We start from the raw sequence: 191831 nt of genomic DNA, 5'->3' as shown, positions 1-191831 counted from the left end.
TGCCCTGAGCTAGGGATGATGCGCCTTGGGAGAGGGATGAGGCGCCTTGGTCAACCTTGCTGGCGCCCTGAGCTAGGGATGAGGTCCCGCTGGCTAGTGAGTCTGTTCCTGATTTTAGGTCGGTGAGCCCTACGACTAGCTCCTTACTGCCTTGGGCTGCTGAGCTTGAGCCGTCTGCCAGTTTTTGGGCACCGTCGGAAGCTTCCCCCAGGGAGTCGTGGATATTGGTGAAGCCCGCGTAAATCTTGCTCAAGTATTCTGTGGATACCTTATGGGCCAGTGCGTCGGTAACTGCTGTCCCAAGTGAGCTAGCGATATTGCCGGAGATGATGTTAGAGCCGTCGTTGGTGGCAATATCTAGTTTGGCTTTGCGGGCTGCATCTGAAGAGTTTTCGGACAGGGATGAGACGTTGGCTGAGAAGTCAGCTGGAATGGTCAAAACTGCCTGAACCCGACCGTTTTCGAGCTCGCTCCGTGCTTGGTCAGCATCCATGACTGACCAGTCAAAATTACTGGTGCTGTCCTTAGTAAGTAGTTCTTGGGTGAGGTCGTCACCGAGGGTCAGTTCTTGGCCTGTGCGTGTGGTGGCAGCCTTGTCCTGATTGACGATAGCGGCCGGTACGGCATCGATGGTACCGGTGGGGTCGTAGTTAGCCCAGGTGAGAATACCTGCGTAGATGGAAGGAATAATAATAACTGCCAGGAGTACCAGGTATTTCATGGGGCCTGATGTGCGCTTTAGGGCGGGGTGTTTGGTTCGTGTTGAAGGCACCGGGTTCACCTACTTTCTTTTTAAGGTTGGGGAGAGGGGAAAACTAAGGGGGGTTAGCTGGTAGCCGCTTGGATCATGGCGGACAGGCGCTGGCCCATGGCCTGGGCGGTGTTGGGGCCGGTGAAGTCTGTTCTGAGCCAGCGCACTGTTAACCAGGCGGCCCCGGCGGCGATAAACTGGGCGTAGTCACTGGTGAGAGGCCTATTTGTGGTCTTGGGTTGTTCGGTAGCAGAGCCTCGGAGCAGGAGTCTATGGGTCAGGAAGGTAACGAGCTCTTCGACCAGAGATGAGTTGCCGGAGGTGTCTAAGACATTGCGGAAGAAGACTGCATCTGCTTGGAGTGCGGTGAGCAGGCTGGTGCTAGCTGCGCTTGTGATGAGGGTGCTTGGGTCGGTGGGGTCTGCCTCGGGGAGCGAGTTGAGGGCGGTATCTAGCTTTTCCAGCGCGGCAGTGTGAATGAGCGTGTTGATGTCTGAGAAGTATTGGTAGAAGGTGGGGCGGCTGACTCCTGCGGCCTTGACCAGGTCGGTGATATTAAGGCTTGCTGGTTCTGGGGTGTTCAGGGCCTTGATGGTGGCCTCGACAAGGGCTGTGCGACTACGGGCGGGGCGGGGGTCTAGGGTCACGGGCTTCTCTCCACAGTATTTTTCTTACAGATGTAAAGTTTACGCCTGTGAGGGAAATCGGCAAGGGGCTGGGGTGTGATATAGGACAGTTTCTGTGAGCCAGGGGTGCTCAAGACTGCAACCGCTACCTCAAATGCCCGCCCCTGAAGTCTTCCTTTTCGCTGGGTAGGTAGAGTACTGGCAAGCCTGTTTCTTGCCTGGCTCGTTAGCGCCCGCACGGGAATTCACGTTAGCCCTAGCCAGCTGGCTGGTGCGCCTTTGAGTTTCAGCCAACAGGCTGGCCGGTTACCCGCTAGCGGAGACCCGGTAGATTAGAACTATGAGCACATTCACCCGCTACGCCCTCACCGCAACCACCACCCTTGTCGCAGGCGCTTGCGTCACTACCGCTCTCACCGGCTACCGGCAAGCCCGTAAACCTTTAGCTAAAGGGCTCAGCTTGGAGGGTCGGAGTCATCCCTCGGGTTACACCCAGCTTTTGGCTGACCTGACCTACCAGCAAGAGGGTACTACTGTTTCGGAGCAGTCCATCTTTGCCGCCCTTGAGGGCCTGATCGAGCGTGCCCAAGACTTCCTGGTCTTAGACCTCTTCCTCTTCAACTCTGACTACGACCGTACCCGTGGGCCAGAGGGTGGCTACCCGCGGCTTGCTGAGCGGGTGACTAGGGCCCTGGTTAACAAGCGGGCACAGGCACCTGAACTGCCTATCATTTTTATTACCGACCCCATTAATACTTTCTACGGTAGCTACTCCCTACCTCACCTGGAGCAGCTAGCTGATGCTGGGGTGCAGGTGGTGATGACCGATCTAGATGCTCTGGCTGACTCCAACCCGATCTACTCGGCTTTCTATCGCACCTTCCTGGCCCGTCTGCCCGAACTTCCTGCAGGGTTGCCTAACGTCTTGGCTCCTGGGCGTCCTAGGGTGAGCCCTAACGCCTATGCTCGTCTCTTCAATTTCAAAGCCAATCACCGCAAGCTGGCGCTTAGTGAGCGAGAGGCCCTTGTCAGCTCAGCTAATCCCCATGACGCTTCGGCCCCTAACTCTAACCTAGGTTTGCTGGTGACGGGCCCCGTTCTGGCCGATATTTTAGCCAGTGAACGCGCTATTTATACCCTCTCGGGTGGGCAGGGTGAGGTCTTTGACAGGTTCGAGCAGGTGCTCACCCAAGGCCTGCGCGACAGGAGCGGCCAAAGCTCAGAAGACCATGAGCCGGTGAGAGTTCAACTGGTCACCGAAGGAGCTATCCGGCGGGTAGCCTGCCAGATGGTGCGAGCAGTAGAGCCCGGTGGAGAGATTTGTCTGGGAATGTTTTATCTTGCTGAGAGATCAGTGGTGCGGGAGCTCAAAGCTGCCGCTCAGCGCGGAGTTCAGGTGCAGGCCCTGCTTGATCTGAACCTTGATGCTTTTGGGCGTAAGAAGACGGGGCTGCCGGCCCTGCCTGTAGCCCGCGAACTGCAAGGCGCTGGGGTGCAGGTGCGGTGGTATGCCACCAGTGGGGAGCAGTTTCACCCTAAGTACTTAGCGACCTACCGAAAGGGGGAGGGCGGCGGTATCTTCGAGCTGCTGGCTGGATCGGGTAATTTTACCCGCCGAAATATTTGTAATTACAACCTGGAGACTGACCTGAGGTTGGTGGCACCTATCGATGCCCATTTGGCTCAGGAGTTTACTGCCTATTGGTCACTGATGTGGAGGAATGAGCCGGTTGCTGGCAGGCCAGCTCTCTTGAGTCTGCCCTATGAAGGGCGTGAGGAGCCTGGGGCCTTGCGCTCTGCCTTGCACAAGCTGGTTTATCGCTTTCAGGAGGCTACCGGTCTGGGTACCTTCTAGAGACTTCTTAAGCTGAACTGCGTGGAATAAAAGAATTTTTGCGTTTGGTGGACGGCTGGGGCCTAGTAATTGCACAACTACTTTAGGCAAGGAATGCCAAGATGGTGCAGTTGCTCAAGAAGAGCGCGACAAGCGATAAGACCACCAGCCACACCCAGTCCGGGTCATACCTGCATCTTCGCTGCAGGCCAACTGCCGGTGCAAGAGCTGAGAGTGAGTGGTGGGTAGATACCGGGTGGCTATTCCGAGGGTTAGACCAGGCAGAGAGTAAGCCCAAGGGCTATGGAGGCAGTTGCCCCAGAGAGGATGAGGCCAAAGAGGAGAGCCGGACCACCAGCGGAGAGGGTGGATTTGAGATTGACTGCCGTGCCCAGAGCGGCCATGGCTACTGCCAAAATAAAAGTGGTGAAGGTATTGAGTCCAGCCAGGAGCGGGCCAAGGGGCTGATCCAAGCCGCTCCACGCCAGCACTGACCTGAGCACGATAGCCACGATAAACCCCACCACAAAGAGGGGCAGTAGGGGTGGTCTGTGACTCTTAGCCTGCGAGGTCTTCCTCTGGGCCTGCCTACTCTGGCCATAACCTACCAGAGCCACAATAGGGGCCAAAAGAACTACCCGGCCCAGCTTGCTTACCGTAGCAATATCGGTCACCTCTGGGCTAATAAAGCCCCCCGCCGCTACTACCTGCCCCACCTCATGAATAGAAGCACCTAACCATACCCCAGCCTGCAGAGGTGTAAGGGGCAAAAAACCGACCAGGGCCGGTAAGGCAAACATAGTCAAAGTGCCGCAGAGGGTAATGACAGCCAAGGCCGTGAGGGCCGCGTTATCCACTGTTTCATCGTCTGGGTCTTGGGCTTTTGGGGGTAGAGCCGCCGAGATACCGGCAATTGCCGAAGCGCCACAGATTGCAGTGCCGGTGGTGGTCAGAAGGGCGGTAGTGGGGGCCAAAGCAAGGTAGCGCCTCAAGATGATAGCCACCAGGTAGGTCCCTGCAACTGTCAGAAGTATGGTCAGTAGGGCCCCGAACCCCAGTGAAAATACATCTGGCAGAGACAGACGAAGACCCAGGAGGACAACGCCCAGCCGTAACAGGCTCTTGGAGGCAAAGGTCAAGCCAGCCTGAGCAGTTTGGGGTAAGAGGCCCATATTGCGGGCAGCTATTCCCAGAACTATGGCCAGAAGTAGGGTGCTGACCAGCTTGAGACCGGGCATAAGGGTCAGAAGGTAGGCAACTAGGGCTAGGCCCACCGCTAGGACTAGCCCCGGTAGGAGCTTAGGGAGGGACGCTAGGCCAGCGCGAGGGGTGGCTCTGCGGTGGATTGTGGGGTCTGGCAAGCTCATGCTTTTAGTTTAGACTGCCTTGAGCCCTCTGAGTTGGCCTGCAGAATGAAATCCCTCCCCTTTCCTTAGCTACTCTTGACACCCCTAGAACCTCAACCCTTTTATTCCGGGGAGTGCCCCGGTAAGGGCTAGGCGGTGGTAAGTTCCAGTAAACGGCGGTGGACTGTGGTGTCCCCGGTCAGCTCGGGGTGGAAGGAGATGCCCAGTAGTTTGCCCTCTTGGACGCCTACTATTTTCTTGCGGTAGGTGGCTAGGACTTCTACCTCGGGGCCTGTTCGTGTAATCGCAGGTGCACGGATAAAGGCTGCCCTCAGCGGGGTTTCTTGCTGGCACCAGGCAAGCTCAGCTTCCGCCGAATCGATCTGGGAGCCAAAAGCATTACGGGCAACGGTGACATCGAGCAGACCCAGGGTTTGCTGGTCAGCGGCTGTGCCCTCAAGGTCTTTGGCCAGAAGGATCAGCCCGGCGCAGGTGCCCAGGGTGGGCAGGCCAGCGCCGATAGCGTCAATGAGGGGTTGGCGTAGGCCAAAGATACGGGTGAGCCTGTCGATAGTGGTTGATTCCCCACCGGGTAGTACCAGGGCATCGCACCTTTGCAGTTCCTCCGGTTTTTTGACCAGCAGAGTGTTCACCCCCAGCGTCTCTAGGAGCTTGACGTGCTCGGCCACTCCGCCCTGGAGGGCCAGAACACCAACGGTTAAAGTCATGGATTCCCTTTCGCTACCCCGGCAAAGTAATAGATGCTAGGGGTGGGGCGTAGTTACCCCACCCCCTAGGCTTACCAGCCGCGTTCTGCCAGGCGGTGCGGTGCGGGCAGGTCGGCAACGTTGATGCCGACCATGGCTTCACCTAGGCCACGTGAGGCTGCGGTAACCTGCTCGGGGTCATTGTAAAAGGCGGTGGCTTTCACGATTGCCTTGGCGCGGGCTTCTGGTTTGCCGGATTTGAAGATGCCCGAACCCACAAAGACACCGTCTGCGCCTAGTTGCATCATCATGGCAGCATCGGCTGGGGTGGCAACGCCGCCTGCAGTAAAGAGGACTACGGGGAGCTTGCCGGTGCGGGCTACTTCAAGGACCAGCTCGTAGGGTGCGGCCAGTTCTTTGGCCTTGACGTAGAGCAAGTCGGGGGACGTGGCCTGCAGAGCCTGAAGCTCAGCGATCTGGGTCTTGATGGTGCGAATGTGTTTGGTGGCTTCGGAGACATCCCCTGTGCCTGCTTCACCCTTAGAGCGGATCATGGCTGCACCTTCGGTGATGCGGCGCAGCGCCTCGCCCAAGTTGGTGGCGCCACAGACAAAAGGAACCTTAAAGGTGTGTTTGTCAATGTGGTTGACGTAGTCGGCGGGGGAGAGCACCTCAGACTCGTCAATGTAATCGACCTTGAGGTGCTCTAGGATCTGGGCTTCGACGAAGTGCCCGATACGGGCTTTAGCCATGACGGGGATTGAGACAGCATCGATAATGCCCTCAATCATATCGGGGTCACTCATGCGGGCAACACCGCCCTGGGCGCGAATGTCGGCGGGCACGCGTTCAAGGGCCATGACGGCAACAGCGCCAGCATCTTCAGCGATTTTGGCCTGTTCGGGGGTGACAACGTCCATGATGACGCCGCCTTTGAGCATGTCGGCCAGGCCGCGCTTAACAAGGGGTGAGCCGGTGTTTGCGGTCTCGGTTGTTTTTTCAGTCATGGTGACCAGTCTGCGCCCAGATCTGGTCTAGGGAAAGGTCCAGACAAACACATTCTTTTTAGACCAGATAGTTTAAGGCCTGGGTTTACCCCAGGCCTGGATTTTCTGCCCCTCTCAAACTCCAGGCCAGGCACTTAGTCTCTGGGGGTGAGACTGGAGTGCCTGGCCTGGGAGGGGTTCGCTGTAAACCTGGGAACTTTTTAGGCTTCGGGGCGGTAGAAGTACTGATCTGGTGATTTCATGCTTTCCTGGCCGTTAACGGTGGCGGTGTACTTATAACGGTATTTAACCCTCAAAGTGCTCCAGTCACGATCATCTTGGCCGGTTGCAACAAAGAGGTAGCTTGGGAAGGGCGTGGTGCCCTTCCTGGCTGCCAGACTTCCCTGGTAGTAGGAGGTGTAAGCGTATTCTGTAATACCTTGACGTGTGACCACGTTACCCTGGGTGTAGTCGCGGGTAGGGGTGGCCCAGCCATTGGACTTTACGCTAGTGAACTGCAGATTATCTTCTGGTAGCCAGTAGGTCACCGCTACGTTGGTGATGATATCTGTAGGAATGGTGAAGTAAACAGCTACGCTGTATGGATTTCGCTCATCGAAGGTAGTCAGCCAGTAGCGCTTACTGCCGTCGTAGTTAGCGTCCTGATCTGAATTGTGGTAGGCGTGACCGTTGCCGCTGACAGCGGGCTGCTTCTCGCGGGTAGAAGCGGCATAGGCCGGGATGCTGGCGGATGCTAGGACCATGGGTGCGGACCAGGCCAAGGCCCGGCGGCTAACATGAGGGGTGGGGGAGGACATCTTTACCTGCTTAGAGATATTTAGGATGGTTTAAGGTGTTTGGCCCATGCTATCAGCTCCTTCTGGTTCGGGTAATGGAGATAGGCATCTCTCGGTGAGATGTTGGCAACAAATAATAAATTATTCTTTGCATCTGTAATGCCTAATAGGAGCCATATTTACAGATATAGCAAACAGGGCTGGGGGCTCAGAATCCTGCCGAGTTCGTATCCGCAGCCTGGGAATAAGGGCAGGCCCCTTAAGAGACCCCCAGCACCTCACTGGGCCCAGGGGGAAGGAGCCAGGAAGTGTCATCTTCTGACCCTTTAGCACCTACTACCCAGGTTCGCTGAGTAGTTATCTCTAGGGTTCCTATCTGCCGATACACTAGAGAAGGGAAGAGCAGAAGGGGGTTACGTGGCTCAATACTCAGGGGATGAATACCTCCCCCTTAGCCTGAGCAGGGGCACAGGGCTCTCCTTACACACCCAGATCGCTGAGCAGATCCGCGCGCTGATTGTCTCTGGCCGCCTCAGGGCCGGTGACCACCTGCCATCTAGCAGGACGCTAGCCCACCAGTTAGAGGTTTCACGGGGCACAGTGGTCTTTGCCTATGAACAGCTGACCGGTGAGGGGTACCTGTCAAGTAATCGTGGCGGAACGCGGGTCTCACGCACACTACTGGCTCACTGGCCCCAAGATCCTGCTCAACCCTCCGGCGCCGGCCAAGAATATCTCATCCCAGGGCCAGCTAGCGTCCAAGTCCAGCAGCCAGAAACAAGCCCCCCTCAGGGCAACTTTTTTGACCTGAGGCCCGGTCAACCCGATACCTCCCTGCTGGCCAGCGCCAGCTGGCGAGCGGCCTGGCGAACCGCCGTGGCAGCCCCTCTGAGCAGCCACCCCCCGGCTGGGTCGCTAGCCCTACGCTCAGAGTTGGCAGAGCACCTGAGGCTCATACGGGCCACCTACAGGGACCCAGAGGAGCTACTGATAACCGCTGGTGCCAGGGAGGGTTTTCGCCTGCTTCTTACGGCTCTGCGTGCTCGGCAGCGTAAGCGCCCCTTGAGGGTGGCAGTGGAAAATCCCGGTTACCCTAACTTGCGTAAAATCCCCCAAACCTTTGGGCACCAGATCATCCCTATACCGGTTGATTCCTGCGGTCTGATTCCGGACTGCTTACCTGTCGGTAAAGATCGCCCGGATCTAGTCTTGCTGGCACCTAACCACCAGTACCCCTTGGGCACCTCCATGCCGGTGAGCCGTCGCCTGGATTTACTTGCCTGGTCTGCGGAGCAGCAAGTGCTCCTCGTGGAGGACGATTATGACTCCGAACTGCGCTACCGAGGTGATCCTCTGCCCACCCTGGCCGCTCTTGACCGTTCCCCCCTGCTATCTTCCCAACTAGTTTCTGGTAGGCAGAGCCAGCAGGGTCGAGTCCTTACCCTAGGTTCCTTTTCTAAGCTGCTAGCTCCCGGTCTTAAGCTGGGTTACCTTCTAGCACCCCCGCAGCTAGCTCAAGAATTACTGGATCTTCGGGATACTCTGGGTAACCCCGTGCCCTGCCTGGTTCAAGATGCTCTAGCTCATTTTCTGGCCCGGGGCGGGCTGCGAAGCCATACTGCCCGGATGAGTAGGGTCTACCGACGGAGGCGGGAGCTTGTTCGTGAGGCTCTAGGGCAGATTCCCGGAGTGAAGTTGGTTCTGATGGAAGGTGGTTTGCACGCCATGCTGATCCTGCCGGGGCAGGGAGGGCTCACTGAGACCTGTGCCTTGGAGCGAGCCCGTGAGATGGGGGTAGTTCTGGCCCCTCTGAGCGACTACTGGTCCCAGGAAAGTGAGCTGTCCCCTGGCTCTCCCCTGGGGTTAGAGCACTCGCAAGGGCTAGTTTTAGGGTTTGGTGCCCTTAAGGACCAGGACCTTGCTCTTGCTCTAGAGCGCCTGCGTTTTATCTTGATGCGCCCTTCAGTCTAAGAGAGCCTGTTGATGTCTTCAGAGATTTACCCTGGCCTGTCGGCCCTTCTGCTCAGTCCCAGAGAGCTACTCATCCCCTGGGTGGGAATATCTTCGTAGCTAAGCCTGTGCTATCTTCCAGGCCACAGAGTCGAGGGAGGGCGGTAGACTAAGAGGGTGATTGAGGAACCTAAGAACAAATCTGAGCTCCACCCCACCGACCGGCTACTGGCCGGGGCACTTGCAAGCCCTACCCTGGTTCAGGCCCTGGTCTTCCTGGTCTTTGGGCTGGTTACCGTTTTTTGGCAGGCCCCGACCCTGACGGTCATTACTATAATGCTGGCGCTCTACCTGCTGGGCTATGCGGGAGCCTCCTACCTGACGGCGCGTGCGCTTGCTCCTGCCGGGGACAGGGTTTCTGCCCAGGGGTTTACTTCAATAGCCTTAGTTCAAGCCGCCGGTGGCGCTCTGATGCTTCTGGCGCCGCGCGGGGAGTTCTGGCTCACCCTCATAGGGGCCCTGGTTCTTGGCCTGACCGGTGTTCTTAAAGTTCTAGCCGGTATGCGCTCTCAAGAGTGGAACCCTGCCGCCCGTGACTGGCAGCTGGAAGGCCTGATCATCACTCTGTCTGCGGCCGCCCTACCGGTGGTCTCAGAGATCGGAGACAAGGCCATTATGGGAACCGCCGGTGGCGGTGCCCTGCTAGCAGGTGTTTTTGTGCTGATCGGGGCGCTTACTCTGCGCGCTCAGGCAAACAAACCCCAGGAGCCCTAGCAGGGCTACCTGTGACCCTAGCGGTGGCGGGGCGCATAAAACCCTTGGCCACCCCGTAGACTGGTGGGACTACCAATTCAGGAGGAAGAAGTCTGTGGCTCAGAAGAGTGAACCAACCCGGTCAGGGTTTAAGGCGCAGGTGACCGGCCCGCTCATTATCGCGGCGGTACTAGCAGCTGTTGCCTTTGCCTGCACCTTTATTTTTGCTACCGGCGGTACGGCCAACCGGCCTCAGTTCGTTTTGGCGCTGACCATCGGCGGTGCTGTTTTTGTGGTCACCCTGGTCATGTGCGCCACCCTTATCTTGGTGGAAAAACCCAATGACCCCTCCTTGGGCCAAGGTACCGGTGTTAACCGTTCCTCCGCCAAGCTCTACGCCGAGGCACGCGCCCGCCGTGAAGCCGAAGCCAAACGCCGAGAAGCTGAGGAAAAAGAACGCCTGGCCCAGCGTATCGACGAGGCCAACAAAAAGAACTAGCCCTACCTGCCGGTCAGAGGCAGATAGGGCCAGTCGCTAGTGGAAGGCACTAAGTGCATATTTTCAGCTGGCGCTAGATCCTAGGATTCCTGAGCGGCAGAACCTAGATCGTGGGCTACCTTACGGCTGGTGCGGTAGGCGGTTTCAATGGCTCCGTCTACTACCACACCTCGCCAGCCGCGAGCATAGTCGGACCCAGCAAAGTAGATGCGGCCCATATCCTGTTCGAAATGGTGCCAGCCATCGGTAAATTGCCCCTTCTTCAAGGTGGCCCAGGCTTGTCCGCTCCAGGGGTCATCGACCCAGTCATGGCCAGTGCAGTCGATAGCTTCAAGGTCGGGGCGCCACTGGTTGAGGATTTCTTGGGCATCCTCAAGGCTGTTGAGGTCTACCTGGCTGTGATCGGAGCCAAAACCTACGCAAATGGTGGTGCCGTCGTCCAGAAAGAACTCGCTGCGGAAGACATTAATCTTTGCGGGGCTAGGGGCGTAGCCCAGAATCTTATGATGGCCCTTGATTTTAATCCAAATCTTGCAACCGGTGGAGTTCCACTTCTGCTGGATCAGAGAAGGAATTTTACCCGGTAGCTCAGGTGAAAAAGTCAGGTTGCCTAGCGCCCCCAGCGGGACGGTAACTACGACGGCATCCGCCTCGACCAGCCGGCCATCTTCTAGGGTTAAGCGCACCTGCTGGTCGCTATGCTCCACCTTTTTGACCGGGGTCTCTAAATGGATAGGGCAGGTGAGGTCTTGAGCAATAGCCTGGTAGATACCTTGCATACCATTGGTCAGTTTAAAACGGAGGGTCTGTTCATCCATGAGCGAGAGACGGTGGTCGCTCAGAGCCGCCCACTGCTTAGCCATCAGTGATGACCCCTGGTGGGGGTTGCCGATGTAACCAGCAGACCAGTAGGCGTTACACAGATCCTTCTCTTCCTGGCTGAAATCTCCCTCTTCGAGAGGGTCAAGAACACTGTCTTGATCCGCCTTGAGGAAGGCTTCTTGCAACTGCTCTGAGGCCTTTGAATCGGGCCTCAGGATGGCCAGGGGGTCTTGGGGGTTGGGGAAGAAGTCACGAGAACCTTCAAAGATTTTTGCCTGTGGCCTAGCAAGGCGGGCATCCATCTGACTTTCAGTACCTGAAATGACCTGCCCCTGGCTGACCCAGTAGGCATCACAGTCTGAGGGGCTGGGGTAGATGGTCTGCTGGTAGCGGGTAATCTCAGCCCAAATATGGGGTTGCATCCAGTGGACCCAGGTGGCACCTAGTTCCAGGTCTTGACCCATGCGGTTTTCCGTCCAGGCTCTGCCCCCGATGCGGTTCCGGGCTTCAAAAACTTCCACCTGGTAGCCCAGGGTTTGAAGTTCTCGGGCGGTCACTAGGCCGGCGAAGCCAGCTCCAATTACTGCTACTTTTTGTGTGGTCATGGTGGGGACCTTCTTTCTGTGGCACCTCAGTAGCCTGAGCCTCATGAGGGCTGGCTACCGGGGTCTGTTGATTCCTGATGGTCAAGGTGGCGGATGGCCTGGTAGACATCGGGCCTGCGGTGTTTGAGGTAGTGGCCCCAGGCCAAACCCAGTACCCCGGAGCCCATGATGACTGCTGGCATGACATAGACCAGGGGGGAGCCGTCTTGGGAGCCGATCATGATGTCAAAGTTCCAGAGAATGAGGAAGGCAACTACCGCAAGGGCCAGCGCCGAGACTCCGGGGGCTATGAGGCGCACCCAGAGGGAATGGTCGGCTGGATTGCGGGCGAACCAGCAGATGACTGCTACTGAGGTGATGGTCAGTAGAAAGACCAGCCCAAAGGCTGCCGCGTTGGTGAACCAGGTAAAGAGGGTCAGTACCGGGTAGAGCTCCCCGTGCTCAGAGTTTTGGCCCAGGACGGCAAAGATCAGCAGGACCAGTAGGGCTAGGACGGTCTGTAGAGCTGACCCGTAGAGGGGGGAACCTGATGTGCTCGCCCGCCCTAGTAGGCCTGGCAGCACGCGTGACCTGCCCAGGGAGAAGAAATAGCGGGCAGCAGCATTATGGAAGGCCAGCAGGGCGGCAAAAAGACTGGTGATGAAGAGAGCGTTAGCGGTGTGTGCCAGGGCGGGTGAGCGTTCAGCCAGCCAGACAAAAACCAGATCTGGCCCGTATTCCTGAGCCTGAGCGATGATGGCGCTTGGCCCTACTCCCATGGCAAAAGCCCATGCCGTGCCAGCGTAGAAGAGGGCAATGAGGGTCACTGCAATGTAGGTTGCTCTAGCAACAGTTCGTTTGCGGTCTTTGACCTCTTCTGAATAGATAGCACCGGATTCAAAGCCCATAAAAGCGGCAATGCTAAAGGCTAAGAGAACTCCGATGCCGGTGGTGAAAAAATCCTGTGGCTCGATGGTCTGGCTAGAGATCCCCTCGGGTGGCTCTGTGAGGGCGAGGGCGCTGACGATGATAACTACCAGGAACTCGAGGGCTACCAATAGTCCCAGGATTTTTGCTGACAGGTCAATGCTGGCAACTCCGAGCAAACCTACACATACCCAGCCCAGCAGGGCCGCGACCCACCAGGAGATGTGGATGCCAAAGAGGGTGCTGAGAAAGGCGGCCAGGGAGAAGCCAAAGAGCCCGTAGAGGCCGCACTGCATGAGGTTATAGGAGACCAGCGCCAAGATGGCAGCGGCGATTCCCTGGCGGTTACCCAGCCCTTCGGTGATGTAGGCGTAGAAGGCCCCCGCGTTGGAAATAGAGCGGCTCATGGCCACGTAGCCTACGGTGAAGAGCAAGATGATGAGCCCGATGGCTAGATAGCCCAGGGGCACCCCCAGAATCCCTGCAACAGCAAAGTTGGTGGGGACTCCACCGGCTAGCACGGTCAGTGGTGCCGAGGCCGCAATAATCATGAAGACCAGGGCCGTGGTTCCTATGCCCGGTCGGGTCTGCTGAAGGTTCTGGGGCACTGGGGGCCTCCCATCTGTGAGTAGTCTTACTGGAAGACTCCGTTGAAGTAGTCGCTGATGCCCTGCAGGTCATTGAGGGGTAGCACTGCGGCCACATACTGGTCGGGGCGCACGATGATGACAGCACCATCGCGGCTAATAGCGCGTTGCTCAAAGATATCTTCTTCTGGCAGGCGGCAGTAGATGTTCTCCCAGTACTCCACCTGGTGCTGGCCAACTAGCGGGCGGAAGGCCGCTGGTACATCGGTGACCTCAAACTCGGTGTGGACCTGTTGGTAAATCACCAGGGGCTCAATGAGCGCGTCAAAGTCTTGGCCCTGGGCCCGGAACTTCACGAAAGGTGATTGGGGGTCCGAAACGAGGAAGTCGCTCAGGGTTCGTACCGCAGAATCTTCTGCGGCGGGGTGGGCTGCATCTGCAAAGACGTAGAGCCGGTAACGACCGTCGGCAGTGGCCTCGTGGCCCAGGTGCCGGGGGTAGGAATTCTCCCGCCGATTGACCCGGGCCGAGCGGAAACGCTTACCCACCGGGAAGCCTTCAGCCAGGTGCTGGTGCTCGGTGCCACCGGTCAGTAAAGAGGGCTTATAGCAGGTCATAAAGCCGGCCGGGAACTCGGCTGTCTTGACGTAGAACTCTTCGAGGTATTCGGGGCTGGGGAGGTCTTCGGGTTTGGTGGCCATGAGGGTTGACCACTCTTTGTCAAAGTTGATCAGGTCCTGGGCTACTTCCTGGCGTTCTTCCGAGTAGGTTTCGAGCAGGGCTTGGGGGGCCCGGCCGCTGAGGACATGCCCCAGCTTCCAGGCGATGTTAAAGCCATCTTGCATGGAGACGTTCATGCCCTGGCCTGCTTTGGCGGAGTGGGTGTGGCAGGCATCGCCGGTGATGAAAACCCGCGGGTGGGTTTCTTCTGTGCTGCGGTCATCGAAGTGATCTGTCAGCCGGTGGCCTACTTCGTAGACCGAGTGCCAGGCAACCTCTTTAACGTCGATGCTATAGGGGTGGTAGATGGCGTTGGCACGGTCAATGATCTCTTCGATGGGGGTGGAACGTACAGCGTGGTTATCATCTGCTGGGACTTCGCCAAGGTCTACATAGACCCGGGCCAGGTGCCCACCCTCTCGGGGGATATGCAGAATAGATCCCTGGGCTGAGCTGATAGCGCACTTCATGCGCCAATCGGGAAAGTCAGTATTGACGATGACGTCCATGACGCCCCAGGCGTGGTTGGCGGCGTCCCCGGTCAGCTTGCGGCCGATGGCCTTGCGCACAGCTGAGCGGGCTCCATCGCAGCCGATGATGTATTTGGTGCGCACGCTAAACTCCTGCCCCTGCTGGGGGCCAGCGCTGTGGCACAGGCGGACTTCTAGGGGGTATTCCTGGCTTTCGTCGGTGCTCAGCCCCAGAAATTCAATGCCGTAGTCGGGGGTGATTCTGCCGGGGGAGTTGCGGGCGTATTCTGCGAAGTAGTCCAGCACCCTGGCCTGATTAACGATTAGGTGGGGGAATTCGCTGATGTCGTGGGGGTCATCGACGGGGCGGGCACCGCGAATAATGTTTTGGGGGTTTTGGGGGTCCGGCTTCCAGAAGCTCATTTCGGTGATGTGGTAGGCCTCCCGGATGACCTCTTCGGCAAAACGGAAGGCCTGGAAGGTTTCGACCGAGCGGGCCTGGATGCCGTCAGCTTGCCCGAGTTCTAGGCGGCCCTCACGGCGTTCGATGATGCGGGTATTGACGGTGGGGAATTGGGAGAGTTGGGCTGCGGCGATCATGCCGGCAGGGCCTGAGCCGACGATGAGCACATCCATTGTTTCTGGCAGGTCGCTGGGGCGGTCGATGCCGTAGCCAGCAGCTTCTTGGATGCGCGGATCGCGGGAAATATAACCGTTGTGGTGGAAGTGCATACTGCTCCTTACGGTGTGTTGGGGTACGTCCTTGTACGCCTTAGTTTGGGTGTGTTGGAAGACCCAAGCCCCCAGGGGTGTGATGTCGGTAACTAATTTGAATCATATACGATACCAGACCGGGCAACAAGGGATAGGTGCTCTTTTTACTGAGGGAGTGCTGGCCCAGGCCCGAGGGAGCTGCCCTTACTGGCTGTGCTGGCCTACCCTGATCTAGGAACGGCCTTCTAGGCTCTGGTGACTAAACTTTTACAGGGCCTTTCTAAGGGCCTATTCCGTGGGGTGTAGGTCAGAAAGTTTCTTTTTGATGAGTTCAAGGAGGGCCTGGGGGTTCTTGTTGCAGCCCTGGAGTTCCTGGGAGGTAACTAAAATACGGGACTCTTCCCCGCAGATGTAGGCGATAGCGGGTGCCTGCTCATCTGGTATCAGGGTTTTGAGCTGGGGGGTGCCTTGGTTGAGGTGCAGGGTTCTCAGGGGTAGTGGTAGGGTCTGGCAGGCTTCTTTCCACTCTTTCTTGCCCAGGGGATTGTAGCCGTGGGTGATGTCGCAGAGGGCGCAACCTTGGCGCCCGCTGACTTTCCTTAGGATGTAGGATAATTCTCCTTTGATTCCAGCATCGGCTGCATAGACTCCGATGAGGTATGGCTCCTTCATCATTTTTCCTTTCAAGCACAGAAGCGCCGAGGCTTTTGCTTTGTTGTGTGGAGGGGACTAGCTTGCCTGCTTGAAGGCTAGCTACCCTCCCCCTTGTTGTGACGCTGATTACTTGCTAATGTGTGAAAATAATATACGATTTTCGGTGAAATACCAGAGCTCGAGGAGGAGACTCTATGGCAGATCAGCCCACACCCCTACCCGCAGCCCCCGGCAAGATCATCGCTGTGCACCTGGCCTACGAATCCCGAGCCGCCCAGCGAGGCCGCCGGCCCTCCACCCCCTCCTACTTCTTCAAACCCACCAGCTCCCTGACCGGATCAGGTGAAGTAGCCCGCCCCCAAGGCACCGACTTACTGGCTTTCGAGGGCGAAATCGCCCTGATTGTAGGAAAGGAAGCCCGCTGGGTCAGCCAGAGCCAGGCCTGGGACCACATCTCCCATATCACCGCAGCTAACGACCTAGGAATCTACGACTACCGGGCCGCCGATAAGGGCTCCAACGTGCGCTCCAAAGGCCGTGACGGTTACACACCGGTAGGGCCTAACTACATTGATGCTTCTACCGTCCAACCTGACCAGCTACGTGTGCGCACCTGGGTCAACGGCCAACTCCGCCAGGAAAGCGGAACCACCGACCAAGACCTAATCTTCCCCCTGGCCCAGTTCGTGGCAGATCTATCCCAGCATATGACCCTAGAGCCCGGCGACATTATTCTCACCGGCACCCCGGCAGGTTCCTCGGTGCTGGTTCCCGGCGACCTAGTCGAGGTGGAGGTAGATGCCCCCACTGCCCCCGGTTCCCCCACCAGCGGCAAGCTCTCCACCCGCGTTATCGAAGGGGAGGGGAACTTTGACCCGGATCTGGGCAACCTGCCTGCCACCACCGAAACCCAGGTTGAAGAAGCCTGGGGCTCCCGCCAGGAAGCAGGCCTACCAGAGAAGCCGGCCCTCAGCCAGGAAACCCGCGCCCTGCTCCAGGAGCTACCCACCGCTGGCCTCTCGGCCCAGCTCCGAGCCCGCGGCCTCAACAACGTTGTGATTGAAGGGGTCTACCCCCAGACCCCCGGAACCAAGCTGGTAGGTACCGCCAAAACCCTGCGCTTTGTCCCTAACCGTGAGGACCTCTTCAAGAGCCACGGTGGCGGCTACAACGCTCAGAAACGCTGTTTTGACAGTGTCCAAGCCGGGGAAGTCATCGTCATTGAGGCACGGGGAAGCTCCCAGTCAGGCACCCTGGGCGACATCCTAGCCCTGCGGGCCCAGCACCGGGGAGCTGCCGGTGTTGTGACAGACGGCGGTGTACGCGACTACGCAGAAGTCCAAAGGATCGGCCTGCCCGTCTTTAGCCAGGGCCCCCACCCGGCTGTCCTGGGCCGCCGCCACGTCCCCTGGGAATCAGATGTTGCCATAGCCTGCGGAAACGCCACCGTCTTACCGGGAGACGTCATCGTAGGTGATGATGACGGGGTTATCGTGATCCCCCTAGATCTGGTCGATGAGGTAGCCGCCGCCGCCCAGGCTAAGGAAGAAGAAGACGCCTGGGTAGCCCAGCGCGTAGCCCAAGGCAACCCCGTGGATGGGCTCTTCCCGCCCACCGGACAGTGGAAGGAAGCCTACCAGGCCTTCGTCCAGTCCCAGCAGGGAAGCGAATAGCCCTGTGAGCCACCAGAGAAGGGCTAGGCTGTCCAAAGCGGAGAGCGCCTACCAATGGATCCGAGAGAAAATAGTCGGCCAAGAGTTCGCCCCGGGCCACAGGCTCACCCTCTCGAGTCTGGCCGCTGAATTAGAGATGTCAGTGGTCCCGGTGCGTGAAGCTATCCGCCGCCTTGAAGCCGAAGGCCTAGCCACCTTCGAGCGGAACGTAGGTGCCCGGGTTGCCATGGTTGACCAGTCCGCCTACACCCACAGTATGCAGGTGCTAGGCCTCTTAGAGGGGCGGGCTACAGCCCACTCAGCACCCCACCTGAGTGCCCAGAAACTCGAACAAGCACGGGAACTGAACACCCAGATGGAGGCCCTCCTTGAAGACTTTGACCCCAAAGCCTTTACCGAACTCAACTACCGCTTCCACCAGATCCTTTGCTCAGCCTGCCCCAACGACAGGCTCCTCGAGCTGGTTGCCATTGAGTGGGACCGCCTCAGCCATCTGAGAGAATCAACCTTCTCTTTTGTACCCGCTAGAGCCCAGGAGTCTGTCAGCGAGCACAATCGCATGCTGAGCCTCATCGAATCCGGGGCCAAGGAACAAGAGATTGAGACCGTTGCCCGCCAGCACCGTCAAGCGACCCTCTCCAGCTACCTCAAGAGCACCCACTAAAAATTTTTCATTCTTCAGATTCAACACCACCAAGGAGTTAGCCCGTGAGCACACCCAACACCACCCTCCCCGCAGGTCTACCCGACCGAATCCAGCACTACATCAACGGTCAGTTCGTTGACTCCCTAGACGGCGAAACCTTCGACGTACTCAACCCCGTGACCAACCAGCCCTATATCCAGGCCGCCAGCGGTAAGAAAGAGGACATCGAGGCCGCCGTAGCTGCCGCCCGCCAAGCCTTCACCAGCGGCCCCTGGCCCACCATGCTGCCACGCGAGCGCGCCCGGGTACTCATGAAAATCGCTGACATTGTGGAATCCCGTGAAGAAACCCTAGCCCAGATGGAGTCCTTCGACTCCGGCCTACCCATCACCCAGGCCAAGGGCCAGGCTCGCCGTGCCGCCGAGAACTTCCGCTTCTTCGCCGACCTGATCGTGGCCCAAACCGACGACTCCTTCAAAGTACCGGGCCGCCAGATCAACTACGTCAACCGCAAGCCCATCGGTGTCGCCGGCCTGATCACCCCCTGGAACACCCCCTTCATGCTGGAATCCTGGAAGCTAGCCCCCGCCCTGGCCACCGGTAACTGCGTGGTCCTCAAACCCGCCGAATTTACCCCCCTCTCAGCCTCCCTCTGGGCAGGAATCTTTGAGGAAGCCGGCCTGCCGGCAGGTGTCTTCAACCTGGTCAACGGCTTCGGTGAAAGCGCCGGAGACGCCCTGGTTAAACACCCGGACGTTCCCCTGATCTCATTCACCGGCGAATCCAAGACCGGCCAGATCATCTTCGCCAATGCCGCCCCCTACCTCAAGGGCCTGTCTATGGAGCTGGGCGGTAAGTCACCGGCCGTTGTCTTTGAGGACGCTGACCTAGAGACCGCCATTAACGCCACCATCTTCGGGGTTTTCTCCCTCAACGGCGAGCGCTGCACCGCAGGCTCCCGCATCCTGGTCCAGCGCAGTATCTACCATGAGTTCGTGGAACGCTACGCCGCCCAGGCCAAGCGCGTCAAAGTAGGCCTACCCTCAGATCCGGCCACCGAAGTCGGTGCCCTGGTCCACCCCGAACACTACGAGAAGGTCATGTCCTACATCGAGATCGGCAAGAGTGAAGGCCGCCTGGTCGCCGGTGGCTCCCGCCCCGAAGGGTTTGATCAAGGCAACTTTGTGGAGCCTACCGTCTTTGCCGACGTAGCCCCCGATGCCCGCATCTTCCAAGAAGAAATCTTCGGCCCCGTCGTTGCAATCACCCCCTTCGACACTGATGAAGAAGCCCTAGAGCTGGCTAACAACACCAAGTACGGCCTGGCCGCCTACATCTGGACCTCCAACCTACAGCGGGCCCACAACTTCTCCCAGGCAGTAGAGGCAGGCATGGTCTGGCTCAACTCCAACAACGTCCGCGACCTACGCACCCCCTTCGGCGGTGTTAAGGCCTCCGGCCTGGGCCATGAGGGTGGCTACCGCTCCATCGACTTCTACACCGACCAGCAGGCCGTACACATCAACCTGGGCGAGGTCCACAACCCCGTCTTCGGTCAAGCCAACTAAGCCAGTTAGCACCGGTGCCCGGTAGCCTGGCGAGGATGCCAAGCCACCGGGCCTAAGAAAAGAAAGCATAACCATGTCACCCAATTTTGTTGATTACCCCGTTATTACACCCGATGAGAACGCCCCCGATATCGTCCGCTGCGCCTCCATGGAGCTGGTGGTCACCGACCTGGAACGCTCCCGCGACTTCTACGTCGATGTCCTGGGCCTTGTCGTCACCGAAGAGGACGAGAACACCATCTACCTGCGCTCTCTAGAAGAGTTCATCCACCACAACCTGATCCTGCGCAAGGGAGAAACCCCGGCTGTTGCCGCTTTCTCCTACCGGGTCCGCACCCCAGAGGACCTGGATAAGGCCGAAAAGTTCTATGAATCCCGCGGCTGTGAGGTCCGCAGGAAGAAAGAAGGCTTCGTCAAAGGACTAGGCGATTCCGTACGCGTCCTTGACCCCCTGGGCTTCCCCTACGAGTTCTTCTACGATGTTGAACACGTCGAGCGCCTGGCCTGGCGTTACGAACTGCACACCCCCGGTGCCCTCGTCCGCCTGGACCACTTCAACCAGGTCACCCCGGATGTGCCCCGGGCTATCTCCTACATGGAAGATCTAGGTTTCCGCGTCACCGAAGACATTCAGGACCAGGCCGGCACTGCCTACGCCGCCTGGATGCGCCGCAAACCCACCGTGCACGATACCGCCATGACCGGCGGTGACGGCCCCCGCATGCACCATGTGGCCTTCGCAACCCACGAGAAGCACAACATTATCGCCATCTGCGATAAGCTCGGTGCCCTACGCCTGTCCGATCACATTGAGCGCGGCCCCGGCCGCCACGGTGTCTCCAACGCCTACTACCTCTACCTGCGCGACCCGGACGGTCACCGCGTTGAGATTTATACCCAGGACTACTACACCGGTGACCCCGACAACCCCCGCGTGACCTGGGACGTCCACGATAACCAGCGCCGTGACTGGTGGGGCACCCCGGTCGTGCCCTCCTGGTACACCGATGCCTCCCGCGTCCTCGACTTGGACGGCAACCTGGTGCCCCTGGTAGAGCGCACCGATGATTCTGAACTGGAACAAACCATCGGCGCAGACGGCTTCTCTTACACCCGCTCAGATGAGGGTGAGGAATCCATGCCTGACTGGAAGAAGGGTGAATACAAGCTGGGCCACCAGCTCTAAAGACCGAAAATACAATAAGTTCGGTGCTTGAGGGATATGCTCTAGCCAACTAAGCCTCTTGGGACTCGCGCGGAGCGCTCGTCCCAATTCACGCCAGACCCAGCCAGTTGGCGGTGAGCATATCCCTCAAGCGCCTCTCGCAGTATTGAAAGCTAGCTATGCTCACTGAAGAACAACTCACACAGATTGCCGATGACCTGGCCCAGGCCGAAAAGAACCGCACCATGATCCCGCGCCTGACCGCCAGCTACCCCGAGATGACCGTGGAAGATTCCTACGCGGTGCAACAGATGTGGCGCGCTCGCGCTGAAGCCGCCGGTCGTAGGCTGGTGGGCCGCAAAATTGGGTTGACCTCCAAGGTCATGCAGGAGGCCACCGGCATTACCGAACCGGACTACGGTGTTATCTTCGCCGACCAGGTTTATGAGAATGGGTCGGTTATTGAGCACGCCCAGTATTCCAATGTGCGGATTGAGGTGGAGCTGGCCTTCGTCCTCAAAGAAGACCTGGCCGGCCCCCACGCCACCATCTTTGACGTTCTGCGTGCCACCGAGTATGTGGTTCCTGCCCTAGAGATCTTGAGCTCTCGCATTGAGATGGAGGGCCGCACCATTGTAGATACCATCAGTGATAACGCGGCCCTGGGTGCCATGGTCTACGGAGGCAACCCGGTAGACCCGGCCTCCGTTGATTTGCGCTGGATTTCGGCTTTGCTCTACCGCAACGAGCAGATTGAGGACACCGGGGTAGCAGCCGCCGTACTCAACCACCCGGCCAATGGGGTTGCCTGGTTAGCCAATAAGCTGGCCGCCCACGGGGACAGTTTGAAGGCCGGTGAGATAATTCTGGCAGGCTCCTTCACCAAGCCCATGTGGGTGCACCCCGGCGATACCGTGCACGCCGACTACGGGGATTTGGGGGCAATCACATGTCGCTTCAGCTAAACCCGCCTTTTGCTCAGACCCTGCGGGACTTGGGCCGCCCAGCGGTCGGCATGTGGGTCTGTTCCGGGTCGCCGGTGGCCGCCGAGATTTGCGCCGGTTCGGGCATGGACTGGCTCCTGGTGGACGCCGAACACGGGGTTGTGAGCCTAGAGACCGTCCAAGAGCTTTTGCAGGTGGCGGCGGCCTACCCGGTGCAGAGTGTGGTGCGCCTGCCCTCCCTGGACGTGGTTGCTATCAAGCAGTTCTTGGACGCTGGTGCCCAAAACCTGCTGATCCCTATGGTCGATGATGCGGCTGCCGCTGAACTGGCGGTGGCCGCCACCCGCTACCCGCCTGCCGGTGTGCGCGGGGTGGGTTCTGCCCTGTCCCGGTCGGCCCGCTGGGGTGGGGTAGCTGGCTACCTGACCGAGGCTGAGAAGTACATTTCGCTTTGTGTGCAGATTGAGTCTGCTACCGCTGTTGAGAACGCGGCAGAGATTTGTGCGGTGGAGGGCCTAGCCGGGGTCTTTGTGGGGCCTTCTGATTTGGCGGCCTCTATGGGGCTGTTGGGCCAGCAGAATCACCCGGACGTGGTGGCTGCGGTTAAGCGGGTAATCGGGACGGCTCGGGCGGCCGGCCTGCCTGTGGGCGTGAACGCTTTTGACCCGCAGATAGCGCAGGACTACCTGGATGCTGGTGCTGACTTTATTCTGGTAGCCGCCGACGTGCAGTTACTTGCCCTGGAGTCTAAGAAGCTGGCGGCTCGCTTCATCAGCGGTTATTCTGCTGATTCTCAGCCTGCCGGGGGCGGCACGGACGTGGGCTACTAGCCCCACCCTCATCGAGATGCGCGGGTTTCCTTCTAGATGTGCGAGGAACCCGATCGCTTGGAAGGAAACCGCGCACCTCCCAGCACAAGGCACACTGGGTATTTCAGGTATACCCGAAATTAACCGTCAAAACAGTTGCAATTTCGGGTATAGTCGAAATATGGCTGAACTGTTTGCGCGTGACCGATACCTTGAATTCCTGACAAACATTGACGACCCCGCCCTCGTCCGCATCATCACGGGAGTACGTCGCTGCGGTAAATCAGCCCTCCTCAGTATGTACCGAAGCTACCTCATCGCCCAAGGTGTAGGCCCCTCACAAATCCTCACCATCAACTTTGAGGATATGGCCTACGATCACCTGCGTAATGCTCAGTCCTTTCACGACCACGTCCTGGACGCCATCAATAACAGCGAGATCCGCTACCTCCATATTGACGAGGTCCAAGAACTCAGTGACTGGGCCCGGGTCATTAACTCACTGCGAACCCGGGAGAACCTAGAAATATGCGTTACCGGCTCGAACGCCTCCCTGTTCGTCTCAGAATCAATGACCTACCTCGCGGGCCGCTACATTGAAATCCCCATGTACCCGCTGTCGCTTGCAGAGTTCACTCGCTTCCGCCAAAAAATTGGGGTGACCTACACGGGGGTTGAGCAGGCCTACCAGCAGTGGCTTCGCTGGGGCACTTTTCCCGCTTCGGCAATAACGCACGATGAGGAAACCGTCAGGCAGCTCAACAGCGGCCTTTTTGACTCAATCTTTACGCGCGATATTGCCTTGCGGGGGCAGATTAGGGATACAGAGACTTTTCTGCGTGTTGCCCGTTTTGTCTTCAACAACGCAGGTTCTGAGCTCTCAACTCTCTCTATTGTGAAACAGCTCAGGGCCCAGGGCCGCGGTGCGTCGTCAGAGCTGGTGGACCGCTACCTACAACTCATGGTGGATGCACACCTGCTGTACCGGTGCCGCCGGTATGACACTCAGGGTAAGCAATGGTTGCGGACTAGCGGGAAGATGTATTTCGTGGACCCTGGCCTGCGCAATTCTCTTCTGGGGTCACGCGACTTTAACCGGGGCCGGGACCTAGAGAATATGGTGTTTTTGGAGTTGAAGCGGCGCGGCTTTGAGGTGATGACTGGCCAGGTGCCCGGTGGCGAGATTGATTTTGTGGCGCGCCGTGATGGGCACGCTCTCTACCTTCAGGTGGCTCTTTCTACCGATTCTGAACAGACTTTAGCCCGTGAGCTGGCTCCTTTTGATCGCCTTCCGGCGGGGGCTCATTGTCTTTTGCTGACAGGCGATAGATTCGCCCCAGCAACGGGTGAGGTGAAGTGGCGGGACGTGTTTGATGTGCTAGCGGGTGCTCCCCTGTAGCGGGCAACCCCCTCATCGAGATGCGCGGTTTTTCTTGTGCTATAGGAATGAATATGTTTATTTGAACCAACCTCTAAATTAAACAATATTGGTGATATTTTTTATTAAATAAAACGCATGTGCTATTATTTATATTGAGATTTATTCATAATGTAATCAGGCTCACGCTCCTTGCCGACCCTCTCGCCTGGTTCGCTACGCTCACGCGGCGATTCACGCCAGCCCCAACCAGCAATTTCGCTGTGAGCCTGCCTTACCTACCCCTTATGAATAACCCTCATTGTACATATTTAATATTTTTGTTTTAAGGATAAAAATGTTACCAAAAATTTTTGAATCACCAGAAAATACGTTGTATTCAGTCGTTTGTGATGATATTGAAAGTATCCCAACCGCTCTTTGTGATATAGATTTTCTAAAGTCTATTAAGAGAGTCCCGTCTAAATGGGTTACAGTGGTTGAATTTCATCGCGGAGAAAATTTCAGTCGTGCCCTATCTGTTTTTCTTGCGCCAGAGAATATATCTGAAAATGCATTAGGTTCTCCTAGTGGCTCTTGGATTAAAAATGTTGGCCACTTTTCCGTGTCCGAACAATCTGATGGAACTATAGTCTGTGACGGCATGGAATGTAATTATGAGTTGGAGGGAGAAAGGTTCTTAGCCCAAGTGAGAGAACCTGACTGGGGAGGTTTTCCACCCCAACTTGAAATTTCTCATCCATATATCTGGTACTGGGACGCTTATAAAACTGAAAATGGATGGAAATATCTTGATTCTAGTGGGGGTGAGCATGAACTAATTCGATACAAGTTAGGGGATGCTTCTTGGCATGTTGAGTTTTCATCTGCTGAACTGCAAAGATATTTATTTACGACAAATCAAGTAGCTGTAGTCCAATTTGACTGTAAAAAATATAGTCGATTTGAGGAATTTGCAGATAAGACTGTTGAGGTTAAGGAGAATTGGGTTGTAGGTATGTATGATGCGACTTCGCGACCTCAGTTTCTACATGGCAAAGCGAGTTCTTTTGCGAGAGTTATGGGAAGATTCCTCATATCTCCTCGGGAAACAAAGGTTTTACCCGCATTACTTGATGATGAGCTTATGCCCGGCTACCCTGAACTCATTTATTCTGTTGACAGTAATACTGGTGAGGAAATTTCTTTTACGTCAGACCCTGATAAACTTTCAAATTATTTTGGTAAAAACCCTGATGCCCCTCACTATTTACAGCCTGTATACTTTAAATCTGAAGTTCTGCATCGTTATAGAAGTCATCCGAGTAAATATGAGGTCACTGATAGCGAGGTGAGCTGTTTTAGGTTGTGGTCAGTAGATATTTCAGTTAATGATGAAGGTATGGTTATTGTCTACCTGGGGGATTTTGGGAAAAAAATTCCCTGGCAGGAATGGGATTACTGGATTGCCTATAATGTTCCACCTTCAGGGGGTATACCGTCAGACCGCATAAAGCGCGACTTTTATAATATTCCTGCCTCTCCTGAGAGTCCAATGGTTGTTTTGAAAGATAAATATAGAGAAATTAACTCTTTATCTGAAGAAAAATTTGGTTTTATATTCTGGAAAGAACTAGAAAAGGAAGACGAAAGGAGTTTTCGGTCGCTATATGGGTTGGCGGGGAATGACTACACGCATTTCAAAGATGCTGTTTTGTTGCTTTCCAAAGTTCTTGTTGATTCTCTAAATAAGAAGGAAATGGAAAAGCGCATTGACTTAGGTGAAGAAAAACCAATGGGCCTTGTGGTTCTGAATAAATATTTGGAGGCTCTAGGTGATACACAGAAATCGTCAGATAACTTGCATAAGTTGCAGAGACTGCGTTCGGCAGGGGGTGTAGCTCACAGGGGTAACTCCGATTCGATGAAGCCATATAAATCTTTGGGGCTTACTCGCAATGACCCACATAAAGACTTTAATATACTTATCGGTAAGGTCAACGAGTCATTGACGGCAATACATCAGCTACTATCTGTTGCTATCTGCGATAAGTCGTGAGATACAGAGGCCTATTTAAATAGTGGCTAGGTTTGTTCTGCCAACTGGTAGACCTGCCCTAGCAGGGCGTGGGACGGGCAACCCCTCATCGAGATGCGCGGGTTTCCTTCCAGATGTGCGAGGAACCCGCGCATCTGGAAGGAAACCACGCATGTCCCAGCCTGGGTGGCCTTACTTCCCCTTAAAAACCGGCTTGCGTTTCTCGGTGAAGGCGGCGAAGCCTTCGGCGTAGTCGGCGGAGGCACACAAGTCGCCTTGGGCGCGGTTCTCGGCTTCCACGGACTCCCAGAGGCCCACCCGCGCGTCGCGCACCTGCGCCACCAACTGCTTAGAGGCCAGGAAAGCCCCCGTAGCACCGGCGGCTACCTGTGCCACCTTGGCACGGGTAAAGTCCAGCAACTCATCGGCGGGCACCACCCGGCTAAAGAGCCCAGCGGCCACAGCCTCAGCACCGGACATTAAATCGGCGGTATAAATCAGATCCAGGGCCCGGTGAGCACCCAGACGTTCCACAAAGAGAGCATGGCCGCCAGAGTCCAAGGTGGCCCCCAGCTTGGCGAAAGGCGAGCCAATCTTGGCAGTATCAGCCACATAGACCACGTCCGTAGCAATGGCCAGGCCCAGGCCAACACCCAGGCAGGGGCCTTGAACCGCCGCGAAAGTGGGGGCGGGGAAGGCACTCATCTTCTTCAAGAGCGGGCTAACCTTACCGGACAGGTAGTCGTAGGCATCATCCTCGGCAGGAACCAACCCGGCAATGTCCCTCCCGGCGCAAAAGCCGCGCCCCTCCCCGCGTAAGAGCAGGGCGCGCACACCGGCTGTAGCGGCCTCATCGTAGGCAGTCGACAGGTCAGCTAGGGCCGCCTCGTTCAGGGCGTTCATCTTAGCCGGGGCCTTCAAAACCACCTCTGCAATACCGCCTTCTACAGTCAGCTCAATCATGCTCATGGTTACCCCTCCTAGGCGTCAAAGTCCACGCTGACAGCATCGGAGCAGGGGCGGGACTGGCAGGTGAGAATATAGCCGGCATCTACCTCGTCCTTTTCCAGGGCGTAGTTTTCGTCCATATCCACCTGGCCGCTTATGACCTTAGCCCGACAGGTGCCGCAGACACCGCCGGCACAGGCGAAGGGAACATCCGGGCGTACCCGCAAGGCTGCATTCAAAAGGGTCTCATGGGCTGAAACAGGAGACTCCACAGAAGCTGAGGTTCCATCCAGAGTGAAAGAAATGGAGTAGTTTTTACCGTCCGGGTCTGTTTCCACGGAACGGCCCTGCTGGCCAGCAGGTTTCTCTGGCTTACCGGTGGTGAACAGCTCAAAACGTACCTTGTCCTGATCCACTCCACGCTCGGCCAGGGTGTCCCGGCAGAGCTGGACCAGTTCGAAAGGCCCGCAGAGGAACCATTCATCGGCCCTGTCTACCTGGATGACGTGATCGAGTAGGGCCTGGAGCTTCTCATCGTCAATACGGCCGCTCATGAGCGGGTTGATGCGCTGTTCGCGGGAGAGCACATGGTGAACCGCGAAGCGGGTGGGGTAGCGGTCTTTGAGGTCCCCGATTTCTTCGGCAAACATGACATCCAGGGCGGACTTGTTGGCGTAAACCAGGTCAAAGGTGCTGGCTTGGCTGGCCGAAAGTACAGCCCGGGCGATAGCCATGATGGGGGTGATGCCGGAGCCAGCGGCAAAGGCTACCAGGTGTTGCCCCCCGTTGGCATCCGCCTCCTGAGCTATGTGCTGGGGGTCGTTAAGGCTGGTGACGGTGCTCTGAGAAACAAAGGCCCCCTGGGGGTTCATGACGTCGATGATCTGCCCTGGGGCGAGGGTGTCATTGGCCCAGTTAGAAAAAAGACCGCCGAAGTCCCTTTTGATGGCGACCTTAATTTCACCGGGGGTAGGCTCGGCGCAGATGGAGTAGGAGCGGCGAACCTCTTGCCCATCAATCTGTGCGCGCAGGGCTACATATTGGCCGGGTAGGTAGTTGTAGTCTTCTACAAGGTCATCGGGCACGGAGAAGGTCACTTCAACGGAGTCCTTGGTGAGTTTGCGTACCCCGGCAACGGTCAAGCTGTTAAAGCTGGCTCGGCGGCGGGTGGGTGTCTCGGTCATAGCGGGTGCAGTCCTTAGTGAATCTTGAAGTAGTCAAAGGGCTCGCAGCAGGCGGTGCACTGGTAGAGAGCCTTACAGGAAGTGGAGCCAAAGCGGGTGAGTTCTTTGGTAGCTAGGGAGTGGCAGCGGGGGCACTTGACCGCCAGCCCCAGGGTCACCGGCCCCGCGGCGGCTTGCCCGCTGGGTGGGGCAATACCGTACTCTGCCAGGCGGTCTTTACCTGCCTGACTCATCCAGTCGGTGCTCCAGGCCGGGGAGAGTACCAGCTCCACCTGCGGTATCTGCTGGCCGTGATCTGTGAAGACCTGGCGGATGCTGGCGGTAATACTTTCCATGGCCGGGCACCCGGAGTAGGTGGGAGTGATGACGACTATCGGCTGGCCGTCCTTGCCGTAGCGGGCCGCGCGTAGGATGCCCAGGTCGGCTATGGAGAGTACCGGGATTTCGGGGTCAGCTACCTTGGCGGCTAGCTCCCATAGGGTAGCGTCAGAGCCGGCGGGCGCCGGGACGGCACTTTCGGCCTCCCGGGGCGGGGCTGCGTAGCCGGAGTCCTGGTCAAAGCCGAAGCTGAAGTCAATTCCGGCGCTAGCGGCTTGGCTAGCGTTTGTCATCGGGGCACCTCCTTGTGCGTGTGGTCAGCTAGCGGGGGCGGTAGGGCCGGGAGCACCGGGGTGCTCCCGGTTTTTACCAGGTGGCGCCGGGGTGGGCGCGGGCCAGTACCTGCATCTCTGCCAGGATGTGCCCGCGGTGTTCGCTCATGACTCCGGAGCGGTCGCCGCCGCGAGCCTGATCAAGGTTGGGCACCTCTAGCTGAGCTTCACCGATGATGGTGTGCAGGCGCTCTTGGAACCTTTGGCGCAGGCTTGAGGGGGCCACCGCGATACCCGCTAGTTGGTCTACCGGGTCAAAGTCGTAGAAGAGCTCATCAATGTAGGGCCACATGTAGTAGAGGCCCTCCTGCATACGGCGGTTTGACTCCTGGGTGCCCATGCCCAGTCGCAGGGTCCAGGCGGTGGCGTGGTCCTGGTGGTAGGCCACTTCTTTCAGGGCCTTGGCGGCAATGGCGGCCAGGGTGGGGTCCTGGGAGTTGACCAGCTGGGAGTAGAGCTCGTGCTGGTAGTAGGAGAAGATGAGCTGGCGGGCGATAGTCTGCCCAAAGTCCCCGTTTTCCTGCTCGGTCAGGCGGGCCGAACGGAATTCTTCTTCGTCGCGGAAGTAGGCCAGGTCGTCTTCGGTCTTGCCCCAGGCTGTTCCTGCGTAGGTCAGGAAGAAGCGGGCGTGCCCAATCAGGTCCAGGGCGATGTTGCCCAGGGCGATATCTTCTTCTAGTTCTGGTGCCCGTGAGATCCAGTGGGAGAGGCGCTGGCCTAGCATGAGGGCGTCGTCGCCCAGGGCTAGGGCGTAGCGGGCTACTGCATCACTGGCCTGCACTCCGGAGGCGGTGATGTCCTCAGCCAGGATTGATTCTCCTTGGCTGTGGTGGGTTGCTGAGTCTGAGGAGGCCATGCTCATAGGTGCTTAACCCCCTCGCTGGTGGTGTAGTAGGTGGCGTGGCGGTAGCTCTTACCCTGGGCCGACTCAAAGAAGCCGCCCTTGGAGTCGGGGTCTGAGGCCAGGATTGCTTGGGCAGGGACCACCCAGATGCTGGTGCCTTCGTTGCGGCGGGTGTAGAGATCACGGGCGTTACGCAGGGCCATGGTGGCATCGGGTGCGTGCAGGGAGCCTGCGTGAACGTGGGAGAGGCCGCGTGATGAACGGACGAAGACTTCCCAAAGGGGCCATTCGTTGGAGTCGGGTAGGTGTGTGATGTTCTCGGTCATCTTTATGCTCCCAGGAGTTCTGCGTGTTGCTCTGCTGTTTTGCGTGCGTAGGCGGCGGCTGCTTCGCGTACCCAGGCGCCCTCCTCGTGGGCGGCACGGCGGCGTTGCATACGCTGGACGTTGCAGGGGCCTGCCCCGGAGATTACGGAGTGGAATTCATCCCAGTCCAGGGGGCCGTGGTCGTAGTGGCCGCGCTCTTCGTTCCATTTGAGGTCCGGGTCGGGCAGGGTCAGGCCCAGAGCCTCGGCCTGGGGGACCAGCATGTCAATGAAGCGCTGGCGTAGCTCGTCGTTGGAGAAGCGTTTGATGTTCCAGGCCATGGACTGCTGGGAGTTGGGGGAGTCGGCATCCGGAGGGCCGAACATTTGTAGGGCGGGACCGTAGAAGCGGTTGACGGCGTCCTGGGCCATTTTCTTTTGGGCTTCTGTGCCGTGGGAGAGGGCGTAGAGAATTTCCCAGCCCTGGCGCTGGTGGAAGGATTCTTCCTTGCAGATGCGGACCATAGCTCGCCCGTAGGGGCCGTAGGAGGCGCGGCAGAGGGGGACCTGGTTGCAGATGGCGGCTCCATCGACGAGCCAGCCGATAGCGCCCATGTCAGCCCAGGTACGGGCGGGGTAGTTGAAGATGGAGGAGTATTTGGCTCGGCCCTCAAGCAGTTGTTCGTTGAGGATGTGGCGGGGGGTGCCGAGGGTTTCAGCGGCGGAGTAGAGGTAGAGCCCGTGTCCGGCCTCATCCTGCACCTTGGCCATGAGGATAGCCTTGCGTTTGAGGGAGGGGGCGCGGGTGATCCAGTTGGCTTCGGGTTGCATGCCGATGATTTCGGAGTGGGCGTGCTGGGAGACCTGGCGGGTGAGTGTCTTGCGGTACTTTTCGGGCATCCAGTCGCGGGGTTCGACGCGGGAGTCCTCTGCGATGAGCCGGTCAAAGTAGGCCTGCTCGGTGCTGGTGTCCCCTGGTGCGGGTTGGTCTACTGCTGTGAGGTGAGGGTTAGTTGTCTCTGTGGTCATGGGCTGGCTCCTTGCGGGGTGTGGGGGAGGGGCTTCCCCCAGTCAAAAATAATTACTGACCGTTCGTTCAGAATATAGTGTTTCGTGGGTCACGGTCAAGAAACCGGCTGGCGTGCCGGGCCAGCTGATGGGTTTTCTCTCTGGGGGTGTGAACTGACGCTGTCTTGCTCAGAGAGAGGTGGGTAGAGTGGGCAGTGGCGAAAAGTATTTATCGGGGCTAGAGACAGGCCCCGCTGGCGGCAGTGTGGCCGACCTGGCGGCTGGGTCTTGGGCCCAATCATTGAGAGGAAAGATCATGGTGGACGTAGCAGATCAGAGCCTTCTGGTGCAGCAGTGCGGGAGCCTGGGGGTGATTACCCTCAATAGGCCCCGTGCCGTTAATGCCTTGAACTACCAGATGATGCAGGGCCTGAATGCGGCCTTGGATCGGTTTGAGGCTGATCCGGGCGTGTGTGCCGTGCTGGTGCGCGGAGCTGGTGAGCGTGGCCTGTGCGCCGGGGGAGATATCGTAGCTCTCTACCGGGCTATGAAGGATGCCCCGCAGGAGGGTGTGGAGTTCTTTCGCTACGAGTACGCTCTCAACCTGCGACTTTCCCGCTACCCTAAGCCCTATATTGCCCTGATGGACGGTTTGGTGCTGGGCGGGGGCCTGGGGGTTTCTGCCCACGGTTCTCACCGTTTAGTGACTGAGCGGACCCGCGCCGGTATGCCCGAAACGGTGATTGGTTTTAGCCCGGATGTAGGTGTTCTTAATATTCTGGCCCGGGCACCTCAGCATCTGGGGGTGCTGATGGCGCTGACTGGTTTGCATGTGGGCGGGGCCGATGCCCTAGCAGTGGGCTTGGCTGACTTTTTTATTCCCTCAGCCAGGGTTGATGACCTGGTGGGAGCGCTATCTGGGGTGGCTGACAGTTCTGAGGTTGACGGTGTGCTGGCCGGGATGCAGGTTGACGCTGGCGCTTCCCCGCTGGCTGCCCAGGCCGCCTGGGTGCAGCAGGCCTTTGCCGCTGATTCGGTAGAGCAGATCAGGGAGAGCGTGCGGCAGGTGGTTGCGGCTGGGGGAGAGAGCGCTGAGTTTGCTACAAGAGTTCTGGGGGCTATGGAGCAGAATAGCCCCACGGGCATGAAGGTGGCTTTGGAGGCGGTACGGCGTGCCGCCACCCAGAGCTTGGCTCAGACCCTCAATCAGGATTTTGTGACCACCTGTAGGGCTATGGAAGGGCACGATTTGAGTGAGGGGATTCGAGCCCAGGTCATTGATAAGGACCGGAATCCGGCCTGGTCCCCCGCTCGCCTTGAAGAGGTGGGCGGGGGCACGGTCCTGGCCTTCTTTGAGCCAACCGATGCGGGGGAGCTGGGGCTGGCTTAGGAGAAGAGAGGAGAGGGGGTGCGGTCACCTAAACCCTCGGGGGCAGGTGGGGGCTATTCTCCTACGTTCTGTGTCTGTAGAGGGCTTTGCGGTGCCGGATAACAAGACCCCCTAGAGTGTTGCACATCTCACTAAAATGTGAAACAGTGGGTCTAAACAATAACTGACCGAATGGTCACTAAATTCTTGTGGAGGTTATGTGGCCCCCCAGCACCCCATGCTCAAGCAGGACCAGGCCAGTCACTGGATGGGCATCCGCCTGCTCACCGTTGAGCCAGGCCATGCCATCATCGAAATGGACATCCGAGACGAAATGGTCAACGGCTTCGGCATGGTGCACGGGGGCATGACTTTCGCGTTCGCAGATACCGCCTTTGCCCTGGCCTGCAACAGCAGTGACCCAGAGGAACTAGCCCAAAGCATCACGGTCGGAACAGGCGTGGACATCAACTATCTTGCCCCAGCCTACCGAGGGCAAACCCTGCAAGCAGAAGCCACACTCACCCACCGCACCGGGCGAACCTGCCTGGTCGATGTCACCGTCACCTGCAAGCAGAAGCTCATCGCTGAGTTTCGCGGGCGCGGGCGGTCAATCACCCCTCCAGCTCCCACCACGGAAGGACACCCAGCATGAGCACCACCCCGCACTCTACCTGTAGCGTAGAGAACCCCTACAACCCCGCACCCCGCGCCACAGACCCAGCCCAGCCCGACCCCGAAGAGCTGGCCAGCCGGGACCAGATCGAAGCCCTACAGTTTGAGCGCCTGCGCTGGACCCTGCACTACGCCTACGAGAACGTCCCCGCCTACAAGGAACTCTACGACTCCCACGGCGTTCACCCCGGCGACTTTAAAGAACTCGACGACCTCAAACTCTTCCCCTACACCGACAAAGAGTTCCTCCGCAAGGCCTACCCCTTCAAAGCCTTCGCGGTGCCCATGAGCGATGTCCGCCGCATCCACGCCTCCTCGGGTACTACCGGCCAGCCCACCGTGGTTGGCTACACCGAAAACGACATTGCCACCTGGAGCTCCCTGGTGGCCCGCTGCTTCCGTTTCTCCGGCATTAAACCCGGCTACAAGGTGCACAACGCCTACGGTTACGGCCTCTTCACTGGTGGGCTGGGTGCCCACTACGGTGCCGAACGCCTGGGTGCTGCCGTTATCCCCATGTCCGGTGGCCAGACCGAGAAGCAGGTTCAGCTCATCCAAGATTTTGAACCCGATGCCATCCTTTCAACTCCGACCTATCTGCTGACCATTGCAGATGCCTTCCGTAAACAGGGGATTGACCCGCAAGAAACTTCCCTCAAAACAGCTGTGCTTGGTGCCGAGCCCTGGACTGCGGAAATGCGCTACGAGATTGAAAAGACCTTCGGAACCCTCAAAGCCTGCGACATTTACGGGCTATCTGAGGTCATGGGCCCCGGTGTGGCCGGGGAGTCCTTTGAAACCCAGGACGGCTCCCACATCTGGGAGGACCATTTCCGCCCCGAAATCATCGACCCCTTTGATGACACTGTGCTTGATATGGGCCGCCCCGGTGAGCTGGTCTTTACCTCCCTGACTAAAGAGGCCCTGCCCATTATCCGCTACCGCACCCACGATTTGACCCGCCTCCTGCCCGGTACCGCCCGCCCCGGCCACCGCCGCCTGGGGCGCATCACCGGTCGTAGCGATGACATGATTATCTTGCGCGGGGTTAACCTCTTCCCCTCCCAGGTGGAAGAGCTCGCCCTGCAGCAGCCTGAGCTCTCGCCCCACTTTGCCCTGGAACTGACCCGCCCGGGCCGTATGGACGAGATGACTGTGCGCATTGAACGCCGCGAAGAGGTCACGCTCGAAGCCGCCCAGGAAGCCGGCAAGCGGCTCCTGCACGATATCAAAACCAAGATTGGTTCCACCTGCCAGATTGAGGTGCTAGACCCGGAGGTTCTGCCCCGCTCGGTAGGTAAGATTCGCCGTATCTACGACTACCGTAACAAGCCCAAGGGCAATGAGTAGGCTGGTCCGCTTAAGTTAGCATGTAGGGAGCCCCCGCTAGATGGGGGCTCCCTACTGCTGATGTGAGAGGACCACCCGTGAGCGCTCAGCCTACCGTCACCACTCAGACCGGTGCCCGTGTCAAACGAGGCCGCCCCGGCTACGACCGCCAAGAGGTACTGCGGGTCTGCGTTGAGGCTTTCAACGAGCACGGCTACGACGCCACCAGCATGGACATGCTGGCTAAACGGCTGGGGCTGACTAAGAGCGCAATCTACCACCATGTCACATCCAAAGAGGAGATCCTGCGCACGGCCCTGGACCGGGCCCTCGATGCCCTCGAAGAGGTTTTTGAAGCCGGTGAGGTGCTAGAAGCTGACCCCAGAGAGCGCCTAGAGTTTGTGGTCCGTCAAACCGTCTTTGTGCTCGCTGAACACCTGCCCTCGGTCACCTTGCTCCTCAGGCTCAAGGGCAACACCCCGGTGCAAGAGGCGGCCCTGGATAAGCGCCGTGCCCTGACCGTGCGCCTCGCCGCCCTGGTCGCGGCGGCCCAGCAGGCGGGGCAGGTGAGGGAAAGCGCGGACGCCCGCACCCTGGCCCGCCTGATTTTCGGCATGATTAACTCCCTGGCGGTCTGGTACGACCCGGATCGCGGAGGGGATGTTGAGGCCCTGGCCGACGCCGTAGTCGACATGGCCTTCCGGGGCATTGCGGTTGAACCTTAAGGCCCAAGCTAGAAGGGGAAAGAAAGTAGTCAAACTGAGTATTCGTTACCTCACGATCCCAGCTAAGAGCTAGGAGGGGCACCGGTCTTGTGCAACCGGCCCCTCCCGTTTCCCGTCTCTAGTACTGAGAGTTTTTAGTCCTCGCTCATCTCCTGCATAGGCCAGGTTTTAGCGACCAGGGTGAGCACATCGTAGGTGGCGACGACTTCGTCCTTCTGATTGTGCAGAACAGCGTCCCAGGTGACCTCGCCGTAGTCGTCGGTAACGCGCGGAGTAATCTTCTTAGCGGTCAGTGTCACCCGGATAGCGTCATCGTAGGTGACCGGTGTGATAAAGCGCAGATTCTCCAAGCCGTAGTTAGCCAGTACCGGGCCCGGTGCAGGGTCCACAAAGAGGCCTGCCGCCCACGAAACCAGCAGGTAGCCGTGAGCCACCCTGCGCGGGAAGAAGGGGTTAGCGGTAGCTGCCTGCTCATTGGTGTGGGCGTAGAACATATCCCCGGTTTCCTGCGCGAACGCCGTGATATCCTCCAGGGTCACCGTGCGCAGGTCAGAAGCGAACTGATCCCCGATCTCCAGCTCCGCCAGAGACTTGCGGAAGGGGTGGACCCCCTGCCCGGCCTCCACCTGGGCACGAGTCACCGTGCGAGCATCCGCCCCGCTATGCCAGACCCCGGTCAGGGCAGTGAGCTTATTGGGTGAGCCCTGAAGGGCGGTGCGCTGCATGTAATGCTTGATAGCGCGCACACCTCCCAGCTCCTCACCGCCACCGGCCCGGCCCGGCCCACCGTGAACCAGATGAGGCACCGGGGAGCCGTGCCCCGTAGAAGTCTTAGCGTCCTCACGGTCTAGAATCAGTACACGCCCGTGGTGGGCGGCAATGCCCAAAGCCAGTTGGCGGGCCACAGCATCGTCGTGGGTGCAGACTGTAGCAACCAAGGAACCAGCGCCCAGGGCTGCCAGCTCCACCGCTTCCGCTACATCCTGGTACTCAAGTACGGAGGTCACCGGCCCAAAAGCCTCTACCGCGTGAACCTCAGGGGTTCGAGCATCAGCAAAGGTCAGCACAGTCACCGGGTAGAAGGAGGGGCCCTCGGGGGCCTGCCCCTGGAAGGCGACCTGACCGCCTGCGGCAACCAGCCGCTCTACCGCTGCGCTGACCTCCGCTTTCTGCTCGGGTGAAGCCAAGGAACCCATGGTCACGCCCTCAGCCTGTGGATCGCCCACTACAACGCGGCCCGAAATTTTAGCGGCAAGAGCTTCAACGACCTCACCGGCACGTCCCTGCGGGACCAGCACCCGGCGGATAGCCGTACACTTCTGACCGGCCTTAGCGGTAATCTCCACCATGACCGACTTAATGAAGGCCTCAAACTCCGGGGTATCAGCCCTTGCATCGGGGCCTAGGATCGCGGCGTTGAGTGAATCAGTCTCGGCAGTAAAGTGCAGTCCCTTAGTCTGGACGCTGGGGTGGGAACGCAGAGTCTGCGCTGTGGCAGCTGAACCGGTGAAAGCAACATGATCCCGGTAGTCCAGATGATCCAGCAGATCGCGGGCAGAGCCAGAAATAAGCTGTAGGGACCCTTCCGGTAGCAGGCCGGAATCCAGCATGATGCGCACCGTGGCCTCAGTAACATAGCCGGTGGGGGTGGCTGGCTTAACAATGGTGGGCATCCCGGCAATAAAGGCAGGGGCGAACTTCTCGAGCATCCCCCAGATGGGGAAGTTGAAAGCATTAATTTCTACCGCAACACCGGGCAGGGTGGTGTAGATATGTTCACCGATAAAGGAGCCATCGCGTGAGAGCGGTTCCAGGGCACCATCAATAATGACCTGGGCGTTGGGCAGTTCCCGGCGGCCCTTGGACGAGAAGGTAAAGAGCGTGCCAATACCGCCGTCTACATCGATGTAGTGGTCGCGGGCGGTTGCGCCGGTGGCAAAGGAGAGCGCGTAGAGTTCCTCCTTGTACTTGCCCAGGTGCAGGGCCAGCTCTTTGATGATCAGGGCGCGTTCATGGAAGGTTAGTGCGCTGAGGTTGGCCTGGCCCACGGTGCGGGCGTAGTCGATGGCCCCGGCGGTGTCGATGCCCTCGGTGGAAACCCGGTAGATGACCTCACCGGTGACGGCCTTGAGGACGTCCTGGGCCTTGGAGGGGTTTTGGGGCACCCACCAGTTACCCTTGATGAAGCTGGGGACTAGAGGGGCAGTGCTCGTCATGGGGGTTCCTTTGCTCGGTCAGGTGGTAACGCTAGGGACAGCCCGGCAAATAAGTGACCGAGCGTTCAGTTATTGCTATAAACTATAGTTCACATCACACTTGAAAGAAAGTGCCCAGCCCGCCGGGCAGAAAGGAAAACAAAAGCATGACTCAGGATGCACGCCCCGCCGACCAGGCGGAACTCTGGAAGATTAGGCTGGGGGAGCTGGATCAAAAACTGGGTGTGGAAGTACTCGAAGAGTCGGCTCAGCGGGTTGTCGCCACTATGCCCATTGAGGGGAACCGTCAGTCGCTGGGGCTACTGCATGGTGGAGCCATGCTTGCCCTGGGCGAGGCCGTGGGCTCCTGGGCAGCCGTTATTCACGCGTCCAGCATGGGCAAGGTCGCTGTAGGTGTAGATGTCAACGCCACCCACCACAAATCTTCCCGGGCCGGTACCGTGCGCGCAGTAGCGCAGGCCATCCACCTGGGGCGCTCGCTGACCACCCACGAAGTTATCATCACCCACCAGGAGAGCGGGGACCGGCTCTGCACCCTGCGAATCACCAACTTCATCAAGGGGTAGTTTCTTTATAAAGTAGCCCGCCGGGGCGGGTCCGGCAAATTTCTGCTGGGTCCATAAAATGGGTGCCCCGCTGGTTATTTTTACTAGCCAGTAATTATTTTATTAATCTTGAGATTTCTTAGCTGGCTTTCCAGGGGTTTGTTATTGCGAGTTTCTAGAATGCAGTACCGAGAACCGTTCAATACCGGCGCAGGGTCAACCACCTTCAAATCATCACGCCACATATACGTTGATGTGCCCATATAGCTATTGGCTCGATCTTCGCAATTGAGTGACTCAGAGGCTGAGTCAGCTTGTTGGTATACAACCTCACCTAAGTGGGGCTGGCCGCAACTTACTATTTTTTGTGAAGCTTGACTGCCTGCATAACATGCACGCAGGGGGTCAATCTCAGGCGAATAGTTCAAAATATTCCAAATATTCTTAATGGACGAACTCCTTGCAGGAAAAGTTGCAATACAGGATTCATTGGATTTTTCTACAGATACCTCAGGGGCAGGAATGTCGTACTCCTTATTTCCTGCGGTATAAGTGTAGAAATGATCCATAGAACAAGTATCTCTTTGGGAGACCACTTCTTGATTATGGGTGGTGTCACAAGGGGCAGCGGACCCTGCATTAAGGCATGTCCCGACTGCTAAGTCCTTGCTATCTACAGCGGGGGCGATGCTGTCTAGCGACTCTGCTGAGGGCAGTTGGCTACTCGAGGAACCTTGTGTGGTGCGAGGCTCACCCGCTGTCACTGCAATATTAAAATGTGGAGAAAGAGTAATAGAGATAAGGTTAAAAGAGACTGCAATGGAGATTCCGGCAAGGGGGAGTACAATGGCTGTTATTAATTTCTTACAGTGCTTAGTAAAAAAATTAGGCATGGATTAATCTAGGATAGGCTTACGTTGTAAATTACCGGCTCAATGGACTTGCTAGAGCAGCTATTGCTCCCTGTTTTTTGAATGTACATCTGAATAAAAATAACACTTCGGTTGGTGGTATCAATTTCGATGGGTGTAATTTCATCAAAATGAACAGTGTGTATCTCACCTATTTGCTTAGTTCCATCGGTAATTCTAATTGCAAGAACTTGATCCATGGATTGGGATCCAATGTTTTGGCCCGCTTTAAATTTGAGGGAACTATATTTATGACCCAAATTTAGTCGAAGAGTTTCTTCGCCGTGACTAAAGCCATTCCCTAAATCATTTGTTTGAGGTGCTTCGATGCACTGATCTAGTTTTGTTCCGATTCCGGTCATTGTTTCACCAGCAACAGAAAACGTCCCGTCTTTCCAGCCATTGCTGTGTGCGGCAAAGTCATCTAAAACCATAGAGTCTGAAGGTCCACTCAACTTGATGTTGTCGCTTGCTGAGGGAGAGTTCTGTGCTTCGTAGTTTGAGATGCTGCTAGCAGAGCTCGAAGGAGATGTGGCCTCTGTCGATAAGCTGGGTTCAGCTGTTGTTGGTGATTGAATGACCTGCTGAGAAGCGGTGGCACTGCTCTCTGCCGTTGCTGTCGGTTCGTTATTGCTAGCTTTGGTTGCCCCGCACCCGGCTAGAAGCATGGCGCTGGTGAGTCCAAGTGAGAGTACAATCTTTATGTTCGTTTTCATGTTGATCCTTGGTTGTTAACTGTGCTGTATTTGATTCTAGTGATTATACATTCATAAAAATATTGAGATGTTCCCATGCTATATAAAATATAGCTAAATGTGTTTAGCTAAGCACTCCGTTCTACCTAGCTTTTTGTGGGCTAGTATCCGGTAAGTGGCGTCTGGAGTAGTGAGTGTAATCAATAGAGGTCTTTAAGCGGGTGACAAGATTATAGTATAGAGGGTTTAGCACAGTAAGTAGCCGGGCGGGTCCGGCAAATTCCTGCCGGGTCCATAAAATGGGTGCCCCGCTGGAAAGATGGATGCCCAGACGCGCCAGCCCCGCCCGGTTCTCCGGAAGCTGACTTGTTGCGGCTTCTCGAAGACCGGGCCCCAGTGTAAGGGCAGGCACCTAGCTGTAGTCGTAGAAGCCCCTACCGCTTTTACGGCCTAGCTCGCCACGGGCCACCATGTCGCGCATGAGCTGCGGGGGTGCGAAACGCTCACCCAGCTGCGATTCCAGGTACTCAGCAATACCCAGGCGCACATCCAGGCCCACCACATCGGTCAAAGCCAGCGGACCAATGGGGAACTTGTAGCCCAGCACCATAGCGTTATCAATATCCTCAGGGCTTGCTACGCCCTCTTCAACCATGCGGATAGCCTCCAAGGCGATAGCCACACCCAGGCGGGATGACGCAAACCCTGGGGCGTCATTGACCACCACGGGGGTCTTGCCCAGGCCCTCAACCCAGGTGCGTGCAAGGGTTTTCAGTTCATCGGAGGAATGCTTAGACTGCACTACCTCCACCAGTTGTGAAGCCGGTACGGGGTTGAAAAAGTGCAGGCCAATAAAGTGAGCTGGCCGTTCTAGTGATTCTGCCAGCCCATCAATGGACAGCGATGAAGTATTAGAGGCCAACCATGCGCTTTCATCAAGCTCTTCCTCTACCGCGCGCAGGGCCGAGACTTTCAGGTCCCAGTTTTCGGGTACGGCTTCTACGACGAGTTGGCGGTCAGAAAAATCAGCGTAGCTCAGAGAGAGGCTCAAACGTTCGGTCAGTTCATCCAAATTGCCATCGAAGGTGCCGCGCTCTAGCGACTTAGCCAGGTCACGTTCGACCCTCTCGCGGGCGGCCTGGGCGCTGAGCTCGTCACGCTCCACCACCAGAACCTGCGCCCCAGCCAGCAGGAAGGCGTGGGCGATGCCGGCACCCATGCGTCCGCCGCCCAGCACGCCTACGCGGGCGGGTACTTTAAGTTCGTGAATTTCGGTCATGGGACACCTCTACTTCTTTTTACGGTCTAAAAAGGCCTGCATACGGTCAAACTTGGCCTGGGATTCAAACAAGATAGCCTGGGCTAGCTCATCAATGTGCGGGTGGGCCTGCCGGGGGGCGGCAAACACCCGTTTGGTGACGCGAATAGCCAGGGGGTCCTGGGCGGCTATGCGGTCGGCTAGGGCGTGCGCGGCGGGGAGCAGGTCATCCGGTTCGTGCAGCTCTGTGACCAGGTGCAAATCCAGGGCCTCCTGGGCATTGAGGATACGCCCGGCCAGCAGGATCTCCAGGGCCACCGGCTCACCGACCAGCTCTTTGAGCCGCCACAAACCACCTGCGGCGGCAATGATGCCCAGGTTGGTTTCTGGCTGACCCATCTTGATGTAGGGGGTGCCCAGCCGGAAATCGGCGGCGTAGGCCAGCTCCGCCCCGCCGCCTAAGGCGTAGCCGTCAAGAGCGGCAATGACCGGCATGGGGAGCTTATGGATGCGGTCAAAAATCTGCGAGTTAACTCCGCGCAGGGCATCGTCCCGGCGGCGTTCACGCAACTGGGCGATATCGGCACCGGAGGCAAAAATGCCCCGTCCCTCTACCTGGCAGCCGGTCAGAATCAGAATCTTGGGGGTGTTTTCCAGATAGGCGCATACTTCGTGGAGCTCAGCGACCATGGTTGCGTCAATAGCGTTACGTACCTGGGGGCGGTTCATGCGTACCAGCAGGCGATCTTGGCTTTCCTCAAGGGTGAGGGCGGTGAAATGTTCAAACACGCTTAGACCCTTTCAAGTAGCAGGGCCGCGCCCTGGCCTACACCGATACACATGGTTGCCAGGCCACGCTGGGCCTCCTCCCGCTCCATGCGACCTAAGAGGGTGATGACGATACGGCAGCCGGAGGATCCCAGCGGGTGGCCCAGGGCGATAGCCCCACCGTCCTTGTTAACGATTTCTTCGTTGAGGCCCAGGCGACGCATGGAGGCAAGGGACTGGCTGGCGAAGGCTTCGTTTAGTTCTACAGCGTCAAGATCGGCTACAGACCAGCCTGCACGTGCCAGCGCCTTCTCGGTAGCGGGGACCGGGCCTAGGCCCATGATTTCGGGGGCAAGACCGGCGCTGGTACCGGTCACCACGCGGGCGCGCGGGGTCAGCCCGTACTTTTCGAGGGCGGCCTCGGAGGCAACCAAAATTGCAGAAGCACCGTCGTTGAGGGAGGACGAATTACCTGCTGTTACTACTGACCCACCGCTCACTACCGGGCGCAGGGAGGCCAGCACCTCTGTGCTGGTGCCTGGGCGGGGCCCCTCATCGGTGTCAACAAGGGTTTCGCGCCCCTTACGATCCCGGACGGTGACAGGGACAATCTCGTCACGGAAACGACCGTCCTTGATAGCTGCCAGGGCGCGCTCATGGGAACGGAGGGCGAAAGCATCGCAGTCTTGCCGGCTGATGCCCTCTTGCCGCGCTACTTCCTCAGCAGTTTCGGGCATGGAGTAGGTGAACTTGTCACGGCTGGCAAAGGCCGGGTTGATAAAACGCCAGCCGATAGAGGTATCAAAAACCTGGCCGGGCTTAGTGAAAGCGGTTGCCGGTTTTTCCATGACCCATGGGGCCCGCGACATGGACTCGGTGCCGCCTGCTATGACCAGGTCAGCTTCCCCTGCCTTAATCATCTGGGCCGCTAGGGTAATGGCGCTCATGCCGGAGGCGCAGAGGCGGTTGACGGTAATCCCGGGGACGGTATCGGGGTAGTCATTCAGTAGCCAGGCCAGGCGGGCAACGTTGCGGTTTTCTTCACCTGCGCCGTTGGCGTTGCCCAGGATGACCTCATCGATAGTGGCGGGGTCTATGCCGGTCTTCTCGACGAGGTCTTTGATGACCAGGGCGGCCAGATCATCGGGCCGGATGGAGGACAGGGCGCCTCCATACCTGCCAACGGGTGTGCGGGAGCCTCCCACGAGATAGGCCTGGGGTGTCTGGGACATTCTTACTCCTTTGTGAGAAGGCATGAGTCATAGAGCCAAATAACTGACCAATCGTTCAATAAATCTTGTCATTTTATGTGACTTAGGTCAAGTCTTGTGGTTGGGTGCTGGGCGGTCTTAAAGCCAACCGCCAGCCCTCTGGTCGGGGGCTGGCGGTTACTGTGCTCAAGTGTTACTTAGTGAACCCGGGAGCTTTCATCTGCTGGGTGCAAATCTATCTCCTGGATCCCTCGAGGTACCTTGCTGACGGCAATCAGGGAGACGACCGCTAGCAGGGCGATGTAGAGACCAATAATCCAGGACTGGCCGGTTTGCTTGAGAATCATCTCTGCAATCATGGGGGCAAAGGCACCGCCGAGAATCGCACCGATGGCATAGCCAATGGAGATACCTGAGAAACGGACGGAGGCAGGGAACATCTCAGCATACATAGCGGACTGGGGGCCGTAGGAGGGGCCCAGGGCCAGGGTAAGTACCAGGATGGCCAGGGTGAAGAGGGCAAAGTTGCCGCTATCAATCAGGAACCACATGGGAATAGCCCACAGGGCCATAAGACCATAGCCTATTTGGAAGGTTCGAACGCGGCCCACTGTATCAGACATCCAGCCGCCCACCATGGTGAAGATAAGCCAGCTGAGGCCACCAATGATGGCTGCGGTCATGGCTTGTCCACGGCTCATATCCAGGTTCTTGACGCCGTAGGAGATAAAGAAGGCGATCACCAGGTAGCCTGCGGCATTGTTGGCGATAAAGATTAAGGCGGCCAGGATGACCTCACGCTTGTTGCTCTTGAAGAGCTGTTTCAGGGGTGCTGATTCCTTCTTCTTGAGGGTTTGCATCTCCTTGAAGACGGGGGATTCCTCAACCGAGTGGCGGATGTAGAAGCCAACCAAAATCAAGATGATGGAGGACCAGAAGGGGATGCGCCAACCGAAGCTTAAGAACTGTTCTTCGGTGAGGATGGCGTTGAGGAGCAGGTTGACCAGGGTTGCCAGAATCATGCCCAGGGGCACGCCAATCTGTGGGAAGGAGCCAAAGAAGCCGCGGCGGTGGCGGGGGGCGTGTTCTACAGACATGAGGGCCGCACCGCCCCATTCGCCACCGGCAGAGAAGCCCTGAATAATGCGCAGCAGGACGATGAGTAGGGGAGCGGCTATGCCGATTTGGGCGTAGGTGGGTACGCAGCCTACACCTACGGTTGCTAGCCCCATGAGCAGGAGGGTCAGGACCAGGGCGATGCGGCGGCCGAACTTATCGCCGATATGCCCGGCTACTACTGCCCCCAGGGGGCGGAAGATGAAGCTGATACCTAGGGAGGCCCAGGCGACGATCTGGGCTAGGGTGTTGTCCTCACCTTCGGGTGTGAAGTACTGTTTGGCCAGGATCAGGCCGGCTGCCTGGGCGTAGATGAAGAAGTCATACCACTCAATGGTTGTGCCAATGAGGGTTCCGGCGAGGACCTTTCTTTCTTCTTTATTTATTTTGTGTGCTGTGGCGGGTGAAGACATCTGCGTCTCCTTGTGTGTCATGGTCAAGTCAGGGGCCTTTATGAGGCGGGCATCACAGTGCCTTGCAAGAAATCATATATGAAAACTGGGCTTGGCACACCCGGGGCGCACTATTTTTTTACCATTTGGTCAGTAAATAAGGTCAGGCAGGGTGACGGACTGCCCTCACCCGAAGGTTTGCCTCATAGGGTGGGCGCGCGGTGCACAAGGGCCCCGGCCCGCTCCACAAGGAGACAGGCCGGGGCCCTCAAAAAATGATGGCGCCCTACTCGCAAATAACCTGGGGCAGGCCCATGTGCTTGAGCCCCTCAACACCAAACTCGATGCCGTAGCCAGACTGCTTGATACCACCAAAAGGAATACGGGGATCAATAGCGCCGTGCTTATTAATCCAGACGGTACCGGCCTCAATCTTGGACGCAACCTCGCGGGCCCGCTCAATATTAGGAGACCAGACCGAAGCGCCCAGCCCTACATCCAGCTTGTTGGCTTCCTCAATGGCCTCTTCCAGGGTGGAGTAACGAACAATCGGCAGAGCCGGGCCGAACTGCTCCTCAACCACCAGAGGATTATCGCCATCAATATCTGCAACCAAGGTAGTGGGGTAGAAGAAACCCTTGGCGCTCTCGTCAGGATCCCCACCCAGCAGAATACGGGCGCCAGAGTCCTTAGCTTTCTGGACCAGATCAGCAACAATATCGTACTGGGCCTTATTCTGAAGCGGCCCCAGAACATTCTGCTCGTCCAGACCAACACCCATAGGCATCTGCTGGGCAACAGCTAGCAACTCTTGGCAGACCTGATCATAGAGTGAGTCGGGTACGTAGAGACGCTTCAGAGCGGCGCAGGTTTGGCCGGTATTAATAAAGGCTCCCCAGAAGAGACCTTCAGCAATAGCCTTGGGGTCAGCATCATCAAGAACGATACCGGCATCATTACCACCAAGCTCCAGGGTGAGCCGCTTGAGTGTATCTGCTGCCGAGGCAGCAATTTTTCTACCGGTAGCGGTAGACCCGGTGAAAGTAATCTTGTCAAAGCCGGGGTGGGTGCTCATAGCTGCACCGACACCGCGATCAGCGGCAATAATCTGGACCACTCCCTCGGGCAGGACCGTATTGATAATCTCTACCAGGGCCAGCACGCTCAAAGTGGTGTACTCAGAGGGCTTGAGCACAATAGTGTTGCCCATACGCAGGGCTGGGGCAATCTGCCAGATAGAAATCATCAGCGGCCAGTTCCAGGGGCCAATGCCACCTACTACACCGATAGGCCGATAATTGAGGACAGCCCGTGTCTCTTCATCATCTACCAAGACCTCCTCATCCATAGCAAAGGAGGCTGTAGCCCGGGTCCAGGCCACGCAACCACCGACCTCAAAACGGGCGTTAGGTCCGTTCAGGGGCTTGCCTTGCTCCCTGGAAAGGAGCTCAGCCAGCGGCTCGGCGCTTGCCTCAATGGCATCAGCCATCTTCATCAGGTAGTCGCTACGCTCAGCGTGCGAGAGGGCACCCCAGGCTGGCTGGGCCGCCCGGGCTTTCTCGACCAGCTCGTTGAGGACGTCTTCGCCCTGCACCGGTGCAAGACCAATGAGCTCTTCGGTTGCCGGGTCAAAAACCTCTCGGCTGCCACCGGTGGTGACGCGCTCAAGAAGTTCCTGGTAGGTGGTGGGTAGTGACGACACTGTCAGCTCCTTAGTTATGTATGAACAGTTATATCCATGGTGGGATTGGGCTGCAGGGTTGCGTTAGGTGGGGAGCGCACAACCCTTGGCCTGGTGTGCTACGCCTCACTTCCGCTAAAGTGTGAGAAGCCCCCCAGAAAGGTAATCCATGCGCCAGCCCGTTCAGCAGTCTTCCCCCTACCACTTTCGGCACCACGACCCTATGGGCTTTACCCAGTGGGTTGAGCGGGTCCGGGAGACTTTTGGCCCCCTGGAGATCAAAGCACCCAACCCAGGTAGCTTTAGGGCCAGCGCTCGCACTGCCTCCCTGGGGGAAATTATGCTCTTGGACATGCGCACACCGGCCCATTCAGTTAGCAGGGACCCTGAGCCCTCAGAGCAGGTACAGGGCGGCTACTGCAAACTCAGCCTGCAATTAGAGGGACAATCCCAGGTAAGCCAGGACGGCCGTAGGTGCACCCTTAACCCCGGCGACCTTGCTCTCTATATCACCAAGCGTCCTTATCGACTTGATTACACCGGTCCCCAACGTAGCCTGGTCGTACTTTTCCCGCAGAGCTTTGTACACCTCAGCCCTGAATATACCGACCTGATAACGGCCACTCCGGTTTCTGAATCCCAGGGGCTTGGGAAATTCGCGGTTCCGCTTTTTGAGCAGCTAGCGACCAATCTGGAGGAGCTAGGAGGGCCTCACGCCTTAGCCTTGGTACGCTCTGCCCTAGAGATGGTCATTACAGTTATGATTGCTGAGTCTACACAAGCTGGGCGTCAACCGGCACACACAATATATCACCGAGCAGTAGCCTACATAGAGGAGCACCTGGACGACCCAGATCTAGGCCCCAGCAAAATAGCTGAAGCTCTCTATATTTCTCTACGCCAACTCCACAGCCGTTTTTCAGCCCACCAGCAGACAGTCTCTGCCTTTATTCGTGTCCGCCGTCTGGAAAGAATCCGAGAGGACCTAGCAAACCCGCGCTACAGGGCAGAGTCCGTGCAGGCCATCAGCGCCCGCTACGCCCTCTTTGATCCCTCCTATGTGAGCAAAGCCTTTAAAACTCAGTACGGTCTAAGTCCCTCAGCCTACCGTTCACAGATTCTTGGCTAGCTAGACCGGGTATCAACCGGAGAACCTCAGAGTCAGCTTATGAGCAACTAACGACTTCAAGATGGATAGGGTGGCCGGGTAGCTCGGCAGCTAGGGCTAACCCCACCTCTTGGGTAACCTCAACTACATTGTGGCTTGCACTGATACCCAATCTAACCTTGACTTGGGCAGGCAGGGAGCTGGCTTGCTCAGCGTCGTGCTCTAAAGCTTGGGCCCTTTCGGTATCTTCCGTCAAGAGCGGGGCACGGACCAGGTCTATCAGGTAAGGAGTACGCGGGTATAGCTTATGAGCCCCTGGAACCTCCAGAACTAGCTGCCGCAAGCGGTCAAGGTCAAGCTCCCCAGCGCTCCTGTCGTGAGGTTTACTAGCCCCTTCTTGTTCCTGAGAGGCCGGGGCATCAGCAGGCTCAAGGTAGATTTCCTGGATGGGCGCACTTGGGCTAGTCATTGAGGGATTTTTCATGAAGGTCCTGAATCGTGATATTGATTGCGACAATATTAAGCTCGCTGCACCGTTCCAGTGATTCCTGAATACTAGAGCGCAGGGCTTGGGCCAAATCTGGGATAACCAGACCTATCTGAACAGATGCTGTCACATTGACTTCCACAGGAGCCCCTGGGGTCTCAATGTCACCTTCTAGCCGGCACTGGCCGATGATTACTTCATCAAGTTCATCTGCAACAGCTCTTACAGCTGCCACAACAGCCCCTTCGTCCTGGCGGATGCGTACAGCCTGGTGTGGTGAGGGTAGGGGAATTGAACGGCCTGCCTTGGCTTCTAGAACAAGATTGCTCAGGAGGTTCTCCGCCCAGCTCAAATCCTTCTCTAGCTCTTTAACCTCGTGGTCAAAGTCTTGGCTAGCGAGGGAGTGAAGCTTGTGAAGAGAGGCGACTTTGCGGTCGCACTCCGGGCATGAATCAATATGACGTGTTAGCTGTGGCTTCTGTGAGTCTGTCTCTAAATCATCAACCCAGCTGCTCAGGGCGCTTAGAGGAATACTGCAGTTAGTCATTTTAGTTCTTTCCCTCCATCTCTTCGAGGAGTGTGGCCCGTGCCCGTGCGAGTTTGCCCCGGACGCTGGGTGTGCTCATCCCCAGGGACTGAGCAATTTCTTGGTAGCTACAGGCGCCGTATTCACGCATGATCCAGACTTGCTGCTGATCTACCGGTAGTTTCTTGAGGGCCTGGCTGAGCGTATCAATCTCAGAGCGGCTCATTGCAAGGTCCTCAGGACTTGCTGAACCATCACTGAGGTGGTGGTAGTCATCGATATCTGCGTTAGGTTTGCGCTTCCTGAGCAGGTCGATACTTTTGCGACCGGTCAGTTTCATCACCCAGCTTTTAAACTGAGCGGGATCCTGGAGGGTATCAAGCTTTTGCCAGGCCTGTAGAAGAGAATCTTGGAGGGCATCATCCGCATCCGCTGAGTTACCGGTTAGTCGAATAGCATAGGCCCGCATCATGGGTAAATATGGTTGTACCAGCAAGCGGAAAGCCTGCGAGTCACCATCAACAGCTCGCTGCAGAAGTAGGCTTGGCGCTAACTCCGCGAGGTGACGGTTGCTCAGTTCTGTCACTACAGACTCCTGAAAGTATTGACGGGGGAAACCCCCTATGGCTAAGCGCGATGCTCTGGGGGGACAGTGCACCGCGCTTAGAATTTAGAGACAATTTATTTTACCGAACCCGCTGGGTCTCGTCTGCGAAGGTGGACCGCAGTCCACCGGTCACTCGGACCAGTAAGGGAATCTTGTGACCCAAAAGCTGATCTAAGCCCGCAACAACCTGGGCTGCCCTTTTTTCGAGGCTGGCGATGTCAGCACCCTGTCTGACCTCAAGTTTGACCGAGCAGGCTGAGGAGCGCTTGAGCTCCTGGGAGCTGACGGATACCGAGAGGATGTCGGGGTGACTTTCAAAGCCATCGGTGATGGCCTGCTTGATGAACTTATCGGAGATAGTGGTTCGTCCAGCGGTCTGGGTGTCCTGCTGACTGAGCAGGGTCTTTGATTTCTTAGGCTTCTGAGCAATTATTCCCATCATGAGAGCGATTACAACTAAGAGAAGCAAGAGAACAAAAAGCAGAGTCAGTAGGCTTGTCTGACCGTCAACGGTGTTGAAGGCAACCCTATCAAAGGCAGCTCGGGCAGGTTCCTCCAAGGGCTGTACATACTCGACCCATAGATCTTGAGCTTGGGGCACAAGGGGAAGGCAAAGGCTCACAAGCCCTAGGACAAGTAAGACCAACCCCAGCACAGCTAGAAAGAAACGGTTTAGTTTTCTGGGAGTGTTACCCATTTTATATAGCTCCCTGCTTCTCAATAACTACCTTGGTACCCGGCTGATCCTGCAAGGCCAAGTTGGCTACTGTCTGCTTAACCAGCTCATGCACCTGCTGCTGATCCAGCGGCCTACCAGAGGTCGGCGTCACAGTAACTTTAATCTGACGAGGGCTAACACTGGTTACTACCTGGTCCTGGTCAAGGCCGGTGCGAGCACGCACACTTGCGCTGATGGATGAGGCCAGGGCTTTATTATCAACCACCATAGCGAAGCGCCCTGAACGAGCACTGTGGCGGCTCAGGCGCCCCGGACGGAGGCTGAGGGCAAGCAATACCAGCCCCAGTAGAACTAGAACTGACCCAATGATGACGCCCCAAAGAGGGCTGAGAAGCTCATCGAGCTTAAAGAAGCCTGAAAAGAGATCCTCGCCGGTGATGAGGAGGGGAGGTTGGCCCAGGGCCGAAAGAACAAGTTCTGTACCCAGCCAGGAAAGGCTCAAAATGAGTACAGTGTTGACAATGACTGTGGTCAGCCAGCGGGATGAGTGAGTCTCCTGGCGGGCCAGTAAGCGCTCATAAGGGCCAGCTTCTTGCCGTGAACCGATGAAAGAGGCCTGGTCAACCTGGCCTGAGGTCTGCTGATGCTGTGGTGTAGAGTTTTGTTGCTTCATTGCACCCTTGCCTTATCACTGCTGGGGCTAGTTGTTCCATCGAGTGCTATGTTGATTGATCCCACTTCTGAGCCACAGAGCTGAGTAAGTTGCCGGGCTATACGAGCCCGCGCCTGGGCAAGAAGATCAAAAATAGTTCCCTGCCCGTGGGTACCTTGAGCAAGAGCTTTTGCATCATGGATTGGGCCAAGCGGGTAGTCAAGGTTGATATCTACCCCCAGCTTGCCAGCATCATCAAAAATTGATGACTGGACATGATCGGAGGGTACACCAAGTTCCTGAGCCGCTACCGCATGAGACATAGAGACAAGAGCTTTCTTGCGTACTCTCGTGCTACCGGGGCCGCTATCGGTGGTATTTTTATTCATTAAAAGCCTGATCTATCCTATGCGCAGGTGGTTGAGTAACCACCTGCGCATGAATTTGGAATTCTGGGATTAGCGTGATGATGAATTCTTACGTACCGAATCCAGCATGTTACCCACTGAAAGATCTGAGCTCTGCACCAGGTGCCCAATCGTGGCACCTGCAGCCATCAGCACAGCAAAGAGGACAAACCCTCCAAAACCGTAGCGGAGGCCAGCAAAGGCCAGAAGGGCCCCTATGAGAGCGCCTGTGAATTCTTTAGACATTACTTAACGCGGCTTTCCTGCTCATCGTTCTTCTGCTCAGCGTCCTGGTCATCGCCGGGTACGTGAACATCAAGGACCTCAATGTTTACTTCGGTGACCTCAAGGCCAGCCAGTGACTGGATAGCCTCTACAACAGCCTTACGGGCGTTCTCGGCAACATCGTAGATGGGGTGGGGGTACTCAACGATGATGGACAGATCAACAGCAGCCTGAGTCTGGCCTACTTCTACGCTGATACCCTGCTTGAGGTTGTTGTCCTGGCCAACAGCGCTACGCAGAGCACCCATGGCACGAGCGGCACCGCCACCCAGATCGTAAACGCCTTCAACATCGCGCAGTGCGATACCGGCAATCTTGGCGACAACACCGTCATTGATGCTGGTGGTCCCCTGACCGGTTGCTGCACCGGTGTTCTTGACGGGAGCCTGGTTCTTCTTTTCAGCCAGGGTTGCGGGGGTGGTTGCAGGTGTCTGGTTCATAATTATTTTCCTAATTTCTGTTAGGTAGGTATTAAGGTGACAGCGCAGGTTGCGGGATCCGAAGAAACCGCAACCTATGCCAGTTGCGCTGTCATAGGTTAAGACGGGGTGAGCCCGGCAGATGTCACGCAGATTTCTAAAATTTTTTAATTTTCTTTTTAGAACTGGCTGTGCCTGAGCCCTCTCCTACCTCTCAATCTAGCTGTTTATCCCTTGAAACCCAATAGTCTGGCAGAATTGAGCACTACAAAAACTGACGAAAAGGCCATAGCGGCGGCGGCAATCATGGGGTTGAGCAGTCCAGCGGCCGCCACCGGAATTGCTACCGTGTTATAGGCAAAGGCCCAGAAGAGGTTGCCCTTAATGAGGCGCAGAGTAGCCCGAGAGAGCCTGATGGCGGTGGGCAGGGCGGCCAGATCACTGCGCATAATGGTCATATCTGCCGCTTCCATGGCCACATCGGTACCTGAACCCATAGCAACACCCAGGTCTGCCTTGGCTAGGGCGGCGGCATCGTTCACGCCGTCACCGACCATAGCGACTCCCCGCCCGCCTTCTTGCAGGCGGGTAATGGTGGCTAGCTTATCGTGAGGGCTGACTTCTGCAAATACGTTCTCGGCTGCAATGCCCACCTCGGCGGCGATAGCCCGCGCTACCGGCTGAGCATCACCTGTGAGGAGGACGGGGGTCAGACCCAGTTCTTTAAGCTGGGTCAGCGCGGCAAGGGCATCGGGCTTGGGGGAGTCTTGGAGCGATACTAGCCCGGCAACCTGCCCATCGACAGCCAAAATCACGGTAGTCTGCCCGGCCTCCTGCCGGGTGCGCAGGGCCTGGTCCTGGGCCTGGCTCAGCTCAACACCTTCACCGCTCAGAAAGCTCTTTTGCCCCAGGACAATATGACGGTGCGCGCCCTTGTGCAGGAGGGTTGCTCGCACGCCGCCACCGGGGGCTGACTCAAAATCGGTGACCGAGGGAAGAGTGTGGCTGCTTCCCTGTTTGTGGGCTGTGTGCGCGGCGGCTTCGACAGCGCGGGCAATGGGGTGCTCGGAGTGAGCCTCCACCGCCCCGGCTAGGGCCAGCAGGCTGGTGGCGTCGTAGCCTGGGAAGGGGAAAACTTCGGTCACAGCCAGCTCACCGGTTGTCACGGTTCCGGTCTTATCCAGGACGATAGTACCTACTTTTTTGGTGTTTTCTAGTACCTGGGCTGAGCGAATCAGAATGCCGAGCTGGGACCCGCGCGAGGTGCCAGCTAGCAGGGCGGTAGGGGTCGCTAAACCTAGGGCACAGGGGCAGGCAATGACCAGGACGGAGACAGCGGCGGTGAAGGAATCGTTGATATCGCCGGTCACTAGGAGCCAGCCAGCCAGGGTGAGCACAGCTACCCCAATAACTATGGGAACAAAGACCGCCGATACCCTATCGGCTAGGCGGGCAATGGGAGCCTTGGTTGTTTGGGCTTGGGCTACGGTGCGGCTCATCTGCGCCAGGACCGTCTCGGTACCCACGCGGGTTGCGCGGACGGTGAGCGCCCCGGAGGTGTTGATGGTTGCACCAATGACGGTGTCACCCACACCGACCTCCAGGGGGAGGGACTCACCGGTCAGCAGGGAGGTGTCCAGGGCGGAGCGTCCCTCGATTACTTGCCCGTCCACCGCAATTTTCTCGCCGGGGCGTACCAGAAAGATGTCGCCCGGGAGCAGGTCTTTGACCGGGACTTCTACCTGTGCACCGCCCTGAAGGACGGTAGCGCTCTTAGCTCCTACACTGAGCAAGGCGCGTAAAGCCTGGGATGAGCGGCGCTGGGTGCGGTGCTCAATACGCCGCCCCACCAGCAAAAAGAGGGTAATCATGGTGGCTGCATCAAAGTAGAGCATGTGTTCCATGCCGTGCCCGCCGTGGGAGCTGCTCGCGTGGGCGGTCATGCCGGGGTTGGCGGCAAGTTGCCAGAGCGAAAAAGCGTAGCTGGCAATAACACCCAAAGAGATGAGGGTGTCCATGGTCAAAGAGCCGTGGCGTAGATTGGTCCAGGCCGGGCGGTGAAAGGGGAGCGCCGACCAGGTGGCCACCGGCAGGGTGAGAGCTGCTACCACCCAGCCCCAGTGGGGGAACTGGAAGGTGGCAAACATAGAGATAAGGAAGACGGGTATGCTCAGCAAGGCCGCCAGGATGAGCTGGGGTAGAAGCCTTGCCTGAGCATCCTCGTCTGGGCACTGGGCCTCATCATTTTTGAGGGAGGCGGTGTAGCCGGCCTTTTCGATGGTTTCGATGATGTGCTCATCGGGCATATCTGCCGGGGCGATTACCCGCGCGGTTTCTAGGGGCAGGTTCACCGAGGGGGCTGTCCCTATCTTTTTGAGTTTGCGTTCCACCCGCCCCACGCAGGAAGCGCAGGTCATGCCCCCTACGCTCAGGGTGACGATGCGAGTGTCACCGGTCAAAAGGTCCGGGGCGGGTGCTGTGGGCATAGCTCTTTCTTTCAGTGCTGGCATTTAGGGGGTGGTGCGCCTTGGTAGCCAACTGGCGGGGCTGGCGGGAGAGCTACCCCTGACTAAGCTGGCTCAGGACTGACGTTTTAGGGGGGGGCTGGCATTTAGGGGGCTTACCAACGAGGTAGCTTTCCCGCCCGGTTAGGGGCTTAGGCGACCGGGGTGAACCCGGCTTCTTGAATAGCGGCGGTGACAGCGGCGGGGTCAAGATCGCCGGTGTGGCTGATGGTGACGGTGGATTGGCCGTCCTTGACAACCTCAACCTCAACGCCGGTGACGTTCTGGATCTCTTCGATTTCTTCGCGCACGCTCATGGCGCAGTGGTTGCAGGTGAGGCCGCTTGCTTTAACGGTGGTGGTCATGATTTTCTCCTTGGGTTAGCTCTTGACCAGGCGCGAGATAGCGGCCATGGCTTCTGAGATTTTTTCGTCGAGCGGTTCTGTGTGCCCGGTATCGTGTGCCTGATGGGCGGCGTCGACAAGGCAGTGGCGAACGTGGTCTTCGAGCAGTTGCAGACAGACGCTGTGGAGGGCTGCGTTGATGGCTGAGACCTGGGTAAGGATGTCTATGCAGTAGGTGCCCTCGTGAACCATGCGCTGGATACCGCGCACCTGCCCCTCGATGCGGCGGAGCCGCTTGAGGTAGGCATCTTTGTCTGCGGTGTAGCCGTGCTGGTGTTCTACCGGGCAATGTTCTTGGCTCATGCCTCTTAACATATACCCCTAGGGGGTATATATTCAAGGGGTGTCATAGAAATTCTCCAGCCCGGCCCGATACTAAGTACCCTGTTAGACTGAAAGACATGGCTTCTTACATCGAGGACTACGCCCTACTCTCAGACATGAATACCGGTGCGCTTGTTTCGCGTAGCGGTTCCATCGACTGGTTCTGCGCCCCGCGCTTTGACTCTCGGGCCGTTTTTGCGGCTCTGTTGGGCGAACGCGAGCACGGTCGATGGCTTTTAGCTCCCCTCGAATCGGTCAATCCTGCACCGGTAGAAGAGATCCGCACCGAACGTTCCTACCGCCAAAACACCTTCATTCTGCAAACCGTCTGGTTTGTGGGTGATTCCAGTGTGCGGGTTACCGAATTTATGCCGCTCTCCGGCGGGACCACTATCGTCCGTAACGTTGAGGGCTTGACCGGCGAAGTCACCATGTACCACGAGCTAGCCCTACGCTTTGACTACGGTCGCACTATTCCCTGGGTGACCCGTTACGGCGGTGTCGATACCGCAGGTAAGGCCGACCCATCCGCTGACATGCTGGTGGGAATGGCAGGCCCCCATGCGCTGGTCTTCCGGGGTGACTCTCTGCCTGAGGGCGACCCTGAATCTAAAGCCGAAACTTTCACCGTCTCGGCAGGCCAGAGCTACACCTTTACCTTGTCCTACTTTGCCTCCAACCACAACCCGCCTGCGCCGGTGGACTACCTCACCGCCTTGACCTACACCCAGGAGCAGTGGGGCGAATGGTCTGATCTCTACACGCCTGCCACTGTGGACGAAGAGCCCCCGGCCCCCGATGACGCCGGCACCACAGCCCAGGCCACTGTGATTTCGGCGGTCCGCGATGTGGAGCAGGAGCACGAGAAACCCTCATCCCTACTGGATGCCGGTTCTAACACCGCCGCTCCTGAGGTAGACCTAGAAACCTACCAGGAGCTAGCTCAGACTGCGGCCCAGCAGATTGTTGTGCCTACCGCATCGGGCCGCCGTAATGAGGCTAACCAGCGTTACCGCGCAGCTCGCCTGCGTTCCCTGCTGCTGTTGCGCGCCCTGATTTCCCGCGAAACCGGTGCCCTGGTTGCATCGGTGACCACCTCTCTGCCCGAGGTTATTGGTGGCAAACGCAACTATGACTTCCGGTTCACCTGGCTCCGCGACGTTGCCATGGCTATGGATGTTACCCTGGCCCACGGCCACGAACGCGAAACCGCCCAGCTCCGCAACTGGGTTCTGCGCGCGCTGGCTAATAATCCGCGTCAGATTCACGCGGTCTACGGGCTGGCTGGCGAAAAAGACGACATCGAGCGCCGCCTAGCCCTACCCGGTTACGAAGGCTCCCAGCCCGTCCGTTCCGGCAATGGCTCCGGCGACCGTTTTCAGGGTGATGCCCTGGGCCAGGTGCTGGTTACTTTTGCCCACCTGCGCGAGCAGGGGGTGGCCGAGGATCATCTGTCCTGGCCCCTCCAAAAGGCTCTGCTCAAGGCTGCGACCGAGCGCATCGGCCAGCCCGATCGTTCCATGTGGGAAACCTTTGGTGAACCTGCCGTCTATACCCACTCTCAGGCCATGCTCTGGGCGGCTTTCGACGCCGGTGTTTCGGCGGTGCGCGACTTCGGGCTGGACGGGGACGCCGCCGTCTGGGAGCACTGCCGCGATACAGTAGCTGAAGATATCTTGACCAAGGGTTATAACCAAGAGCTAGGGTGCTTTGTTTCTACCTATGGAGGATCAGCAGTAGATAGCTCTCTGCTGCAGCTCCCACAGATTGGCCTCTTAGCCTGGGATGACCCCCGTCTGTTGGCAACGGTAGAGCGAATAGAGCAGACTATCCGTCACCCGTCGGGCATGATTTACCGCTACGATAATTCGGATTCTCATGATGGCTTTGAGGGGCAGAGTAACCCCCATTTCGTTTCCTCGCTGTGGTTGGCTGAACAGTATATTCGTTCGGGCCGCGAAGAGGATGGCCGTGCCCTGCTTGATACGGTTCTGGATAAGGCCAATGATTTGGGCTTGATGAGCCCCGAATACTCTTTTGACGAGCAGCGATTGACCGGTAACTTCCCGCAGGCACTTGCCCATATATCCCTGGTGCGGGCGGTGCAGGCCCTGGGGCTCTAGGGCTTCTGGCCTTAGTTGCGGGGTTTCCTTCTGTCCCTGTGGGCCTAGAGGAACTTGTGGGCGGCCTCCACCAGAATGAGCACCCCGAAAACGAGCAGGACGGCTCCGGCGACTCCGTCAATGACCAGGGCCGCGCGGGGGTGCAGTAGCCACTTCATGGCCAGGGTGGCCAGGGAGATAATGACCGCGAACCAGGCCACGTTAATGCCGCCGTGAATCAAGGCCAGCAGGGATCCCATAAGGACCGGGCTGACGCTGGCAACCATAAAGGGCGGCACGCTAGCAATATAGAAGACCGCGATTTTGGGGTTGAGGATATTGGCGATAAAGCCGGCTAGAAAATCCTTGTGGGCGCTACCTGAGGGGCGGGGGGCCTGGTGTCCGCCGAGTGCGGCCTGACCCAGTTCGCCGGGTGCGGGCTGGGGCAGAGAAGCTAGGGCGGCCTGCTCAGTTTTGAGGGCGGTGACCTGGCTCCAGCGGCGCAGGGCGAGGAGGAAGCTGATTCCCAGATAGATGAGGTAGAGACCACCGGCTACCGTCATCAGGTCGAAGACGGTGGGTGCGGCTGCCATGAGCACGGCTAGGCCGGTTGCGGCGGTGACTCCCCAGATTAGGAGCCCGCTGGTAATACCCATGACGCAGGCGTAGGCGCTTTTCTTGCCCCCGGCCACCAAGGAGCGCAGTACTAGGGCGGTATCGGTGGCGGGAATGACGGTAATCAGGAAAGCGATACCGGCGAAACCAAGGAGTGCCTGTGTGAGAGTCATGGCTCCCACTGTAGGCTAGGTGCGAACAGCGTTCAATACCGTGAAAGCCAATAGTTGTTGTGGGCGTGATTGGTGATGCTGGTTCCGAATGCGGTAGCTATCATGCCCCCTGGGCCTGTGGAGCTTGATGAGACTCTCCACGATCAGTTTGTGTGGCTTCCCCTTGCCGATGCCCTGGAGACATTGATCTACCCCACGCAGAGGTGGGCGGTCGAGACGGCGGCCAAGTTATTGAGCTTGGGTGATGATGGAAAAACTTACGCACGAGAGGGACAGGTTGAGCTAACAGCCTTGGCATAGGCCAGGAGCATAGCAACTACTGTGCCTGGTGTGGTAGCTGCGGGGTAGGTGCCCCGGCAGGAGGGTTGCACCTGCGCCGTGTGAGAGCCGAGCCGGACTTGCTTCTTAGGGGGTTTCGTGCGCCTGCCTGCCCCAGCGGGCGGCTTTAGCCGCGCAGACCATGAGCTGAACCTGGTGGAAAATCATCAGCGGCAGAATGAGGGCACCCACCTGGGCTCCACCAAAAATGACGGCGGCCATGGGTAGGCCCGTGGCTAAGGACTTCTTGGAGCCGCAGAATTGGATAGCGACCCGGTCGCCGTAGCTAAAGCCCAGTTTGCGGGCAAGGACCCCGCTGAGCCAGAGCAGGAACTCCACCAGGAGCAGGGAGAGAACCACCAGAAACAGAATTTGCCAGGGACTAATACGCCTCCAAATGCCCTGCACAATACCGTCCGAAAAGGCCGCGTAGACCACCATGGCGATAGAAAGCCGGTCAATATGCTTGGTCAGTTTGTTGCGGGCAATTTCTCCCACCCACCGGCGCAGAAGCTGGCCCAGGATAAAGGGCAGCAGGAGCTGAATGGCGATGTTCCCAAAGACTGAGCCAGAGATAACCAGCTGATCACTGCGCATCAGAAGCATGACCAGTAGGGGGGTGAGGACTACCCCGGCAAGGTTGGAGGTGCTGGCGCTGACGATGGCACCGGCTACGTTGCCCTTAGCTAGGGAGGTAAAGGCGACCGAGGACTGCACGGTGGAGGGCACCAGGGTCATGAAGAGCAGGCCCAGGTAAAGCTCCCTGCCGATGACCGCCTGTAGGGGGTAGAGGGCAAGACCAATCAGCGGGAAAAGGATAAAAGTGAGGGCCAGGATGGTGCCGTGGAGCTGCCAATGTTTGAGGCCCTGGAGGGCTTCTTGGGGTGAGAGGCGCGCGCCGTAGAGGAAAAAGAGCAAGCCGATAGCTAGCTTGGTGGCTAGGCTGAACCCCTGTGCGAAGTCCCCCCGCGCGGGTGCAAGGATAGCCAGGATAAGAGCTATCAGGATGAGGGTAATGAGCGGGTCGGGCCGCCAGGTTTTGAGCGGACGTTGAGGAGACACGGTGGTGGTGGCTAGGAATCTGACGGTCTGGGGCCGCCATTTTCTGGTTCTGTGGTGGGAGGGGTATCAGCCTGGGCCGGAGGTGCCTTAGGGTGAGCTGGTGCTTGATTCTGCTGGCCTGGCATGCCTGGCCCCTGTGGTGGCTGAGGTGCTTGGCGCAGGTGCGGGGGAATCCAACCGTTATTGAGCATATCTGCGACTCTACGGTCCCGGTATTGGGCGGGCTTGCGGTAGGTTGTTTCTACAGAACCCCAGTGCTGGTTGGCCGGATTTTCGGGGTAAATACCCATGTAGTCAAGGGCCTGGAGGGGGTCAGCCCAGGATTCAGCGGGTTCTGCCGCAGGGATCATGGAGAGGGGGTAGGGCGGGTTGTTCTTGGGCCGCCAGATCAGACGGCCCGGCTCGCTGCGGTCACGCAGGGCGTGGGCGCGCCAGGTCACTGGCGGGTGGGTGGTGGTCAGGTTGTAGGCCCAGGTGAAGAAGCCCCGCTCGTAGACGGCGCGGTTGGCTAGTTCGTGGAAGTTCACATCATTGACCAGGTATTTACCGGCGGCCAGGACGCAGGTGGTGGTTTCCGCCCCCTCCGGTGCGTAGCGGTAGCCAAAGTTATCGGCGGTGTATTCCTGGGTGCGGGAGAGGAGCTTGCCCGCAATAGGGATCTGCATGAAGAAGGAGGTGAAGATCAGGCGGAAGTAGCCGGTGTGGCCGGCGGCAATATGACCGACTTCGTGGCCGATGATAAAGCGCAGGGCCTCGGGGTTGCGTGCGGCCCCACCGATTTCGAAGAGGTCGGAATAGATGGCGATAAAACGGCGGTGCCCGTGCCCGGCGGCGTAGGCGTTGATGACACCGTTACCGAGTACGACATAGGCATCGGGTACTCGACGCAGGCCCGCTGCCTGGGCCGCTTCAACAACCATCTGGTAGGCATCGGGGAACTGGGTGGGGCTGATGCGCACACCTGTCATGCGTAGCTGGGCGTACATGAGGGCACGGGCCAGGAAGATCCCTAGGGGCAGGTAGATAGCCAGGACAACCAGCTGGCTGACCAGGCTCCCTAAGCCACTGAAGGCGGGTTTACTGTCGGTGACAAGAGCGATGAAGGATGAGATCAGGTAGACGGCCCCACCCACATAGGCCAGTAGGGTCAGGGCGTAGGCCATGATGACCAGGGGCAGCTCGGCGGGGTGCCGAATGGCGTTGATAAACTTGAAGGGCAGTAGGGACTGGTAGCCAAAGAGCTTGGGTGCCGGTAGCGGTGAGAAGGGGCGTTGGCGCTTGTCTTCGGGCATCCAGCCCTTGCTGAGGTCGTTAGGTAGCGGGTTCTGTAGCCCTGGCTTGTGCGGGCCACTGGGGTGCCCGGCTGTACCTGTTGCTTGGTTGTGCCGGTTACCGCCATCTGCCGGTGGGGTGTTGGGTCTTCCCTGGTTGTCGGGGCCGCTGGTACCGCCTGGGGTGTTCTCGCTCATCTACTATCCTGCTGGCTAGGGTTTGTTTTCTACCCACCACAGTAGCAAGAAAGCTGGCTATGGTGCCTGTTTCTGCGGCTGCCGTGGAGTGGGCGGGTGCTTAGAGCACGGATTCACTGCGAACAACGGTGTGGAGAATCAGCAGGAAAAGGCTGACGGCGCAAAAGAAGATTTGGAGCAGGAGGATTTTTGCCGGGAGCACCCGGTAGGTGCGGGGCAGGTTGGCTAGGGTCCAGAGCAGGCTGGCGGCGTTGAGGGCCAGTACCGGCAGAATCAGGAAGGTCAGGAAGAAGGCTGCGATAGTTGCCACGCCCTGAACGTGGATGATGGGCGGTAAACCTTTTGCTGAGCGGGTAATCATGGTAGAAACTCCCTTGTTTCAGGCTGTAGGGCAAGCATCCCACATCCCTTGAGGCATTCAAACGTTCGGTGTCCCAGTTCAGTGCTCTATCAGCCAACTGGATCGGGTCTGGCGTTCAGGGATGTTGGCTGATAGAGCGCTGAGCAAGGTGCTGTTTGAATAAACCTTATAGAAGCCTTAAAGGCGCTGTGCCCGCTCCCTGATAGTTCAGGGCGCGGGCACAGCGTGGCATTTGCCGAGAGGCTGGTTAGGCGACCAGTGCGGCGGTTGCCTCCGCGATGGCCTTCTCCTCGTTGGTGGGAACCACCAGAACGGGGATAGCAGAATCAGCGGTCGAAATCAGGCGGGGCTCGTCACTGCGTACCTTGTTGGCCTCAGCATCCAGCTTGATACCCAGGGCACCTAGGCGCTCTACGGCCAGCTGGCGGAACTGGTGGGAGTTCTCGCCGATACCTGCGGTAAAGACCAGGGCCTTCGCGCCGCCCACAGCAACGTGGTAGGCGCCGATGTACTTAGCCAGGCGGTAGGAGGTCATGTCCAGGGCCAGCTGAGCGCGGGCATCGCCAGCTTCCATTGCCTCAACAACAGCGCGCATGTCGTTGTTGCCAGCAATAGCCAGCAGGCCGGATTCCTTGTTGAGCAGGGCATCCATCTTAGCGGGAGTCATCTCGGGGTCGCGCATCATAATTGAGGTCAGAACCGAGGGGTCAATGTCGCCGGAGCGGGTACCCATGACCAGGCCAGCCAGGGGAGTGTAGCCCATAGAGGTATCCAGGCACTTGCCGCCCTGTACGGCGGTAATGGAAGCACCGTTACCCAGGTGGGCAATGACACCGTTGAACTCGGAACGGTCAAGACCCAGGAAGTCAGCGGCAATGCCGGTCACGTAGTCGTGGGAGGTGCCGTGGAAGCCGTAGCGGCGCACACCGTACTTCTCGACCAGTTCTTGGGGCACAGCGTAGCGGTAGACGTGCTCGGGCATGGTGCCGTGGAAGGCGGTGTCAAAGACAGCGACCATGGGGACACCGGGGTAGGTTTCCTGCGCGGCCTTGAGACCCAGAACGTGGGCGGGGTTGTGCAGGGGTGCCAGCGGTGAGAGTTCGTCAATTTGGGCGATAATCTCATCGGTGACTAGGACGGGCTCAGAGAAGACGTCGCCGCCCTGGACGATGCGGTGGCCAATAGCGTCGATGGTCTTGCCGTGCAGGGGCTCCACTAGGGCCTGAGCCATGATGTCCAGGGCCTCGGTGTGGGTGGGAATCTCTGCCCCACCGATATTTTCGATCAGGCCCTTAGCGATGACCTGGTTGTCTTCGCCGCTAGCGGAGGTGTCGCGCACCTGGTACTTGACCGATGATGAGCCACAGTTGATAACGAGAACGAGCATGTATGTTTTCCTTTGGTTTGGCGGGCTTTAGAGGGTCTGTGCCTGAATAGCGGTGATCGCTACGGTATTGATGATGTCTTCAACGGTGCAACCACGGGACAGGTCATTTACGGGCTTACGCAGGCCCTGCAGAATCGGGCCAACGGCGACAGCACCGGAGGTCTGCTGAACAGCCTTGTAGGTGTTGTTGCCGGTGTTCAGGTCCGGGAAGATGAAGACGGTAGCCTGTCCAGCTACCTGGGAGCCGGGCAGTTTGGAGGAGGCAATGGACATATTGGAGGCAGCGTCGAACTGGATGGGGCCTTCAAAAGCGAAGTCGGGGTTGGTTTCACGGAGCTTGTCGGTGGCCTCAACAACGATTTCTACATCCGCCCCGGAGCCGGAGGTGCCGGTGGAGTAGGAGAGCATGGCGACCTTGGGGTCTACACCGAACTGGCGGGCAGTTTCGGCAGAAGCCTTGGCAATGTCGGCTAGCTGGTCGGAGTTGGGGTTGGGGTTGACCGCGCAGTCACCGAAGACCAGCACGCGGTCTTCCATGAGCATGAGGAAGACCGAGGAGACAACCTTGACACCGTCGCGGGTCTTGATGAACTCCAGGGAGGGGCGGATGGTGTTGGCGGTGGTGTTAACCGCGCCGGAGACCATGCCGTCCACGATGCCCTTGTAGACCAGCATGGTGCCGAAGTAGGAGGGGTCCATCATGCGGTTCTGGGCGCCTTCCAGGGTCATACCCTTGTGGGCGCGCAGTTCGGCGTAGGTGGCGGCGAAGTCATCGGTGTAGGGGTTCTCGTCCAGGTCGATGATGGTAACACCGCGCTTGCCCTCTTCTGCCAGAGGCAGGTCGATGGATTCACGCTGGCAGATTTCGGCAATCTTGGCGGGGTTGCCAATCAGAACCAGGTCGCAGAAGTCACGGCGCACGATGATGGAGGCGGCGCGCAGGATACGGGGGTCGTAGCCTTCGGGCAGCACAATAGAGCGGCGGTCGCTGCGGGCCTTCTCGATCAGGTTGTGCAAGAAGCGCAGGGGGGTCATGGTGGCGGGGCGTTCCAGGTTGAGACGCTCAAAGAGTTCTTTTTCGTCTACGTTGCGGAACCATTCACCCAGGGCGGTAGCAATTTTACGGGGCTGGCCTAGGGCTAGCTGGCCGCGAATACGTGAGACGGCCCGGCCTGCCTTGAAGGTATCGAGCTGGGTGGAGAAGACCGGGAAGGGGGCCTTTTCAACCAGCTGGCCGATGGCGGTGTCGCCCTTGAGTTCACCGGCCAGGCCGCCGGTCAGGAGCATACCTGAGGGGGCCGGGAAGGTAGGGGAGAGGGCGGAGGCTAGGGTTGCGACCATGATGTCTGAGCGGTCGCCGGGGACAATAACGAAGTCTCCGTCGGTGAACTGGGAGAGGAAGTTGGAGACGGTCATGGCCGCGATTTTGATGTCGTGGATGTCGCGGTCCAGGAAGTCTTGGCTCATGCCGTCGTGCTCTAGGTTGAGGCTACCGGCAACTTCTGCCACGGTGGGCAGGGCGATTTCGGGTAGTTCGGGGAGCACATAGACGGGGCGCTGGGAGGGGCCGCGCTTGACGTTCTTGAGGATTTCTTCGCGCAGTTCGGGGCGGGCGCGGTTGACCATGACGGCCAGGATGTCGACCTTGGTGGCGTGCAGTTCGGTGCGGGCTACATCGACTGCGTTGACGACGTCGGAGACGCTTGATTCCTGCGCGCCAACCACGGCGATAACCGGGGTGCCGAGGTCCTTGGCGAACTGGGCGTTAAGGTCGAATTCAACGGTTGCGGCGTTGTGGGCGAGCATGTCGGTGCCATCGACGATGATGACGTCGCAGTGCTTTGCCATGTCGGAGTAGATGGAAACGGCGATGGAGGACATTTCCTCGTGATCCCCGGATGCTAATAGTTCGCGGCATCGGTCCAGGGAGACACCGCCACGTGCCTGGTTTTCGGTCAGGTCGTATTTGGTGCGCAGTAGCCGGATGAGCGGGTCTTGCGCTTCGATCTCGCCGCTGAAGACGGGGCGGAAGAAGCCTACACGGTCGGTTTCTTTGACGAGGGAGTCAACGAGGCCGATAGCGATGAGGGACTTTCCGGAGCCCTGGTTCATGGCTGAGATATACATGCCGTTGGTCATATTTGGTCTACATCCTTGTGGCGTTTTTGGGTGGTGCGCGGTCCCTGGCGGGCTGGTGCGCACGGTGGCTGTATGCCACCTATCTTTACTTTCGAGTTTATTCCTTTGGGTGGGGTTTAAGGGCGGCAGGCCATGCGTTTGTGTGGTATCTCATGGGAGCTATTGTTTGCTGACAGTCTGTGACATAAAACCTGGGTGTGGTGGACTCTAAAGTGAGAGCAAAGATTATTACTGAGCCAGGAGGCTTTATGCTTGTTTTCCCCCGCCGATCGGCCCTGGGCCTTATGGCTACGCTGGCTCTGACTGCCTGCGGGACAGGCCAGAAAACCGCACAGAGTAGTAAGGCCGCAAGCGGTAACCAGGCCTCAGAAACCAGCCCAAGTGCTTCACCTGCGGGCGAGCAGTCGGTTGAAACAGGTGTGCGCACTGATTCTGGCTACCATCTGAACACTGTGCTTGAAGGCGCCCCAACTGTTACCCTCTACACCGACCTACAGTGCCCCTACTGTGCCCGCACTGACCCGACCTACCGTGAGGTAGCGCGCCGTCTGGCGGGCACCATGAACCTTACTGTGCGTCACTTCCCCCTGCCCATGCACGCAAACGCTCTTCCGGCTGCTCAGGCGGTACAGGCGGCGGAGAAGCAGGGTGCTTATATGGCCATGAGCGGGAAGATTTTTGAACATCAAACGGAGTGGAAGGGTCTTACAGATATCGCCCAGCTCACCGAGATTTTTACCGGCTATGCCCGGGAACTCAAGCTGAACACTGATCGTTTTATAGCCGACCTACCCGATGCCGGTGGCCTCAAACTTATTCAGGACGAATTCGAGGCAGGTAATGAGGTAGGCGTACACGGTACCCCCAGTTTCGTGATAGACGGGGTTCTGGTAGAGAAGGTTGATTCATCCACCAGCGCTGACCATATGGTAGCTGCCTTCACCGAGCAGGCAGGTCTCTAAAGAACTAGAAGCTACCGGTCTATGGGCTTAGAGTGGAGCTATGAAGATAGCCCTTTGCCAGATGCTCAGCACCCAGGACGTTGAACGTAACATCGCTACGATTCGTGAGTACACGGCACTGGCCGCCGCTCGTGGGGCGCGGCTAGTGGTTTTTCCCGAGGCCGCCATGCGGTGTTTTGGGGGGAGTCTCTACGATTCTGCCGCCCAGCACGAGTTCACTTTCCGGTCTGCTCTGGCTGAGATAGCCCGCGAACATTACCTCACCCTGGTTGCCGGGGGTTTTGCTCCGGTGGAACTATCCGATGAGTGGGATTTGAGGGTCTATAACAACCTTTATGCCTACGACCAGACCGGCACCGAGACTATCTACACTAAGGTTCATCTCTACGATGCCTTCGGGTTTAAGGAATCTGACGGGGTGAAAGCGGGGGAGAGTCTGCGAACTATCACTGTCGATGGCACGGTTATAGGGCTAGCTACCTGCTATGACCTTCGTTTCCCCAAGCTCTTTACGGAGTACGCGCGGGCAGGTGCCCAGGCAACTGTTGTGGCCGCGTCCTGGGCGGGCGGTGAAGGTAAGGTGGCCCAGTGGCAGGTGCTGACCACTGCCCGCGCTCTGGACTCTACCCAGTTTGTGCTGGCTGTTGATCAGGCCTCCCCTGCAAGCGCTGATGCCCGCGCCGATGTTACCCAGCCGCGCGGTGTTGGCTACTCTCGTGCAGTTGACCCTCTGGGCCTTACCCTGGTGGAGGCCGGTGAGGCACCGGAGATTCTGGTGGTTGACCTGGACCTGTCCCGGGTGGCTGACGCCCGGCAGTCTATCCCGGTGCTCACTAACGCTAAGCTGGGCTATTAGAAGGCTTATTCAAGGGTGCTCCTGAGGCTAAATCTCGCTGGGTGCTTTACCCACCAACTGGCTCGGGGCTGGCTCCTAAGGGAAGTTGGTGGGTAAAGCGCTGAGCTGGGGCACATGCCCCTTGAGTAATCCTTAAGATGTAGCGTCAGGAAGGGAAGCTATGGGTTTTTTCGATATTTTTTTAAGCAAGGATCCCGCCGGTCCGATTGAAGTGCAGCTCATGGCCACTGTCTACGGCAAGGTTCAGGGTGTGGGCTTTCGCTGGTGGACTGCGGGTATCGCTAAGCCCCTGGGGCTGGTGGGCTACGCTAAGAACCTGGATGATGGCTCAGTGGAGATTGTCGCCCAGGGGAGCCGGGCCGCGGTGGAGGGCCTCCTTGCTGAACTTCAATCGGGTGATACCGCTGGCCGGGTAGATCACCTGGACGCGGACATCACCCAGCCGGTTGGCAGTTACGATAATTTCGGTATCTATTAGGGGCACACACATGGGTCACTCCCACAGCCATCAACATTCGCATGCCGGAGGGCAGAACCTTAAGCGCCTGCGCCTTGTGGTGCTTATGGCCTGGTCGCTGGTTGCCTTCCAGCTGGTGGGGGCCTGGCTGACTGGCTCCCTGGCTCTGCTTTTTGATACCGTCCACGTTTTTACCGATGCCCTGGGGGTGAGTGTGGCCCTGGTGGCCACCCGCCTGGCTTTGCGCCCTGCCTCGGACCGGCACACCTGGGGTTTTCGCCGGGTGGAGGTTATCTCGGCTATGCTCCAGGCTACGGTCTTGCTGGGTGTTGGCCTGTTTGTTCTCTATGAGGCTATCCAGCGTTTTATGCACCCGGAAGAGATTCCTGGCCGCGAGGTCCTCTTTTTTGGTCTGGTGGGTCTGCTGGGTAATGTCATCATGATTGCGGTGTTGGTGGGCGGGGACCGCTCTAATTTCAACATGCGGGCGGCCTTTCTAGAGGTGCTTAACGATGCCCTGGGGTCGGTGGCGGTGATTATCTCTGCCCTGATTATTTGGCGTACCGGCTTCTATCAGGCCGATGCTCTTGTTGCCCTGCTGATTGGTCTGCTGATTATTCCGCGCACCGTCAAACTTTTCCGTGAGACGGTGAGTGTGCTCTTGGAGAGTACCCCGCCGGGCCTTGACCTGGAGCTGGTACGCAGTCACCTGCTGGGCCAGGAGCACGTTCTGGCGGTGCATGATTTGCACGCCAGTCAGATTTCTTCTGACCTGCCGGTGCTCACCGCCCATGTTGTCTTGGATGATGAGTGCTTTACCTCCGGGCACACGGTGCAGATTTTGAAGAACCTGCAAACCTGTGTTGCCGAGCATTTTGAGGTCTCTATTGAGCACTCCACCTTCCAGCTGGAACCGCAGGGCTTTTCCGCCGACGAAGACCTGCGTCACTTGCACTAGGGGCTAGCGGGCCTATTACCTCTTCACCGGTAGGCGGTGCGCCCGCTAGCTCTGTAAGCTAGTGGGCATGTCACGCGCTATCCAGCTTTCCTTTTCGGGGCTTTCGGCCTCTGTTGCCCGCGACGGGTTTTCAGACACCGGCTACATCCTAGAAATCGGTGGGGCCGAACAGTCCCACGTTGATCTGGGGCGGCCCAGCTATATCTTCTATGAGTACCTGCGCCGTATCGGCAACCTCGCCGACGTGCTAGCCCCAGCCGGTCAGCCCATCACCGCCGCCCACTTAGGGGCCGGTGCCCTGACCCTGGTGCGCTACCTGCAAGCCACCCGACCCGGTTCCCGCCAACTGGCTGTGGACATTGAGCGCGAACTTCCCAGCTTCGTCATGCAAGAGCTGCCCCTACCGGAGGGCACCGACTGTCGGGTGCTGATCGAGGACGCCGCGACCGCCGCACCCCGGCTGGCAGAGGAGCTTGATACCCCCGCTGGGGTGGACCTGGTGGTGCTAGATATTTTTTCTGGTTGGGAGGCCCCTGCCCACCTGACCACCCCTGAGTTTTACACCGACCTGCGCCAGGTGCTCGCCCCGGCGGGTAAGCTGGTGGTCAATGTGGGCGATGACGCCGGGCTGACTTTCTTTAGCGCCCAGGCCCGTACCCTGCTTGAGGTCTTTGAGCACCTCTGGTGCCTGGCTGATACCGCCATGCTGACCGGCAAGCAGGCCGGCAACCTGATTCTGGTGGGGTCTGCTGATGCGCTCGCCCCGGAGACTGCCGCGCGCCTGGTTGGTGTAGGTCCGCACCCGGCCTCCGCCCTGGGTACCGACGAACTGATTGAGTTACTGCAAGGCCCCTTAAGCAGGTAGGTCCACTGCCTTAACGCCCTAGGCGTACACCGGCTTTAGTAAGCAGACTGTGTTTCTAGGAAGACAGGCTGTAAGCTGAGACTATGTTCAACTTCAACGCATCCAGTGCCTTTGATTCCAACGGCCAGCCTAAGCCCGCTGTAACCCGCACCGTCGATACCGTGCTCAAAGCACAGCGCCCCCTGGTCCTTTCCCTGCTCAAAAAAATGCGCCAGAAGCACCCCCAGGAAACCCCCCAGCAAATTGCTAAGCGCCTAGAAAAGGCCTACCTGCGGGATGTCACCGTAGGCGGTGGAGCTGTAGGAGCCACTGCCTTTGTGCCCGGCCTGGGCACCATTACCTCCCTGGGCCTCTCTGCCCTAGCCGTAGGTGGCTACATGGAGCGCACCGCCGTCTACGCCCAGGCTATGGCCGAGTTGCACGGCGTTCACGTTGATGACCCCGAAAAGGCCCGCCTCATGGTTATGGCTATCATGCTAGGCGAAGATGGCTCAGTGCTCATGAATTCGATCCTGGCCCACACAGGTAAGACCGGCGGGGCATCCCGCAAGTGGGGCATGATGATGGGCTCCAAGGACTCCGGCAAGATTTTCAGTATCGAGCGCACAATTCGCAATATGTTCTTCAAACGATTCTTGGCCCGCCAGTCTGGTGCCCTGATGGGCCGGGCCCTGCCCTTTGGTATAGGTGCGGTTGTGGGGGGTGGCGCTAACCTGGCCCTCGGGAAGAACGTTGTCAAGGCTGTGGAAGAGACCTTCGGTTCCTTACCTGCTGTCTTCCCCGATGCACTCAACATGGACCGTGCCCCCAAGTTCGTTGCAGAGCAGGAGTCGGAGCCGGCCGCTGGTAGCTCCAGCGCAGAGGAAGCCGCCCAGCTCGATTCGTAAGAATCTCTCCCTGCACGGGGGCTAGACCCCGCCAGCCCAGGCCCTCTAGGGGGCTAGGGTGGCGGGGTTTTCTCTACCTACTTATTGCGCAAGCCGGCACGAGCTCTTACAAAGGCCCTAGCCGCAAGCCGGGCACCGCGCGCAGAAACCCCGCTAGCCTCTGCTAACTCCCGCTCGGTGCTGGGGCGCACCTGCTCTACCGGTGCTATCTCCTGTGGTGGCTGGGCGGTGGGGTTTTGGCTCCCCATAAGTTCTAAAGTCTCATGGCTGAACTGGGCCGGGGCCTGCCCCAGGGTTTGCTCTACTTGGGCGATCAGCTGTTGGGCAAAGTCTTTGCGGGTGCTCTGGTTAGCTAGCATCGCCCCGCCAGCCTTAATAAGCTGCTCACCTGCCGTCACCAGCAGCAGGGTTTGAGGGTTGCGCAGGCCAATGGCGGCTACCGCACCCAGCACATTGATCTGGCTCGGCCTGCTGCCGGTAGGCTCTGGGACGGTCTCAATATGGGTCAGTAAGTCTTTAACATCGGTGCCCAGCACCGCTTGTGCGGCCTCATCACTATTGGCTACGGGGATGCCATAGATCAGGGCCACCCCGTGCAGGTAGGTTTTGATGGCCTGGGAACTACCCACCTGCCCGGTGGTGCGGATCCCCTGGCGTGCCGCCCGAGTGTAAGTGGCAGTGCCCTCTTTGAGGGCGCCCAGATGAGCGGCGGCCTGGGTCAGCCCGGCCACCCGCTGGTGACGGGTTACCGTTCCGAGCAGGTTGGGTGTCAGCTCCTGGGCACCTGCCTGGGCGCTCCCCACCAGGGTAAAGTCCCGCACAAACATGCTGCCTAGGTGCTGGACAAGCTCCGCCGGGGTCGCCAGCGGGTTCCGGGCGTAGAGCTTGCGCAGGCGACGCACCGCCAGAGGTATCTGCTGGGCTTCAGAGGACTCGGTCATAACTATTACTTTAGTGATAGGGCTTTAGCGGGTAGCGTGCTCCAGTAGCTGAGGCGCTAGGCCAATGTAGGTGCGCGGGGTCAGCTCTGACAGGCGCTTCTCGGCCTCGGGCGAAAGCCCTAACCCGGCAACAAACTCCTTAAGACGGGCCGCATCCACACGCTGACCACGAGTCAGCTCCTTGAGGCGTTCGTAGGGGTCCTCCATGCCCTCAACACCGGCAATAGCTTCAGCACGCATGACCATCTGAATGGCCTCGGCAAGAACCTCCCAGTTCTCATCCAGATCCTGGGCGATGACATCGGTAGCGATATCCAGGCGTTCAAGGCCCTTAACTACGTTAGAAATTGCCAGAACAGAGTGCCCAAAAGCCACACCAATGTTGCGCTGTGAAGATGAGTCGGTCAGGTCGCGTTGCCACCGGGACTGCACCAGGGTCGCACCCAAGGTATTCAAAAGGGCGTTGGAGATTTCCAGGTTGGCTTCGGCGTTCTCAAAACGAATGGGATTGACCTTGTGGGGCATGGTCGATGAACCGGTCGCCCCAGCCACAGGAATTTGGCGGAAGAAACCGATCGAAATGTAGCTCCACACATCGGTGCACAGGTTGTGCAGTACCGAGTTGAAGTGGGCCATGAAGGAGTAGAGCTCGGCCTGCCAGTCGTGGTTTTCAATCTGGGTGGTCAGCGGGTTCCAGTCCAAGCCCAGGCCGGTCACAAAGTCTTCAGAAATCTTCTGCCAGTTAGCGGTCGGAACAGAGACGACGTGAGCGGAGTAGGTGCCGGTTGCGCCGTTGATTTTGCCCAGAAACTCAGCATTTTCAACCTGCTTTATTTGCCGGTTCAGGCGGTAGGCAAAAACAGCCAGTTCCTTACCCAGGGTGGAGGGGGTGGCAGGCTGGCCGTGGGTACGCGAGAGCATGGGCACCTCACGGGCCTCTTCTGCCAGCTTCATAATCTCTTGCACCAGGCCTCGGGCGGCAGGCAACCAAATGTTAGTGACCGCGTCCTTGATGCCCAGGGCGTAGGAGAGGTTATTGATGTCTTCTGAGGTACACCCAAAATGTACCAGGGGCTTAAGGTGGCCCAGGCCCAAGGGTTCTAAGCGGCGAGCGATAAAGTACTCAACGGCCTTAACGTCGTGAACAGTGACGGCCTCAATTTCGGCCAATTCAGTGGCGGATTCTTCGGTGAATTCGGTGACGATAGCGCGCAGACCGGTGCGCTGATCATCGGTGAGGGGCTCCAGACCGGGCAGAACCTGCTTGTCACAGAGGTAGATGAACCATTCAATTTCTACGTGCACACGGTCACGGTTGAGGGCGGCCTCCGAGAGGTAGTCAACAAGCGGTTCGGTAGCGGCTTTGTAGCGGCCATCCAGAGCGCCGAGGGCTAGATCGGCGCCGGTAAGTGAGTGGCGGCCAGAGGGCAGAGTTGTGCAGTTTTCGCGATGAGACATATTTCTAGTTTCTCATGGGAACGTGTCGGCGCGCACGGTTTTGGGGCGGCTTTGGGACAGTCCGGGGCTGTATGGCTGAGCTACGCACAGGTCAGGCTGTGGATAGGGCGGTGTCATGGGTGGTCACTGCTTCACCAATTCTGCTGGAAGTGGGGTTGAACTGCCCGGCGGCTTTCTTCCACAGACCTGCCCACCACTCACCGTGCGAATTACGGCCCCTAAGGTGTAGGCACAAAGGTACCCCGATAAATGAGGAGGTAGGGCATGCCCTCGATCTATGAGATTGCGCAAGCCGCCGGCAGGTCAGGCTGGGCCAGTAGCGGTGCGGCCCAGGCCAGCGCGGGCGCACTGGATATGGCTCAGCGAGTCCGCAACTGGGCCGCTTCGCTGGCTGAGCAGGTGAGCCGTGAAGCTGTCCATGTGCACACCGCAACCGGTACAGCGCGGGTAGCGGGGCAGGTGCAGTGGACCTCCGCGGCAGGTCGTGCCTTCCAGAAAGGTCTTGAGATTGAATGTTTAGCTGGCCAACGGTTGTGGGGCGAGCTTGACCAAACAGCCCATCACATCCGGATTTCTGGTGAGATGGTTGCCCTTGAACTTGAGGCCGCTGCGACGGCGGTTAAGGCGGCGGGAGCGGCCTTAGACCTGGCGCTCAGTGGCATGGGAGTGATCGAGGACGTATTGGACGACTTCGTGGTCTACGCACAGAAGGCCGGTGTTCCTGGCCTACACGCGGAGCTGGTTCAGGCCATGAACAACCCCCTACTGGCCCAAGTGTCCACAGCCTTAGCTGGAGTAGGGAGGTAAAGCCATGAACCAGAAACTTCTTTCGCTTGGCTCAAGCATCTCGGTGGAGATGTCTGAACTCGGGCCGCTTTCTGACCAGTTGAACGGTGTTGCCGATCGGTACGATCAGACGGGGAACGCTCTACTCGGCATTACTTCCCAGGTTGCCCTGCTGGCCCCTCTGGACGCTAGCGGCAACGGGGCGCAGGCACTTACTTCTCTGGGTGTGACTTCAACGGGGCTTACTGCCCTGGTTGCGGGTACGCGCCGCTTATCCCGAGCTGTAGGCCAAGCGGCTCAGGCCTACGAGGAAGCCGAGACCTTTGCCCTAACTCTTATGGGCGGATTTACTGTTGCTGCCAATCAGGGTAAGTCTCTAGCGCTAGCCTATGGCTCTGCCTTCGGTTACACGGTTGACAGTCTCAAAATTAGGGTGATCAAGGGTGGCTTGGTTCTTAGCAGTAGTGCCCCAAAAGTTGGGTTGCCTCTCTTGGATATTTACCGGAAGACCCCCGGTGGATATTTACTCCTAGCGAGAGGGGCTTCTACCCTTAACGGTTTTGTTAATCGACTGGGTATGACCGGAAGGCTACGCGCCAAGCGGGAGATGACCGGTGACCTCTTTACCGATCAAACCGAGGCAGCAGCCTTTATGGGACCCGTTCCGATCACACCGCAGGACGTTACACACCGTTTCGGGCAGGTCAAGGAGATCGAGGAGAGAGGCGATACCTACATGGCTAGCCAGGGCTACCAGGGGGAGTGGGACCATATTGTGGTGGAGAAGCTGGTTAACCCCACCACGGGCAAAACCATGTACCTAGTGACTATTCCTGGGACAGATGGGAATCTTTTGGGGGGTAACCTCGAGGATACACTGGCTGGATTCTATAAGGGGGGTGTCAATAGTTGGCCCGGCACCGTTGGCACTGTATCCAGCAGTAACCCGCACCTTGCCCCGCAAGACTATACGGCCCTCATGTCTCTGGTGGAGAAAGCTATAGAGGACGCCGGGGTCCCCGAGGGGGCAACTATATCCTTTATGGGCTTTAGCCAGGGAGCTACCGCAGCGGCTACCCTCGCTAATAACGACACCATCAATTCCCGTTACAGGGTCAAGGGGCTGGTGACCCAGGCTGGCCCAATTGGCCACCTCAAAGTGCGCGATAGCATCCATCACGTTGATCTGCGCCATCGGGAGGATTATGTTCCTATGCTGAGTGGAGACCGCCCGGACTATAAGCCCGATGAGTCCCATGTCTACACGGCTGTGCCGGATTCAGGAGGTATTCACGGTGCACAGGAGTACCAGGAGATAGCCAGCAAGGAGCCAGAAGCCCAGCAACCGTCCCCGGAGCTTGAAGAAATCTTTGCTGGCTATGTATCGGTGAAGGCTGATATCTATTCTGGAACCACCCAGAAGCCCGATATCACCCAGGATGAGCAAAGGGCGATAGGTGCCATGGGAGCTGCCCATGGAGCGGCGGAGATCATGACGGGAGTGAGTTTAGACGTGAACCCGGCAGATCTCTATCAAGATACGGAAGATCTGGTTCAAGCTGTAGAGCATAGTCTGGGGGAGGTGAACATCGGGGGTGTAGAGATTTTTGACCCGATCCTTGAGCCACTCCATCCCAAGGAGGGAGCTAGCAAACCGCCGGTTCCTGTTCCGGATCATAAGATCAAGGTGTATGAGGCTACCTTGCAGGACCATCTGGAGAACCTGGGCGGCTTGCTTGGAGCTCCTGATATTCCGGCTACCGGGCTGGGGAGCCCCATCCAGATTTTTGAGCCTGAACTTGAACTGGTTGCCGGGTAGCTAAGCTCTGCGGAGGGGGTGCTTAGTCGCTACTTTCGATGCTCAACCCGCGCACCATGCGGGCTGTGCGAGCCTTCCCCCAGGCACCACCGCAATCAATGATGCTTCCTTCTGGCTCGAAGCCTCGTTGCTCGTAGAAACGCACTGCTTTCTGGTTACCTATGATGTACCAGAGGTAGGCCGGCTCGTCGGGGTAGAGTACCGCATCAAAGAGGGCGGCTCCCAGCCCGGTCCCCTGAACGGACTCTAGGGTGTAGAGGTGGGTAAGTTCCCGTGTGCCTTCCGGCGCTAGGGGCAGGTTCACCTCGTACTCCCAGGGCAGGGGGCCCGGGCGGGAGAGGGCAAAACCTACCGGCTTACCCCAGTCAAGAGCGGTACCGACTGTGCAAGAAGTGCCGGAAGTCGGTGTCCACTGGGGGTTCTCGTAGGCGAAAAAGGCTCGTACACCGGGGGCTACAATATTTTCAGCAAACTCCCGGTGCAGGGTTTCGGCGGCAGCTCTCTGGCGGGCACCGAACTCGGGGTCTACCAGGGTGTTATAGGTCTGGGCCAGGCACTGAAATTGCAACTCAACATAGGTGCTTCCATCCTCAGTGCCCACCGGGCTGAGGATATACCTGCCACTTACCGCAAAACCCACAGCCGCCTCCTTCCTCTTCTACCGGCGTTACCGCTCTCTCACCCTACCCAGTCTACTGCCCGGCCCAAGAAGCACTAGGCTAGAGGGGTGGCTAAACGAAGAAGAAAACCTAAGGCGACGGTAGAGGCCCCTGAGGCCCTAGTTGAGGGTAAATACCCTATTGATACCGGTATCGCTGAACTCATTGAGGATGACTACACCCCCGGTGGCTGGGTGCTAGAAATCAATGGCATGGAGTCCTCCCACATTGTGCTGGGTAAACCCCGCGAGCTAGATTTTGAGTATATGCGCTGGCTAGCGGCTGTCATTGAGCCTTTCGTGGATGCCCACTGCGATCCCGCCAAGCTCCGAATTACCCACCTGGGCGGCGGCGCCTGCTCAATGGCCCGCTACCTGGCCGATATCTACCCCCAGTCGCGTAACACCGTGGTGGAACTTGACGGCAAGTTAGCCGAGTACGTGCGTGAGTGGTTTGAACTGCCCAAGGCACCCCTGGTTAAGATTCGCGTGGGTGAAGCCCGTCAGGTCACCGAGGGGTTCGCTCCCCAGTCGCGGGACATCATCATCCGTGACGTTTTTTCGGGCTATATCACTCCTGAGCCGCTAACCACCCTTGAATTCACCCAGCTAGGCGCTCGCTCTCTAGCGCCCGGTGGGCTGTACATCATCAACTGCGGCGATGACCGTAACCTCAACGGCGCACGGGCCGAGGCTGCTGCTATCGCCCGGGTATTTGAGCACACCTGTATTGTGGCTGACCCGGCCATGCTTAAGGGCCGTCGCCGCGGCAACGTGATTATCGCCGGTTCTAATTCGCCCCTCCCCGTGGAGGGGGACCTGGTAACGGCCGCTATTAGCAAACGCCTGCTGGGTGGCGGTGTCCCCGCCCAGTACAAGGACGATGCTTGGGTCCGAGACTTTGCTCGCTCTGCCCAGCCCCGGCGGGATGGCGCCCCGAACCTGGATACGGTCCAACTAGATCGAGAGCTACGCGGGTAACGTCAAATTCTTCCCCTGGAGCAATAGTCTTGTGCTAGTGGCTCTTGGGGCAAGTCCTCACTCTTAACACTGAGGGTATCACTGATAAAAATCTACCTCACTGAGAATCATTGACTTATGGAATAGAACGCCCAGAGACTTGAAGAAACCCTTGCCCTACTTCGGGAACGAGGCTTTGATAGCACTGAGATTGAGGTCAAGGCCGCCCGGGAGGGTTTACCGCAGAATCTAGGGCAAACACTCCCCGCTTTTGCCAATATGCCCGATGGCGGGACCCTGATCCTGGGTGTCGATGACAAGAGCGGGTTTACCGCGGTTGGAGCGGATGCCACGGTAGAGACGGGCATTGCCTCCCTCGCTCGGAATGAGGCTACCCCCACTCCTTAGCTTATTAACAGCGGGGTTAAGTTTAAGGTGATTCTTTGGTTTGACCGGGCTGAGCCGCTAGCCCAGGTTGCTCCTGAATCTGCGAAGCTTGCTCCTGTAGTGTCTGCGGTAGCTGAATCGCCGGTAAGGCTGAGCAAGAATTCCCCATATATTGTTGATGCCCTAGGCCGGGGCGGTGAGCTTTCAGCACCAGAATTGGCAGAGCGCCTGGGCTTAAGCCTTGCTCAGGTGCGCTATGCTTTACGTCCCCTGTTGAAGCGCGGGGATATGGTGATGGTGGGTAGTCAGGGTAGCCATTCCACTGTGTATGCCTTAAAGAGCATGATTGGTTAGTTCTTGCAGAAATCCTGCTTGTTGAGCCCCTGATAGGTGCTTTTTTCGTGGGCTACTCGACAGCGCCGTCAAGGTAGTACCAGACCCCCTTTTCTCTGGTGAATTGGGAAACTTCGGTCTGTAGCCCGCCCACCTTCTGACTTTTGGGTGTACCCGGTGCTGACCGGTAGTAGGCGGCAAAGTGTACGGTTCCCTGGGGGTCGAAGGGCCCGCCGGTGGCTTTCAGGATATCGAGCCTGTACCACCGCAGGCTCTCATCAAGCTCTAGAGAGTGTGGCCGGGTAGTGGGGTGCCAGGTTGCCAGTAGATAGTCAGGCAGGTTGAGGGCAAAAGCAGTGAAGCGGGAGCGCATGAGAGCCTCAGGGGTGGGGGCGGTGAGGGCACCGGTCTGAGCGAATTGCCGGTGGTAGCGCTGGCAGCAGGAGCCATAGGTTTCGCCGGTCCCGCAGGGGCAACGTGTTGTGGAATCAATCATGCCCTCAATTAAAACAGGGAATAAGAAACCCCGCCCGCTCTGTATTGGGGGTGACGCAAAGAGGGGGGGCGGGGCTTAGAACTATAGGGGTTCTTGCGGGCTTAGCTGTGCATCCAACCTTCAATGATGCCCATACCGAAAAAGACCAGGAAGGCTGCCGAGACGATGTACATAATGGGGTGTACATCTTTACCGCGGCCCTGGACCAGGCGGATGAAGGTGAAGGCGATGAAGCCTGCACCGATACCGTCGGCAATGGAGTAGGTGAAAGGCATCATGATGATGGTCAGGAAGGCTGGGATACCCAGGCCCCAGTCTGTCCAATCAATGTGGATGGCCTGGCGGACCATGAGGAAGCCGACGACAACTAGCGCGGGTGCTACTGCTTCGAAAGGAACAATAGATACCAGCGGTGAGATGAAGACAGCCAGCAGGAAGAGCGCGCCGGTGACCATGTTGGCAAAGCCTGTACGGGCGCCTTCGCCGATGCCGGTTGCGGACTCCACAAAGATTTGGTGTGCGGAGCTCGATGAGCCACCACCGAGTACGGAGCCTGCCGCGTCTATGAGGAGCACCCGGTCGATGTTCCCAATCTTGCCGTCTTTATCTATGGTGCCGGCTTCAGTAGCCAGGCCTACCGAGGTTCCCATGACATCGAAGAAAACGGCGAGCAGGATGGCGAACATGAGCATGGTGGCGCCCAGGGTTCCTAGGGAGCTTGCGGAGAAAGCTCCGACCATGTCCACTGAGCCAATGAGGGAGAGGTCGGGGTGGCCTACCCACTGGGTAGGAATGCCAGGGATCATGAGTGACCAGCCGGTTGCTGAGTCAAGGGATGAGCCAGAGGGCGCTACTTTTTCTAGGATGATGGCCAGGATGGTTGAGGCAACTACACCGATGAGAATTGCGCCGCGCACGTTGCGGATGAAGAGGGCAATAGTTAGGAAGAGCCCAAAGAGGAAGACCAGGGTAGGCCAGCCGTTGAGGTGGCCGTCAGCACCGAAGGAGACGGGGACGGTGGTACCTGCGGCGTCGGGCATGCGGCGTACAATGCCGGCGTTGACCAGGCCAATGAGGGAGATGAAGAGGCCGATACCTACAACGATTGCGGTTTTAAGAGATTCGGGTACGGCGTCAAAGACTGCGCGGCGGAAGCCGGTAAGAACCAGGATTGCCATGACGATACCTGCCCAGACGACCAGGCCCATGATTTGGGGCCAGGTGAGGTTGGGGGTGGTGGCAATGGTTGATGCGAGTAGGGCGTTGACGCCCAGGCCGGCTGCCATGGCGAAGGGCTGTTTGGCCCACAGACCCATGACGATGGTGAGGATACCCGCGATAAGCGCGGTTGCGGCGGCAACTCGTTCAACGCCGAGGGTGTTGCCTGCGCCGTCCGGGGCTAGCCCCAGGATGAGAGGGTTGAGGACTACGATGTAGGCCATGGCAAAGAAGGTGGCCAGGCCGCCTCGGAGTTCGGTGGCTAGGGTTGAGCCACGTTCGGTGATTTTGAAGAAGCTGTCGATAGCGCTGGTGGTTGCGGGTTTTTGAGCCGCGGTGTTCTCAGAAGACATTCGTGAAAATCCGTAGATACTCGTGTGGGTGTGTGCCCAGAAATGAGAGAGCGCCACCGTATCGGAGACTGTGGTAGCGCTCTAATGTACCTGTCTAGTCTACGCCTTTTACACTTTCTGAGGTATCCGGGGCTGGTTTTAATCTTGCGCAGGGGGAGGGAGATGCCTGTGCCATAGTGCTTTTTACGGATGCCCTATAAGATAAGGTGTGCCTAACTATCATGAAAGGTTTACCCATGACTGATTCCGCTTACCCAGCTCTTGAGAGTTTATCTGTTCGTTCGCGCGCAGTTGTGACTACGGAGCGCCCGGCTCGGTATGCCAAGCAACTCGCTTCGCACATGGGGCATAAAATTCCGGTAGAGCAGATTGAGGGGGGCTACCGCCTAACTTTTAATCGTGACGGGAACTTCAGGGGGTATGGGGATCTTCTCGTGGGATCGGGGCAGGAGCAGGGTTGCCTGGTTCTTAAGGTGTACGCTGGGACTCCCGAGAAGTGCGAAGGTCTTGAAGGCGTTTTAGGTCGCCACCTGGAGCGGTTCGGTGAGCGTGAGGGGCTGGCGGTCAGTTTTACCCCTGAGAGCCTCAGCTGACAGATAGGTTCAGGGGTTTCACTGTGGGGCTTTGCCCGCTATCGCCTTTGGGATGTGTTGAGAGGCTGTCCCAGGGGGGGCTTGCGGGGGAGTGTATCTTGGAAGGGAACCTTTTTGATCCTGACCTGGAGGGCTATGGCTGAGAAAAATCCTGGTGACTTAGAGATCGCTCGTGACTTCCTGCGCCGGGCATCTGCTCAACTAGACCTTGACCCAGCGCTTATCAGCGAGCTAACCCCCCACTTACTTGGCTTGACCAAGAGGGTAGCGCACGGTGTGGTTCGTCCCGCTGCGCCCCTGGCGGCTTTTTTGGTGGGCTATGCTGCAGCTCAAGCCGGTTCTGGTCAGGCTGGCGCTCTATCAACACCCGATGCGATAGCCCAAGCGCTTGTGGCTATCGCCGGTATCGACGATGTGGTGGAGCAAGCTGATGGGCAGGCTTAACCGTAGCCTTGCGGCAACCCGCTATGTCTTGGGTGAAGATGGCAGCTTCACATCTAGTCGTCGAACTGAGTCGCTGACCCCCGAGGAGCCCCTAGAAATCCGTCTGGATGGGCGTGTTATCACCACCACCATGCGCACGCCGGGGCATGACCTTGAGCTGGCACATGGGTTTTTACATTCTGAGGGCATTATTCGCGGTGCAGAGGACATCAGGGCTGCCCGGTACTGTGCCGGGGCTACCGGTCCAGATGGCGCTAATACCTATAACGTACTGGATCTGACCAGTGTAGGCGCAGTCCTCGCTCCGGGCTTGGAACATGTGCGGCTGACCGTGACGAACTCAGCCTGCGGGGTGTGTGGTTCTACTTCTATTGAGTCGATTATGGGTAAGGCCAACAGGCCGATTGCGCCTGCGGTTTTGACTCCACAGCAGATACTGGATTTTCCCCAGCAGCTCCGGGAGCGGCAGGTGCTTTTTGGTAAAACCGGGGGAATTCATGGGGCGGCTGTTTTTGATTCACAGGGCAGTATGCTCGTTGCGCGCGAAGATATTGGCCGCCATAACGCTGTGGATAAGGTTATTGGCTATCTGCTTTTAAAGGGGGGGTTGGGGGAGCCAGGATCTGGGCAGAATATGAATGTGCCCGGCAAGACCCTTGTGGTTAGTTCCCGGGCTTCTTTTGAGCTGGTGCAAAAGGCTGTTTTAGCTGGTTTTTCTGCTTTAGTGGCGGTCTCTGCGCCGTCTTCATTAGCTGTTGATCTTGCCCGCCAAGCGGGCTTGACCCTCATTGCTTTCACTCGGGATAATCGCTTTACTCTCTATGCGGGGCATATAGCAGAACATAGCAGGTGAGATTCTCTGATCCCGTGTGCTCAGGGGGCTAGAATGATGCTATGGCTAAAGTGTTGAGGCAAAAGAGTAGTTCCTTGTCGGGGGCCGAGGGCGCTAACCCCACGGCCTTTGATAACCCTAAGGTAGGTCATCGAGTAAAGGTGGCGGCAGGTCCTGGGGGAGTTATCCACGCAATGCAGCATGCCATTCCTGCGCGGGGTCTCTTGCCTTTGCTGACCATGAATAAGCCCGGGGGCGTAGATTGCCCAGGCTGTGCTTGGCCTGAGCCCTATCAGAATGACATGAATCTTGTGGAGTTCTGCGAAAACGGTGCTAAGGCTATTGCGGAGGAGACCACTGCTGATCGGGCGGGGGCTGATTTTTGGGCACGCTACTCAGTGACAGAGCTACGAACTAAGACGGATTTCTGGTTGGGTAAGCAGGGGCGTATCACCGAACCTCTTCTCTATGACCGTTCCAGCGGTGATGACCACTACCGCCCCGTCTCCTGGGAGAAAGCCTTTGCCCTGATCGCTGAGCAACTCCAGCGCACTGACCCTCAAAAAGCGGTTTTTTATACCTCCGGTCGGGCCTCCAACGAGGCCGCCTATGCTTTCCAACTACTGGCCCGACGCTTGGGATCAAATAATCTCCCAGACTGCGGTAATCTCTGCCACGAATCAACGGGGGTAGCCCTTAAAGAGGTAGCGGGTCTGGGCAAGGGGTCCATCACCATGAGCGACCTTGAAACCACCGACCTGCTGATTTCTGTGGGGCAGAACCCCGGCACCAACCACCCGCGTTCGCTCACTAGCTTTAAGAAAATGAAGGAAAACGGCGGCAAGATGGTGGTGCTCAACCCCATGCCTGAAACCGGGTTGATGGCCTTTCGGGAGCCTCAGTCACCTATGGGTATGGTGGTTCCAGAGAAACTAGCCGATGAGTACCTGCAGGTACGTCTTGATGGTGACCGCGCCTTCTTCCAACAGCTCAATAAGGAGCTGATTCTGCGTGATGCCCTGGACCATGTTTTTATCGACAAGTTCACCAGCGGCTTTGAGCAGCTCAAGGAGCATCTGCTGAGCCTTGATGATGCCGAGCTTGAAGTTGGTTCAGGCATTTCTGCCGCTCAGGTGGCTCGGGTTGCTGACTTGGTGGAGCGGGCCGAGAGCGCTATTGTTTCGTGGACGCTCGGCGTTACTCAGCACCGCGAGTCGGTAGGCACCCTGCGTGAGATCATGAACTTCCTCTTCTTGACCGGTAATATCGGTAAGCCGGGCGCCGGTAGCGCACCCTTTAGGGGCCATTCCAATGTCCAGGGCAACCGGACGGTAGGTATCTGGGAGAAGATGCCTGAGCCCTTCTTGGCAGCAGTTGAAGAGCACTTCGGTTTTCCCGTTCCCCGTGAGCATGGTTTAGATACCGTTAAGGCGCTACGCCAGATGCGTGATGGTGGTAACCGGTTCTTTATGTCTCTGGGTGGAAACCTGGTGCGTGTTGCCTCCGATACCGCTACCTGTGAGAAGGCCATGAGCAGCCAGGAGATGACGGTCCACCTCTCCACCAAGCCCAACGGGTCACATGCTTGGCCCGGGGAAAAAGCCCTGATTCTGCCGGTCCGTGCTCGAACCGATGAGGATATCCAGGCCAGTGGCCCTCAGAAAGTTACCGTGGAGAATTCCTTTGGGGTTGTTTCAGCCTCCGTCGGTAAGCGTAAGGCCAACAATGACCTGAACCTGAAATCTGAGGTAGATATCATCTGCTCGGTGGGGCGCGAAACTTTTGGGGATGACTTCTGGCAGCCCATGATTGATAACTACGCTCTGATCCGTGATGCGATTGAGGCCACTGTGCCTGGTTTTGAGAACTACAATGAGCGCATAGAGAAGCCCGGGGGCTTCTACCTGCCTAATGGCCCGCGTGAGCGTGTTTTCAATACTGAGAACGGTAAGGCTTTGTTAACGGTGAACGAGACAAACGTGCTGGATCTTCCTGCCGGTCACCTTTTGCTATCAACAGTGCGCTCTCACGACCAGTTCAATTCCACCATTTACGGGCTTGACGATCGTTATCGGGGTGTTCGTCAGGGCCGCCGAGTTGTCTTTATGCACAGGGATGATATTGCTCAGCTGGGCCTGCAGGATGGCAGCCTGGTCGATATTGTTTCTGTCTGGGAGGACGGGGAGCGCCGCGCCCCTAACTTCCGCGTCATTGAGTATGATCACGCGCGCGGTTGTTGCTCTGTTTATCTTCCTGAGGGGAATGTTTTGGTCCCGCTGGATTCAGCAGCTAAAGGTTCCAATACGCCGGTTTATAAGTCTGTGCTAGTGCGCCTTGAGTCTTTAGGGCGGCAAGCAGAGGTATAGCGAGTTGGGGAGGGGGCAGACCGCTAGGTCTGCCCCTTTTCCTTTTAAAGTTCTGCTGACCGGGGTCTAGAAAATATGCGCCCCGGAATGTGATGCCCCGACTTTACTGGTATTCTTTATGCCATTTTTATGACCCTGACTAGCGCTTATGTTTCTTTTACCCCTTTTGGGGGACGGGTGCTGGGTCCTCACCCTGAGCTCCTGGCTCACTTGTCAGTTTTCGCCCTGGATTTCTGTCCCACATTATGGTGACAAAGCCTGAATGGGGGCAAAACCCTGCTTTTGACAAGCACCGATACTGGGATAATGGTTCTAAATAAAGAAGAGGGAATCGCACCTAAGAAAGATCTACCTATGTCAACCGCACTTATGACATCTACTCGTCGGGGCAAGATAATAAATCCACGAAAGCGTAAATTTCTGATTCAATTTCTGCTTTATCTATCCCCCGTCATCCTCCTAACCACTATTTTTCCGCTAGTCACCCCGCAAATTTCTGAGGTGACCCTGGGCGGTGTAGCCCTCACACAGGTGATTCTGGCAGTCTCCATTACTGTGCCCTGGATGTCCCAGAGCATCTGCCTGCCCGTCTATAAAGCTATGGACGACCTGCTGGGGGAGCGTGATCTGGAGGCTTGCACCAAAAGGTTCGCCGAATATTGGGTCTCAACCTGCCTGGCAGTAGTGCCCGCGCTCATCCTTTTCGCTCTTCCCTTTTACTTTGCTCTGCACTGGAACCTGACCGTTCTGATGGCTTTCCTGCTCCTGGGTTTCTTGAACGTCATGTTTGGGCAGCTTCTGGTTGTGGCCAATCTGCCCACCGATAGCCGTAAGGCCTGGGGCTTCTCCTGGCTGGCCTACGCCCTTGCCCTGCTGATCGCCCCCAAGATCTGGTTCCTCCCCCCTCTCATGGGTATTTTGGTCATGCTCTTTGTAATTCGCGATTACATTGGCTACCTGAGCCTCTTCAAACGGCTTTACTACCCTGTTGTTGCACGCGAGATGCTCCGTGGCTTCCTCATTGGTACCGTCCTTTGGGCAGATAAGTACATCTTCTTTATCTCCCAGGGTGGCGAACTGCAGGTTGTCACCATCTACATGGGTCTTATCCCTGCTGTTGTTGCCTATAACTATTTCTTCGCTGCTGAGGCAAAACAGGTTGACCGTGCTGTGGCAAAGCTGCGTGAGGCTATCCAGACCAGAGGTTATAGCCAGGTTCAGAGCTACTCGAAGAAGGTGGAACGCCGAGTTCTGCAGGCTACACAGCGCACCCTGCTGATGGCTGGTATCTGCTCTGTCTTCGTTGCAGTCTTCATGTTCTTCTACCTGCCAGACTCGGTTATCTTGGCTTTTAGCATCATCATGTCTTCGTGGATGTTCCTGGCTGTTGCTATCTACAGCTACCAGGTTGATTACTTGGGGTCCCATCTGATTCCTCAGGTCTTAGGTCTGGCACATTTGATTTTGTGCATGCTTGCTTTCGCCCTTATCCCGAATACCAATGGCTACTTCATCATCATGGCTGGTGAGGTCGTGCTTGTCACGATTGCCTACATAGCCTTCCGCAAGACCTGGAAACTTCCTGCCTACGACCTTTTCTGGCGGCACGCTGTCACCTGGTAGTTCTCTCCCCCTATTGATCGCTCTTCCCCAAATTGCACCTTTTAGACATTTGAAGATAGGCACCATGACTGTAGAAAACACCTACAAAGAACTTCTTAAGCCTGATTCCGGCGCGCATTACACTGACCCGAACTACCCTGATGTTGATGTGGCTATTACGATGGAGTCCACCTACCCCTATCTCAAGGGTGGGGTTTCGGCGGTTGTCCACGACATTATTACCAGCAACCCAGATCTGACGTTCGGCATCATTCACATTGCCTGGGACAGAGATTCCCCCATGAAGGACCTCTACGGGGTCCCAGAGAACGTACTCTGGGTTAAGACCATTTTCTTGAGTTTCGACGAGCACCGGGAGTCCTATTCTGATTCCGCCAAGAAGCTAGACCTGAATGCCCAGGAGCGGATTGCGGCTTCGCACGAACTCTTCGATGCCCTGTATGCGCTCACAGAAGAAGCCGATGTTAATCCTCTGTGGCGGGTCTATGACCGCATGTTCTCAGAGAAAACCCGGGAGTTTCCCGGGTGGGGGCTTCTTGGTAGCAAGGAATTTATGGAGGTGCTCTTTGAACGCCTCCCGCTCGATAACATGAGCTTTTCTGATGCTTTCTGGCTAATCCGTACCTTCTTTTCTCTTGCTTATGCGCTCCTGCATGAGCGTCTTCCCTACGCTAGGGTTTACCACGCACACACCACAGGGTACGCATCTCTCATCGGTGCTGCCGGGGCACGAGATAATGGGAGCAGCTTCCTGCTAACGGAACATAACCTCTACGTCCGTGACACCGTGAACACTCTCTTGGACCGGAATATGTCCCTCCCCGTGACTGTTCAGGATCCCGACGTTTTTGATGTTACCCCCGAAGAGCGCGCCTGGATGCTGTGGTGGATTCAGATGGGTCGTTTCTGCTACCCCAGCGCGGATCTGATTACCTACCTTTACCCCAAGGCCATTGACGAGGCTCAGGGGCTTCATGGCATCCGTGAACGCTCTATTATCTTGCCCAACGGCATGCTGATTTCTGATGTCAATGAGGCTTACGCACTCCGTCGCCATGCCCGTGAAACGATTATTCAAGAGGGCACAAACCACCTTTGGAAGTTCGTCTTTATTGCCCGTGTGGTTCCTATTAAGGGCCTGATCGACCTGATTGAGACGGTGGCGATTCTCCGTGATGAAGGCTTCAAGCTTCACATTGACTGCCTGGGCCCCACCGAACATCTTCCGTCCTATTATGAGAAGTGCCGTGAGGCTATCGCGGAGCGCGGCCTTGAAGACTACTTCACCTTCCACGGAACCGTTAATGTCCGTGAAAAGCTGGGTCTCTTTGATGCGCTGGTCATGCCCAGCTACAACGAGGGCCAGCCTATCGTTGCTTTGGAGGCGATGAGTGCTTCAATCCCCGTGATTGGTTCGGATGTGGGTGGTATGTCCCAGCTGATTGATGATGTTCTTGTCTCTGAGGATGGCTCACACGTTGAGCGTTGCGGAATTCTTACCCAGGCCGGTGACCCGCAAGGTTTCGCAGATGCACTCAAGCGGATTATGAATAGCCCGGACTTCTACGAGCAGCTATGTCTCAACGCTCGTGAACGCGTACTGCAGTTCTTCCAGCTTCACGATGTGATGGACCGTTATAACTACATCTATCGCAAGCTGGGCAAGTTGGATTATAAGCCTGGCCAAGAACACACTTCGCTGGCGGGTGTCCCCAGCGCGGTTGTTGCCGAAGGTGACCAGAACATAGATTACATTGAGGCTAATAGCTAGGAGGTGGCATGACTACGGTCAGTCGAGGATTATGGGTACGCTACGGAGGCGACCCAATTACCCGCGAACAGGTTGAATTTGCAGCTCAACATTACGCGGTGGCCTTGGTCCAACCGGGGGAGAGGGAGGCTGCACGGCAGCTCAAAGAGCTCAACCCTAATATCATCGTACTGGCCTATAAGTGCCTATCTTCAGCTCGTAGGTATGAGGAGAGCGCACCTTACACCTCCGGTGTTTCGTATTCTGAAGCTGAGGCTCAGGGGTGGTTTGCTCGTCGCCTCAACGGTGACAAGATCGAGTGGAACGGTTACTGGGGGCACTACCAGATGCGAGTTTGGGATGCCTCCTACCGGAGCCGTTGGACTCAGAACGTGGTGGAGGAGATTGCGGATTCCCCCTTTGATGGTGTTCTTGCAGATAACGATATCTACGGGGATTACTACGGTTTGAACTTCCCCCTTGAGGGCGCAGAAAGCATCGAGGTAGTCCACCGTGGCCTTGACGCGCTGATCTCAGAGGCCGGTCAGGCCCTGAACTCGCGCGGCAAAATCCTGGTTCCGAACATTGCTGAGTCCCGCAGGGATGAGGGTAAGTGGGAGCGCCATAGCGCCTACGGCGGCGGTTTTGAAGAGGTCTTCTTGGGCTGGGGGCCGAACGAGTTTTTGGATGCCAATAGCTCGGTGGCTCAGATTAAGCAGATGATGCCTAGCCCCCAGGCCAACCTTCGGAACTTCATGCAGGGGGAGCAGGCGCAGGGTGAGGGAAGGTTAACCCTGTTGCGGGCTTCCACTGATGGAGACCTGCAGCACCCCAACTTTCTGATGGCTCTTGCGGCTTTCTGGATTTTTGGTGGTGGTCAGTGGTCGGCGGTGACTGCCGGTGCCCATGATGCCCACAATGACACCCCCTGGGTTGAAGAGCTGGCCTGGGATCTTGGCCAACCGACCGGCCCCATTGAGGGTGCACTGGGTATTTATGGGCGTAGCTTTGAGAAGGGCTGGGCGGCGGTTAACCTTACTGATCAGGTGAGCCCTGCGCTGAACTTTCCCGGTAGTGGACATGCTAACGGTACGATTTCTATCCCGCCGCACCAGGGTATGTTGGTTCAGGCCCAAGACGATGGTGGCCTGATTATTGCCCGGCGTTTTGATCTGCAGTAGGGGCGCGCTTCTAGCCGTAGACCGGGAAGTTGTGGTGGCCTGCGTGAACAAGGAGCTGGGTGCGGGTGGCTACGCCCATCTTGTCGTAAATGCGGGATAGTGCATTTTTGACGGTTGAGAGTGAGTAGTGGAGTTCTTCTGCTATCTCTTGATTGGTTTTACCTAGGCAGACTAGCTTGACGATGCCCTGTTCGGTTTCTGTGAGTTCGCTCCAGGGGTCCCCCTGGGGCGGTTCTGTCATATTCATGGAGATTACCAGGCTGGCTAGCGCCCGACGGTCGATGATGGCGCGCCCCTCAATAGCTGCGGTGATGGCCTGTTTGATTTCTCGTGGCCGGGAGTTCTTGAGCAGGTAGCCGTCTACCCCGGCTTGGAGGGCTTTGCGGACGTAGTCGTAGCTATCAAAGGTGGTGATGGCGATAATTTTGGTGTCGGGGTAGGTGGCAAGGATCTGGCTGGTAGCTTGGATACCGTCCAGGCCGGGCATGTGTAGGTCCATGAGGAAGACCTGGGGGCGAGTGTTGGTTGCCAGTTCTATGGCTTCTTGCCCGCTGGTGGCTGTGCCTGCCAGGTGTAGGTCTTCTTGGCTCTCGATGTAGAGGCTGAGCAGTTCGAGAATTTCGGGGACGTCATCGGCTACGGCCACGGTTGTTGTCTTCATGCTGGGCCTTTCTTAGTCAGTAACCAGGGGTAGGTTGATGGTTAGCCGCCAGGTCTGGCCCTCTACTCCGTAGTTGATGGTTCCGCCCAGCCGGCGGATGCGTTCTTGGATCCCGACTAGCCCGTAGCCGGTGCTGGGCGAACGCTTTTTCTTGCCGGTGACAGCCGGTAGGGGGTTGCTGGTGGCGATGGTGATACCGGTGAGGTTGGGGCGGGCTGTCACCTTTATAGTGCTGCCGGGCGCAGCATATTTTTCGGCGTTAAAGCGAATCTCTTCAATAACCTTGTGCAGGGTGGGGCGTACGCCTTCGGGAATCTCTGTGCTGGCTAGGTCGATGTGAGCATCCACCGTGAAGCCCTTGCTGGTCAGGCGGGCAATGGCCTGGTTGATGGATTCTTCAAGGTTGATGGTGACCGGGGATACCTCTGGGAGTGCCGTGATGCTGTGGTCTGCCCTGGTTGCTTGAATGAGTAGGCGCATATCGGCTAGGGCCCTATGGGTTTTTTCTTGAATGGTTGTGAGTGCGGTGTCTTTAGCATCCAGGGTGGGGGCGCTGAGTGCCTGGTTGGTGCTGAGCCCAATGATGCTGATCTGCCGGGCTATGGTGTCGTGGAGTTCGCGGGCCAGTGCTCTGTTGGCTTCTGCTACCTGTTCTTGGAGTTGCTTGTATTTGCGGTCGCTGGCTGTTTTCTGTTCCCAGGCTAGGCGCAGGCTAAAAGGGAGGCCGAAGAAGATAAAGAAGAGCGAAATGGCGACGATTATTGTGTAGACCAGGCTACCAACCATGAAGCCATTGGAGAGAGCAATGCAGAGTGAGATTGCCAGGGCTAGTGCCTGCCGGGAGCTTGCCAGGAGTACTGCTAAGGGAAAACCAAACATACCCAGGAGAAAAAAGAGTTCGGATACCTGGTCGTTGAGGGTAAAGGCGGCGATAGTGATGATGCCAAAGATGTAGGCCGTGGGCAGGGCCCGGGCTGAGACACTCAGAGCGAGAGCTAGAACTAGCAGAAGGCAGTAAGCACGTACTAGAGCTTCGTCCGCTGGGGCGGTGAAAGCTAAGAAGATTTCGACAGCTAGCAGAGCAACAGTAATGATGAGAGCTGCTCTTTTGGCCTTGGGTGGGAGCCGAACCTCTTGGAGGTGCCTACCGGTTTCTAAAAGACTGTGCATCAGTAATGGCGGGAAAAATTGTTTACGCTTTCCAGCACCAGGGGAAGAGTCTAGAAATTCCCCGGTCGCACCTGATAGCTTCTGGGTCATTTGAGCTGGATACCAGAAGCCCCTGAGCGGGTGGCTCTGTGGCTGAGGCTGCGGTGGGGGCGGTGAAGGTGCTGGTCAGGGTGAGCAGGGCCAGAGCTAGGTATTTCATAGGTACTCTCTTTTTAGGTTATGTCTATCACCAGGTAATTCTATGGAGGCTCTGATGTCAAGGAGGGCAGGTGATAGTACAACCTTTATTCTTATTCCCTTGATTTCTGTTGCTCTGAATTTTTGGCGGGGCGAAGACCTAGAGCTTGAGTGCTTTATCTAGGTTGGTAATCACCATAGCCGAGGGGAACTGGTATTTTTTGTCTACGTTTTTGTAGTCGGGTAGTTTGGCGTGGGATTCCATTTCTCCGGTGGTGAGGTTGTAGCGGTAGAAGTCTGTATCGCGCCCAAAGCGGGGAATAGATTGGAAGAGGTAGGGGCCTTCAAATGCAATCAAACCGGGGGACTCAGTTTCGATGTCGTAACCTTGGAGCGTGAGTATCTTGGTGTTGTGGGCCGTTTTGAGATCAGTCCGTACAAGGTCGCCGCTTCCAGAGATCCAGTACAACCCTCCCTGGTAGATATGTCTATAAATCAGCTCACTGTTCCACATTTCATCTGTGCTACGAATTGCCCAGTCACCGTTGATATCACGTTTATCGAATATTCCGGTTCGGGTGTCATAGGAAACTAGGCTAGAGCCATCAAAATCATCAGGCCCACCCCCGTAGGGGTCTGTCACCTCTGGTTTGTAATTGTCAATGATGTAGTAGAGAACTCCATCGGCGCAGTCTAAGGAGTTTCCTGTGCTGTAGCGGCGTTCGTGTTCTATGGTGGCAACAGGATCAGGTTTAAAATCGGGGTATAGTTGCAAGATTTGTTGAGGGGCGTTAGCAGCGCCGTAGTCGCTGGTATTGGAGGTCAGGTAGGGATTGCTCCAGCCCCAGACGCTACCGTCTTCGCATTGGGCCGCGTAGCCAATGTAGTGTTCGAGTGGGTGGACGGTGCGCTTGTTGCCCTGGGTAACGATAATATCCCAGAGATAGCCTGAGCCGTCATCTTCGCTTCCTTGGTTTGCTAGGGCAATCATGCCTCCTCCCCGGTCTTGGGGGATACCGAACATGAGCGGAATTCGGGGTGCTTGGTGGTCCTGGTGTTCAGCGGTGGCGAGGCCCTTGGGGGTGAGAGCGTAATCGGTTTGGTAGTCGGTGTAGTAGAGGGTCTGGTCTCGGTAAGTGAGCCTGGAGTGCTCCATGCCATCGGTGGCGACATCTGTCCAGGTCTTGGTGTCTGGGTTGTAGAAGAGGATGCTACCGCCGGGGTTATTCTCAAGCCCCCCGGCGGAGTGGTAGTCGGTTGACATGGAGTAGGCGATGACGCTGTTGGCTAGTTGCTCTTCAGGTGGGGTGGTGCTGATTTGTTGGTTGCTGTGGGTGCAGGCAGTAAGAAGGAGGAGGGCGGCGGCTAGCGATGCGGTAGATGACTTTTTCATGGCTGTACCTTGTAGAAGTGGCGGTGCGTGGGCACCTTAATCCAGGTGCCCACGCACTGTTGATGAGAAATGCGGAGTCTAGGAGCGGGTCTCGTACCAGGTGGTCCAGTGGGATTTAGCAATATCTGCCGGGTAGACTCCGGGGCCACCGTTAGAGTCTAAATCTACGTTGGGATCTGTTGATTTATAAGCCGCCCAGACCAGTTGGGAGCAGTTATACCTACCGCGCCTTACCCATAGCTACTTTTCTTGCTCATCCACCTGAGTTGAGGTCTGCTTGCCCTGCCTGAGAGGAGCTGGCAGTTTCGTGTGGAAAGGTATTGGTGCTGTAGCTTCGGGACTCATCTGCAACCCGCTGGGCGGCTTGCTCCAGGGTGAGGCCCTGCTCCTGGGCATATTCCTGAAGCCCCTCCAACATCTCAGCGCGGATAGCCTGGTCGTTGGCCTCTGCCCCTACCGAGGTAACAATATAATCAAGGTTCTGCTCAAAGGTGGTTTCTGCCCCTGCTGGTGCTATCCTCGACACGCAGGTGAGGGTAAGTGCGGTCAGGGCAAATAAGCCGATAGCTTTCTTCTTGAAGGCTGGCATGAGAGTCATCTCCTAGGGGAGTGCTGCAGTTTTCGGATTACAGAAAAGAGATAGTTTCTGTAATCTGGAATATACTCCTTTGACTGTGGGATTCAATACATTGTGTGAAACATAGTACTTAAGTCCTGACTTTTCAGATCCCTCTTGATGTTCTGCCCACATGCGAGCAAGGACAGTAAGGAGTGTGTCTTGAAAACTTCGACAAGGGCAGTTGCTCAGTGCTCACACTTTAGTACATATGTCTTCCTGAAAAGCGCTCAAGCTGAATTGACGGCTTATAAGGTTAACCTAACCCAGCCCCCAGCGGTAGACTAATGGGTAATTGTGAAAAACGTCCTCAGCCGGTCAAGTCCACAGCCACCGGCGCCGAAAGGAAAACCCGTGTCCTCAGCCCCCCGCGCCCTCCGTGTTGCCGTCATCGGCGCAGGCCCCGCCGGTATCTATGCCGCCGACATCCTCACCAAGTCCGAAGAAGTCCGCTCAGGCGATGTCCCCGTAGCCATCGACATCTTCGACCGCTACCCGGCCCCCTTCGGCCTAATCCGCTACGGAGTAGCCCCCGACCACCCCCGCATCAAGGGCATTATCAAAGCCCTGCACAAGGTACTAGACCGCGGCGACATCCGCTTCTTTGGCAACGTAGACTACGGCACCGACGTGACCCTGGCAGACCTAGGCAAGCACTACGACGCCATCATTTTCGCCACCGGTGCCATCAAGGACGCCTCCCTGAACATCCCCGGTGTTGAGCTGGATGGCTCCTACGGTGCCTCCGACTTCGTCTGCTGGTACGACGGTCACCCCGACTACCCCCGCACCTGGCCCCTAGAAGCCAAAGAAATCGCTGTGCTCGGTAACGGCAACGTGGCTTTGGACGTTGCCCGCGTGCTCTCCAAGCACGCCGACGACCTGCTGGTTACCGAAATCCCCGACAACGTCTATCAGGGCCTTAAAGCCTCACCCGTCACCGACGTTCACGTCTTTGGTCGCCGCGGCCCCGCCCAGATCAAATTCACCCCCCTGGAACTGCGCGAACTAGCCCACTCCCGAGATGTAGACATCGTGCTCTACGAAGAAGACTTCCAGTTCGATGACGCCTCCCGCCAAGCCATGGAAACCAACGCCCAGACCAAGGTTATGATGAAGACCCTCAAGGGCTGGCTAGAGGAGCAGAAGGAAAACCCCGGCACCGCCTCCCGCCGCCTGCACCTGCACTTTTTGCAGGCACCTTCAGAGATCCTGGGTGAGGACGGTAAGGTCACCGGTATTCGTATGGAACGCACCCAGCTCAACGGCAACGGTGGTGTCACCGGCACCGGCGAGTTCATCGACTACCCAGTCCAGGCCGTCTACCGCGCCATCGGCTACTTCGGCTCAGAACTACCCGAGGTAGGCTACGACTCCGAACGCGGCGTAATCACCAACCGAGAGGGTCGCGTCATTGACGACAGCGATGTGCCCGTCCCCGGCCTCTACGCCACCGGCTGGATTAAGCGCGGCCCGGTTGGCCTGATCGGCTCCACCAAGTCCGACGCCCTCGAAACCGTCACCCACCTGCTTGAGGACCGCGAGAACCTTTATACTGCAGAAGCTACAGACCCCGCCGACATTGAGAACTTCCTCAAGGGCAAGGGCATCCGCTACACCACCTGGGAAGGCTGGTACCGCCTGGACGACCACGAAAAGGCCCTGGGTGCAGCGGCAACCGATGCCGCCGGTGAGCCTCGCGCCCGCATTAAGGTGGTAGACCGCGAAGAAATGACCGCCATCTCTCGCGCAGAGTAAAACCGGGTGTGCCCTCTCCAATCAGTTCCCTTGGCCCCTGGAGAGGGCACCCCTAGGCCTTCACTATCAAGAGGGTCTAGCCCCAAAGACACGCCCGGAGGATATTTTGTGGCTACTTCAGCCCTGAGCAGGTAACAGTACCTAAGATAAACCTTGTGCTACGTTCTTCCCGAATCAACCCTCAGCGCAGTGTTTTTTACGGTTTCCTCTCTGTAATCCTGATGGGCACTGTTCTCCTGCTCCTGCCTATCTCCCACCTGGACCCTTCTTCCACCAGGGTCATTGATAATCTTTTCACCGCTGTATCAGCAACCTGCGTGACCGGACTTTCAACCGTGGATACCCCCAACTACTGGTCAAACACGGGTTTAGTCATCATCCTGATCTTGATTCAGGTGGGCGGCCTGGGGGTTATGACCCTGGCAACGGCTATTGGTGCATCACTCCAGGGCAGGCATCTAGCATTCAGCGCCAAGCTCAGAGCCTCTGCAGAAGTGCGAGGCAACGGCCTCTTCAACATGCGCAAAGCCGTGCTTGGCATCGTTAAAACATCCCTGCTTTTTGAAGCCTGCGGTGCCCTTGCCCTGACCCTACGCTTTCACTGGGGTTACGATATGCCCCTAGGGCAGGCAACCTGGTACGGAGTCTTTCACGCGGTATCCGCTTTCAATAACGCAGGCTTTGCCCTCTACTCCGATAGCTTGATGGGTTTTAACCATGACCCCTTCATTCTTCTACCCATTAGCTTTCTGATTATCCTGGGTGGCCTGGGGTTTCCCGTGCTCATGCAACTACGCCGTTACGGCTCTAACAGGCGGCTGTGGCGTATGGGAACCAAGCTTGTTATCTATGGGACGCTTCTGCTTTTGAGCGTAGGCACCCTTGGGTTCGCTATCCTGGAATGGAACAACCCGGGCACTTTAGGCCCTATGAGTGCCTCCCAAAAAATTCTCAATAGCTTCGCTCAATCTGTTTCTACCCGAACAGCAGGCTTTAGCAACCTGGATATAGCCCAGTTCCACCCGGCAACAACCATGTTCGTTGACCTATGGATGTTCATCGGGGGAGGGCCAGCAGGAACAGCCGGCGGCATCAAAATTACAACCTTCGGTGTGCTTTTCTTTTTGATGCTTGCGGAAATCCGTGGCCAGGGTGCAGTAAACATCTTCGGTAAGCGTCTATCACGTTCGGTTCATCGTGAAGCAACCACGGTGCTCCTGTTAGGTTGTGCTTTTGTCTTTATCAGTATTTTTGCCCTGGCGCTCATCACAGATTTTACCAGCGACCAGCTCACCTTTGAAGCTATCTCCGCTTTCGCTACGGTGGGCCTGAGCACCGGGATCACCCCCATGATGCCAGATGCCGGCAAGGTTATTCTGATCGTTCTTATGGTCATAGGCCGGGTGGGTCCAGTTACCGCAGCTGCCGCCTTCGCCTACCGCCGTAAACCCGTCAACTATGAGTTCCCCAAAGAAAGGCCCATCATTGGTTAGCAAGAAGAAACTCTCCTTTTTTAGCCCAGAGCTGGTCAGCGAGCGTAAATCGGTAGCTGTCATAGGTCTGGGGCGTTTTGGCCAGTCGGTAGCCTTAGAACTTATGGAAGACGGTGCCGAGGTACTGGGTATTGATAGTGACCCCGGCGTTGTTCAGCAGTTGAACGGCCGGCTCAGTCACGTTGTGCGAGCCGATGCCACCCAAGAAGAAGCCCTAGAGCAGCTCGACATCTTAGATTTTGATCGAATTGTTGTGGCTATTGGCAACCACCTGGAATCCAGTATTTTGGTCACTTCTTACTTAATCCGGCAAGGGGTCAAAAATATCTGGGCCAAGGCCGTCTCAGATCAGCACGGTATTATTCTGCAGCAGCTAGGGGTAGAAAAAGTCGTTTTCCCTGAACGTGACATGGGTAAACGCGTTGCCCACCTGCTCCAGGGGAGCCTGAAAGAATACATCCAAATTGATAGCAACTGCGTAGCGGTTTTATCTGCAGCTCCACAAGGCTTTGTCGGTAAAGAGATCTATACTAGGTCCCTGCTTAAGGAGCACGGGATCGCAGTTACTGCCGTCAGAGACTCAAAAGGAACCTGGCACCATTTACCCGATAATTTCCCGGTTGAGTCCAACGACACGATCCTTTTTTCTGGGACGCCCCAGGCCGTTGAACAGTTCGCTCGGAACTATCTGCAGTAAAAGGTTCACCACTAGCCCTCAAGGAGCACCCTGTGCAGGTGGGGGTTGAGGAAGATCCCCCGGGGGTCCAGCTTGGCGCGCAGCTCTACAAAGTCCTTGAAGTGCGGGTAGAGCTCGGCTAAATCGTGAGCACTCTGGCTGTGGAACTGCCCCCAGTGGGGGCGGCCCCCGTGCGCCTTGAAGATAGCCTCTAGGGGGCTAAAAAGCTCAGCCTGGGGTTGCCGCCAATAAGAGCGCGCGGAAACATAGAAAGTCTCACGCCCATAAGCCGGGGAGAGCCAGATATCGTCAGCGGCCGATGTGCTTATGACGAGCGGGTAAGAGCTCTGTACGGGGCTTCCCTTACAGTGGGCGCGGATATCAGACATGAGCTCGCTGAACTGGGATATATCGAAGGCATATTCCATAGTGCTGTGTCGCACGGTACGGTGAACGGTGAATACGCGGGCAGAGTAGTCTGCGTAGCGTCGGTTGCCCTTACCCCAGTTAGAGACCTTGTTCAGGGCAGGCTGGAGGGCAGGAGCCTTAGCGCCCAGGTAGCTGAGGGCAGAGAACATCCCGTTATTGAGCAGGTGGTCCCCGCCGTAGCGGCGGGCCTGGCTGACCGCTGCACTCGCAGGCATGTAGCCCTCGGTCAGCAGCGCCAGACGGGTGAGCCTGCGGGTGCGAACCTCAGCGGAGCCGGGGAACCAGCTGAACTCGTAGTGATCGGATCCGTGTGCGCGTTCGGTAAAGCTATGCACAATGTCGGTGTAGGAGTGGCCGCGTTCTACCGCATGCAGGCGGAATTGGGGAACTACCGCGAAGGTAATTTCTACGATGATGCCCAGGGCACCCAGACCGCAGAGGGCTGCCTTAAAAAGTTCTGGATTCTCCTGTACTGAGCAGGTGATGAGCTGACCTGAGGCCCCTACCAGTTTGAGTTCGGTTACCTGGGTAGCAAAGATACCGTAATCTACACCGGTGCCGTGGAAACCCGTTGAGATAGCACCGGCCAGGGTCTGCTCATCGAGCCTGCCCAGGTTGCTGAAAGCAAGATTGTAGTAACCCAAGATTTGATTGGCTTCGCGCACCGTGGTTCCTGAGCGAAAGGTGGCAGTAAGGCCCTCGGTGTCTACCCGCGTGAGGCCTGTGAGGTAGTCAAGTTCAAGTAGAGCATCGGTGGGCTGGGCTATAGCGGATGAACTGCGCCCCCGGCCTACTACCTTGAGGCGCTGGCCGGTTGCACCTGCATGCTCGATACATTCCTGCAGTTCGGGGATGGAACGGGGCCGGAACAGGCCGGTGGCCTGGGCCTCGTGCTGGCGGGCCCAAGTGCTCCAGGCCAGACTGCTGTTTTGCGGGGTATCTGCCATGGTTTTCCTCTTATCTTGCTTCCTAGTGCATATCTTCGCACGATTAGTCAGGCTCTTACTAGCTGTTTGCTGAGTCTTTGCAGGGGCGGTTATCAGTAATGGTGAAAGGAGCGGGTAACTTGCCCGACCTGTCCCTGTCATGATGTGAAATAGGGGGATAAATGTGAGCGCACCCACTAAACTTTAAGTAGGACCCCAGCAGGGCTACCGGTAGACCGGCTGGCAGAGCGGGGTCGTCGTGAATCTAAGGAGATGACCATGACCGAACGCGAACTCACCTTCGGCGAAAAAGCAGTAGCCAGCCGTGACAACCTATCAGAAGTCGCCCAGGCTTCCGGGGAGATTATTGTAGGCATCGATGGCTCAGAGCAGAGCTATGGTGCCCTTCGCTGGGCGGTCCATGAGGCCGAAATTCGCAAGGTGCCGGTCCGAATGGTTACCGCCTACTCTCTGCCCGTCTTTACCGGTACCGGCTTTGACGCGGGTTATTCCATGGTCGATGAGCAGGCCCTGACCGATGGTGTCGCTCAGATTCTTGACGAGGCCCACTCCCGCGTTGGCGACACCAGCGTAGAACTGCGTGCCACCGTAGAAACCGGCGATGCCACCGCTGTCCTGCTTGAGCTCTCCAAGAAAGCCGAACTGATGGTGGTTGGCTCACGTTCACACGGAGGCTTCCTGGGTCGCCTGCTGGGTACCGTTTCAACCTCCCTTCCCGCTCATTCGCACTGCCCCACTATCGCTGTGCCCCAGTCTTACGCCGAGAAGATTGAGGGCGACCCTGAGATTCTGGGCCGTGGCCGTTCTATCGTGGTGGGCTCTGATGGCTCCGATGAAGCCCGCCTAGCTATGATGCAGGCGGCTGACGAAGCCTCGCGCCGCGGAGTCAAGCTGACCCTGGTCAATGCCCTGGCCCCCTACACCGGTGCACTGAATTGGGTGCCCGCTGCCGTTGACTTTGAGGCACTTTACCGCGAAATCGCTGATCTTCAGCGTAAGGCTGCCGAGTGGATTCGTGGCTACTTCCCCCAGCTTGAAATTGAGTTCAAGCTGATTGATGGTTCGCCCGTTCAGGTTCTGCTTGAAGCTGGTAAGGCTGCCGACATGATCGTTGTAGGTACCCGTGGACGCGGCGGTATCGCCGGCATGATTCTGGGTTCAACCTCCCAGGGCATCCTGCACAACACTCAGGTTCCGGTCATGATTGTTCCGGAGATTGACGATCCTCGCATTAAGGAAGCCCCTGACGCAGGTATTAGCTGGGGTTAAGAACAGTCGCTAACTTCTGGTTAGAACCCCCGGTAGGGGAGTAAGCTAGAGGTAGAAAAGGCAGGACAGCTCCCGCCGTAGCGTTTTCCGCAGGGAAGATGCTCCGACGGCGCTGTTCTGCCGTCTTTTTTAAAAAAGTTGAAAATTTTTTGTGCCCCCTATTGGAAATACCAGAATATGCCTTTGACAAGTTGTTTTAGGTGCTTTGGGGATTTGATTTCACTCATTTTTGTGTCGGAGAACACCGGTTTTTTAGCTCCGATAAGGGGTTTTGAGGGTTTCTCGATTTGCGCGCCTTTTAGAAGTCGCGTAATGTATTACTTGTTCGAGCGACGGGCCAAGGGAACGAGGTCTGGAGCGAGTAGCGAACTAGCCCCTATCGTCTAGCGGCCTAGGACGCCGCCCTTTCACGGCGGTAACACGGGTTCAAATCCCGTTGGGGGTACTGTGAAACTTCGGTTTCACGGCCATGTTAGAATTTCGGTTCTAGCCTATGGCCCCGTAGCGCAGTTGGTTAGCGCGCCGGCCTGTCACGCCGGAGGTCGCGGGTTCAAGTCCCGTCGGGGTCGCTCCGACCGCGTAATTCTCACTTGTGGGGAAGGCGCGGTTGTGGCATATCTAAGGTATGCCTGGCTCTGTAGCTCAGTTGGTAGAGCGTGCGACTGAAAATCGTAAGGTCACCGGATCGACGCCGGTCGGAGCCACGAAATCCACTCTCTAGGCTTCTACGTGAGAGTGGATTTTTTACTTTAAACCTTTAAGCGCCCTATCTTCCTTGCGGAAGGTGGGGCGCTTTTGTGTGCCCTGGGGGGTTGCGCTTCTTGGTCTATCTTTCTGCTCTGTTGCATATCGAAAAACGATATGTCACACTTTAAGCATATTGAAAAACGATATGTTTCTGTGTGGAAAGGAGAGTAGCCGGCAATGCCACCCCTTGAAGAACACCGCGTGACATGCCATTTGGATTGTTTGCTCTTGGACAGAGGAATGAGCTTGGTTGAACTCTCAGAAAAGGTGGGGGTTTCTGTGGCTAACCTATCGATTCTTAAAAATAACCGGGCACGGGCGGTGCGGTTTTCCACGCTGACTGCTCTCTGCGAGGTGTTGGACTGCGCCCCGGGTGACCTCTTTACAATCGACGAGGAAAGGAACTAGTCCTATGAGGCAAATCAAAAACTATCGAGTTCCACCAAACCTACTCTTTGTGGCAACTCTCTTCTTTATAGAAGGCGCCCTGCGCCGCGGTCTCACTCTCCAGGAGGACTCCGATGCAACCATCTAAAACAGCCAACAGCTTCCAAGAATCATTCAGCCTACCGCTACTGGGCTTTATCCTTCTGGCCTTTATTTTCCCAGTGACTATGGCCCTCTACTGGCCCTATCCCTCACAGGAAGCCCTGTGGGTGACCTATGAGTCGGCACCGGGACAGATAACAACCCTGGACACAGCATCATTACCGCTCTTTGTCAAAGTTTTTGCTTGGGTGGACCACGCCCTACCCTCCCTGGGGGTAAGCATTTTTGCTCTCCAGATGGCCCGAGTATCGGCCAACTTTAACGTAGCTGCACAATTTACTCAGAAGTCAGTGCGCTACTTCTACCAGCTCCGTATGATGGTGCTGTGGTGGGGAATTGCCTATTTTCTTGTCCACGATGTCGTTCGCTGGAGCGTAGAGAACTACTACGTAGGCTACGACAGGATTACCATCAACGGTAGCGGGCTCAACTGGCCTATCTTGTGCGGTTTAGTCTTTTTTCTGATAGCCGGATTTATGGAAGGTGCCCTGGGGCGTAGCCTCAAACTCCAAGAGGACGTAGACGCCACCATCTAAGAATTAAAAGAAGAGCACCCCACCGGCCCCGTAGCGCTAGCATATCTCCCGGGTTGGCGGGGTGCTCCTGTTTCTAGTTAATCTCCACTACCACCGGGGCATGGTCCGAAGCGCCCTTACCCTTACGCTCCTGGCGGTCAATCTCCGCACCCACCACACGGGCCGCCAGTGCAGGGGAATAGAGCTGAAAATCAATCCGCATACCCTCATTCTTAGGGAAACGCAGCTGAGTATAATCCCAGTAGGTATAAGGCACAGAGGTATGAGGCCGGGCCACATCGACCAGACCCAAAGGCTGATCCAAAAAGGCTTGGAAGGCCGCACGCTCCGGCTCCGTCACATGGGTCATCTGATTCTGGCGGAAGAAATCAATATCCCACACATCCTCATCGTGCGGGGCAATGTTAAAGTCACCTACCAGGGCAAACTGGGCGCCCGGGTCCTGCTCCAACCAGCCCAGCGCCTCCTGCCGGAGCTGACCCAGCCACTCCAACTTATAGGCCATATGCGGGTCGTCCACACCCCGCCCATTGGGCACATACAGGCTCCACACCCGAACCCCACCGCAGGTAGCACCCAAAGCGCGGGCCTCCACCTGGGGTTCCTGCCCCGGCTTACCAAAAGCAGGCTGACCTGCAAAGGTGCGCTGAATATCTTCAAGCCCTACACGCGAGGCAAGCGCCACACCGTTCCACTGCGAAAGCCCAAAATGAGCTACCTCGTAGCCCGAATACTCAAAAATCTCAAAAGGGAAATTCTCATCGGTAGCCTTGGTCTCTTGAAGGGCGAGCACATCCACGTCGCTACGCTCTAACCACTCCTCTACACGGTCAGCGCGGGCACGAATCGAGTTCACATTCCAGGTGGCAATCTTCATGAGTTTAAGGCTAACAGGAACTTCAAACGGAAGCGTCAAGATGGAGAGTAATCAGCAGGCAGGCGGTAGCAAATTGTATGCTGAATTTTTTGTTCAGCCTCCCGCTAACTGGCAACCCGTACAAATAATTCAGAGGATAACTATTTACAGGGTGCGCTTTGCATGTGGCCCGATGCCTCTGTGCGTGTAAGATTTAAAATTTAGAACTTCCCTGAATTGACCAGATCCTTGTGTGCGGGGATTTTCTCCATGTTATCCCAATGCTCAACGATTCTCCCTTTTTCGAGTCTAAAGATATCAAAAACAGCTAGCTCTTCATCATTAATTGTAACTTTTGAGTACGTAACTACATGGTTTCCCTGGCCTATTATTTTGAATACAAAGTTGTAGTCAACTTTTTGTGTGGTTAGCAGTTTTTCTAGCGCATCAACCCCGTTTGGCATGCTCGGATTGTGCTGAATATAATTATCTTCAGAGATGTATTTTCGTATGTGTTCATAATTCTTGTTTTGAAAGATATCGGTAATAAACTTACGGACAATAGACTTGTTCTCTTCAGTTTTATCCAGGTCGCAAATATGGAAGTCTCCAAGCACAGGGTCGTTCCCGGATGCGGTTTCTTCTGGTGCCTTGTAGGCGGAGATGACGTCCCAGTGTTCAACTAGCTTATCATTTTCATCTGTATCGAACATGTCCGTGGTAACCCATTGAGATTCACCGTTATTGATGTTTTGGTAAACATGAACAAATACGTAGTTACCGTCTTCGAATGCCCGAACAATCCGAATATCTCGTTGCTTTGAGCGTTCTAAGAAATTCTGGAAAAATTCAATGAAGCCTTTCTGTCCATCCTTTACGCCGGTGCTATGCTGAACATAGCGTGAGCCTGTGTAACGGTGAACCGCATTGGTATCACCATCTCGAATGCCTTCTATATAAATTTTTCTTGCATTATCTAATTTTTGAGTCATTTTTTCCCTTGAGTGATGCTGACGGTTGGTGGATGAATAAAATTTATGGCGAAAATATTTTTTGTGCACTGCGTAAAATTTAAAAGAAATTGTATGAATTATTTTATCATATATATCCTAGATCAATAAATGAAACCTTTCTATATTTCGATTCGTCGCCGCGGAGATATATCCGGTATTGCGCAAAATAACTTTAATGCTAGACTGATTCCCCTTTGAGAGCTAGGCTATGGCTCAGGAAATACCCGCTGCAGAGAGAGCATACATGGTAGGGACACCCGCAATTGAATTCATATCGGTCACTAAAAAATACGGAAACACGGCGGTAGTAGACAACCTTAACCTGTCCATACCCCAGGGGAAAATAACCGTCTTCGTTGGCCCCTCCGGCTGCGGTAAAACAACCTCCCTGCGCATGATCAACCGCATGGTTGAGCACACCAGCGGACAGATCCTGGTTAACGGCCAGCCCAATACCGACCAACCCGAGCACCAGCTACGCCGCTCGATTGGCTATGTTTTACAGCAGGCTGGGCTCATGCCCCACCAGACCGTTGTCGATAATATCGCCACCGTACCCCGGCTCAAGGGAACTCCCGCCCGTCAAGCCAGAGAAAAAGCACTGGCTCTACTTGAAACCGTTGGCCTTGACCCCTCACTGGCTAAAAAATACCCCGCCCAGCTTTCAGGCGGGCAGGCCCAGCGGGTAGGCGTAGCCCGTGCCCTAGCAGGCAACTCATCCATCCTGCTCATGGACGAGCCCTTTAGCGCTATCGACCCCGTCGTACGAGCCGAACTCCAAGAGAACCTGCTTGCTTTACAAAAGGAGCTCAACCTAACCATCGTCTTTGTCACCCACGACATTGACGAAGCAATCCTGCTGGGCGACTATGTAGCTGTTTTTGCCCAAAGCGGCCACATAGCCCAGTTCGGCACCCCCGAAGAAATCCTGCGCGTACCTGCCAATGACTACGTGGCATCATTTGTGGGGCGAGACAGAGGAACCAGACGGCTCACCTTTGCCCAAGCAGACGGCCTCACTCTCTACCCACTGACCTCACCCGAGGTCACCGCAGAGAGCTGGAAGCTACGCGTCACCGACGGCAAACCAGACGGCTGGGAGGCCGCAGGAAAATGCTTCCCCGGGGGCTCACTCTTTATACAGGGCGGTAGCCTGCGCGATGCTCTAGACTCGGCACTCTCTTCTCCCTCAGGCTGGGGCGTAGCTGTAGACCAAACTGGTCATCTACTAGGCCTACTCAAAGCAGAAGACGTTCTCCACGCAACCCGGCAGGAGCGAATCCAGCGTTACGGGATTAAGGGCAAGGGGGACAGCGCATGAGCTGGGCCCTCGATAACCTGGGCTATCTAAGCCGGCTCACCCTCCTGCACCTGCTCCAGGCACTTATTCCACTGATTTTCGGGTTCCTCCTATCACTACCCCTAGCCCGCCTAGCACTCAGCCGCCGTAAAGACGGGCGCTCCACCGAAGGGTACACCCCAGTAGGTAAGCTACGCCGGGGCCTAGTCATCAACGGCTCAGCCCTGCTGTATACCATCCCCTCTCTGGCATTATTTGTGCTCATGCCCCTGGTACTGGGTACCTCCATCACTTCCCCCGTAAATGTCTATGTTGCTCTGACCATCTACGTACTTGCCATGATGGTCAGAAGTGCTGTAGACGCCTTTGAATCTGTCTCACCCGTTACCCTCGAAGCCGCCACCGCGCTGGGCTACACCCCTGCCAGGCGGTTTCTCAAGGTGGAGTTCCCCCTGGCCCTGCCGGTCATGATTGCAGGCCTAAGGGTCGCCCTGGTCGCCAATATCTCTATGGTCTCGGTAGGTGCTGTCATTGGTATCCAGTCATTAGGCACCCTCTTCACCGACGGACTCCGCCGTGACCTACCCGCAGAAATTATCACCGGAATTTTACTGACAGTAGTGCTCGCCCTGATTCTGGACCGAGCCCTTGCCCTCGCCGGTAACGGCCTGACCCACTGGAGGAAGGCATGATTTTCGAACAAGTAGGGCACTGGTTCACCGCCCCCGGAGCCTGGTCCGGCGCCGGAGGTATCTGGCAACGCCTGGCTGAACACCTAGGATACTCGCTAGTCGTCCTGCTGATAGCGGCCGCTATCGCCCTACCCCTAGGAGCCTGGGTCGGGCATACCGGTAAAGGTGAGAACCTGGTGGTTGCTTCTACTGGAGCGCTCCGGGCCCTGCCCACCCTGGGTCTGCTCACCCTCTTCGCCCTCTGGCTGGGCTTGGGCTTCACCGCCCCAGCCCTAGCCCTCATCATCCTGGCTATCGCGCCCTTACTTGCTGGCACCTATGCCGGTATCTCCGCCGTAGACCCCATCACCATTGATGCCGCCCGCGCTCAGGGCATGACCGCCTGGCAGGTTCTGACCCGGGTAGAACTACCCATCGCCCTACCACTGATTTTTGGTGGCATCCGCAACGCTGCCCTCCAAGTTATTGCTACGGTCACCGTGGTCGCCTACATCAACCTGGGTGGCCTGGGCCGCTACCTCATTGATGGCCTAGCCGTCCGCGACTACGCCCGCATGGTTGCCGCCGTCATTCTGGTGGCAGCGCTCGCTCTTGTTGTCGATGCCCTGCTGGCTTTGATTCAGCGCCTACTGACCTATCCCGGATTAAGGTAAAACATGACTTCATTCTCTTTCTCCCGCCGTTCTTTCTTCACCGGGCTAGGCCTGACCGCCGGTACTCTGGGTCTGAGCGCCTGCGGCCTGGACGGTTCTAGCGCCTTTGGTAGCGGGGCTCAGGCAGGCACCATCACAGTTGGTTCGGCTGATTTCACGGAGTCTCAGATTATTGCTGAAATCTATGCGGCGGCTCTGAACACTCGTGGCTTTGAGGCCCAAACAGCGCCTGCTATCGGTGCCCGCGAGGCCTACCTTGGGGCGCTGGCTGAGGGCACCGTGACCGTGGTACCCGACTATTCGGGGAACTTGCTTCTCTACTTTGACGCGCAGGCTAAGGCACAAACAGCACAGGAAGTTCTCGAGGCCCTGCCCCAGGCCCTACCCCATGAACTGGCGGTTCTCTCGGCGGCCCCGGCCCAGAACAAGGACTCCCTGGTTGTCACAGCACAGACCGCGCAGGAACGCGGGCTGAACAGTCTGGAAGATTTAGCGGGTTTCAGCGGTAAGCTGGCTCTGGGGGCACCGCCTGAATTTGCCGAGCGCACCTATGGCTTGCCCGGATTGAAAGAAAAGTACGGTTTTACTCCCTCTTCCTTCGAACCCATCAACGATGGTGCTGGTCCGCTGACCGTGGCCGCCCTGGCAGATGGGACAGTTGATATGGTCAACCTCTATTCCACCGACCCGGCTATTAAAGCCAACGGGTTTGTGGTGCTCGCAGACCCCCTCAATCTGATTCTGCCCCAGCAGGTTCTACCGGTGGCACATGCCGCTACGCTGTCGGTCGCGGCGGCCAAGGTGCTTGATGAAGTATCGGCTCTCATCACTACCCAAGCCCTGATTGAGCTCAACACCAGGGTTTCGGGTGAAGAGAAGGCATCCCCCCAGGTCGCTGCCAGCGACTGGGTGAAGGCCAACTTCCCGGCCAAGAAATAGCGCCGTAGGCCCCACTAAACATAAGGTGCCCGCCAGCGCCACCCAACAGAGTGTTGAGGGTCGCGGCGGGCACGGTGTTTTCGAGGAACCGGTTAACTTTTAGAAATAGCCCTTATACGCTCTTGGGGAAGGCCTGAAGACGGCCACCGACCATGCGTTCGAGCACACGAATGACCTGGCAGGAGTAGCCGAACTCGTTGTCATACCAGACGTAGAGAATGGCGTTCTCGTCCCCGGAGGTAATGGTGGCTAGACCATCGACCACGCCGGCGGCACGGGAGCCTACAAAGTCGGTAGAGACAACCTCGTGTGAGTCGGTGTAGTCAATCTGGCGGCGCAGGGGAGAACGCAAGGAGCGCTCCCGCAGCAGGTTGTTGAGCTCGTCCTTAGACCCTACGGGCTTTTCCAACTGCAGGCTCAGAATCGCCATAGACACATCGGGGGTGGGCACACGAATGGCATTGCCGGTCAGCTTACCCTCAAGCTGGGGCAGGGCCTTAGAAACAGCCTTAGCAGCGCCGGTCTCGGTAATAACCATGTTGAGCGCAGCGGAGCGGCCACGGCGGTCACCCTTGTGGAAGTTATCAATGAGGTTCTGGTCATTGGTGAAGGAGTGAACCGTCTCCACATGCCCACGCTTAACCCCGTAGACCTCGTCCATGACTGCCAGCACCGGGGTAATAGCGTTAGTAGTGCAGGAAGCGGCAGAGAGGATCGCGTCCGAATCCTCAATGATGCTGTCGTTTACACCGCAGACAATATTTTTGACACCCTTACCGGGTGCAGTGAGCAGGACACGTGAAACCCCCTTGGCTTCAAGGTGGCGGGAGAGGCCCTCTTTATCACGCCAACGGCCGGTGTTATCGACCACGATAGCCTTCTCAATACCATAGGCCGTGTAGTCGACTTCCGCCGGGTCGGATGCGTAGATAAAGCGGATGGGGGTGCCGTTGGCAATGATAGTGGAGTTCTCTTCATCGACCCGGATCGTACCCTTGAAGGCCCCGTGAACCGAATCGCGGCGCAGGAGGGAAGCGCGCTTGTAGATATCGTTATCGGTGTTTTTACGAACGACCACGGCGCGGAGCTTGGGCCCTGCACCCGCTGAACGCTCTAGCAAGATACGCGCCAGCAGGCGGCCAATTCGACCAAAACCATAGAGAACAACGTCCTGCGAGGAAGTTTCGATCTGACCTTTCTTGCCAACAACCGGGGCTAGGGTTTGCCGCAACCATTCCTGGCGGTCGCGGGCACCAGATACCTCAAACTCGCCTTGCAGACTGGCGATGTCGATGGAGCAGGCTCCCAGTTCAAGCTGGCTGAGGGCCTGCAGAAGTGCCAGGGAATCAGCGGGGTTCAGCTCAACATCGTCGAGCTGACGAGCAAAGCGGTGGGCCTTGAGAATCTGAATCACTGACTTGTTAATGAGGCTGTGACCGTGGATTGAAACAACGACCTTATTCTCCCGGTTTAACCTGCCAATGAGGGGGATCATTGCCTCAGCTTCAGCCTCAGCGGCTAGCCACTGCTGGTGGGCGTTCTCGGCGGAGATTGACATGGTGATATGACCTCTTCTTCCTCGATGAGTAGCGTCCTTGAACTCACCGGTTAGTAGCGCGACGGTGCGCTGCTAGCTAGTGTCTGATGGGCGCCAAACCAGATTACAGCCAGGCAAAACCCCTGGATATGGTGGCGCTACGAATCCAGTCTAGCGTTCTTAAGAAGCTCTTTATTTCTGCGCGCAGTTTATGACAAAAAGACTGCTCACGAGACCAAAGAAATGAGTAAACTAAGTTTATGCTTACTGTCATTGGCGAAGCCCTCGTAGATCTTGTCCAGCGCCCCGGCGTAGAGTCCCACGCCCACCCCGGCGGTTCCCCTATGAATGTTGCTGTGGGCGTGTCCCGTTTGGGCCATGAGACCCAGTTTATTGGCCGCTACGGTAGCGATGCCTACGGTGATCTGATTGAGGAGCACCTGCGGGCTTCCGGCGTGATCCTTCCGGTTGGTGCAGATGCCAAGAAGACTTCTGTTGCTCAGGCCAAGACCGGTGAGACCGGTGCCGCTGACTACGAGTTCGACATTGACTGGTCCCTGGATGCAGCTGAAGCTGCCCTTGAAGAGGTAGCTAAGAAGGCGACCGCCGTCCACGTCGGTTCTATCGGTGCCATGCTTGAACCCGGTGCCAGCGCGGTGCTAGAAACCGTGCGCCAGGCCGCGCCTCACGCTCTGATTTCCTATGACCCTAACTGCCGCCCCACCATCGTCACCGATGCTTCTGTAGCTCGGGAGCGGGCTGAAAACCTGGTCCGCTACGCTCATGTGGTTAAGGCTTCTGACGAGGATTTGCTCTGGCTTTACCCCCACCGTGCTCTTGAAGACTCGGCCCGGGCCTGGTTGGATTTGGGCGCCTCCCTGGTGGTTATTACCCGCGGTGAGATGGGGCCTTGGGCGCTGACCCGCAAGACCTCACCCGAAGGCCTTGCCCTGCCTGCTTACCGTGTAGAGGTTGCCGATACGGTGGGTGCCGGTGACTCTCTGATGGCCGCCCTGCTTGCGGCTCTCCTGGATCGTGACATTGAGGGGAAAGATGCCCGTGCCGCCATTGAGCTCTTGAGCAAGGATGACCTCAAAGAGATTCTGGCTTTCTCCGTGGTTGCCGCCGGTATCACCGTTTCACGACAGGGAGCTAACCCTCCCACCCGCGAAGAACTAGACGCTGTACTCTATCCCGGCCAGTAAGCCGGTTACCGCGCCTTGCAGATAGTTTTCTACCCGCCCACTTCAAGGAGGCTCCGCCATGCTTAACCGCCAGCCCTACGCAGATCTGCCCGAGCTGCCGACTTTCACCCTGACTTCTGCCGATGTGGAGGACGGTGCGCCGCTACCTCCGGCCCAGGTCTCCGGAATCATGGGGTGCGGTGGGCAGGACGTCTCACCCCAGCTTTCCTGGTCAGGTTTTCCGCCCGAAACCAAGTCCTTTGTGGTGACCTGCTATGACCCCGATGCCCCCACCCCCAGCGGGTTCTGGCACTGGGCTGTCTCTAATCTGCCAGCAGATGTGACTGAGCTAGCTAGCGGAGCAGCGGAAAATCTGCCAGCAGGTGCGCTGACCCACCTCAATGACGGTGGTACCCGTGGATACATTGGCGCGGCACCACCGGCAGGTCATGGCCCCCACCGTTACATCTTCTGTGTCACCGCTGTTGACGTTGAGCGACTCGACCTGGACCAGAAGGCCAGCCCTGCTGTCGTCAACTTTAATCTCTTCTTCCACGGCATTGCCCGCGCCTTCCTGACGGCGACACACGAAGAGAAATAAAGCACCTGCACATGATCAAGCTGATTGCCAGCGACCTGGATGGGACGCTGATTGGTCATGACTTTAGGTTCCGCCCCCGTACCTTAGAGGCTCTGCATTTGGCAGCAGATGCTGGTATTCAGATCGTTTTTGTGACCGGGCGGCCCCTGCGCTGGATGCAACCCGTCTTGGAGCAGCTCGGTTCTGAATGGAACGGTGAGAACTCTTTTGTTTTCTGCTCTAATGGGGCGGTGACCTATGACATTGGGCAGGGGAAGGTGCTTGCAACCCGCACTATGAGCGGCACCGAGACCCAGGCCCTGCACAGCGAACTGGAAATAGTTTTCCCCGGTTCTCTCTTTATTGCTGAGACCCTGGACCAGGTCTACGTTCAGGGGAAGTATCGGCCACATGAGCAGGAAGACTCTACCAAGATCGTGGAAGGCCCCATAGGGTGCACTCTTGATTCCGAGGCGGGTGTCGTTAAATACCTGCTCTACCGGGAAGGGGCTGCCCCTTCTGCACTCTTAGACCAGGTGCGTGATGTGGTGGGGGAGCGAGCGGCTGTGACCCGCTCTGCCCCCTACCAGCCCCTGGTCGAGCTTGCCCGAAAGGGGCTGAACAAAGGCTGTGTTCTGGCTGATTTCGCGGCTGAGCACAGTATTAGATCAGATGAGGTCTTAGCATTTGGCGACATGCCCAATGACTTGGAGATGCTAACCTGGGCGGGGAAAGGTTACGCCATGGAATCTGGTCTTCCCCAGCTAAAAGAGCAGGTGGGGCGCACCTGCCCGGGGTTCGATCAAGACGGTGTAGCCCAGGTAATTGAAGGCATACTCGCTCATCCCTCAGAAGACCTTATTTGAACTGCGCGTAATAATATACTGGGGTCATGCAGGCACACGCATTTACACCCTTAAAGAGGTACGCCTCTACCTCTATCTATGCTCATAGAGGCTTAGCCCAAGCACAGGCAGAGAATACCGATGTTGCTTTTGCGGACGCCCTCAAGGCTGGGGCTGACTGGATTGAAACAGATGTGAACACCACATCCGATGGTGCTGTGGTGGTTTTCCATGACCCTACCCTGGACCGGCTTAGCGATAGCGTCGGCGCTATCAAAGACATGACCTGGGAGCAGGTGCGGGCTGTTGAACTCAAGGACGGTGGCACCGTACCGCTGCTGGAAGGTACGCTTCGGGCTTTCCCCCAAGCCCGTTTTAACATTGACCTCAAAGATGCGGGATCGGCTGAAAGAATCATTCCAGTCCTTTTAGCAACCGGTGCCCAAGAGCGGGTTCGCGTGGCTTCCTTTAGTGAGCGTCGGCTGCGTCAGGCTCACCGCGCGGCGCAGAAGGCAGGTATCAGCCTGAGCATGAGTGCTTCACAACTTGCGGTTTCCCTCTTCTATCTTGCGTCGCGGGTAGCGCCTGGGCTGTGGGCTTCGCTCTTGCCTTTGATCAAGCACCTTTTTCTTCCCTTTGATTCTTTGCAGATCCCGCTCTACTACAGGTTGGCTGGCCGTAACATACGCATTGCCGACAGGGCATTGGTTGAGGCGGCCCACCGCGCAGGCCTGGAGGTCCACGTGTGGATCGTTGATGATCAGCGCACCATGCGGGAACTGATCGCACTAGGCGTTGACGGGATCGTCACTAACCACACAGACGTGCTTGCCAGAATCCTTGGGCGTTCTGAGTAAATAGTTCTTAACCAAAGGCATCGAACCAAGATAGGTTCAGTGCCTTTTCTGTGGGCTGTGCATATCAGCTTTTGGGGCTAGTGGATGTCGCCTTTAGCCTCGGTGGGGGTGAGCGGTTCGGGGTGGGCACCGCTGCGCTTGTTGAGGGCAGCCATGAGATGGTAGACCACCAGGGTCGCTGCTGTACCCAGGGCGATACCGGCGAACTGCAGGCCGGCAATGTCCCAGGTGTAGTCGGCGATACCCACAATCAGAGCTACCGACGCGGCGCTCAGATTAACCTGGTTGGAGAAGTCTACGCGGTTCTCCACCCAGATACGCACACCGAGCATACCGATCATGCCGTAGAGCACGGTGGCGGCACCGCCCAGCACACCGGCAGGTACTGATGCCACGGCGGCACCAAAGACGGGGAAAATAGAGAGCAGGACAGCGAAGATAGCCGCTACCCAGTAGGCGGCGGTTGAGTAGACCTTGGTTGCGGCCATAACACCGATGTTCTCGGCGTAGGTGGTGGTACCGGAACCGCCACCGGCACCGGCCAGGGTGGTTGCCAGACCGTCCGCCATGAGGGCACGTCCTGAGTATTTATCGAGGTTATCCCCGGTCATCAGAGCCACTGACTTGACGTGGCCGATGTTCTCAGCGACCAGAACCAGGATGACGGGTATGAAAAGACCGGCCAGGTTCCAGTGGAACTCGGGGTGCTGGAAGTGGGGCAGACCGATCAGGCCCTCATTCTCCCAGGCGGCCTGAATCTTTTCGAACTTGACTTCTCCGCGTAGGGCGGCGGTCATGTAACCGATAACTACACCCAGCAAAATGGATAGACGGCCAATCATGCCCTTAAAGAGTACTGAAATGAGGATGATAGAGGTCAGCGTAACCAGCGCGGTCACAGGGGCCTCCATAAAGTTGTTCTTAGCGCTGGGGGCAAGGTTGAAGCCAATGAGAGCCACAATGGAGCCGGTAACCACCGGGGGCATGAGCTTGGTCAGCCAGGCGGTGCCAGCAACCTGCACAACGGCACCGACTATGAAGAGGGAGATACCGGCCATGACAATACCGCCCAGTGCCCCGCCGGGGCCGTACTGGTTACTTGCGGCCGCCAGAGGGGCAATGAAAGCGAAAGAAGACCCCAAATAGGAGGGTACGCGCCCGGCAGTGATCAGCAGGAAGAGCATGGTGCCCACACCCGAGAAGAAGAGCGTGGTCGCCGGTGGGAAGCCGGTCAGCAGGGGGACCAGGAAGGTTGCGCCGAACATAGCTACAACGTGCTGGGCGCCGATACCGATGGTACGGCCCCAGGTCAGCCGTTCAAGCGGGTGGACGACCCCGCCTGGGGTGATGCTTTTGCCGTCGCCGTGTAGCGTCCAGGCGAAGCCCAATCTGGAATTATTGTCTGCCAATGCTCTGCGCTCCTTATACCCCACCAGTGGGGCTGTGCGGGTCTGAGGTGTGTGTGAACCGCTAGTAATTGTACGGTGCTCACTTGGTTTGCGGGCCAAGAGAACGGCGGTAACCGGTGTGATATTGCTTAGGGGAAACCAGAAAACCATTCCATAGGGTCTGCACCACCGTTTGGATCATGTAGAGGTTCCCCCGCTACCTGAAGAGAGGGCACCCGACCCCAGCAATCGACAAATAGGCCCTTGAAAACTTAACCTGTTAAGTAACCCCGCCGCACCTACCAAGGGCCCACCTGTGACCATAGTTCTTGCGCTTTTTCTCCTTGCCACCATCGCCACACCCTGGCTCTACCGTCGCATGGGGACCTCCACCTTCTACCTGCTGGCCGCTACCTCGGCTGCGGTGCTTGCGCTGGTGCTCTCGCGCACCGGCTCCATCCTGGGCGGAACCCCCTGGCAGGAAAGCTACCGGTGGATCCCGCAACTGAGCCTTGAGCTGACCTTCCGCATGGATACCCTCTCCTGGGTTATGAGCCTGCTGGTACTGGGCGTCGGTTCGCTGGTGCTCTTCTACTGCGCCAGCTACTTTAAGCACTCCACCGGTGATAACGGCCAGTTCGCGGCCTATCTCTTTGGGTTTGCCGGTGCCATGTTCGGGCTGATCACTGCCGATGACTTCGTCGTCATGTTCATCTTCTGGGAAATCACCACCATTCTTTCCTACCTGCTCATCGGCTACTCCCGGCATCGCCTGTCGGCCCGCCGTTCAGCTCTTCAAGCGCTGACCGTCACTACTGCCGGTGGCCTGGCCATGTTGGTGGGTATTGTGATGCTGGGCTACAGCCTGGGCACCTACAGCCTGAGCGAGCTGGTAGAGCGCGGGCCAAGTCTTCTGGCCGCCGCGCAAGAGGGGAAGGGCCCACTTAGCCTGGGCATGCTCTCAACCGCCCTGGTGCTGATTCTGTGCGGTGCCCTGTCCAAGTCCGCCATTTTCCCACTCCACTTCTGGCTCCCCGGGGCTATGGCCGCACCCACCCCGGTCTCTGCCTATCTGCACGCCGCCGCTATGGTCAAGGCCGGTATCTATATCCTGCTCCGCCTAGCCCCCGGCTATGGTGAAGTTGCCCTCTGGCAGAACACCCTCATCATCTTTGGTGCATTCACCATGGTTTTTGGTGGCTGGAGCGCCCTCAAACAGACCGACCTCAAACTCATTCTGGCCTACGGTACGGTCTCCCAGCTGGGCTTCCTGGCCCTGGTGATTTCGGGAGGAACCCCCGATGCGCTCTACGCGGCTGTTGCGCTCATGGTTGCCCACTCCCTCTTCAAGGCCAGCCTCTTTCTCTCCGTGGGTATTATTGACCACCAGTCCGGCACCCGCGATATTCATAAGCTTTCCGGTATCTACCGGCACGCGCCCAAGCTGGCTGTCCTGGCCACACTCTCCGCCGCTTCTATGGCGGGCCTACCGCCCCTGGCCGGTTTTGTGGCAAAAGAAGCCGTCCTAGAAACCTACCTGGGCCCCACCGTGGGCTGGCAACGGGCCGTCACCCTTATTGCGATTATCGCCGGGTCTATCCTAACCTTTGCCTACTCGGGCCGCTTTGTCTGGGGTGCTTTCGCCGTCAAGCCCTACGCCTACATGCACCGTGAGGGCGTCAAATACTGCCAGCTACCGCACCAGGCCGGTGCCGAGGCCACCCCGGCAGATACCCCCATCAGCCCGCGCGCCCTAGAAGGTAACCGCCGCGGCGTCAAGCTCAGCCCCGACACCGCCTTCCACCCGGTCCCCTATACTTTCCTTTGTGCACCGCTGGTACTGACCCTGCTCAGCCTGCTCTACGGCTTCTACCCGGAACCGGTGCACCTCTTCATCACGTCTATCCTCACCGCCTTCCCCGCAGAGGCTGAGCCGCTGAGCCTGCACCTGGCCCTCTGGCACGGCATCACCCCGGCGCTCCTGACTTCGTTGGCCATTATGGCAATCGGCACCCTACTCTTTATCTTCCGCAAGCAGATTGAAGAGCTCCAGAGCGCCCTGCCCACAACACCGAATGCCTCGATTGTCTACCGCGATCTCATGGACTCCCTGGACAGGCTAGCGGTCTGGGTCACCGGTGTCACCCAGCGCGGCTCCCTGGGTTTCTACCTGGGTATTATCCTGATTACCGCCGTGGTTGTTCCCTTCACGGCTCTCTACATCAACGAAACCCCACCGCTGGCCAACGTGCGAGTCTCCGAATCCCCGGCCCAGTGGTCCATTGTGATTGTGATGATTGTGGCCGCCCTGGTTGTGGTCTTTGTCCGCAAACGCTTCCTAGCTATCATGATGGTTTCAGTGACCGGCTATGGCATGGCAATTCTCTTTGCCTTACGGAGCGCACCCGATCTAGCCACCACCCAGCTTTTGGTGGAGACCATCGTCCTGGTTGCTTTCGTGCTGGCCATGCGCGTGCTACCCCGCAAAATCCCCCTGATCCGCACCAAGGGCGGGGCAGACGGGGCCCACAAAACCCTGCGCATCATCATTGCCTTGGGCTTTGCCGGTCTCATGATGGCCCTGGCCATGTTCACGCTCTCATCTCGCTCGCTTTCACCTATCTCCGTGGAGATGCCACAGCTGGCCTACCAGATCGGACACGGCTACAACGTGGTCAATGTGACCCTGGTTGATATGCGCGGCTGGGATACCTTCGGGGAAATATCCGTGCTGGCCCTGGCCGCTACCGGTGTTGCCTCCTTGCTCTTTATCGGCGGGCGGGCAGACTCTGCCAGCACCCGCAGACCGGACACCCAGACCATGAAAAAGATCGAGAAATCCTTTGCTCAGCGCACCCAGATTACGGTGCAACAGCGAGTCGCTGGCCAGTTCTCCTCGGTAGAGCGTGACCCCTTCATCGTGGCCGGGCGCACCCTGCCGCCGGAGTTCCGTTCCATCTTGCTGGAGGTCATGACCCGCCTGCTCTTCCACACCCTGATCATGGTTTCCCTCTACATGCTGTTTGCCGGGCACAACCTGCCCGGTGGCGGCTTTGCCGGTGGCCTGGTTGTTGGCCTGGCTTTGGCCGTGCGCTACCTAGCCGGTGGGGGAGCAGAGCTTCGTGCCGCCTCACCGCTCTCTGCGGGTGCTTTCCTGGGCTCAGGTCTGGGTATTGCAGCCCTCTACGCCCTGGCTCCCGTCTTCTGGGGTGACCCGGTGTTCTCCAGTTATGCCCTGGACTTCTGGCTACCGGTCTTTGGCCAGGTCCACTTTGTCACCGCCACCATCTTCGATGTCGGGGTCTACCTGCTGGTGATTGGACTGGTTCTAGATATCCTGCGAAGCCTGGGTGAACGCATCGACCTGAAGCTCATGAACGAACGCCGCAGAAAAGAAAAACAAGCCCGCGCCAAAGCAGGAAAGGCCTAAGAAATGGTCATTGATTTCAGCCTTATCCTGGTCATGGGCGTGCTCTACGCTGTGGGGGTCTACCTCATTCTGGACCGATCCCTGACCCGCGTCCTACTCGGTCTGATGCTCATGACCAACGCGACAAACATCCTGATTCTGCATGCGGGGGGACCGGCTGGTCTGGCACCTTTCTATAAGGCAGATGCCGCCGCAAATGACTATTCAGATCCGCTTCCGCAGGCCCTGATTCTAACGGCAGTCGTGATTTCCTGCGCAGTCACTGCCCTGGTCCTGGGCATCATCTACCGTAGCTGGTTGCTCTCACGCGCCGATGAAATTACCGATGATATCGAAGATATCCGCGTTGCTATCAAAGACAGCTTCGACAAAGAAGAGGACGCCGCCGCAGAGGTCGATAGCTCCGAGTTTGACGGTGACGAAGAGACCCGTGAGAAAAAATTCACTGAAGCTGAAGAGAAAAATAAACTGATCCACACCGGCTCCTACTCAGCCACACCCAAGAAGGCGGACTAGCTCATGCAGATAGCCCAGCTTGCTCCTCTTTGTGTCATCATTCTGTTCCTGGCGGCAGCCATCACCTTTATCTCTCGCAAGGCGCGCCTTCAGCGTGTCATTGCCTTTACTGCGGTAGCTTCTACCCTTGCTTTTGAGAGCCTGCTCCTGGCTTCGGCTTGGTCTGGCCCGCCTCAGACCGTGCATCTAGCGGGCTGGGAGGCACCGTTTGGTATCACCATGGTGGTGGATCAGCTGTCGTCGCTCATGCTGGTGGTGTCTTCGATCATCTCACTGGCGGTGCTGGTTTTTGCGACCGGCCAGCACCTGCAAGATGAAGACGATGAGGTGCCCATCTCTGTCTTCTACCCCACCTACCTGCTTCTGTTGGCGGGCGTATCTAACGCCTTCTTGGCGGGGGACCTGTTCAACCTCTACGTGGGTTTTGAGATCCTGCTCATGGCCTCCTACGTGCTAATCACCATGAACGCTAATACCCCGCGTATCCGGGCCGGTGTGACCTATGTGGTGGTTTCGGTTGTTTCGTCCATGCTCTTTCTGACCGCTATCGGCTTTGTCTACGCGTCGGTGGGCACCATCAATATGGCTGATCTTTCCCTCAAATTGGGCACCCTGCCCGAGGGCACCCAGATGCAACTCCATCTGATGCTCCTGATTGCTTTCGGTATTAAGGCGGCGGTGTTCCCGCTTTCCCTCTGGCTCCCGGACTCCTACCCGACAGCACCGGCCCCGGTGACGGCGGTGTTTGCGGGCTTGCTGACCAAGGTGGGTGTGTACGCGATTATCCGTACCGAGACCTTACTCTTCCCTGAGGGACGGCTCGATACCCTGCTGGGGGTTGTAGCGGCCCTGACTCTGGTGGTGGGTATCTTGGGTGCCCTGGCTCAGGATGACATCAAGCGTCTGCTGTCTTTCATCTTGATTAGCCATATCGGCTATATGATCTGGGGGATTTCGCTGGGTAATGAACTGGGTCTGACCACAGTGGTCTTCTACATCGCTCACCATATTGTGATTCAGACTGGCCTCTTTATGGTGGTTGGCTTGGTGGAACGCCGCGGCGGGTCCACCAATACCCGCCGTTTGGGTGGCCTTGTTAAGACAGCGCCTTTCCTGGCCCTGCTCTACTTCATTCCCGCCATTAACCTGGGTGGCATCCCGCCTTTCTCGGGCTTTATCGGCAAGGTGGGCTTTTTGGAGGCTTCTGTAGAAAATGGTGGGTTTCTGGCTTATGCTAACGCCGGAATCGGTGTTTTGGTCTCCCTGCTGACTCTGCTGTCTCTGGCCCGCGTGTGGAACAAGGCCTTCTGGCGGCCCGCTAGGGAAGCAGAAGACCCCACCCCTGAGCTGGTCATGGCCGAGCACTCCGAGGACCCGGCTCACTACCAAGCCAAGCCTATTCCCGCAAGCATGATGCTTCCGACCGTCAGCCTGGTAGTGGTGGGCGTACTGATTACCGTGTTTTCGGGTCCCCTGTTTCAGCTCGCTGATAAGGCCTCGGATAACCTCTTTACCCCCGATATGTATATCACCTCGGTCTTTGGGCCAGATGCCCCCACCCGCTCCGACTACCTGCAGCAGCAAATCGTTGATCACAGATCCCAGGAGGTGAACCAGTGAAGAAGTCTTCCCTGAGCCTGGCGGGCCTGGTTCACGCCCTTCCGCCGTTTGCCTGGCTGGTCTTTGTCTGGTGTGCCCTCTGGCAGGATTTCTCGCTCCGCTTTGTGGCTTTTGGTGCGCTCCTGGCATTTCTGGTCATGGACGTCTTTAAGCTCCCCACTCTTTACCTGTCCAACCGGCTCAATATCTTCTACGCTTCTCAGTTTGTGGTGCTCCTATTCTGGAATATCGCCAAGGCGAGTGTGGAGGTCATGTGGCTGGCCGCTATCTTCCGCCCACCCCTGTCTAACTCGGTGGTTGCGGTACCTTTGCGCACCCGCTCCGACCTTCTGCTGACGGCTGTTTCTCACACCATGTCGCTGATACCGGGCTCGGTGGTTGTTGAAGTGGATCGTCCCCATTCGGTGCTTTACTTCCATGTTTTAAATATTTCTACCCCCGCTGAAATTGAGCGCTTCACCAGGAGTGTCGCCTATTTTGAGGCGCTCATTATCAAGGCAACTGGCAGTAAAGAAGAGTACGAGGCCCTCAAAGCTGAAGAAGCGGCTATGACCGTAGCCCCTAAGGAGGAAGGATGAACTGGGTTTTCTGGGCTACAGGCCTGATGCTGACGCTGGCCACTTGGGGCACCGTCTACAGGATCTGGAAAGGGCCTGCACTCCTGGACCGTGTACTCGCCAGCGATGTGCTTCTTTCCATTTTGACTGCGGCTTTGTGCCTGCTCATGATTCTGACCGATAGCCAGTTCTACATGATTCTGCTGGTTACTATCGCCATGATTGGTTTTGTGGGTTCGGTGACGGTCGCCCGGTTTGCCGATAACTCTAAGGCTGATGAACCCGCACCGGCATCTAAGGTTATTGCTCCTGGCCGCTTGAAGGCCCGCCGCCAGCGTCTTGCGGGCTCAAAGAAGAGCCGCTCGGCAACTAAGAACAGCGAAGTTAAGTCAGAGGAGGGCCGCAAATGAGTCTCGATACGGTTTTTGATGTGCTCACCGCCGTCTGCATGATTGCCGGTGCCCTCATGTCCTTGGGCGCGGCAATCGGTCTGGTGCGCTTCCCGGACCTGCTCACGCGCTTGCACGCGGGTACTAAGCCTCAGGTTTTTGGCATGATTCTGATGCTCCTGGCGGTGGGATTTCATTTCCGCTCCTGGGCCCTGCTCCCGGTCCTGCTGGTGATTTTGCTCCTGCAGATGCTGACCATCCCCATTTCCGGGCATATGATGGGCCGCTCGGGCTACCGTAACAAGCACTTCCATAAGGACGACCTGCGTCACGATGACCTGCGTGCTCTAGTCGATAGGTCCGAACCCTAACCTTGCCCCATGAGACAGGCCAGCCCGGTAGGAACATTGAAGGGCCTACCGGGCCAGTATGCCTCTTGAGTACACGGAATAAAGAGGGGGCTAGGAGTTAGCGGATTCCCGCCATTTTATGGACAATCCACCGATTCATACCACCCAGGGCTACTCCTAGGGCGATGGTTATAAGCCCTAGTGTAGTGAAATAGGCTACTTCGGTTTCTATAGAGTAGAAGCGCCCAAGCCAGCCGGCTAGCACCGTGCCAAGTGCCGAAGAGGTGAAGTAGAGGGCCATCATGGCTACTCGGTGGTTTTGGGGTGCCAGCTTGGTTGCTAGCGAGATACCTACAGGAGAGATTGCTAGTTCACCCAGGGTGCAGATGAAGAGAATCAAGACAATCCACAGGAAGCTAACCTCAGTGTTCCCAGCCTGGGGGATAAAGAGCAAGAAGGCGACCCCGGTCAGAATAAGAGCTAGGGAGAACTTGAGGGGGGTGGTGGGTTGGCGCTCGCCCATCCTGGTCCACAAGGCTGTGAAAACGGCACCGAAAATGATGATGAAGATCGGGTTGATGGAGTTCATGAATTCCGGTGTGAGCTGTAGACCCATGATGTTCCAGTTGATACGGGACTCGGAGTAGATAGCAAGCACGGTGAACTGTTGCTGGAAGAGCGCCCAGAAAGCCACGCTTCCAAAGAACATGGGGATAAAGGAGATCACCCGTGAGTGTTCTTCTGCAGTGGTGAGTTTGGAGGTCAGCAGAGTGTAGAAAAGTGCGAGAGCGCAGACCGCGATAAGGCTCATGACCCAGGTATCCAGGTTGTCGGGGGTGATCAGGCCGGTGAAGACCAGGGCTAGAATTGCGGCAATAATGACAACTGCGGCTACGCTGTAGGTCTTCTTTTCGGAAGGGCTTAGGGGCGCAGAGATCTGGTGGACGCTCTCTGGCAGGTTCTTTCGGGTTAGAGCGTATTGGATTAGGCCGATAGCCATGCCAGCCGCCGCTAGGCCGAAGGCCAGGTGGAAGCCGTAGGTTTCACGGGTAAGGCCGGTCAGTGCTGGGCCGAAGAGGGCACCCAGGTTAATACCGATGTAGAAGATAGTGAAACCCCCATCACGACGGGGGTCTTCGTGCTGGTAGAGAGAACCTACTAGTACGGAGGCATTGGCTTTGAGCCCGCCAGAGCCGATAGCGACCATGATGAGGCCGGTGATAACACCACTTGCACCTGGTAGAAGGGCTAGCGCCAGGTGGCCGCCCATGATGAGGGTAGCTGAGGAAAATAGGGTGCGTTCGGGCCCTAGGATCCTATCCCCAAAGATGCTGCCAACGATGGTCATCAGGTAGACCATGCCACCGTAGGCCCCCATGACACCTGCAGCTGAGGTATCGCTGAGCAGGGCAAGTCCGCCGCGTTCAGTTTCCCAGTAGAGGTAGTAGAGCATGAGCACCTGCATCCCGTAGAAGGAAAAACGTTCCCACATTTCTACGGAGAAGAGGTTAGCTAGCATTCGGGGGTGGCCGAAGAAGGTTTTTCCGCTGGAGGGGGCCGGGTGTTCTCGTTTTGTCTTGTGTGCAGTTTCGGAGAGCGAAGACATGTATGTTTCTCCTGGTTGCTGGGGTTGATGCCTCATAAGTGCGGGCATTGCTTGCTTTACTGTGTGAGTTTACATCCTCTCCGCCAAAGACCTTAGGCTAGGTCAAGGAGCAGTGACGGGATCCATAGGTAGCTGGTGTAAAGGGTAAGGCTCCTGCACCATGCTTTAGCCCCCTTGCTTTAGCCCTGATAGAAGCTGAGAGTAACAGAAAATAGCTGGTTTCCAAGGAGGAATGTAGCAGCATGGAATTTGAGATACAACCCAAATCGGTGAATGAGTTGGCTGAGCAGCTGGTTGCTACTGGCGTGCAAACCAACAAGTATGCCCAGGTTCTGTTGGAATCTAATTACTATGACCCAGCTGTATCTGGACGGTTCACAGTGGAACTTGTGAACTTATCTGATTTAGGGTTTGATGAGCCAGCAACGCTACAACATGTTTATGAGCGTGCTCAGGCCACAGGCTACTGCCTCTGTCCACTTGAACTTGCCCCGTATGCGCGTATGCAGTGGTTAGAGCAGGCCCAGAGCAAGACTTCGATACTGAGCGGTACCCACTCTATGCCAGATAGTGCCGTCAACGTTGCTACCCCGGTACTTTCAGAAGATCACACATTCCCTAAGGGCTTTTACTTGCGCGTAGTGGACGGCGTTCCTTGGTTACGGGGCTACCGATGTGATGATACCTATCTCTTCCCCTTGGAAAGCTGCTTCATGTTTGTCCTACCGCCAGAAAACTAGCCAGGGGAAGGGCCCCTTACCCCGCACGGAGTAAGAGGCCCTTGAGGTGCGAGCGGGGGTTAGGCGATGACGCTATCGACCAGCGCCTTGGCTTCGTTCTGTACCTGGGTCAGGTGATCAGGGCCGATAAAGGATTCTGCATATATCTTGTAGACGTCCTCGGTCCCTGAGGGGCGAGCTGCGAACCAGGCGTTCTCGGTGGTCACTTTCAGACCGCCAATGGAGGCACCGTTGCCCGGTGCCTGGGTGAGCTTAGCGGTAATGGCCTCGCCTGCCAGCTGGGAGGCGGTCACATCGGCGGGGGAGAGCTTGCTCAGCTTAGCTTTCTGTTCACGGGTTGCAAGGGCGTCTACGCGGGCGTAGGCGGGCTCACCAAAAGCGTCAGTTAGTTCTGCGTAGCGCTGCGACGGGGTCTTACCGGTCACAGCAGTCATTTCGGAAGCCAGCAGAGCCAGAATGATACCGTCCTTATCTGTAGTCCACACCTGCCCCTGACGGTTCAGGAAGGAAGCGCCAGCTGACTCTTCGCCACCGAAGCCTAAGGTCCCAGCGCTCAGGCCGTCAACAAAGAATTTGAAGCCAACGGGCACCTCAACCAGCTTGCGACCCAGCGACTGGGCAACCCGGTCAATCATGGAAGAAGACACCAGGGTCTTACCGACCCCTGCGGCGGACGACCAGCCGGTGCGGTTGCTGTAGAGGTAGTCGATGGCAGTTGCCAGGTAATGGTTGGGGTTCATCAGGCCCGCGTCGGGGGTGACGATACCGTGGCGGTCAGAGTCGGCATCGTTACCGGTGGCGATGTCGTACTTATCTCGGTTGGCAATCAGCGAGGCCATGGCATTGGGTGAAGAGCAATCCATACGGATTTTCTCGTCCCAGTCCAGGTTCATGAAAGCCCACTGGGGGTCAACAACCGGGTTAACAACTTCGAGGTTGAGCTTGTACTGCTCAGCGATACGCTGCCAGTAGGCCACTGAAGCTGAGCCCATGGGGTCAGCGCCAATAGTGAGGCTGGACCCGGCGATAGCATCGAGGTCAATAACGGTACCTAGCTCGTTGACGTAAGCGCCCAGGTAGTCGTAGGTACCACTGGTCTCAGCGGCCTTGGCCTGTTCTAGGGAGATACGCTTGACCCCCTTGTTGCCTCCTTCAAGGAGTTGGTTAGCGCGGTCGGCAATCCAGCCGGTGGCGTGAGAATCAGCAGGACCGCCGTGAGGGGGGTTGTACTTGAAGCCACCGTCTGCGGGTGGGTTGTGGCTGGGGGTAATAACGATGCCGTCAGCCTGGGCCCTGTTGCTGGGGTTAGCGTTGTGGACAATGATGGCACGTGACAGTGCGGGGGTGGGGACGTAGCCAGCTGCGGCATCAAGTAGGACGGTGACACCGTTGGCGGCGAGAACCTCAAGGGCAGTGTCTTGAGCCGGGCCGGAGAGCGCGTGGGTGTCTTTGCCCATAAAGAGCGGGCCGCTAATACCCTGGGCGGTGCGGTACTCAGCGATAGCCTGCGAGATAGCGGCAATGTGAGCATCGTTGAAGGATGCTTTCAGGGAGCTGCCTCGGTGCCCCGATGTTCCAAAAGCTACCCGTTGGGTGGGGTCCTTCAGATCGGGGGTTAGGTCATAGTAGGCGCCGATGAGCGCATCGAGGTTAACAAGGTCTTCTGGGATGGCAAGAGTGCCTGCGCGAGTGGACATACTTCTAAGAGTAGCCCGCAGGTCTTGGCAAAAGGCACAGATTAGGCCGTGACTGGCGTAAATGTAGGTGTGTTACAGGATTAACTTGCCTAGTCAGAGTGAACCCGCTAGCGGGATTGGGTACCCAGGAGTCCCGCTGCCCGGCGCTTGTTGGGCTTGTGGCTAGGCCTTGCCCGGGCATAAGCTGAGACTGAACGTGAAACCTATGAAAGGGTAAACCTGTGAACGAAGATATCCCCCAGGTAACAGTGGATCAGATTCCGGATGGCGCAAAGATTTTGGATGTGCGCGAGGATTACGAGTGGGTAGAGGGCCATATTGAGGGTGCCCAGCATATTCCCCTGGGTGAGGTTCCCGAGCGCTACGGTGACGTTCCGCTCGATGAGGATGTGTACGTTATTTGCCGTGCCGGAGGCCGTTCCTTGAGGGCCGTGGCCTACCTGAACCAGTACGGTTTCGATGCCATTAACGTTATTGGCGGTATGGGCGCCTGGCAGGACGCTGAACTCCCTATGGTTTCTGAGAACGGGCAGGAGCCGCAGGTCCGCTAGGCGGTAGATCGATAGGGCAAAAGGAGGAAGATTTCAGTGTTTTCCGCACCAAAACATGGCACCTGGGATTTTTTCCCCTATGCTATAGGTTATGACAACACCATCACATAACCCCTATCAGAACAACCAGCCCCAGCAAGGTGGCTCCGTTCATCACCCGGAGATCGCCAAAGATATTAAGAACGCTAAGAATTATGGTATCGGCGCTATTGTCTTGGCTGCCCTGTCCCTGGTCATTGGCATATTGGCATTGCCCTCCTTATTCTTGGGGATTTATGGTCTTAAAACCAGCAAAAAACTAGCCCAGGCCGGAGTCGTTCAGGGTAACTCAAAGACACTCAACACCGTTGCGGTAGTTCTTGGTGCCGTCGCTGTAGCTCTTTGGGTTCTTACGCTCGTGCTTCGGGCTATGCTAGCTAGCTAGGCCTAGAGCCAAACTGCTTCTTGCACTGCCCCCTTTAACAGGGGGCAGTTTTTTTAAATGGTGGAACCAGCCAGTTGCCCAAAGTCTGGGAATGAAGCCTGAGAATCCTGTTCGCACCAGGGGATCTTATTCACCATAGGGAAATAGATAATCCAGTCTGCCAGCTACCTATGGCTGGAAGAGCAGTTAGACTATCCGGGTGAACTTTCCGAATCACCCCCGCTATGTGCCCGGTGCTAGCATCCAGGTTAGGCCGCTGGGCTTTGCCGTAGACTGTGCCCGGGCCTACCGGCTGATCTCGGCAGGTTCCCGCTATTCCTTCTGGCTGGATTCCGCCCGCCCAGAATCTCCTATGTCGCGCTACTCCTACCTGGGGGTGGTGCCGGCAGAGGGGCGGGTTCTTATCAGTGACGATGCCCGTGAGCCCGTCTACCGTGAGCTCAACGGGTCAGGCCAAGAGGTAGGGCGTGTACCCGGTAGCTTGGACCGGGGACTCAGCACCTATCTGGCGCAGGGGCCTGCCGTGAACGGTGCCCCCGGCCAGCTGGACGAAGCTCTACTGGGTGGCTACGTTGGCTACTTTGGCTACGAATACCGGGCACGCACCGAGCCAGGCTCACCGGTGACCCATAGCTCACCCACCCCGGACGGGGCCTGGCTTCAAGCTGTGCGCTACATGCTTTATGACCATCAGGGCGGGCAGAGCTGGCTGGTAGGGGACACCGCTTGGCTTGATGCTATCGAGGCAGCTCTTTGCGACTATGCCGGGGAAGAATCAACTGCTCCACCCACCGCAGGCGCCGATGCCCAGCCTATGAGCGGCCTGGTATTCTCCCCACCCACCCGCACCGACTACACCGCCGATGTTCGCACCTGCCAGCAAGAAATCGCAGACGGCAAGAGCTACGAGATCTGTCTGACCGCCCAAACCCAGGCCAGCGCCGTCACCCCGGTTTCCCCAGAGCAGGCCCTAGCAACCTACCTGCTTCAGCGCCAACATAACCCCGCCCCCTACGCGGCCTTTATACACTGCGACAGCTTCTATATTCTGAGCTCGTCACCCGAACGGTTCCTGACCATCAGCCCAGCTGGGCAGGTGGAGACTAAACCCATTAAAGGCACCATTGAACGCACAGATGACCCCCTAGAGGATGCCCGCCGCGCCTACTGGCTAGCGCACGACCCCAAAACCAGGGCTGAGAACCTCATGATCGTTGACCTGCTGCGCAACGACCTCTCCCGCATCAGCTACCCGGAGTCGGTGCGGGTCCCCGTCCTCATGGGGGTTGAAAGCTACCAGACCGTACACCAGCTCGTCTCCACGGTTCAAGCGCAGATGCGCCCGCAGGTAGGCAGGGTAGAAGCCGCCCTGGCCTGCTTCCCCGGTGGCTCTATGACCGGGGCACCCAAACCGTCCACCATGGATATCATTGACCGGTTAGAGGGGCGCGCTCGCGGTATCTATTCGGGGGCTTTAGGCTTCTTTTCTGCGACGGGTGCCGTCAATCTGTCCATCGTGATTAGGGCCCTGGTGATTTCGTCCTCCGGGCAGGTCAGTCTGAGCGCGGGTGGTGCTATTGTGGCTGATTCAGACCCGGATGCTGAGTACGAAGAGATGCTGACCAAGCTGGCGGCGGCCCTGCCGCCGCAGCTGGGCAGGCTGGGCTAAAGAAGCCCGCTCGCGTAAGCCTGTGAGGTGTTAGCGGGCCTTGCGGGCAAGATAAAGACCCGCTGCAATCAGGGGGATCTGGAGGGGCAGGCGGCGCAGTCGCTTAGCGTCGGAATCCAGTAGGCCGGGAATATCAATCTTGTGGGTGTACTGGTAGATGTTTGCCGGGTAGACCGCAGTGAAGAGGGCGGCGGCCCCTAGTCCAGTGATGCGGCGTGCCCCCGGTGCGGCCAGCAGACCCAGCCCCACACCGAGCTCGGCAACCCCAGAAGCGTAGACTACCTGCTTTGCGCTCCCCGGAACCCAGGGCGGAACGATGGAGGCAAAGCTGGGTACCTTATCGCGCTTAAAATGAAGGGCCCCCATGGTGGTCAGGCCCGCGCCTAGGGTGTAGCGGGTTATCTTTTGGCCGGTGGTTTCGCTGGTATCGTGTGCAAAAAGGTTCATGGTTTTTATAGTAGGCCAGCGGTGGGCCTGCGCCTCCCGGTGGAGTCTCCGTTTATTTTATTCTTCTTTTGTAGAGAGCCTTGTATTGCTTTAACTGAGTCCATGCCTTAGGTTAGTTACATAACTAACTAACCAATGAACCAACTAGCGTGGTTTGGTGCATACAGAGAAAGGGGGTGCCCATGCTCACCGGTGATAAACCCATCTTCCAACAAATTGCGGACCACATTAGCGGTCAGATCCTCGCGGGAACCTACCCCGAAGAATCACAGGTCCCATCGACCAACGAATTTGCGGCCTTCTACCGCATCAACCCGGCAACAGCCGGTAAGGGCGTCAACCTCCTGGTAGACCAAGGGGTGCTCTACAAGAAGAGAGGTATCGGCATGTTTGTGGCTCAAGGAGCACAAGACATTCTGCGCTCTGCTCGGCGCAAAGAATTTATCGCAGGCTATATCACCCCTCTGGTCGAAGAAGCCAGGGTGCTGGGGCTCAGCAGTGACGAGGTACTCGCTGCCCTGCAAGCTGGCCTGAGCGAGGCCGCTAGCAAGACAGGGGAGAACGCATGAACACCATCGCCCGCACACAGAACCTCAGCAAAACCTTCCGGGGCACCAAGGCCCTGGACGGTATTAACCTGGAGATCGAAGAAGGCCTCATCTACGGCCTAGCAGGTAGGAATGGTGCCGGTAAAACAACCCTGCTGACGGCACTGACCGGCCAGACCCTGCCCGATAAGGGCTCACAGATAGAGCTCTTTGGGCAGAGCCTTAATGCCACCACTATCGCTAGAACCCACCTGCAAAGAACCAACCAGAGCTACCCTGATGACCTGCGGGTTTTCCAGGTGCTCAAGATGGGCCGGCTGGCTCACCCCAACTGGGACCAGTCCCTGGCGCTATCGCTACTGCTTGATTTTGAGATTCCGCTCAAGGCCCGTGCCCGCAGGCTCTCGGACGGGCAAAAATCAGCCCTGGGTATCGCGGTCGCCCTTGCCAGCCGCGCAGACCTGACCCTGATGGACGAGCCCTACACCGGCCTTGACCCGGTAGCACGCGCCCTCTTCTACGATCGCCTGCTCGAAGACTTTAGCGCCCACCCGCGCACCTTTATTATTTCCACCCACCTGCTCGACGAAATCTCACCCCTGCTCAACCGCGTCATCTTGATTGACCGGGGTGAACTGGTCTTTACCGGTGACGCTGAGGACGCCACCTACACCGCCCACGAGGTTGCGGGGAACCAGGACGCTGTTTCTGTTTACCTTGCCAAGACCTCCCTGGAGGGCTTTGTGGTGCGCGACCGCGCAATCGGCTCTATGCGGAGTCTTGTAGTGGCTGCCGCTCTCACAGCAGAGAACGAGGAACTTGCGGGCAAGCTGGGCGTTGGTGTCCAGCCGGTCTCACTCCAGGACACCGTTGCCGCCCATAGCCGGAAAAATACTGACCAGATTACACAAGGAGGGCTCTCATGACCGCAACAAACCCAGTTTGGGCTGAGGAAACAGGGCTCCACGCCCCCGGAGCTGAGAAGAAAAGGCGGGCACGCTCCGCCCGAATTCAGGGGAGCTGGGCTGTCTTCCACATGCTACGCAACCAGAAAACAATGGCAACCCTACTTCCGCTACTACTGCCCATCGGGATTGCCGCGCTGATTATGCTCCTTGTTGGCATCAACAGTCTGCTCACCGGAATGTCGTTTGGTGCCCACGGTGGCTTTATCAACGCAAATTCTTTGCACACCACTATCGTCCCCGTGGTGCTAGGAGTCTCTTCCCTTCTGGGTTTTTATTCTCATGCACAGCTCGTCCTCAACATGGGACGAACCCGGTGGAGCTACCTGGGCGGTTTTACCCTGCTCTCCCTTTTCCGGGCTAGCCTTGCAACGCTTATCTACGCACTGACATCTGTTATCGAGCTCGTGACACACGGTTACGGTAAGGGCTGGCAGGTCTTTAACCCAGAGCTGGACCCCTGGCCCTTCGCCTTCTGGCAGAGCTACTCAACCCCGGGGCGTTTCTACGCTCTGGGCAGCTACCTGGCAACCTGGTTGGCGGTGCTGATTGCGGTTCAGGTCGCTGGAATCGCTGTGGCAGCCCTCTACCTGCGGTGGGGCAAGGTCACAGGCTCCGTGGCTCTCATCTTGACCGTTATAGGGGCGCTAGCCATCAGCCGTAACCTTTTCGGTGGACACCTTTGGGACATGGGAATCAGTACCCTCTGGGAGCAATTTGAGTCCAATTATTCCAGCTTTAACGGCTGGGAAGTTGCCGAGGCAAGTGGTGGGTTTCTGGACGAGCACACCAATATTGTCAATGTCCCTGAACTCGCTTCTATTATTGGACATTACGGGTTACTCTTGGGAGCTGCCGCGGTGTCTTATCTGGTCGCAACTATGACCTGGGCCAGAACTTCCCTGCGCTAGACCCTCTTTGCCCGTCCCGGCCTTCCTGATCCGGGGCGGTGCTTTATAGAGTGGCCGGGGCTGAATAATTTTTCACCTGCCGGGATTCTCCCACCCAAAAACAAGCCCCGCCCACCCCATCTACTAGACTAAAACCCATGACTACCCTCTCCGAAAATCTCCCCATCGAAGCCGCCCGCGAACGCCTCCGCCAGCTCATCAGCGAATTGGCTGTAGTTCGCGGAAAAGTAACCCTAGCCTCCGGCAAAGAAGCTAACTATTACGTTGACCTGCGCCGCATTACCCTGCACCACGAAGCCTCCCGCCTAGTCGGCCAGGTCATGCTCGACCTTCTTGATAAGGCCGGTATTGAATTTGAGGCAGCAGGTGGCTTGACCATGGGTGCTGACCCGGTGGGCCACGCTATTATGCGCACCGCAGGTGATCAGGGTCGCGCTATCGACACCTTTGTTGTTCGTAAAGCCCAGAAATCCTACGGTATGGGTCGCCAGGTTGAAGGCCCCAGCGTGGTAGGTCGCCGCGTGGTCGCTGTGGAAGACACCTCCACCACCGGTGGGTCAGCCCTTACTGCCGTTGAAGCCCTCCGTAATGCGGGGGCTGAAGTTGTCGCTGTCGCCGTTATCGTTGACCGAGCCACCGGCGCCAAGGAGCATATCGAAGAAGTCGCGGGTGTGCCCTGCCTCTACGCCTACTCCAAGAGCGACTTGGGTCTGGACTAAACCTTTAAAGGCAGATAAAAGCAGACAAAGATGCGCTGGACGCGCCCCGCCGACACCCTTAAACGCCAGCCCCCGAGCCAGTCGGCTTCTGGCGCGTCCACCGCCTTCCCACTGGTAACCCCTAAACGCCAGCCCCGAGCCAGGGTTGCGCGGATACAATTTTGCCCTTTTCCTATAGGCTCTACCCCGAACGCCTAGCCCTGGAGTTGTAGTAAACACGTATGAACGAGAAGAACACTGAAGCAGAGGCCCCCGCCAAGGTTGCTGAGCCCAGTAGTGAGGTTAGCGAACCCGAACGAGAGGTTGGCGTCGGCCCCTGGGAGGGTCCCTGGCCCGAAGGGGACCACTGGGACCCCGAACTATTGCGCGAGGGTGACCGCCGTAACGTGGTAGATAAGTACCGCTACTGGCGCATGGAAGCAATCATTGCAGACCTCGACCAGCACCGGCATGAATTCCACGTAGCTATCGAGAACTGGCAACACGACCTGAACATCGGAACCGTGGTCCGCACCGCTAATGCTTTTCTCGCACGGGAGGTCCACATTATTGGTAGACGTCGCTGGAACCGCCGCGGTGCCATGGTGACCGACCGCTACCAGCATGTGCGCCATCACCCCACCATCGAAGACTTTCTGGCCTGGGCAGACTCCCAGGGTGTTGCTGTTATTGGGATTGATATTTTCCCTGATTCCCAACAGCTTGAAACCTACGACCTGCCCAAGAAATGCGTGCTGGTCTTTGGGCAGGAAGGCCCTGGGCTATCGCCCCAGATTCATGAGGCGGCGGTTGCTACCCTCTCCATTGAGCAGTTTGGCTCAACCCGTTCCATGAACGCGGCTTCTGCGGCGGCGGTTGCTATGCACGCCTGGATCCGCAGGCACGTCTTCGGGCAGAAAGTCTCCTAGCGGTTTTAGGTCATTAGATGCATACCCTCTAAGTGATGAGTGACTCAGAAATCCGTTCCAGGTAAAGAGCACCGGCCGGAGTCACCGTAAAATCTTTGCGTCTGGCTCCCGTACCGGGCACACTCACCGGTGTTATGGCCAGTAGGCTCAGTGAAGCTAAGCGCTTGAGGGTGCGGTAGAGGCCTCGCTCGGTGATGCTCCAACCCGTTTCAGCCTCAAAAACCTTATGAATTTCCTGGGCCGGGATAGGCCCCCTCTGGCTGATAATCCTTAGAAGCACCAGAGTTGTGGCTGACTTCTTGTAGACCTCAATCCAGGAGCCTGCCAGCTCTTCAACCCATTCCCGTTCAGCTGAGCCTAGCTTTTTCTCTGTGCTCATGAGACTACTTTTCTAACTCCCAGGACGCTGGTTTCCTCAAATCCGCGGCTACCGATGACGGCGAACATATGAATGAGTAGGCCCAGGCCCCAGAGCACCGGCATAGCAACGGCTGGCCCGCCCCAGGTAGCCAGCAGGATGCTCCGCTCCCAGATCCCAGAAGCGGCATCGATAGCAAAGTGCGTCAGATTACTGCAGGTCAGGAGGGTGTAGGTAAAAGCGTTAATGATGACTCCTCCGAAGCGGAGGCGTTCCAGGCCCTTGCCGAAGGTGATGGCGTGGGTGAGCATGAGCAGAAGGACTGCTATGGTTCCCAAGGCAACAATCAGCATGGTGGCCCAGGGATAGAAAACGGTCAGGGTATGCGTAACAATAACCACGGAGGTAGTAGCTAGGCAGTAGGGCATCATCGTTTTGAGAGCGGTATCTGGGCTTTTACGAGTGCGAATCAGCTTGCTCAAGGAAAAAGGGGAAGTGGACATGTGCATCGTCCTTAGCTTGTAGTGTACCTATGGTTCATAGAATGACTGTACCATAGGTACACTAAAGATGTGCTAGGGGTCGGGTCAGCAGAAACATAATTCATCACTCCCGGGCAGACCCTGACCTGCCAGCAGTTAAGGGCAAATTCAGAAGCCCAGCCAGCGGCACCCTTCCCCGAAACCGTTTGACTTAGTTGCTATGGGCAAAATGGTCCCGCAGGCTACCCTGGGCTACCATCTGGCCCTCAGCACCTTGCTCAAGGATGGCAGGTTTAGAGAATAGGGGCGCATGATATTTTTCAAGATCTTGGGTGCTGATATGAGGAAGACCAACCATATCTCCCCTAAAAACTCCCAGGTGGGCTAGCGCAAGCATACGCCAAGGTAGCGGCGGGGCTGGGTTCGTCCAAGCAGCCACCAGGTTAAAAATCTTTTCCCTGCCAGCCCTCTTAATTGTTTGAGAGGGGTGAAAGTCCAGCCAGCAGTCCTTTGAAAGAGCCAAGACCCCAAAATAGTCTGCCGCATATTCCGGGGCCAAAGCCGCCCCGTAACGATCCGCAGTATAGGTCTCTGTCCAATTCAACAGGTTCTTCAAGAACGGGATGGATTGGCTGACCGTAGTTGAAAACTCGTACCAGAGCGCCTGATGGTTAGCCGAAAGGTTACCGACTTCCCGGGCCAAGGCAAAATGGAGCGCACCCAGGGTACCATCTGGGCGAGGGGCATTGAGGAGGTCTGAATGAATGAGGATAACCGATTCGCCTCCCGCTTGCAGAGAATGAGACAGTCCCTCAAGACCCGGAACCACAACCACCAGAGGAGTCCGCTCTAAACCGGCATCGTGAGCTAGCCCCTCAAGGGTACTTAACACCTGGGGAAATTGCTGGCTATCAACTAGGCAGCCCTTGGTTTTTGATTGCGCGGACTTGAGCAGGCGAATAAATCCCAGGGCAAAAGGAAAAACAAGTGCCAGCACTACGAACTGATAAATCTCATCCAGGGCCTTTGTATCAAGAGCGCTGCTCATCTCTGGGAAGAAGAGGAAAACTCCAGCAATCGCTAAGGCCATACAAACAGTTAGAGACGTGAGCAAGACAGATAAAGTGAAGGCCAGCTTGTGCCAGCGATACCTTAAAGAGCGTTTTTCTAATCTACTCAGAGGATAATTCAAGGCCTTTGATTCCTATTGTCGTTTATTTCTACCCCCCCCCAGAAGGCTTCTGCTGAGAGGTTAACGTGCGTTCCACCGGTCCGGGAGTCAGTAGCGAGCTCAGATACAACCAGAAGGGGGCTGATAATTAAAGGTCGCCAGTCATGGAGGAGATGACATGCCCCGCGTCCACTTCACAAAGGCAGATATCGGGTAGATTGATAATCTGCACTCTCGTAGCTGGCTACCAGCAGTCTGCAAGGGTCGCTTCCCTGAACACACAAAGACGTGAGGTCTCAGCATGAACAAACCCCATATTACGGGTGATCACCTACAGAAATACAGTGCCACCCCCACCCAGTCCATCGATCAGATCCACCGATCCCGAGGCTCCCAGGCACCAGAGGTCGAAGCCAAGGAACGCACTAAGCGCTTGCTGGGACTTCTGGGTGGTCTGCTTCTTGCCCTCGTAATCTATTTCGCGATGCCAGCGGACCTATCCCACCCTGCCCGTCTCACCGCTGCCATGGCTGTGCTCATGGGTATCTGGTGGATGACAGAAGCACTACCTATCCCCGCCACCGCGCTCTTACCTTTAGTCGTTTTCCCTGTCCTGAACCCAGAGGTGAAAATTAATGAGGTAGGAGCTAGCTACGGCAACAGCATCATCTTCCTTTTCATGGGTGGCTTTCTGCTGGCGCTTGCCATGCAACGCTGGAACCTTCACCGCCGTATTGCCCTGCTCACTCTTAAATCTATGGGCACCAAATCGTCAACCATGGTAGCCGGTTTCATGATCGCCACCGGTTTTCTGTCCATGTGGGTTTCCAATACCGCTACCGCTGTCATGATGATCCCCATCGGAGTTTCAGTGCTCATGCTGATAGCCCAGGCAAGCGGGTCAACCCAGATACAGATTGAGGAGGGCGCTGCCGCAGAGAGCCAGCAGGTCAAGCAGGCTGTCATCAACTCCAATTTTGGGACCGCTCTGATGTTGGGGATAGCGTATGCGGCCTCTATTGGGTCCCTGGGAACTCTCATCGGAACCCCTCCTAATACCCTTCTAGCCGGTTATATGGCAGATACCCACGGTATCCAGATTGGCTTTGGTCAGTGGATGCTGGTGGGCGTTCCCCTGTCCATAGTTACCCTTTTTTGCTGCTGGTTCCTGCTAACTAAAGTATTTTTTAAACCAGAAATCAGCGAAATCCCCGGAGGCAAGAAACTTATTGCCCAGGAATACGCCAAGCTAGGCCCCATGGGGTCCGGCGAACTGCGAGTGCTCATTATCTTTATCGCCGCAGCTCTGGCCTGGATTTTTGTTCCCCTCATCTGGTCTAAACCAGCTCCTATCACAGATGCAGGTATCGCGGTGCTGGTGGGCCTTATCCTCTTTGCCCTCCCTGCCGGTGGGACAGCTCAGAAAGGTGTACGCCTGATTGATTGGGAGACAGCCACTAAACTTCCCTGGGGCGTTCTCTTGCTCTTTGGCGGGGGGCTAGCCCTTTCATCCCAGTTCACCGGATCGGGCCTCACTGATTGGATTGGCAAACTGGTAGGAGGTATGGGCGCAGTTCCTCTAGTGTTCCTTGTCTTGATGGTAACCGCCGGTGTTATTTTCCTGACCGAGCTGACGTCCAATACCGCAACGGCAGCTACCTTCCTGCCTGTTGCCGGTGGTATTGCGATGGGTATGGGCCAGGCGCCTATGGTTCTAGCTATTCCTGTTGCTTTGGCGGCAACCTGCGCTTTTATGCTGCCTGTTGCAACCCCGCCCAACGCCATCGCCTACGGGTCTGGTTATGTGACCATTGGGCAGATGGTCAAGGGAGGTCTTTGGCTGAACATTTTCTGTATTGTGGCCATCACCGCAGTGACCATGACTTTAGCTGTCTGGGTCTTTGGCTTATAGGTTGAGCCGAAGCTAGAGCCCTCTAGCTGCCTGCCCCTGAATTCGGAGGTCCGGTAGCTGGAGGGTTCCCTGCTTTTGTGATCTTGCCTGGCAGTTGGTGGCCTGGCAGGCAAACCCATAAAAAACAACATTATTTTCCACTTATCACCGATTAGAGGGGGAAGGTGCCTGGTATTTACACCAAAACACATTGTTTTGAGTGGGTTTATGCCCGAAATTAATGTGGGAAAGCTCCCCATTGCACCGCTACCCTTGGTAAACTGGGAACCAGGCAGGCGCCCACCTCTGCACCTTAGACGGGTCGGGGGAGCGGGCACCAACTCACAGCAGGCCGCCAACCGGGTGGCCCAACCCAACATATGAGGAGTCAGCATGCCTATTGCAACCCCCGAAGTCTACGCAGAAATGCTCGAAAACGCCCGCTCTAAGGGCTTTGCCTACCCCGCCGTTAACGTAACCTCATCACAGACCCTCAACGCAGCCATCGCCGGTTTCGCTGAGGCAGGCTCAGACGGCATCATCCAGGCTTCTACCGGTGGCGCAGCCTACTGGTCGGGCTCCACCAAGAAGAACATGGTTGCTGGCTCACTTGCTTTTGCCGCGTACGCACGCGAAGTTGCTAAGCAGTACGACGTCAACATTGCTCTGCACACCGACCACTGCCCCAAGGACAAGCTGGACGGATTCGTCCTGCCCCTGCTCGAAGAGTCAGAGAAGGCCGTAGCTCGCGGTGAAGCCCCCATCTTCAACTCACACATGTGGGACGGCTCCGCTATCTCCCTGGAAGAGAACCTGGAAATCGCTCAGCAACTGATCGCTCGCACCGCTAAAACCGGTCAGGTTCTGGAAGTTGAAATCGGCGCTGTGGGCGGCGAGGAAGACGGCGTTGAGGGCGCTATCGACGATTCCCTCTACACCACTGTTGAGGACGCCATCAAGACCGTTGAGGCTATCGGCCTGGGCGAAAAGGGCACCTACATGGCAGCTCTGACCTTCGGTAACGTCCACGGCGTCTACAAGCCCGGTAACGTCCACCTACGCCCCGAACTGCTCAAGGAAATCCAGACCGAGGTCGGCGCTAAGTACGGCAAGGGCGAAAAGCCCTTCTTCCTGGTCTTCCACGGCGGCTCAGGTTCCACCGAGCAGGAGATTGCAGATGCAGTTTCCTACGGTGTTATCAAGATGAACATCGACACCGACACCCAGTATGCCTACACCCGTCCTGTAGCCGATCATATGTTCCGCAACTACGATGGTGTGCTCAAGGTAGATGGCGAAGTTGGCAACAAGAAGACCTACGACCCCCGCGTATGGGGTGCTGCAGCTGAGGCTGGTATGACCGCTCGTGTGGTTGAAGCCGCTCAGCAGCTCGGCTCTGTTGGCACCTCCCTCAAGTAGTCTCTGCCGGTAGAGACTCGCTTACCGAGGTGAGCTAAGGCGCCGGCCGCCCCTGTAGTGGGGCGGCCGGCGCCTTTATCTGTTCGGTTTCTTTCTGGTAAAAACCGCTGCTTTTACGTTTTAGCTGTATGCCCTGGCGACCCTTAAACGTAAAAAGCGGCGTTTTTACGTTTAAGAGTTAGCTAAGGTAGGTGCTAAAACGTAAAAAGATCGGTTTTTAAGAGGTAGGAGGTAAACCAGATGAAGAAGTATAAGTCCCTTAAATCTGTCTTCCACCAAGATGACCGTTCTACAGCAGAGCAGGAAGCTCAGCGCAGGCGAAGCAATGGGTTCGAGACCAACTTTGAGATGAACGGGAACAAACTGTTCTACACTGTGACCCCTCAGCTCTTACTCTTGCAAGAGCAAGTCTTGCTGAATGAACGCACTTTAGAAGCACTTGCGGCGGATATCCCCCCAGTTGCCCGGCGTAGCTATCTTTATGAGCTTATTACCCAGGAGATTACTGCAAGCCATGAGATTGAGGGGGTTCGCTCCACCCGGCACGAGATTCAGCAGGCTCTTGAAGCGGAGCCGCGTGAGAATAGGAAATTCCGGCAAACTGCTAGGCTCTATCTGGAACTTTCAGACGGCCAGGTCAAAGCTCCTACAACTTTAGAAGAGATTCGGGAGATTTATGACCGCCTATTTGGTGCTGAGATTGCGACAGAAGACAGGCCAGATGGGGACCTGTTTAGGCTAAATCCGGTATATGTCTATGACGGTGCAGATAAAGGTATTCATGCTGGGTCTGCCACCGAAGAGGACATAAATAAACAGCTCCAAGCCATGCTGGATCACCTTGCAGATGATGAAGCGCCTTCTCTCCTGTCGAGGGTGGTCTCGCACTTCATGTTTGAGGCTGTACACCCTTTCTACGACGGCAACGGCAGATTGGGTAGGTTCCTACTGAGCGTTCAGCTCCAGGAAGTTTTTTCTGCTTATACCGTGCTGACGCTCTCTTACCTCATCAACTAGAGGAGAGCCGAATACTATAAGGCCTTTACGGAGGTGGAAGAGCCGCTCAACATGGCTGACGCCACTTCTTTTGTCCAGACTATGCTCGGTTTTATCCGGGATGCCCAACAGAGGCTTATTGACGATTTTGTAGACAAAAAGTATCTCATGGAGGGCCTTAAATTTCATGTACACCATTTGTCGCAGTCTGCTGAGCTACCGCAGGATACCGTTTCTACGCTCTTTATTCTTGGCCAAGTTCACCTCTTTGGTGGTGAACGAGGGCTGGATTGGGATACTTTGAGCGAGGTAATAGGTAAGTCAAGGAGCACCACCCGAAAGTACATCACAGAGTTAGAGGAGCAGGGGCTTGCCCAGCGAGTTTCTTCCCGGCCTCTACGTATTAGGCTGAGCGAGAAGGGTCTTGCGCTTCTGTTCCCGGAACAATGACCTTGTAATTCTAAGGTGCCGGCCGCCCCTGCATAGGGGCGGTAGCTTGCAGGCTGTTAAGCGCCGGGTTTCCCGGTGTGAACAGCCGGTTAAAGCGGGCTTGGGCAGGGTTCCTCTTCCCTGCGACTGTTGATCTGCCTCGCGCTAGCTGCTGCACTCTTAGGGCCTGCGAGTAGACTGTTGTGTAATTACAACTTTTCACAAAAGGAGCACCGCATGTCACTTGCCGGTAAGAACCTACTAGATGGCCCTGCCCCCACTTACCTGCCGGAAAACCCGGATCTGGATGCCCGCATCGCAGCTGGTGATACGCCGCAAGAGCTGGCCCAGGCCTTCCCTAAGTCCTCACTGGCATGGGCTCTACTGGCTGAGGAAGCGCTCGCGGCTGGCCGTACCGTGGAGGCTTACGCTTACGCCCGTGTAGGCTACCACCGCGGGCTTGATGCCCTCCGAGGTAATGGTTGGCGCGGCCACGGCCCCATCCCTGTGGCCCACCAACCTAACCGGGGCTTCCTTCTGGCGCTACTGCTGCTGGGGCAAACTGCCGCTGTGATAGGTGAGACCGATGAGGCTGAGCGTATTGATACTTTCCTCAAGGATTCAGACCCTCAGGCGGTGACTGTGCTCACAGGTCAGGGGTAGAGTCTGGTCTTGATGAGCACAGAGGCCCTTCATAGTGAGTTATAAAGGTGAGGTGGCTTGTGGGCGTCAAAGGAAAAGGCGTAGGCTGAAACCAGCATTTTTCAACGACGAAAATGAATGGAAGACACCTCTCATGCGCATTGGCGTACCCCGCGAAATCAAGCCCCAGGAACAGCGCGTTGGGCTGACCCCTGACGGCGTTCTTGCTCTCACCCAAGCAGGCCATCAGATCTTTATTGAGAAGGACGCTGGCCTGGGTGCTGGCTTCTCCAACGACGAGTACGAGCGGGTCGGCGCCCAGCTGGTCAGTCAGGACCAAGCCTGGTCACAGGCTGAACTCCTGGTCAAGGTCAAGGAACCCATCGAAGCCGAGTACAAGTATCTGCGTGAAGATCTGACCCTCTTCACCTACCTGCACCTGGCAGCAGACAAGCCCCTGACTGAGGCTCTGCTGACCGCTAAGACTCGCGGTATCGCCTACGAGACCGTTCGTAGCGGGCGTGCCCTGCCCTTGCTACTGCCCATGAGCGAAGTTGCTGGCCGCCTGGCCGCCCAGGCTGCCGCCCAGTACACTATGGGAACCGAAGGCGGGCAGGGTTTGCTCCTGGGCGGTGTGCCGGGTGTAGCGCCTGCACGGGTGGTTGTACTCGGTGGAGGTAACGTGGGTACCCAAGCCGCTAAGCTCTCGGTTGGCCTCGGTGCAGAGGTTACCATTCTGGAAGGCTACGGCCCTCGTGTCCGCGAGCTAGCTGACCTCTTCGGTTCAACAGCCCGCGTCTTGCACTCAACCCCCGCCAATATTGAGCGTGAAATTGCCGGTGCGGATGTCATTATCGGCTCTATTCTGGTACCTGGCGCTAAGGCCCCTAAGGTGGTTCGTCGTGAGCACCTTGAAACCCTCAAGCCTGGTGCCCTGCTCATTGATGTAGCTATTGATCAGGGCGGTTGCTTTGAGACGTCCCGCCCCACCACTTACGCTGATCCTATCTTTGAGGTCGAGGGTATCCGCCACTACTGCGTTGCTAATATGCCTGGCGCTGTGCCCCGTACCTCTACTATTGCGCTAACCGACGCTACCCTGCCTTACGTGCTGAAACTGGCGGAAGGTGTTGACGCTGCGCTGGCGCAGAACCCTGACCTGGCGCTTGGACTGAACACCGATGCCGGCAGGATTAGTTGCCCTGCGGTCGCTGAAGCCTTCCCGGACCTGGCAGGCTAGACCTAGTTCTAGGGCCTGCCGATAGAAGCCCCTGCTATCTCTCTGTTTGAGCGAGGTAGCGGGGGCTTTATCTGGTTTTGACGATTCGGGGGCTTTAGCGGTTAGCCAGCTTTTGGTCCCTGGGGGAGGACCGGCATGAGCTTACGGAAAATACGGTAGAGGGCAAAAGTCGCAACTGCTTGAGACAGGAAGATGCTGGCGATGAGTGTAGATGAATCATCGAGAGGCAGGAGTCTAGTAACTGCGTAACTGATGAAGATACTTCCCATAATTGCAAGCAGAACGATGCCCGCACTGTACCAGGCCAATCTACCCCTGGTAGGGGGATTCATGGTGCGAACTCCTAGTAAGCCAATGACAACCGACAGGGCCCCAATCCAGGTATTCTCCGAAAAGTCTAACCATACGAGAACGCTTAATCCCAGTGCGGCAAGAAGAGAGGGGCGTGGGGATGCTCCGAACATAATCCGGGTTTTGTGGGTGGGAGTTTCTGCCGTCATTACTTTTCTTCTCGTGCAAGGTGGTAGCCGGGGGTAAGGGTTTTGCTAGTTGCAGCTACCTGCTTTGGTGCCTTTCCATCAGTATAGTGATGTGCGACATGTTGAGAAAGGTGGGGGTTGTTGCTTGGGGCCAAAGAAAAGGGCCGCAACCTGTTGGTTGCGGCCCTTTCCCCATACACACACATTTCTCATGAACCGCCCCTTGCGGGGCGACGCCTCAGAGGTTCACACACGTTCTCTGAAAAGGTGACTCATCGTCACGGTGAGATTATTAGTCTCTTGAAGGTTGCGGGGTTTTCTCTCCTCGTCCTTGTGTTTTAACTATGGCACCCTAACCTAGGTGGGGAGTACAGGAAGCCTGTGTGTAAGCTAGGAAAAGTTTTGGGGTGAAGTATTTTGGGTGGTGGCGACCACTGATTTAGGTGCCGGGGCAACCCCAGGCTTGTGGGTTCTGCTCGCAATCATCTGCGACAAGACCCGCTTTGACCCGCCATACGCGGACGAGCTGGGGGTCAGTGGAGCGTTCGACGGTCCCATCGATAACCTGCCAGGGTCCACCGTTGACGGAGTATTCACCGCGGTAGCTGGTGGTAATGGTGAACTGGTAGTCCCCGGGCTCTGTGTATTTGTGGGAGGTGTCTGTGGGCTGATCCCAGATATCTTCACCTAGCTGGTAGCCGGGGTAGTTGATTGGCCCTAGAGTTGTGCCGTCACCGTAATGGAAGGTGTATGAAACGGGGGTAGCTCGCAGGGAGACTTCTTGCCCGGCAATGGTGCGGGTAAATTCTTGGGGGTTAGGGTCAGCCCAGAAGTTGGTGTTGTAGTTTTTGAGGGTGTGCGGTGCTCGTTCTTGGTGAGCTTGTGCGGGGGCGACCGGGAAGGTGTTGAAATCTTCTACGCTCAGGATAACTTGTGTGGCACGTAGGACGGTTTGTCCGTCTACTTCTGTGGCTTCTAAACCTGCTGCTTCAAGGTCTTCTGGCGTGAGGGGGACACAACCTCTGAGTCCGCTAGGGGTGTTGTAGGGCGTATCTGCCCCATCGCCCCAATCGGGAGGAACCAATGCCATGATGCCAATTTGATCTCCCTCGGTCAAGCAATAACTCCCACTCTGAGGGCCACCATTTACTAGAAGCCGCGCACGTCTGTCATTCGGGTCCTTACGCTCCCGGAAGTGAAGGATCTGAACGGCTGAGCCGATATCTGAGGTTGGTGGTTCGACAGGATTTGGGGGCGGTATCTTATTGCTAACGCCTCCAGAAAACCCATTGATAAATTTTTCTTCTTTATTTTTTATATGTACTCCAAATTCGTTATTCGATGAGTTGCCGCTATCTTCTGCGGAAGCCGGCACCCAGGATGATAAAAATAAAATAATGATTAATGAAATCTGGAATTTTTTAGCCATTCTGCGACTCCAGAATGTCTGCAGTCACCACAGCCCAGTGATTATTTTTAAACTTAACCTTTAGTTCAATTCCATTATAAATATAATCCGAGTTATCAAATACTTGAGCTTTTCCATCTGACCAAAGAACCAGGTTTTCTACGTCAAAATTACAACCTATTGAGTAGGCTCCATTCCCATCTGAAGTAAGAAGGTCCTTGTTATAGTGGATTTGCCTAGTTCCGCCTATTACCCATCCACCTGAGTTATAGATTTCATCAAGTGATTCATAAAATTCTAATTCTTGTGTATAGGATTCATCTACGAGCTTGGTAATCTCTGTGACGTCCCCGGTTTGCATAGCGTAGTTGCGCAAATCATTCCAGTAATTAATGAATAGCTCCATGCCTTCCGTTGTCTCAACATTCATACCTTCGGGTTTAACCGGTTTGGGGACGTTTTGGGCCGGACCGAACTCGTCTGCCGGGCGGTACTCACCGTCGGGGGCCTTGGATCCACCGGAGTAGTGCTCAGTTTCTTGAGCTGTTGCGCTAGCACTCACGCTACTGCTAGCACCGCTTGCACTACTGGCTGAGCTGCTATCTGAGGGCTCTGGGATTGAACCAGTCTTTTGTTCACCGCAACCTGTGAGGACCAGGAGGGCAAGAGCGGTCAAGGTCAGGGTTCGTTGTGCGGTGCGCATTGAGTCCTCCTGGGACATATTTGTGACTAGGGTGTATGTGTTCGTTTATAGTGCTGGACACCTGACTTGGCAAGGACCTGGGGCGATTAGACCGTTTTTGACAGCAGATTACGCCCAATGTAGCTGGTCTATCCACAGATCTGACATAAAACTAGGGCCCCTAGCTGAGGGCTATAGCAGTAGCCGCGTAACGGCTCAGAGCATGGCTGAAGTATGCTGCATATATGAGTAATAAACAGGTTCTCCCCATCGGTCTGTACGAAACTCTTAAGACTCGTCGGATGCTCTCCCAAGCTCTCCCCATCGAGTCTGAATGGATCGAGTCAGAGATCCCTGCCGATGACTCTGAGCATGTTTCTTCGTTAGCGCGTTATCTTGCACAACAAGTTGTTGCGAAACTTGAACAAACCGAGGCTCACGAGCGCATTATGCTCATCAACTCTCTCCTTAACCATTTGGAAGAAGAGCAGGCTGAATCTGACGAAGTCCTAACGCTAGAGAGCCAGAAAAAAGTGGGTTCTCTAGTTCAGCTCACCGAACTCAAACCCCTGCACCAAGAAAAGCCTCTAAGCCGTCCCAATACTCCGCTGAGCAATGTTGCACTGTTGACGAACAACCCGAAAGAGCCTCGGCTAGGCGACGAACTTAAGAGAGAGCTAGAGAGCGCCGATCGTGTTGATCTGCTGTGTTCCTTCCTCAAATTAACTGGTGTTAACGTTCTTGCACCGCAACTTAACATCCTAAAAAAGCGGGGTATCCCCTTCCGCGTCATTACTACAACCTACATGGGAGCTAGTGACCGTAAAGCCGTCGATAAGCTGGTGAAAGAATACGGGGCACAGGTCAAGATTAGCTACGAGAAAAATTCAACTCGATTACATGCGAAAGCCTGGCTCTTTCACCGTAATACGGGCTTCTCAACAGGATATGTAGGCAGTTCAAATCTTTCACATGCTGCACTCACCGATGGCCTTGAATGGAACGTCAGAATATCCAATATTGTTACCCCCGGCATTCTCCGGCAATTCAATGCGGCTTTTGAAAGCTATTGGGAATCCCACCAGTTTGAAAGCTACACAGGGTCAGATGAAGACCGCAAAAAGCTTGATAAGTCGCTAGAACAAGCAAAAATAGGTACAGGCGCATCAGCGCGCCCGAACCTTGGGATTAACTTTTCATACGTTGATGTTCACCCCTACCCGCATCAAGCCATTATGCTTGATGAGCTTCAAGCGGAGAGGCAAAAAGGCCACCACCGGAACCTTGCCGTAGCTGCTACAGGTACAGGTAAAACGATCTTCTCAGCTCTTGACTACAAGAGGTTGTGCGAAGACGCTGGCCGCCGCCTGCGCCTTCTTTTTATCGCTCACCAGTCTGAGATTCTGAACCAGTCACAGAGTGCTTTTGCCACGGTCATGCGTGATGCTAACTTTGGTGAGCAATACTTCGGAGGTATGGTCCCCGAATATAATGACCAGGTCTTTGCAACGATTCAGACCCTTGCAGGCACTGGTAGCGAACGATTTAAACCAGACCACTTTGACGTAGTTATCGTTGATGAATTCCACCACGCCTCGGCCCCTACCTATCAAAAAATTCTTAATTATTTCCAGCCTCAAGAGCTATTAGGTCTTACTGCCACCCCTGAACGAACAGATGGCAAGAACGTTGCTGCTGAATACTTTGACGGGTGCCTTGCTACCCAGCTTCGTCTTTGGGACGCACTTGAAGCCGACCTGCTGGTTCCTTTTCACTACTACGGCATTAACGACGCAACAGACCTTAGTAGCCTCACCTTTGAGCGAGGAAGTTATCGGGACAGTGAATTGTCACGGTATTACCTCGAGAATAAGCGGCGGGTAAGCCTTATCCTGCAGCAGATTGATGAAAAAATTGCTAACCCTGGAAGTATGCGAGCCATTGGCTTTTGCGTAGATAGAGAACATGCTCGGTATATGGCCGAGGAGTTTAATAAAGCCCACTTACCGGCTACGTATCTCCTTGGCAATGATAGCGCAGACCGGCGCCGCGAGGTTATCTCGCAGCTTAAAGACCCTGAACATGAGCTGACTACAGTTTTCACAGTGAACCTGTTCAACGAAGGTGTAGATATTCCTGAAGTGGACACGCTGTTGATGCTTCGCCCTACTCAGTCACCGACTCTTTTTCAACAGCAACTTGGCCGTGGTCTACGCAGGTCCCCTGATAAGGCAGTCTTGGTTGTACTTGATTTCGTGGGTAACCAAGCCAAAGGGTTTAGGTTTGACCTTAAGATGCGTTCCCTAACTCGTACTGGTGTAGTTACACCCGGCGAGGTCGAAAACCCACATCTTCCACCGGGCTGCAGCATCCAGCTCGATAAGAAAACTCAAGAACAGGTGCTAAAAAGCATCAAAGATGCTCTTAACCCCAAAATCGAAGTTCTGGCCGATAACCTCAAGGTATTTGTTGAAGAACAGAAGAAAAAGAACTTTGAAGTTATCGTCACGGATCTGTTGGAACCCTACCTCGAACAGTACGGTCTTGAACTTGCTCATATCTATGGGCGGAAGACAAAGAACGGTAAAGGTTTAACATTTACCTTCCTGTTGGACCAGGCAGGGCAAATTCCCAGAATCCCAGAACTTTATGAAAAGGGATCAGTCGTTGAGCATCTTTCCAATCGGATTAAGTCCTTGGCTAATGTTAATGACGAAGAGCGAGCCTCTGTTTATCAACGGCTTTTGACAACTGATGTGTTGGAAAAGGACCTTAGCCTACGGGAGAAACGTTTTGCCTGGATGCTCCTTTTTTCCTTCTGGCCTAATGGAAAGATAGGAAAGGAAGAAAAGAAATTTACCCTAGACCAAGGGCTGGGTGAGCTCCGCCAGCACCCTTATTTCATTCAGGAGCTCCTACAGATCTGGGCCTACCGTCTGGGGACGGATAGGCATGCACCCCAAAAATCACTGACTATTTCACAAGATATTCCGCTGAGCACACACGCCTATTACTCACGTGAAGAGATTTTTGCTGCAATAGGCCTGCACGAGAACGAAAAGAGGTCCGTTCCCGCGGGCGCAGTGCAGGGTGTCTACGAGTCACAGGCAACGAATACCATCGCTTTGTTGGTCAACCTCAGTAAGTCTGAGAAACATTTCACTCCCGAAACCATGTACAAAGATTATGCGGTGACTGAAAGAGAATTCGCATGGGACTCCCAGAATTCAACTGACCCAGAGAGTCGCCTCGGGCAGATTTACCAGCATCACGGTGAGCTGGGGCGGGCGCCCTTGCTTTTTATACGCTATACCAAAGAAGACGGGATTGGCACTGCTCCCTATATATTCGCAGGTCCGGTGACCTACCTGTCCCATAGCGGTTCAAAGCCGATGCATATTAAGTGGGAGCTTGAGCGTCCTATACCGGCAGACCTTTTTGCCCTGGCTCGGTCTACAGCATAACTGGGGCCCGTCATTTGCGGGTGGGCAGGTCTTTTATGGGTGTTGCAGGCGCTATGAGCAAAACATGCCCCGGTATTGGCTGTTTCCCAGGTGACTCCTCAGTAAAAACGGAGGCCCTAGCCCTTGCCCACTAGACTAGGGTTCATGCGTTATACCTTTTTGGGTCCGGTAGGTACCTTTACTGAAGCTGCTTTGTTGACCGTTCCGGGTGCCCGGGAGGCTGAGCGTATCCCTGTGTCTTCTGTGCCGGCGGCGCTAGATGCCTTACGTTCGGGGCGGGCGGATGCGGCTATGGTGCCCATCGAGAATTCGGTAGAGGGCGGGGTGACTGCCACCCTGGATGCTATCGCCGCCCTGGATGGGTCTTTCCGCATCGTCCGGGAGGTGCTGGTCCCTATTACTTTTGTGCTGGTGGCTGACCCCGGCACAACCCTGGCTGACGTTCAGACCATCTCAACGCACACTCATGCCTGGGCTCAGGTGCGCAACTGGGTTGCCCAGAATAAGCCGGAAGCGGGCTACCTGCCGGGTTCATCAACAGCGGGTGCGGCCCTGGGGCTACTCCAGCAGAACTGCGGCTACGATGCGGCAATTTGTTCGCCAGCCCTTGCTGAGGCTCACCCGGAGTTGAAGGTGCTGGCCCACAATATTGGGGATAACAAAAGGGCTGTGACCCGCTTCGTCCTGGTGGCCCGTGACGCTGTGACTCCGGAACCTACCGGGGCAGATAAGACAACCCTGGTGATACCGCTCCCGCAGGATCGGCCCGGTGCCCTGCTGGACCTGCTGGAGCAGTTCTCTACCCGGGGGATTAACCTTTCGCGGATTGAGTCGCGGCCCACGGGCGAGTTCTTGGGCGCCTATTTCTTCTCTATTGATATTGACGGGCACCTCTACGATGCGCGGGTACGCGATGCCCTGCGCGGCCTGCACCGGGTAGCACCGGGCGTGCTATTTTTGGGCTCTTACCCCCGTGCGGATCAGCGGGTTGCCAGGGTTGACCCTGTGCACGATGAAAGCTCTTTCGACGCGGCTCGTAGTTGGGTAGAATCCCTCTTCCCCGGGGGCCGCCCGGACTCCCTCAAACACCATATTTAGAGGCCCAGAACCTGCCGCCACCAGCGTTTTTGCTGGGCGGCTAGTTCTTGGCGGGCATCGAGCAAGTCGGTGAGTGAGCGGATCTGCAGGTCCTCGGGGTAGACCTTGATGTTCACGGCTGCGGGGAGCACTTTGGCATTGAGGCTGGTGGTTTCCCCCAGCACGTCCCCGTCCACCTCAACGGGTAGGGGCGCCTGCGGGAAGTCTACCTGGGCCTCGGTGCCCACAAAGTGTTCCACTACGGGGAAGATGGCTTGGCGGGGGTGCACGATGAACTGCCCGGCCATGCGAATCCAGCTCAGGAGCGTTCGGGGTGTGAGCACTATGACTTCCAGCTGGCCGTCTGAGACTTCAGCTGAGGAGGCAAGATTAAGTCCGCCCTGAATTTTACCGGTATTGGCAATAAGGACTGAACGTATTTTGCGGCGGATGGGTTCCGCTCCGTCAACGGTAATGATGGCCGGGCGACGGCGGGTGAACATGTGTCTGATGCTGGCTTCTACATAGGCGAGCCAACCAATTTTAGCTTTGAGGTCTTCACTGGTATCCGTCATGATTTGGGCATCGAACCCCGCTCCACCCATGATAATGAAGTCAACCGGGTCAAGCTGATCCGTGTTGCCAAAGCTCATACGAATCATGTCTACGGCCAAGTTTTCCCCATGCAAGGCAAGGTTAATGCAGGCCCGCAGGTCTGTGATGTCTAACTTGAGGTTGCGGGCTAGCAGGTTGCCGGTGCCCAGAGGAACTACACCCAGAGGAACGCCTGTTCCTGCAAGGGCGGTAGCCACCGCGCGTACCGTACCGTCACCACCAACCGCTAGAACAAGCTCGGCACCCTCTTCTAAGGCTTGTTTGGCCATGCCGTGGCCGGGGTCTTCTTCCTGAGTCTCGTAGAAGCGGGCACCAGGCCAGTCTGCCTGCTCGAGGGCTGCGGTAATAAGTTTCTTGACCGAGTCAGAACGCTCCTTGACGGGGTTATAGATAACTGCGACCTGCTGGGGTGGCCCCGGCTCAATCATACGGTGCAGGGGTCGGTAGACCGGTAGCACATCGGGCCTTTTGTGCTGGATATGTCGAACAGCAAGAGCGAGACCGCTGGCGGTCAGGGCCGAGGAAATGGCAAGGGCTGTTAGTGTTGCGGAACGGGATAGCATAGAACTAAGCATACTGAAAATATGGCAGGTCAGGTGTCGCCTCTGCCACCCCTGGCTTACAAGAGGGGCACAGCTTGGCGGATATCGGTTCTATCAGGTGACCCCCGCCAGCAAAAGGAAGGGTAACTACGGTAGATTTAGAGGCATGATTGACATTAACCTCCTGCGTGAAAATCCCGATGCCTTCCGCGCTTCTCAGCGTGCCCGAGGTGCCGACGAAACCCTCATCGACCAGATCCTTGAAGCGGATACCGCCCGCCGCCAGGCCATCGTAGAGTTCGAAAACCTGCGAGCTGAGCAGAACGTCTTCTCTAAGAAGATTGGTAAGGCTGCCAAGGAAGAAAAGCAGGCCCTGCTCGCAGAAGTTAAGGAGCTTTCGCAGAAGGTCTCCCAGGCTAAGGCGGCTTCGGAGGCCGCTCAGGCCCACCAGGACGCGCTGCTTTCGAGCATGGGGAACCTGATTATTGATGGTATCCCTGCCGGTGGCGAGGACGATTACGTGGTCATCAAGCAGGTGGGGGAGCCGCGCGACTTTAGCGCCGACGGTTTTGAGCCCCGCGACCATCTTGAAATCGGCGAGCTGGTGGATGGCATCGATATGGTTCGCGGTGCCAAGGTATCTGGAGCCCGCTTCTACTTCTTGAAGGGTCACGTTGCCCGCCTTGAGCAGGCCCTGCTGTGGATGGCTCTGGACCAGGCAACCGCTGCCGGGTTTACCATGCTGACCACCCCCACCCTGGTGCGCCCCGAAACCATGAACGGCACCGGCTTCAATGTTGAGCACGACGATGAGATTTACCGTCTTGAACGCGATGATCTCTACCTGGTGGGTACCTCCGAGGTCGCTATTGCGGGCTTCCATGCTGATGAGATTATAGATTTCTCTAAGGGGCCCAAGAAGTACCTGGGCTGGTCGTCTTGCTACCGCCGTGAGGCCGGTTCAGCGGGTAAGGACACCCGGGGCATTATCCGAGTGCATCAGTTCAACAAGGCAGAAATGTTTGTCTACTGCCCCCTTGAGCAGGCTGAGGATATGCACGCGCAGATGCTGGCCTGGGAAGAGGAAATGCTAGCCAAGTGCGAGCTGTCCTACCGGGTGATTGATACCGCCGCAGGGGATCTGGGTTCGTCTGCTGCCCGTAAGTTTGACTGTGAAGCCTGGGTTCCCACCCAGGGTGCTTTCCGGGAACTGACTTCTACCTCTAACTGCACCACCTATCAGGCCCGCCGCCTGAACGTGCGTGAGCGTATGCCCGATACCGTGGATGCCCAGGGCAAGGTCAAGAAGGGTGGGACCCGTCCTGTGGCTACCCTCAACGGTACCTTGGCTACTACCCGCTGGCTGGTCGCCATCCTAGAAACCCACCAGCAGGCTGATGGCTCTGTGCGCATCCCCGAGGCCCTACGCCCCTATATGGGCGGTCTTGAGTTAATACCTGTCAAGTAGGTTTTTGCGTGAAATGTTTTTAGGGCGCCCCCTCCTGTGGAGGGGGCGCCCTGTTGTGTGATGTCCGGGGTGCGGGCGTGTCACCGTTGAAAACTTCGTCTAGACGAACTTATGCTGTTAGCGGTGAAAGATAAGGCCGGTACAAGCTATGAACAAAGCAGTTCAGCAGCGGAAACCGACCCGATCCGCCCTCAAGACAAGAAAGATACTGATGACTTCCACAATTCACGCAGATAAGGCCAAGAGCAGTAGCAGAAGCTGGGGCAGGAGCCTGTTCGCTATGGCCGCAGCTCTCCTCCTGATCTGCCTATCAGCCTGCTCCGCAAAACCAGGGGAGGCCAACTCGGAAAAGCCCTACGTCCTAGCAACCTTCACTGTTATTGCGGATATTGCCCAGAACATCGGGGGTGAGTACGTTCAGGTGGAATCGCTCACTAAGGCTGGCGCTGAAATTCACGGTTATGACCCAACCCCTTCAGATGTGCGTAAAGCTTCAGAAGCCGATCTGATCATTGCTAACGGTCTTCACCTAGAGTCCTGGTTGGATAAATTCCTGCAAGATTCCAAGGCACCGGCCGCTATCTTGACTGAAGGTATCGAGCCAATCAGCATCACCGAGGATGCCGGCGCTGGCTACCCTAACCCTCATGCCTGGATGAGCCCGGTAGCTGCTCAGGTTTATGTGGATAACATCGTCAAGGCCCTGAGTGAGGTCGCCCCTGAACACGCCGATGACTTTGAAAACAACGCTAAGGCTTACAAGGGGCAACTGGAGGAGGTTCACCAGGAACTGGTGGATTCCCTGTCCCAGCTCCCCAGCAATCAGCGCATGCTGGTTACCTGTGAAGGTGCTTTCTCCTACCTGGCGGCCGATGCCGGTTTAACAGAAGCCTACCTCTGGGCAGTTAACTCTGACGGGCAGACTGGTGCTCAGCGTATTGCCCAGATAGTTGAGGAGGTCGCTACTAATAATGTGCCCGCTGTTTTCTGCGAATCAACTGTCTCCGCGCGTTCCATGGAGCAGGTCGCTGCTGAAAGCCATGCTAAATTCGGCGGAACACTCTATGTTGACTCTCTTTCTGAGGAAGGTGGGCCGGTGCCGACCTACCTGGACTTGATCCGTTATGATACCCAGCTCATCGCTGATGCCCTGGGCTCAAAGGACTAGGGCTGGTCATGGTAGAGAACACACAGGATATGTTAGAAATCTCCAATGTCACCGTGCACTACGGGCAGGTAGCTGCCCTGAGTGATGCTTCCTTGAGCCTGGCGGCTGGGCATATTTGTGGGCTGGTAGGCATGAACGGATCGGGTAAGTCCACGCTCTTTAAGTCCATTATGGGTCTGGTACCTGCATCAGGGTCAGTCCGTATTGCTGGGCTGAGCCCCCGCCAGGCCCGCCGTCAGGGCTTGGTCAGTTACGTACCCCAGAGCGAGGACATTGATTTTAGCTTCCCGCTATCGGTTCGGGATATCGTCAGCCAGGGTCGCTATGGGCGCTTGGGGCTGACCCGGCGGCTCAAAAAAGAGGATGTCCAGGCTGTTGATCAGGCTTTGGAGAGAGTAGGGCTTGAGCAGCTTTCCCACCGCCAGATTGGCAACCTTTCCGGCGGGCAGAAAAAACGAGCTTTTGTTGCTCGAGGCTTAGCCCAAGGGGCCCGGATCCTGCTCCTGGATGAGCCTTTTGCCGGTGTCGATAAAAAGAGTGAAGCTATGCTGATTAGTCTCTTCAAAGAACTCCGCGATTCGGGTGCCAGTATTCTTATTTCCACCCATGACCTAGCTAATTTAGCGGATTTAGCGGATAGCGCTGTCTTGTTGCGCAATAGGGTTATCTCACGAGGTAGCCCCCAAGAGGTGCTAGAACCATCGAACCTTATTCGGGCTTTTGGAGTAGACCCCCTTAATCAGGCAGGAGCAAATTAGCATGTACGAACTCATTATCGAGCCTCTGAGCTATGGTTTTATGCAACGGGGGCTACTCGTAACGGTGGTAGCCGCCACGGTCTGTGCCTTGCTGTCCTGCTGGCTAGTGCTGATGGGGCTTTCACTCATGGGTGATGGTATTTCGCATGCGGTTCTACCGGGTGTAGCGATATCCTACATTTTGGGTATCCCCTATGCCATTGGTGCGGTTCTGGCAGCTCTTACTGCTGTGGCTTTAATCGGATCCGTCTCATCTGGGGGGCGGGTTCGTAAAGATGCTGCTATAGGCATCGTCTTTACCACCATGTTTGCCCTCGGGCTGGTCCTACTATCTGCCTTCCCTTCTCAGGTTGATCTGCACTCAGTGCTCTTTGGCAATGTGCTGGGAGTGTCATGGCTAGATCTAGTGCAGGTAGTAGTGCTTGCTGCTCTGGTGATCTCGATTCTTATGATTAAGCGTAAGGATTTGATTCTCTACGCCTTTGACCCTGGTTACACTCACGCTATCGGGCTCAACCCGCGTGCCCTTTCAGCTATTTTGTTGGTGGCCCTGGCAGTGACTTCGGTACTGGCTCTTCAGATCGTGGGAGTTGTTTTGGTGGTGGCTCTACTGGTCATTCCAGGGTCTACTGCCCGCTTACTGACCGATAAATTCAATTCCATGTTCATTATCTCTATCGCGGTATCGGTAAGCGGGGCTCTACTGGGTTTCTTCTGCGGCTACCTATTTGATGTTTCCGTAGGAGGTACCGTAGTCCTAGCTCTAGGAACGATTTTTGGGATCACCTACCTGTTTGCCCCTAGGCACGGAATTCTGGCTCACTGGCGGGCTCGCAAAATGGCAACTGTAGCCTAGCTTGCTGGCAGAGACACGAAGATCGCCTCTGTCTCTGCTGGGCTGAGTCTGAGCGGGAGGCCCTGACCGTTATGAACGGTTAGCTGGCCTCCCGTGTTTGTCTCACATAAGGTCAGAAGAGTACCGGGAATGACTCCTTGATGGGTGCAGGCCCTGAGAGTCTGAGCGTTAGCGTCGGAGACTCTCTCAACCTTAAGGGTTAAGGGCAGTTCTTGCCTATACTCCTGGGAACCTGCGTAGTGGCTCAGCGGAGCCATCGGTGGGTGGGTCATCTCCCCTGAAGCGGAGGGGATGGGGTCCCCGTGAGGGTCTCGGCTGGGGTGCCCTAAAAATTGATCCAGGCGTTCGATGAGGGTATCTGAGACTGCGTGTTCCAGTACTTCTGCCTCATCGTGAACCTGATCCCAGCTGTAGCCCAGAGTCTCTACCAGAAAAGTTTCTATGAGGCGGTGCCTGCGAATCATAGAGAGAGCGTAGCGATGGCCTTCTTCGGTGAGCTCAATAGCGCCGTAGGGTTGGTGCTGGACCAGCCCGGCTTGGCGCAGGCGTTTGATGGCATCCGAGACAGACGATTGCCGTACTCCGGCTCGGGAGGCTATTACGGAGGTACTAGCCGGTTCTGAAGAATGTTCGGTAATGCTCCAGATAATTTTTAGGTAGTTTTGGGTGCTCTCAGAAAGGTCAGCTAAAGACATGTTCTCTAGTTTAAGGCCTCTGGCCCCCCATAAACCTTTAGGCTCTGCCTTGCTTCTATTTTCACAGGAGAGATTTTCTGTATAGTCTGGTCAGGGGTGGGCGGCTAAAGAGGCCATGAACCTTGCTGGCATAGCTAGTGGCTGGGGCCAGCTGATAGGGGGCCTACCCTGTGGCAAGGCGATGCACCCGGTGCAAGAACCTGACCTGAGAGACGGAGATAGAGTGATAGACAGCATTAAAGATATGAAAACCCTGCCCTTGCGGCAGTCTGACTGGCGGAAAGAGCCGGGGGTCCACTACCTGGTGGCCCTTGACGTGGATGGGACCTTGGTTAACCACGATGGGAAGATGAGTGAAGCCGTCAAAGAAGCGACCAGACAGGTAGCTGCGGCCGGGCACCATGTAGTGATCTCCACCGGCCGCTCCCTAGGCGCTACCCTGCCTATTGCTCAGCTCATAGGCCTTGATAGGGGTTATACCGTATGCTCCAATGGGGCTGTTACTGTGAGCATAGATCCAGGGGCAGAGGGGGGCTATCGGGTCGTTAACAAGGTCAGTTTTGATCCTTCCTCAGCCATTACAACCATCAAGGAGCGTCTGCCTCAGGCATCTTTGGCTTTGGAGGCCCCCGACGGCACCGTTTATGCTACTGATAATTTTGAAGACTGGTCCTTTGGGGTTAAGACCACTAAAGTAAGCCGTACCCAGATGGCCGCTATGGACTCAGCGGTGCGCGTAGTTGTTTGTTCACCTGAGGACACTCCTGCCGATTTTAAGGAAGTCATTAGCAACCTGGGCCTCAGCGGGGTCAATTACGCTGTAGGTTGGAGCGCCTGGCTAGATATCTCTCCAGAAGATGTCTCTAAGGCAACAGCCCTCGAAGAGATCAGGCAAGGATTGGGCGTCAAGCCAGAGCACACCATCGCTATTGGCGACGGCCTCAACGACCGCGAAATGATTCAATGGGCTGCCCGTGGTGTGGCTATGGGTCAGGCCCTGCCCGAGGTCGCGGAGCTCGCTACAGATGTGACTTTATCGGTCTATGACGATGGCGTGGTGCCTATCATCCGGGAGCTACTCTAAGAGAGAAAATGCAGTGCTTTACCCGGAGCATACGGTGAAACCATGACGCTTAGAAGCAGATACGGGTTAATCGCTATCTGTCTGTTGGCTCTCGCTGTTGCCGGAGCGCGAATCGCTCTGCTGTCTTCTACACTGGTCTATGGGCCGGTTGACTACGGTGTTTACCGGGGTGTTGGGTCCTACCTGTTCGAGGGTGCCAACATCTATGCGGAGAACATCGTCGGTGAGTATGTACCCCAGGGTCTCCCCTTTGTTTACACCCCTTTTGCCGCTATCCTACTGACCCCGCTAAGCTGGCTTCCTGAGCCTCTGGGCTTAGGTGTGTGGACCTTCCTCAACGCACTAGCCCTCGGCTTTATCCTGGCAAGCTCACTGAGGTATGTCCGACCCAACCTGGCGATTAAGTCTTACCTGCTATGGTTTACCGTTCTTTTCACAGGTTCTTTGTTCTCCAATGTTGTTGCCCAGCACCTCATCTTCGGGCAGATCAACCTCATCTTGGTCGCTCTCTGCTTAGCTGACATGACTCGCCCTCCGTCGCGCTACCTACCGCGCGGGGTGCTTCTGGGCATAGCTGCCGGAATCAAGCTCACACCAGCCCTCTTTATTCTCTTTTTTGTGCTGACCGCCCGCTGGAAACCTGCCCTGGTCGCATCGGCTACCGGCCTTGTAACCCTTGTGGTGAGCGCTGTTTTTCTTCCCGCTACCACCTTCAACTACTTCAGTTCGCGGCTGTTAGAGCTAGAAACAGTTGTTGATTTAGGCGAGAATTTTGCGACCTCTGGCAATAGCTCACTGCAGGGGATCAGCGAGCGGCTCTTCGAGACCCACTCTCTGTTCCTGCTTGCGCCCCTTCTGGTGGGAGTCCTAATCGCAACCTTTTGGTTGGCAGATCGCTTCATCAAGACTGACGATTTCCTGGCAGCCACCGCTCTAATCGGTGTTGCCACCTGCCTACTCTCACCTGTTTCGTGGCTCCACCACTGGACGTGGGCTTTCATGGAGATAGCTGTTCTAGCTCGCCACAGAGGGGCAGGCAGAGTATGCGCTCTTGTCTGGGTCTTAGTATGCCTCAGCCACCTCACAGATCTCGGAGACTTGGCCTCAGTAGCAGGGTGGCCACCGGTTCTGGTAGAGCTGATGAGAGCATCAATGGTGATCTGTGCTCTTTCCGCGCTGGCTCTCCTTGTGGGTGAAACTGTCCAGAAGAAAAAGTCGGTTGACCTGACAAGCTAGGTCGTTCTAGCGTCGGGGCCGCTGGTGGGTTCCCTGCGGGGCACGGTTGAGTTCATCTATGAGCTCGGCAAGCAGTGCGCGGGAGGCCAACTCCTCATGCCAGTAGGCCCTGACCAGGGTCTTACTGACCGCCTGGGAACTGATACCGAGCGCTGCCGCTACTGCCTTCTGCTGGCCACGTACCCCGGGCACAATCAGGTCAAGAACACGCCACTCTGCTTCGGTGCGGGCCGCTGCCACCCGGTAGAGCAGACGCAGGAGGCCGGTTACCCGGTCGGCGCGGACGGCGGAATCACCGGCGGCGTGCAGACAAATACCGCGCGGTGGTGCACCGGTCTGTGCCTGCTCAACGGCTGACCGCGACAGGCTCAAAGCGGGCCCCGAACACTCCGGGGTACTTACCGCCCCCAGGGCGGCGGCAAACCGGGGCTGGGCTAGCTCACCGATACCAATACCCACCCAAAAACTCGCCTGACGCGCCCCCAAGAGGGCAGCGGCTAGAGAATCCTCGCTGGTGGCAAATGCGCCCTGTAGCTCATCCGGGTAGGTCTGAGTAAACGCTACTGCCGGGTGCAACTGATCAAGGCGGGACTCCAAGGCGGCCAAGTCAGCATGTTTCGAACGTGCAATAAAGGTCAGTACAAACACAATTCTAAGTATGCCCTACTGACAGCCCTATAGGGGGTTAGTTGTTGTCCCAAAAAAGGGTTTCAGCATCTACTCCGGCAAGAAAGAGTTCTTCTTCTAGCGGCCGCCGGCACTCTATCGGCAGGCAAATGCTGCTACAGGTCAGATCATAGCCCATATAGGCGACCATCCGATCAAAACCGGTTCGCTCCCGCGCCAGTTCTCGGCACAGACGGACTATCTGTTTAAGGTCAGGGGCAGAGCCAAAGACCCAGAAGGAGGTATTACTGGTCAGCTGGAAAAGCCCGAGCGGCTGATTACCGCCAGGGGTTTCCCGCACCCTCACCCAACCACCGGCAGGGTCTGGCTCACCGCCCCCCTCGTAGGGGGCAAGCGGGTCAATAGACCAAGCTCTAGAGCGTTCTAGCCAATCTGGTAGCTGGGGCATATAGAGGGTGTCATCGCAGTCTGCACCCCAGCTCGCGGTATTGAAAGCCCTAGCGTACATGGCAGACCAGAACTCACTACTGGCGCAATCCACGCCCACGCTGTTGAGCTGGTCAGCCTGGCTGGGAAGATCGAACTGTTCGGCGGCGACGCTAAAGTTTTCGGGATTGGTCATAGAGAGATCAGCCAGGTAGGCCTGGTCCCAATAGGTGGGCCTGGTCCTGTAGCCTTGCTCGATGAGGCGCTCGTTAATGCGGTGCAGGTAGCGGGCTTCCCCCAGGGCCACGGTCTGACCCTCGAAGTGGAAGATGTAGGGGCCGCGTTTACGGCTGGTGGGTTTGAGGTTCACGTTAACTCCCGGTGGATGAGAAATCGGTGGTAGAAGCAGGCGGCGGAAGCGCAGGCAGGGATTGGGCAGCCTGTTCAAGTCGAATGAAAGCGCCGAGCTGGGCCAGGGATTCTGGGCTGGCAGGTAAGAAGTCGGTAAAACGGTCGGAGCAGACCACCACAGCCGCCCACATGCCACGGGACAGAGCGACATTCAACCTATTGGGCGAGAGCAGGAAGTCTGTTCCGCGGGGGCTATCCCCGGCACTGGATGCTGCCATCGACATAATCACCACAGGTGCCTCCTGGCCTTGGAACTTATCGACTGTACCCACACGGACACCCTTGCCTTCTGCGTCAGTTAATCCTGACTCAACCAGAGCAGAACGAATCATATCTACCTGTGCGTTGTAGGCTGCAACAACAATGATGTCCTCGGGTTCTAAGGGGCTTGACTGCTCTGGTTTCTGACGGTTAGGGGTCCACATCTGCCCCATAAAACTTCGCGCCAGAGAAATAACTTCGGCTGTTTCCTCGGGCGAGAAAGTGGAGTTTCCGCTGTGTTCCACAGTGCGCAGGTAGACTCCAGGTGCCCAACCGTCCAGGTGACGCTGTTCCCCCACGGGTGCAGAAATCAGCTTACCCTCGTAGGAAAGTTCAGATACCGGGGCGCAGAGAGCCGGGTGCATGCGCCAGCTCATATCCAAGAAATAACCGAACTCAGCAGGTAACACGGACCGGCCTGCAGAGAGCCAGCCCAGGGCTGACTCGTCCACGGGGTAGGGGTGGGCACCCTGGGTCACCTGGGGGAGCTGGGCAGGGTCCCCCAGGAGCAAAAGGTTCTTAGCGGACCGGACCACCGCCAGGGTATTGGCCAGTGAGTACTGGCCGGCTTCATCAATGACCAGCAGGTCAAGACTTTCCCCACGGAACTTGCGGTCGGAGGCAAAGTCCCAGGCTGTGCCGCCAAAAATTCGGCCTCCGGGTTCGTCCATAAACCGAGTGACGTCCGCATTACTGACCTCCCGCCAGGGAAAGTCGGGGGTCTGGCTCTTACCCGCACCCTTGGCTACCGCATCGGGGTCAACCTGACCATTCTTGATACAGCCCAGGAGCATGTTCTCTACCACCGCGTGGGACTGGGCCACAATGCCCACCTTCCAGCCGGAGTCCACCAGCCTGCCGATCACATGTGACCCCACAAAGGTCTTACCCGAACCGGGCGGTCCCTGCACCGCCAGATAGGACCGCTTAAGCCGGCTCACTGCCCGGTAGATAGCCTGCGCCCCCGCCAGAGAGCCGTGGCTCTCCACGAACTCACTGGCCTGAGGTAGCTCACCACCGCCGGTCAGGCGGGGTGGGGTCCGCAGGAGCAGGTCGGTACCCGCTGACTGCGGTAGCTCGGGCAAAGACCGTGCAGTCCGCAAGGCAAGCTCAGCTAGCGACTGCTCCTGAGCACGTGTAGGAATAGGCTGGCCAGGAGTAATCGCCAAGGGAAGCTGAGCATAAGGACTGGCAGCTTCCTCCCCAAAACTCCGTAGGGTTTCCCGTACCGTCAGCTTTACCAGGTGCGGCTGACCGACCTGTTCCTCGGGAATTTCCGCAAGCTCCACAATCTCGGTATTAAATGCTCCCGCCCGTTCTGGCTCAACCGGCAGAACCCCCTCATGCAGAGCCGCATAGGTCAGAGCCTGCTGACGAGCCTCCACCTCCAGGAAAGGGGGAAAGGGACGCGCGTACATAGCAAACAGGTTACTGTTGCCCACCTTGACCGAAGACCCCGGAGCCAACCTTGCCACCCCGCTGAGCACACGCGAAACCGACCTGGCACCTTCGGGCTTATGCCAGTCACTCACGACAGACAGCCTGCCCAGCAGAAGAATGTCTCGGGTATCTTCCCAATCCTCCAGCGGGGCCGTGAGCCGGTTAAAGTGATCCCACCAAAACTGGCGGCGTTCGCGGCGGTGGTAGCCGGTCGCGGCGGCCACCATCGCGATAGCTTGCCTGGTGCCCTCTAACTGGGTGCCTTCTACCTGGCCCCCAGAATCAACAGCCTGTACAAACCTGCGGAGTTCGCGCTCTTCTGCGCTTTCATCTTCAGCTCGCCCAGCCTGCACCAGGAGGTCATTAACATCAACCAGGGGAGCAGGTTGGGCTATCTCCTGATCAGCGGAGCGGCCCGCCAGTCCAAGGAGCCAGGCCCGCAACTGGAGTAGAGAGAGGCCGGTGCGGTAGGAATCACGAGACAGAGCGGCCTCCATCGCTGATACCCGCTCAGCCTGACCATCGGTCTGCGCCTGACAGTAGTCGGCATAGACGGTAGCGGGTATGTCGAGTTTCTCTTCTAGTCCGCTCAGGTAGAGCGGTTCCAGCGCTGCCAGGTCGGATGTCCCGGTGCTGACCCGCATAGCCCGCCGCATGACCTCGGACAGGTCCACCAGCACGTTCTCCCGTTGGAGGTCGGTCAGGTAAGCCTCCCCGGAACCGTGCAGGGACACGAGCTCTTGGAGGGCAGCCAAGGTAGAAGCGCCAAAATAGTAGACCCTCAGCCCGGGGTGGAGCTGACGCTGGTGGTGAATCATACTGAGGGCATCGGTCAGCAGACGGTTTTCCGCTGACCTGCTCTGCGCCCAGAAATGGCTAAAGCTGGGTTGCTCACCGGGATCTTCTGGCAGGTGAACTGCCGCAAAAGAATAGGTGAGCCCCCACATCAGTACCGGGTTTGTAGCCTGCTCGTCGTGCCAGAATGGATCGCTACGGAGGGATATAAAGAGATCTCCTGCGCTGGCACGGGGAAGCAGCCGCAGAGCCTGGCGAGGGAGAAGCTTGTAGGTGACCTCATCTTCGACACCATTGCGGCGGAAAGTGGCTCGACCATCGGGTTGGGCTACCCCCGTTTGAAGAGCCGCCTGCTCCGCATAGCGGCGCACAAAGCCGGGGAGCTGCTTATTACCGGCTAAAGTCGCCAGCTCATCGATGGTGGTGATACCGCACCTTTCATAGATGGCTTGCCGAGTGCGGGGGTTCATACCGGCGGTCAGGAGCATATCTCGGTGAAGACGCACCATTTCTAAGCAAATATCGCACCGCCCGCACCGGCTCAGAGCTGGCACCAACCCTTGAGTCTGCCAGCTCACCGGAGCCTGGCCCTCTAGTCGATGGGCGGCGGTGAGGGACTGAAAGCGCTCTCGCTTCTCCTCAAAGACAGGGGTTATAGTTGCCAGCTCGTGCAGAGATTCAACACCGTTGCCCAGAATCAAGGAAACCTGAGGGTCAAGGCTTATACCCTCACTGTGGAGCTGGTCTGCATAGGCAGCTAGCTGAAGGAGGGCGGGCACACGGGCAGTACGAGCCAGTTTGCTATCAACTACACGATAGGTACCGTTTTCTTGTTTAACCAGAAAGTCTGCTCGCCCGTGGAACTCCCCATCAAAGAAAGAAGCCTGGAAGACCACATCTGCACCTGCATGCAGGGCCATGAGGGTCTCATCTCGCTTGGCCTGCAGATCTTGCCTGCTGTAGCTGGTAGGTGGCTCAACCTGGTAGACACCGCTCCCTGTCAGCTCGTTCCAGGGGCCATACTGGTTAAGGAAGTCTGCCAGCACTCTTTCTTCATGGGCTTGGCCAAGGGCTGCGGCGCGGGATCGCTGTATATTTTCGCTTATCTCTATGCGGGGAAGCCGGCCAAGTGCCTGATCGAGAGTGTAGAGAGTAGCAAACCGGCATTGGGCAGATAGAACTATATCTGTGGCTGAGTAGATGAGGTCTTGCCCGACAGGTTCAAGCCGCGCCTCTTGCTCTGCATAGGTAGTTTCTGAGTCAATAAAGAACATCTTGCTCCTTGGGTTTCCTGTACCCAAGGCTAGCAAGGGTGGCTGACAGTTTAAGCGTCTGGGCGTCATCAAAAGGTTCGAACCAATTCGATAAATATGGAATACTTGTTCTAATAATTTACTAATTGGTATCGAACATAAACTTAGAGGCAATAACTCCTTTTATCAAACGGGATAAACATGTAATCCCTTGAATAGCTATGTCCTGTGCTGCGAATCAATGCTTTCGGGTGCTCTGTGGGTTGAATTGGGGGTGCCTTTATTTTGTTAAGCAGTTGTTGAAGGGGGAAATATTGATTGTGTGGAGCTTCGATGTTCTCGCATGTCAAGGGCTTATTGGCCTGCTTGGGAGGTGCGGTTTTGTATGGTCGCCACGCGGAAGTAGCTTTAATTTTTTGGTTAATTACCGTCTGTCAGGAATATCTGTATAACTGCAGATTATTAGGCCCTGAAAAGGCAAAATACTCTCTAGGAGTCTTCTTCTGCGATTGGGGAGCTCTGAATGATTATGGTTCTAGACTCAAAAAATCATGTGAAAAGAGTAAAAATCAGGTCACGATTCTATAAAGTTGTGTTCAGAAAATTTATCTGCTCACTCATTGCACAAGAAAAAGGAGCCAGCATGAAGAGTCTTCTTAAAACTGCACGCGCAGTTCGGCCCACTCGTCGACAGGCTGCAATCCTTACTCTCTCCGGCCTGGCTGCCGGCTCTGCCATGACTTCCGCCTCAGCCGCTGCATCAGATATCCGTAGAGTATCTCACGACCGGCTTGCTGCCGATCAGCAGACCCTACTCGACCTTATTAACGCCTACCGTGCCCAGTATGGGCTAGCTCCGGTTAAGCACTCGGCGACCGTTGCAGGAGTTATGGAAGGCGAGGCAATCCGCCAGTTCAAAGCGGGTTACTTCTCCCACGGTACCGAATTTATTTACAATGCTAAGGTTCAGGGCTATAGCTTCGTTCGTGAGGTTATTGCCCTCTCCTACAATGACGACCTCAACCAGCTCCTGAACTTCTGGAAGAGCTCTCCCCCTCACCGCGCTGCCATCCTATCCCCCTACGCAAACGTCATCGGTATTGGCTTCTGCTACGGCTACGGCAGCTCACTGCCTTGGCGTGTACTGGGCAATGTGGGTATCTACCGCTACGAATCAGGCCGCGGCCCCAACGACTACGTTTCTACCATCACCGCCGCTGAACCGGTAGGGCCAGTACCCGAACCGACTGAAGACAGTAGCTTGGTTAAGGGTGTCATTGGGCAGTACTACTACCAGCACGGTGGGGAAGGCGCTTTTGGGCAACCGCTAGGTGAGCAGTTCGGTTCAGTAGGTGGGGGCCTCATCCAGAACTTCTCCAAGCACCAAACCATCTACTGGTCCCCCCAGTACGGAGCCCAGCACGTCTACTGGCCCGGTGCGATTGGTAATAAGTTTGCCCGCAACCGGTACGAATTTAACTGGGGCTACCCCATGAACTCTGAGTACAGCTACATGGGCAGTATGCGTCAAGATTTTGCGCGCGGAGGTTACGTGACTTCTGTCTACTGGACCCCGCGTACAGGAGCACGTGCAATTGCTGGTCGGGGGGCAATCTCTCGTCGTTGGTATGCCATGGGCGGCCCTAGCGTTTTAGGTTTCCCTGTTACCGACGAGACTCGCTGGGCCGATGGGGTAGTTCGCGTCACCTTTGAAAGCGGTACTACCATCAACTGGACCTGGCGCAGCGGAACCTGGGTGAGCTAAGACCGGAACGGCCAAGGAATAAAACCCGCACCTACACAAGTAGGTGCGGGTTTTTGTCTAGCGGTCGGTGAGTGTAGCGGCAAATCGGTCTACCGTGCTCTTAGCGGCTCTTGTATCGTCAAGATCGTTCATGATGACGGAGAAGACCAGCACCCGCCCTGAGCCGGTGACGGTGTAACCGGTGAGTGAGAGCACACTGTTGAGTGTGCCCGTCTTTGCTCTCACCAGGCCGCGGCCGGCGACCTCATCGGCATCGTTGAACCGGGTAGCCAGGCCTAGCGTTCCGCTATAGCCTGCAACGGGGAGCCCTTCAAGGGCAAGGCGTTCGGAAGCGCTACCTGTGACCGCCCGCAGGGCTAGCTGGGTGAGCAGGTCGCTGCTGACCCGGTTATTCATGGAGAGGCCGCTGATATCTTTTTGGGTGTATGAGGTGGGTAAACCAGCTTCAGCCAGAATAGTTCTGACGGCATCAATGGCACCTCGGGTAGAGCCGTCACCGCCTGTGACCACCGAGAGATTACGGCCCAGGTTTTCAGCCAGGCTGTTATCCGATTCCAGCATCATATGCGCTGACTGCTCAGCTAGGGTAGCTGATTCCACCGCTGCCAATTCTGTTCCTTGAAGGTGTTCCTCGGTGGTGATCCCGGCCGTAAAGCTCAGCCCTTCTGCCTGGCCCAGCCGGTTCAGGGCTGCTATGAAGCTCTGGTGGACCTCTGCGGGGGCATTCTTGGGGCGGTTGGTGCTGGCGGCTGAGCCGTCTGCTGTGGGGGAGTAGTGGGAGTAAAAAGCCAGGGGTGTCACGGCACTGATAAAACCTGACTCAATATCCTCTTGGGCCCACTCACTGTTAAAGGAGTCCCCAGCAAAGACCCCTATATCAAGGTTGACAGCCAAGCTCTGCTTGGTGGTTCCTTGAGCCTTGAGGGCATCGATAGTGCGCTGGGCGAGAGTCTCAATGCCGGCGTGACCGACAACAGCGGTTGGGGTTGATTCGCCGGGAACCAGGAGACTGTCACCGCCGGAGACTAGTGTTAGGGTAGCGGGGTCGTTGAGCTCAACAGAGGTTTTGAGGCGAGCTTGGGGCGCGGTTGCCAGGACGGCATAGTCCACCAGGAGCTTCATATTCGATGCGGGGATACGAGATGCCTGGGCATCGCGGCTGTAGAGTACCTGCCCACTTTCGGCATCAACTACCTGGGCTGAGACTGTTCCTTGGCCTAACGAACCCAGAACCTGGTCAATATCGGCCTTTAGAGTCGCAGTATCTACGGGGGTGCCAGCCGATACCGCTTCAAGAGCGGGTTGGGTGCTCTCAAGGGTGGGGGCTAGGGCCTGCTGCTGAAGACGGTCAGCCTCCTGCCAGCGGGGGAGCGCCCACATGCCCGCTGCACTACAACCGGCAATCAGCATACCGGTCAGTGCCCAAGCCAGAAGCGGGCGTTGGCGAGAAGCAGTCATATAACCTCCGTATGTATCGGTCCCTTAGCGCAGATGCGTGTCCTCTATATAGGTTATATGTAGCGGGCGTAAGCTACCGGCTGGCTTGCCCGGCCTGCTATGACAAACCGTTCCCGCGTAATACGGGTGACACCAGCGCGCCTATCAGGGGAAAAACACTGAGCATGCCTGTTCTCGGATAGACTAATAAGCTGGACCGGCCGCTCTTATGCGGACCTTTGTACACCACTCAACCAGGAGGTTCCCCTTGGAACTCGATGTCACTATTGAAATTAACCGTGGTTCCCGCGTCAAGTACGAAATTGACCACGAAACCGGCCGTCTGCGTCTGGACCGCGTACTGTTCACCTCCATGCAGTACCCCACCGCCTACGGCTATTTTGAGAACACCCTCGGTGAAGACGGCGACCCGCTGGATGCCATGGTCATTCTCGATGTTGACCTTGTTCCCGGCGTACTGGTTGAAGCACGCCCCATCGGTGTCTTCCGTATGACCGACGAGGCCGGTGGCGACGATAAGGTTCTGTGTGTACCCGCTGACAAGCGCTATGACCATATTCAGGAAGTCGGCGATGTTGCCGACCAGCTCAAGGACGAAATCAAGCACTTCTTTGAGCGCTACAAGGACCTGGAACCCGGCAAGTGGGTTAAGGGTGAGGGCTGGGAAGACCGTGCCTTTGCCGAGAAGCTGGTTGCAGAAGCCCAGGAGCGCTTCAAGCAGGAAGGCCACTAAGGCCTCTCTGTCTCTTACAGGGGAAACCCTAGAAGAGCCAAGGTTAAAGACCTAGATATTCAAGCCCATTGTGAGCCCAGAGGACTGGCCACAATGGGCTTGATGTTTATGCGGTGAAATCAACCCGGTAAAGTGGGTTCTCATGAAGGCATCATCTAGCCCCGCTAAGCTCCCCGTCAACCTCTCTCTGGCCCACAAGGTCGCTGGTTTCCTGGCCCCGGCTGGCCCCCGCGCCCAGGCCCAGGCCAAGCGTAAGGCCGTCGAAGAAATGCGGTACGCGGCGGTAGCAGCTGTAGACCATGTGTACGCCATTACCGGCCTTGAGGCGGCCGCCAACCTGCACGATTCTGAGGTTCTGGTCCTTGACCGCCCCACCTGGGTTAAAGCTAATACCCAATCCTTTGACGTGATGCTGGGCCCGATTGCCCAGGAGGTACTGGGAGAGCGACTGTCCCGCCTATCGAGCCTTGAACAGGCCTTCACTGAGACCGGTGGAGCAGCCGAGCTAGGTGGCGTCTTGGCTTTTCTTTCGACCCGTGTGCTGGGCCAGTACGACCCCTTTGCCGCTCTTGCCGGGCACGGGCCAAGCGGCGGCCGCCTGATGATCGTAGCGCCCAACCTGATGATGCTGGAAAAAGAGCTGAACCTTGACCCGGCAGATTTTAGGCTCTGGGTTGCTCTGCACGAGCAGACCCACCGGGTTCAGTTTGCTGCCGCCCCCTGGCTCCGCGACTATCTGCTCAACCTCATTCACCAGCTGGGGCATGAGCTGGGCCAAGCGACCGATAACCTGCCCGAGCGGATTGCCTCCGCCGCCACCGGCACGGTGCGTAGCATGAAAGAACACCAGGCCCCTGGGGAAGGCAAGGAACCCCGCCCCGCCGGGGCCACCCTGCTTCTGAGCGACCGGGGGCGTGAGCTCATGGAGGCAGTAACCGGTGTGATGAGCCTGATGGAAGGCCATGCCAATGTGGTGATGGACTCGGTCGATGCCAGCATCGTCCCCAGCGTCAAGACAATTCGCCGCCGCTTTGAACAGCGGAGCAAGAACCAGGGTTTCTTCCCGCGTTTTATGAGCAAACTTCTGGGTATGGATGCCAAGCTGGCCCAGTACAAGAACGGGCAGAAGTTTGTGCAGGCTCTTGTTGACCGGGTGGGTATGGACAGCTTCAACCGTATCTGGGAGGGCCCCGAGAACCTGCCCACGGTCAAAGAAATTCATGAGCCTATGCTCTGGGTTGAGCGGGTCCTTGGGCAGGAGACTAAGGCTGATGGCCAAGATGCGTAAGAGCCGCCTGAACCCGGTGGTGGGGGCCGCCCGCCGCGAAGTGGCCCGCGTCCTCGACAGTATTTTTGGTGTAGGCACAGTTGCACCCACCGGTAGTGCACCGTCTACCGGCACTGAAAACGCCCCCCTTATCCTTGCCGCTGTGAGTGGTGGCCCCGACTCCTTGGCTCTGGCTAGCCTGCTGGCGCATTTCAACCGGCGGGGCGATATCCGGGTGGGGGCTATCGTGGTAGATCACCAGCTTCAAGCCGGCTCAGCGGAGGTCGCCGCAGACACCGCCCAGACACTAACAGGTATGGGCTTGAACCCGGTACTGGTGCGTACCGTTCAGGTAGCAGAGAGTAAGGAAGGCCCCGAGATGGCCGCCCGCCTAGCCCGCTACGGCGCCTTTAAAGAGGCTGCCGCTGAAACCGGCGCTGGGGCCATAGCCCTGGGGCATACTCTCGACGATCAGGCTGAAACTGTTTTGCTGGGTCTAGCCCGGGGCTCCGGAACCCGTTCCCTGGCGGGTATGCCTGTCTGGCGGCAGGACGGAGGCACCGGCTACCTGCGCCCCCTGCTGGCCCTGCGCCGGGCAGATATCGATCAGATTTGCCGGGCTGAGGGGCTAGAACCCTGGAATGACCCCACCAACACAGACCAGAGTTTGATGCGGGCTAAGGTACGGCACAGTATTCTGCCCTACCTTGAAGAGCACCTGGGCGGTGGTGTTGCCCTTTCCCTGGCGCGAACCGCCGCAATCACCGGTGCAGATAGCAACTACCTGGACCGGGCCGCCCGCCAGGCCCTGGATAGCGTACTGGTGAGAGCAGAGGAACTAGCGCCTACCCCCCAAGAACTTGACCAGCGGCTAGCACCGGCACTGGCTGCGCCCCTAGACGGCTCCCACCGGTGTGTCTTCCTTGACCGGGCTAGTCTGGCCGATCTGCACCCAGCCCTGCGTACCCGCGTCCTAGCCCTGGCTCTGGCGCAGGCTGGGGGCCAGTCCGTTAGTTTTGAGCGCTTGGCCGCCCTAGAAACCTTCACCCGGGAACATTCTGTGGCAGGGCCACTCCAGCTCCCTGGCCACGTTAAGGCTTATCGCCGCCGCCCCGGCCTTACCCTCAAGCGGGGACGACAAGAAATAAACCTCAAGAAAACCGGCCTCATCGTTTTACTCAACACCGCCCCATAAACCATACTTAAGAGTGAACGTATGCCTTACCCAATCCCCACGGTAGGGTACTTTCCTCTTTTACCCCAGCAGAAAGATCAACTGTGGACGCACTCGATGTACAGAAAGACATTAAGCACGTTCTCTTCACCAAAGAAGAGATCGACGCCAAAATCAAGGAGCTAGCCGCTCAGATTGATAAGGACTACCAAGGGCGGGACGTCCTGCTCGTTGGCGTGCTTAAGGGTGCCATTATGGTAGTTGCTGATCTTTCGCGCGCTCTCAAAGCTCACTACACCATGGACTGGATGGCAGTCTCCTCCTACGGTTCGGGCACCAAGTCCTCAGGTGTGGTCCGTATTCTCAAAGATCTGGATACCGACTTGACCGGCCGCGATGTGCTTATCGTTGAGGACATCATCGACTCGGGCCTAACCCTCAAATGGCTCCAACAGAACCTGGTCTCTCGCGGCGCTTCCTCCGTGGAAATCTGCACTCTGCTCCGCAAGCCCAAGAGCGTGAAGACCGATGTTGAGGTCAAGTACGTTGGCTGGGATATCGAACCTGAGTTCGTGGTGGGTTATGGCCTGGACTTTGCTGAGCGTTACCGCAACCTTGATTGCATCGTAACCCTGGCACCCCACGTCTACTCCTAAGAGCTAAGGGGAGCTTCAGGTCAGGGGCGGAGGCTCACACTCCGCCCCTGACCTGTACCCGGGAGCTTGCCCCCTTTAGCCCTGAGGTGAAAAATCAGAGCTAGGGAGCAAGCAGCCGGTAAGTTTAGGTACATTAGATAGGTCTGAGGCTCACTGCACCCAAAAACCGGGGTGCAGAGCAACCAAAGTTGCGGGGGGATTCAAGCAACCCCCGCACCATCATGTGTGGAAGGCGCGGCTGTGCAGAAAACGGATAACACCCCTGACCCCAAGCAAAAGGGGTTCTTCGGCAAGCTCATTTCTGGGCCCTGGTTCTGGGTTCTCATGGCTTTGCTGATCGCTGTTCCTATGCTGTTTGCCAATTCCATGGCAGCATCATCGCGCGTTGACACCAACGTTGGTATTGGCCTGCTGAACGACCACAAGGTAGTCAGCGCCAAAATTTATGACGGCGACCAGCGCGTTGACCTGGAACTCAAAGATGACTACGTCAATGCTGCTGGTGATAATCAGGGTAAGTCGGTGAGCTTCTACTATGTTGCCCCCCGAGCCGCAGATGTCATTACAGCTATGGATGATGCCTCACTTGAGTCCTACACCGACCAGCCGGTACAGACTAACTGGTTTACCTCCACACTCTCCCTGATTCTGCCCTTTGTCATCATGGTGGGCCTTTTCTGGCTCATCATGTCCCGTATGGGCGGCGGCAGCTCACAGATTATGAACTTCTCCAAATCGCGCGCTAAGAAGTTCAACAAAGATAACCCCACCGTCCGCTTCGCCGATGTCGCAGGCGTGGACGAGGCCCTGGCCGAACTCGAAGAGGTCCGCGAATTCCTGGCCGAACCCGAGAAGTTCACCCGCCTGGGTGCAAAAATCCCCAAGGGCGTTCTGCTCTACGGCCCTCCCGGTACCGGTAAGACCCTGCTCGCTAAAGCAGTTGCGGGCGAAGCCGGTGTGCCCTTCTACTCCATCTCCGGCTCCGACTTCGTTGAAATGTTCGTGGGTGTGGGTGCCTCGCGTGTGCGGGACCTTTTCAAGGAAGCCAAGACCAACAAGGCCGCCATTATCTTTGTGGACGAAATCGACGCTGTAGGCCGCCAGCGCGGCATCGGCATGGGTGGCGGTAACGACGAGCGTGAGCAGACCCTCAACCAGCTCCTAGTTGAGATGGACGGTTTCGACGGTAGCTCCAACGTCATCGTTATTGCGGCAACCAACCGCCCCGACGTTCTTGACCCCGCCCTGCTGCGCCCTGGCCGTTTCGACCGCCAGGTAGGGGTTGACGCCCCCGACCTTAAGGGTCGCCAACGAATCCTGGAAGTGCACGCCGCAGGTAAGCCTATCGACCGCCGCGTAGAGCTGGCCTCCGTCGCTAAGCGCACACCCGGCTTCACCGGTGCAGACCTGGCAAACGTCATGAACGAAGCCGCCCTGCTTACCGCCCGCGACGGCGGGAACGTCATTGACGAGCGCGCCATCGACGAGGCCATTGACCGTGTCATGGCTGGCCCCCAGCGATCCTCACGCATCATGAAGGAGCACGAACGCAAGGTCACCGCCTACCACGAAGGCGGCCACGCCCTAGTCGCGGCGGCCCTACGTAACTCAGCCCCGGTCACCAAGATTACGATTCTTCCCCGTGGCCGTGCCCTGGGCTACACCATGGTCATGCCCCAGGACGACAAGTACTCCACCACTCGCAACGAGCTACTGGATCAGATGGCCTACGCCATGGGTGGCCGTGCAGCCGAAGAAATTGTCTTCCACGACCCCTCCACCGGCGCCTCCAACGACATTCAGAAGGCCACCGATACCGCCCGCAAGATGGTCACCGAATACGGTATGAGCACCAAGGTAGGCTCCGTGCGCCTGGTCGCCAAGGAATCCGACCCCTTCCTGGGTGGTGGCTCCGGTGGCGGCAACCAGCACTCCGACCAGCTGGCCTTTACCGTTGACCAGGAGGTTCACGACCTGCTCTCTATGGCTCACGATGAGGCCCACGAAATCCTCATGGAGAACCGTGACGTGCTGGATACCCTGGCTTACGCCCTACTCGAGCGCGAAACCCTGCTAGAGAACGAAATCGCCGAAATCTTCAAGGATGTCCGCAAGCGCCCCGAGCGCGCCCAGTGGCTGTCCAAGGAGAACCGCGAAATCTCAACCCTCCCCCCGGTCCTGGCCCCGAGCGAACGTGAAGCCGCCGAGCAGGCTAAGGCAGAGAACACCCCTGAGCAGGGCGAAACTGCTGAGCCCGCAGACCAGCAGGGTATCGTCCAGCAGCCCGTAGTTGACCCTATGGAACCCGGCAACCCGCACCCCGGTGCCGCTGGCCCCGACGGCAACCCAGATATCGACCCCTTGGGTGGCAATCGCTCATGGCAGTAGACCAACCGCGTATTGAAGCAGCCGTCCGTGAAATCCTCCTTGCCATCGGTGAGGACCCTGAGCGTGATGGCCTGCTTGAAACCCCGGCACGCGTGGCTAGGGCCTACGAGGAAATGTTCTCTGGCCTGCACCAGGATGCCGGTCAGCTCCTGAGCACCACTTTCGATATCGACCATTCCGAGCTGGTCCTGGTCAAGGACATTCCTTTCTACTCCACCTGCGAGCACCACCTGGTTCCTTTCTACGGGACCGCCCACATCGGCTATATTCCCGGTGGCGACGGTAAAGTTACCGGCCTATCTAAGCTGGCCCGCCTGGTCGATCTGTACGCCAAGCGCCCGCAGGTACAGGAGCGGCTGACAACTCAGGTCATTGAGGCACTGGTTGAACACCTGAACCCCGCCGGGGCTATCGTAGTTATGCAGGCTGAGCACATGTGCATGTCCATGCGTGGGGTGCGCAAGCCTGGCGCTAAGACCGTGACGAGTGCGGTGCGCGGTGCTCTACGTGACCCTGCCACTCGTGCTGAGGCGATGAGTTTAATGAACGCTTCGTAGGCTTTTATAGAGCTCAATACCGTTCCTGCCAACACCCTTAAACGCCAGCCCCGAGCCAGTTGGCGGGAACGGTATTGAGCTTGAGACGGCACCAACCCTCCCCCCCACACACCCTTAAGCGCCAGCCCCGAGCCAGTTAGCGGCTATAGCAAGCCCTCGTAACTTAGCCCAAGTAGCCATTGAACCAGGCACCGGTGATAGAGCCGGTGCCTTTCTTTCTGCTTTTAGACCGGGTGCACAGTGTTACGCTGAAACCATGACTCTTCCCCACGCCCACGGCTCCTTTGAGAACCTGCCCACTGACCGCACCCTGATTATGGGGATTCTTAACGTAACCCCCGATTCTTTCTCGGACGGGGGGCTTTACGACGACCCCGCCGCCGCTGTTGGCCACGCCCGCAAACTGGTAGCCCAGGGGGCAGACCTCATCGATATTGGCGGTGAATCGACCCGCCCCGGCGCTATTCGTGTACCTCTGGCCGAGGAACAGCGCCGCGTCCTACCTGTGGTCGAAGCCCTGGTTGCCGAGGGCATTGTCATGTCCGTGGACACCCTCAACCCCGAGACCGCACGAGCTGCCGTTGAAGCCGGTGCGCATATCATCAACGATGTTGCGGGCATGAGCCTGCGTGAGGATATGGTGTCCACCGTAGCCGAATTGGGTGTGCCCTACATTCTGATGCACGCGCGCGGCACCTCCCAGAACATGGATACCCAAGCCACCTACACCAATGTGGTTGAGGAAGTGCTGGGGGAGCTCTTTGTGCTGCGTGAGCGTCTACTAGCCGGGGGAGTAGCACCAGAGAACATCATTCTTGACCCCGGCCCTGGTTTTGCCAAGCAGGGGGATCAGAACTGGCAGGTTCTAGCGGCCACCGAGCAACTGGCCGAGCAGGGGCACAGGGTACTGGTTGCTGGTTCTCGCAAACGCTTTATCGCCCGCCTTCTGCAGGAACTCGACGCTGCCACAAACGGGCTAGACCTAGAAAAAGTGACCGAACGGTCGGCTACCGAACGGGACATCGCTTCTGCCGCTCTTTCCCTCTTGGCTGCCGATGCTGGTGCCTGGGCTGTACGTGTTCATGATGTGCAGGCAACAGCCGATGCGCTGGCCGTACGAACCGCCTGGTTAGAGGCAACACGAGGTAGCTAAAAGCACAGAATAAGGCCTGACATAGAGTCGTCATATATAAAAATGTATATGTGACTTTAAGCGCTTTAGGGTGGCCTGCGCGCTGGGTGCGGTTAGGTTTATAGCCCTTGAAAAATGGGGCATCTAGCGCCTCTAGGCCTACCTTGTGCAGATCAAGCCCGTCCTCCGGTGCCCTCCCCGCAGGGTGCATAATTGCAGACAAAAGCGCCGGCGCTTTTCTGAGTCGGCGGCTACTTTCGGTGAAAGGTACCCATGCAAGATCAGAGCTCTTCGTGTGCAACTGTTCGGGACTATTCGCGCGCCGACCGTATTACCCTCACCGGCGTCGGTGGAGTGGGCTATCACGGGGTACTTGAGTCAGAGAAACAGACGGGGCAGCCCTTCTTCGTTGATGTCACCATGTTCACCGATTTCACCCGGGCAGCAGCTACCGACGATGTTGCCCACACCGTTAACTACGCAGAAGTAGCGGAGACGATTAGAGCTGTCATCACCGGTGAGTCGCTCGACTTGATTGAGACACTAGCCGAACAGCTGGCCCGAACAATCCTAGAACAGTTCCCTCTGCTCGCTGTTGAACTGACCGTACATAAACCGAAGGCTCCCATCGAAGTGACCTTCGCCGATGTTTCGGTCACGATTTTTAGGGAGAATAATGCCCGTTAAAGCTATCCTTGCCCTGGGGTCAAACCTGGGGGACAGTGAAGAAACTCTGGTGCGGGCTATTGCCGATATCTGCTCCCACGAAAAAATTACCGTTACTAAGATTTCACCTATAGCTATTACAGCGCCTGTGGGTGGGCCAGCAGACCAAGATGACTACGCAAATATGGTTGTTGAGGTTGAAACCTCACTCAGACCCTTCCAACTTTTGGAGTACGCTCAGCAGATTGAGCAGAAGCATCACCGTGTGCGCGATGTCCGCTGGGGGCCTCGTACTCTTGACATAGACATTATTGATATTGCCTCTATTCAGATGGATGATCCTGAGCTGACCCTGCCTCACCCGCGGGCTGCTGAGAGGGCTTTTGTCCTAGAACCCTGGGCTCGTATGGATCCTGATGCGCTTCTGCTGGGCGAACCTGTACGGGATCTAGCTGACCGCGCTGAGGATATTGGGGGGATCCGCGAATTCCATCCTGCACCGGTGGTGTGCCTATGAAGCTGAGGAGCCGGGCACTTGCCCTCACCTTCGCCCTAGGGGTTTTGACAGGTTCGGTTTTTAACCTCTTGAGCATCAAGATGGGGGGCCGTGAGCTATCCCTACCCGCCCTTATTGTGCTGGTTTGCCTCATTGTAGGCACGGTGGCCCTGTACTGGGGCCGCCAGGTTGCTCAATACAGCCGGGTCGAAACCCGTAATCAGGCAACTAACATGACCCCGCTCTTTGCGGCTCGGGTCGCTGTTTTCGCTCAGGCTATGGCTCTGACCGGGGCGCTCATGATGGGCTGGCAGGTAGCGATTTTGGTCTATCAGTTGGGTTTAACCGGGGCTCGTGCCACCTGGTCACCCCTGGTCGATACTCTGTGTGCCCTAGCCGGTGGGCTCATTCTCTTGGTGTGCGGAATCCTTGTTGAGAACTGGTGCAAGATTCCGCCGAACGACGACGAACCCGGAGGCGGACTAACAGAGGCTGCCCCACAGCCAGGTCCCCTGGGCCGCACTAGCGATAAAACGTAGACTGTAGGGGGAATGGGGTCGGTTTATGGCCCCTTCCGCAGGTTTGACTCTGATGCAACCGAGGCAGAAAAGGGTGGTATAAGCATGGACGATATCTCGTGGACTCAGCCTTCCCCTAACCGGGCAGAGCAAAAGCTCTTCAGCCCGACCTTGCCTCCCTTGGATCTGGACGGCGCTGGCCGGGGTGTTAGTACCCTGCCGGAGGTCTCCTGGAAAGGTGTTTCTACCCGTTATGTTCGGGTGCGTCTGATAGCCCGCCTAATATGGTCTCTTGGGCTGACAGGAGCTGCTTTCTTACCGTTAGTTTTTACCCGGTTTCTGGGCTGGTGGGACTGGCCTCTCTGGCTGTCTTACCTGCTTCCTGCTCTGGTTCTTGCCCTGAACATCTGGCTCACTCTTCTGGTTAAAGGGCAGGTGCTGGCGCTTGGTTACAGCGAACGTCAGGACCATCTGCTGGTGCGGCGGGGCCTGATGTTCCGTTCGGTGACCGCTATACCCTATGGGCGCATCCAGTATATTGATGTGACTTCCGGCCCTATCCTCAACACCCTGAACCTAGCAAATGTAGAGGTGCGGACTGCGGCCAACAGCACCACCGTCCCCGGGCTAGACCGTACGATTGCGGAGAACCTACGCGAGGTCCTGACCGACCTGTCCGATGCCAAGATGGTTGGTCTCTAATGGCAGAGTCGCGCACAGAGCATACAGAGCATACAGAGCATACAGAGCATACAGAGCATACAGAGCATACAGAGCAACAGGGGGAGCCTAAACCCGTGAAGCTGGTCTGGCAGCGTGCTCACCCGCTATCCCCTCTGGTGAAGGCCTGGCTGCTTATCTTTATCTTCTTCTTTACCATTGGGCGTCATGCGGTGGAAAGCCTGCTGTCGGGGGAATTTGATGCTGACCCCAGCGCCCGCCTTAAGAGTGGGCCCCCTGACACGGCGCTTTTTGCCTGGACCGCTGTCTTTGGCACCTACTGGTATCTTGCGGCCCTGCTGGCTCTCTTTCTAATTTTCTTTATCCCCATGATGAGCCAGTGGTTCTTCTACCGTTTTGCGGTGGATGGGCAGAACCTCTATCTCAAGAGCGGGGCAATTTTCCGCACCGAACGAAAAGCACGGTTGGATAGGGTGCAGTCTATTGACGTCAACCGTCCCTTTGCGGCTCGTCTGCTGGGGCTGGCAGAGCTTAAGTTTGATGTGGCCGATGGTGATTCCTCTGCTCTCAAGGTTGAGTATCTGAGCTACCGCCGTGCCCGTCAGCTTCGTGATGAGCTCTTAGCTCAGGTTGGCTCCCTCAAAGCTCCTGCCCAGACTGTAGCCGGTGAAGCCGCTACTCTCCCTGCGCAGGGGGAGAAGCACCTTTCTGAGCCTTTAGTCCAGCACCTGACCGAGAATTTTATGGGTCTTACAGATGAGGATGAACGCCTTATTGTTAAAGTGCCTCTGGGCCGCCTGATTGGTTCCCTGGTTTTTAACTTTGGTTGGGGGCTGGGTCTGCTTATTGGCATAGGCCTAAGCGCATTTATGGTATCAGCTGACTGGGGTATCGGCACTATCATTACGTCTAATCTTGCTGTGATTCTGGGCGTTTTCGCGGGAGCTTTGAAGCGGTTGAATACCGGCTTTAACTTTTCGCTGTCTACGAGTTCTAGCGGCTTGAAGACCCGTTATGGCCTGTGGGACACCACCACGCAGACCCTGCCGGCTGGTAGGGTCCAGCGCCTGCAGGTGGAGCAGCCTTTCCTCTGGCGGTTTTTCGGCTGGTATCGGGTTAGGGTGACGCTGGCGGGTAAAAGCGAATTGGATGAACAGGCTACCGGTGAGCTTTTGCCGGTGGGCACCTTTGACGATGTTCTTGCTATTGTCCAGCTTATTCTGCCTGCTTTGAGCCAGGGTGGAGTATCCATTGGGCATCTGCGTGAAGGCTTGGGCGCTCTTGAGGGCCGTGCTGGTTTTACGGTTTCTCCTGCTTCGGCTCGTGTTTTTGACTGGTTTACTTACCGGTATAACGATTTCTTGCAGACTCCTGAGTTCTTGCTGGTTCGTTCGGGTCGGTGGCATCGGCGGTTTGGCATGGTGCCTCATAGGAAAATCCAGGGGGTTGCTTTGCGGCAGGGGCCCTGGCAAAGGCGTCTAGGTCTTGCCCACCTAGAGGTGTCGGTGGCGGGGAGTGCCTTAGGGACACGCGTATCTCACCTTGATGCAGAGGTCGCGCGAGCCTTGCTGGTTCGTCAATCCCAGCTTGCTGTGCTTGAGCGCATGTAGAGTGTATATTCATGAGCGAACAATCCTTACTTATGGATCGGGCGGCCAAGTCATACCGTGATAACTTCATTTTTTCGGAGATATCCGTGACCTTTGAGCCGGGTACCTACTCCACTCTGGTCGGCCCCAACGGTTCGGGTAAATCGACCTTTATGAGTTGCCTGCTTCAGCAGGAAGAATTGACTGAGGGGCATGTGGTCCTGGATGGACAGCCTATTACTTCAGCTTCTCCAGAGTTTCGCCTGCAGGTTTTTGGTATCAATGATTCTGTGGGTTGGCTACCCGGAGTGACGGTGGGCCAGCACCTTGAGATGATTGCCTCCCAGGGGCCTGCTCTTGCCCAGGAGCTGGGGTTTGACCCTGCACAACTGCTGAGCGCGCGTGATGCCCTTGAAGAGCTAGGTGTACCCCAAGCCTACGACAGGGAGGCCTTCACCCTAAGCTCTGGCCAGGAACAGCGTTCTAAACTGGCCTCCTTGCTGGTGCGTCCAGCCCGCTATTACTTCCTGGACGAGCCAGAAAAACGCCTTGATAGGCGGGGTATTGAGTGGGTGGCCGCCTGGGCACAGGAACAAACCGCCCAAGGCCGGGCTGTCTGCCTAGCTACCCACGAACCCAGCCTTAATATGCTCCCCGGAACCCGTAAGCTCACCTTCCCCCTGCTCTTAGATGAGTCCCATGAAAACTAAAATCACCGACAGGTTTGTTGATCTCTACAACCTGAGCTTTTACCTGCTGGTGATGCTAGCGCTGGTGGGCTCAATCTCGTACGCCCTCAAACAGCTCAGGGGCCACTACCTCTACTTCACGCTCAATGACGCTCAGGCTCCCGGCTTTTTCCTGGGTGCCCTGCTTATAGTGGTGGCCGCCTTCGTGACCGTTCTGGGCTTACTGGGCCCGGTAGCTTACTCACCCTCCCAGCTTTTCTGGCGCTATTCCGGTCTTATCCCTGCCAGCAAGAACCCCTGGAAACAACCTGCCATGTGGGGTGCCCTGGGGCTATGGGCGCTGGTAGTGACATCATTTGCCATCATTTTTACGCCCCTAACACCCCCGCAGCTCTGTGCAGTGCTAACTGCTGCCTGCCTGTATGGTGCTGTGCTGGTTCACGGAGCAATCGGTGTTCAGGCCAGCGGGCACTGGCGGCTACTGGCAGGCTGGGGCGTTCTAGCTTTAGTAACCGGTCTGGGACTGGTCCTTGCGACCACCTGTGATTTACTACCCGGCTACGACCCCACAAGTACGGCCCAGCTCTGCGCGGCGGGAATCTTGGGTAGCGGCTTTCTGGGCGCGCTGGCCTATGGTCTTGCCGGTACCAGAACGAACCTGACCTGGTACGCCCTCACCAGCGCTTACGGGCGTAGCGCTATCCTCTTTCAGGGGCTCCGCAACCTGGGCGGGGCAGACGGCTACCGCTACTACGGCTCCCAGAGTGTACGGTTCAGAAGGCGGGTGCTCTCGGCTCGCCCACTCCTGCTGTCTTTGGCTGCTTTAGCTGATAGCACCGGCCCTTTCTTCCTCATCCTTGTTCTCACCATTCCCTTCGCTATCCTGGGTGGAGTTGCCCTGGGGCAGGCTGGTGCCAGTGTGGTAATTGCAGTTGGGGCCTGGATGGTGGCAAGCCTCTACCGCTGGCTGACCCGCGAGTGGGCGGCCAACCTTCCCCTGCGCGGCTGGCTCTCAGCGCCCTACTTTTCTACCGTCCTGGGCTTTGCCGGAGGAGCCACCCTTGCGGCTTCCTGCTATGTTCTGGTGATGGCTCTGGTCTTCCAGCTGCCGCTACTTTCTGCCCTGACCGGTTTTATCTTTGGCCTAGCTACCGCACTCGGTGAACACAACCCACCCTTGACCTATAACTACGACCTGGTCATAACCCTGCCTGAGGGGCTGGTTATCCCTATTGAACCGGCCTCTGCACTTTTCCGTGTGATGCTGGAGATTCTCTCGGTAAGTCTGCTTTTAGGGATTGGTAAGCCTTGGGCTGTTCTTATCCCGCTAGGTATTCTGGGTTCTCGCCTCTACGAGCACTACCGCAAGGGCCACCCCGCACACTAGACTTCGGCAGGTAGACTGGGCAGGTCAGTGTCATCGGCAGAAAGAAAGACCATGAACAGCCCCATTAGACCGGCCCGCCTCAAGATCGGTCTTATCAGCGCCGGCAAAGTCGGTGCGGTACTGGGCGCGGCACTGCGGTCAGCCGGCCACACCATCGCCGGCCTTCACGCGGTTTCTGAAGCCTCCCGCACCCGGGCCGATGCCCTGCTTCCCGGGGTTCCCGTGCTGACCGTCCCCGAAATTATCGAGCAGAGCGAAGTAATCCTGCTAGCAGTTCCCGATGATGCCCTCCCCGGCCTTGTCACAGGAATAGCCCAGATAGACGGTTGGCGTAGCGGCCAAATCCTGATTCACACCTCGGGCCGCCACGGTACAAACGTCCTGGCCCCGGCAACAGCCCAGGGCGCTATCGGTCTTGCCATTCACCCGGCCATGACCTTTACCGGGCTTTCCCTTGACCTGGCGCGGCTGAACTCCACCAGCTTCGGGGTGACTGGCCCAGCCCCCTTCCTTCCCATTGCCCAGGCGCTCGCCGTTGAGATGGGTGGGGAACCCGTCATCATTGCTGAGGGGGACCGGCCGCTCTACCACGCGGCCTTAGCCCACGGCGCTAATCACCTGGTAACAGTCACCGGCCAGGCACTCCAAATTCTGAGTTCTATAGGTATTGAAAATCCCGCCCGCTATATTGAGCCGCTCCTGAGGGCCTCCCTGGATAACGCTCTTGCCTCGGGGGAGAACGCCCTGACTGGCCCAGTAGTTCGGGGTGACGCTCATACCGTTGCGGCACATGCCCAGACTTTGGCAAACTATGCCCTGGAAGAAGGCGCAGAAGATATTCCTACTGCCTACCTTGCCCTAGCCAAGGCGACTGCCCAGAGAGCATACACTCGCGGGGCACTAACTCAAGAGCAGTACCATAGTGTCTTGAGTGCACTTGCCGGGTAAACTGGGAGAGCGCAAAAAACCGAAAGGAAACCTCGCCACCGTGACGAGCCAAATCCCCATCGCACACACTATCTCCGATCTCGCCCGTGAAATGCTTCTTTCTATGACCACGGCAACAGCACAGGTTGAGAAAAATGGAGCCGCAAAGTCTAAGAAGAAACTCAGCGTTGGCTACGTAGCCACCATGGGGGCCCTCCATGAGGGGCACGCCACCCTGATTCGTCGTGCCCGTGAACAGAACGATCTTGTTGTTCTCTCGATTTTTGTGAACCCCCTTCAGTTCGGTCCCGGTGAAGATTTTGAGCATTACCCTAGGACCCTTCAAGCAGATGCTGAGCTAGCCGCTCAGGCAGGGGTTGACGTAATTTTCGCTCCTCAGGTAGAAGATATCTACCCCGGCGGCAATCCGAAAATTACCGTCTCGTCGGGCAAGCTGGGCACCCTCTTTGAAGGGAAAACCCGCCCCGGGCACTTCGACGGTGCCTTGACTGTTGTCAATAAGTTCTTCAATATCCTTAAGCCCATGGTGGGGCAGGCTACCCTCAAGGCGTACTTTGGGCAGAAGGACGCCCAGCAGCTGGCTCTGATACAGCGCATGGTCAAAGATTTCAACCACGAGGTTGTTATTAAGCCTGTGCCGATTGTGCGTGCCGATGACGGTTTGGCGCTATCCTCCCGAAATCAGTACCTGAGCGCCGAAGAACGCGAATCTGCTCTGGTGCTCTCCCGCACTCTGGCTACCCTGCGTGAGCAGTACATCACCGGGGCTTTCTCTCCGGAGCAGGTTGAGCGGGCCCGCCAAACGATTGATAAGACCGACGGTGTCCGCCTGGACTACCTCGAAGTAGTCGATACTGACACCTTTGAGGCCCCCCTTGATGAGAGCGGACGTGTCCTAGCGCTCGTAGCTGCCTACGTAGGCAATACCCGCCTCATCGATAACATGGAAATCAACTAAGAATCTTTTATCATCAACCTCAGAACAGGTACATCATTGACTGAACAGGGCAAGACCCCCGCAGAGACCAAGGCCGTAGAGAACGCCGCCTCGGAGCAGATGCAGATCCGTCTCGACAAGCGCGCGAAGCTGCTAGAAAGTGGCCGTGAAGCCTACCCGGTAGGTGTTCCCGTTACCCACACCATTACCGAGATTCGTGAAAAGTACGATGGAACTCTTGAAGCTGACCAGACGACCGGCGATATTGTCGGTATCGCTGGGCGCGTAGTGTTCGTGCGTAATACCGGCAAGCTGTGCTTTGCTTCCCTACAGCAGGGTAACGGCACTCGTATTCAGGCCATGATTTCGCTGGCTGGTGTGGGCGAAGAAGCCCTGGCTGATTGGAAGGCTCTGGTTGACCTGGGTGACCATGTGTTTGTTCAGGGTGAAGTTATTTCATCTCGCCGTGGTGAGCTTTCGGTCATGGCCGACAGTTGGCAGATGGCTTCTAAGGCTTTGCGCCCCATGCCCAACCTGCATTCTGACCTCAACGAAGAGACTCGTGTCCGCCAGCGCTACCTGGATTTGATGGTGCGTGATGAGGCCCGCGAGCTGGTCATTAAGCGCGCCAAGATTACTCAGACTGTCCGTAACGTACTGAATAACCACGGCTATATTGAGCTGGAAACTCCGATCCTGCAGCTGATTCACGGTGGTGCGGCAGCGCGTCCCTTTGAGACTCATCTGAATGCTTTTGATCAGCCCATGACCCTGCGTATTGCTACCGAACTCTTCCTCAAGCGCGCCGAAGTCGGTGGCCTAGAACGTGTCTACGAGATTGGCCGTGTATTCCGTAACGAGGGCGTGGACTCCACTCACAGCCCTGAGTTCACCACCCTGGAATGCTATGAGGCTTATGCTGACCAGTTCGTTATGGCCAAGCGTATGCAGGAAATTATTATGGCCTGCGCTGATGCTGTGGGTGTGCACCAGATTGAGACTGAAGCTGGAACCATTGACCTGACCGCTGAGTGGAAGTGGCTGGGTGTCTACCCCGGTCTGTCCGAGGCAGTGGGGGTTGAGATTACTCCTGCAACGAGCGCTGAGGAACTGCGCGCAATCGCGGAGAAGCACTCCGTTGCGGTTGATCCTAAGTGGGATGCCGAGAAGTTAGTCGTGGAGCTCTTCGGTGAGATCGTTGAACCCACCCTGCTGAACCCCACCTTTGTCTATGACTACCCGCCCAGCGCACAGCCTCTGGCCCGTCAGCATCGCTCTGAGAGCAACCTGATTGAAGCGTGGGATCTCATTATCGGTGGCATGGAGCGCGGCACGGCCTTCTCTGAGCTCATTGACCCCGTGATTCAGCGTGAACGGCTCACTGAGCAGTCTAAGCTGGCCGCTGGCGGAGATGACGAAGCCATGCAGCTTGATGAGGACTTCCTGCGTGCCCTGGAGTACGGTGCCCCTCCCATGGGTGGCCTAGGCTTGGGCATTGATCGTTTGATTATGCTCTTTACCGGTGTTGGTATTCGTGAAACTATTCTCTTCCCTTTGATGAAACCCGAAGCTGAATAAGTGAAAAGTAGCCTCTGATTTTTGGCCCGCTCAGCAAAGGCTGGGCGGGCTTTACTCTTGGGTTCTAGGGTAGAGTTCTAGGGTAGATTACCGGGGCTTAAAGAGAGCGAAAGGTTAGAACAGTGGATTTTCTTATTGGGCTAGTGCCCTCCACCTGTGCTGGGGTAGCGCTTTATTTTATTTTGCGGTGGATGAGCCGAGCTGACCGAACAGAAAGAGCCGCGCAGCGTGATATTCAAAAGGATGCTGAGCAGTGGTATCAGTCAGTAAAAAGCTCTGATGGGGCTAGGAATCCTTTTGGCTCCGAAGATTCTTAATAATTTTTTTTGAGGGAAACCCGAGATAAGAATCTGGGCTTTATTTCCTATTTGGTGCAATGATATGTATTATTTATTATTAGTCATCGAGGGTGGCTAACTTCGTTACACACCCCACAGCCCAACCAAAGATTTATTAGTCTTTACTTAGGTACCCGAAGTAGCGGAGTGTATATTCCCTTCATCACCTCATCAAAAGGAGAAAACAATGGCTCAGAAGGTCAAGATTATTCTTGAAGACGATCTCGACGGTGGCCCCGCAGACGAAACCGTACGTTTCGGTCTCGACGGTGGTCAGTTCGAAATTGACCTTTCCAGCGCTAACGCTGCCCGCCTGCGCGATGCCATCCGTCCGTTCGCCGCTAAGGCCCGCCGTGCAAATGGTGCTCAGCGCACCGCTGGCCGTCCGGCTGGTTCACGTACCACCCCCAAGCGCAATCCCGAAATTGCTGAGATTCGCAAGTGGGCGCAGGAGAACGGTCATAACGTTTCTAGCCGCGGACGTATTCACCAGGATATCCAGGATGCTTACTACGCTGCTAAGGGTAAAGAAAACAAGTAAATAGTTTCTTTCCCGTTTTTATGGGGCGGAATACCTTAAGGTATTCCGCCCCATTTCTTTACGGGATTCATTGTGTTTACCCATATCAAGGCATCTAAATTGGCGACAGGTGTTCATTATTTGTGGGCCTAATGGGGGAGGAGTTTTTACTTGAAACTTCCTGGGAGTTCTGAGGGAATGTTTTGTGTAACTCCCTGAGGCCGTGAAAGTGCCATTATTATTTTCTAGCGCCCGATACCGCGCAGGGTTTTTGCTCTCTGATTTTTGACGGGTGGGTGTGGGCTTTCGTTCCCTTGTAGGCGAACACCATTCATTCCGTGGCGAACAGGCCCCCACAGGCTAGAGAACACGCGTAATCTTTTGGGTAATAGTAAGTTTCCAAGGAGTGTTCAATGTTTGAACGGTTTACCGACCGCGCCCGTCGAGTGATTGTGCTTGCCCAAGAAGAGGCACGCATGCTCAACCACAATTACATCGGCACCGAACACATTTTGCTCGGTCTGATCCACGAGGGTGAAGGTATCGCTGCCCGTGCTCTTGAATCGCTCGGGGTGAGCCTCGCCGCTGTCCGTGATCAGGTGCAGGACATCATCGGTTCTGGCGCTCAGGCCTCTAGCGGCCATATCCCTTTTACCCCTCGCGCCAAGAAGGTTCTTGAACTCTCCATGCGTGAGGCTATTCAGCTTAACCACGGCTACATCGGCACCGAACACATTCTGCTCGGTATGGTGCGCGCTAATGAGGGTGTAGGCAACCAGATCCTGACCCAGCTGGGGGCTGAGCCTGCCAAGGTTCGCCAGACCGTGATGGACCTGATTGCCGGCTACCCCGGTAACAACAATGGTGAGGGTGGCAAGGAGACCGCTGGCGTTGGTGCCGGTAATTCCCGTGAGGGCACCCCCGCGGGGTCAGCCATCCTTGACCAGTTCGGCCGTAACCTGACTGCCGCTGCTCGTGAGGGCAAGCTTGACCCCGTGATCGGTCGTCATCAGGAGATGGAGAGGGTTATGCAGGTCCTCTCTCGCCGCACCAAGAACAACCCTGTGCTCATTGGTGAGCCGGGTGTAGGCAAGACCGCTGTGGCTGAGGGCCTTGCCCAGGCTATCGTTCACGGTGATGTTCCTGAAACCCTTAAAGACAAGCACCTTTATACCCTGGATTTGGGTTCTATGGTTGCGGGTTCACGCTACCGCGGTGACTTTGAAGAGCGCATGAAGAAGGTGCTCAAGGAGATCCGCAACCGCGGTGACATCATTCTCTTTATCGACGAGATTCACACCCTGGTTGGTGCCGGTGCAGCTGAGGGCGCCATCGACGCGGCCTCTATTCTCAAGCCCATGCTGGCCCGAGGTGAGCTACAGACCATCGGTGCTACCACCCTGGATGAGTACCGTAAGCACATTGAGAAGGACCCCGCACTGGAGCGCCGTTTCCAGCCGATTCAGGTGGATGAACCGTCACCCGAGCTGGCTGTGGAAATCCTTAAGGGCCTGCGCGATAAGTACGAGGCTCACCACCGCGTCACCATTTCCGATGAGGCTATCGAGACCGCTGTTAACCTGGCCCACCGCTATATCTCAGACCGGTTCCTGCCCGATAAGGCTGTTGACCTGATTGACGAGGCCGGCGCCCGCCTGCGTATTAAGCGTATGACCGCACCCCCGGAAATCAAGATCTTGGAAGAGCGTATTGCTAAGCTCCGTGGCGAGAAGGAAGAGGCTATCTCTGCTAACGAGTTCGAGAAGGCCGCTGACCTGCGTGATCAAGAGCAGAAGCTGATTGCCGAGAAGGACGAGAAAGAAAAGGAATGGCGTAAGGCTGGGGATGCCTTTGGTGAGGTAACCCCCGAGGTTATTGCCGATGTCCTAGCCGCCTCAACTGGCGTTCCTGTCTACAAGATTACTGAAGAAGAGTCCGGTCGTCTGCTCAAGATGGAAGACGAGCTACACAAGCGCGTGATTGGCCAGGAGAACGCTATCAAGGCTCTCTCCCGCTCTATTCGCCGTACCCGCGCCGGTCTGAAAGACCCCAAGCGTCCTGGTGGCTCCTTCATTTTTGCAGGCCCCACCGGTGTCGGTAAGACTGAGCTTGCTAAGGCTCTAGCCGAGTTCCTCTTCGGCGACGAGGATGCCCTTATCACTTTGGACATGTCGGAGTACCAGGAAAAGCATACCGTTTCCCGTCTCTTCGGCGCCCCTCCCGGCTATGTAGGCTACGAGGAGGGTGGCCAGCTGACCGAGAAGGTCCGCCGCAAGCCTTTCTCTGTTGTGCTCTTTGATGAGGTGGAGAAGGCTCACGCTGATCTCTTCAACTCCCTGCTCCAGATTCTTGAGGACGGCCGCCTGACTGACTCACAAGGTCGCGTGGTGGACTTTAAGAACACTGTCATCATCATGACCACCAACCTTGGTTCTCGTGAGATGGCCCGCCGTGTTCCTGTTGGCTTCCAGCAGGTGGGCGACGACGCAGGCACCTACGAGCGTATGCAGGGTCGGGTCATGGAGTCCCTCAAGGAGCACTTCCGCCCCGAGTTCCTGAACCGCGTCGATGACATCATTGTCTTCCCGCAGCTGTCTGAGTCTGAGATTCTGCAGATTGTGGATTTGTTTGTTGCCCGCCTGGCCGTGCGCCTGCGCGAGCAGGATATGTCTATTGAACTGACCGATCAGGCTAAGGCTTTGATGGCCGCTAAGGGCTATGATCCCTCGATGGGTGCCCGCCCCTTGCGTCGTGAGATGCAACGCAACCTGGAGGACCCGCTCTCCGAAAAGATTCTCTTTGGTGAGATCAAGCCCGGTGAGAAGATTACCGTGGACACTGAAGGCGAGGGCGACCTGGCTAAGTTCACCTTTAGCTCTGCCCCTTTGGGTGAGCTGGATAGCGACAGCTTTGACCGTGTCTTTAGCGAAGGTGATCAGAAGGCTGATCAGCCTGCCGTTGCCGAGAGCACGGTGGAAGGTGACAGCCAGCTCTAGACTCTTACCTAAGAAGCCGCCCTGCGCCCTGAGAGGGGAGCCGCAGGGCGGTTTTTAGTAGCTTTGACGTTTACCTAAAATCATTGGCTGATAATTATATATTTATATATTTATATATGTCAAAAATTTTCAGCACTTCAAAATTTTCAGCTAGAATGAATCATATGGTTCATATGAATAAAGTTGTTGATATCGAGAACCTTATTGTATACTTTAGCTCCTTGCTTGATGATAGGGCTTCTGTGAGGAGCTTTTCTCGGGCTCGAGAACAGATGATACTACTCAGGTTTGAGGGTGCTCCTGCTGTTCCCTTAGTCCCTCATGCTGTGGTAACTCTTGAGGAGGCCTTGAAGTATAGGGGCCCATCAGCCCTATTTGTTGTCCGTAAGGTAATGTCAGCGCTGGAACGTGATCACTGGGCTTCAGCTGGAGTAAATTTTATTGACCGTGCAGGTAACTTGCTCATTAAGGGGCGAGGGGTCTATTTGTCGGTTGAAGGCAAAAAGTTACCTCTCAACTTTTCATCTCATGAGGGTGAAAAGAATCGGCCTGGGGCAAAACCTGTTGAGATAAGCCGTGCTTTTTCTGTTGGTGGGCTGAAGGTCCTGTTTGTATTGTTGGTGAAGCCAAATGCACTTAACTGGACCGTTATCAAAATTGCGCAAGCTGCCCGAGTCTCGGTCGGGACTGTTTCTGCTACTTTGAGAGCGCTTGAGGCCGGTGGGTACTTGACCTTCATAGGAAGAGAACGCCGATTACATCGGCGGAGGGAACTGCAAAGACGGTGGGTCGAGCACTATATATCTACTCTGAAGCCGTCTTTGAAGACTCGTCTGGTTACTGGGCTGGACCCTCAAGAATGGCGAAAAGAAGTGGTCGCCGGAAGAGTTCCTGGTGCTGTGCTTGGAGGCGAAAATGCGCTTTCCCTCAAGACAGGCGAGATTGCCCCTCTGGAGACTTTATTTTATGGCTCCCCACCCTGGAAGGACATTACTGTTGCCTACCGGTTAAGGGCGTCGGCCTCAGGGAACACGGAGCTACGTGAGATTTTTTGGGAGCAGGATATTTTGACTCCGGACGGGATTGCCCCCGACCTTCTCGTTTATGCTGACGCCTTGGAAAGCGGGGACTCCCGGCAGGTAGAAATTGCGCAGAAGTTGGTAGGCCGTGATGGCTGAACTCTTTAAGAACTTTAGAGAGGATAAGCCTGAGGAGGTCTTCGCCTACCTTGCCTCGCGCATTCAGAAGTTGGATGAGGTTCTGGGGCGAGGAAACTACATGATGATTGGCGCCTATGTGCGCGACCATTATCTTTTGGAGGCTAAGTTAAAGCCCTATCGCAGTACTCAAGATGTTGACTTTAGCGTTGCGGTTACTGCAGAGGAGGATTTCCTCGAGAAACTCGAGCTCATTGGACGGCAGAGTGGGGCTGGGGCGGGGCAAGGCTCCTCATCAGAGAGATCTGTGCTGTGTAGGATCATGGACGGGGGCGTGGAAGTAGATATCCTTCCCTTTGGTCAGTTTGTTCAGGATGGAATTTATAAACATGGAGAAAAACAATGGGATGTCACCGGGCAAGCTGAGTCTTTTGGGGTTGCTGTGCCTTGGGAGGTGCAAGAGGGCTTTGCTGTCAAGATCCCTCCTCTTCATTGTATGCTGGGCTTAAAGATTATTGCGTGGGGTATACGGCATGAAATATACGGCGATAAAGATGCTGAGGACTTCCACAAACTTCTAGAAGCTGGGGTAAAGCTAGAAGAAAAAAATATTTTTAACTCAGGTGAGGGGAGACCTTACCTTGAAGAGTGTGATTACGACAGCCAAAAAGCTTCGGTGAAGCTCATCTCTGACCGGCTGAGCAGAGACTTTAGGGGGCTTGCCTTGAGTCGATGCCAGGAAATACTGAGTGACGAGGGAGTGCAGGCAGAGTTCGAAAGAGTCTGCCGGAAGAGGAGCATCTCAGCCGGGAGTATCTTTGAGCACGAGTACAGAGAGCGTTTTGACTGTTTCTCGGAAGCATTTTTAGCGAGCCGTGACCTTTTGGAGATGTAATAGGGCTAGTGGGGTGGGAAAGATGCCAAAGCTTGACCAACCTTTCAGCTAGCGCCCAGGTCTTTAAGGACTTGGCTCAAGGCTAGTGGTCAATACTTAAGTCATACGGTTCGACAGAGCCCCTGAAGCAAATGGTCTTAGTGCGTAGGACCGTTCAGGACAAGAAAACTCTTGTGTGTATGTGTGTGTAATGATGTAAATCAGCCCCCTCACCAATAGGTGGAACGGGGGCTGATTTATTTTTAACCTGGCTCATGGGGCAGTAGCCTGGGGGTATGACTTCTTTCCGTGTACGCCGGGCTACCGTGGACGATGTGGCAAATATTCAGGCGCTTGTACGCCCCCTAGCTCTTGAGGGTATCCTCCTTGATAAGGAGGACGTTGCCTACTACGAGGCAATCCAGGAGTTTGTGGTGGCTGAGACCGAAGACGGGCAGATGCTCGGCTGCGGTGCGCTCCATGTGATCTGGCGAAACCTTGCTGAAGTGAGGACTTTAGCTACCGACCCCGCTGCCCGGGGCAGGGGAGTGGGTGCTGCTTTGGTCTCAAATCTGCTAGAGCGTGCCCGGGATTTGGGTGTGGAGAGTGTCTTCTGTTTGACCTTTGAGGTGGACTTCTTTGGGCGATTGGGCTTTAGGGTGATGGAGAACCAGGAAGAGCTTGATCCAGAAACCTACATGCAGCTCCTGCGTTCACACGATGAGGGTGTGGCTGAGTTCTTGGACCTGGCTCGGGTCAAGCCCAATACTCTGGGCAATACCCGCATGATTATCTCCCTCTGAGCCAAGACCTATCAAAATGTTGGCCGCAGCAGTCAGCAAATGACTCGAAGGTATAGAAAGTTTCTTCTGACTTTTGTACTCAACTGCTAGTACTGGCAGGGGTGGCTGTCTCTGTTCCCGGTTCTTAGCAACCTAGAGCGATATCAAGCCCCCGCTGTGTTCCTTGGCGAGACCATCAGCGACTAGCCCCAAGTAGCACCGTTCTACCTGCTCAGAGGTGGGGGAGAGCTTCTGTAATTTTTCTACGGCAGGAACCAGCTCGGTGGGCACCACAAAATCAAGCTGGCCCGGTGCAGTGAGTAAACGCGAGGGAACCGGGGCTAGGGCCGCACGGAGTACACCCAGCATGGCACCCCGCAACTGGCGGTCGGTCCCAGCCCAGGCCTGACCCTTAGGCTGGTAGTCAGCCTCCGGTTTTCCTGCGGCCACCCAGGCACAAGCATCAGCCACGGGGCAGGAAGCGCAATCCGGTGACTTAGCAGTGCAGATAAGAGCACCCAACTCCATCACCGATACATTCCACAGGCAAGAAGTAGGGGTATCAGCGGGCATGAGCTCGTCGGCTAGCCGGGTTTCAGCTGCCGTGAGAGAAGGCCCCGGTAAAGCTCTACCCGAGACCAAGCGGGCGTGAATCCTGCGGATATTGGTGTCAATCACCGTAGCCCGGTTGCCAAAAGCAAACACAGAAATAGCCGCCGCCGTATAGGAACCCACACCGGGAAGGTCAAGCAGCTCATCATAGGTGCTGGGTACCTGGCCTCCGTGGCGCTCAACAATAGCCTGAGCGGCAGCGTGCAGACGCAAAGCGCGGCGCGGGTAGCCCAGACGCCCCCAAGCGCGTACTGCCTCCGCGGAATCCTCAGCCGCCAAATCAGCAGGGGTGGGCCAGCGATCCAGCCATACTTCCCAGACCGGCAGTACCCGCTTGACAGGGGTCTGCTGCAGCATAAATTCGCTGACCATGACCTCCCAGGAAGAGTTCTCACCGGTGCGCCAGGGCAAATCACGCCGGTTCTCTAAGTACCAGGAATTGATGCGGGCATGAAGAGCGTTGAGGTCCTGTGGAGCTAAACCGCTCAGAGGCAGAGTAAAAGACACCCCAACACTCTAAAACACGATTGACTTAACCCCCTAATAGGGGCTTAAAAGCTCCTATCTTGGCCTAGAAGACGGTAGTCTAGAGGTATGTCTGAAAACCTTGATTCACCGGTAGAAGAGGTTTCACCCGAAATCTACCGCCGCCGCCGCATTGTCGCCCTGCTCGTTCTTGTTTTTATCCTGCTCTTGATTATCGGGCTCATCAGCCTGCTGGCCGGTCGCGGAAAGAACACCGAGAGCGCCTCAACCGCCGCTAGCGCTTCTACCAGCGCCGCAGCCTTTAGCGATTTTAGCGAGCGTCCTAGCGAATCAGCATCTGCTTCTGAGAGCGCAAAATCGGACGAAAGCTCCGCTTCTGAAAGCGCCAAAGCCGATGACAGCTCAGCGTCAGATGAAGCCAGCAAGAAGGCAGAGGAAGAGTCTGATCAGGAGTCAGCTAAGCCCTCTGATGAAGCCAGTGAGGACGCTGAAGCCACACCTTCTGCTGAACCCAGCGAGGCCCCCGCTGTAGCAGCTGCCTGCACCGCAGCAGACCTACAGGTCAGCATCACCTCTGATAGCCCAACCTACGCCGCAGGCCAGAACCCCGCACTCGCTGTAACCTACACCAACACATCAGGTAACCCCTGCATCGTTACCGGTGGCGCTAACAACGTGGATGTCAACATCACCTCCGGCCCCGCCCAGGTCTACAACTACGCTCAGTGCTACGCTAACCCCGTTGCAGACGCCGAAGTCGCGGCCGGTGCCACCAACACCACCCCGCTGACCTGGAACCGCTCACTGAATGTCCTCGGCTGCAACACCACCGCAACCATCCAGCCCGGCCACTACTGGGCAACCGCAAGTGTCAACGGTGTAGCCTCACAGCCCATCCGCATCATCGTCACCGGCTAAACCCTAAGGGTTTTCTCTTCCGGTGCCCCGGCATACTCTGCCGGGGCACCGGTCTTTAAGGCAGGAAACAGTCGGGTGCACTAAAATAGGTGGGGTGCTAACGGTTTATAGTGATTCCCTGCTGAAAACAATCGCCCAGATTGCCCCCGGTACGGAGCTACGCGAGGGGCTCGAACGTATCCTACGCGGTCGTACCGGTGCCCTCATCGTGCTGGGCAATGACAAGACCGTTGCCCACATGTCCTCAGGCGGCTTCGTCATCAACACCGAATTCTCGGCAACCCGCGTGCGCGAACTCGCCAAAATGGACGGTGCCATCATCTGCGACCGCGATGCCTCAACCCTATTAGCAGCAGGGGTCCAGCTCCTACCCGACCCCTCTATCGACACCAACGAATCCGGCACCCGCCACCGCACCGCCGAACGAGTCGCCAAACAAACAGGATTCCCCGTTATCGCAGTCAGCGCCTCCATGTCACTGATCTCGGTCTACACCGAAGGAATCCGCTACACGGTCGAAGACGCCCAATCTCTGATGAGCCGCGCCAACCAGGCCATCAGAACCCTCGACAGCTACACCGAACGCCTAGAACAGGTGCTCCACCAGCTTTCCTCCCTCGAAATCGAAGCCAACGTAACCCTGCGCGACGTAGCCAGCACCCTCCAGCGTATGGAAATGGTGCGACGCATCGCAGTAGAAGCCGGGCACTATGTTGTAGAACTGGGCGATGTAGGCCGACTGGTCGCCCTCCAGCTCGAAGAACTAGCCACCCACGACCTGCCCGAAAGCTGGGTCGTGCTCCGTGACTACCTGCCCGCAGACATCACCCCCGAAGAGCTCCAAAAAGCCGTAGCTGCCCTGCAAGAGCTCAACGACAAAGAAATCGTTGACTTACTCGTTATCGCCCGCACCGTGGGACTTGGCGAAGAACTCAGCGCCTCCCTACATCCCCACGGACACCGCCTACTAGCAGGAATCAAAACAATGCCCGGAGCAGTCGCAGACCGCCTAGTAGACCGCTTTGACGGCCTCCAATCCCTCATGGCCGCCAGCCTCGATGACCTACGCGCCGTAGAAGGAATCGGGGAACAAAGAGCACGCGTCATCCGCGAATCACTCTCCCGCATGGCAGAAAGTTCCCTGCTCGAACGGTTCATGTAGGTCTCCACCCCGCACCGGTCAGCCGGTAGCTAAGTCACACCTAAAATGTCAGCCCCCGGCTTTATGCTGTGACTATGGCTACCCGAAAAAACACCCGCTCCCGCTCCACCAATGCCTACCGGTGCACCGAATGCGGCTGGACCACCGCTAAATGGGTAGGCCGCTGCGGCGAATGCCAGTCCTGGGGCACCGTCGAAGAAGCCGCCACCGGTGCCATCGCCGCCAAAACCACCGTAGCCTCCAGCGTCCAAACCCCCGCACAACCCATCGGGGCAGTCGACTCCACCGTCGCCCAATATATGAGCACCTGCAACCCCGAATTCGACAGGGTCCTCGGCGGCGGGCTCGTCCCCGGCGCAGTCATCCTCATGGCTGGTGAACCCGGCGTCGGTAAATCCACCCTCCTACTCGATGTAGCTGCCACCTTCGCCCGCGGCAAAGCCACCGGCAAAGCACACAACGTCCTCTACATCACCGGCGAAGAATCCGCCGCCCAGGTCAAACTCCGCGCCGACCGCATCGGCGCACTCGCCGACACCCTCTACCTCACCAGCGAAACAGACCTCGGCACAGCCCTCGCCCACATCGAACAGGTTAGCCCTGACCTGCTCATCATTGACTCCGTGCAAACCCTAGCCTCCACAGACGTTGAGGGGAGCGCAGGCGGCGTAACCCAGGTGCGAGAAGTCGCCGCCAGCATCATCGCCGCCGCCAAACGCCGCAACATGTGCACTCTCCTGGTCGGGCACGTCACCAAAGAAGGCACCATCGCCGGCCCCCGCCTCCTAGAACACCTGGTCGATGTCGTCTGCCAATTCGAAGGCGACAAACACTCCCACATCCGCATGCTCCGCGCCATCAAAAACCGCTTCGGCCCCACCGACGAAGTCGGCTGCTTCGACATGCACGAAGACGGCATAGCACCCGTCACCGATCCCTCCGGCCTCTTCGTCTCCCGCACCCCCCACCCGGTGGCCGGAACCTGCGTCACTGTCACCATGGAAGGCCGCCGCCCCCTCCTAGCAGAAGTCCAAGCCCTCCTCGACCAAAGCGCAACACCCCAGCCCCGCCGAGCAACCAGCGGCCTAGATAGCTCCCGCATCTCTATGCTGCTCGCCGTCCTCCAAAAACGAGCCGGCTTCAGCGTGGGAAAACTCGACTGTTACATCTCAACCGTAGGTGGCGCCAAAATCTCCGAGCCCTCCGCAGACCTCGCCTGCGTCATAGCCCTCGCCTCAGCCGCCCAAGACAAACCACTCCCACGCAAACTTGCAGTCTTCGGAGAAGTAGGTCTAGCCGGTGAAGTCAGAGCCGTACCGGGCATCCGCCAACGCATTGCAGAAGTAGGACGCCTGGGCTTCACCCACGTCATTGTTCCTGCATCCCCGGCAGGTGTGGGCGACGTCCCCGCCGGCGTATCGGTGCGCGAAGTGGCATCGCTGGGGGAGGCCCTGGCCCTGCTCTTTCCCAACGCTGGGAATTAGTTATCGTGATATTCTGCCCAGTACTGGTGCCTGCCAAGATCCCTTAAACGCCAGCCCCGAGCCAGTTGGCAGGGACTTACACTGGGCTTTGCTCGGTATCATGCCCGCTAACTTCCCTTAAACGCCAGCCCCGAGCCAGTTAGCGGGCACGATACCGAGCTGGGCAACTGCCCTAGAAGACCAGCCCCGCATCAGCTAGTGGGCACGATACCGAGCTGGGGAACCTACTTCTCGGTCTCAATATTCTGCTCAATAAGGGCTAGCTGCTGGGTATTTAGCTCCTGCTGTTTCTCCACGCGGGCAAGGCCAGCCGTCAGCTCTGGAGCCACCTTCACAGTTGCCTGTGGCCCCGTAGGCTCCTGCCTACCAGACCGTGCAGAAGCCCGGTCCTTAGCCCGCAAAACAATAGTAAGCTGTTGCGTATCGGCCCGGTGCTTTTCCTCAACCAAGGGCTGCTGAGCCGATTTCAAGGGGCTAGGCTGAACCGGAATCATACTGGTAGTCGGAGCGTGCTCAGTCATAGAATCACCCAGCGGAACCAGCATAGACTCCGCCTCCGCATGAGTCAGCCCCGAGGCCTCCAAAAGATCCACCACCAGCGGGCGCAACATTAAAACCAGGGCTTCCGCCTCCATACTCTGAACACCCATCATGTGTGGCTCTAACCGCCCCGCTAAGAGCGACAAATTCTGGCGTGCCTGCATCATGCAGGCTGAACGGGTTTTAGCCTCCGGCGCAGACATACCTTCACCTAAAATCCCGATAGCATCACCAATGTGGGTAAGGGCCTGGGCAATTGAGCTAATTGCCCGATGCGAAATCTGCACGTTATTAATGGTCGAAGCCATACGACGATTAAGCACCCGGGTATTACGGATCGCATAGTCAATCTTGCTTAGAACCTGACTATAGCCTTCCAGCTCTTTCATGTGTGACCGACCGGTCCAGGCCAACTGAGCCATCCCCTTAGAGGTAATAATGTCCTTCTCACAGGTGGTATAGAGAGGCTGAAGCCTACGGGCACTACCCAGTGCATACCAGGCTTCCTTACCGTCATAATGCTCCATTGCCGTCCCAGCATCACGGAAAACAGAGGCAAAAGCACTCATCAACTTGCGGGCGTTCTCACGCGGAGTTCTGCGCGGATCCTTAGGGAAGAGAAACATCAACAAGAAAGCGCACAAGCCACCCACAATCCCGTCAAGACTGCGGCCAAAAGGCCCGTCCGCAT

180 protein-coding genes and 3 tRNA genes (1 of these 183 only partly in view) are annotated in these 191831 nt (G+C 56.9%); 110 read left to right on the top strand and 73 right to left on the bottom strand.

Annotated features, from left to right (window positions below; all coding sequences use genetic code 11):
* Both ACN085_RS07095 and ACN085_RS07090 read right to left on the bottom strand, forming a co-directional pair.
* On the bottom strand, window positions 1-772 hold a 772-nt coding region (locus ACN085_RS07095), incomplete at its 3' end, for a YhgE/Pip family protein (protein ID WP_419111041.1).
* A gap of 53 nt (window positions 773-825) precedes the next feature.
* Window positions 826-1398 (bottom strand): TetR/AcrR family transcriptional regulator, encoded by a 573-nt coding sequence (locus ACN085_RS07090; protein WP_419111040.1) that lies wholly within the window; start codon window positions 1396-1398, stop codon window positions 826-828.
* 319 nt (window positions 1399-1717) lie between these two features.
* Between ACN085_RS07090 and ACN085_RS07085 the strand changes: the two genes are divergently transcribed.
* On the top strand, window positions 1718-3232 hold the full coding sequence (locus ACN085_RS07085; RefSeq protein WP_419105390.1) for a phospholipase D-like domain-containing protein: 1515 nt from the start codon (window positions 1718-1720) through the stop codon (window positions 3230-3232).
* 251 nt (window positions 3233-3483) lie between these two features.
* Here the strand turns inward: ACN085_RS07085 and ACN085_RS07080 are convergent, their stop codons facing one another.
* The 4 genes from ACN085_RS07080 to ACN085_RS07065 all read right to left on the bottom strand — a co-directional run bounded on the left by ACN085_RS07080 (window position 3484) and on the right by ACN085_RS07065 (window position 7068).
* The gene (locus ACN085_RS07080; protein WP_419111039.1) at window positions 3484-4578 is read right to left on the bottom strand and encodes a YeiH family protein; all 1095 of its coding nucleotides are present in this window, start codon (window positions 4576-4578) and stop codon (window positions 3484-3486) included.
* A gap of 128 nt (window positions 4579-4706) precedes the next feature.
* Window positions 4707-5285, bottom strand: coding sequence for a pyridoxal 5'-phosphate synthase glutaminase subunit PdxT (pdxT, locus tag ACN085_RS07075; protein WP_419105392.1), 579 nt, complete (start codon window positions 5283-5285; stop codon window positions 4707-4709).
* Between the two features lie 71 nt (window positions 5286-5356).
* A complete protein-coding gene (pdxS, locus tag ACN085_RS07070) occupies window positions 5357-6271 on the bottom strand; it encodes a pyridoxal 5'-phosphate synthase lyase subunit PdxS (RefSeq protein ID WP_419111038.1) in 915 nt (304 codons plus the stop codon).
* A gap of 200 nt (window positions 6272-6471) precedes the next feature.
* A complete protein-coding gene (locus ACN085_RS07065; protein WP_419111037.1) occupies window positions 6472-7068 on the bottom strand; it encodes a hypothetical protein in 597 nt (198 codons plus the stop codon).
* Between the two features lie 396 nt (window positions 7069-7464).
* Here ACN085_RS07065 and ACN085_RS07060 point away from each other — a divergent pair, with 396 nt between their 5' ends.
* The 3 genes from ACN085_RS07060 to ACN085_RS07050 all read left to right on the top strand — a co-directional run bounded on the left by ACN085_RS07060 (window position 7465) and on the right by ACN085_RS07050 (window position 10249).
* The gene (locus tag ACN085_RS07060) at window positions 7465-9018 is read left to right on the top strand and encodes a PLP-dependent aminotransferase family protein (RefSeq protein ID WP_419111036.1); all 1554 of its coding nucleotides are present in this window, start codon (window positions 7465-7467) and stop codon (window positions 9016-9018) included.
* Window positions 9019-9174: 156 nt separating this feature from the next.
* Window positions 9175-9771 (top strand): hypothetical protein, encoded by a 597-nt coding sequence (locus tag ACN085_RS07055; protein WP_419105395.1) that lies wholly within the window; start codon window positions 9175-9177, stop codon window positions 9769-9771.
* Between the two features lie 94 nt (window positions 9772-9865).
* Window positions 9866-10249, top strand: a complete 384-nt coding sequence (locus ACN085_RS07050; protein ID WP_419098870.1) for a hypothetical protein — start codon at window positions 9866-9868, stop codon at window positions 10247-10249.
* 80 nt (window positions 10250-10329) lie between these two features.
* On the opposite strand, the gene ACN085_RS07045 is transcribed toward ACN085_RS07050, so the two are convergent.
* From ACN085_RS07045 to ACN085_RS07030, 4 genes are all read right to left on the bottom strand, one after another.
* Window positions 10330-11676 carry a flavin monoamine oxidase family protein gene (locus tag ACN085_RS07045; RefSeq protein WP_419098871.1) on the bottom strand — a complete coding sequence of 449 codons (1347 nt, stop codon included), beginning with the start codon at window positions 11674-11676 and terminating at the stop codon, window positions 10330-10332.
* A gap of 41 nt (window positions 11677-11717) precedes the next feature.
* Window positions 11718-13190 (bottom strand): APC family permease, encoded by a 1473-nt coding sequence (locus tag ACN085_RS07040; protein ID WP_419098872.1) that lies wholly within the window; start codon window positions 13188-13190, stop codon window positions 11718-11720.
* A gap of 26 nt (window positions 13191-13216) precedes the next feature.
* On the bottom strand, window positions 13217-15091 hold the full coding sequence (locus tag ACN085_RS07035; protein WP_419105396.1) for an FAD-binding monooxygenase: 1875 nt from the start codon (window positions 15089-15091) through the stop codon (window positions 13217-13219).
* Between the two features lie 270 nt (window positions 15092-15361).
* Complete coding sequence (locus ACN085_RS07030; RefSeq protein WP_419111035.1) at window positions 15362-15748, bottom strand: hypothetical protein; 387 nt, start codon at window positions 15746-15748, stop codon at window positions 15362-15364.
* Between the two features lie 173 nt (window positions 15749-15921).
* Between ACN085_RS07030 and ACN085_RS07025 the strand changes: the two genes are divergently transcribed.
* The 8 genes from ACN085_RS07025 to ACN085_RS06990 all read left to right on the top strand — a co-directional run bounded on the left by ACN085_RS07025 (window position 15922) and on the right by ACN085_RS06990 (window position 25948).
* The gene (locus ACN085_RS07025) at window positions 15922-17400 is read left to right on the top strand and encodes a fumarylacetoacetate hydrolase family protein (protein ID WP_419111034.1); all 1479 of its coding nucleotides are present in this window, start codon (window positions 15922-15924) and stop codon (window positions 17398-17400) included.
* Between the two features lie 4 nt (window positions 17401-17404).
* Window positions 17405-18064 (top strand): GntR family transcriptional regulator, encoded by a 660-nt coding sequence (locus ACN085_RS07020; RefSeq protein ID WP_419111032.1) that lies wholly within the window; start codon window positions 17405-17407, stop codon window positions 18062-18064.
* 44 nt (window positions 18065-18108) lie between these two features.
* Window positions 18109-19614, top strand: a complete 1506-nt coding sequence (gene hpaE / locus ACN085_RS07015; RefSeq protein ID WP_419111031.1) for a 5-carboxymethyl-2-hydroxymuconate semialdehyde dehydrogenase — start codon at window positions 18109-18111, stop codon at window positions 19612-19614.
* Between the two features lie 73 nt (window positions 19615-19687).
* Window positions 19688-20800: a 3,4-dihydroxyphenylacetate 2,3-dioxygenase gene (gene hpaD / locus ACN085_RS07010; protein WP_419098878.1), complete on the top strand. Its 1113-nt coding sequence runs from the start codon at window positions 19688-19690 to the stop codon at window positions 20798-20800.
* A 158-nt stretch (window positions 20801-20958) separates the two neighbouring features.
* A complete protein-coding gene (gene hpaH / locus ACN085_RS07005) occupies window positions 20959-21744 on the top strand; it encodes a 2-oxo-hept-4-ene-1,7-dioate hydratase (protein WP_419111030.1) in 786 nt (261 codons plus the stop codon).
* A complete protein-coding gene (locus ACN085_RS07000; protein WP_419111029.1) occupies window positions 21729-22553 on the top strand; it encodes an HpcH/HpaI aldolase family protein in 825 nt (274 codons plus the stop codon). The genes hpaH and ACN085_RS07000 overlap by 16 nt, the downstream gene beginning before the upstream one ends.
* Before the next feature lie 160 nt (window positions 22554-22713).
* Complete coding sequence (locus ACN085_RS06995; RefSeq protein WP_419111028.1) at window positions 22714-23931, top strand: ATP-binding protein; 1218 nt, start codon at window positions 22714-22716, stop codon at window positions 23929-23931.
* 316 nt (window positions 23932-24247) lie between these two features.
* Window positions 24248-25948: a hypothetical protein gene (locus ACN085_RS06990; RefSeq protein ID WP_419111027.1), complete on the top strand. Its 1701-nt coding sequence runs from the start codon at window positions 24248-24250 to the stop codon at window positions 25946-25948.
* A 171-nt stretch (window positions 25949-26119) separates the two neighbouring features.
* Here ACN085_RS06990 and ACN085_RS06985 read toward each other — a convergent pair whose 3' ends face one another.
* The 6 genes from ACN085_RS06985 to paaA all read right to left on the bottom strand — a co-directional run bounded on the left by ACN085_RS06985 (window position 26120) and on the right by paaA (window position 30886).
* Complete coding sequence (locus tag ACN085_RS06985) at window positions 26120-26890, bottom strand: enoyl-CoA hydratase/isomerase family protein (protein ID WP_419111054.1); 771 nt, start codon at window positions 26888-26890, stop codon at window positions 26120-26122.
* Window positions 26891-26907: 17 nt separating this feature from the next.
* Window positions 26908-28059 carry a 1,2-phenylacetyl-CoA epoxidase subunit PaaE gene (paaE, locus tag ACN085_RS06980; protein ID WP_419111026.1) on the bottom strand — a complete coding sequence of 384 codons (1152 nt, stop codon included), beginning with the start codon at window positions 28057-28059 and terminating at the stop codon, window positions 26908-26910.
* A 14-nt stretch (window positions 28060-28073) separates the two neighbouring features.
* Entirely contained in the window at window positions 28074-28670 is a 597-nt protein-coding gene (gene paaD, locus ACN085_RS06975) for a 1,2-phenylacetyl-CoA epoxidase subunit PaaD (RefSeq protein ID WP_419098884.1), read from the bottom strand.
* 73 nt (window positions 28671-28743) lie between these two features.
* Complete coding sequence (paaC, locus tag ACN085_RS06970; protein ID WP_419098885.1) at window positions 28744-29571, bottom strand: 1,2-phenylacetyl-CoA epoxidase subunit PaaC; 828 nt, start codon at window positions 29569-29571, stop codon at window positions 28744-28746.
* Complete coding sequence (gene paaB / locus ACN085_RS06965; protein ID WP_419098886.1) at window positions 29568-29879, bottom strand: 1,2-phenylacetyl-CoA epoxidase subunit PaaB; 312 nt, start codon at window positions 29877-29879, stop codon at window positions 29568-29570. Before paaB ends, paaC begins: the two co-directional genes overlap by 4 nt.
* Window positions 29880-29881: 2 nt before the next feature.
* The gene (gene paaA, locus ACN085_RS06960; protein WP_419111025.1) at window positions 29882-30886 is read right to left on the bottom strand and encodes a 1,2-phenylacetyl-CoA epoxidase subunit PaaA; all 1005 of its coding nucleotides are present in this window, start codon (window positions 30884-30886) and stop codon (window positions 29882-29884) included.
* Between the two features lie 295 nt (window positions 30887-31181).
* Here paaA and ACN085_RS06955 point away from each other — a divergent pair, with 295 nt between their 5' ends.
* The 4 genes from ACN085_RS06955 to ACN085_RS06940 all read left to right on the top strand — a co-directional run bounded on the left by ACN085_RS06955 (window position 31182) and on the right by ACN085_RS06940 (window position 34963).
* A complete protein-coding gene (locus ACN085_RS06955) occupies window positions 31182-32255 on the top strand; it encodes a 3-hydroxyisobutyryl-CoA hydrolase (protein WP_419111024.1) in 1074 nt (357 codons plus the stop codon).
* Between the two features lie 217 nt (window positions 32256-32472).
* On the top strand, window positions 32473-32889 hold the full coding sequence (locus ACN085_RS06950; RefSeq protein WP_419099436.1) for a PaaI family thioesterase: 417 nt from the start codon (window positions 32473-32475) through the stop codon (window positions 32887-32889).
* Window positions 32886-34259, top strand: a complete 1374-nt coding sequence (locus ACN085_RS06945) for a phenylacetate--CoA ligase family protein (protein WP_419111023.1) — start codon at window positions 32886-32888, stop codon at window positions 34257-34259. Before ACN085_RS06950 ends, ACN085_RS06945 begins: the two co-directional genes overlap by 4 nt.
* A 77-nt stretch (window positions 34260-34336) precedes the next feature.
* A complete protein-coding gene (locus ACN085_RS06940; RefSeq protein WP_419104073.1) occupies window positions 34337-34963 on the top strand; it encodes a TetR/AcrR family transcriptional regulator in 627 nt (208 codons plus the stop codon).
* A gap of 134 nt (window positions 34964-35097) precedes the next feature.
* Here the strand turns inward: ACN085_RS06940 and paaZ are convergent, their stop codons facing one another.
* Window positions 35098-37179 (bottom strand): phenylacetic acid degradation bifunctional protein PaaZ, encoded by a 2082-nt coding sequence (gene paaZ / locus ACN085_RS06935; RefSeq protein WP_419111022.1) that lies wholly within the window; start codon window positions 37177-37179, stop codon window positions 35098-35100.
* A gap of 146 nt (window positions 37180-37325) precedes the next feature.
* Here paaZ and ACN085_RS06930 point away from each other — a divergent pair, with 146 nt between their 5' ends.
* Entirely contained in the window at window positions 37326-37745 is a 420-nt protein-coding gene (locus ACN085_RS06930) for a PaaI family thioesterase (RefSeq protein WP_419104075.1), read from the top strand.
* Between the two features lie 83 nt (window positions 37746-37828).
* Here the strand turns inward: ACN085_RS06930 and ACN085_RS06925 are convergent, their stop codons facing one another.
* From ACN085_RS06925 to ACN085_RS06895, 7 genes are all read right to left on the bottom strand, one after another.
* Complete coding sequence (locus ACN085_RS06925) at window positions 37829-38617, bottom strand: hypothetical protein (RefSeq protein WP_419111021.1); 789 nt, start codon at window positions 38615-38617, stop codon at window positions 37829-37831.
* 8 nt (window positions 38618-38625) lie between these two features.
* Window positions 38626-39351: a hypothetical protein gene (locus ACN085_RS06920; RefSeq protein ID WP_419111020.1), complete on the bottom strand. Its 726-nt coding sequence runs from the start codon at window positions 39349-39351 to the stop codon at window positions 38626-38628.
* Window positions 39352-39742: 391 nt separating this feature from the next.
* Window positions 39743-40609 (bottom strand): 3-hydroxyacyl-CoA dehydrogenase family protein, encoded by an 867-nt coding sequence (locus tag ACN085_RS06915; RefSeq protein ID WP_419098893.1) that lies wholly within the window; start codon window positions 40607-40609, stop codon window positions 39743-39745.
* A 9-nt stretch (window positions 40610-40618) separates the two neighbouring features.
* Window positions 40619-41317: an enoyl-CoA hydratase/isomerase family protein gene (locus ACN085_RS06910; protein ID WP_419111053.1), complete on the bottom strand. Its 699-nt coding sequence runs from the start codon at window positions 41315-41317 to the stop codon at window positions 40619-40621.
* A gap of 62 nt (window positions 41318-41379) precedes the next feature.
* On the bottom strand, window positions 41380-42588 hold the full coding sequence (locus ACN085_RS06905; protein ID WP_419111019.1) for a thiolase family protein: 1209 nt from the start codon (window positions 42586-42588) through the stop codon (window positions 41380-41382).
* A 176-nt stretch (window positions 42589-42764) separates the two neighbouring features.
* On the bottom strand, window positions 42765-44096 hold the full coding sequence (locus tag ACN085_RS06900; RefSeq protein WP_419098895.1) for an MFS transporter: 1332 nt from the start codon (window positions 44094-44096) through the stop codon (window positions 42765-42767).
* Window positions 44097-44361: 265 nt separating this feature from the next.
* Window positions 44362-45777, bottom strand: coding sequence for an aldehyde dehydrogenase family protein (locus ACN085_RS06895; protein WP_419098896.1), 1416 nt, complete (start codon window positions 45775-45777; stop codon window positions 44362-44364).
* 148 nt (window positions 45778-45925) lie between these two features.
* Here ACN085_RS06895 and ACN085_RS06890 point away from each other — a divergent pair, with 148 nt between their 5' ends.
* The gene (locus tag ACN085_RS06890; RefSeq protein WP_419098897.1) at window positions 45926-46885 is read left to right on the top strand and encodes a helix-turn-helix domain-containing protein; all 960 of its coding nucleotides are present in this window, start codon (window positions 45926-45928) and stop codon (window positions 46883-46885) included.
* A 37-nt stretch (window positions 46886-46922) separates the two neighbouring features.
* Here the strand turns inward: ACN085_RS06890 and ACN085_RS06885 are convergent, their stop codons facing one another.
* From ACN085_RS06885 to ACN085_RS06835, 11 genes are all read right to left on the bottom strand, one after another.
* Window positions 46923-47333 carry a hypothetical protein gene (locus ACN085_RS06885; protein ID WP_419111018.1) on the bottom strand — a complete coding sequence of 137 codons (411 nt, stop codon included), beginning with the start codon at window positions 47331-47333 and terminating at the stop codon, window positions 46923-46925.
* The gene (locus ACN085_RS06880; RefSeq protein ID WP_419104079.1) at window positions 47326-47898 is read right to left on the bottom strand and encodes a hypothetical protein; all 573 of its coding nucleotides are present in this window, start codon (window positions 47896-47898) and stop codon (window positions 47326-47328) included. The genes ACN085_RS06885 and ACN085_RS06880 overlap by 8 nt, the downstream gene beginning before the upstream one ends.
* A gap of 1 nt (window position 47899) precedes the next feature.
* On the bottom strand, window positions 47900-48463 hold the full coding sequence (locus ACN085_RS06875; protein WP_419111017.1) for an RNA polymerase sigma factor: 564 nt from the start codon (window positions 48461-48463) through the stop codon (window positions 47900-47902).
* Between the two features lie 100 nt (window positions 48464-48563).
* Entirely contained in the window at window positions 48564-49181 is a 618-nt protein-coding gene (locus ACN085_RS06870) for a hypothetical protein (protein ID WP_419111016.1), read from the bottom strand.
* A 1-nt stretch (window position 49182) separates the two neighbouring features.
* Window positions 49183-49836, bottom strand: a complete 654-nt coding sequence (locus ACN085_RS06865; protein WP_419104081.1) for a DUF6286 domain-containing protein — start codon at window positions 49834-49836, stop codon at window positions 49183-49185.
* Entirely contained in the window at window positions 49833-50204 is a 372-nt protein-coding gene (locus ACN085_RS06860; RefSeq protein ID WP_419098903.1) for a hypothetical protein, read from the bottom strand. The genes ACN085_RS06865 and ACN085_RS06860 overlap by 4 nt, the downstream gene beginning before the upstream one ends.
* Window positions 50205-50273: 69 nt before the next feature.
* Window positions 50274-50468 carry a hypothetical protein gene (locus ACN085_RS06855; RefSeq protein WP_419098904.1) on the bottom strand — a complete coding sequence of 65 codons (195 nt, stop codon included), beginning with the start codon at window positions 50466-50468 and terminating at the stop codon, window positions 50274-50276.
* Window positions 50468-50947 carry an Asp23/Gls24 family envelope stress response protein gene (locus tag ACN085_RS06850; protein ID WP_419104082.1) on the bottom strand — a complete coding sequence of 160 codons (480 nt, stop codon included), beginning with the start codon at window positions 50945-50947 and terminating at the stop codon, window positions 50468-50470. Before ACN085_RS06850 ends, ACN085_RS06855 begins: the two co-directional genes overlap by 1 nt.
* 206 nt (window positions 50948-51153) lie before the next feature.
* Entirely contained in the window at window positions 51154-53412 is a 2259-nt protein-coding gene (locus ACN085_RS06845; RefSeq protein WP_419111015.1) for a heavy metal translocating P-type ATPase, read from the bottom strand.
* A gap of 170 nt (window positions 53413-53582) precedes the next feature.
* Window positions 53583-53795 (bottom strand): heavy-metal-associated domain-containing protein, encoded by a 213-nt coding sequence (locus tag ACN085_RS06840; RefSeq protein ID WP_419104084.1) that lies wholly within the window; start codon window positions 53793-53795, stop codon window positions 53583-53585.
* A 15-nt stretch (window positions 53796-53810) separates the two neighbouring features.
* On the bottom strand, window positions 53811-54137 hold the full coding sequence (locus tag ACN085_RS06835; protein WP_419111014.1) for a metal-sensitive transcriptional regulator: 327 nt from the start codon (window positions 54135-54137) through the stop codon (window positions 53811-53813).
* Window positions 54138-54235: 98 nt separating this feature from the next.
* Between ACN085_RS06835 and ACN085_RS06830 the strand changes: the two genes are divergently transcribed.
* A complete protein-coding gene (locus tag ACN085_RS06830) occupies window positions 54236-56281 on the top strand; it encodes a glycoside hydrolase family 15 protein (RefSeq protein ID WP_419111013.1) in 2046 nt (681 codons plus the stop codon).
* 44 nt (window positions 56282-56325) lie between these two features.
* Here ACN085_RS06830 and ACN085_RS06825 read toward each other — a convergent pair whose 3' ends face one another.
* The 6 genes from ACN085_RS06825 to pta form a co-directional block, all read right to left on the bottom strand.
* Complete coding sequence (locus tag ACN085_RS06825; protein WP_419111012.1) at window positions 56326-57048, bottom strand: LysE family translocator; 723 nt, start codon at window positions 57046-57048, stop codon at window positions 56326-56328.
* 405 nt (window positions 57049-57453) lie between these two features.
* The gene (locus ACN085_RS06820; RefSeq protein WP_419111011.1) at window positions 57454-58428 is read right to left on the bottom strand and encodes a bile acid:sodium symporter family protein; all 975 of its coding nucleotides are present in this window, start codon (window positions 58426-58428) and stop codon (window positions 57454-57456) included.
* Between the two features lie 11 nt (window positions 58429-58439).
* Window positions 58440-59897: a M48 family metalloprotease gene (locus tag ACN085_RS06815; protein ID WP_419111010.1), complete on the bottom strand. Its 1458-nt coding sequence runs from the start codon at window positions 59895-59897 to the stop codon at window positions 58440-58442.
* A gap of 100 nt (window positions 59898-59997) precedes the next feature.
* The gene (locus tag ACN085_RS06810; protein WP_419111009.1) at window positions 59998-60258 is read right to left on the bottom strand and encodes a hypothetical protein; all 261 of its coding nucleotides are present in this window, start codon (window positions 60256-60258) and stop codon (window positions 59998-60000) included.
* Between the two features lie 247 nt (window positions 60259-60505).
* Window positions 60506-61645, bottom strand: a complete 1140-nt coding sequence (locus tag ACN085_RS06805) for an acetate/propionate family kinase (protein WP_419098915.1) — start codon at window positions 61643-61645, stop codon at window positions 60506-60508.
* A gap of 27 nt (window positions 61646-61672) precedes the next feature.
* Entirely contained in the window at window positions 61673-63784 is a 2112-nt protein-coding gene (gene pta, locus ACN085_RS06800; protein ID WP_419111008.1) for a phosphate acetyltransferase, read from the bottom strand.
* A gap of 248 nt (window positions 63785-64032) precedes the next feature.
* On the opposite strand from pta, the gene ACN085_RS06795 reads away from it, so the two are divergent.
* The 6 genes from ACN085_RS06795 to ACN085_RS06770 all read left to right on the top strand — a co-directional run bounded on the left by ACN085_RS06795 (window position 64033) and on the right by ACN085_RS06770 (window position 68769).
* Entirely contained in the window at window positions 64033-64746 is a 714-nt protein-coding gene (locus ACN085_RS06795; RefSeq protein ID WP_419111007.1) for a DsbA family protein, read from the top strand.
* 40 nt (window positions 64747-64786) lie between these two features.
* The gene (locus ACN085_RS06790; protein ID WP_419111006.1) at window positions 64787-65602 is read left to right on the top strand and encodes a nitrilase-related carbon-nitrogen hydrolase; all 816 of its coding nucleotides are present in this window, start codon (window positions 64787-64789) and stop codon (window positions 65600-65602) included.
* Between the two features lie 160 nt (window positions 65603-65762).
* Window positions 65763-66080, top strand: coding sequence for an acylphosphatase (locus ACN085_RS06785; RefSeq protein ID WP_419111005.1), 318 nt, complete (start codon window positions 65763-65765; stop codon window positions 66078-66080).
* Window positions 66081-66090: 10 nt separating this feature from the next.
* Window positions 66091-67017, top strand: coding sequence for a cation diffusion facilitator family transporter (locus tag ACN085_RS06780; protein WP_419111004.1), 927 nt, complete (start codon window positions 66091-66093; stop codon window positions 67015-67017).
* Window positions 67018-67084: 67 nt separating this feature from the next.
* Window positions 67085-67882 carry a spermidine synthase gene (locus ACN085_RS06775; RefSeq protein WP_419111003.1) on the top strand — a complete coding sequence of 266 codons (798 nt, stop codon included), beginning with the start codon at window positions 67085-67087 and terminating at the stop codon, window positions 67880-67882.
* A gap of 83 nt (window positions 67883-67965) precedes the next feature.
* Window positions 67966-68769 carry a di- and tripeptidase gene (locus ACN085_RS06770; protein ID WP_419098924.1) on the top strand — a complete coding sequence of 268 codons (804 nt, stop codon included), beginning with the start codon at window positions 67966-67968 and terminating at the stop codon, window positions 68767-68769.
* Between the two features lie 77 nt (window positions 68770-68846).
* On the opposite strand, the gene ACN085_RS06765 is transcribed toward ACN085_RS06770, so the two are convergent.
* Both ACN085_RS06765 and purB read right to left on the bottom strand, forming a co-directional pair.
* Window positions 68847-69710, bottom strand: a complete 864-nt coding sequence (locus ACN085_RS06765) for a hypothetical protein (protein ID WP_419111002.1) — start codon at window positions 69708-69710, stop codon at window positions 68847-68849.
* A gap of 24 nt (window positions 69711-69734) precedes the next feature.
* Window positions 69735-71168, bottom strand: a complete 1434-nt coding sequence (gene purB / locus ACN085_RS06760; RefSeq protein ID WP_419111001.1) for an adenylosuccinate lyase — start codon at window positions 71166-71168, stop codon at window positions 69735-69737.
* A 264-nt stretch (window positions 71169-71432) separates the two neighbouring features.
* Between purB and ACN085_RS06755 the strand changes: the two genes are divergently transcribed.
* Together ACN085_RS06755 and ACN085_RS06750 are read left to right on the top strand one after the other, a co-directional pair.
* Window positions 71433-71975 (top strand): hypothetical protein, encoded by a 543-nt coding sequence (locus tag ACN085_RS06755; protein WP_419104098.1) that lies wholly within the window; start codon window positions 71433-71435, stop codon window positions 71973-71975.
* Window positions 71976-71979: 4 nt separating this feature from the next.
* Window positions 71980-73773 (top strand): WXG100 family type VII secretion target, encoded by a 1794-nt coding sequence (locus ACN085_RS06750; protein WP_419098928.1) that lies wholly within the window; start codon window positions 71980-71982, stop codon window positions 73771-73773.
* Between the two features lie 22 nt (window positions 73774-73795).
* Here the strand turns inward: ACN085_RS06750 and ACN085_RS06745 are convergent, their stop codons facing one another.
* Window positions 73796-74413, bottom strand: coding sequence for a GNAT family N-acetyltransferase (locus ACN085_RS06745; protein WP_419111000.1), 618 nt, complete (start codon window positions 74411-74413; stop codon window positions 73796-73798).
* Window positions 74414-74500: 87 nt separating this feature from the next.
* On the opposite strand from ACN085_RS06745, the gene ACN085_RS06740 reads away from it, so the two are divergent.
* The 3 genes from ACN085_RS06740 (at window position 74501) to ACN085_RS06730 (ending at window position 76132) form a co-directional block, all read left to right on the top strand.
* Entirely contained in the window at window positions 74501-75412 is a 912-nt protein-coding gene (locus ACN085_RS06740) for a spermidine synthase (RefSeq protein ID WP_419104100.1), read from the top strand.
* 189 nt (window positions 75413-75601) lie between these two features.
* The gene (locus tag ACN085_RS06735) at window positions 75602-75799 is read left to right on the top strand and encodes an RNA-binding domain-containing protein (protein WP_419111052.1); all 198 of its coding nucleotides are present in this window, start codon (window positions 75602-75604) and stop codon (window positions 75797-75799) included.
* A gap of 27 nt (window positions 75800-75826) precedes the next feature.
* Window positions 75827-76132, top strand: coding sequence for a winged helix-turn-helix domain-containing protein (locus ACN085_RS06730; protein ID WP_419110999.1), 306 nt, complete (start codon window positions 75827-75829; stop codon window positions 76130-76132).
* 52 nt (window positions 76133-76184) lie between these two features.
* Here the strand turns inward: ACN085_RS06730 and ACN085_RS06725 are convergent, their stop codons facing one another.
* Window positions 76185-76607 (bottom strand): YchJ family protein, encoded by a 423-nt coding sequence (locus ACN085_RS06725; protein ID WP_419104102.1) that lies wholly within the window; start codon window positions 76605-76607, stop codon window positions 76185-76187.
* A gap of 101 nt (window positions 76608-76708) precedes the next feature.
* Entirely contained in the window at window positions 76709-78178 is a 1470-nt protein-coding gene (locus tag ACN085_RS06720) for an NCS2 family permease (protein WP_419110998.1), read from the bottom strand.
* A 236-nt stretch (window positions 78179-78414) separates the two neighbouring features.
* On the opposite strand from ACN085_RS06720, the gene ACN085_RS06715 reads away from it, so the two are divergent.
* The 7 genes from ACN085_RS06715 to ACN085_RS06685 all read left to right on the top strand — a co-directional run bounded on the left by ACN085_RS06715 (window position 78415) and on the right by ACN085_RS06685 (window position 86967).
* On the top strand, window positions 78415-78771 hold the full coding sequence (locus ACN085_RS06715) for a DUF2218 domain-containing protein (RefSeq protein WP_419110997.1): 357 nt from the start codon (window positions 78415-78417) through the stop codon (window positions 78769-78771).
* 135 nt (window positions 78772-78906) lie between these two features.
* Window positions 78907-79215, top strand: a complete 309-nt coding sequence (locus tag ACN085_RS06710; RefSeq protein ID WP_419110996.1) for a DUF6457 domain-containing protein — start codon at window positions 78907-78909, stop codon at window positions 79213-79215.
* Entirely contained in the window at window positions 79202-80068 is an 867-nt protein-coding gene (fdhD, locus tag ACN085_RS06705) for a formate dehydrogenase accessory sulfurtransferase FdhD (RefSeq protein ID WP_419110995.1), read from the top strand. The genes ACN085_RS06710 and fdhD overlap by 14 nt, the downstream gene beginning before the upstream one ends.
* Window positions 80069-80109: 41 nt before the next feature.
* Entirely contained in the window at window positions 80110-82413 is a 2304-nt protein-coding gene (locus tag ACN085_RS06700) for an FdhF/YdeP family oxidoreductase (RefSeq protein WP_419110994.1), read from the top strand.
* Between the two features lie 354 nt (window positions 82414-82767).
* The gene (locus ACN085_RS06695) at window positions 82768-84036 is read left to right on the top strand and encodes a hypothetical protein (protein ID WP_419098937.1); all 1269 of its coding nucleotides are present in this window, start codon (window positions 82768-82770) and stop codon (window positions 84034-84036) included.
* 64 nt (window positions 84037-84100) lie between these two features.
* Entirely contained in the window at window positions 84101-85807 is a 1707-nt protein-coding gene (gene pelF, locus ACN085_RS06690; RefSeq protein ID WP_419110993.1) for a GT4 family glycosyltransferase PelF, read from the top strand.
* An 8-nt stretch (window positions 85808-85815) separates the two neighbouring features.
* Window positions 85816-86967 carry a putative glycoside hydrolase gene (locus ACN085_RS06685; protein ID WP_419110992.1) on the top strand — a complete coding sequence of 384 codons (1152 nt, stop codon included), beginning with the start codon at window positions 85816-85818 and terminating at the stop codon, window positions 86965-86967.
* A 10-nt stretch (window positions 86968-86977) separates the two neighbouring features.
* Here ACN085_RS06685 and ACN085_RS06680 read toward each other — a convergent pair whose 3' ends face one another.
* From ACN085_RS06680 to ACN085_RS06660, 5 genes are all read right to left on the bottom strand, one after another.
* Window positions 86978-87628 (bottom strand): response regulator transcription factor, encoded by a 651-nt coding sequence (locus tag ACN085_RS06680; RefSeq protein WP_419110991.1) that lies wholly within the window; start codon window positions 87626-87628, stop codon window positions 86978-86980.
* Window positions 87629-87640: 12 nt separating this feature from the next.
* Window positions 87641-88798: a sensor histidine kinase gene (locus ACN085_RS06675; protein WP_419110990.1), complete on the bottom strand. Its 1158-nt coding sequence runs from the start codon at window positions 88796-88798 to the stop codon at window positions 87641-87643.
* 22 nt (window positions 88799-88820) lie between these two features.
* A complete protein-coding gene (locus ACN085_RS06670) occupies window positions 88821-88997 on the bottom strand; it encodes a hypothetical protein (protein WP_419110989.1) in 177 nt (58 codons plus the stop codon).
* A gap of 138 nt (window positions 88998-89135) precedes the next feature.
* Window positions 89136-90368 (bottom strand): hypothetical protein, encoded by a 1233-nt coding sequence (locus ACN085_RS06665; RefSeq protein ID WP_419110988.1) that lies wholly within the window; start codon window positions 90366-90368, stop codon window positions 89136-89138.
* Between the two features lie 253 nt (window positions 90369-90621).
* A complete protein-coding gene (locus tag ACN085_RS06660) occupies window positions 90622-90966 on the bottom strand; it encodes a hypothetical protein (protein WP_419110987.1) in 345 nt (114 codons plus the stop codon).
* Window positions 90967-91338: 372 nt separating this feature from the next.
* On the opposite strand from ACN085_RS06660, the gene ACN085_RS06655 reads away from it, so the two are divergent.
* From ACN085_RS06655 to ACN085_RS06645, 3 genes are all read left to right on the top strand, one after another.
* Complete coding sequence (locus tag ACN085_RS06655) at window positions 91339-92742, top strand: FAD-dependent oxidoreductase (RefSeq protein ID WP_419110986.1); 1404 nt, start codon at window positions 91339-91341, stop codon at window positions 92740-92742.
* A 155-nt stretch (window positions 92743-92897) separates the two neighbouring features.
* On the top strand, window positions 92898-94235 hold the full coding sequence (locus ACN085_RS06650) for a TrkH family potassium uptake protein (RefSeq protein ID WP_419110985.1): 1338 nt from the start codon (window positions 92898-92900) through the stop codon (window positions 94233-94235).
* On the top strand, window positions 94228-94932 hold the full coding sequence (locus ACN085_RS06645) for a potassium channel family protein (protein ID WP_419098947.1): 705 nt from the start codon (window positions 94228-94230) through the stop codon (window positions 94930-94932). Before ACN085_RS06650 ends, ACN085_RS06645 begins: the two co-directional genes overlap by 8 nt.
* Window positions 94933-94943: 11 nt before the next feature.
* Here ACN085_RS06645 and ACN085_RS06640 read toward each other — a convergent pair whose 3' ends face one another.
* Window positions 94944-96287 carry a D-arabinono-1,4-lactone oxidase gene (locus ACN085_RS06640; RefSeq protein WP_419110984.1) on the bottom strand — a complete coding sequence of 448 codons (1344 nt, stop codon included), beginning with the start codon at window positions 96285-96287 and terminating at the stop codon, window positions 94944-94946.
* 258 nt (window positions 96288-96545) lie between these two features.
* Here ACN085_RS06640 and ACN085_RS06635 point away from each other — a divergent pair, with 258 nt between their 5' ends.
* The 7 genes from ACN085_RS06635 to ACN085_RS06605 all read left to right on the top strand — a co-directional run bounded on the left by ACN085_RS06635 (window position 96546) and on the right by ACN085_RS06605 (window position 99388).
* Entirely contained in the window at window positions 96546-97556 is a 1011-nt protein-coding gene (locus ACN085_RS06635) for a universal stress protein (RefSeq protein ID WP_419098949.1), read from the top strand.
* A gap of 372 nt (window positions 97557-97928) precedes the next feature.
* Window positions 97929-98001 (top strand) — tRNA-Glu (locus ACN085_RS06630).
* A 50-nt stretch (window positions 98002-98051) separates the two neighbouring features.
* Window positions 98052-98125: transfer RNA gene (locus tag ACN085_RS06625), tRNA-Asp, on the top strand.
* 62 nt (window positions 98126-98187) lie between these two features.
* Window positions 98188-98260, top strand: a tRNA-Phe gene (locus ACN085_RS06620).
* A gap of 220 nt (window positions 98261-98480) precedes the next feature.
* Window positions 98481-98711 (top strand): helix-turn-helix domain-containing protein, encoded by a 231-nt coding sequence (locus ACN085_RS06615; RefSeq protein ID WP_419104119.1) that lies wholly within the window; start codon window positions 98481-98483, stop codon window positions 98709-98711.
* 4 nt (window positions 98712-98715) lie between these two features.
* A complete protein-coding gene (locus tag ACN085_RS06610) occupies window positions 98716-98838 on the top strand; it encodes a hypothetical protein (RefSeq protein ID WP_419110983.1) in 123 nt (40 codons plus the stop codon).
* Entirely contained in the window at window positions 98825-99388 is a 564-nt protein-coding gene (locus tag ACN085_RS06605; protein WP_419110982.1) for a hypothetical protein, read from the top strand. Before ACN085_RS06610 ends, ACN085_RS06605 begins: the two co-directional genes overlap by 14 nt.
* A gap of 73 nt (window positions 99389-99461) precedes the next feature.
* Here the strand turns inward: ACN085_RS06605 and ACN085_RS06600 are convergent, their stop codons facing one another.
* On the bottom strand, window positions 99462-100265 hold the full coding sequence (locus ACN085_RS06600) for an exodeoxyribonuclease III (RefSeq protein WP_419104121.1): 804 nt from the start codon (window positions 100263-100265) through the stop codon (window positions 99462-99464).
* Between the two features lie 200 nt (window positions 100266-100465).
* Window positions 100466-101236 (bottom strand): nuclear transport factor 2 family protein, encoded by a 771-nt coding sequence (locus ACN085_RS06595; protein WP_419110981.1) that lies wholly within the window; start codon window positions 101234-101236, stop codon window positions 100466-100468.
* A 229-nt stretch (window positions 101237-101465) separates the two neighbouring features.
* Here ACN085_RS06595 and ACN085_RS06590 point away from each other — a divergent pair, with 229 nt between their 5' ends.
* The 4 genes from ACN085_RS06590 to ACN085_RS06575 are packed head-to-tail and all read left to right on the top strand — an operon-like array spanning window position 101466 to window position 104841.
* On the top strand, window positions 101466-102578 hold the full coding sequence (locus tag ACN085_RS06590; RefSeq protein WP_419110980.1) for an ABC transporter ATP-binding protein: 1113 nt from the start codon (window positions 101466-101468) through the stop codon (window positions 102576-102578).
* Window positions 102575-103249, top strand: coding sequence for an ABC transporter permease (locus ACN085_RS06585; protein WP_419098955.1), 675 nt, complete (start codon window positions 102575-102577; stop codon window positions 103247-103249). The genes ACN085_RS06590 and ACN085_RS06585 overlap by 4 nt, the downstream gene beginning before the upstream one ends.
* Window positions 103246-103902: an ABC transporter permease gene (locus ACN085_RS06580; protein WP_419098956.1), complete on the top strand. Its 657-nt coding sequence runs from the start codon at window positions 103246-103248 to the stop codon at window positions 103900-103902. Before ACN085_RS06585 ends, ACN085_RS06580 begins: the two co-directional genes overlap by 4 nt.
* Window positions 103903-103905: 3 nt before the next feature.
* Window positions 103906-104841 carry an ABC transporter substrate-binding protein gene (locus ACN085_RS06575; protein ID WP_419110979.1) on the top strand — a complete coding sequence of 312 codons (936 nt, stop codon included), beginning with the start codon at window positions 103906-103908 and terminating at the stop codon, window positions 104839-104841.
* Between the two features lie 112 nt (window positions 104842-104953).
* On the opposite strand, the gene ACN085_RS06570 is transcribed toward ACN085_RS06575, so the two are convergent.
* Window positions 104954-106399, bottom strand: coding sequence for a glyceraldehyde-3-phosphate dehydrogenase (locus ACN085_RS06570; RefSeq protein WP_419110978.1), 1446 nt, complete (start codon window positions 106397-106399; stop codon window positions 104954-104956).
* Between the two features lie 239 nt (window positions 106400-106638).
* On the opposite strand from ACN085_RS06570, the gene ACN085_RS06565 reads away from it, so the two are divergent.
* From ACN085_RS06565 to ACN085_RS06550, 4 genes are read left to right on the top strand one after another with little or no spacing between them, the layout of a single operon-like run.
* Window positions 106639-107583, top strand: coding sequence for a carbohydrate kinase family protein (locus tag ACN085_RS06565; RefSeq protein WP_419110977.1), 945 nt, complete (start codon window positions 106639-106641; stop codon window positions 107581-107583).
* Between the two features lie 58 nt (window positions 107584-107641).
* On the top strand, window positions 107642-108163 hold the full coding sequence (locus tag ACN085_RS06560) for a YbhB/YbcL family Raf kinase inhibitor-like protein (protein WP_419098963.1): 522 nt from the start codon (window positions 107642-107644) through the stop codon (window positions 108161-108163).
* Between the two features lie 11 nt (window positions 108164-108174).
* The gene (locus ACN085_RS06555) at window positions 108175-109008 is read left to right on the top strand and encodes an HAD-IIB family hydrolase (RefSeq protein ID WP_419110976.1); all 834 of its coding nucleotides are present in this window, start codon (window positions 108175-108177) and stop codon (window positions 109006-109008) included.
* Between the two features lie 26 nt (window positions 109009-109034).
* Entirely contained in the window at window positions 109035-109844 is an 810-nt protein-coding gene (locus ACN085_RS06550; protein WP_419110975.1) for a glycerophosphodiester phosphodiesterase family protein, read from the top strand.
* 77 nt (window positions 109845-109921) lie between these two features.
* Here the strand turns inward: ACN085_RS06550 and ACN085_RS06545 are convergent, their stop codons facing one another.
* Window positions 109922-111253, bottom strand: a complete 1332-nt coding sequence (locus ACN085_RS06545; protein WP_419110974.1) for a uracil-xanthine permease family protein — start codon at window positions 111251-111253, stop codon at window positions 109922-109924.
* Between the two features lie 295 nt (window positions 111254-111548).
* Here ACN085_RS06545 and ACN085_RS06540 point away from each other — a divergent pair, with 295 nt between their 5' ends.
* Genes ACN085_RS06540 through mnhG form a run of 6 tightly spaced genes read left to right on the top strand, consistent with a single transcriptional unit; the run spans window position 111549 to window position 118115 of the window.
* On the top strand, window positions 111549-114662 hold the full coding sequence (locus ACN085_RS06540) for a Na+/H+ antiporter subunit A (protein WP_419110973.1): 3114 nt from the start codon (window positions 111549-111551) through the stop codon (window positions 114660-114662).
* A 3-nt stretch (window positions 114663-114665) separates the two neighbouring features.
* Entirely contained in the window at window positions 114666-115178 is a 513-nt protein-coding gene (locus tag ACN085_RS06535) for a Na(+)/H(+) antiporter subunit C (RefSeq protein ID WP_419110972.1), read from the top strand.
* Window positions 115179-115181: 3 nt separating this feature from the next.
* Entirely contained in the window at window positions 115182-116798 is a 1617-nt protein-coding gene (locus ACN085_RS06530) for a Na+/H+ antiporter subunit D (RefSeq protein ID WP_419110971.1), read from the top strand.
* On the top strand, window positions 116795-117376 hold the full coding sequence (locus ACN085_RS06525; protein WP_419110970.1) for a Na+/H+ antiporter subunit E: 582 nt from the start codon (window positions 116795-116797) through the stop codon (window positions 117374-117376). Before ACN085_RS06530 ends, ACN085_RS06525 begins: the two co-directional genes overlap by 4 nt.
* Complete coding sequence (locus ACN085_RS06520; RefSeq protein ID WP_419110969.1) at window positions 117373-117765, top strand: monovalent cation/H+ antiporter complex subunit F; 393 nt, start codon at window positions 117373-117375, stop codon at window positions 117763-117765. The genes ACN085_RS06525 and ACN085_RS06520 overlap by 4 nt, the downstream gene beginning before the upstream one ends.
* Window positions 117762-118115: a monovalent cation/H(+) antiporter subunit G gene (gene mnhG / locus ACN085_RS06515; protein WP_419098972.1), complete on the top strand. Its 354-nt coding sequence runs from the start codon at window positions 117762-117764 to the stop codon at window positions 118113-118115. Before ACN085_RS06520 ends, mnhG begins: the two co-directional genes overlap by 4 nt.
* Before the next feature lie 97 nt (window positions 118116-118212).
* Here mnhG and ACN085_RS06510 read toward each other — a convergent pair whose 3' ends face one another.
* Window positions 118213-119700 (bottom strand): peptide MFS transporter, encoded by a 1488-nt coding sequence (locus ACN085_RS06510; protein WP_419110968.1) that lies wholly within the window; start codon window positions 119698-119700, stop codon window positions 118213-118215.
* A gap of 242 nt (window positions 119701-119942) precedes the next feature.
* Between ACN085_RS06510 and ACN085_RS06505 the strand changes: the two genes are divergently transcribed.
* Window positions 119943-120440, top strand: a complete 498-nt coding sequence (locus ACN085_RS06505; RefSeq protein ID WP_419110967.1) for a hypothetical protein — start codon at window positions 119943-119945, stop codon at window positions 120438-120440.
* Between the two features lie 59 nt (window positions 120441-120499).
* On the opposite strand, the gene pgm is transcribed toward ACN085_RS06505, so the two are convergent.
* Window positions 120500-122137, bottom strand: a complete 1638-nt coding sequence (pgm, locus tag ACN085_RS06500) for a phosphoglucomutase (alpha-D-glucose-1,6-bisphosphate-dependent) (RefSeq protein WP_419110966.1) — start codon at window positions 122135-122137, stop codon at window positions 120500-120502.
* A gap of 221 nt (window positions 122138-122358) precedes the next feature.
* Between pgm and ACN085_RS06495 the strand changes: the two genes are divergently transcribed.
* From ACN085_RS06495 to ACN085_RS06485, 3 genes are all read left to right on the top strand, one after another.
* Window positions 122359-122688 (top strand): rhodanese-like domain-containing protein, encoded by a 330-nt coding sequence (locus ACN085_RS06495; protein WP_419098976.1) that lies wholly within the window; start codon window positions 122359-122361, stop codon window positions 122686-122688.
* A gap of 91 nt (window positions 122689-122779) precedes the next feature.
* Window positions 122780-123112 (top strand): hypothetical protein, encoded by a 333-nt coding sequence (locus ACN085_RS06490; protein WP_419110965.1) that lies wholly within the window; start codon window positions 122780-122782, stop codon window positions 123110-123112.
* 199 nt (window positions 123113-123311) lie between these two features.
* Window positions 123312-124781: an anthranilate synthase component I family protein gene (locus ACN085_RS06485; protein WP_419098977.1), complete on the top strand. Its 1470-nt coding sequence runs from the start codon at window positions 123312-123314 to the stop codon at window positions 124779-124781.
* A 30-nt stretch (window positions 124782-124811) separates the two neighbouring features.
* Here ACN085_RS06485 and ACN085_RS06480 read toward each other — a convergent pair whose 3' ends face one another.
* Window positions 124812-125228: a hypothetical protein gene (locus ACN085_RS06480; RefSeq protein ID WP_419098978.1), complete on the bottom strand. Its 417-nt coding sequence runs from the start codon at window positions 125226-125228 to the stop codon at window positions 124812-124814.
* A 182-nt stretch (window positions 125229-125410) separates the two neighbouring features.
* On the opposite strand from ACN085_RS06480, the gene ACN085_RS06475 reads away from it, so the two are divergent.
* The 5 genes from ACN085_RS06475 (at window position 125411) to ACN085_RS06455 (ending at window position 129279) form a co-directional block, all read left to right on the top strand.
* A complete protein-coding gene (locus tag ACN085_RS06475; RefSeq protein ID WP_419104138.1) occupies window positions 125411-125797 on the top strand; it encodes a GntR family transcriptional regulator in 387 nt (128 codons plus the stop codon).
* A complete protein-coding gene (locus ACN085_RS06470; protein ID WP_419110964.1) occupies window positions 125794-126702 on the top strand; it encodes an ATP-binding cassette domain-containing protein in 909 nt (302 codons plus the stop codon). Before ACN085_RS06475 ends, ACN085_RS06470 begins: the two co-directional genes overlap by 4 nt.
* Entirely contained in the window at window positions 126699-127652 is a 954-nt protein-coding gene (locus tag ACN085_RS06465) for a hypothetical protein (protein WP_419110963.1), read from the top strand. Before ACN085_RS06470 ends, ACN085_RS06465 begins: the two co-directional genes overlap by 4 nt.
* Before the next feature lie 137 nt (window positions 127653-127789).
* Window positions 127790-128371, top strand: a complete 582-nt coding sequence (pyrE, locus tag ACN085_RS06460; RefSeq protein ID WP_419098983.1) for an orotate phosphoribosyltransferase — start codon at window positions 127790-127792, stop codon at window positions 128369-128371.
* 221 nt (window positions 128372-128592) lie between these two features.
* Entirely contained in the window at window positions 128593-129279 is a 687-nt protein-coding gene (locus ACN085_RS06455) for a TrmH family RNA methyltransferase (protein WP_419098984.1), read from the top strand.
* A gap of 28 nt (window positions 129280-129307) precedes the next feature.
* Here ACN085_RS06455 and ACN085_RS06450 read toward each other — a convergent pair whose 3' ends face one another.
* The 3 genes from ACN085_RS06450 to ACN085_RS06440 all read right to left on the bottom strand — a co-directional run bounded on the left by ACN085_RS06450 (window position 129308) and on the right by ACN085_RS06440 (window position 131209).
* Window positions 129308-129658 carry a PadR family transcriptional regulator gene (locus tag ACN085_RS06450; RefSeq protein ID WP_419110962.1) on the bottom strand — a complete coding sequence of 117 codons (351 nt, stop codon included), beginning with the start codon at window positions 129656-129658 and terminating at the stop codon, window positions 129308-129310.
* Window positions 129655-130140, bottom strand: a complete 486-nt coding sequence (locus tag ACN085_RS06445; protein ID WP_419110961.1) for a hypothetical protein — start codon at window positions 130138-130140, stop codon at window positions 129655-129657. Before ACN085_RS06445 ends, ACN085_RS06450 begins: the two co-directional genes overlap by 4 nt.
* A 190-nt stretch (window positions 130141-130330) precedes the next feature.
* On the bottom strand, window positions 130331-131209 hold the full coding sequence (locus ACN085_RS06440) for a hypothetical protein (RefSeq protein WP_419110960.1): 879 nt from the start codon (window positions 131207-131209) through the stop codon (window positions 130331-130333).
* A gap of 382 nt (window positions 131210-131591) precedes the next feature.
* Between ACN085_RS06440 and ACN085_RS06435 the strand changes: the two genes are divergently transcribed.
* From ACN085_RS06435 to ald, 6 genes are all read left to right on the top strand, one after another.
* Window positions 131592-133202, top strand: a complete 1611-nt coding sequence (locus ACN085_RS06435) for an SLC13 family permease (protein ID WP_419098986.1) — start codon at window positions 131592-131594, stop codon at window positions 133200-133202.
* 372 nt (window positions 133203-133574) lie between these two features.
* Entirely contained in the window at window positions 133575-134600 is a 1026-nt protein-coding gene (gene fbaA, locus ACN085_RS06430) for a class II fructose-bisphosphate aldolase (protein ID WP_419098987.1), read from the top strand.
* Between the two features lie 240 nt (window positions 134601-134840).
* Window positions 134841-135617, top strand: coding sequence for a Fic family protein (locus ACN085_RS06425; RefSeq protein ID WP_419110959.1), 777 nt, complete (start codon window positions 134841-134843; stop codon window positions 135615-135617).
* Between the two features lie 51 nt (window positions 135618-135668).
* Window positions 135669-136046 (top strand): hypothetical protein, encoded by a 378-nt coding sequence (locus ACN085_RS06420; protein WP_419110958.1) that lies wholly within the window; start codon window positions 135669-135671, stop codon window positions 136044-136046.
* A 216-nt stretch (window positions 136047-136262) separates the two neighbouring features.
* Window positions 136263-136688, top strand: coding sequence for a DUF3151 domain-containing protein (locus ACN085_RS06415; RefSeq protein WP_419098989.1), 426 nt, complete (start codon window positions 136263-136265; stop codon window positions 136686-136688).
* Window positions 136689-136821: 133 nt separating this feature from the next.
* Entirely contained in the window at window positions 136822-137907 is a 1086-nt protein-coding gene (ald, locus tag ACN085_RS06410; protein ID WP_419104145.1) for an alanine dehydrogenase, read from the top strand.
* Between the two features lie 101 nt (window positions 137908-138008).
* Here the strand turns inward: ald and ACN085_RS06405 are convergent, their stop codons facing one another.
* The 3 genes from ACN085_RS06405 to ACN085_RS06395 all read right to left on the bottom strand — a co-directional run bounded on the left by ACN085_RS06405 (window position 138009) and on the right by ACN085_RS06395 (window position 140497).
* Window positions 138009-138407, bottom strand: coding sequence for a hypothetical protein (locus ACN085_RS06405; RefSeq protein WP_419110957.1), 399 nt, complete (start codon window positions 138405-138407; stop codon window positions 138009-138011).
* Window positions 138408-138825: 418 nt separating this feature from the next.
* On the bottom strand, window positions 138826-139476 hold the full coding sequence (locus ACN085_RS06400; protein WP_419098992.1) for a hypothetical protein: 651 nt from the start codon (window positions 139474-139476) through the stop codon (window positions 138826-138828).
* Between the two features lie 331 nt (window positions 139477-139807).
* Window positions 139808-140497, bottom strand: a complete 690-nt coding sequence (locus tag ACN085_RS06395; RefSeq protein ID WP_419110956.1) for a DUF6318 family protein — start codon at window positions 140495-140497, stop codon at window positions 139808-139810.
* Between the two features lie 224 nt (window positions 140498-140721).
* Between ACN085_RS06395 and ACN085_RS06390 the strand changes: the two genes are divergently transcribed.
* Together ACN085_RS06390 and pheA are read left to right on the top strand one after the other, a co-directional pair.
* Complete coding sequence (locus ACN085_RS06390; RefSeq protein ID WP_419110955.1) at window positions 140722-143940, top strand: DUF3427 domain-containing protein; 3219 nt, start codon at window positions 140722-140724, stop codon at window positions 143938-143940.
* Window positions 143941-144084: 144 nt separating this feature from the next.
* A complete protein-coding gene (pheA, locus tag ACN085_RS06385; protein ID WP_419110954.1) occupies window positions 144085-145038 on the top strand; it encodes a prephenate dehydratase in 954 nt (317 codons plus the stop codon).
* Here the strand turns inward: pheA and ACN085_RS06380 are convergent.
* A complete protein-coding gene (locus tag ACN085_RS06380) occupies window positions 145035-146195 on the bottom strand; it encodes a diacylglycerol/lipid kinase family protein (protein ID WP_419104149.1) in 1161 nt (386 codons plus the stop codon). The genes pheA and ACN085_RS06380 overlap by 4 nt on opposite strands.
* Before the next feature lie 145 nt (window positions 146196-146340).
* On the opposite strand from ACN085_RS06380, the gene serS reads away from it, so the two are divergent.
* From serS to ACN085_RS06360, 4 genes are all read left to right on the top strand, one after another.
* Window positions 146341-147642, top strand: coding sequence for a serine--tRNA ligase (gene serS, locus ACN085_RS06375; protein WP_419104150.1), 1302 nt, complete (start codon window positions 146341-146343; stop codon window positions 147640-147642).
* Window positions 147643-147853: 211 nt separating this feature from the next.
* The gene (locus tag ACN085_RS06370) at window positions 147854-148810 is read left to right on the top strand and encodes a metal ABC transporter substrate-binding protein (RefSeq protein ID WP_419110953.1); all 957 of its coding nucleotides are present in this window, start codon (window positions 147854-147856) and stop codon (window positions 148808-148810) included.
* Window positions 148811-148818: 8 nt separating this feature from the next.
* Window positions 148819-149568 (top strand): metal ABC transporter ATP-binding protein, encoded by a 750-nt coding sequence (locus ACN085_RS06365; RefSeq protein ID WP_419098999.1) that lies wholly within the window; start codon window positions 148819-148821, stop codon window positions 149566-149568.
* A complete protein-coding gene (locus ACN085_RS06360; RefSeq protein ID WP_419099439.1) occupies window positions 149564-150424 on the top strand; it encodes a metal ABC transporter permease in 861 nt (286 codons plus the stop codon). The genes ACN085_RS06365 and ACN085_RS06360 overlap by 5 nt, the downstream gene beginning before the upstream one ends.
* Here ACN085_RS06360 and ACN085_RS06355 read toward each other — a convergent pair.
* Entirely contained in the window at window positions 150421-151119 is a 699-nt protein-coding gene (locus ACN085_RS06355; RefSeq protein WP_419110952.1) for a metal-dependent transcriptional regulator, read from the bottom strand. The two genes, ACN085_RS06360 and ACN085_RS06355, sit on opposite strands and share 4 nt — an antisense overlap.
* Before the next feature lie 244 nt (window positions 151120-151363).
* Here ACN085_RS06355 and ACN085_RS06350 point away from each other — a divergent pair, with 244 nt between their 5' ends.
* Together ACN085_RS06350 and ACN085_RS06345 are read left to right on the top strand one after the other, a co-directional pair.
* Window positions 151364-152203, top strand: coding sequence for an HAD family hydrolase (locus ACN085_RS06350; RefSeq protein WP_419110951.1), 840 nt, complete (start codon window positions 151364-151366; stop codon window positions 152201-152203).
* Between the two features lie 42 nt (window positions 152204-152245).
* Window positions 152246-153439: a glycosyltransferase 87 family protein gene (locus ACN085_RS06345; RefSeq protein ID WP_419110950.1), complete on the top strand. Its 1194-nt coding sequence runs from the start codon at window positions 152246-152248 to the stop codon at window positions 153437-153439.
* A 6-nt stretch (window positions 153440-153445) separates the two neighbouring features.
* Here ACN085_RS06345 and ACN085_RS06340 read toward each other — a convergent pair whose 3' ends face one another.
* Genes ACN085_RS06340 through ACN085_RS06330 form a run of 3 tightly spaced genes read right to left on the bottom strand, consistent with a single transcriptional unit; the run spans window position 153446 to window position 158673 of the window.
* The gene (locus ACN085_RS06340) at window positions 153446-154087 is read right to left on the bottom strand and encodes a recombinase RecJ (RefSeq protein WP_419110949.1); all 642 of its coding nucleotides are present in this window, start codon (window positions 154085-154087) and stop codon (window positions 153446-153448) included.
* Window positions 154088-154124: 37 nt separating this feature from the next.
* Complete coding sequence (locus ACN085_RS06335; protein WP_419110948.1) at window positions 154125-154862, bottom strand: hypothetical protein; 738 nt, start codon at window positions 154860-154862, stop codon at window positions 154125-154127.
* Window position 154863: 1 nt separating this feature from the next.
* On the bottom strand, window positions 154864-158673 hold the full coding sequence (locus tag ACN085_RS06330) for an AAA domain-containing protein (protein ID WP_419110947.1): 3810 nt from the start codon (window positions 158671-158673) through the stop codon (window positions 154864-154866).
* A gap of 622 nt (window positions 158674-159295) precedes the next feature.
* Between ACN085_RS06330 and ACN085_RS06325 the strand changes: the two genes are divergently transcribed.
* Window positions 159296-160417: a CAP domain-containing protein gene (locus ACN085_RS06325; RefSeq protein WP_419104156.1), complete on the top strand. Its 1122-nt coding sequence runs from the start codon at window positions 159296-159298 to the stop codon at window positions 160415-160417.
* A gap of 57 nt (window positions 160418-160474) precedes the next feature.
* Here the strand turns inward: ACN085_RS06325 and dacB are convergent, their stop codons facing one another.
* Complete coding sequence (gene dacB / locus ACN085_RS06320; protein WP_419110946.1) at window positions 160475-161875, bottom strand: D-alanyl-D-alanine carboxypeptidase/D-alanyl-D-alanine-endopeptidase; 1401 nt, start codon at window positions 161873-161875, stop codon at window positions 160475-160477.
* A 208-nt stretch (window positions 161876-162083) separates the two neighbouring features.
* Between dacB and ppa the strand changes: the two genes are divergently transcribed.
* The 22 genes from ppa to ACN085_RS06210 all read left to right on the top strand — a co-directional run bounded on the left by ppa (window position 162084) and on the right by ACN085_RS06210 (window position 185959).
* Entirely contained in the window at window positions 162084-162608 is a 525-nt protein-coding gene (gene ppa, locus ACN085_RS06315) for an inorganic diphosphatase (RefSeq protein ID WP_419104158.1), read from the top strand.
* A gap of 142 nt (window positions 162609-162750) precedes the next feature.
* The gene (locus ACN085_RS06310; RefSeq protein ID WP_419110945.1) at window positions 162751-163896 is read left to right on the top strand and encodes a zinc-dependent metalloprotease; all 1146 of its coding nucleotides are present in this window, start codon (window positions 162751-162753) and stop codon (window positions 163894-163896) included.
* Window positions 163880-165070 (top strand): tRNA lysidine(34) synthetase TilS, encoded by a 1191-nt coding sequence (gene tilS, locus ACN085_RS06305; protein ID WP_419110944.1) that lies wholly within the window; start codon window positions 163880-163882, stop codon window positions 165068-165070. The genes ACN085_RS06310 and tilS overlap by 17 nt, the downstream gene beginning before the upstream one ends.
* 83 nt (window positions 165071-165153) lie before the next feature.
* On the top strand, window positions 165154-165705 hold the full coding sequence (hpt, locus tag ACN085_RS06300) for a hypoxanthine phosphoribosyltransferase (protein ID WP_419099011.1): 552 nt from the start codon (window positions 165154-165156) through the stop codon (window positions 165703-165705).
* Window positions 165706-166029: 324 nt separating this feature from the next.
* The gene (ftsH, locus tag ACN085_RS06295; RefSeq protein WP_419111051.1) at window positions 166030-168093 is read left to right on the top strand and encodes an ATP-dependent zinc metalloprotease FtsH; all 2064 of its coding nucleotides are present in this window, start codon (window positions 166030-166032) and stop codon (window positions 168091-168093) included.
* Complete coding sequence (folE, locus tag ACN085_RS06290; protein ID WP_419099012.1) at window positions 168084-168650, top strand: GTP cyclohydrolase I FolE; 567 nt, start codon at window positions 168084-168086, stop codon at window positions 168648-168650. The genes ftsH and folE overlap by 10 nt, the downstream gene beginning before the upstream one ends.
* 256 nt (window positions 168651-168906) lie before the next feature.
* Window positions 168907-169803: a dihydropteroate synthase gene (gene folP / locus ACN085_RS06285; protein WP_419110943.1), complete on the top strand. Its 897-nt coding sequence runs from the start codon at window positions 168907-168909 to the stop codon at window positions 169801-169803.
* A 252-nt stretch (window positions 169804-170055) separates the two neighbouring features.
* Window positions 170056-170469: a dihydroneopterin aldolase gene (gene folB / locus ACN085_RS06280; RefSeq protein ID WP_419110942.1), complete on the top strand. Its 414-nt coding sequence runs from the start codon at window positions 170056-170058 to the stop codon at window positions 170467-170469.
* A complete protein-coding gene (gene folK / locus ACN085_RS06275; RefSeq protein ID WP_419099015.1) occupies window positions 170459-170965 on the top strand; it encodes a 2-amino-4-hydroxy-6-hydroxymethyldihydropteridine diphosphokinase in 507 nt (168 codons plus the stop codon). The genes folB and folK overlap by 11 nt, the downstream gene beginning before the upstream one ends.
* Window positions 170962-171483, top strand: coding sequence for a DUF3180 domain-containing protein (locus ACN085_RS06270; protein WP_419110941.1), 522 nt, complete (start codon window positions 170962-170964; stop codon window positions 171481-171483). Before folK ends, ACN085_RS06270 begins: the two co-directional genes overlap by 4 nt.
* 12 nt (window positions 171484-171495) lie before the next feature.
* Entirely contained in the window at window positions 171496-172164 is a 669-nt protein-coding gene (locus ACN085_RS06265; protein ID WP_419110940.1) for a PH domain-containing protein, read from the top strand.
* Window positions 172164-173753 carry a PH domain-containing protein gene (locus ACN085_RS06260; RefSeq protein ID WP_419110939.1) on the top strand — a complete coding sequence of 530 codons (1590 nt, stop codon included), beginning with the start codon at window positions 172164-172166 and terminating at the stop codon, window positions 173751-173753. The genes ACN085_RS06265 and ACN085_RS06260 overlap by 1 nt, the downstream gene beginning before the upstream one ends.
* Window positions 173754-173764: 11 nt before the next feature.
* A complete protein-coding gene (locus ACN085_RS06255) occupies window positions 173765-174442 on the top strand; it encodes an ABC transporter ATP-binding protein (RefSeq protein WP_419104166.1) in 678 nt (225 codons plus the stop codon).
* Complete coding sequence (locus ACN085_RS06250; protein ID WP_419110938.1) at window positions 174432-175808, top strand: hypothetical protein; 1377 nt, start codon at window positions 174432-174434, stop codon at window positions 175806-175808. The genes ACN085_RS06255 and ACN085_RS06250 overlap by 11 nt, the downstream gene beginning before the upstream one ends.
* Before the next feature lie 51 nt (window positions 175809-175859).
* Window positions 175860-176756 (top strand): Rossmann-like and DUF2520 domain-containing protein, encoded by an 897-nt coding sequence (locus ACN085_RS06245; RefSeq protein WP_419110937.1) that lies wholly within the window; start codon window positions 175860-175862, stop codon window positions 176754-176756.
* A 91-nt stretch (window positions 176757-176847) separates the two neighbouring features.
* The gene (panC, locus tag ACN085_RS06240) at window positions 176848-177714 is read left to right on the top strand and encodes a pantoate--beta-alanine ligase (protein ID WP_419111050.1); all 867 of its coding nucleotides are present in this window, start codon (window positions 176848-176850) and stop codon (window positions 177712-177714) included.
* Between the two features lie 99 nt (window positions 177715-177813).
* On the top strand, window positions 177814-179271 hold the full coding sequence (gene lysS, locus ACN085_RS06235; RefSeq protein ID WP_419099442.1) for a lysine--tRNA ligase: 1458 nt from the start codon (window positions 177814-177816) through the stop codon (window positions 179269-179271).
* Window positions 179272-179796: 525 nt separating this feature from the next.
* Complete coding sequence (locus tag ACN085_RS06230) at window positions 179797-180150, top strand: histone-like nucleoid-structuring protein Lsr2 (RefSeq protein WP_419099022.1); 354 nt, start codon at window positions 179797-179799, stop codon at window positions 180148-180150.
* 392 nt (window positions 180151-180542) lie between these two features.
* Window positions 180543-183125, top strand: coding sequence for an ATP-dependent Clp protease ATP-binding subunit (locus ACN085_RS06225; RefSeq protein ID WP_419110936.1), 2583 nt, complete (start codon window positions 180543-180545; stop codon window positions 183123-183125).
* Window positions 183126-183208: 83 nt separating this feature from the next.
* The gene (locus ACN085_RS06220; protein ID WP_419110935.1) at window positions 183209-184303 is read left to right on the top strand and encodes a type IV toxin-antitoxin system AbiEi family antitoxin; all 1095 of its coding nucleotides are present in this window, start codon (window positions 183209-183211) and stop codon (window positions 184301-184303) included.
* Window positions 184296-185177: a hypothetical protein gene (locus ACN085_RS06215; RefSeq protein WP_419110934.1), complete on the top strand. Its 882-nt coding sequence runs from the start codon at window positions 184296-184298 to the stop codon at window positions 185175-185177. The genes ACN085_RS06220 and ACN085_RS06215 overlap by 8 nt, the downstream gene beginning before the upstream one ends.
* A 275-nt stretch (window positions 185178-185452) precedes the next feature.
* Complete coding sequence (locus ACN085_RS06210; RefSeq protein ID WP_419099024.1) at window positions 185453-185959, top strand: amino-acid N-acetyltransferase; 507 nt, start codon at window positions 185453-185455, stop codon at window positions 185957-185959.
* A 132-nt stretch (window positions 185960-186091) separates the two neighbouring features.
* Here the strand turns inward: ACN085_RS06210 and ACN085_RS06205 are convergent, their stop codons facing one another.
* A complete protein-coding gene (locus ACN085_RS06205; RefSeq protein ID WP_419110933.1) occupies window positions 186092-187057 on the bottom strand; it encodes an A/G-specific adenine glycosylase in 966 nt (321 codons plus the stop codon).
* Between the two features lie 87 nt (window positions 187058-187144).
* On the opposite strand from ACN085_RS06205, the gene ACN085_RS06200 reads away from it, so the two are divergent.
* The 3 genes from ACN085_RS06200 to radA all read left to right on the top strand — a co-directional run bounded on the left by ACN085_RS06200 (window position 187145) and on the right by radA (window position 190600).
* Entirely contained in the window at window positions 187145-187954 is an 810-nt protein-coding gene (locus ACN085_RS06200; RefSeq protein ID WP_419110932.1) for a hypothetical protein, read from the top strand.
* Window positions 187955-188048: 94 nt separating this feature from the next.
* On the top strand, window positions 188049-189116 hold the full coding sequence (gene disA, locus ACN085_RS06195; RefSeq protein WP_419110931.1) for a DNA integrity scanning diadenylate cyclase DisA: 1068 nt from the start codon (window positions 188049-188051) through the stop codon (window positions 189114-189116).
* 74 nt (window positions 189117-189190) lie between these two features.
* The gene (radA, locus tag ACN085_RS06190) at window positions 189191-190600 is read left to right on the top strand and encodes a DNA repair protein RadA (RefSeq protein WP_419110930.1); all 1410 of its coding nucleotides are present in this window, start codon (window positions 189191-189193) and stop codon (window positions 190598-190600) included.
* Window positions 190601-190824: 224 nt separating this feature from the next.
* Here the strand turns inward: radA and ACN085_RS06185 are convergent, their stop codons facing one another.
* Window positions 190825-191831, bottom strand: the 3' portion of a protein-coding gene (locus ACN085_RS06185) for an FUSC family protein (protein WP_419110929.1). Its footprint extends 427 nt past the window's final position; only the last 1007 of its 1434 coding nucleotides appear in the window; its start codon lies beyond the right edge, outside the window; it ends in the stop codon at window positions 190825-190827.

The sequence above is a fragment of the Rothia sp. P4278 genome (assembly GCF_048512945.1).
GTDB lineage: Bacteria > Actinomycetota > Actinomycetes > Actinomycetales > Micrococcaceae > Rothia.
This window is presented reverse-complemented; position numbering and strand designations above follow the sequence as displayed.

What these genes read in the sequence shown, in the direction of transcription:
- ACN085_RS06900 (WP_419098895.1), bottom strand. Translation starts at nt 44,096, where the DNA reads ATGTCTTCACCCGCCACAGCACACAAAATAAATAAAGAAGAAAGAAAG.
- ACN085_RS06990 (WP_419111027.1), top strand. Translation starts at nt 24,248, where the DNA reads ATGTTACCAAAAATTTTTGAATCACCAGAAAATACGTTGTATTCAGTC.
- ald (WP_419104145.1), top strand. Translation starts at nt 136,822, where the DNA reads ATGCGCATTGGCGTACCCCGCGAAATCAAGCCCCAGGAACAGCGCGTT.
- ACN085_RS06905 (WP_419111019.1), bottom strand. Translation starts at nt 42,588, where the DNA reads ATGTCCCAGACACCCCAGGCCTATCTCGTGGGAGGCTCCCGCACACCC.
- ACN085_RS06475 (WP_419104138.1), top strand. Translation starts at nt 125,411, where the DNA reads ATGCTCACCGGTGATAAACCCATCTTCCAACAAATTGCGGACCACATT.
- ACN085_RS06420 (WP_419110958.1), top strand. Translation starts at nt 135,669, where the DNA reads ATGGCTGACGCCACTTCTTTTGTCCAGACTATGCTCGGTTTTATCCGG.
- ACN085_RS06600 (WP_419104121.1), bottom strand. Translation starts at nt 100,265, where the DNA reads ATGAAGATTGCCACCTGGAATGTGAACTCGATTCGTGCCCGCGCTGAC.
- ACN085_RS06265 (WP_419110940.1), top strand. Translation starts at nt 171,496, where the DNA reads ATGGGGTCGGTTTATGGCCCCTTCCGCAGGTTTGACTCTGATGCAACC.
- ACN085_RS06780 (WP_419111004.1), top strand. Translation starts at nt 66,091, where the DNA reads ATGGGTCACTCCCACAGCCATCAACATTCGCATGCCGGAGGGCAGAAC.
- ACN085_RS06790 (WP_419111006.1), top strand. Translation starts at nt 64,787, where the DNA reads ATGAAGATAGCCCTTTGCCAGATGCTCAGCACCCAGGACGTTGAACGT.
- ACN085_RS06390 (WP_419110955.1), top strand. Translation starts at nt 140,722, where the DNA reads ATGAGTAATAAACAGGTTCTCCCCATCGGTCTGTACGAAACTCTTAAG.
- ACN085_RS06590 (WP_419110980.1), top strand. Translation starts at nt 101,466, where the DNA reads ATGGCTCAGGAAATACCCGCTGCAGAGAGAGCATACATGGTAGGGACA.
- hpaH (WP_419111030.1), top strand. Translation starts at nt 20,959, where the DNA reads ATGCTCACTGAAGAACAACTCACACAGATTGCCGATGACCTGGCCCAG.
- paaE (WP_419111026.1), bottom strand. Translation starts at nt 28,059, where the DNA reads ATGACCGAGACACCCACCCGCCGCCGAGCCAGCTTTAACAGCTTGACC.
- mnhG (WP_419098972.1), top strand. Translation starts at nt 117,762, where the DNA reads ATGAGTCTCGATACGGTTTTTGATGTGCTCACCGCCGTCTGCATGATT.
- ACN085_RS06345 (WP_419110950.1), top strand. Translation starts at nt 152,246, where the DNA reads ATGACGCTTAGAAGCAGATACGGGTTAATCGCTATCTGTCTGTTGGCT.
- ACN085_RS06685 (WP_419110992.1), top strand. Translation starts at nt 85,816, where the DNA reads ATGACTACGGTCAGTCGAGGATTATGGGTACGCTACGGAGGCGACCCA.
- ACN085_RS06365 (WP_419098999.1), top strand. Translation starts at nt 148,819, where the DNA reads ATGGTAGAGAACACACAGGATATGTTAGAAATCTCCAATGTCACCGTG.
- ACN085_RS06770 (WP_419098924.1), top strand. Translation starts at nt 67,966, where the DNA reads ATGTTCAACTTCAACGCATCCAGTGCCTTTGATTCCAACGGCCAGCCT.
- ACN085_RS06725 (WP_419104102.1), bottom strand. Translation starts at nt 76,607, where the DNA reads ATGATTGATTCCACAACACGTTGCCCCTGCGGGACCGGCGAAACCTAT.
- ACN085_RS06580 (WP_419098956.1), top strand. Translation starts at nt 103,246, where the DNA reads ATGATTTTCGAACAAGTAGGGCACTGGTTCACCGCCCCCGGAGCCTGG.
- pgm (WP_419110966.1), bottom strand. Translation starts at nt 122,137, where the DNA reads ATGTCCACTCGCGCAGGCACTCTTGCCATCCCAGAAGACCTTGTTAAC.
- ACN085_RS06695 (WP_419098937.1), top strand. Translation starts at nt 82,768, where the DNA reads ATGTCAACCGCACTTATGACATCTACTCGTCGGGGCAAGATAATAAAT.
- ACN085_RS06995 (WP_419111028.1), top strand. Translation starts at nt 22,714, where the DNA reads ATGGCTGAACTGTTTGCGCGTGACCGATACCTTGAATTCCTGACAAAC.
- ACN085_RS06955 (WP_419111024.1), top strand. Translation starts at nt 31,182, where the DNA reads ATGGTGGACGTAGCAGATCAGAGCCTTCTGGTGCAGCAGTGCGGGAGC.
- ACN085_RS06370 (WP_419110953.1), top strand. Translation starts at nt 147,854, where the DNA reads ATGACTTCCACAATTCACGCAGATAAGGCCAAGAGCAGTAGCAGAAGC.
- ACN085_RS06785 (WP_419111005.1), top strand. Translation starts at nt 65,763, where the DNA reads ATGGGTTTTTTCGATATTTTTTTAAGCAAGGATCCCGCCGGTCCGATT.
- paaZ (WP_419111022.1), bottom strand. Translation starts at nt 37,179, where the DNA reads ATGACGAGCACTGCCCCTCTAGTCCCCAGCTTCATCAAGGGTAACTGG.
- folK (WP_419099015.1), top strand. Translation starts at nt 170,459, where the DNA reads ATGCCCGTTAAAGCTATCCTTGCCCTGGGGTCAAACCTGGGGGACAGT.
- ACN085_RS06530 (WP_419110971.1), top strand. Translation starts at nt 115,182, where the DNA reads ATGCAGATAGCCCAGCTTGCTCCTCTTTGTGTCATCATTCTGTTCCTG.
- ACN085_RS06455 (WP_419098984.1), top strand. Translation starts at nt 128,593, where the DNA reads ATGAACGAGAAGAACACTGAAGCAGAGGCCCCCGCCAAGGTTGCTGAG.
- ACN085_RS06350 (WP_419110951.1), top strand. Translation starts at nt 151,364, where the DNA reads ATGAAAACCCTGCCCTTGCGGCAGTCTGACTGGCGGAAAGAGCCGGGG.
- ACN085_RS06815 (WP_419111010.1), bottom strand. Translation starts at nt 59,897, where the DNA reads ATGAGCGAGAACACCCCAGGCGGTACCAGCGGCCCCGACAACCAGGGA.
- ACN085_RS06555 (WP_419110976.1), top strand. Translation starts at nt 108,175, where the DNA reads ATGATCAAGCTGATTGCCAGCGACCTGGATGGGACGCTGATTGGTCAT.
- ACN085_RS06505 (WP_419110967.1), top strand. Translation starts at nt 119,943, where the DNA reads ATGGAATTTGAGATACAACCCAAATCGGTGAATGAGTTGGCTGAGCAG.
- ACN085_RS06310 (WP_419110945.1), top strand. Translation starts at nt 162,751, where the DNA reads ATGAAGGCATCATCTAGCCCCGCTAAGCTCCCCGTCAACCTCTCTCTG.
- pelF (WP_419110993.1), top strand. Translation starts at nt 84,101, where the DNA reads ATGACTGTAGAAAACACCTACAAAGAACTTCTTAAGCCTGATTCCGGC.
- ACN085_RS06715 (WP_419110997.1), top strand. Translation starts at nt 78,415, where the DNA reads ATGACTGATTCCGCTTACCCAGCTCTTGAGAGTTTATCTGTTCGTTCG.
- ACN085_RS06575 (WP_419110979.1), top strand. Translation starts at nt 103,906, where the DNA reads ATGACTTCATTCTCTTTCTCCCGCCGTTCTTTCTTCACCGGGCTAGGC.
- ACN085_RS06825 (WP_419111012.1), bottom strand. Translation starts at nt 57,048, where the DNA reads ATGACTCTCACACAGGCACTCCTTGGTTTCGCCGGTATCGCTTTCCTG.
- ACN085_RS06675 (WP_419110990.1), bottom strand. Translation starts at nt 88,798, where the DNA reads ATGCACAGTCTTTTAGAAACCGGTAGGCACCTCCAAGAGGTTCGGCTC.
- ACN085_RS06465 (WP_419110963.1), top strand. Translation starts at nt 126,699, where the DNA reads ATGACCGCAACAAACCCAGTTTGGGCTGAGGAAACAGGGCTCCACGCC.
- purB (WP_419111001.1), bottom strand. Translation starts at nt 71,168, where the DNA reads ATGTCTCATCGCGAAAACTGCACAACTCTGCCCTCTGGCCGCCACTCA.
- ACN085_RS06595 (WP_419110981.1), bottom strand. Translation starts at nt 101,236, where the DNA reads ATGACTCAAAAATTAGATAATGCAAGAAAAATTTATATAGAAGGCATT.
- ACN085_RS07035 (WP_419105396.1), bottom strand. Translation starts at nt 15,091, where the DNA reads ATGCACTTCCACCACAACGGTTATATTTCCCGCGATCCGCGCATCCAA.
- ACN085_RS07085 (WP_419105390.1), top strand. Translation starts at nt 1,718, where the DNA reads ATGAGCACATTCACCCGCTACGCCCTCACCGCAACCACCACCCTTGTC.
- ACN085_RS06880 (WP_419104079.1), bottom strand. Translation starts at nt 47,898, where the DNA reads ATGACTAACTGCAGTATTCCTCTAAGCGCCCTGAGCAGCTGGGTTGAT.
- pta (WP_419111008.1), bottom strand. Translation starts at nt 63,784, where the DNA reads ATGACCAACGGCATGTATATCTCAGCCATGAACCAGGGCTCCGGAAAG.
- ACN085_RS06710 (WP_419110996.1), top strand. Translation starts at nt 78,907, where the DNA reads ATGGCTGAGAAAAATCCTGGTGACTTAGAGATCGCTCGTGACTTCCTG.
- ACN085_RS06435 (WP_419098986.1), top strand. Translation starts at nt 131,592, where the DNA reads ATGAACAAACCCCATATTACGGGTGATCACCTACAGAAATACAGTGCC.
- ACN085_RS06250 (WP_419110938.1), top strand. Translation starts at nt 174,432, where the DNA reads ATGAAAACTAAAATCACCGACAGGTTTGTTGATCTCTACAACCTGAGC.
- ftsH (WP_419111051.1), top strand. Translation starts at nt 166,030, where the DNA reads ATGGCTTTGCTGATCGCTGTTCCTATGCTGTTTGCCAATTCCATGGCA.
- pyrE (WP_419098983.1), top strand. Translation starts at nt 127,790, where the DNA reads ATGACTACCCTCTCCGAAAATCTCCCCATCGAAGCCGCCCGCGAACGC.
- ACN085_RS06670 (WP_419110989.1), bottom strand. Translation starts at nt 88,997, where the DNA reads ATGAAATACCTAGCTCTGGCCCTGCTCACCCTGACCAGCACCTTCACC.
- hpaD (WP_419098878.1), top strand. Translation starts at nt 19,688, where the DNA reads ATGTCACCCAATTTTGTTGATTACCCCGTTATTACACCCGATGAGAAC.
- pheA (WP_419110954.1), top strand. Translation starts at nt 144,085, where the DNA reads ATGCGTTATACCTTTTTGGGTCCGGTAGGTACCTTTACTGAAGCTGCT.
- folE (WP_419099012.1), top strand. Translation starts at nt 168,084, where the DNA reads ATGGCAGTAGACCAACCGCGTATTGAAGCAGCCGTCCGTGAAATCCTC.
- ACN085_RS06665 (WP_419110988.1), bottom strand. Translation starts at nt 90,368, where the DNA reads ATGAAAAAGTCATCTACCGCATCGCTAGCCGCCGCCCTCCTCCTTCTT.
- dacB (WP_419110946.1), bottom strand. Translation starts at nt 161,875, where the DNA reads ATGACTGCTTCTCGCCAACGCCCGCTTCTGGCTTGGGCACTGACCGGT.
- pdxS (WP_419111038.1), bottom strand. Translation starts at nt 6,271, where the DNA reads ATGACTGAAAAAACAACCGAGACCGCAAACACCGGCTCACCCCTTGTT.
- ACN085_RS06840 (WP_419104084.1), bottom strand. Translation starts at nt 53,795, where the DNA reads ATGACCACCACCGTTAAAGCAAGCGGCCTCACCTGCAACCACTGCGCC.
- ACN085_RS06635 (WP_419098949.1), top strand. Translation starts at nt 96,546, where the DNA reads ATGACCGAACGCGAACTCACCTTCGGCGAAAAAGCAGTAGCCAGCCGT.
- paaC (WP_419098885.1), bottom strand. Translation starts at nt 29,571, where the DNA reads ATGAGCATGGCCTCCTCAGACTCAGCAACCCACCACAGCCAAGGAGAA.
- ACN085_RS06885 (WP_419111018.1), bottom strand. Translation starts at nt 47,333, where the DNA reads ATGACTAGCCCAAGTGCGCCCATCCAGGAAATCTACCTTGAGCCTGCT.
- ACN085_RS07045 (WP_419098871.1), bottom strand. Translation starts at nt 11,676, where the DNA reads ATGACCACACAAAAAGTAGCAGTAATTGGAGCTGGCTTCGCCGGCCTA.
- ACN085_RS06470 (WP_419110964.1), top strand. Translation starts at nt 125,794, where the DNA reads ATGAACACCATCGCCCGCACACAGAACCTCAGCAAAACCTTCCGGGGC.
- ACN085_RS06860 (WP_419098903.1), bottom strand. Translation starts at nt 50,204, where the DNA reads ATGAATAAAAATACCACCGATAGCGGCCCCGGTAGCACGAGAGTACGC.
- tilS (WP_419110944.1), top strand. Translation starts at nt 163,880, where the DNA reads ATGGCCAAGATGCGTAAGAGCCGCCTGAACCCGGTGGTGGGGGCCGCC.
- ACN085_RS06920 (WP_419111020.1), bottom strand. Translation starts at nt 39,351, where the DNA reads ATGAAAACGAACATAAAGATTGTACTCTCACTTGGACTCACCAGCGCC.
- radA (WP_419110930.1), top strand. Translation starts at nt 189,191, where the DNA reads ATGGCTACCCGAAAAAACACCCGCTCCCGCTCCACCAATGCCTACCGG.
- ACN085_RS07080 (WP_419111039.1), bottom strand. Translation starts at nt 4,578, where the DNA reads ATGAGCTTGCCAGACCCCACAATCCACCGCAGAGCCACCCCTCGCGCT.
- ACN085_RS06405 (WP_419110957.1), bottom strand. Translation starts at nt 138,407, where the DNA reads ATGACGGCAGAAACTCCCACCCACAAAACCCGGATTATGTTCGGAGCA.
- ACN085_RS06830 (WP_419111013.1), top strand. Translation starts at nt 54,236, where the DNA reads ATGGCTTCTTACATCGAGGACTACGCCCTACTCTCAGACATGAATACC.
- ACN085_RS06245 (WP_419110937.1), top strand. Translation starts at nt 175,860, where the DNA reads ATGAACAGCCCCATTAGACCGGCCCGCCTCAAGATCGGTCTTATCAGC.
- ACN085_RS06230 (WP_419099022.1), top strand. Translation starts at nt 179,797, where the DNA reads ATGGCTCAGAAGGTCAAGATTATTCTTGAAGACGATCTCGACGGTGGC.
- ACN085_RS06765 (WP_419111002.1), bottom strand. Translation starts at nt 69,710, where the DNA reads ATGACCGAGTCCTCTGAAGCCCAGCAGATACCTCTGGCGGTGCGTCGC.
- ACN085_RS06890 (WP_419098897.1), top strand. Translation starts at nt 45,926, where the DNA reads ATGCGCCAGCCCGTTCAGCAGTCTTCCCCCTACCACTTTCGGCACCAC.
- ACN085_RS06755 (WP_419104098.1), top strand. Translation starts at nt 71,433, where the DNA reads ATGCCCTCGATCTATGAGATTGCGCAAGCCGCCGGCAGGTCAGGCTGG.
- ACN085_RS06260 (WP_419110939.1), top strand. Translation starts at nt 172,164, where the DNA reads ATGGCAGAGTCGCGCACAGAGCATACAGAGCATACAGAGCATACAGAG.
- ACN085_RS06925 (WP_419111021.1), bottom strand. Translation starts at nt 38,617, where the DNA reads ATGCCTAATTTTTTTACTAAGCACTGTAAGAAATTAATAACAGCCATT.
- ACN085_RS06865 (WP_419104081.1), bottom strand. Translation starts at nt 49,836, where the DNA reads ATGAAGCAACAAAACTCTACACCACAGCATCAGCAGACCTCAGGCCAG.
- pdxT (WP_419105392.1), bottom strand. Translation starts at nt 5,285, where the DNA reads ATGACTTTAACCGTTGGTGTTCTGGCCCTCCAGGGCGGAGTGGCCGAG.
- ACN085_RS06910 (WP_419111053.1), bottom strand. Translation starts at nt 41,317, where the DNA reads ATGAACCGCCCCCAGGTACGTAACGCTATTGACGCAACCATGGTCGCT.
- ACN085_RS06805 (WP_419098915.1), bottom strand. Translation starts at nt 61,645, where the DNA reads ATGCTCGTTCTCGTTATCAACTGTGGCTCATCATCGGTCAAGTACCAG.
- ACN085_RS06450 (WP_419110962.1), bottom strand. Translation starts at nt 129,658, where the DNA reads ATGAGCACAGAGAAAAAGCTAGGCTCAGCTGAACGGGAATGGGTTGAA.
- ACN085_RS06225 (WP_419110936.1), top strand. Translation starts at nt 180,543, where the DNA reads ATGTTTGAACGGTTTACCGACCGCGCCCGTCGAGTGATTGTGCTTGCC.
- ACN085_RS06810 (WP_419111009.1), bottom strand. Translation starts at nt 60,258, where the DNA reads ATGATTACCCGCTCAGCAAAAGGTTTACCGCCCATCATCCACGTTCAG.
- ACN085_RS06325 (WP_419104156.1), top strand. Translation starts at nt 159,296, where the DNA reads ATGAAGAGTCTTCTTAAAACTGCACGCGCAGTTCGGCCCACTCGTCGA.
- ACN085_RS06915 (WP_419098893.1), bottom strand. Translation starts at nt 40,609, where the DNA reads ATGACCGAAATTCACGAACTTAAAGTACCCGCCCGCGTAGGCGTGCTG.
- ACN085_RS06585 (WP_419098955.1), top strand. Translation starts at nt 102,575, where the DNA reads ATGAGCTGGGCCCTCGATAACCTGGGCTATCTAAGCCGGCTCACCCTC.
- ACN085_RS06445 (WP_419110961.1), bottom strand. Translation starts at nt 130,140, where the DNA reads ATGTCCACTTCCCCTTTTTCCTTGAGCAAGCTGATTCGCACTCGTAAA.
- ACN085_RS06700 (WP_419110994.1), top strand. Translation starts at nt 80,110, where the DNA reads ATGGCTAAAGTGTTGAGGCAAAAGAGTAGTTCCTTGTCGGGGGCCGAG.
- paaD (WP_419098884.1), bottom strand. Translation starts at nt 28,670, where the DNA reads ATGACAAACGCTAGCCAAGCCGCTAGCGCCGGAATTGACTTCAGCTTC.
- ACN085_RS06565 (WP_419110977.1), top strand. Translation starts at nt 106,639, where the DNA reads ATGCTTACTGTCATTGGCGAAGCCCTCGTAGATCTTGTCCAGCGCCCC.
- ACN085_RS06330 (WP_419110947.1), bottom strand. Translation starts at nt 158,673, where the DNA reads ATGTTCTTTATTGACTCAGAAACTACCTATGCAGAGCAAGAGGCGCGG.
- ACN085_RS07000 (WP_419111029.1), top strand. Translation starts at nt 21,729, where the DNA reads ATGTCGCTTCAGCTAAACCCGCCTTTTGCTCAGACCCTGCGGGACTTG.
- ACN085_RS06610 (WP_419110983.1), top strand. Translation starts at nt 98,716, where the DNA reads ATGAGGCAAATCAAAAACTATCGAGTTCCACCAAACCTACTCTTTGTG.
- ACN085_RS06440 (WP_419110960.1), bottom strand. Translation starts at nt 131,209, where the DNA reads ATGGCCTTAGCGATTGCTGGAGTTTTCCTCTTCTTCCCAGAGATGAGC.
- ACN085_RS06355 (WP_419110952.1), bottom strand. Translation starts at nt 151,119, where the DNA reads ATGTCTTTAGCTGACCTTTCTGAGAGCACCCAAAACTACCTAAAAATT.
- ACN085_RS06215 (WP_419110934.1), top strand. Translation starts at nt 184,296, where the DNA reads ATGGCTGAACTCTTTAAGAACTTTAGAGAGGATAAGCCTGAGGAGGTC.
- ACN085_RS06795 (WP_419111007.1), top strand. Translation starts at nt 64,033, where the DNA reads ATGCTTGTTTTCCCCCGCCGATCGGCCCTGGGCCTTATGGCTACGCTG.
- ACN085_RS06855 (WP_419098904.1), bottom strand. Translation starts at nt 50,468, where the DNA reads ATGTCTAAAGAATTCACAGGCGCTCTCATAGGGGCCCTTCTGGCCTTT.
- ACN085_RS06380 (WP_419104149.1), bottom strand. Translation starts at nt 146,195, where the DNA reads ATGCTATCCCGTTCCGCAACACTAACAGCCCTTGCCATTTCCTCGGCC.
- ACN085_RS06415 (WP_419098989.1), top strand. Translation starts at nt 136,263, where the DNA reads ATGTCACTTGCCGGTAAGAACCTACTAGATGGCCCTGCCCCCACTTAC.
- ACN085_RS07065 (WP_419111037.1), bottom strand. Translation starts at nt 7,068, where the DNA reads ATGTCCTCCCCCACCCCTCATGTTAGCCGCCGGGCCTTGGCCTGGTCC.
- ppa (WP_419104158.1), top strand. Translation starts at nt 162,084, where the DNA reads ATGCGGACCTTTGTACACCACTCAACCAGGAGGTTCCCCTTGGAACTC.
- ACN085_RS06605 (WP_419110982.1), top strand. Translation starts at nt 98,825, where the DNA reads ATGCAACCATCTAAAACAGCCAACAGCTTCCAAGAATCATTCAGCCTA.
- folB (WP_419110942.1), top strand. Translation starts at nt 170,056, where the DNA reads ATGCAAGATCAGAGCTCTTCGTGTGCAACTGTTCGGGACTATTCGCGC.
- ACN085_RS06660 (WP_419110987.1), bottom strand. Translation starts at nt 90,966, where the DNA reads ATGACTCTCATGCCAGCCTTCAAGAAGAAAGCTATCGGCTTATTTGCC.
- serS (WP_419104150.1), top strand. Translation starts at nt 146,341, where the DNA reads ATGATTGACATTAACCTCCTGCGTGAAAATCCCGATGCCTTCCGCGCT.
- ACN085_RS06775 (WP_419111003.1), top strand. Translation starts at nt 67,085, where the DNA reads ATGTCACGCGCTATCCAGCTTTCCTTTTCGGGGCTTTCGGCCTCTGTT.
- ACN085_RS06550 (WP_419110975.1), top strand. Translation starts at nt 109,035, where the DNA reads ATGCAGGCACACGCATTTACACCCTTAAAGAGGTACGCCTCTACCTCT.
- ACN085_RS07030 (WP_419111035.1), bottom strand. Translation starts at nt 15,748, where the DNA reads ATGATGAAGGAGCCATACCTCATCGGAGTCTATGCAGCCGATGCTGGA.
- ACN085_RS06720 (WP_419110998.1), bottom strand. Translation starts at nt 78,178, where the DNA reads ATGTCTTCTGAGAACACCGCGGCTCAAAAACCCGCAACCACCAGCGCT.
- ACN085_RS07025 (WP_419111034.1), top strand. Translation starts at nt 15,922, where the DNA reads ATGGCAGATCAGCCCACACCCCTACCCGCAGCCCCCGGCAAGATCATC.
- ACN085_RS06930 (WP_419104075.1), top strand. Translation starts at nt 37,326, where the DNA reads ATGACTCAGGATGCACGCCCCGCCGACCAGGCGGAACTCTGGAAGATT.
- ACN085_RS06425 (WP_419110959.1), top strand. Translation starts at nt 134,841, where the DNA reads ATGAAGAAGTATAAGTCCCTTAAATCTGTCTTCCACCAAGATGACCGT.
- ACN085_RS06615 (WP_419104119.1), top strand. Translation starts at nt 98,481, where the DNA reads ATGCCACCCCTTGAAGAACACCGCGTGACATGCCATTTGGATTGTTTG.
- paaA (WP_419111025.1), bottom strand. Translation starts at nt 30,886, where the DNA reads ATGACCACAGAGACAACTAACCCTCACCTCACAGCAGTAGACCAACCC.
- panC (WP_419111050.1), top strand. Translation starts at nt 176,848, where the DNA reads ATGCTTCTTTCTATGACCACGGCAACAGCACAGGTTGAGAAAAATGGA.
- ACN085_RS06400 (WP_419098992.1), bottom strand. Translation starts at nt 139,476, where the DNA reads ATGGCATTGGTTCCTCCCGATTGGGGCGATGGGGCAGATACGCCCTAC.
- folP (WP_419110943.1), top strand. Translation starts at nt 168,907, where the DNA reads ATGACTCTTCCCCACGCCCACGGCTCCTTTGAGAACCTGCCCACTGAC.
- ACN085_RS06845 (WP_419111015.1), bottom strand. Translation starts at nt 53,412, where the DNA reads ATGCCCACAGCACCCGCCCCGGACCTTTTGACCGGTGACACTCGCATC.
- ACN085_RS06950 (WP_419099436.1), top strand. Translation starts at nt 32,473, where the DNA reads ATGCTCAAGCAGGACCAGGCCAGTCACTGGATGGGCATCCGCCTGCTC.
- ACN085_RS06200 (WP_419110932.1), top strand. Translation starts at nt 187,145, where the DNA reads ATGTCTGAAAACCTTGATTCACCGGTAGAAGAGGTTTCACCCGAAATC.
- ACN085_RS06560 (WP_419098963.1), top strand. Translation starts at nt 107,642, where the DNA reads ATGCTTAACCGCCAGCCCTACGCAGATCTGCCCGAGCTGCCGACTTTC.
- ACN085_RS06270 (WP_419110941.1), top strand. Translation starts at nt 170,962, where the DNA reads ATGAAGCTGAGGAGCCGGGCACTTGCCCTCACCTTCGCCCTAGGGGTT.
- paaB (WP_419098886.1), bottom strand. Translation starts at nt 29,879, where the DNA reads ATGACCGAGAACATCACACACCTACCCGACTCCAACGAATGGCCCCTT.
- ACN085_RS06510 (WP_419110968.1), bottom strand. Translation starts at nt 119,700, where the DNA reads ATGTCTTCGCTCTCCGAAACTGCACACAAGACAAAACGAGAACACCCG.
- fdhD (WP_419110995.1), top strand. Translation starts at nt 79,202, where the DNA reads ATGGGCAGGCTTAACCGTAGCCTTGCGGCAACCCGCTATGTCTTGGGT.
- ACN085_RS06255 (WP_419104166.1), top strand. Translation starts at nt 173,765, where the DNA reads ATGAGCGAACAATCCTTACTTATGGATCGGGCGGCCAAGTCATACCGT.
- ACN085_RS06945 (WP_419111023.1), top strand. Translation starts at nt 32,886, where the DNA reads ATGAGCACCACCCCGCACTCTACCTGTAGCGTAGAGAACCCCTACAAC.
- ACN085_RS06870 (WP_419111016.1), bottom strand. Translation starts at nt 49,181, where the DNA reads ATGGGTAACACTCCCAGAAAACTAAACCGTTTCTTTCTAGCTGTGCTG.
- ACN085_RS06395 (WP_419110956.1), bottom strand. Translation starts at nt 140,497, where the DNA reads ATGCGCACCGCACAACGAACCCTGACCTTGACCGCTCTTGCCCTCCTG.
- ACN085_RS06640 (WP_419110984.1), bottom strand. Translation starts at nt 96,287, where the DNA reads ATGGCAGATACCCCGCAAAACAGCAGTCTGGCCTGGAGCACTTGGGCC.
- ACN085_RS06490 (WP_419110965.1), top strand. Translation starts at nt 122,780, where the DNA reads ATGACAACACCATCACATAACCCCTATCAGAACAACCAGCCCCAGCAA.
- ACN085_RS06570 (WP_419110978.1), bottom strand. Translation starts at nt 106,399, where the DNA reads ATGTCAATCTCCGCCGAGAACGCCCACCAGCAGTGGCTAGCCGCTGAG.
- ACN085_RS06750 (WP_419098928.1), top strand. Translation starts at nt 71,980, where the DNA reads ATGAACCAGAAACTTCTTTCGCTTGGCTCAAGCATCTCGGTGGAGATG.
- ACN085_RS06535 (WP_419110972.1), top strand. Translation starts at nt 114,666, where the DNA reads ATGGTCATTGATTTCAGCCTTATCCTGGTCATGGGCGTGCTCTACGCT.
- fbaA (WP_419098987.1), top strand. Translation starts at nt 133,575, where the DNA reads ATGCCTATTGCAACCCCCGAAGTCTACGCAGAAATGCTCGAAAACGCC.
- ACN085_RS06480 (WP_419098978.1), bottom strand. Translation starts at nt 125,228, where the DNA reads ATGAACCTTTTTGCACACGATACCAGCGAAACCACCGGCCAAAAGATA.
- ACN085_RS06985 (WP_419111054.1), bottom strand. Translation starts at nt 26,890, where the DNA reads ATGATTGAGCTGACTGTAGAAGGCGGTATTGCAGAGGTGGTTTTGAAG.
- ACN085_RS06850 (WP_419104082.1), bottom strand. Translation starts at nt 50,947, where the DNA reads ATGAACCAGACACCTGCAACCACCCCCGCAACCCTGGCTGAAAAGAAG.
- ACN085_RS06835 (WP_419111014.1), bottom strand. Translation starts at nt 54,137, where the DNA reads ATGAGCCAAGAACATTGCCCGGTAGAACACCAGCACGGCTACACCGCA.
- ACN085_RS06210 (WP_419099024.1), top strand. Translation starts at nt 185,453, where the DNA reads ATGACTTCTTTCCGTGTACGCCGGGCTACCGTGGACGATGTGGCAAAT.
- ACN085_RS06680 (WP_419110991.1), bottom strand. Translation starts at nt 87,628, where the DNA reads ATGAAGACAACAACCGTGGCCGTAGCCGATGACGTCCCCGAAATTCTC.
- lysS (WP_419099442.1), top strand. Translation starts at nt 177,814, where the DNA reads ATGCAGATCCGTCTCGACAAGCGCGCGAAGCTGCTAGAAAGTGGCCGT.
- ACN085_RS06520 (WP_419110969.1), top strand. Translation starts at nt 117,373, where the DNA reads ATGAACTGGGTTTTCTGGGCTACAGGCCTGATGCTGACGCTGGCCACT.